We start from the raw sequence: 230,686 nt of genomic DNA, 5'->3' as shown, positions 1-230,686 counted from the left end.
ATTAATTCGTGAAAAAGCGAAAAGCACAATTACTCCAATCGTTATTACAAACACAGATGCAGCTGAGTCTATTAAGACAACTGTAGGTGTAACAGCTACAAAAGGTTCAACAGAAGTAATGAAAGTTACAATGAAATAATTATTGTATGAAAGGAATCTGTTTCGTATGAAATGGATTCCTTATTTTGTTTTGTAGTGTGTTCATTATGTATGATAAAATACTTTGGGCACTTGGAAATAGGGTTTCACATATATGTGGATAAGGCGCATTTTTCTTAGAAAAAATATAAGAGAAATGCGCCTTTCGTATATTCACATTTCTTTTGTTCTATTCTAATGTACGCTATGATAAAGTGAAACTTTAATCAGTGGAGGGTGTTCATCCCTCGCTGATTATTAGCCTTCACCAATCGGGATAAATGTAGGAAACAGAAAAAAAAGGGGTGGGTTTAGATGAAACGGGTGTTATTTGTTTGCACTGGAAATACATGCCGTAGTCCGATGGCTGAGGCTTTGCTTCATCATTATGGAGAAGGTAAATTTGAAGTGCAATCTGCTGGTGTTTTCGCCTATCCTGGAAGCGATGTGTCGATACATGCAAAGGAAGCTTTAGCTGAAAAAGGAATTGTAATCGATCATGCCGCGCAGCAGGTAAACGATACTTTGGTTGATTGGGCGGATATTGTAGTAACAATGACGGAAAACCATAAGCAAATTGTACTTGGGTATTATCCGAGCGTGGAAAAGAAATTGGATACATTATATGGATTAACTAAGGGTATAAGTAAGGATATTTCAGATCCATTTGGCGGATCGCTTTCTATTTATAAAGAAACGTTAGAAGAGATGGAAAAACTTGTACAAACTTTACTGAAAAAACATTCAGAAGGTTGATGTTTCGTGTATAATACGATATTGGAGATCACTTTGTTCCATTAAGGTAGCGAGTGTGAAATGAAGATAATTGATTGAAACTTCGGAGGGGTAAAAATGAAAGTAGTAGTAGCATCTGATCACGGCGGTATGAATATCCGTAAAGAACTTGTAAGTTTATTAGAAGAATTAAATATTGAATATATTGATTTAGGTTGTGAATGTGAAGCTGGTTCTGTTGATTACCCTGATTTTGCGTTTCCAGCAGCAGAAATGGTCGCGAATGGTGAAGTGGATCGTGGTATTTTAGTTTGCGGGACAGGCATTGGTATGTCAATCGCAGCAAACAAAGTAAATGGTATTCGTTGTGCATTAGTTCATGATACTTTCAGTGCGAAAGCGACGAGAGAGCATAATGACACTAACATGTTAGCGATGGGCGAGCGTGTAATTGGAGCTGGTCTAGCGCGTGATATCGCGAAAATTTGGCTAACAACTGACTATGAAGGTGGCCGTCACGAAAACCGAGTAGGAAAAATTAAAACGTACGAAACAAAGTAATAGATTCTAACTATAAGTAGTATGAAATATAATTTGGTGAACCAACCTGTGAAAGGAAGAGGCGTAATGACAGAAATCGTAAAGGTAAGAGAACAGCTACAAATGTCGCTTTCTGATTTCCAAGAACAAGCCACGCTGCAAAGTGGTCAAATTTTTGTAGTGGGGTGTAGCACGAGCGAAGTGCTAGGTGAAAGAATTGGAACATCAGGAACGATGGAAGTGGCAGAGGCGATTTTTTCTGAGTTAAAACAATTTCAAGAGAGAACAGGTATTGAATTGGCGTTTCAATGTTGTGAGCATTTAAATCGTGCTTTAGTAGTTGAGAGAGATGTAGCGATGAAATATCAATTTGAAATTGTAACAGTTACGCCTGTTAGATCAGCAGGTGGTGCATTAGCGACGTATGCGTATCACAATTTTAAAGATCCGGTAGTAATTGAGTTTATTAAAGCAGATGCAGGAATGGATATCGGCGATACATTTATCGGTATGCATTTAAAGCATGTAGCTGTACCGGTTCGTACAAGTGTGAAGGAAATAGGAAGTGCGCATGTAACGATGGCGAAAACACGTGGGAAACTAATAGGTGGAGCACGTGCCGTTTATGCGGCAAATGAAGAAGCTATTCCTTGCCGTTAAACATGAAAAATTATAAAGTCTTATAACAGCTGTATATCGAAAGGTAAAAGGTATGTGGTCTGACTTTATAATAGAAGAAAGAAAAGACCAATTTTGGTCTTTTTTTTTCTTTTATGATATAGAAAGTCATGTTAGAATGTAGTTGAAAACATGAAGGTTCGAAAGAATTACAACCTGAATTTTCGTTTTTTCTGAATAAATGAGAAAAAACTATTGGGAATTGATGTAATTCGTTCAGAAAAGGGGGATTTTGGTGAATCATTTAAAACGTCAAGATGAAAAGGTATTTGCTGCAATTGAGGCAGAACTAGGAAGGCAGCGTTCAAAGATCGAGTTAATTGCTTCGGAAAACTTCGTAAGTGAAGCAGTAATGGAGGCGCAAGGTTCTGTTCTAACGAATAAGTATGCTGAAGGATATCCTGGAAAACGTTACTATGGTGGTTGTGAACACGTAGACGTAGTAGAAGATATCGCACGTGATCGCGCGAAAGAAATTTTTGGCGCAGAGCATGTAAATGTTCAACCACATTCTGGTGCACAAGCGAACATGGCAGTATACTTCACGATTTTAGAGCAAGGCGATACAGTACTTGGCATGAATTTATCTCATGGTGGTCACTTAACACACGGAAGCCCTGTTAACTTCAGTGGAGTACAATATAATTTCGTAGAATATGGCGTGGATGCTGAATCTCACCGTATTAATTACGATGATGTATTAGCAAAAGCGAAAGAACATAAACCAAAATTAATCGTTGCAGGTGCAAGTGCATATCCTCGTGTTATCGATTTCAAACGATTCCGTGAGATTGCAGATGAAGTGGGTGCATACTTTATGGTTGATATGGCACATATCGCTGGTTTAGTAGCTGCTGGTTTACATCCAAACCCAGTACCACATGCACATTTCGTTACAACGACAACACATAAAACATTACGTGGTCCACGTGGCGGTATGATTTTATGTGAAGAGCAATTTGCAAAACAAATTGATAAATCAATCTTCCCTGGTATTCAAGGTGGCCCACTTATGCACGTAATTGCTGCAAAAGCTGTTGCATTTGGTGAGACACTACAAGATGAGTTTAAAACATATGCACAACATATCATTAATAATGCGAACCGCTTAGCTGAAGGTCTTCAAAAAGAAGGACTTACACTTGTTTCTGGTGGAACAGACAATCATTTAATCTTGATTGATGTTCGTAACTTAGAAATTACAGGTAAAGTAGCAGAGCACGTATTAGATGAAGTTGGTATTACAGTGAACAAAAATACAATTCCATTTGAAACAGCAAGCCCATTTGTAACAAGCGGCGTACGTATCGGTACAGCAGCTGTAACATCTCGTGGTTTCGGTTTAGAAGAAATGGATGAAATTGCGGCACTTATTGCTTATACATTAAAAAATCATGAGAATGAAGTTGCATTAGAAGAAGCAAGTAAGCGTGTAGAAGCGTTAACGAGCAAATTCCCAATGTATACAGATCTATAATAGATTGAAAAAGACTGCTGAAACGTAATTGTTTTGGCAGTCTTTTTTGTGGACATATATTATTTTTAAAGTATGTATACAAATGATGAATAAATTTTGGCGATATAATGAAGGATACAGCTCCCATAATTGGTAAAGATACTAGATAGATTCATCGCAAAATCATGATTTTTCCAAATTTGCCCTTGAATATTAGTAGCGTTTTCTTTACAATCGTAAATAGTGTAAAGAAGCGTGTAAACGCATGAATATCATCTAAAGGAGAGATTCACATGGGAAAACTGTATGTATTTGATCACCCGTTAATTCAACATAAGATTACATATATTCGCGATAAGAATACAGGTACGAAAGATTTTCGTGAATTAGTGGACGAAGTAGCAAGCTTAATGGCTTTCGAGATTACTCGTGACCTTCCACTTGAAGACATTGAAATTGAAACGCCTGTAAGCAAAGCGACAACAAAAGTGATCGCTGGTAAAAAACTTGGTTTAATTCCGATTTTACGTGCAGGTTTAGGAATGGTTGATGGAATTCTGAAATTAATTCCAGCAGCAAAAGTAGGACACGTTGGTTTATACCGTGACCCTGAAACATTGCAACCGGTAGAATACTATGTGAAACTTCCAACGGATGTAGAAGAGCGTGACTTTATCGTACTAGATCCGATGCTAGCAACAGGTGGTTCTGCGGCTGAAGCAATTAATTCTCTGAAAAAGCGCGGTGCAAAGCAAATTAAATTAATGTGTATCGTAGCTGCTCCAGAAGGAGTAAAAGTAGTGCAGGAAGAGCATCCTGATGTTGATATTTATGTAGCGGCATTAGATGAGAAGTTAAATGACCATGGTTATGTAGTTCCAGGTCTTGGTGATGCTGGTGACCGTTTATTCGGAACGAAGTAAGACAACAGACGAGAGGGGGATTCCCCGCTCGTTTTTTTTTCGCCCTCAGCGCACGGGGGAGGGGGAGATAAATATACAGGGTATATACAACATAAGTTATATACACATCACATATAATATAGAAGTCTTACGTCTCGGGGACACTATATTATGGAAGAAAAGCGCTATATCTTAAAAATATAATAGTGACAAACTTGTGAACATTTTCTTCTATTATAAAGAGAAAACTGTTAGAAATTGCATATCTCTAACCAGTATTTAGAAGGGGAACGTTTTCATTTTTGGGAGGAAATGCCTAATACTCAAATTTTTTGATTTTTTACGATTTCTCGTTGACACTGTTAATACCCTATTGTATGCTAACAACGGGGATAGATGGTAGGGCTTTCAGTGACAAAAATGCATCTATTCCGTGACGAAAATGTAAACTTTTTATTTTGTATAGAATTTATGCAGAAAAATGAGTTATTATTAACACATCGTGAATGAGGGTTACATATTGGAGGGATGAATCCTTGCAAAAAAACGATCGCAGCCATATAAAAGCGTATGCTTTAATGTCAGGAATACTTGCTCAGTTAGTTGGTTCTATTCTTATCGGAATCTTTGGTGGGCAATGGATTGATAATAAGGTTGGAACGTTTCCGTTGTTTCTTATTATAGGGTTATTACTCGGGTTAGGAACAGGGGTATACGCAATGATTCGACTCATTCAACATTACTATTCGGGAGAGCAATGATGATAGACGTACATGGACTTGTCCAACGACAAAAGAAATATATGTACTACTTGCTTGCGCTTCTAGTGCTAGGATGGGGAATTACCTCTTACAAGGATGTATTTCTTGGGCTGATTATCGGAACGATTTTCAGTTTTCTTAGTTTGCGCATCATTGCACGTAGAACAGACAAGCTATTAGATCGCGTAACAAATGGAGAAAACGTGAAGTTTAAGGCGACAGCGGTAAGTACATATTCAAGATTCGCCACGATTGGGTTATTAATTTTATTTGCAGCCAAATATCAAGAGTTAATTGCGATGTGGGGCTTAGGTGTAGGATTGCTGACAGGATACCTTGTCATGATCATAGATTTTCTTTATTTAGAGTATACGAGCAGGGAAGAGAGGTGAATTACTAGTGGAACACGGTAAATTAGTTGAATTTCTAGGTTTAACGTTCGATTTGTCATCAGTTATGATGGTTACTGTAGCAGCAGTTATTGTTTTCTTAATCGCTGTTATCGGAACTCGCAGCTTAGCGCTTCGCCCAACCGGGATGCAAAATTTCATGGAATGGGTGTTTGACTTCGTGAAAGGGATTATCAATAGTACGATGGATTGGAAAACAGGTGGACGTTTCTTAACGCTTGGCGTTACGCTTATCATGTTTATCATCGTATCGAACTTCCTTGGTTTACCATTCATGTATTCAACAGTTGAGGCTGGCGAACATATTGCATGGTGGAGATCACCAACGTCTGATCCAGCAGTTGCATTAACATTAGCCGTGATGGTAGTTACCCTCACCCATTATTATGGAATTAAGATGAAGGGTACGAAAGAATATGTTAAAGGTTATTTCCAACCTATGAAATTCTTATTCCCATTAAAGGTTATTGAGGAGTTTGCTAACACATTAACGTTAGGTCTTCGTTTATTTGGTAACATTTACGCAGGTGAAATCTTATTAGGATTACTTGCTAAGTTAGGCGGGGCATCATTCTTAGGAGCATTAGGTGCACTTGTACCGATGTTAGCATGGATGGGATTCAGCGTATTCGTTGGTTCAATCCAGTCATTTATTTTCGTAATGTTAACGATGGTTTATATGGCTCATAAAGTAAGCCATGACCATTAATATAATTTAAGTAAGAAAAAATTTATTTTTTTATAATACAAAGGAGGACAAATTAAATGAGTTTAGGTGTAATCGCAGCTGCAATTGCAATTGGTTTATCAGCATTAGGTGCAGGTATTGGTAACGGTCTTATCGTATCACGTACAATCGAAGGTGTTGCTCGTCAACCAGAATTAAAAGGCGCACTTCAAACAATTATGTTCATCGGGGTTGCATTAGTTGAGGCACTTCCAATTATCGGTGTAGTTATTGCTTTCATCGTAATGAACAAATAAGGGAGACTCCCCTTACATAGATGGCGAAGAGTGTTTTTCCGAACTTTCTTCGCCATTGCTTTATGAACGAAACGTATGTCTTTTTTTTTCATATGATCAATTTAGATATTTTGAAGGGAGTGAATCCTTGTGCCAACTTTATTATTAGGGGCTTCCATTCCATTTGGAACGATTGCTTATACATTGTTCATTTTCTTACTTCTATTAGTAATGCTACGCAAATTCGCGTGGGGTCCTTTAATGGGAATTATGAAAGAACGTGAAGAGCATGTTACTAATGAAATCGACGCTGCAGAAAGAAGTAATGCTGAAGCGAAGAAATTAGTAGAAGAACAACGTGAAATGTTAAAACAATCGCGTGTTGAAGCACAAGAGTTAATTGAAAGAGCGAAGAAACAAGCTGTAGATCAAAAGGATGTTATTGTTGCTGCTGCGAAAGAAGAAGCAGAATCAATTAAAACATCTGCTGTACAAGAAATTCAACGCGAAAAAGAGCAAGCGATTGCTGCTTTACAAGAACAAGTTGCTTCTTTATCTGTTCATATTGCTTCTAAAGTAATTGAAAAAGAATTAAAAGAAGAAGATCAAGTGAAGTTAATTCGCGATTATATTAAAGAAGTAGGAGAAGCGCGATGAGCAATGGGATTGTAGCAAAACGTTATGCTGTCGCTCTTTTCAAAATTGCAAAAGAAAAACACGTATTAGAAATGTTTGAAGAGGAATTACGCCTTGTACAAAACGTTTTTACAAAGAACGGAGAACTACATAGCTTTTTAACGCAACCGAACATTTCAAAAGAGCAGAAGAAAACGTTTCTTGCAAACGTATTCGCATCTGTTTCTGAATCTATTTTAAATACGTTATATATTTTAATTGATAACAAGCGTATTGATATCCTACCTGAAATTGCAAATGAATATGTTGTTCTTGCTAATGAAGAACGTAACGTAGCGGATGCAACTGTATATTCTATTCGTCTTCTATCGGAAGAAGAAAAACTTAACATTGCAGAAGCATTTGCAAAAAAAACAGGAAAAGATGCAATTCGCGTGAAAAATGTTGTGGATGAAGATTTACTAGGCGGCATTAAAGTACGTATTGGAAATCGCATTTACGACGGAAGCTTACAAGGAAAATTAGCACGTATTCAGCGTGAATTAATGAAGAATAGATAGGGGTGAAGCACATGAGCATCAGAGCTGAAGAAATTAGCGCACTGATAAAGCAACAAATCGAGAACTATCAGTCTGAAATCGAAGTTAGTGATGTTGGTACAGTTATCCAAGTTGGTGACGGTATTGCGCGTGCTCATGGTCTTGATAACGTTATGGCTGGTGAACTTGTAGAGTTCTCTAATGGCGTTATGGGACTAGCACAAAACTTAGAGGAAAACAACGTAGGTATCATTATTTTAGGACCTTACACAGAAATCCGTGAAGGTGACGAAGTTCGTCGTACTGGTCGCATCATGCAAGTACCAGTAGGAAAAGAACTAATCGGTCGTGTTGTAAACCCATTAGGTCAACCAGTTGATGGTTTAGGCCCAATCAATACAACAAACACTCGTCCAATCGAAAGTCCAGCACCAGGTGTAATGGATCGTAAATCTGTTCATGAGCCACTTCAAACAGGTATTAAAGCGATCGATGCTCTTGTACCAATTGGCCGTGGTCAACGTGAGTTAATCATCGGTGACCGCCAAACAGGTAAAACAGCAGTTGCACTTGATACGATCATTAACCAAAAAGATGAAGATATGATTTGTATCTATGTAGCTATCGGACAAAAAGAATCAACAGTACGTAACGTAGTAGAAACACTACGTAAGCACGGTGCATTAGATTACACAATCGTTGTAACTGCATCAGCTTCTCAACCAGCTCCATTATTATACCTAGCTCCTTACGCTGGTGTAACAATGGGTGAAGAGTTCATGTACAATGGTAAACACGTATTAGTAGTATATGATGACTTATCAAAACAAGCAGCGGCTTACCGTGAGCTTTCATTACTATTACGTCGTCCTCCAGGTCGTGAAGCATATCCAGGGGATGTATTCTACTTACATTCTCGCTTATTAGAGCGTGCAGCAAAATTAAGTGATGCAAGAGGCGGCGGTTCTTTAACTGCACTACCTTTCATCGAAACACAAGCAGGGGACGTATCAGCTTACATCCCAACAAACGTAATTTCTATTACGGATGGACAAATCTTCTTACAATCTGACCTATTCTTCTCTGGCGTACGTCCAGCAATCGATGCGGGTACTTCTGTATCTCGTGTAGGTGGATCAGCTCAGATTAAAGCGATGAGTAAAGTATCAGGTACACTTCGTCTTGACCTTGCATCTTATCGTGAGTTAGAAGCGTTCGCTCAGTTCGGTTCTGACCTTGATAAAGCAACACAAGCGAAATTAAACCGTGGTGCTCGTACAGTTGAGGTATTAAAACAAGGATTACACAAACCGTTACGTGTAGAGAAACAAGTTATCATTCTTTACGCTTTAACACGTGGATTCCTAGATGATATCCCAGTAGTAGATATCACTCGTTTCGAAGAAGAATTCCATGCTTGGTTAGATTCAAATGCAACTGACTTATTAAGCGAAATTCGCACAACTAAGAAACTTGCGGATGACGACAAATTTGCAGCAGCAATTAACGGATTTAAAAAAGTATTCGTAGCTTCTGAATAATAAATAAAAGCGGAAGCGGCTCGTTCTGAATGTGAGGGGGATGGAGCTTCTGACGAAGAGGCGGTCTTTGCCTCGTAGGAAGAAGTGAAGTCACCGAGCATTCAAGCCGCTGGAGCTAGATAATATAAAGGCATCTCAAACTTTGAGATTGCTGACGGTTATGTAAAGGAAAAGAGTAGGTGCACCTATTCTTTTCCTTCAATCATGAGCAAGAATATCTTGCAACGTAGATTAGGAAGAGGATTCTTACTAATCGTGCCAACTTCCGGAAAAAAGGTGGTGAAAACCTGTGGCATCTTTACGCGATATAAAAGCGAAGATTAACTCGACAAAGAAAACGAGTCAAATTACGAAAGCGATGGAGATGGTATCTGCATCTAAGTTAAACCGTGCAGAACAAAATGCTAAATCTTTCGTTCCGTATATGGAAAAGATTCAAGAAGTAGTAGCGAGCATTGCGCAAGGAAGTAAAGGGATTAATCATCCAATGCTAAATGCGCGTCCTGTAAAGCGTACAGGGTACATCGTTATTACATCTGATCGCGGACTAGCAGGTGGTTATAACAGTAACGTATTACGTACAGTAAGTAACGTAATTCGTGAACGTCATAATATGGATTCAAACCAATATTCAATTATTGTGCTTGGACGACTAGGACGTGATTATTTAAAACGTCGCGGCTTTAACATTATTGATGAAGTAGTTGGATTATCTGACCACCCATCATTTACTGATATTAAAGATATTGCTTCTCGAGCAATTGCGATGTTCGCAGATGGTGCTTATGATGAGCTGTATATTTACTACAATCATTATGTAAGTAAAATTTCACAAGAAGTAACGGAAAATAAAATTTTACCGCTTACGGATGTGGCGTCTGATAAACCGACGACAGCTTATGAATTCGAACCTTCTGAAGAAGAAATTTTAAAAGTATTATTGCCACAATACGCAGAAAGCTTAGTGTACGGTGCATTACTAGACGGTAAAGCAAGTGAGCACGCGGCGCGTATGACAGCAATGAAGAGTGCTACAGACAACGCAATGGAAGTTATCGATTCACTTACACTTTCATTCAACCGTGCGCGTCAAGCAGCGATTACGCAAGAAATTACGGAAATCGTTGGTGGAGTAGCAGCGTTAGAATAGTATTAAAAAGCGTAGGTGGCTTGCTCAGAAGGAGAGGGCATTGGAACTCCTGACAAAGAGGCGTTCTTTGCCTCGTAGGAAGGGGTGAAATGACCGACCCTTCTAGCCACCGGAGCTAGATTCAATAAAAAGCGGAAGCGGCTCGTCCAGAACAGGAGGGCATTGGAGCTCCTGACGAAGAGGCGCTTTTGGCCTCGTAGGAAGGCGCGAAATGACCGACTGTTCTAGCCGCTGGAACTAGATTCAATAAAAAGCGGAAGCGGTTCGTCCAGAACAGGAGAGTCGCGTAAGCTATAAACTAATAAAAATTAAAAGCCGACTTCTCTTAGAAAGCTGGCTAATTAAAAGAAAGCTAGGAGGGAACCCGATGAATAAAGGGCGCGTTACGCAAATCATGGGTCCGGTTGTAGACGTTAAGTTTGATGGCGGAAAGCTACCAGAAATCTACAACGCCCTTACGGTAAAACAAAGCAACGAAAACGGAGCAAGCATTAACTTAACATTTGAAGTTGCACTTCATTTAGGTGATGACACAGTTCGTACAGTTGCAATGTCTTCCACAGATGGACTTGTTCGTGGCACAGAAGTAGAAGATACTGGTAAAGCAATCTCTGTACCAGTTGGTGATGTAACACTTGGTCGTGTATTTAACGTATTAGGTGATGCAATTGACTTAGATGGTGATGTTCCTGCGGATGTACGTCGTGATCCAATTCACCGTCAAGCGCCTGCGTTCGAAGAGTTATCTACTAAAGTAGAAATTCTTGAAACTGGTATTAAAGTAGTAGACTTACTTGCTCCTTACATTAAGGGTGGTAAGATCGGTCTATTCGGTGGTGCCGGTGTAGGTAAAACAGTATTAATTCAGGAATTAATTAACAACATCGCACAAGAGCACGGTGGTATCTCTGTATTCGCTGGTGTAGGTGAGCGTACTCGTGAAGGTAACGACTTATACCACGAAATGAGCGATTCTGGCGTAATTAAGAAAACTGCGATGGTATTCGGACAAATGAACGAGCCACCTGGAGCACGTCAACGTGTTGCATTAACAGGTTTAACAATGGCTGAACATTTCCGTGATGAGCAAGGACAAGACGTACTATTGTTCATCGATAACATCTTCCGTTTCACGCAAGCGGGTTCTGAAGTATCTGCCCTTCTTGGTCGTATGCCATCTGCGGTAGGTTACCAGCCAACACTTGCAACAGAAATGGGTCAATTACAAGAGCGTATTACATCTACAAATAAAGGATCTATCACGTCTATCCAAGCGGTATACGTACCAGCCGATGACTATACGGATCCAGCACCAGCTACAACGTTCGCTCACTTAGATGCAACAACAAACTTAGAGCGTCGTTTAACACAAATGGGTATTTACCCAGCCGTAGATCCATTAGCATCTACATCTCGTGCGCTTTCTCCAGAAATCGTAGGAGAAGAGCATTATGGAGTAGCTCGTCAAGTACAGCAAACTTTACAGCGTTATAAAGAGCTTCAAGATATCATCGCTATCTTAGGTATGGATGAGTTATCTGAAGAAGATAAGTTAGTTGTACATCGTGCTCGTCGTATTCAATTCTTCTTATCACAAAATTTCCACGTAGCTGAACAGTTTACAGGTCAAAAAGGTTCTTACGTACCTGTAAAAAATACAGTTAGTGGTTTCAAAGAAATTCTAGAAGGAAAATATGATGACCTTCCAGAAGATGCGTTCCGTCTTGTTGGTAGCATTGAAGAAGTTATTGAAAACGCGAAGAAAATGATGGCGTAAGGCCTTAGGAGGGACGAATTATGAAGACATTTCCAGTCAGTATTGTAACTCCTGATGGACCGGTTTACGAAAAAGAAGTAGAAATGGTAAGCGTAAAAGCAGAGAGTGGGGAAATGGGGATCTTACCAGGTCACATTCCAACTGTTGCACCTTTAAAAATTAGTGCGGTTCGTCTGAAAAATGGTGGGCACACTGATTATGTAGCAGTAAGCGGTGGCTTTATCGAAGTTCGTCCAGATAAAGTAACTGTGTTATCATCATCTGCTGAAGAAGCAAACCATATCGATATCCATCGTGCAAATGAATCGAAACGTCGCGCTGAGCAACGTATGCAAGATAAACAAGCTCATGTTGACTTTAGACGTGCAGAAATGGCCTTGCAGCGTGCTGTGAACCGTTTAAACGTTTCTGATATGAAGTAAAAAAATCCGTAAGGGCTCTTGCCTTTGCGGATTTTTTGTTATGGATATAAATAAAAAGGGGAAAAAATGCCTCTCTTTAGGTAGGAGAGAGCATTTAGCCGTCAGAGCCTTTTTTTGCCCCATGCCAAGTGAAAATCAAGAAATAAAAAGAACTGCAGGTTCGTTTTTTGTTATGTATAGATGTGTTTTATTTAAATGTCGAAACTGAAACTCAATTCAATAGATAGAATAAACTGACAAAATTGGTATAATTATATTGTTGTTTGTATAAGTAGAGAATATATAACAATTTATATTTCATAAAGGAGATGAACAAATGATCGGTGAAATGAAACGAGAAGCATTGTACTCTTTAAAGGGAAAATGGGGACTAGGTGTTGGATCAACGATTTTACATATTATTTTAAGTTATGTTGTTTCAATGGCTGCAATGCTTATACTTTTAATTCCAGGAATTATTATATTTTTCTTAGTTGTTGGTTTAGCGGGTTCAATTGAAGAGGAAGCGATATCAGTCGGGGCAGGTATTACATTTGGAATTTTTTATTGCATAATGATCATTTTGAGTAATGCATCTTATGGTATTACATCATACGGTTATACGAATGTGTTGCTACAAATTAGTAAACGAGAAGATGCTAGAGTAGATTATTTATTTGAAGGATTTCGTGGCTTTAAAAGAATGATGAAAACAATGTGGGCTATGCTTGCGATTTTGTTATATACAGGTACGTGGATTCCGATGTTGTTACTAGGTGTATTCGCGTTTTTTGGTGAGGAAGGGAATGTATCGTTAACAATTGCTTTCTTTGTACTATTAGCTATTTCGATTGTTGTAATGATTGTGATGTATTTTTCTTATGCGATGACGTATTATGTTATGGTTGAAAATCCAAATTATAGCGTTTCACAAGCAATGAGAGAAAGTAAGAACGTTATGAAGGGACATAAACTAGATTTATTTCTTTTATGGCTTAGCTTCATAGGATGGGCTATTTTAGCGATTCTTACTCTTGGAATAGGATTTCTTTGGCTTAGTCCATATGTAGGTACAACGACAGCACATTTTTATCGCTATATTGCAAAAGGTGAATTGCAGTAGGAACATGCTATACTAATAGAATTATTACGTATTGGAGGCTAATTATGATTAGTGATTTAAAAGGAGAAGCACTAGATTCACTAGAAGGAAAATGGAGCTTAGCTGTTGGGGCAACATTACTTATTTCGATTCTTATTTCAGCTTTTAGTTTTAGTGTTGATTTCATTTTCTCTCAGGTTTGGGATTGGAAAGAAGTAGATAACTCACTTTCAGTAGATGTTATTACAATATTGATGGTAGGTCCATTAACGCTAGGTGGTTATTGTTTAGCACTATATATAATTCGTGAAAAAGAAGCGCGTATTGGGCATATATTCAGATGGTTTACGGAAGGAAGTAAGTTTATAAAGTCATTTTTATTATATATAGTAGTAAACATTTATATTTTCTTATGGTGCTTACTATTTATTATTCCGGGCATTATTAAATCATTTTCTTATGCGATGACGTATTTTATTATAAATGATCATCCTGAGTATTCAATAAATCAAGCTATTACAGAAAGTCGTCGTATGATGGCTGGACATAAGATGGAGTATTTCATTTTATGTTTAAGTTTTATTGGTTGGTTTATATTAAGTTGTATTACATTAGGGATTGGATTTTTATGGTTGATTCCATATTTTTATACAACGACAGCAGCTTTTTACGAAGAGATTGCAGAAGAATATTACGAAAAAAAAATTCCGACACTTTAAAAAACACCCAGTGTGAACTATTGGTTCATACTGGGTGTTTTTTGTAGGAACTTTATAAACTGTTTACTTGTTAGAGGTTTACTGAAATAGTAACCTTGCATGTATTTACAGTTGTTTTTTTGCAGAAACTTAAGCTGTTTTTCTGTTTCAATTCCTTCAGCAACGACAGAGAGATTTAAAGTATTTGCAAGGGAAAGGATAGTGGAAACGATGGCTCTTTCTTCAGGCCGATGATCGGCTAGTTGTGTAAATTCTTTTGGTACTTTTAATGTATCGATAGGGAAAATTGATAAATAAGCAAGAGAAGAGTAGCCGGTACCGAAGTCATCAATGGACGTTTGAATACCATATTCTTTTAATTGCTTTAGTCTCGATAATGTTTCTTTTTCATCAATCATCGCAATTCGTTCTGTTAGTTCAAGTGTTACATCTTTCGGGTCAATTTTAACGTCCTTTAGTATTTGTGAAATATTTTCGATTAATTGATTTTGTTGAAATTCTTTCGCTGATAAATTGACACTCATTTTTAAGTTTGTGTATCCAAAACTTTGCCATATTTTTAGTTGACGACAAGACTCTCGTAGCACCCAATGCCCAAGTGGGATGACCTGCGGAGTCTCTTCCACAATTGGAATGAACTCACATGGTGAAATGTCACCTAATAGTGGATGTTTCCAACGGATTAAAGCTTCGGCACCGATGATTTTATTCGTTGTAATGTCAACTTGTGGTTGATAGACGAGAAAGAATTCTTTATTTACTAAAGCAAGTGGTAAATCTTTTTCAATTCGAGCTTTTCGCTCCATTTTTTTATATAACTCTTTCGTATAAAGTGAGCTACCATTCTTTCCTTTATTTTTGGTTTCGTACATGGCCATATCAGCATGTTGTAAAATAGATAACGGATCTTCGCCTGCTTCTGGGTATATTGCAATCCCGATACTTGGCGAGATTTGTAAATGTTGATTTTCAATTTCGAATGGCTCATTCATAGATATTACAATCATATCGGCTATTTTTTGTACATCTCTATCTTCTTTATAATCTTCTATAAGAATTGTGAACTCATCCCCAGCTAACCGAGCAAGTTTCATATTTGACGTCGATATTCGTTCTAGTCTTTTTGCTACAGCAATTAAAAGAAGATCTCCTACCCGGTGACCGAGAGTATCGTTAATAACTTTAAAACGGTCTAAATCGAGAAACATAACAGCAAAAGGTCTTTTTGATATTTTTGCTCGTGCAATTGCCTTTTCTAACTGTTGATGAAATGAACGGCGATTCGCAAGTTCCGTTAAAGTATCGTGATATGCTAGGAAATTAATTTGCTCTTGTTGCTGCTTGCTTTCTGTAATATCTTTAATCATTAAATAGGCCCCAGAAATATGTTCCTTTAAAAAGATGGGAACAGCTGTAACATGTAAGTAGTAAATATCTCTATTTTTATGATATGCCCGTATTTCTAAAGAAATAGATTTCCCTTTTTTCACGTGATGAAAGGCATTAATGATTTCTTCCAAATCTTGTTCATACATAAGTGAATAGTATGGTTGGTTTAATAATTCATTCGTTTGATAACCGAGTAAAGTAGTTCCAGCGTTGTTCACATTGAGAAAATTACCGTACAAATCTAATGTGAAAATTGGATCTGGATGATGCTCATATAAAGATTTAAACATTTGTTGGTTATGATATAACTCATTTTTTTGTTCTACTAAATCTTCTGTACGTAGTTCGATTTGTTTCTCGAGTTCTAAACTGAATTGCATTTGTGCTAGCAATAATATTTTATTTTGTCTTCGAACTAACGTATGGCGTATGAGAACGAAGGCGAAAGTTACCATAAGTCCAATTACTACGATAGGTGCAAAAACATTTTCGACCAATATAAAAACAATAAGCATCACGACAGAAATATACGGTAATGATAATCGGATTGATTCACCAAATTGAGGCGTTAGTAATATTTGTTCTTGTTTTTCGGGCTCTTTTGTGTGAAGTATACAAGCGATTGCTACCAATAATAAGGTTACTTGATAGAATGGAGCAACTGTGAACATAGAGTGCTCAGGCTGGAAGTATTTTATATAAGCATAAATAGAATCTGTAGTAGCATACAAAATTAAAGCACTGCCAAGAAGAGCACCAACTTGCTTTGGTAGTAAGGATAATGGTCTGAATAAAAGGTTGATTCCTATTAAAAGAAAGAGTAGATCAGCCATTGGATACGTGAGTTGAACAAACATGTCGATATATGATGTTGTAAAAATATGAATGGTTCTTTCAATAAGTAAATAGTAGCTTAAAGTAAATTGAGCAGTAACAATAATACAAATATCACATATCGTAAAAAGCTGTTCCAATAAATCTCGGCCATAAATAATTTCATATAGAAAGGCAAATGCAAAGCTAACTAAAAATAATAAGTAAAAAAAGTCTGATGGATCAACGAATGTATAGTAGTCATGCAGAATTAAGCGTTGATAAGCAACTATTATATCGCCGATGAAATAAGAGAAGGATCCGATAGTTAATGTTATCCAAAACAAACGAGATAACCCTTGTTTTATATTTGAAAAATAAAATATATAACTGCAAATTGTAATATCAATTAATATGGTACTTATTCCAGTTAATATTTGAAATGGGAGTGCGTACTCATATAAAAAGGCCATTGATACGTAATGAATAGCTATATACAACAATGAAATGCTTATAAGAATACTTACATGTGTTTGTTTTTTCATTTATATCACCCACTGTATATACATAAGAACCACCTTTTTGTAGTTTATGTTTTTTATGATTGCTTGAAAACATATAGAATTTCTATATTTATTTTACACATTTATAATGAGTTGTAAAAATAGATTTGCTCAGCAAGTATTAATTGTTGTTTCTGTTCCCAATATATCGACATAGGAATTTGAAGTTTGCTATAATGAATTAAATAGTTGCATTATTTAGAAAAATTTAAAAATAATAAATGATGCAAGTAAGACATATTGTTTACTATGTGAACTTGTTCTTAATTCAGGGGGGAGGGTTTCACAATGGCAAGTGTATATGAAAATAGTTATATGATCGTTTTGATTTTCTTGCTATTAGGTATATTGCTGCCGGTAGTGGCTCTTACATTAGGGAAAATGCTGCGTCCAAACAAACCGAGTGCAGCGAAAGCGACGACGTATGAGAGTGGAATTGAGCCTTTTCATGATGCAAATATTCGGTTTCATGCTCGTTATTACATTTTCGCTTTATTGTTCGTCATCTTTGATGTAGAAACTTTATTTTTATACCCATGGGCTGTTGCATATGACAAGCTTGGTTTATTTGCACTGATTGAAATGCTCATTTTTGTTGTGATGTTGCTAGTTGGATTAGCGTATGCTTGGAAAAAGAAGGTGTTACAATGGTTATAAATTTTGAGGAATTACACCCACAGGAGCGAGCGGAATTAGAAAGGAATATCTTTTTTTCTACATTGGAGCAGTTGAAGGGATGGGCGCGGAGCAACTCTTTATGGCCGATGACATTTGGACTGGCATGCTGTGCGATTGAAATGATGGGAGTAGGCTCATCACATTACGATTTAGATCGATTTGGGTCATTTTTTCGGACTTCACCAAGACAATCGGACGTCATGATTGTGTCAGGAACGGTAACGAAGAAAATGGCACCTATTGTTCGGCGCCTATATGATCAAATGCCTGAACCGAAGTGGGTAATTGCGATGGGATCTTGTGCAACGGCCGGTGGTCCGTATGTGAATTCATATGCTGTTGTGAAAGGTGTAGATCAAATTGTACCAGTTGATGTGTATATTCCTGGATGCCCTCCAAATCCTGCTGCTTTAATTTATGGAATTAATAAATTAAAAGAAAAAATTCGTTACGAGGCGAGGACCGGGAAGCAGGTGACGAATAAATGAGTGATCCAAATAAAGACTTAGAAAGTATGAAAAGAGAAGCAGCCCGTCATGCGAAAGAGGAGGCGCGAAAACGTCTTGCTGCGAAACATGGGGCGGAAATGTCTAAACTTGAAGGAGAACATCGAGAAAAAGAGAAAGCGCTACCAAAAGATAAAGGGGTTAATGTAGAAGAAGCGAAGGCGAAAGCTGCAGCAGCTGCCAAAGCAAAAGCAGCGGTATTAGCGAAGCAAAAGCGAGAAGGATCAGAAGAAGTAACGGACGAGGAAAAAGTTAAAGCAAAGGCGAAAGCCGCAGCAGCCGCAAAAGCAAAAGCAGCAGTATTAGCGAAACAAAAGCGAGAAGGATCAGAAGAAGTAACGGACGAAGAAAAAGCCAAAGCGAAGGCGAAAGCTGCAGCAGCTGCCAAAGCAAAAGCAGCGGTATTAGCGAAGCAAAAGCGAGAAGGATCAGAAGAAGTAACGGACGAGGAAAAAGTTAAAGAAAAGGCGAAAGCCGCAGCAGCTGCAAAAGCAAAAGCAGCGGCATTAGCGAAGCAAAAGCGAGAAGGATCAGAAGAAGTAACGGACGAAGAAAAAGCCAAAGCGAAGGCGAAAGCCGCAGCAGCTGCAAAAGCAAAAGTAGCGGCACTAGCGAAGCAAAAGCGAGAAGGATCAGAAGAAGTAACGGACGAGGAAAAAGTTAAAGCAAAGGCGAAAGCCGCAGCAGCTGCAAAAGCAAAAGCAGCGGTATTAGCGAAGCAAAAGCGAGAAGGATCAGAAGAAGTAACGGACGAGGAAAAAGTTAAAGCGAAGGCAAAGGCTGTAGCAGCTGCAAAAGCAAAAGCAGCAGCGTTAGCGAAGCAGAAAGCCTCACAAGGTGAGGGGGATTCTGGAGATGAGAAAGCAAAGGCAATTGCAGCCGCGAAAGCGAAAGCCGCTGCTGCAGCAAGGGCAAAGGGAGCTGTAAATAAGATAGAGGAAGAACCGCAGCAGGTAGAACCATCAGTTAACCAACCATATGTAAATCGCTATGTGGAGGTTGTTAAGGAGAGGGTAGGAGAATATGCATTAGTAGATTCCTATATTAATAAGCTTTCAAAAGATGTTCCAACGCTTGTGGCGGAGCCTTCGAAATATTATGAAGTGATGGAATTGCTACGATTCCATGAGGGACTTGCTTTTGATTATATGTCAGAGCTACATGCGACGGATTTTGTGACACATATGGAAGTATACGTTCATTTATTTTCATATGGAAAGAAACAGTCAGTAGCAGTGAAGGTAAAGCTCGATAGGGAAGCGCCGCAAGTAAAATCGGTGACGCCGCTTTGGAAAGGGGCAGATTGGCCGGAGCGTGAAACGTATGATTTGCTCGGTATTGTATTTGAAGGTCATCCTAATTTATCTCGCATTTTAATGCCGGATGATTGGGTGGGGTATCCGCTTAGGAAGGATTATGAACCGTATGATGTGGAGGTGTAGCTTGTGATCCGTACGGAAGAGATGCTCTTAAATGTAGGGCCGCAGCATCCGAGTACACATGGTGTGTTTCGGCTTGTGATTAAGATTGACGGGGAAATTATTAAAGAGGCTACACCGGTTATCGGATATTTGCATCGCGGAACAGAAAAGATCGCTGAGAGCTTGCAATATACACAAATTATCCCGTATACAGATCGAATGGACTATTTATCAGCAATGACGAATAATTACGTCCTTTGCCACGCTGTAGAGACGATGATGGATCTTGAGATTCCAGAGCGTGCTGAATATTTACGGGTGCTTGCGATGGAGCTTGGGAGAGTTGCGAGCCATCTCGTCTGGTGGGGAACGAACCTGCTTGATATAGGAGCGGTTAGTCCATTTTTATATGCCTTTCGTGAACGAGAGATGATTATAAATTTATTAAGTGAATTGTGCGGTGCAAGGCTTACTTTCAACTATATGAGAGTCGGCGGCGTGAAGTGGGATGCGCCAGACGGCTGGATTGAAAAGGTGAAAGAGTTTGTTCCGTATATGAGAGAGCAATTGGCAGGTTACCACGACCTCGTTAGCGGAAATGAAATTTTCTTAAATCGTGTGAGGGGCGTTGGCGTATATAGCGCGGAAGAGGCGATCTCGTATTCTTTAAGTGGCGCAAATTTGCGGTGCACGGGAGTCCGCTTTGATCTTCGCAAAGATGAGCCGTATTCTATTTATGATCGTTTTGACTTTGATGTTCCTGTTGGGATCTCGGGAGATGCTTGGGATCGCTACGTTTGCCGGATGGAGGAAATTGAGGAGTCATTGAAAATTATTGAGCAAGCAGCCGAGCAGTTCCCGAAAGACGGCGCTGTGCTGGCGAAAGTGCCGAAAATTATTAAAGCACCTAAGGGAGAAGCGTTCGTCCGTATAGAGTCACCGCGGGGAGAGATTGGTTGTTATATTGCTAGTGATGGAAAGAAAGAGCCGTACCGCTTGAAATTTCGCAGACCGTCTTTTTATAATTTGCAAATCTTACCGAAGTTATTGAAAGGTGAAAACATCGCCAATTTAATTACGATTTTAGGTGGGGTTGATATTGTACTTGGGGAGGTTGACGGCTAATGATTGAGACGCTCTTACAATCACCTTCAAGCTGGACGAATTTCTTCATTTTTTTCGGATTAGCGGTGCTTCTATTATTTGCAGTCCTTGGCTTCGTTACATACGGTATTTTGGCAGAACGGAAAGTGATGGGATTTATGCAAGGGCGGATTGGACCAAACCAAGTTGGGGGCCGGTTCGGTTTACTCCAAACGGTAGCTGATGTTTTGAAACTATTATTAAAAGAAGATAGCATTCCGAAAGCTGCTGATAAACCGTTGTTTATATTAGCACCTGTTATTGCATTCGCACCAGCATTTATGGTGCTTGCGGTTATCCCGTTTACTGATAAATTTCAGTTCGCGGATATTGGTATAGGATTGCTGTATTACATTGCTGTTTCTGGGATTACGACGATCGGCGTCGTAACTGGGGGATGGGCATCAAATAATAAATATTCCCTTTTAGGAGGGATGCGTGCGGCAGCGCAAATGATTTCTTATGAGATTCCACTTGTGATGAGTGTAATTGGCGTCGTTTTGTTAGCTGGTAGTCTTAACTTGAATGAAATTGTAGCGGCGCAGGAAAAGGTATGGTACATTTTCGCACAGCCAATCGGTTTCGTCATTTTCTTAATCGCGGCAGTTGCAGAGTTAAATAGGACACCGTTTGATTTACCCGAAGCGGAGTCAGAACTTGTTTCAGGATACCATACGGAATACTCAGGTTTTCGATGGGCGTTTTTCATGCTTTCAGAGTATGTGTATTTCTTCGGGATGTCATCTTTAATTACAGTACTCTTTTTAGGAGGCTGGAATCCAGTTATGTTCCTTGGGTTTATTCCAGGATCCGTATGGTTTGCTTTGAAATTCAGCAGTGTGGTCTTTCTATTGATTTGGTTCCGCGTTACGTTCCCGCGCATAAGAGGTGACCAGTTAATGGAGTTTGGCTGGAAAGTATTATTACCAATCGCACTTGCAAATATTTTCTTAACGGCATTGATTAAGGAGCTATTCTTCTAATCTATAAAGGGGGTGCCAGTAAGAGATGAAAGGACTATTTAAAGGGTTAAAATATACGCTTAGTAATTTGAGTAAGAAAAAGGTGACGTATGATTATCCAAATCAACCGTTGCCATTACCAGACCGATTTCGAGGTATTCAAAAGTTTTATCCGGAGAAATGTATTGTTTGTAATCAGTGTTCCAACATTTGTCCGACAGATTGCATTCAATTAACAGGAAAAAAACATCCTGATCCTACGAAAAAAGGGAAAATTATCGACACGTATGATATTAATTTTGAAATTTGTATTCTTTGCGATTTATGTACAGAAGTTTGCCCGACAGAGGCGATTGTAATGACAAATAACTTTGAACTTGCAGAGTATTCACGTGATGATTTATTTAAAAATTTGCAGTGGCTTGACGAGAACGACGAGAACATCAGGAAGGAGAATAAAGCATGAACGGCGAGTTTGTAGCTTTCTTTATATTATCCTTGTCTGCGATTATCGGTGGCGTTCTTATGCTGAATTTAACGAAAGTAATGCATATGATGCTGGCCCTTGTGCTTACGTTCCTTAGCATTGCGGGTTTGTACTTTCTCTTATCAGCCGAATTTATCGGAGTGGCACAAATTTTACTTTACTCTGGTGCAATCACTATTATTATGATTTTTGGCATTATGTTAACGAAACATAACGCGGAAAATGAATCGCGCCTTACTCTTCGAAAATGGATTATCTTCTTTGCGGTTGTAGCATTTGGAGCAGTTATGTATTTCGCTGTTAATAGTATCGATTTTTCAAATCAAAGCACACAAGGAAGTTTACCTCTCCATGAAAATAACACACTTCAAATCGGTACACTTCTCTATTCAAAATATATTATTCCATTCGAATTAACCTCAGTTATTTTACTTGTAGCACTTGTAGGAGCGATTATCCTTGCGAAGAAGGATGAGGGAGAGGAGGATTCCCATGAGTAGCGTTCCGGCTTCTGCATATTTAACACTTGCGATTATTTTGTTTTGCATCGGCTTATTTGGAGCTTTAACAAAGCGAAATACAGTAATTGTACTAGTTTGTATCGAATTGATGTTAAACGCCGCCAATTTAAATCTAGTAGCGTTTAGTAAATTAGGCTTGTTTCCGAATTTAACAGGACAAATTTTTTCGCTGTTTACGATGTCTGTAGCGGCAGCGGAGGCAGCGGTAGGTCTTGCAATTTTGATTGCTTTGTACCGTAATCGCCCGACAGTTCATGTAGATGAGATGGATACGCTCAAAGGATAGCATTGTGACCGAAAAGGGGGAAGGAAACAATGATCGATTATGCATGGCTCATACCGCTTTTCCCGCTTGTTTCGTTTTTGTTACTTATTGTGTTCGGGAAGAAAATTAGAGAGGGAAGTAGTGTACTAGGTATTTTCTTTACCTTTCTCTCCTTTATATCCGCGGTAGTGGTACTAATAGAACGATTTTCATCCGAGGCAGTGAAGCATAAGTGGGTATGGCTTAGGGTAGGAGATATAGATATATCATTTGGTTTTGAAGTTACCGCATTAGGGGCTTTAATGTTGTTTATCGTTACACTTGTGAGTTTTCTTGTACATGTGTACTCAAAAGGTTATATGAAAGGTGACACCAGATTACCAACCTTTTATGCATATTTAGGGCTCTTTACCTTTGCGATGCTTGGGCTAGTTATATCGACGAATTTATTACAGCTTTATATATTTTGGGAGTTAGTCGGCCTTGGTTCGTTTTTACTTATCGGTTTTTATTTCTTTAAAGAAGAAGCGAAGGCTGCTGCGAAAAAGGCTTTTATTATGACACGCATTGGGGATGTTGGGCTATTTATTGGGATGATATTAATTTTTTGGCACGCAGGTAGTTTTGAATATGACGCGATTTTTAAAGCGATTCATACGGGCGACCTCTCTCCTTCTATGATTACAATAACGGCGATATTAATTTTTATCGGTGCGATGGGGAAATCGGGTCAGTTCCCGCTTCATACATGGTTGCCAGATGCAATGGAAGGACCGACGCCTGTTTCGGCGCTTATTCACGCGGCAACGATGGTTGCAGCCGGCGTATATTTAGTAGCGACGATGTTCCCGCTATTTTCAGCAAGTGCGGTAGCGATGCAAACTGTGGCAATCGTTGGGGCTTTCACCGCAATCTTTGCGGCCTCTATCGGTCTAGTGCAAACAGATATTAAGAGGGTTCTTGCTTATTCTACAGTTAGTCAGCTCGGGTATATGATGCTTGCGCTAGGCTCGGCTGGTTATGTAGCTGGTATCTTTCACTTAACGACACACGCCTTTTTTAAAGCATTATTGTTCCTGGCAGCAGGAAGTGTAATTCATGCAGTCCATACGCAAAACATTAATAAAATGGGCGGTTTACAGAAAAAGATGAAAGTAACCGGTGCACTATTTTTAATAGGCACACTTGCAATTAGTGGTGTTCCTCTTCTTTCCGGATTTTTTAGTAAAGATGAAATTTTAGCGGCGGCTTGGATGAATGGCAATTACTTTCTATTCGTTTTAGCAGTAATTGCGGCATTTCTAACAGCATTTTATATGTTCCGTCTATATTTTCTTGTCTTTACGGGGGAAACGAAGACGAAGGAAGAGGTGCATGAATCACCTCGCACCATGACGTATCCGATGATTGCCCTTGGTGTTCTTGCGGTAGTGGCAGGTTATATAAATACACCGTGGTTCGGGACGTTTCTTGGGGATTGGCTTACGAAAGATATAGGATTCCAGGTGAAGGAAGTGCATGGACCTGTTTGGATTATGGTTGTTGCGACGCTCGTTTCATTTGCGGGAATTGCCCTCGCATATTTCATATATGGCAAGAAATCTATCTCTAGAGATTGGGCCGGCGGAGAAGGGACGTCTCTTTATAACCTTTTGAAAGAAAAATATTATGTGGATGAACTATACAATGCGACAGTACTTCCTATTACGAAAGGAATCGCTCATGTGCTTCGCTTATTTGAAGTATACGTTGTAGAAGGAATCGCGGTTTTAATTGCTGGACTCGTTAAAGGTATGAGTGGACTAGGATCACGGCTTCAAAACGGGAATGTACAAGTGTATGGAACTGTAACAGCAGTTTCGCTCGCAGTGCTCCTAATTATTTTGTTATATACGGGAGGGGATTTACGGTGAATGGATTGCTATTAACGTTCTTCATTTTTTCCCCGCTTTTAGGAATTCTCTTGCTTTTATTAACGCCGAAACGAGAATCGCGTACAGTGCAGGCGCTTGGTTTATTCGGAACGGCGCTTCCATTTGGAATTGCTACCGTCCTTGCTTGTACATACGCTTCAGGAAAGAGCTTATCGATATTTGATGAAAAAGTGAAATGGATTAAATTTGGGGATTTCACAGCAGTGGACAAAAGGTGGTTTTCAATTTATTACGAGCTCGGCATTGATGGTTTATCGCTTGTAATGATGGTGCTCACAGCTCTTCTAGCGATGCTTGCAGCTATTGCGGCACTTTCTATTAAAAGAAATTTGAAAGCATTCTACATGCTGTTACTCATGTTAGAAATAGGTATGCTCGGTGTCTTCGCTGCTCAAAATTTAATGTTGTTCTTCATGTTCTTTGAGATTACGTTGCCACCAATGTTTTTATTAATTGGCAAGTGGGGGAAATTGTCGAGTGAAAAGGCTGCATATAGTTATTTAATATATAACGGTATTGGATCAGCTATTTTACTTATCGTTTTCTCGGTTTTATTTGCGAAAACAGGTACAACAAATATTGCGGAGCTTAAAGAAATATTAACGAGTGTAGGTGCTGGGGGAGGAATGGCCGTCTCAAGTAGCGTACAGTTCGGCTTGTTTCTTGCCATAATGATTGCTTTTGCGATTAAACTCCCTGTTTTCCCTTTGCATCGCTGGATGGTCAATGTACACATAGAAGCGCATCCCGCTGTAGTTATGCTTCACGCGGGGGTTTTGCTGAAGATTGGTGCGTACGGTATTGTTCGCTTCGGGAAAGGATTATTCCCAGAATATTTTCGTGATTTTGCAACGCTAATTGCGGTTTTAGGGGTAATTAATTTATTGTATGGGGCCTTTCTAGCACTCATCCAAACGGACTTTAGAAAGGTACTTGCTTACTCTAGTATTTCGCATATGGGCATTGTATTAATGGGGCTGGCGGCGTTAAATGCACCAGGTATACAAGGGGCATTGTTCCAAGTTGTGTCTCACGGTTTAATTGCGGCCTTACTCTTCTTCTTGCTTGGCATTATTGAAGAGCGTTTCGGGACTTCGGATATTACAGCACTTGGTGGACTTGCAAAAAGTGTTCCGGTGCTTAGCGGTTTCTTCCTAGCGGGCGGTATGGCATCGCTTGGAATGCCAGGGATGTCCGGATTTATTAGCGAATTCCTTGCCTTTCTCGGTTTATTCCAAGGGAAACCTGTTATCGCCGCCGTCGGTGTAATTGGAATTATTTTAACCGCTGTATACGTATTAAGAGCGACACTTCAAGTGATATTTGGTAAGAAAGAATGGGAAGCGAAATTTGATATACACGGATGGGAGTACGTTCCTGTTATAGTGCTTATCGTTTGTATTATTGCAATTGGGGTAATGCCAGAACTACTAGGGGATCCACTTCAAACTACATTGAAAACATTGGGGGTGAAGTAGGATGGATATGAACACGTTACTTAGCTTATCATGGCATCTCATGGTACCAGAATTCATTATTCTCGGGGCAGCGATCCTTCTTTCCATATGTGATTTGTTTTTTAAGCTAAACCATAGGTACGTTGCGATGGGTGCAATTGCCGCTTCCTTGTTAGCGATAGTGTCATTAATGACGCTATATAGCGAACCGGCAGGAGATATTTTAAATGGATCGTTTGTACTAGATGGATTTTCAAAAGGATTTAAAACGTTGTTATTAGGCGGAGCAGCTCTCGTTTTATGTATAGCAATAAGCGATGAAAAGAAGGAGCCTATTCAAGATAAAGGGGAATATTATTATTTGTTTTTAATGGCGCTTCTTGGAGCGATGTTCATGGCGTCTAGCGTTGATTTCATCACATTGTTCGTTGGTTTAGAGTTGCTTTCGCTTTCTTCCTATATTTTAGTAGGAATCCGAAAAAGAAACCGCGCATCGAATGAGGCTGCAATGAAATATGTCATTAACGGAGGAATTGGAACAGCAATTACACTCTTTGGAATGAGCTATTTATACGGTATTACAGGGTCGACCAACATAGTGGAAATGCAAAAGGTATTTACGCAAGGATTGGCTGGGGGCATTCAGTTATTGTTAGCCCTCGCATTTCTACTTTTGCTCGTTGGACTCTCATTCAAAATTGCAACAGTGCCATTTCATATGTGGGCACCAGATGTGTATGAGGGAGCGGCTACACCTGTCACTGCTTTTCTCGGAACGATTTCTAAAATTGCTGGTTTTCTACTCATTACGCGTTTGTTTCTTATGGTGTTTGCAGGTGTGGCAATCCAAGGAGACGCACAATCTTTGTACGGGCGTATGAGTATATACATTGCGGTACTAGCTAGTATTACGATGATTGTTGGGAACGTAGTAGCATTAAAGCAATACAACGTAAAACGTCTATTTGCCTATTCAGGTATCGCGCATGCTGGGTATTTGCTAGTCCCTCTTGTAGCGCTATCGCAGTTTACGATGGATAGTATGTGGTTTTATATGCTTGCATATATGCTTATGAATATAGGGGCATTTGCAATCATCCACGGATTAATCTTACAAAATGATAAGGAAAATATGACTATTTTTACAGGGTTATACAAGCGATCCCCATTTACAGCTATAGTGATGACGATCTTTATTTTATCATTAGCTGGAATACCGGGGACAGCAGGTTTCATCGGAAAAATTAACATCTTTTTAGGGGCACTTCATGTTGAGCCTACTCATTACGTATTAGCTTCTATTATGATGGGGACAACAGTTATTTCATTCGTATATTACTTCCGGATATTACAGCAAATGTTTTTCCGCACAGAAGGGGCAGAAGAAAAGCTTCGGTTACCGTTAAATATAAAGATTGTCATGAGTCTTTGCGCAATTTCAATTGTAATACTGGGAATTATGCCGATGATTGGTTACAATTTCTTCTATGAATATTTTCCATTAATGAAAGATTTCTTCTTCTTAGGGAACGTGGTACAATGGTAAAAATAAAAGGTGTAGAGTCCGTACTCTACGCTTTTTATTTTGGAGTAACAGTAAATGAAAACACCTATAGGTATATGTTTTTTAACAGAAAATTACGATGTAAAATGTAAGATGTTTATTTGCGTGTGAAAAAGTGTGGCTCCTACTTATTTGTGGTATCGTTTTTTACATCTTGCGTAAGTAGTAGCCAAGCAAAAAAAGGGGTCGATTTTTTGGCACATCTTTTAGGGCAACAAGCACTGATTGCCATTGTTTCGCATTTATTGTTTATTACCATTACGTGGTGGGCCTTACAAGGTATTCACATTGAGCGCTTAATGAAGTCTGGAAAAGTGATGCAGACGAGAGTATTACTTATCCTAATTACAATTGCAATTGGGACATCTGTAAGTAACTTTTTCCTTGATTATTTAGGCTATTCAAAGAGTTTAACGTATTTAGTAAAGTAAGTGTATAGAACCTCATATCTCCGTTAACAATGGGGATAGGAGGGGATGAAATTGAAGTTTAAAGCCATTCTTATCGTTATCGTAAGTGTTGTTTTATTTTTGGTTGGATATAAAGAGATGAAACCTATAAGCGACGAACAGAAAATGGAGAGCATGATTGCAGCTTTAGAGAAGAACGATGCAAAAGTAGAGCGGTGGTCATGGTTAGCGCGAGAAACGAAAACAATTTCTAATATACATACGTTTCAAAAATTGTTAAACGATGTGAAGGAAGAGGCAAACATCGAAAGTTGGGAATTAGAACAATCTCCAGATGGATATAAGGCTACATCCTATAAAAAATCTTCTTCACATGAAGAACGAATAGTAGTAACTTGGAGTAAGGAAAATACTAAAGAAAACACTTTTATTATTTTTGAAGTGAGCGGGGCGAAATGGGACCCGAAGTACGTTCAGAACATGGATAAAATTTTTAGTGAAAAACCTATAATTTACACTTGTGTTCAAGGTGTACTGAATGATAAGATTGAAGGTGTTTTGCAAAATAAAACCAATCAGGTTTTGAAAGATCTTTCAGCAAGAGCGATCGAGCAGATAGAAGAAAGAGCATTTGTATCAGTCTCCGCATATAATAAAAAGTGGAATGACGCTCTTTCAACAAATAGAGAGAAAATAAATGTGCAAATAGCAATACGTTCTACAAACAACAAAGATACAATTGTGGTTGGCACACCGATCATAACTTCTGAGTATTGAGTGAATAGATACTGAAAAAAGGACACGGAGGGGAATAATTTGGAAAAGATCATCGTCCGTGGCGGAAAGCGGTTAAGCGGCACAGTGCGTGTTGAGGGCGCAAAAAATGCTGTATTACCTATAATCGCTGCAGCCCTATTAGCGAGTGACGGAAAGAATGTACTATCTGAAGTACCAGTATTATCTGATGTATACACAATTAACGAGGTATTACGTCATTTAAATGCTGAAGTCGTATTTGAAAATAACCAAGTAACAATCGATTCTTCTAAAGAATTAAACATTGAGGCACCATTTGAGTATGTACGTAAGATGCGTGCATCTGTTCAAGTAATGGGACCATTATTAGCACGTAACGGTCGTGCTCGTATTGCACTTCCTGGTGGATGTGCAATTGGTTCACGTCCAATTGACCAACATTTAAAAGGCTTCGAAGCAATGGGAGCGAAAGTAAAAGTTGGTAACGGATTTGTTGAGGCACACGTAGAGGGCGAACTAAAAGGAGCTAAAATTTATTTAGACTTCCCAAGCGTAGGCGCGACAGAAAACATTATGTCTGCAGCTACATTAGCAAAAGGGACAACAGTCCTTGAAAACGCAGCGAAAGAGCCAGAAATCGTTGACTTAGCTAACTTCTTAAATGCAATGGGAGCGAAAGTACGCGGAGCTGGAACTGGAACGATTCGTATTGAAGGCGTTGAAAAATTATATGGTGCAAACCACCCTATTATTCCTGACCGTATTGAAGCAGGAACATTCATGGTTGCAGCGGCAATTACAGGTGGAGACATCTTAATTGAAAATGCTGTGCCTGAACATTTACGCTCAATTACAGCGAAAATGGAAGAAATGGGTGTTAAAATTATTGAGGAAAATGAAGGTGTACGTGTTATCGGCCCAGATAAGTTAAAAGCGGTTGATATTAAAACTATGCCTCATCCAGGTTTCCCAACAGACATGCAATCACAAATGATGGCATTATTACTACATGCTGATGGAACAAGTATGATTACAGAAACGGTATTCGAAAACCGCTTTATGCACGTTGAAGAATTCCGTCGTATGAATGCTGATATTAAAATCGAAGGTCGTTCTGTAATTATGAACGGTCCAAGTAGCTTGCAAGGAGCTGAAGTTGGCGCAACTGATTTACGTGCTGCAGCAGCATTAATCTTAGCTGGTTTAGTATCAGAAGGTTATACTCGTGTAACAGAGTTAAAACATCTTGATCGCGGTTATGTAGATTTCCATAAGAAATTAGCTGCATTAGGTGCAACTATTGAACGTGTAAACGAAAAAGTAGAAGAAGTGAAAGAACAAGAAGTTTCTGATCTTCACGCTTAATTGAAGTAGTCTCTATGTCTTTTGACATAGGGGCTATTTTTTTTGGGTTATTACTGTTATAGTCAATAAATTCCATACTTATGCACGTCTCAGTGAAAATATTTAGAAAATTTTTGTTTTATTCCACTATTTGCGGTCAGTAAAACCCCACTGATTATAGTTTCACTTTATATCGATACCCCCAAGTATGTTCTAAAAGATCCCGTATTTCCATAAGAATGAAAGGAATCCAACTTTATCCCGCATTAACGGTCAGTAAAACTCCCACCTCAAAATTCGGCTGAAGCAAAGAAGTTAAGTGGGAGTCGGGCTGCCCGTAAATGCCCGATTGGTTCAACTAATAATCAGTGGGGGATGAACAAAACCCCCCACTGATTAAAGTTTCACTTTATATTGGGGGAATAGGATGAAATTTTCAAAGCCACTTTTCATTACAGTAGCGCTCTTAATAGCGCTCGTTATCATTGTACCTGCTGCTCTTGTTATTCCGTTTGCGAAAGCAAAAGTAGGGGAAGAAGCAGCTTCTAAAACTCCTCCAGCGATAGAAAGTATACCAGCTCCAGGGAAAGTGGATACAGCGGTTCAAGTTGCTGTATATCGTGATCAGCAGAAGAAGGTAGAAACATTACCTATGGAGGAGTATGTGGCCGGTGTAGTAGCTTCTGAGATGAATGCCAGCTTTGAAATAGAGGCGCTAAAGGCGCAGGCATTAGCAGCAAGAACATTTGTAGTGCAGCGTATGCTAAGCGGTGGTAAGAAAAACAATGCGGACGTGACAGATACAGTGAAAGATCAAGTGTACAAAAGCAAAGAGGAATTGAAGAAACAATGGGGTAATAACTATGAAAATAATTTAAAGAAAATTGAGGAAGCCGTTTCGAAAACCGCAGGACAAGTTTTAACGTATGATGGAAAACCAATTTCAGCATCCTTCTTCTCAACGAGTAACGGACGAACAGAAAATGCAGCTGATTATTGGGGAAATGATTATCCGTACTTGAAAAGCGTAGATAGTCCGTGGGATCAAGCCTCTCCAAAATTTACGAGTGAGCAAAAATTCACAGTAGCTGATTTTCAAAAACGTCTCGGTGTGAAAGTACTAGCAAACGGAAAGGTTGGTAATATTAAAGACCTTACGGAAGGAAAGCGAGTAAAGGATGTAGAGTTCCAAGGGGAAACATTAACAGGAAAACAAGTTCGTGAAAAGTTAGATTTACGCTCCTCAGACTTTACGTGGAAACAAGAAGGGGATAACATCACCGTTACAACGAAAGGATTCGGTCACGGCGTCGGTATGAGCCAGTACGGTGCGAATGGTATGGCAGCGGAAGGTAAGAAATATACAGAGATAGTCGCTCATTACTATAAAGGCATTGAAATAAAGACGATGAATGATTATGAAGGAAAATTGATGGTGAAGAAGTAGGTGTCAGGGGTTTCCTGATACCTACTTCTTTTTTTGTTTAAAATATCATAATTTTCCATTAATTGTTTGGTATAATAGGATAAAAACATTTGGGGGAGACGAAATGGCGCTACTGGAGTTGAAACAGTTAGGGAAGACGAACCAGTTACCGGCAATTGAGCTAGAGGTTGAGAAGGGACAATGTGTTGTTTTGCAGTGTAATAACCATACAGCTAAAGTGTTGCACCGCATCATTATCGGTGAAGAAGCAGCTTCAACTGGGAATGTACTATTTGAAGGCACAGCGATTGGAAAGAAGAATTATTCCCGCATTGGTTTTTGTTTTTTGAAAGATGAAGCATACGATCGTTTGAAGGTGAGGGAGTACTTCAAGTTTATATTAGGGCTTTATGAATCTAACATGAGTATGGAAGAAGTAGTACAATATGTCGGTCTCCTAGATAAGTTGAACGTTAAAATAGAAAAACTATCATTTTCAGAGAAACGCCGTCTTCATCTTGGGCGAGTTATGATTCATAATCCGGATTTAGCTATTTTAGAAGAGCCAGAGCAAAATGTGGATACAGAGAGTACGATCATTATTCGAAAAGCGATTATGAAAATGAAAGAGCAAGGAAAGGCAATCTTTATTACGTCTTCCTTTTTATCAGATGCCCTTTCGCTGACAGAAGATGTGTACATATTAAACAACGATGGTGTGAAAAAGATAGAAATAGAGCAAGAGGAAGTTGAAGAAGTCGATGAAGAAAAAGTAGTTCAAATGATTCCGCAAATGAAACTGGAAAGAATACCAGCGAAAGTGAACGATAAAATCATTTTACTGGATCCGATGGAGATCCATTTCATTGAAACACAAAATGGAGTGACACATATTCATGTGCGCGAAGGTGACTTTGTATGTGCATTAACATTAAGTGAACTAGAAATGAGATTAGCAGGATTCGGGTTCTTCAGATGTCATCGCTCGTACCTCGTTAATTTACAAAGAGTAAGAGAAGTTATTACGTGGACACGTAATAGTTTTAGTTTAATTTTGGATGACGAAAGAAAAAGTTCAATCCCGCTTTCAAAAGGACGAATGGATGAGTTAAAAGGTGTAATTGGGCTATAAAAATGCTCCAATAAGCTTAAAATAGGATCCATTCACCGGTAAAAATACTCCTTTTATCGGTATTTTACTGCGCCTACCCTTTGTTTTTCATATGATTGAGTCAAGAAAAGCGAAACAAACGAAAAGCGCTAAAGCGACTTTCATCTATAAAAAGAAAAACAAAGGGGATGACGAAATGACATTGGCAATTGAAATGAAAGATGTAATGAAAAGTTTCGATGGAAAAACGGCCCTTCGAAATGTAAATATTGAGGTGAAGCAAGGAGAAATCTTTGGATTCCTCGGACCGAGTGGATCTGGGAAAACAACAACAGTAAAGATTTTAACTTCTCAATTGCTTCATAGCGTTGGAACAGTACGAGTGTTAGGGAAAGACATTACAGGGCCAAGTAGTATCGATTACAAACGAATCGGTATTTTAACAGACAACAGCGGCTTATACGAAAGACTTAGCATTTATGATAACTTACTATTATTTTGTGACTTATACGATTGTAAAAAAGAACGAATCGATGAAGTACTAGCACAAGTGAACTTATTAGATGATAAAAAAACACAAGTAAAAAAATTGTCAAAAGGAATGAAGCAGCGTGTCACACTAGCGAGAGCGATCCTTCATAAACCAGATATCCTCTTCTTAGATGAACCAACATCTGCACTTGATCCAGTAAACGTACAAAACATTCATAAAATCTTAAAAGACTTAAATAAAGAGGGAACGACGATTTTCTTAACGACTCACAATATGGACGAAGCAGAAACACTTTGTAACCGCATTGCCTTTCTATGCGGGGGAGAAATTGTAGCGCTTGATACACCAGAAAACCTTCGATTGCAATACGCGAAAGATCAAATACAAGTCGTATTAAAAGATAAGCAAAAAGAAGTAGTGCAAAAAGACGAATTAGGTGCAAAACGTATTTCAGAATGGATGAAAAAAGGTGAATTACTATCCATTCATTCACACGAACCAACGCTAGGCGATATCTTTATTGAAGTTACTGGGAGGGGATTATAATGACATTTTCAATGAGACGATTTTCAGCTATTTTTCGGAAAGAGTTACAGGATTTTAAAACGAATTCACAAACTTTAATTATGATGGCAATGCCAGTTTTTTTTGCAATACTATTTAGTCGTGCAGACAACTTTAGAGAAGCTGGGGCAGGTACATTAACTGCGATGGCGTTAGTTATGGTCGGAGGTTTTGTACAGGCAATGCTCATCGCTGAAGAAAAAGAAAAAAATACGCTTCGTGTTCTTATGCTATCACCAGCATCATCAATTGAAGTATTAATTGGTAAAAGTTCATTAACAGGTCTGATTACAGTTGCAATTTGTTTTATTAATCTACTTATTTTAGGTAAATTAGAAGGTAATTTTGCAATATTATTACTCATCTTTGTTCTTGGAATGCTAATATTTAATCTCATTGGCACTTGTATCGGATTATTAGCTCAAAATGTGCCACAAACCTCAACAATTGGATTGCCAATATTAATGACATTTCTTTTGGGCGATTTAATTGGGATGTTTGTGAAGAATGAAGTTGTTACAAAGATGATTGGTTATTTACCAACTCGTCATATCGGTCTTGCAGTTAGCAGTGTTATAAAAGGTGAAGGTTTTAGTGCAATTGCTAGTAATTTATTGAATATAACTATTTGGTTAGTTGCAGTACTTGTTATTACGCTCTTCATTTATAGAAAGAAACAAATGGACTAAAAACTGAGCTGAAACGCTCAGTTTTTTCCTTTTTCTATCATTTCCTCGGAAATTTTGCAATTCCTATACATATTTTTACAGATTTTGTCGAAAAGTAATTAGTTATAGGTTGTATAGGATGAGTGAATATTGTTCAAAATGATTGCTGAGGTGATGATGGAATGCGAGGAAGAAATAGTAAAAAGTCGCAAAAAGTAGTACATTTATTTCAAAAAAGATGGGTGTTTCCGGCACTATACATTGCTTGTGCAGCGGTAATCTTAATGGTTGCGCTATGGTTCCAGGGAGCTAATCCAAAGAAAGCTCCGAACCAAGATCAAGCAACACCGTATACACAAACGGAAGATCCGGCAGTGCCAGTAACAAAATCTTCAGAAGTAGTGAAAATGCCAGCTGCAGTAAATGCAGAAGTAGTAGTACAGAAGAAATTCTATGAAGATGCAGCATCAGAGGCGGAACAAGAAAAAGCACTTGTTTTTTATAACAACACATATTCCCCGAATAAAGGAATTGACATTGCTGCGAAAAACGGAAAAGAATTTGATGTTACAGCTGCTTTAAGTGGTACAGTAACGAAAGCTGAAAAAGATTCACTTCTTGGTTATGTTGTAACGGTAGATAGTGGAAATGGTGTAGCGGCATCTTATCAAAGCTTAGGCAGTGTGAAAGTAGAAAAAGGTGCAAGAGTCGCGCAAGGTGAAGTGTTAGGAAAATCAGGTCTAAATGTAATGAATAAAGATGCAGGTTCTTACGTTCACTTTGAAGTACGTAAAGACAATGTGGCTGTGAACCCTGAGCGTTATTTAAATAAATCAGTAGCAGAAATTAAAGCTGATGCAGGTGCTGCAAAGGCGACGAATGCTTCTGGTAAAAAAGCTGATGACAAATCTCAAAAAGAAGAAAAGTCGACAAGCACGAAACCAGAAAGTAAAACAGAAGATAAGTCTCAAAAAGAAGAGAAATCGACAAGCGGCTCGACTAGTGATAAAGAGACGAACGGCAAACAAGATGAGAAATCGACAAGCGGTTCGACTAGTGATAAAGAGACGAACGGCAAACAAGATGACAAATCTCAAAAAGAAGAAAAATCAACGAATGGTTCTACAGAATCATCTAACGGTTCTTCTTCACAAGAATAATAAAGTGAAAAAATCAGTTCTCATTAGGAGAGCTGATTTTTTTATCCCGCATTAACGGGCAGTAAGACTCCCACCTCAAAATTCAGCTGAAGCAAAGAAGTTAGGTGGGAGATCAACTGCCCGTAAACGCCCGATTGGTTCAACTAATAATCAGTGGGGGATGAACAAAACCCCCACTGATTAAAGTTTCACTTTATTTTCATATAAAAATAATCAATTTCGAGAAAAAAGTTGCAATAACAAGGAAAAATGACGAGATTCTCGAATATATATTACAAAAGGGAGGGGATACTGTGTCATTTTTATCTGTTCTGTCGATTGCTATCATTTTATTGTTTGTTTTATTCGCTTTATATTATTATATTGCCGGTAAGAAAGAAGTCCCCCACCATCAGTTGTTAGAAGAAGAATATGAAAGAGAAGAGTGACACCTTTTATAAAGAGGTGTCACTTTTTTTCGCCATAATTGTCATCGTTAATGTATTTCTCACAAAAAAACGTAATTTTTCTTAACTTAGTCCGCAAAAATAGTGAACATGTAGCATATATCAGTAGTGCGGGCAATACAATGGTATAAACCAATGCAAAGAGAGTGTTTGAGGTGAGAAATCGTGAATCATTTCATTATAAATCCAAGAATGTTTAACGCTTACAAACAGCACTCACATTTACTTCATAGTCGTATGCAGCGAGTCTCATTTCACACTTCTCACATCCAATTTAGGGAGGCGAGTGGTGTGCACGATTACATCAAAGAGAGAACTATCAAGATTGGCAAGTATATCGTGGAGACAAGAAAGACAGTGCGTGTAATCGCAAAGGAATTTGGGGTATCAAAGAGTACAGTCCATAAAGATTTAACAGAACGTTTGCCAGAAATTAATCCAGAGCTCGCAAATGAAGTGAAAGAAATTCTTGATTATCATAAGTCTATTCGTCATCTAAGAGGTGGAGAAGCAACAAAGCAAAAGTACCGAAAAGAAGATACAGAAAACCCTGTGCGCCAATAAATCTAAAATAGCAAACATTCCTTGTGAATTCGGTAATATTTTTCAGAAGAATTCTTTTTGCGAATATTACGTTTCTGTTAAATTTATGATAAAATCAGAAATTAGGTGTAAAAGAATTCGGGTGTAACCTGATTTTGAATATCGAGGAGGAAATGACGGGAATGTTTGCGCGAGATATCGGAATTGACCTAGGTACGGCTAACGTATTAATTCATGTTAAAGGTAAGGGTATTGTATTAAATGAGCCATCTGTTGTGGCAATTGATCGTAATAGTGGAAAAGTATTAGCAGTAGGTGAAGAAGCAAGAAGTATGGTGGGACGTACACCTGGTAATATTGTAGCAATTCGTCCGCTTAAAGATGGTGTAATCGCAGATTTCGAAATTACAGAAGCAATGTTAAAGTATTTCATTAACAAATTGGACGTGAAGAGCTTCTTTTCAAAACCTCGCATTTTAATTTGCTGTCCAACAAATATCACATCTGTAGAACAAAAAGCAATTCGTGAGGCTGCTGAACGTTCAGGTGGTAAAACAGTATTTTTAGAAGAAGAACCAAAAGTAGCCGCAGTTGGTGCTGGTATGGAAATCTTCCAGCCAAGCGGAAACATGGTTGTTGATATTGGTGGAGGTACAACAGATATTGCCGTACTTTCTATGGGTGATATTGTTACCTCTTCCTCTATCAAAATGGCTGGCGATAAGTTTGATATGGAAATCTTAAACTACGTTAAACGTAAGTATAAGCTATTAATTGGAGAACGTACTTCAGAAAATATTAAAATTAAAGTTGGTACAGTATTCCCAGGTGCACGTAGTGAAGAGCTTGAAATTCGCGGACGTGACATGGTAACAGGTTTACCACGTACAATTACAGTATGCTCTGAAGAGATTACAGAAGCACTAAAAGAAGACGCAGCTATCATTGTACAAGCTGCAAAAGGCGTACTAGAGCGCACACCACCAGAACTATCTGCGGACATTATCGACCGTGGTGTTATTCTAACAGGCGGTGGAGCTTTATTACACGGTATCGACATGCTTCTAGCAGAAGAATTAAAGGTACCAGTATTAATCGCTGAAAACCCAATGCAATGTGTTGCTATTGGTACAGGTATTATGTTAGAGAATATCGATAAATTACCACGTCGTGCATTGAAATAAAGTGAGAAAGAGCTAAGGGAAAACCTTAGTTCTTTTTTTTTGATTTTTTTAATTCTAATTTTTTACGAAAACGGAAGAAAAATAGAGGAAAATAAAGAAATAGGGTGATATATCCGTATATATAGTTAAATTTAATGTTTTCTTATTTGAAAACGTATGTAATATAATGATTCGGAATACGACATTAAGGCAAAAAATGTTCAAATACATATTGCCTTTCCCTAATTTGGGCATACACTCTTTTCTACCTCCGTGTCAGTTGCTGGGAAGTGCAACTATTTTAATGGAATAGAGTGTATGCATTTTTTTATACATAGGAAGTAAAGTTTCACTTTATAATGACAAATAATAAACAAAATGGGATAATAACAATATGTCCAAGTGGTAAGACCAATATTACAAAAGGGGCGATTGTTACATGCTAAATATAGAACAAATTAAAGAAATCATTCCTCACCGTTATCCATTTTTACTTGTTGATAAAATATTAGAAGTGGATGAGGGGAAAAGAGCGGTTGGAATTAAAAATGTATCTGCAAACGAGGAGTTCTTTAATGGACACTTCCCAGATTATGCAGTTATGCCTGGTGTACTTATTGTAGAAGCATTAGCACAAGTTGGGGCAGTTGCTGTATTAAAGAAAGAAGAAAACCGCGGGAGACTTGCTTTCTTCGCAGGTATCGACAACTGCCGCTTCAAAAAACAAGTACGCCCAGGTGATCAACTTCGTTTAGAAGTAGAAATGACACGCGTACGTGGACCAATCGGAAAAGGCAAAGCAATCGCAACAGTAGATGGTGAAGTTGCGTGTGAAGCTGAAATTACATTTGCAATTGGTGATAAAAAAGAATAGATAGAATAAAAAAATCTTCTTGTAAAAATACAAGAAGATTTTTTTATTTACTATATATATCAATATAAATATAAAAATACAAACTAGTCAGAATATTAGTTGTAAACTAATTGGAATTACCATATAATTACTTTATCATTTATCTCGTTTTTGAGATAAATGATAAAGATATAAAAGAAATGAAGCTATTGTCATATTGTTACGGTCTTTGTATAGGACAAAATAGAACGGTATGGATTATGGTTAGATATGGGTGGCAATGGATGGATTTAACAGTGGAAATAAGTGGGGAATAAGCGTAATATATCGATCATGAATGAAATGGGCGTGTATATCGAGCATATAGAAATAGAAGGAAAAGGTCGCACTTAAAAAAAGGAGACTAGAACATGTTCGGGAGAAAGAAAAGAAAGCCATTAAAACAATTAATTACACATAAAGAGCCTAAATCGCGTATTACAGAACAATACCGCAACATTCGTACAAATATTGAATTTACATCTGTAGATACTCATATTCGTTCTCTTATTGTCACTTCAGCAGATCCAGGTGACGGAAAGACGACGACAATTGCAAATTTAGCAGTTGTTTTCGGTCAACAAGGAAAAAAAGTTTTAGTAATCGGAGCCGACTTACGTAAGCCAACGATACAAAACTTATTTGCAATACATCATTCAAATGGATTAACGAACGTATTATTAGGACAAGCAAAATTAATGCAATGTATTCAAAAGACAGATATAGAGAATGTATATTTAATGGGATCAGGTCCAATACCACCAAACCCGGCGGAACTGTTAGGGAATCGAGTAATGGACGAGGTATTACTAGAAGCGTATAACATGTTTGATATTATTTTAATAGACACACCGCCAGTTCTTGCGGTTACCGATGCACAAATACTTGCGAACAAATGTGATGGAATCATACTTGTCGTGCGCAGTGAAAAAACAGAAAAAGATAAAATAGTAAAAGCGAAACAAATTTTAGATAAAGCATCTGGCAAAATACTCGGTGTCGTTTTAAACGATAAAAAGGAAGAAAAAGAGCAGTATGGTTATTACTAAAATATAAAAAGCCAACAAAATTTTTGTTGGCTTTTTATTGTTTTCTGAAAATTCTTTATCAAGTTACACAGCATGAAAAACATGATAAAATAAAAATTTTGGAAAATGATTGGAATGTGTTGTCATATTTAAGATTATTTTGTAAGATTAAACTTGTTTCTTGTGAACGAATATAGAACTGAATTATTAAAAATGAAAAATGTAAGATTTATATGTTATAATTTTTCCTATGTGTAAATTTTAGAAAGTTGGAGGAACTTATGGAAGAAACAATTAGTCTAAAAGAGTTATTTCATATCTTAAAAAAACGTTTAGCAATGATCCTCGTAATCGCCTTTGGTGCAGCTATTGTAAGTGCTATCATTAGCTTCTTCTTCATGACACCAATCTATCAATCTTCAACGCAAATTCTTGTGAATCAGAAGAAGCAAGAGGGTACAATGATTCAAGCCGGTGAAATACAAACAAATATTCAATTAACGAATACATATAAGGTTATTATTAAAAGTCCAGTAATCTTAGATCAAGTGAATGAAAAATTAAATTTAAATATGACAGCGCAAGCTTTAACAGGAAAGATTAATGTTGCGAATGAAAAAGATTCACAGGTCATTTCTGTTACAGCTGAGGATAAAGATCCAAAAGTAGCTCGTGATATTGCAAATGCAACTGCGGATGTATTTAAAGGTGAAGTTGCTAAAATTATGAATGTCGATAACGTAACTGTATTATCAAAAGCAGAAGTTGCGGAAAATCAATCTCCAATTAAACCACGCCCGATGTTAAACGTAGCAATTGCTTTCGTTGTTGGATTAATGGCTTCAGTTGGTCTTGCATTCTTACTAGAATACTTAGATAACACAGTGAAAAAAGAAGAGGATGTAGAAAACTTACTTGGCTTACCAGTGTTAGGTATTGTTGCTCGTATGGATGAAGAAACAATGAACGTGAAATCGCATGCGCCATCATCAAGAAAAGTGAGGGGACAGACAATTGGTTCTTAATAGTTTATTTAAAAAGAAAAAAAATCATCGTCAACGTCGTCAACTGATTGCTCATCAACAACCGAAATCACCAATTTCAGAACAATATCGTAATATTCGAACGAATATTGAGTTTGCATCTGTTGATACAAACTTGCATTCACTTATGGTAACATCTGCGAACCCAAGTGAAGGGAAAACGACAACGACAGCGAATATGGCAGTTGTTTTTGCTCAACAAGGAAAGAAAGTATTATTAATTGATGCAGATATGCGTAAACCAGCGATGCATCAAATGTTCCAAGTAGACAATATTGTCGGATTAACGAATGTATTAACGCATAGTCAACGTTTAGAGAAGTGTATACAAACGACAAATGTAGATAATTTACACTTTTTAGCGTGCGGCCCAATCCCACCAAATCCAGCGGAATTATTAGGTTCGAAATCGATGCAAGAGCTTCTTGCTCAAGCATATAGTATGTACGATTTAGTTATTTTTGATTTACCACCAATTTTAGCTGTAACAGACGCACAAATTATGGCGAATGTATGTGATGCATCTATTCTAGTCGTTCGTAGTGAATCGACAGAAAAAGAAACAGCGGTAAAAGCAAAAGGATTATTAGAATCTGCAAAAGGTAAATTGTTAGGTGTTGTTCTGAACGATCGTGAACGTGAACATGGCTTATATTATTACTACGGTGCGAACTAATTAAAAAGTGAGATATGGCAAGAACATATCTCCTTTTTTCCTTTGAATATGAGATATATCTCATATTCAAAGGAAAAAAGATTTCTATACGAGAGGAAGGGTGAGAAGAATGATTGATTTACATTGTCACATTTTATCTGGCATCGATGACGGAGCACAAAGCGTAACGGATAGTTTAGCGATGGCACAAAAAGCTGTGCAAGAAGGAATTCATACAATTGTCGCTACACCACACCATCAAAATGGAAAATATGTAAATGAACGTACTTCTATTATTCATCAAGTGCAACAATTAAATGATGAACTACAACAAAATGAAATTCCACTCAAAATTTTACCGGGGCAAGAGGTCAGATTATATGGTGACTTACTTGAAGACTATGAGGCTGGTAAAATCGTTACTTTAAACGAAACGAATAAATACATATTAATTGAGTTTCCATCTAATCATGTACCTCGTTATGCAGAACAACTATTATATGAACTACGTGTTAAAGGAATGATTCCAATTATCGTTCATCCAGAACGCAATGCCGAGTTAATCGAGCGGCCAGATAAGTTATATAACCTTGTAAGTAAAGGTGCATTAACACAAGTAACGGCAGGTAGCTTGCTAGGAAATTTCGGCAAAAAGATAAAAAAATTCTCACTCCAACTTGTTGAACATAATTTAACGCATATGATCGCATCTGATGCACATAACACTACATCAAGAGGATTTCATCTAGCGGAAAGTTACGAATTAATCGGAAAAGAATTCGGAATGAACGTTATGAGCGATTTAAAAGAAAATCCGTATTTATTAATTAGCGGGAAAGCAATTTACAAAGAAGATCCAGAACAAATTCGTCGTAAAAAATTGTTTGGTATTTTCTAAATAAGGAATTGGTGATGTCTCCTAACCGTTATCAACGGGGGCACTCGGTCGTGCTGTGGGTAGAAATTTTTATTTCGGACCTACCTTAGACGCTTGTCGTCGGGAGTATGACGTGAGGATGGGTTAGATGCCCATAATTTATTTTTGACAGAAACTCTACCTATGGAGTTATAAAAATGGGTCTATAGGTAGGGTTTTTGTTATTGCTACATATAAATAATCGAATACATGGGGGACTAGAATTGAAAAAAGTAAGGAAAGCGATAATTCCAGCTGCGGGTCTCGGAACGAGATTTTTGCCAGCAACGAAGGCGATGCCGAAAGAAATGTTACCTATCGTCGATAAACCGACAATTCAATACATAGTAGAAGAAGCGATAGAATCAGGAATTGAAGATATTATTATTGTTACTGGAAAAGGAAAACGTGCGATTGAAGATCATTTCGATCACTCTTTTGAGTTAGAACAAAGCCTACTCGAAAAGGGAAAGCATGAAGTACTTGAAAAAGTACAAGCTTCTTCAAAGATTAATATTCATTATATAAGACAAAAAGAACCAAAAGGTTTAGGACATGCGGTATGGTGTGCACGTAAATTTATTGGGAACGAGCCATTTGCAGTATTACTTGGTGATGATATTGTTCAAGCAGAAACACCATGTTTACGTCAATTGATGGACCAGTATGAAGGTACACAGTCTTCAGTTATTGGCGTACAAACGGTGCCAGAAAATGAGACACATCGTTACGGTATTATTGATCCAGTTGAACAAAACGATCGTCGTTATCAAGTGCGTCAATTTGTTGAAAAACCAGCAGAAGGTACAGCACCATCTAATTTAGCGATTATGGGTCGTTACGTATTAACACCAGAAATTTTTAGATTCCTTGAAAATCAGCAAACGGGTGCTGGTGGAGAGATTCAATTAACTGATGCGATTCAACGTTTAAATGAAATTCAACGAGTATTTGCGTATGACTTCGAAGGCACACGTTACGATGTTGGGGAGAAGTTTGGGTTTATTAAGACAACGATTGAGATGGCGCTTCAGCATGAAGAACTGAAAGAAGAATTGATGGATTATATGAATGAACTTGTGAAAAAAGAAAATGTACATATATAAAGTGAGGTGAAAAGGCATTGGCCTTAACTAAAGTATCAAGTGGAACTGTAAAAGAACGAGGATTACTTGCTGCTGAAGAGGTAAATCAAAATGGATTGTATTTATTTATGAAGCGTTTGATGGATATATTTGGTGCATTATGTGGTGTTATTTTGCTGTCTCCTGTTTTTATTATTGTTACTATATTAATTAAGTTAGAAGATCCGAAAGGCCCTGTTTTTTTTAAACAAATGCGTGTTGGAAAAGACGGAAAGGAATTCGGAATGTATAAATTTCGCTCAATGGTAACAGATGCGGAAGAGCGTTTAAAAGATTTATTGCAACATAATGAAGTATCGGGCGCTATGTTTAAAATGAAAGATGACCCCCGCGTTACAAAAATCGGTAAATTTATTCGTAAAACAAGCATTGATGAATTACCACAGCTGTTAAATGTTATAAAAGGTGAGATGAGTTTAGTTGGGCCACGTCCGCCACTTCCAAGAGAAGTAAAGGAATATACCTCCTATGATAAGCAGAGGTTACTTGTTACTCCAGGGTGTACAGGATTGTGGCAAGTTACAGAAAGAAATAGTGTTGGATTTGCTGAAATGGTAGAATTAGACTTAGAATATATACGAAATAGAAATATTTTCTATGATATAAAGATTATATTAAAAACAATAAAAGTATTATTAGGGTCAAATAATGCATTTTAAAAAGGAGTTTAGAACATCATGAAAAAAGATTCTAAAATTTATGTAGCAGGTCACCGTGGATTAGTTGGTTCAGCTATTTTACGTAAGTTAGAGGAACAAGGCTATACAAATTTAGTGTATAAAACAAGTAAAGAGTTAGATTTACGTGATCCAAGGCAAGTGGAAGAGTTTTTCAAAACAGAGAAAATTGATTATGTATTTTTAGCGGCAGCTAAAGTAGGTGGGATTGTTGCGAATAATCAGTATCCAGCAGATTTTATTCGTGATAATTTAATGATTCAAACGAACGTAATCGATTCAGCATACCGTTCAGGTGTAGAGAAGTTACTATTTTTAGGTAGTACTTGTATTTATCCAAAATTAGCTCCACAACCGTTAAAAGAAGAATACTTATTAACAGGGGAGTTAGAGCCAACGAACGAACCATATGCACTTGCAAAAATTGCGGGTATTAAAATGTGCGAATCATATAATCGCCAATACGGTACAAAGTATATTTCAGCAATGCCAACAAACTTATATGGTGAAAATGATAACTTTGACTTACATACATCACATGTATTACCAGCTTTAATTCGTAAGTTCCATGAGGCAAAAGAAAATAATGCTGAGTTTGTAGAAGTTTGGGGAACAGGTACTCCACTACGTGAGTTCTTATATTCTGATGATTTGGCAGATGCTTGTGTATATTTAATGAATAACTATGAAGGTAATGAAATTGTAAACATCGGTGTAGGTGAAGACTTATCGATTAAGGAACTTGCTGAGAAGGTGAAAGCTACAATAGGTTTTACTGGAGAGCTTCGTTTTGATACTTCTAAACCAGATGGTACTCCTCGTAAGTTAGTAGATGTGACTAAGATTAATGCTTTAGGATGGAAGGCAACAACTTCTTTAGATGAAGGTTTAAAGAAAGCATATGATTGGTTCTTAAAGACAGAAAAAGAATTAGTAAGAAAATAATAATAAAAGATTAATAGAGATAATTGGAGGATATTATGAAAAAAGCACTTATTACAGGCGTAACAGGACAAGATGGATCTTATTTAGCGGAGTTTTTATTAGAAAAAGGATATGAAGTACACGGTATTATTCGTCGTAGTTCTTCTTATAATTTAGATCGTATTGAGAGCTTAGTAAATGAAGAAATTGAAGGCTTAAATAACAAAGAAAATTTCCACTTGCATTATGGTGATATTACAGATACATCTAATGTGATTCGCTTAATTAGTGAAATTCGTCCGGATGAAATTTATAATTTAGGTGCACAATCGCATGTGAAAGTATCATTTGATGTACCTGAATATACAGCAGATGTAGATGGCGTAGGAACATTACGTATTTTAGAAGCAGTACGTATTTTAGGTCTAACTGAAAAGACTCGTATTTATCAGGCATCAACATCTGAGTTATACGGTAAAGTGCAAGAAGTACCACAAAAAGAAACAACGCCTTTCTACCCACGCTCTCCGTATGGTGTAGCAAAAATTTACGGTTTCTGGATTACAAAGAACTACCGTGAATCTTATAACATGTTCGCAGTAAATGGGATATTATTTAACCACGAATCAGAACGTCGTGGTGAAACGTTTGTAACACGTAAAATTACACTGGCTGCAGCACGTATCGCACAAGAAAAACAGGAAACGTTATATTTAGGGAATTTAGATTCACTTCGTGACTGGGGTTATGCGAAAGATTATGTAGAATGTATGTGGTTAATTCTTCAACATGATAAGCCAGAAGACTTTGTTATCGCAACTGGTGAAATGCATAAGGTACGTGAATTTACTACATTAGCATTCAAGCATGTAGGCATTGAGCTTGAATGGGTAGGACAAGGTGTAGAAGAAAAAGGTATCGATAAAGCAACAGGTAAAGTGCTTGTGGCAGTAGATCCTAAATTCTTCCGTCCAGCTGAAGTTGAGCAATTATTAGGAGATCCTACAAAAGCAAAAACATTATTAGGATGGAATCCAACTAAGACTTCATTTGAAGAGCTTGTTAGTATTATGGTGGAAGAAGATATGAAGAAAGTCAAGAAGGAAGATAAATTGAAGAGGATGTTTGATTAAAAATAAAGGAAGAAGCATTTTGGATAAAACTAACTTACAGGTAGAATCACAGCGTAAAATCTTTTCAAAGGGATTAAATGGATTAAAATGGAACTACATTGGGACCTTCATCAAGATGTTTACACAATATGTTGTAGTTATCTTATTAATGAGAGTTGTAGGACCTGAAGCATATGGTGTAATGGCTTTAGCCTTATCGGTAATTGCCTTAGGGAATTTATTAAATGATTCTGGTTTAGGTGCATTTATTATACAATCTCCCCAAATAACTAAAGATGATATAAGAAGTTGTTTTACTATACAACTTCTTATGAGTTCTTTAGTAGGGTTGTCAGTTTTTTTAGTGAGTGATTTAATTGCAGGTTTTCTTAATAGCCAGGAGTTGGCTCCTGTCTTAAAGTTATTATCATTGGGGTTTCTTTTACAAGCTTTTGGTGTTATATCATTTAATTTATTAAAAAAAGAGTTTTTCTTTAAAAAAGTTCAACTGGCTAATATAAGTTCGTATATACTTGGATATGCCTGTTTAGGTGTATATTTAGCCTTTAATGGATGGGGCGTATGGAGCTTAGTGTATGCACACCTTGCACAAACTTTTTTAAATTCAGCTATAATGTATGCTTTTACAAGGCATTCAATTAGATTAAAAATGGTATTTGCAAAAGAATATATAAAGTATTTCAAATTTGGCTCAAAAGCATTAGCAACGAATATTATTAATTGGGTTATAGATAGTCTAGGTACTTTTTCCATGGGGAAAGTGTACGGTTCCTTTAGTTTAGGTGTATATAACCGAACTTTTACATTATTGATGTATCCAATTACATTTATTGTTAATATGATTCAAGTAATAATGTTTCCACTGTATTCAAAATTTCAGAATGACGAAAAGTTAACTCAGAAAATATTTTTGACGACTACTTATGTGGTTGCACTATTTATGTTGCCAATTTCTTTAATTTGTTTTCTTTTCCGATATGAGATTTTTGAAGTCATGTTCGGGGAATATGGAGCAGAATGTGCTGAGATTGCAATACCTATTATTCTTAGCTTACCTTTTATATCATTAACTAGCATTTGTAGCCCGTTATTTTGGGGACGAGGTCATGTGGAACGAGAGTTAAAGGCTCAAATTAAAACGGTCCTAGTATATATTGTATTGGTTTTAATTTTTGTGAACTATAATTTTAAAACATTTATATGGGTGATTTTATGTGTTTATATCACAAGGTTTTTAATAATTATAATCTCAGCGTTTGATTATGTCTCGCTCTCTCCTATAGAGTATTTTAAAAGTTTTATACCATCTTTAAAAGTATCATTAATAATTATGATTATTTCAATAATAGTTAAACAGTTTAATTTTGGAAATTTACTTTCGATGATTTGCTTGCTAGGAGTTTTAAGTATAGTCTTGGGTATATGCTTTTTGAAAAAAAAGGATATGTATTTTCCTCCTAATATTGAAAAAGAGTTTTTGAACAAGATAATAAAAAGAGGTGAATGACTATTAAAATAGGTATTGTTTCACCAATCGATGTAAATTCAATTAAAAAAATTAGCCCGTTAACTATAGTTAAAGGAAAAGTTGCTCCTAAAGGATTAGGAGCAACTTTTCTTACATCTATAGTTGAAGAGTTAATATCGCGTGGTCATGAAATTATTATATTTACATTAGATAGAGGTATTGAAGAAGAAGTTATATTAAAAGGAGAAAATCTAAAAATATATGTACATAACTACCGAGAAACAAAACGTGCGAGGAACTTTTTTAAAAACGAAATTGAGTGCTTAAAAGAAATGATTGAAAAGGAAAAGGTTGATGTACTGCATGCGCATTGGACATATGAATTTGCGATTGCAGCATTAGCAACCAAAAATGAGGTGCTGGTTACAGCACATGATTCGCCATTTAAAGTTTTGAGATACATGCCAAATCCATACCGTTTTATTCGTTTATTGATGGCATATTATGCGTTAATAAAGACGAAGAAATTAACTGTGGTTTCAAAAGATACGGCAAACCATTTGAAAAAATACAAATTTTATTCGAAAAAAGAGCTATATGTGATACCTAATCCAGTTGTTATTGAAGAAAAGCTTTTAAGAAATAGTAGTGGTGCTTTTGATAAAAATGAAATTGTATTCGCATCTGTATTGAATGGGTCTGGAAAATTAAAAAATCCAATTCGTTTATTAAAAGCGTACAGAGAATTAAGAACAAAATATGAAAATGTTAAGCTAGTTATGATTGGAATTGATTATGAGGAATTTGGGCCTGTACATCAATGGGCAAAAAAAAATAATGCTGATGTTGGGGTTGAATTTAAGGGAGCCGTAGTCAGAGAAGAGTTATTACAGTATCTAAAGAGAAATGTAGATGTATTAGTACATCCATCATTAGAAGAGTCTTTTTCATTAATAGTAGCAGAAGCAATGAAATTAAGCATTCCTATTATAGGTGGTAAAAAGAGTGGAGCGGTACCATACACAATGGGTGAGGGGATTGCAGGATTACTTATAGATATGAGGAACGTTAATGAAATTTCAGGAGCAATGGAGCAATTAATGGATAGTTATAAGAGAAAACTATTTGGAATACAAGGGTGTAGGTTTGCAACTGAAAATTATGATCTTATAAAGGTTGTAGATAAATATGAACAGTTGTATATAGATAGTATGGAAAGGAATTGACTCTAATGAAAGTTCTGCATGTGCTAGGGGAATTAAACCCATCAGGTGCTGAAGTAATGCTAAGGGAAGCGGCAAGGTTTTGGAAAGAGGAGGGGTTAAAAAGTACAATTTTATCTACGGGCGATAAAGAAGGTGTGTTTAAAAATGCACTAGTAGGCGCTGGATATGAGGTTAAGCATGCTCCATTTTCAAAAAGTTTTAGACACTTTTTTGATGTTTACAAGTTAATTCAGGCAAATGATTATAATGTTATACATATTCATACTGAGCGGGCCAATATTATATATAGTTTGGTTGCAAAACTGGCTAAAAGAAAAAGAATTATAAGAACTATTCATAGTATGTTTGAATTTAATGGGATATTAAAAGTTAGGAAAATAATTGAGAGAGCGGGAGTTAGATTATTAAATGTAAAGCAGGTTAGTATAGGGAATTTAGTACAACAAAATGAACGAAATAGATTTAAAAATGAAACAAGCGTAATCTTCAATTGGATTGATACCAATAAATTTAAATTTGTTAAATTAGAAGAAAAAAAATATTATAAAGAAAAACTAGGTATTTCTGATGATGTATTTGTGTTTACGAGTATAGGGAATTGTTCAGAAGTAAAAAACCATACTGAAATAATAAAGGCAATGGATGCATTGATAAATGAGAAAAAATATACTAATTTTCTATATTTGCACGTAGGCAAGGAAGATGCTTGCCAATCTGAACGAGAATTGATAGAGAAGCTAGGTCTAGAGGCCCATATTCGATTTTTAGGATATGTAGAGGATGTGCGTCCAATATTATATGCCAGCAACTTATTTATTATGCCATCATTATATGAGGGATTTGGAATCGCGGGGCTAGAGGCTTTAGGTTCAGGCTTACCTTGTGTATTTACTGATAAAAGTGGTTTACTGGAGTTTGAGCCTTACATGAATGAAGTAACCTACATTACTCCGTGTAATAAGGAGATTAAAAAAGTTATAGAATCTTATATATCTGGTGAAAGACAAATTGATCAACATCAATTAGAATTGAATAGTCAAGTGGCACGTGAAAAATTTGATGTTACTAAAGGGGCAAAAGATTATATGGAAATATATAATCTCTAATCAAAATAATAGTGAGATTCTGTTTAAAACTAGTTTGTAATAATAAAAGATACTGATAAACAGAGTGATGTAGATTAGAGAAAATATATGCAACAAGTCAAAATTATTAAGTTTAATTATGGAGTAAAAATATGACATATATGTATATGATATTGATATTACCTTTTGTATTAATAGTTGCAGCTTATTCCATGCAACTTATATTAAAGTGTTTAAATAAAAAACCCAATAAGGTTGTTCTAGCGATATTATGGATAATTGGAGTAGGGCCAATTATTCAAGAAATGAAAACGGACAGGATAATTGAAAATACGCATCAAGTTATAGTTGCACCGTTATCATTTCTTAACGGAATTGAATTTAATCAAATCATATTTTTGGTTAGTTTGTTTATAAATTTTGTGATTTTTATATTTATACTCAAAAGAGGACCGAATAAAAGTACAATCTCATCAGAAGGAAAAGTGATTTTAGTAAGTTATATTATCTATCATATTGGTATTTTAGCCGCATGTATATTGGGAACTAAACCATATTTTTCAATAAATATATTTATGTCCTTAATTCTTTTGATAGGCTGTATTTTGATTATTGATTATGGAGCTATTAAAGAAATTATTAAACACATTCAATATATTTTATTAACTTATATTTATATGAGTTTATTGCTGGGAATGCTTTATCCAGAATGGGCCACTACTAGCTATGTTAATCTTCTCCCAATTTTTAATTCTCGTTTATCAGGGGTTTTGGCGCATGCCAATGGTTTAGGGCCAGTTGCGGTATTGTATATAATATTTAGTAGATTAGTTCTAAGTGAGAAGAATACGTACAGGGGTATGCATCTTTTTGCGGCATTAATAGTTCTGTTATGGACGGAATCTAAGACAGCTATATTTATATTAATCTTAGTATGGGTTATATCTCTGGTTAATAGTTTTTGGGAAAGTAGGGGCTTTAGAATACTGTTTTCTTGCACGTTAGTAATCTCGATGATAAGTTTCTATTTGTTCTTTATCATATCTCAATTTAATGCAAATGGTCTGTTTTATAAAGTTGTGAATGAAATTAATAAGTTATTAGAAGAATTTTCAACTTTAACAGGGCGCTTTGAAATATGGAATATAACAATAAAAACCTGGCTGGATAATATAATGTTTGGATATGGGCCGGAAATATGGAATTTAGAATTTAGGACAAGTTATGGAAAAGAGTATGCTGGACAGGCACATAATCAGTTTATTCAATCCCTAGGTGAAACTGGATTGTTCGGGTTTATTTGTATGACTGTTTTTGTTGGCTGCTTAGTCTATTATGGGATTAAATTAAGTAAGGAAACTAAAAGTGTTTCTTTAATGCTAGTCGCTTTTTTATTAATTAGATGTATAACTGAAACTCCATTTAGAAATTATACAATACAAGTCCAAATGTTTTCTTTGATTTGTATTTTAATTTACTTAAGCTATAGTAGATTAAATAACTCAGATCGTTATTAGTTTTGGTTTTATTGGTGAAAAAAGTAGTTTATACTATTTTCCAATTTGTAATCTGTAAACGTTGATTAAATATTTGACGAGGTCCGAAAAAAATAGGATTAAAACGTTAGAACAGCAGAAGTAGATAGTTTAAGAGGTACAATGTTTATTCTATATTTTTATCATAGGCAAATGGTACTGCCTAATTATTTCTTGTATTTACATTTTTTGTGGGGAAGTAGTAGTTATTTTGATACTCTCTTATGTAAAAAGAAAGAAAAGATAAATTACGTAAAATTCAACTTAAAGAGGATATTTTTATCTATTCAACTTAAATGTATAAAGTAGTTATTAATACAAGTGTATTCAGGTTTAACATGGAAAAATTAAGTGGATTTTTCCATGACACAATTAAAAAGGTTACGTGAAGATTTTGAATGGCTAGAGGAGTATATATAATGATAAAAATAGCTGTGCTTATGTGTTGTTACAATAGAAAAGAAAAAACAGTTGACGCCATAAATAAGATTTATAATCAAAGCAATGGTGGAAAATATAAATTTGATATTTACCTATTAGATGATGGGAGCTCAGATGGAACGAGTGAATCTGTGCAACTTAAATTTCCTGATGTAAATGTTATTAAAGGTGATGGAAGCTATTTTTGGAATGGAGGAATGAGAAAAGCTTACAACACTGCAAAACAGAAAGAATATGATTTTTACATATGGATGAATGATGATACATTTATTCATGATAATGCTTTTAAGATATTATTGGATACTAATTTTATGTTAAATGAAAGTAAAAGTCCTAAGATTATTGTAGGTACTACCGTAAACAAAAATGGTATTGTTACATATGGTGGCGTCAAAAAAGTTAGTCCTACCAGACCAGTAAAATATAGAGTTGTAACTCCAGATGAAAAAAATCCAAAAGAATGCGATACAATTAATGGGAATATTGTATTAATAGATAAATCAGTATATCAATTAATTGGGAATTTAGATCCAGTATTCGTTCATGGAATGGGCGATTTCGATTTTGGTTTACGTGCTAAAGGAAAAGGAACAAAGATATTTATAGCCCCGGGTATTTTAGGTATTTGTGAGAGAAATTCGGTTAAAGGGACTTATAATGATACGGAATTTTCTTTAAGCATAGCTATAAAAAAATTACTTTCTATTAAAGGGCTACCTGTGAAACAATGGTTTACGTTTACTAAAAGACATTCGGGACCTTTTTGGCTTGTGTATTTTACAAAACCATATGTAGAATTCATACCTAAATTTATATTTAAAAAATATTTAAATAGATAGAGTAAGGGGAGATAATTATGTGTCAATTCTCTATTATTATCCCTACTTATAATGTGGATGAATATATAGAAGAATGCATAACTTCTATTTTAAAACAAACTTTTGATGATTTTGAAATAGTGATAGTGGATGATTGTTCGTCAGATAATACGGTAGAAGTAATTAATAAGTTAAGTGATAGTAGAGTGAAGTTATTCAAAAATGAAGTGAATAAGGGACCATCTTACTCGAGGAATAAGGCGATTAAATATTCTAACGGTAAATACATCATGATAGTAGATAGTGATGATTTAATATTAGAGGATAGGTTAGAAATAATGAATACCTATATTAGAGAAGAAGACCCGGATATCCTTTTTGATAACTTCTATTATTTTATTGATGGTGACGGATACTGCTATGCTAATGGATATGAACAAAAGGGAGTTTCAAAAAATAGTTTACAGAGTATAGATGTAAAACAATTTATTGAGTATGATTTGGGGATATTTAAAGGAGTAATGAAAAGAGAATTTATCACAAAAAACGGGATTTTATACAATGAAAATTGTAGACTAGCGGAAGATTTTCTTTTTTACTTAGAGTACTTTGCAAATGAAGGAAAGGTATTATTTATCCCAGAAACATTGTATTTATATAGACAAAGAAAAAACTCTTTGATAACAACATTAAATAAAGAATACTATGTTGAATTAATAAAGGTGACAGAATATGCCATCAGAGAAGTTGAAAAACAAACTATAGATAGTAATATCAGGGGTTTATTAGAAGCTAGAATGAAAAAGCAACATTCAGCATACAACTATTATCTATTTAAGGATAATTTAAAAAATAAGAAGTTTAAAGATGCATTAGTATTAATATTTAAAGATTATAATATTTTAGCTAAGATAAGTAAAGATGGAGTAAAAAAAGTGAAATCAAAGTTAATTAGCTAATTTGGTAACTTGCTAAGTTAGAAATTAATCTTAGATATATTTACCATAAATAAGTTAATAAGAAGTCGATATAACTTTATTAATTAACAGAGCAATTTGAATAATATCTTTTGATTATGAGGGATTAAATTGAAAAAATGTAAAATACTAGATGTAGAAGTAGCTGTTTCAGATATAAAGAACATTACGTATTTTTTACGTGAGAATATAAAAAATATTAAAGGTCAATATATATGTATTTCTAATGTTCATACTACAGTTATGGCATATGAAGATTGTGAATATATGAAAATACAAAATGGTTCATTATATACTTTGGCAGATGGAAAACCTTTGCAAATAGTTAGTAAAATGAATGGTTATAAGGATGCTGAAAGAATAACAGGTCCAGATTTAATGGAGGAAATATTTAAAACATCGGAAGAAAGAGGATTAACACATTATTTTTATGGTAGCACAAAAGCAACTTTAGATAAGTTAGTAGCTGAATTACAGAGAAAATATCCTTATTTGAAGATTGTCGGTTTGTATTCTCCACCGTTTAGACAACTAACTAAAGAGGAAGATGAACGAATCATTGAGGAGATTAATATGAAAAATCCGGATTTTGTATGGGTAGGGCTAGGCGCACCTAAGCAAGAAATTTGGATGTATGAGCATAGAAACAGTATAAATTCACTAATGATTGGAGTAGGAGCAGGTTTCGATTATCATGCAGGAAATATTGAAAGAGCCCCTATAATAATGCAAAAGTTATGTTTAGAGTGGTTATATAGATTAATGCAGGATCCCAAGAGGTTATGGAGAAGATATGCCATCTATAATTCGAAATTTATTTATTATATATTAAGTACAGGTTTTAAAAAAAATAAGAAGGTGCAGTAATGAAAGATGAACGACCTTTTGCTGACGAGATAACTATAGTAGTTACAGCATTTAACCGACCGAATTCTTTAGAGAGAGTGTTAAATTCTTTGGTTAAAGCTAATTATTTGAAAGAAAGAGTTCGATTAGTTATAAGTATTGATTATTCTGGATGTAATGAAGTTGTAGATATTGCCGAGAATTTTAAATGGATTTATGGAGAAAAGGTAATTATAAGCCATAAGGAAAATTTAGGTTTAAGGAAGCATATCCTATATTGTGGGGATTTAACTCAAAAATATGGTAATATAATATTGCTAGAAGACGATATATATGTAGCACCAGATTTTTTAAATTATGCGATGCAAGCGATGTTATATTATAAAAATGATGAAAATATTGCAGGGATATCACTTTATTCACAAAATTTTAATGAGACGGCAGGATTGCCATTTGAACCTATTCAGGATTCAAATGGAGCAGATGCATATTTTATGCAATTACCATCTTCTTGGGGACAATTGTGGACTCCATACCAATGGGAGCAGTTTATAAATTGGTATAATAATAATTCTTATAATAATGAAGCGGAAATCCCTAAAAATGTAGTCAAATGGCCTGAGACTTCCTGGAAAAAATATTTTATAAGATATATGGTGGAGAAAAATAAATATTTTGTATATCCATATAGATCTTTAAGCACTAACTTTGGAGATATTGGACAACATTTTTGGAAAAAAAACACAACATTCCAAGTGACCTTGAGTCGAGATACAGAGAAGATTTATACGTTTTGTAAATTCGAGGAATCAGAAGCTGTCTATGATGTGTTTTGTGAAAATATGTATTTAAAAAAATATATTGATGGTATTGGCAATTCAGAATTGACTATAGATTTATATGGGACTAAAGAGAAGTATAGTAGGTATATATTAACCACTAAGAAATTGAATTATGTAGAACTTGAGTCATATGATCTTTCGTTTAGGCCTATTGAATTAAATGTTATAGAAAATTTAAAAGGGTATAATATTTTCTTATATGATACTACACAAAAAAATAAAAAAGTAAGTAATGGTAATCATGTAATTAATTTAATTGACTATTTTTATTTAGGGATAAATATACAAAAAACATTATTATTTTCTTTTAACAAACAAATAATTCTTCAGAATATAAGAGGTATTATGAAGAAAATAAATAAAAAAATTTTAAAAAAATAGATTAAATTTAGAAGGTGAAAGCTATGGAAATTATAGTAATGGGAACTGGATATGTTGGCTTAGTTACGGGGGTAGCATTATCTCATATTGGGCACAAAGTTACATGTATTGATATTGATGAAAAAAAAGTGGAAAGTATGAAAAAAGGAATTTCTCCTATATATGAGCCAGGATTAGAAGAGCTTATGCTTCAAAATATTGAAGAGAATAGGCTCTTTTTTACGACAAGCCATCAAGACGGATTTAGAAATGCACAAGTAATCTATATTGCGGTAGGTACGCCGGAGAAGGAAGATGGATCGGCAGATTTGTCTTACATTGAGCAAGTTGCAAAGGATATTGCACAAAACGTACAGCATGACATTATTGTTGTAACCAAAAGTACAGTTCCGGTTGGAACGAATCATTATATAAAACAAATAATTTCAGAGAACCTTAATAAAAATATTAAAGTTGAAGTTGTGTCTAATCCAGAGTTTTTAAGAGAGGGTTCTTCTGTATACGATACATTTAATGGAGATCGTATTGTAGTGGGTTCTGATAGTGTAGAAGCAGCAAATGTTATTGAAGAAATTAATAAACCGTTTGGTATTCCTGTTTATAAGACAGATATTCGTAGTGCAGAAATGATCAAATATGCATCTAATGCATTTTTAGCAACTAAAATCAGTTTTATAAATGAGATTGCAAATATTTGTGAGAAAGCGGGAGCAAATATTGAGGATGTGGCTCATGGTATGGGGTTAGATCAACGCATTGGTTCTATGTTTTTAAAAGCTGGAATCGGTTACGGTGGATCATGTTTTCCAAAAGATACAAAAGCGTTAACGAAAATCGCATCTAACGTAGATCTTGATTTTACGCTTTTAAAAGCTGTTGTTGAAGTGAACAATAAGCAACAACATAAGTTGGTTAAGGCTGCGCAGTTGAAATTTGGATCATTACGGGATAAAAAAGTTGCTGTACTTGGATTAGCATTTAAACCAAACACAGATGATATGCGTGAAGCAGCTTCAGTTGTTATTATTAAAGAGTTACTTGGTGAAGGAGCGGAAGTAACGGCATATGATCCAGTAGCAATTGAAAATGCTAAAAAGCTACTTCCTGGAACAGTTGAATTTACAACAGAATTACAAGAGGCTTTATTAGATAAGGATTTAGTTTTCATTGTAACAGAGTGGCAGGAAGTGAAAGAGTTAGATTTGGGCTTGTTTGCTAAGCTTATGAAAAATCCAATTGTATTTGATGGGCGCAATTGCTTTGATTTAAAAGAAGTAAGTAAGCATGAGATAGATTATTATTCAATAGGGCGTAGTAATGTCCAAAATATTGGGCAGTTAGTTTAATTAATCTTGTCAAGATAATCAGTTTTTAACAAAAAGGAGATAGAATATTGAAGTTAATTTTGTTATCAGGTGGATCTGGAAAACGTTTATGGCCATTATCAAATGATACTCGTTCTAAGCAGTTTCTAAAAGTGTTAGAAAGTGAAGAAGGTACTCGGCAATCAATGGTGCAACGTGTATGGGGACAAATAGAGTCAGTTGGTTTAAAGGAATCTGCAGTTATTGCTACGTCAAAAACACAAACAGAGATGATTCATAACCAGTTAGGAATGAACATTCCATTAATTGTTGAACCGGAGCGTAGAGATACATTCCCGGCAATTGCTCTTGCTAGTGCATTTCTATTCTCTGAACAACATACAAATTTAGATGAAACAGTTATTGTATTGCCAGTAGATCCTTACGTCGAAGATAGCTTTTTTGAAAGAGTTAAAGATTTAGAGGCGGCATTACAAAATTCTAATGCTGATTTAGCTCTTATGGGGGTTGAACCAACATATCCATCGTCTAAGTATGGTTATATTGTACCGACAGGAGAAGCGGGTTTACAAGAACATTTTAACGTATCACGTTTCACTGAAAAACCAAGTGAAGAAAAGGCAGAAACACTAATTAAACAAAAGGCTTTATGGAATTGCGGCATATTTGCCTTCAAGTTACGTTATTTAATTAATATTTTAGAAGAGAAGAATCTTCCAATTTTATATCATGATTTATCTAAACATTATAGTGATTTACCGAAAATTAGTTTTGATTATGAAGTTGTAGAAAAGGCAAATCACATTGTTGCCTTACCTTACAGTGGATATTGGAAAGACTTAGGGACGTGGAATACATTAACGGAAGAAATGGCTACAACCCAAATTGGTAAAGGCGTAATTAGTGAGGATTCTCACAATACACATGTAGTAAATGAATTAGAAGTTCCGGTAACAGTTGTGGGTCTTTCCGATGTTGTTGTTGCAGCGAGTCCAGATGGTATTTTAGTTTCAGATAAAGCTTCTAGTCCAAAAATTAAGGATCTAATTGGCTCATTCGATCAACCACCGATGTACGAAGAACGCATTTGGGGATGGTCTAAAGTGTTAGATTACGCCAAATATGAAAATGAAGAGATGGTAACGAAGAGAATTTGTATAGAAGAAAATCAAAATTCTACTTATCATTACCATAATTTACGGAACGAAGTATGGACAATTATTCGCGGTGAAGGAGAACTTATTTTAGAAGATCATATTCGTCGTGTAAAAGCAGGTGATATTGTACATATTCCAGCTGGTAAAAAGCATGCTATTCGCGCATTAAGTGAACTAGAATTTATTGAAGTACAAACGGGGAAAGAAGTAGTAAATACAGATTTTGTTCGCCTGTATACAAAATGGGACGATATTTTGAAGCATTATTATCAATCACAAGCACAAGTAATTATGTAACAGCTAGTGTATTCTAGCTGTTATTTTTTAAGGATAAATTTATGAAAACAGTTGTTTTTTATATTTCAGAATATGGATTTGGACATGCGACAAGATGTATCGCACTGATTAGAGAAATATTGAGTGTAAGAAAAGATGTACAGATTATTATTTGTAACTCATTTGCATTGCAATTTATTCGCACATCATTAACTGAGTATGGGGATAAGGTTATTTTCCATGATGTGGAGACTGATGTTGGATTTATTCTAAAAGAGCATTCATTGGATTTAGATAAAGAAAAATTGGAACAGTCATATAAAGAGTTTTGTGAGAAGTTACCTCAAAAAATTAATAGGGAACTTGCTTTTTTAAGTGCTTTTTCTATTGATTGCATTGTTTCTGACATTTCACCAATTGCTTTTGAAGTAGCAGATAAGTTAGAAGTGCCATCTATAGGGATTTCAAATTTTACGTGGTATACGGCTTATAAGAATGTGGTTCCAGATAATTTGCTTCAAGTGTTTAAAAATATGTATAAAAAAATGGATTATTTTTATGCATTAGCTGGAAGTAATGAAAGTAATTGGGCTAGATTAAATACAGCTGCTTTTAATTTCTATAGTAGAACAGTTAACCCGTTAGAAGTAAAGAGGCTTGAGCAGAAGTTAAATCCGACAGGGGAGAAACAAATTATTTTTATGCCAATTGGAATGAAAATTGATATAGGAGATATTACAGAATTACCGATTTGGGATGATGAAAGATATGTTTTTATTGTTTCTCATAATATGAAGATTGAGCATAAAAATGTGCATAAAATTTCAGAAAACTATACAGAATCACAAAATTATGTAGCAGCTGCAGATTATATTATTTCAAAAGCAGGGTGGGGTACTGTTAGTGAAGCGATTCTTCAAAATAAACCGCTATTAATCATTGATAGAAAAGGTATGAGTGAGGATCAAAACACGATCCAATTTTTAAAAGATAATAATTTATGTAACTTAATTACTTGGGAAGAGTTGCAGAGTATAGATATTGGAAGGTACATGGATACCGGGAATTCTATATATCAAAATGAGGTTCATGATATTATATCTCATATTTTTGGATTTGTTATATCGTAATTTTTAGTAGGAAAGTAGGTTTTATACAAGAATGAAATCACCATTATTTTTACAACCGGTTCTCCAAGAAAGGATTTGGGGAGGGAAATCATTAGAAAAATTTAATTATGATTTATCTTCTGAATTAATTGGAGAATGCTGGGGGATTTCAGCACATTCAAATGGAATGAGTATTGTAAAAGAGGGACCTTATATAGGGAAAACTCTGGAACAATTATGGAAGAATGAGAAGCATTTATTTGGAGAAGATTTACCCAATAAATTTCCTTTATTAACAAAAGTACTGGATGCCAACAAAGACTTGTCTGTACAAGTACATCCAGATGATGAATTTGCAAAAGTTTATGAGAATGGAGAGCTTGGGAAAACAGAATGTTGGTATATTATTGATTGTGAAGAAGATGCTCAACTGGTATATGGTCATACTGCTTATACGAAATTAGACTTTGAAGAGATGATTAAAGAGGGGAACTGGGAGGGTTTACTTCGTAAAGTTTCTATTAAACCAGGCGATTTCTTTTATGTACCAAGTGGAACTATCCATGCTCTTTGTGAGGGGACAGTAGTATTAGAAACGCAACAAAGTTCGGATACTACATATAGAGTATACGATTATGATCGAATAGATGCGAATGGTAACAAACGTGAACTTCATTTAGAGAAGGCAATCCAAGTTTCAAATATTCCGCATGAAGATTATCAAGTACATCCAGAAACTAAGAAAGAAAATGGTGCTCTAATTACAACGTATGTTAAAGAAAAATATTTCTCAGTATATAAATGGGAAATTAAAGATGAGGCGTCATTTCAACAAAAGAACCGTTTTCAATTAGTAAGTGTAATTGAAGGCGATGGGGAATTAACTACGATTGACGGTACTTTTTCTATTAAAAAAGGTGATCACTTTATTTTACCAATAATAATAGAAAATTTTATTATAAAAGGAAACATTACCGCTATTGTATCTCATTCGTAGAGTAATTAATTTTCTTTTATTTTTAGTCAGTCTTAAGGTAGTATAATGGGGTAGTGTAAAATCATTGCGTTATTTATAAATATTGATAAAGAAGGTAAAAAATATGAAAAAGAAAATTTTGTTTTGGATTTTAGGCATAGTAGGTTTTCTGGTAATCGCAGGAGGAGCATATGCATACTATGTGTATTCTAATGTATCAAACACATTAGAATCAGTGCATAAGCCTTTGGATCGGGATAAGTCTGACAAACGAGATAAGAAGGTAGACATTGCGGATAATAAACCTATATCTATTTTATTGATGGGTGTAGATCAAGAGGATAACGGAGCAGGTAGATCCGATTCACTTATGTTATTTACCTTAAACCCAAAAACAAAATCTATGAAAATTACAAGTATCCCACGAGACTCTTATACGGAGATTGTAGGGAAAGGTAAAAAAGATAAGATCAACCATGCCTATGCTTTTGGTGGCATTGATATGTCTGTAAAAACAGTAGAGAATTTTCTTAATGTACCAGTCGATCATTACATTGAAGTAAATATGGCTGGATTTAGAGATATTGTAGATGCTGTTGGTGGTGTTGATGTAAATAACGATTTGGAGTTTACATCAAGGGATCAACATTTTACTAAAGGTAACATCCATTTAAATGGTGAAACAGCATTAAAGTATACTCGTATGCGTTACGAAGATCCACGTGGTGACTTCGGCCGTCAAATGCGCCAACGTCAAGTTATCCAGGCAGTAATTAAAAAAGGTGCAAGCGTATCGTCACTAGCAAGCTATGGTGACGTATTAAAAGCAATTGAGAAAAACGTAAAAACAAGTTTAACTCAAGATCAAATGTTTGATATTCAAAAGAACTATAAAGATTGCATGCAAAACAGTGAAGAAATCCAAATCCCAGGTGACGGTCACAAAGCCGCTGATGGCATTTGGTACTACTATGTTCCAGAAGCAGCAAAACAAGATATAACGAATAAGTTAAGAGCGCATCTTGAAGTGACTAAGTAATATGTGATAACCCAATTCCTTTGGTAGGAGTTGGGTTTATTTTTGCGTAAATTTATATTAGTATTATATGTTGTGAGATTAATAGATGAGGTGAATCGATGAATAAGAAGGCAGTACTTGTCCTATTTATTTTTGTATTGTTTGTCGCTTCGGTTGTGAGCGGCAAATTGTACTGGAATAAGAAAATTGCGAATGCGACAGGGCAGACGAGTGAAGTAACGAAAACGAAGTCTGAAGTGAAAGATAGTGGAGCGAAGAAAACAGAGAAAAAACAAGATGCGAAGTTATCTTTTAATGAAGCATATGCGAAGAATTTACCAGATGAAGTGAAAGAGAAGTTGAAGAAAGCTGCTGAGGATAAAAAGGCAGTAAATCTTGTTATTGTTGGTGATGAAGCTTCTTCATCTGAAAAAGATACTTGGGCAGCTAAGTTAACGGCTAATTTAGAGACTGCTTACGGTAAAGGTTTATGGAATGTGACGGTAAAGGAATATAAGGGTGAAAGTACAGAGGAATTAATCGCGAATAAACGCGATAAAGAGATTGCTAAAGAAAATCCAGATGTAATTTTATTTGAGCCACCATTTATTACTGATAACGGAAAAACTGGTAATGGAAATTCTGTAGCGAGTACACAGAAGTTTGTGCAAGCACTTTCTACTAGTGCAAAAGGCGCTACAATTATGATTCAACCATCAAACCCAGTGTATGGTGCGAAGAATTATCCGAAAGCGATTGAAGCTTTAAAACAATTTGCGACGCAAAATGGTTATACATATGTTGATCATTGGGGAGCATGGCCTGATGCAGCAACGAAGGCTATCCTGCCATATTTAACAGAAGAATTCGGTTTCCCAAGTGCTAAAGGACATGAAGTTTGGGCACAATATGTAACGGATTATTTTGTAGCTAAGTAATGAATGAGGTATAAAAGGTATACGAGCAATCATATACCTTTTATAATAAGAAAGTAATTAAGAAATCCTAGTATATATGTAGGAGGCAAACAATGAACTCAATTTTAATCTGCGGTGGAGCGGGCTATATCGGTTCTCACGCTGTTAAAAAACTAGTTGATGAAGGTTTATCTGTAGTAGTAGTAGATAATTTACAAACTGGTCATGAAGATGCGATTACGGAAGGTGCGAAGTTTTATAATGGTGACCTTCGTGATAAAGCATTTTTAAGAGATGTTTTTAAACAAGAAAGTATCGAGGCGGTTATGCATTTTGCGGCTGATTCTTTAGTTGGAGTTAGTATGGAGAAGCCTCTTCAATATTATAATAACAATGTGTACGGTGCACTTTGCTTGCTTGAAGTAATGGACGAGTTTAAAGTAGATAAGTTTATTTTCTCTTCTACTGCGGCAACTTATGGCGAGGTAGATGTAGACCTTATTACTGAGGAAACGATGACAAATCCGACGAATACGTACGGAGAGACGAAGTTAGCGATTGAGAAGATGCTTCATTGGTATAGCCAAGCTTCAAATTTAAGATATAAGATTTTCAGATACTTTAATGTGGCTGGTGCAACTCCAAGTGGTATTATTGGGGAAGATCACCGTCCAGAGACACATTTAATTCCGCTTGTTTTACAAGTGGCGTTAGGTCAACGTGAGAAGATTATGATGTTTGGTGATGATTATAATACGCCAGATGGTACTTGTATCCGTGATTATATTCATGTTGAAGATTTAGTCGCGGCTCATTTCTTAGGGCTTAAGGATCTGCAAAATGGCGGAGAAAGTGATTTCTACAACTTAGGAAATGGTAATGGTTTCAGTGTAAAAGAAATCGTTGATGCAGTTCGTGAAGTTACGAATCATGAGATTCCAGCTGAGATGGCACCACGCCGTGCGGGAGATCCAGCACGCTTAGTAGCTTCTTCTCAAAAGGCGAAAGAGAAGTTAGGATGGAATCCTGAGTATGTAAATGTGAAGACAATTATCGAGCATGCGTGGGATTGGCATCAGAAGAAACCTAATGGGTATGAGAAATAATAATTTTTAAAAACCTCAAAAGTAGTTTTTTGACTACTTTTGAGGTTTTTTTATGTATATAAAAATGAACAAATTCCAAACAATTCAATCAAACGATTCACGAATCTACCAATATGTTATGATAAATGCACTAAGTTAGTAACATGCTGTTTGTAAAGGATAGAAGAGACAGGTGAAGCAGATGAATAAAAGGCAACAGGAAATTTTACATGTTTTATTATCTGAGCCTAATGAGTATTTGTTAGTGCAGGAGCTTGCTGATCGGATAGGCTGTTCTGAGAAGACGATCCGCAATGATTTTAAAGTGATTGAGGAGTATTTAGAAAGGCATTCAGATGCAGTTCTTATTCGGAAACCGGGCTTAGGAGTGCATTTAGAGATTAACGATTATGATAAGGTGGATTTATTTAATAGGCTGTATGCTGTAAGGCAGGATATAAGCTATGAATCAGATGAAGAGAGAGTATTGCAAATTGCATATAGCTTGTTGATGAGTGTCAAAACGGTTACGGTACAGGAGCTTGCCATGCGATATTTTGTCAATCGAGCCACGATTAAGAAGGATTTAGATAAAATTGAAAAGTGGCTTGAGGAACTGGAATTAGAGTTAATTTCAAAGCAAAGAGTAGGATTAACAATAGAAGGAGATGAGAGAAGTAAGAGGAAAGCGTTAGCTAAACTATCGGATTTAATTCATAGTCAGGAATTAATGAACCAATTTATTAAAAAGCAGTTTTTGTATCATGAAATTGAATTTGTAATGACTGAATTGAAAGCGTTACAAAAGAGATATTCTACATTTTTTACAGATGATACGTTAGAAAATCTTTTATTACATACATTGATTATGGTGCGAAGAATGAAGTTAAAACAACCAATTTCAATGCCTAAAGAGGATTTGGAAATTGTACGAGAGACGAAAGAATACGGATGGACTTTAGATTTTTTAACAAGGCTAGAGTTTGTATTTACGGTCCATTTTACTGAGGCGGAGGTAGCTTATTTAGCGATTCATATTTTAGGCGGGAAATTTCGCTATCAAGATGAATGGGAAAGAAATAAGCTTAATGTGAGCAGTCCTGTGCTTTCGCAAGTTGTATCGCATTTAATAGAGCGCATGTCTAGTTTAAATGAAATCGATTTCGAGAGGGATACATTTTTATTAGAAGGATTACAGATGCACTTGTATACGACATTAAATCGTTTGCAATATAATCTTTCTGTTTCTAATCCAATGCTTCATGAAATTAAGCGAATGTATCCGTATATGTTTGATATGTTAATCCATGAGTTGGATGATATAAATAAATTATTGGATTTACAAATTCCTGAGGAAGAAGCTGCGTATATTACTTTGCATTTTCAGGCAGCGATGGAGCGTTTAAGTGATAAAAAGGTATCGAAAAATATAATTATTGTTTGTCACATGGGAATAGGGATGTCGCAATTGTTACGGACAAAAATTGAAAGGAAGTTCCGGTATGTTCGTGTGATGGATTGTATAGCAAAGTCTGACTTAGAAGAGTATTTGATGAAAAATCAGAAGGTAGAGCTCATAATTTCTACGATTGATCTTCCACGGTTAAAGATTCCTCATTGTGTTGTGTCTCCTTTATTAGAGCAGGGTGAAGAAAATAAATTAGAGGATTTTATGAAAAGGTTAGATGAACGGCCTTCTAATGAAAATAAGGACTTTGTGTTATTGAATTACACGACTCCTTTTCTGGTCTTCCTACAACAAGAAGTAGAACATCGTTATGAATTAATTGAAAGCTTAGCGAAAGCTCTTTATGAAAAAGGGTATGTAGAAAAAGAGTATATTGAAAATGCAATTGCTAGAGATAGAATGTCAGCAACGACAATTGGAGCAGGAGTCGCCATCCCACATGGGAATCCTAAGTTTATTAAACAGTCAGTAATTGCAGTCGCTACACTTAAGGAACCATTGGATTGGGGAGTAGAGAAGGTATCACTCGTATTTATGCTGGCGGTTAAGAGTGATGGAAAGGAAGTTACGAAACAACTATTTCAGGAGTTATCTTTTATAAGTGAGCAACCTGTTTTTGTACAGAAGCTTATAAAGGAAACGAATATAATGAAATTTTTATCTCATTTGAGATATGAATAGGTAAGGCGAGAAGCCTTACTTTTTTGTTTGTTTCGGTAAAAAAGTGTTTTTTCCGGAGGTTACGGTAAAAAACAAAACTTTTATGAATCGAATATTGATATATATTATTTGTAGGCGCTTACATAAGGGTTGAGGAGGATTAAAATGAAAGTACTAGCGATTACATCGTGTCCAAATGGGATTGCCCATACTTATATGGCTGCAGAAAACTTACAAAAAGCAGCGGATAAATTAGGAATTCAAATGAAAGTTGAAACACAAGGTGGTATAGGTGTTGAAAATGAACTTACTGAGCAAGAGATTCGTGAAGCGGATGGCATTATTATAGCTGCAGATCGCGTAGTAAGTAAAGATAGATTCGTAGGTAAGAAGCTATTAGTTGTAGGAGTTAAAGACGGTATTCGTAAACCACAGGAGTTAATACAAAAAGTAGTAGATGGTAATGTTCCTGTTTATCATTCGGATGTGAAAGAAAAAGGAAATGACTCACAAGGTAAAGGACAAAATCCAATATACCGCCATTTAATGAATGGTGTATCGTTCATGGTTCCTTTCATTGTGGTAGGTGGATTATTAATTGCAATTGCATTAACACTTGGTGGGGAGAAAACTCCTGGTGGTTTAGTAATACCAGAAGGGTCTTTTTGGAAAATAATTGAGCAAATAGGAGGAGCTTCATTTTCATTTATGGTTCCAATTCTAGCTGGATATATTGCTTATAGTATAGCTGATAAGCCTGGGCTTGTTCCTGGTATGATTGGCGGATATATCGCAGCAACAGGAAGTTTCTATGGTAGTGAGAGTGGGGCCGGCTTCTTAGGTGGAATTATCGCAGGTTTCTTAGCTGGTTATGTAGCTTTAGGAATTAAAAAGTTAAAAGTACCAAAAGCGCTTCAACCAATTATGCCAATTATCATTATTCCGGTATTTACATCGCTTATTGTTGGTTTAGCATTTGTATTTATTATCGGTGCTCCTGTAGCTCAAGTATTTGAATCATTAACGGCTTGGTTAGCGGGTATGCAAGGTTCAAGTTCAATTCTTTTAGCATTAATCTTAGGTGCAATGATTTCATTCGATATGGGTGGTCCAGTAAATAAAGTAGCATTCTTATTTGGTTCTGCAATGATTGGAGAAGGAAATTATGAAATTATGGGGCCGATTGCAGCGGCAATTTGTATTCCACCAATCGGGATGGGACTTGCTACATTTATAGGAAAGAGAAAGTTCCAAGAGTCAGAAAAGGAAATGGGGAAAGCCTCATTTACGATGGGCTTATTCGGTATTACAGAAGGAGCTATTCCTTTTGCAGCGCAGGATCCATTGCGTGTTATTCCAAGTATTATGGCTGGTTCAATGACAGGTGCTGTTATTGCGATGATTGGTAACGTTGGGGATAGAGTGGCACATGGTGGTCCGATTGTTGCTGTACTGGGAGCAGTAGATAACGTATTTATGTTCTTTGTTGCTATTGTTGTAGGTTCTACTGTAACAGCAGTCGTTGTGAACGTATTAAAGAAAGATATTTCAAAAGTTGAAGAAATACAAGAATCAAAAGAAATGAAAGAAGTTTCAGCAACGAAGGAAGTAGCGGAAGTTCAAGAGCAAGTAATAGAAAAGAAAGCTGAAAAGGTAGAAATTCAGAAGTTAACAGATATAACAAGTTTAGAGCTTATTGATATTAACCTATCGGGAGAGACACGTGACGATATTATTGATGAAATGATTGGGAAATTAAATACTGTAGGTGCTTTACATTCTGATTCGGAATTTAAGCAAGCTATTATGAATCGTGAAGCAGAGAGCACTACCGGAATTGGAATGAATATTGCGATTCCTCATGGGAAGTCAGATGCAGTAAAAAAACCGAGTGTTGTATTTGGAATTAAACAATCGGGAGTAGATTGGAAAAGTTTAGACGGAACGGATGCAAAATTAATATTTATGATTGCAGTTCCGAAAGAGAGTGAAGGAAATGAACATTTGAAGATTCTTCAAATGCTTTCAAGAAAACTTATGGATGATAGTTATAGAGAGAGATTAATATCTGTCCAAACGAAAGAAGAAGCACATAAGTTATTAGATGACATCGTATAAAATGGAGGATTTTAATCATGACAGAACCGTTATTTTTTGCACCCGTTTTTAAAGAGAGAATATGGGGTGGTACGAAATTAACTTCTTTCGGATATGAAATACCATCAGAACAAACGGGTGAATGTTGGGCATTTGCCGCACATCAGAACGGACAAAGTGTAGTGAAGAGAGGAAAATATAAAGGTTTATCTTTAGGACAATTATGGAATGAACATCGAGAGTTATTTGGAAATATGGAGGGGGATCGATTCCCTCTTCTTACAAAAATCTTAGATGCAAATCGAGATTTATCTGTCCAAGTACATCCAGATGATGAGTATGCACGTATAAACGAAAATGGTGAGTTAGGAAAAACTGAATGTTGGTATGTTATTGATTGCAAAGAGGATGCTGAGATTATTTATGGGCATCATGCAAAGTCAAAGGATGAACTAGTAGATATGGTTGAACAAGGAGAATGGGACAAGCTATTACGACATGTAAAAGTGAAGCCGGGTGATTTCTTCTTTGTTCCAAGCGGAACTGTTCATGCAATTGGTGAAGGCATTTTAATATTAGAAACGCAACAAAACTCTGACACTACTTATCGATTATACGATTATAATAGAAGAGATTCAGAGGGAGAATTACGTGAACTGCATCTTGAGAAAAGTATTGAAGTGATAGAAACACCATTTGTTTCAGACCAACGAACTATTCAATATGAAAAAATAGAGGATTTACATGTAACAACGTTTATTGAGTGCTCTTATTTTTCAGTGAGAAAATGGGAGTTAGACGGAGTGGCTAACTTGACGCAAAAAAGTCCATTTCTTCTCGTAAGTGTAATAGATGGAAAAGGAGAGTTGGTACATGGTAATGAGAAATATTCGTTTGAACAAGGGGATCATTTCATATTACCAAGTAATTTTGGGGAATATAGGATTGTAGGATGTGCTGAATTTATTATTGCGAGCGTGTAAGAGAGAAATATATAACAGGAAAGGGTATCGTCGACAAAATATGTTCGACAATACCCTCTCTTTTTTTGTCTTATTTTTGCTATACTAAACTGTACTATAATACAGGGTGGAAGGAGGAGAATGATGAAAATACTTGTAGTAGATGATGAATCGAGTATTCGTAATTTGATTCGGATGCAGTTAGAGATGGAAGGGTATGAAGTATTGACGGCCGCTGATGGGAGAGAAGCTTTAGAAAGATGGAATGAGCAGCCGGATGTACTTATTTTAGATGTGATGCTTCCTGATACGGATGGGTATGAGTTGTTACGTTTATTCCGGGAGAAGGAGCGTGATATTCCGGTGCTTATGTTGACAGCGAAGAGTCAGATGAATGATAAGTTACTTGGTCTTCAGCTTGGAGCTGATGATTATGTGACGAAGCCTTTTAATTATGCGGAGCTTATTCTTCGGGTGAAGAATATGGCGCGGCGTGTGAAGAAGAAGGAGGTTCCTTTAAATCATGAGGTGATTGGGGCTGGTGATTTACTTATTTGTCCAAAGGAACGAAAGCTTCATGTGAGTGGGCAGGAGATTCAGTTAACGTACCGAGAGTTTAATTTATGTCAGTTGTTTGTTTCGAATCCGCAGCGTGTATTCATGAGAGATGAGCTACTCGAGAAGGTATGGGGGTTTGAGTATATCGGAAATACGAGAGCGGTTGATATTATGGTGCAAAGGCTTCGAAAGAAACTAGGTACGAGCGGGGAGTATATTAAGACAATTTATGGTGTGGGGTATAAGCTTGATTGCTAAAAGGTGATGATATGTCTTTAAAACGAAATATGGTGTTTGGAATAGTTGGATTGTTGATTCCAATTCTTGTTCTTTTGTATGCGGTTGTTTATATTGCACTGGAGAAGAATGTGTATCATAATGCGGCAGATTCCTTAGAAAAGTTAAGTGTGGAAGCGCAAATTTATACGATGAATTATTTAGAGAAGGAAGCAGAAGTGGAGACGTTAGGTCCTAATTCGCTTTTAATTGCTTCGTATTTAGCGAAGCGAATGGATGTCCGGGTGCAGATGATTGGGAAGAATGGAGATGTTGTTGCAGATACACAAAAAGGAGCGTTACTTCATCGGAATATTGATATTGAGAGTTCTTTGAAGGGAAAGAAATCGTATGTTTTCGAGGAGGGAGACCCAGCTCCAATTCTTTTGTTTTCAAGTCCGGTTTATTATGGAAACGATGTCATTGGGAGTATTCGTTTTATAAATGAGTTAACGGATGAGAAGGAAGTTTTAACAAATGTGAGTTGGACGTTTTTAATAACGTCGCTTTGTTTAGTAGCTGCTGGTATTTTCTTTGCGATTCGTTTGGCGAAGTCTCTCCATAAACCAATTGATCAGTTAAGGCAAATGGCATATCGGCTTGCGAATGGAGATTATGAAAGTAAGATTGAGCTAAATGAGTATGTGGAAATTGCGCAGCTTTCAGCGTCCTTTAATGCGATGGCTGATGGGATTGAGCTGCATATTAAGCAGCTGAAGGAAGAGAAAGAGAAACAGAAAGATTTCTTGGACCGCATTACGCATGAGCTGAAAACACCACTTACGGCAATTATCGGTTATGTGGATTTAATTCCGAAGTTACAATCGAAGGAGGATGTGCAGGAGAGCCTCCGTTATGTGTCTGTAGAAAGTGAGCGTCTATTATCACTTGTAGAGGAATTACTTAAGTCTTCAAAGTACGGGAAGAGTACGTTTGAAGTGTCACCTACAGTCGTGAATATTAAAGAATTGGCAGAAGAAGCGGTTTCGATTGTGAAACTGAGGTTGCAGCAGTTTGAAATTGAAGTTATGAATGAGTTAACGGAAGTACACGTCGTTGCGGATTTTGATAAGACGAAGCAAATTTTCTTGAATGTGCTTGATAATGCGATTAAATATAGTGATGCTACGCAAGTTCGTATGAATGTAATTATAAATGAGCAGGAAGCGAAAGTTTTTGTTCATGATGATGGTATTGGTATGGATGAAGGTGTGCTTGCAGAATGGAATGAGTCTCCGGAAGGTAAGGTGCTTCCTTCAAGTTACGGGAATGGCTATGGCTTATACATTTGTCAGGAGATTATGAAGAAGCAAGGCGGAAGTATGCGAATTGAGAGTAGTGAAGAAATGGGGACTACAATATGCATTACATTTTTACTTCCGAGACGGATGGAAGACATAAAAAACTTGAAAGCGGTTAAATGATACATTTATGAAACAATTATGCGGTATTTTCGAAACAACGTTTTTTTATCTTGGAGGTAGGCAGAAATGAAAAGGCTATCATTTCAAATTCTTATGTTTGTCTTTTGTATGATCGTTTCTCTTATTTTGTTTTATGTTATTGAGAAGCAAATATATAATCGAATCACAATTGTGGATGACAAACAAGCCGTTTTACAAAGAGTGAATGAATCCCTTCCTACTGAAGTGAAAGTAAGGCATGAGAAGTGGGGAGAAATTGTTGTAACGGATGAAGTTCGTTTGCATACGATTGTTTCATTCTTTGACCGAATTCGAATAGAACCGAGAGAAGCGAGGAATCAAGAACAAGTATTTACTGGAGAAGTAACGTACTTGAATGGACATAAACGTACTTTTGCAGTAGGTGACTTGTTCCAGTACGAGGCTAATGTATACGGAAAGAATGGCACGGATCCGATGATCTCAGCATTTCAAACGTATTTGTTAAGTCTGTATTATACACCAGAGCGCATTAGTAATTTCTTTGCGGAGGCAAAGGAAGTTGTAGTGAGGCAAGGGGATGTAATACGTACTATAGATCTTACGCAAATATTTGATTCTATTCGATACGCAAAGCAAATTACAGATTACGGAGAAATTCAGAAATTATTACAATCACAGAATGAGCCGATTGCTTATATTACTGCCTATAAAACAGGCAAACGTGTAAAGAATGAGCGGGAGGATATTCTAACTATTTCTGTGTATCCATCGTACTTTGTTGTGCAATATCTCGGTGATAATAACGGGAATGTCATGTATATGAAGGGCTCCCTAGCAGAATTCCTTGTAAAGGAGAGTGTGTCATGAGAAAGATAGCCTTTTTCTTCTTTTTGCTAGTAATCGGAGGAGCGATGTCTAGTTGCTCTCGAGATACAACCTCTATTAAATATAATAAAAGTGGTCTCCCTATTTTGGATGATCGTCATCTCGTTGCGTATGTAGCGGCCCGCGAGGAAGTTGGTGAAGCTTTGCTTTCGTCATTTTGTAAACAACGCGGGTGTACATATGAATTTATTCGTCTATCGACAGAAGAACTTCTTCGGAGAGTAGAAGAGGAAGCTGGAAATCCGAAGGCGGATATTATTATTGGCGGTACAGTAGATGCGCATCAAATGATGAAGCAAAAGAACCTTTCTATTCCTGTTACGACCCAGCATGCGAATCGTATTTCAAAGACTGTTAAAGATAAAGATGGTTATTGGTACGGTTATGAAGTGGAGAAACTGGCAATCGCGATTAATAAAGAGCGGTGGAATGAAGAAATAGCGCCGCTCGGTCTTCCATATCCATCAAGGTGGCAAGATTTATTAGATCCGGTATATACGGGTAAGATTGCAATGCCTGATCCAAACGTTTCCGGCACAGCATATACTTTGTTTCAATCACTTATTGATACTTTAGGTGAAGAAGAAGCGAAAGAGTATGTTAAGAATCTTGCAAGGCAAGTTGGTGAAGTGACGGTGAATGGTTATATGCCCGCAGAACTGGTTGCGAGCGGTGAATATATGATAGGCATCAATTTTGCGGGCGATCAGAGAATGCTTCAGAAACAAGGCTTTCCTATTGTAAGTAATGAACCTGAGCAAACAGGATTATCTGTTAATGCGATTTCGAAACTGAAGCGTGCACCGAGTGGTATTATTGCGGACTTATTTATTGATTATTGTTTATCAGAAGAAGCGGGGCACATTTTAGAAAAAGTTTCGTTTGGCGTACCAACGATGTTTGCGAAGAATCAGAAAGAGATAGAAGGTCAGCCGGTTAGAAGGACGAACAAAAATATATCAAATAGTGGAATAATCGAGATATGGAATAGACAGCGTCTCTCTCAGCAGTGAGAAAAGGAGACGAAAGAATATGTTTAAATGGCTTAAGCCAGCACCTGCAATTGAGAGGTTACCAGCGGATATGATCGCTAAAGTATATACATTACTGCGTATTCGTGTGCTAATGGGAATTTCAGTTGGGTATGCTGCTTATTATTTAGTGCGCAGTAACTTTACGTTATCAAGTACGTATTTAGTACAAGAATATGGTTTTAGTACAGCTGAAATTGGATTGCTAGGTTCAGTAATGGCAATTGTTTATGGATTTAGTAAGTTCTTTATGGGGAATTTATCCGATAAAGCTTTCGCCCAGCGTTTTATCGCAGTCGGATTATTCTTATCAGGGCTTGTAAATATTTGCTTCGGCTTTGCATCTTCATTTGGAATGATTGTTACATTACTTGTCCTAAATGGTATTGTACAAGGTATGGGAGCACCACCTTGTAGTATCGTTATGACGAAATGGTTCTCGAAGAAAGAACGTGGTACGAAAACAGGTATTTGGAATATTTCACATAACGTTGGTGGAATGCTTGTGCCGCCACTTGTTGGAATTGGTGTAGGTATTTTTGGTGAAAATCATTGGCAAGGCGGCGTGTTTATTTTCCCAGCGATTATCGCAATGGTAATTTCAGTTCTTGTTTGGATTAATGCGAAGGATACACCAGAATCTGAAGGTCTTCCTCCAATTGATGAGTATCGTAATGATTATGAAAATCTTGAAAAAGCAGATAATGCTAATAAGATGTCACCAAAAGAAATTTTGATGAAATATGTAGTGACAAATAAGTTCGTTTGGTATTTATGTATTGCAAATGCATTTGTTTATTTAATTCGTTTCGGTGTTATTAACTGGGTTCCGCTGTATTTAACAACAGTTAAAGGTTTTTCAAAAAATGAAGCACATGCTGCATACGCGATTTTTGAAGGTATGGCAATTCCAAGTTCATTAATCGTTGGTCTTTTAAGTGATAAATTATTTAAAGGAAAACGTATGCCATTATGTATTATGAGTATGGCTGGTGTTGTTGTTGGTACGGTTGTATATTGGCAAGCATCTAGCGTACTTGTTGTAAGTATTGCAGTTTCTATTATCGGTTGTTTAATTTACGTACCACAGTTTTTAATCGGTTTAAGTGCGATGGAATTAGTACCGAAATTTGCAGTAGGTACAACAGTTGGTATGTGTGGTCTGTTCGGTTATGTAGGTGGAAGTCTGGTAGCAAACGCAGCAATTGGTGTTATTGTTGATCGTTCTGGCTGGGATGGCTGCTTCATCTTACTATTAGCAGGCGGTATTTTATCAACAGTATTCTTATTTATCGTTCAACGTGGGCATGAAAGAAAAGGTCCTAAAGTAGCATAATAGTTTATTCGGGAAAGCGATCCAATCATTATTTTGGATCGCTTTTTTTATATAAGGAAACCTTTCCTTAAAACTATCTTAAAAGATAGAATGTCATATTTCTAATCATTGGTATTTTTGTTACAATATAAATGATTGTGTAAAACTTTGTAAAATGAGTGTAACAATGTAAGTGGGGATACAATTTTCCGAAAGTTTTATACAATTAAATATCTATTAAACTATTAAGATATAAAAGGAGAGAGAATATGTTACCAAATACGGTTCGTACTCCAAACAAGAAGAAGAAATGGATTATCATCGGAGTTATTGCACTAATTGTTATTGTAGCAGCAGTTAATATTTTTGTTATGCAAGGTAAGAAGAAAGGTACGGCGAAGACAGATGCTGTAAGTTTTGAGAAAGTGACAGAGCGTAAGCTTAATAATACGAAGTTAATTTCGGGTCAGGTGAAGCCAGGGAATATTGAAAGTTTCTATGCGGATCCGACTAAAGGAAAAGTGAAAGATATCGCAGTGAAAGAAGGACAAGAGGTAGAAAAAGGAACGAAACTATTCTCTTATGATAATGAAGAAATTAATCTTCAAATGAAGCAAGCTGATCTTGATCAGAAGATGGCTGATATGCGTTACAATCAAGGGAAAAAGAAGATTGATTCATTGAAGAAAGAAATTAAGAAGGTAAAAGATAGTGGGGCTGGGAAAGAAGTAACAGACCCGATGGAAGAGCAAGTAAGCGAGTTAGAAATGGCTCAGAAAACAACTGACCTTGAGAAAGAAAAAGGGAAGTTACAAAAAGAAGAGTTAAGTAAAAAACAGAAAGAACTTACGATTTATAGTAATTTCACTGGTGTTGTACAAAAGTTAGACAAAGATGCGGCACAAAGTTCATCTCAGGCATTAGGTGGTCAAGGGAAAGCATTTTTACAAGTTGCTTCTAAAGATCCGTTCCAAGTTCAAGGGACTTTAACAGAGCTTCAAAAGTCACAAATTCAAAAAGATCAAACGTTCACTGTAACTGCGAAAGCAAATAATAAGAAAAAGTGGACAGGTAAGATTACGGAAGTAAGTGAATTCCCAACGAGTGCAGAGATGGCTCAAGCTGCTGGTGAGGGAACTCAAAATATGTCTCAATATACATATAAAGCAAGTCTTGATAGCCAAGATGGTTTATCTCCAGGTTATCACGTTTCTCTGCAAGTAAATTTAGAGAATAAGACGATGATTGCTGTTCCAAGTAAGAGCATTGTAGAAAAAGGCGAAGATGCATTTGTTTATATTGAAGAGAAAGGAAAGCTTCGTAAACAAAATGTGAAAAAAGGTTCTACTGATGGAGACTGGACAGAGATTGTTGAAGGCGCAACAGTGGGGCAAAAGGTGGTTAAAAATCCTTCCGACGACGTGTATGACGGAATGGAAGTGAAAGAGAAATGATTACGTTAAATAATATTGCTAAAACATATTATCAAGGAAAATTGGCAGTTCCGATTTTACATGGTATTAGTTTAACAATTCAAAGCGGTGAGTTCGTTTCTATTATGGGACCGTCTGGTTCTGGTAAATCAACGCTTATGAATATTATCGGTTGTTTAGATCGTCCAACAGAAGGTGAATATATGTTGAATGATGTGAATATCTTAACAGCAGACGAGTCAAAACTAGCTTTAATTCGTAATGAATATATCGGTTTTGTATTCCAGCACTTTAATTTGCTGCCGCGTCTTTCCGCAGTGGAAAACGTTGAACTTCCGCTCATCTATGGTGGGGTGAAGAAAGCAGAGCGTCGTCAGAGAGCCCTTGAAGCGCTTGGGAAAGTTGGATTATCAGATAGAGTCCATCATTTGCCTAGTGAGTTATCAGGTGGACAGAAGCAACGTGTAGCGATTGCAAGATCGATTGCAAATAATCCAACGTTTATTATGGCCGATGAGCCGACAGGTGCACTTGATACGAAGTCTGGTGCACAAGTTATGGACATTTTCACGAAGCTCAATGCAGAAGGTACGACGATTGTTATGGTTACGCATGAAGAAGAGGTAGCAGCATATTCTTCCCGTCGCATTGTACTGCGAGATGGGAAAGTTACAGAAGATAGAAGGTGTGCAGTATGAGTTTACTAGATAGTATGAAAATTGCCTTATCGTCTATTTTAGCTCATAAACTACGCTCAGCTTTGACGATGCTAGGGATTATTATCGGTGTAGGCTCTATTATTACCGTCGTTGCGATTGGGCAAGGCGGGGAAGCTGCACTGAAATCCCAATTTGTTGGATCAGGTAATCAAACGGTACCGATTCATTATAGTGCCGATATGAATGATCCTTTTGGTATGGCGATGGTAGAAGCACCGAAGATAACTGAAGAAGATATTTTTGAAATTAAAAAAATTCCAGATATCGCACATGTTGTAACAACAAATTCAAGTATGGAACCAATTGATATTGAAGATAAAATAGAAATGGTGAGTATTACTGGATTAGACAGTGAGTATTTTTCAGTAAATAAAGTAAAGTTGTTAAAGGGACGTTCTTTACAAGAATCAGATGTGGATCAAGGTAATAATGTTGTCATGATTAGTAAACAAATGGAAGATAAGGTGTTTAAGGATGCCAATCCAGTCGGTAAAATTATTGAAATGAAGGGGCAACCGATGCAAATTATCGGTGTCTACAAATCAGATAACGAGTTTATGGGAATGGGACCATCAGAAGCACTAGTTCCAATTTCATTATGGCCGACACTGTATGGAAAAGATGAAATTCAAAATATTTCTGTTCAAGCAAAAAATGTAGATAATTTAGAAAAAGCAGGTAAAAAAGCTGCAGATGTGTTAAACAGTCGTAAACCGACTGATGCAACTGGTAAATACGAAGTTATGAATTTAAAAGAACTTCAAGAAGGTATTTCAAAGATGACCGGTATTATGACAATGATTATTGGTGGTATCGCTGGTATTTCATTAGTCGTTGGTGGTATTGGTGTTATGAACATTATGCTCGTATCTGTAACGGAGCGTACGCGTGAAATTGGAGTACGTAAAGCACTTGGAGCGACGCGTAGTAAAATTTTATTACAGTTTTTAATTGAAGCAGTTATGTTAACGCTTCTAGGTGGTTTAATCGGAATTGGTCTTGGGTATGGCGGGGCATATATCGTTTCCACATTTGCGAAGTGGCCACCGCTCGTTTCATGGGAAGTCGTCGTTGGGGGCGTATTGTTCTCTATGACACTAGGTATTATTTTCGGATTAATTCCAGCAAACAAAGCTGCGAAATTAGATCCGATCGAAGCACTTCGTTATGAGTAGATTGTTAGTGTAGTAGAGAAGGGGTTCTCTACTACACATTACCGTTCTAGTGGGCGGTTCGTAGCCTCAAAATGAGGATGTGAACCGCCCGTTAGAACGGGTTATATAAATAGAAGGAGGCGTTATAATGGAAGCGAATTTGAATACGCAAAAAGTTAGCGGAGAGAAGCCATCATTATTTGGAATGATTACATCTCCAGGTTTGCAGTTTGAGAGAATGAAAACGAGTGAGAAAGTTTGGGGTATGTTCTTCCTAGTTGCATTGTTACAAGGACTTGTAGGTGGTTTGACGACATATGTCGTGAACACATCACCTGAGATGATTAAAATGCAGAAAGAATTGGGTGAACTTGCTGGCCAGAGTTCAATTACATCAGAAGTTATTTATGGGATTGGATCTGGTTTTGTTGGAGCAATGATTGGTGCATTATTTGTCGCAGCTATTTATAAAATATTTATGATGTTCTTTGGAAATGATACATCTTATAAAAAATTATTAATGATTGTTGTATATGCTAATATTGCTCTTATTATTGGTGGACTTATTAATGGCGTTATAGCTTTAATTCTAGATGGTGGAGCAACACAGTATACAAGTTTAGGGCCGTTATTTGAGCAAGGTTCACTTGCATATGGAATCGGTAATACAATTGAAGTGTTCTATTTATGGAACTTAGTTTTAATTTGGTTAGGATTACAAGCTACAGCAGGATTAAGTAAAGTGAAAGCAGCTATTCCAATTATCGTCTTATTCATTATTAAAGCGGTATTCTTAGCGGCGATTGTTGTATTAATTGCAACGTTCTTACCAGGTATGCCTGTATAATATGATTGGATTAAAAAGGTGACTCTTTCGAGAGTCACCTTTTTTATTTTTACCCCTATTTCAAATACCCCTATTAGAATTTCAAATACTGCCTAGTGTAATTTCAAATTCCAGCAGCAGTATTTGAAATTACCCACAATGAAATTTCCTTTCTCATTTTATATTGTAGAGGTACCGCGGAATACTGAAGAGGTATACCTTTTAGAAACGGGCACTGTGTGAAGCCAGCGACTTTTGCAGATACGGTTGTTTTGTATGAAGGTATGATTGTAAATCAAATAAAGAGGTTAAATATTTACCAGGATTATGAAGAGTATTATCAATGTGGTTTAATTGGTCTTTGGCATGCTTATGAAAGGTATGAGGAGGAGAAAGGGAGTTTTCCTGCTTATGCGGTTGTAACGGTACGTGGTTATATATTGGAAAGGTTGAAGAAAGAATGCGTAGTGCAAGAGCGCTATGTATGCACGGACGAGTATGAGGAACGATTTGAGTGTGAAGATGCTGGAACGAGGGCGAAGGATTTTATGAGTGTGTTAGATGAGAGGGAGAAGCATATCATTTCAGAGCGATTTTTTACAGGGAAAAATATGGGGGAGATAGCTTCTGAAATGGGGATGACGTACTATCAAGTGAGATGGGTATATCGACAAGCGCTTGAGAAAATGAGGGATAGTGTAAGGGGATAAGAATAATAAGTAGAATGGAAGGCAAGAGAAATATTGCCTTCCATTCTGTTTATTTTAAGGCAGTAAATGTGGCAAGAGGGTTTTTGAGTGTAGTGAATCTTTTATGTTCATTCGGGATAATACATGTCCAGCTTTCAAAAATTGTTGCTGTAACTTATGAGAACCTATTTGTATTGTTATGGTAGTTCCGTTAAAAAAACGAATGTTAGCTTTGTTAGTTTTTTTGGGAAACTCTATCTCATCTATATGGTTATAGAACAACCAAATGCAGCTTGGAGAAGAAGGAGATTCTGTTGGGAAAACGAAAATATATTCTTTGTGATTAATCGGAATTGGAACATTTTGTTTGAGCTTAAAGTTTATTTGGACTGCATGACGTCTACCTTGATAAGTAGAATGAACATGTGTTAGACAAGATTTCTTTATGAGTTGGATAGCTGTTTGGCAAGAGTACAGAGGGTTTCCGCTACTGTCGATAATTTTTGTCCGGTAATAAGGGTGTTTGCAAGGTTCGAGCATCATTGTAGAACTAGAAATAAAAATATCATTCTCATTATCCATGATTCTAAAATCCTCCCTTATGAAAATTATTATTCCGAATATAATTATATACGAATTATGTAAAATTATTATTAATCTTTTGTTTCGTATTGTAAATTTTTACGGTTCGTTTACAATCAATAGATGATAGTCTTTCTAATTTGCATCGCTTGTACATATATATGAAAATAGAAAAGAGTAGGCGGTGATATAGCATGAAGAAAAAGTATATTATTATGGCTCTAGCTGTTGTTCTCTTAGTTTATTTAGCAAACAGTAATCCGGGTAAGGGAGAATATACGGATTGGGCAGCAAAACAATTTATGAAGCGTAATGATGTGAGTAAGAAGCTAGAAGAGGTTGAGAAAGAAAACAAAGAGGGTATACTTGGCGATCTAGCATCAGCGGGCAAGAAATTGGCAAATAAGTATGTTGAACCACAAGTTGGATTATTAATTGAGCATTATACAAAGCGAAATGATTATATTTTCTTCTCAACATATACGACAGAGTTTGATTTAGGCGGAGAGAATTATAAGTATGTTTGTGTTGGTTTTTCAAACATTTTTATTCCAATTGAAATGCCGAAGAAAAAAGACGAATCTGCAAAATAATGCAGATTCGTCTTTTTGATTTACGGAGTGATCTGAACTTCAGATACGTTTTTTTCTATGAGGCGAGCCCCTTTTTTACGAGTATTTTCACTAATTGATGAAAATACAGATGAAGAAAGAATGGTATCCATTACTTGATTTACGACTAGTTCATTTACTGGTGTGATGGGATTTTCGATAGAAAAGGAAACTGTTTTTCCATCTTCTTTCACGAAAATTAACTCTAGTACTTGCATGCTTTATTCCCTCCTTTTTAATTATAGATTAGAAAGATCTGACGTGCTTACAAGTTGTACAGCGTGAAGTGATGATTGTTGTAGTGAAGCAAGAGCACGTGCTACTTCATATACTTTTCCTAAATCTGCATTTGTTTTCACACGTTTGAATTGTTTGTTCTTAAAAACTGTTTTACCGTTTTTGTCTAATCCTCCGTTTAATACAAGGCGTAAAGTTAAATCCATTATGATTGTTTCAACTGCCATGTTTATCACCCCCTTTCACTTTATAAATAGGGTGTAAATGTCATGTTTTGGCGTGAAATTTTTTCTTTTTTTTGGTACTCTTAAAAGACTAAGAGAGGGGTTTTCGGAAGAATGAATCGTAAATGGTTATTTTGGATTCCTGTATTACTATGGATGGGGATTATTTTCTATTCTTCAGCACAGCCATATAAAAAACAGGATATGCGCTCGGATATTGAGCAATATATAAATGTTGATTTTGTGAAAGAGCATTTTTCATGGGTATCTATCGATTATGGGGGAGGTACACCTGTTAGTATCGCAAATAAAGGTGTAGGTGGATTTGTTGAGTTTTTCCTTCGTAAAGGTGCTCATTTTATGGTGTTCTTTATGCTCGGTTCATTGACGTATTATGCTTTTCATCGATCGGGTTATTCGAGAAAAAGGTGCTTTGCATACGCCCTCCTTTTCGTTGCGGGGTATGCAACATTTGATGAAATTCATCAATGGTTTACAGGAGACCGTACACCGATGTGGCAAGATTCATTGCTTGATACGTGCGGCGGGTTAACAGGAATTATAATAAGCAATTGGTTTTGGCATAGAAAAAGGAGCTAATCTCAGTTAGAGATTTGCTCCTTTTTCATTTATCCCGCTATTTGTGGGAATAGAAACATCCATCTTATCCCGCATTAACTGCCCGTAAAAGCCTTCACTTTATACGCCAAGTAATTCTTTTAGTTCGTCGGTTGATAGTTCGGTCATCCAACTATCGCTTGTAATGACGGCGTTGTTTAATGATTGTTTTCGTTCTAACATTTCATCAATCTTCTCTTCAAGTGTTCCCGTTGTAATAAGCTTATGAACGTGAACGAAGCGTTTTTGACCGATGCGATAAGCACGGTCTGTTGCTTGGTTTTCTACAGCTGGATTCCACCAACGGTCATAGTGAATGACATGGTTGGCGGCGGTTAAGTTTAATCCTGTTCCGCCGGCCTTTAACGATAAGATGAAGATGTCATACGTTCCGTTTTGGAACTGCTCAATCATCTTGTCACGCTCTTTCTTCGGTACGCTCCCGTTTAAGAAGAGGACGCGCTGACCGAATGTTTCTTCTAACATACTTTTTAGCATGTTCCCCATGCCAATGTACTGAGTGAAGATTAAGCAACTTTCATTTTGGTCTTTTATATTTTCGATGAGCTCCATTACCGTTTTTGTTTTCATAGAGCGCTCGACGATATTTTGTGGTTCTTCTTCTTTCAAATAAAGGGCTGGGTGATTACAAATTTGTTTTAGCTTGTTCAGCATAAGTAATATAAATCCGCGTCTTTCAATTCCGCTTAATCCTTCTACATTTTGTAATGTATCTTGAACAAGTTGTTCATATAAGGAAGCTTGTTCGCCAGTTAGTGGACAATAAGCTTTCTGTTCTTGTTTATCTGGTAAGTTTAATGCGACCGTTTGATCTTTCTTCGTACGACGCAGTAAAAACGGCGAGATAAACCGCTGAACTTGCTGGATTTTTCCTTCATCGCGGTCCTTTTCAATCGGTGTGACGAAGCGGCGCTGGAATTGTCCTAAGCTTCCGAGATACCCGTGATTGATAAAGTCGAAAATAGACCAAAGCTCAGCAAGTCGGTTTTCCATCGGTGTACCGGTTAAAGCAATTTTGTGATTTGCTTGTAGGTTTCTTACTGCTTTCGACTGTTTCGTATGTGGGTTTTTTATATTTTGTGCTTCGTCTAAAATAACAGCGTCCCAGCATAACGTACTAAGTTCTTCTTCATCAAGCTGAGCTAATGCATAAGAAGTTAATATAACATCTGCTGATTGAAGAAAATCTTTAAATGACTCATCCTTAGATCGGTTACTTCCATAGTGTAACTGAACACGTAAGCTTGGTGCGAAACGCTCAAATTCTTTTTGCCAATTTCCAAGGACTGATGTTGGTGCCACAATTAATGCAGGACCTGTTTGGAGATTGTTTTCTTTAGCGTATAGTAAGTAAGTTATCGTTTGAATACTTTTTCCGAGTCCCATATCATCGGCTAATAACGCTCCAAATCCAAGCTTTCGTAAGTATAGTAACCACTCAACACCGTGTTGTTGATACGGGCGGAGTGTTGCTTGTAGCGAAGATGGTACATCTACTTTTGGAATATCTCCAATGTGTAGAAGTTTTTGGAAAAGCTCTTCGTAATATCCATCTAGCTCGATTTCAATATCGGTAAACGGACTATCGTCTTCTACAATTTCTGTTTCTGCTGTATTAGATAAATGTTGCTGCAACACATCTTTCATTTCAAGTCCATATTTATCGGCACGGTGCATTAGTTTTTTTACTTCTTCAATAAAGGCAGGATCAAGTCTCATCCATTGACCATTTAAATTGAAAAGACGTTTGTTTTGTTCAACGAGTTCGAAAAATTCGCTTTCTGATAAATCAATTCCGTCCGTTGAAATGCGCCAGTCGAAATTAACGAGCGTATTCATGCCGAAGAAAGACTGTGTTTGTGCTGTACTTTGCTTCAGCTGTACACGCAACCTCGGTTTTGTTGCTTTTAAATTTTGCCACCATGATGGTAGTAAAATTGTAATACCTGCTGCCAGTAATTCATTACTTGCTTCGGTTAAGAAGTTCCAAGCTTCCGTTTCAAAGAGTTCTTCTCGGAACTTGTCGTCCTCTTTTAGCCACGGTACGAGCTTACTGAATCCTTCTTGTGTTTCAAGGATACGTTCTTCGTAATCGTGCCATCGTTTTGGTAAGGAATCGATACTTTCATATACATATATGCGATGTGCACCACGTTTTGGTGTAACGATTGTTTCAAGCTTCCACATTTCAAGTTCTTCTTGCGGTTCTTGTAGTCTTAAGCCGACTGTAAATGGAAGATCATCTTCAATGTAACCAATTTTTCGAAGCCAATCCTCTTCATGTAGTGCTGCTTCCAATTGCCTTTTCGTAAAGTCGTAATGTTCGTATAGTCTCTTTGCATCTTCCCATCCGTCATTTGAGCGAGCATCTTGCAAAATACTTTCATTCACAGCGGCAGAGAAAAGAGATGCTAACATGTCATCTTCAATTGAAGTATTCTGAACTTTCCAAGATGGCTGCTGAGACCAATGCTTCATGTCAGGTGCGAAGCTGCCGCTGACGAAAGCGTCCCATAATTCACTTGCGTCCTTTGTAAGTGCCGTAATAGGACCGTTCATTTGCATATTTGCAAATGAATTCATCGGTTTATTTGCGATGTATTCAAATGCCTGTGCATTCGTTAACATAACGCCTTGTTTTCCCTCATACGTTGCTTCTTTTAAAAACGTTCCGTAGAAAGAAGTAGAGTGCCATGCGAATGCATTTTTTTTCCAAGTTGCTACGGATAAGAGCGTACCGCTATCATCTTCTCCCCAAAGGAACCAACCTTGACTAACGTGCTGGAGCCTAATTGTTACTTCAGTTTGTATGATCATCGATTAATTTTCCTCTCCGTAATTCCTCTTGTAGTGCACGCAGACGTGAATGTAAGTTAGCGATATGAATAATGAAAGCATCCCATTCATCAGTTCGCTTCAGTCGTTTATAAAGCATACGTAATTTCTTTAAGTAACGAACGGCACGTTTATATGATTTGCGATTTCGCTCTTCAATTGCTTCCATTGCGGCATGGTGATAAAGAGGAAGTGCTGCTTCGGGCGCTTCTTTTTCAATATCTTTCAATGGTTCTTTCAAAAGTTCGATTACTTCGAATCCATATAAGAGCTGAAGTTCCGTCCATGCATGGTATTGTTTCTTCGCAAGTACATATTGTTCATAATTTGTGAAACTATACGGTAATAGTTCTTGTAAAATCATTTCTAATCCCGCTTGTTCATTCGTATGTGTTGCATATGTCTCATACATCATCACAAATAATCGAACGATATCTTGTATGAAGACGGTATTTTCTTGTTCCGTTATCGTTTCTTTTACTTGTTTATAAGTAAAGGAAAGCCAATCTTTCCCGCGGTCCCACTCCATCGCACTTAATAGCTCTTCTAACCAATAGAAGTAAAGGCTCACAACAGAAGAAGGTTGTTTTTCCAGTAATTCCATTGCCGATACATCTTCACCGTTTAAAAAGAGCAGGTGAGAAGATGCTAATGCTTTGGAAAGTGGATTGATTTTAGTATCGATTCGTTTTTTTTCTTCTTGTAGCTGCTCCTCTGTTCTTAACAGTTCACCCCATACGTGACGATAAATGAAGAATCGCTCTTGTGTATAGGCATCGGTAGAGAAGAATGCTTCATGTATGAGCCGCGCTGTTTCTTCTAAAATCGGTTTGGATTCTTCTGGAATCGCCTCTGTTTTTAGGTCCCTAACGGTAGATTCAACTTTATCAACGAATAGGCGAACGACGTTAACTGGTTGGTGATAAGAATATAGTTTGTTTGCTTCAAATTCTTGAATTTCTTCTAATAATTTTTGAAAGCAATAAAGTGCCGCGTGCAACTTAAATAATTCATGAATAGCAACGATGCGCGGAGCTTTCCGTTCTAATTTTGTATAGAAGTCTGTAAAAAGACTCATAAGAAAATACATTTGTTTATAAGTGAGCCGCGCTTGTTCTTTTTTAAATGATTCATATTCATTTTCAAAGTATGTTTGCCAACTTTTATAATCCATTTCTTCAAAAGCTGATGATTGCAATACTTGTCGTGCAGTTCGAATAGGAGGAAGAGAAGGTTTTGTATTATTTTTGAATAAAGTTAATACATCTCCTACTTGCCCAAAACTAGAAGCTGCAGATAGTAACACAGCAAGCATATGCTGACATTGCGTCGGCGCGAAGCAATCGCAATAGCTTTCAGTGACATTACGAATCGGGATGTGAACGCTATATACACTGCCTTCAGCATTTACAGTTCCGGATAGCGTATAGCCATCAAAGTCAACGTTATAGACAACACCACTACGATATAGTTGCCGAGCTGTAGCGACATGCTCTTGATCAGCAACTTGCTGTGGATCAAGCCCTTGAACGAACTCATTCGCAATCATCATAATTTCATCTTTCGTAATTGAGTCTTGCAGCATAATATTCCTCCGTACACAGATTTCTTTCCTTTACCATTATAAACAAAAAATGCTCAAAACAGAAAAAATGAAATTCTAATTACACAATTAGAAAATCATGGTAATATATATAATGTTAATTTTGTATATTACTATGTAATTAAAAGGAGAGAATTTGTTTGTCAGATTTACAATCGAAGTTTGGTAATGGCATGAATAAGTTGCAAGAGGGAATTGAGCAAGGAAAGATGAAGTTGCAAGTAGCACAGGAAATGGCGCAATTAAAGAAGATTACACAAGAGAAGTTACAAGAAAAAACTGAAATTTTACTTGAACTTGGTCAAACGGTATATATGCAACTTCGTGATGATGAAGTTCGAATAGATTTGTTGAAAGCTATTGTAGCACCAGTGCAAGAGCTTGATGTTGCTATTTATAACACGCGCAGACAAATTTCTAATTTACAGAAACAAGAACAAAAAGGACAGTGTAGTTGCGGTGGTCCATTATCATTAAATGATAAATTTTGCGGGCAGTGCGGTAAAGAAAATGAGTTACTCCTTCAATCAAAAAATATTGAAAAAGAAGCATGTTCTTCATGTGGTGAACAAATTGCAAAGGAAGCTACATTCTGTCCAGCATGTGGTATGAAGCAAAGTAAGGAGTGAGGAACATGTATTGTAAAATTTGCGGTTTAGAACAGCCGGAGGCAGTAAACTATTGTACACATGACGGCTCAAGTACAGATAGTATAGATAGCCATGTTATGTTAGTCCCGCAATCTTCGAAGTATTGCCGAACATGTGGACAGGAAAGTAAAGAATATGCTACATATTGTGAGAAATGCGGTGATTCTTTATTAGGAGTTGCCCAAAAAGAATCGAACATGAAATTACCAAATGCAGGAGCGCAATTACATGTAAATGCATCAGGAAGTATGCTGAAAAAAGGATTATTCGGTGGTGCTTTTGCAATTGTATGTATGTTCATTGCAGGCTTCATTGGCAGTTTAATAATAGATTCTGCTATAAATGATGTAGTGGAGACAGCGGTTAGAAATACGGATGGTATGTTGAATATGAATACCATTAATCAATCATTTATTGGTATAGCACCATTAATTTTAATGTGTCATTTAATAGGTATTGAAATTAGCGGGAGCGGGGCATACACGATGTCATTCCTTCTTCATATCCCATTATTCATCTTGGTAACTATTCCGGCACTTATATTAGGTGGAAGTGGATTTTTTGTTGAAAGAAAAAAACCTTCAATTAGTTGGCGAGAGAAGTTCATGACATCATGTGTAATTGGCATGATATACGGTATTTTCTTATGTATTGTAAGCTTTATGGCAAGTTCTTCTACATCTATTTCTTATTTCTATCAAACGATGACTATTGATGTTGTATATTCTCATGTTGTTAGTTTATTGTTTGGTATTATATTTGGTCTATTATTCAGCTTTATTGGTATGAGTATTGAAGCAGGACCACATCGTATGCTTTCTTCTACTAGTCAGTTTGTCCCGTATGTAACGTCTATTTATTATAGTATAGTGACTGTTTTGAAAGGACTACTTATTACATTTGGTATTATACTTATTACGATTTTATTTAGTAGTTCAAAATCAATGGGTCCAATTGATTTTCCAGAGAAGGCGTATAAAGTATTACTTTCTTTAGAAGCAACACCTTTCATGTGGAATATGGCCCACCTTTCTCCAACTGAAATTGAGTGGGGGAATATGGAGAGAGAAATGCATAGATATTCAGTCGAAAAAGGGCCGCTGCATGTATCGTATATGTCAGGCATATCAATACAGGGTACGTCTTTAAAAGACCTGGAAATCGCTAATGGTGCTAGTGCTGATCGTATAAAAGATATTGATGATTTTAATTCATATTTACATTGGTGGGGATTATTAATTCTTCTACCATGTATTCTACTAGTTAGGGCTGGAATGAAATTGGCTCAATATCGTATGCGAAATATGTACGTAACTATAGCAGTGTTTAGCGCTGTTTATACAGTGATGATGCTTTGTGTAAATGGATTAGCAAAAATTCATATTACAGCTTCAGGAAGTAAGGAAATTATGAAGGAGTTCGCTGGAATTTCTGGACCGATATTATCTATTCAAAGTAACACGCTATATTTAATAGTAGGTAGTTTTCTTATTTCTTACGTATTAACATTCGCGGGTATGAAATTAGTAAAAAAATAAGGGGGAGAAATACTTGAAGTTTTGTGGAACATGCAATAAACAAGTTGCGGATCATTTGAACTTTTGTCCTGATTGCGGAAGTAAAGTAGAAGAAATTGCTGATCAAACAGCTTCTTCTCACTCAGAAATGCGGAGAGAAACAAAGTCAGTGAAAAGTAAGAAGAACATGTTTTTACTTATAGGTTTTGTCATTGTTTTTGCTATTTTGTTTGGCGCATATAAATTCGGTGCTAGCAAGTTTTCGAAGGAAAAGCAAGTAAATGCAATGATTGAAGCATTCCAAAATAAAGATGTGAATGCAATCGATGAGATTTTGAAAGTAGACGATCCAACCTTAAAGGTTAAGACAGAAGATATTAAGGCGTATATCCGTTATTTAAAAGAGAATCCTTCTTATAATAAAGAACTGTTATCATATTTGCAAAGAGAGACAGTAGATCAAAAGTTAGCAAGTGATAAAGCATCTTTTAAAGATGGGAAAATTATAGAAGACGGGAAAGAATGGTTCTTGTATCCGAAGTATAAGTTCAGCATGAAGTCGTATTACATGAATGTTAGCACAACTGCAAAGAATGCTGAAATATATGTGAATGATAAAAAAGAAACAGAGCTTTCTAGTGACAAAACTTCGAAAGAATTAGGTCCATACTTCCCGGGTGCTTATGTTGTAAAGGCAAAGGCGAAGACGGAACTTGCTGAATTAGAGACAGAAAAAGAAGTGGATTTAGCAGATGAAAAGAATGGGACAGTAGAAGTGAATTTATCACTTGAAGGAAATTATGTAACCATTTCGTCTGATGAAAACGATGCAACGGTATTTGTTAATGGCAAGAAACGCGGAAAGTTAAATTACGGAAGTTATAAACTTGGTCCTGTACCGACGGATGAAACGGTAGAAGTACATTTGGAGAAAAACGCTGAATTTGGTGTGATGAAATCTGAAAGTATTAAAGTTGGAGATCAAAGTACATATTACTTAAAGTTCCCAAAAGAAGCTTCTAGTTCAGCGGTTGGAGATTTTGTACAAAATCATATTTATAATAACGTGCGTGCAATTGCATTAAACGATTTTAGTTTAATTGAAAATGATTATGATAAGAGTGGGAAATCGTATAAGGAAGACCGTGATTACTTACAATATCTACACAAAAAAGGAATTACAGAAGATTTATTGACAATGAATATTCGCAATGTAGAACGTCAAAGTGCGACGAAATATAAAGTAACGACATATGAAGAATATCATATTCGTTACGGTGACGGCTCTGTAAAATTCAAGAGCTTTAATAATGACCATATCGTTACTGTTAACGGAAATGGAAAGATATTGTACCATTCTCTTGGAGCGAATAATACGCTGAAATCAGAGGAAGTATCTGGTCCGAATCGTTAATATAAGAAAGAGGCTGTTCAATTTTGAACAGCCTCTTTCTTTAGGTAGCTTGCCGTTATTGTCAATCTTTGACGGTAAATCGATATTCCATGTTGAACCGTTGATATAATTTTCTCTACTCGTGTTCATGAAGGGAAAGTAAAAAGGATATCACCTAGTTGGGAAATTCTACTAGGTGATATCCTTTTTTGCAATTAGAAGCGGGCTTCCTTTAATATCGCTTGTACATATGGATCATTTAATATTTGCTTTATGAGCGGTAGCATTTCTTGCTCGAATGGAATATCAATAGGGAATGGTTTTTGAGAGCCTGGTTTTATTCCGTATTGTACGAGTTTGTAATGTGTATTTTCTTCAGACTTGAGCACAATTAATTTATAGCGATTGTCATCGTTTGTTAGTGAGAAGTCAATTGCGATTGCATCATATGTTATATCATCTTTATATATGTACGGTTTTGGTGTACCGACCCAATCTACCTTAGCTTGTAAATTCATGGACGTCACCTCCTTATATGTATTATATAAAAAATAAAAGCCAGCTCTCAATAAAGAGAACCGGCTGTAATTTAGCAGTCATTGGTTATTTTAAAATTTTCACTTTAACAGTTTTGCGTCCCCATTTTTGAGCAGCGCTATCTGATCCAAGTAGGATGTCGATACGGTTACCTTTAATTGCACCGCCAGTATCTCCAGCTATAGCTTCTCCGTAACCTTCTACCCATACTTTAGATCCTAATGGGATTACTTTCGGGTCAACAGCGATCATTTTCATGTTTGGGTTCGCTGTTAAGTCATGACCCATTGCAGTTAATACACGGCCGCCGTATGTGCCACCGTTTTCACTTGGGTGAGCTGTATATGCCGTAGCTACAACTGTTAACTCACGACCACCAGAAGGTGTGTTAGTCTCAGCAGCTTTCACAGCAGGCTTAGCAGCTGGTTTTGCTTGTGCTGCAGGTGCTTGAGCTTTAGCTGGTGCTACAGTTTTAGCAGGAGCAGGTTGTTCTTGTTTCTCGATAACAGGTGCTGTACCTGTTAAGAAAGGAACGTGAACATAAGCTGTTTTCCCGTTATATTCAAATTGTAACCACTCATTTTGTACTTGGTTCGTTGTTTCGATCATATCGTCTTTCTTAAGCGTTCCAAGAATTTCTGAGTTTGTGTTCGCTTCAGCACGTACATTTAATACGTTAGCTGTTACATAGTAAGAGTTCTTTGTAAACTCTGCACTTACGAATGCGTCTTTACCATCTAATTTGATTTGTGACCATCCGTTTTCTGTATTTAGAACATCTAATTTATGACCATTCTGTAATTTACCGACAACTTTTGATTCAGTAGTAGGGTTTTCTCGTACGTTTAGTACGTCTGTTGTTACAACAGTTTCTGCATTAGCAGATGCGGTGAAAATCCCAAGACCAAAAACTGCTGCTGTTGCTATTCCAATTAATTTTTTCATGATAGCCTCCATTGCGTTTGTTTTCGTGTCCTCATTATAGCAACAGATTTTTTCGGATTTTGGGAAAACACACAATTACAAACCATTCGTAATAAGTCGTTAACACTTTGTAATATAGCTAGAATGAGAGGAAAGCGTTTTTCATTCCATATAATTAGTAGGTTTCTAGTTATATTCAAAATATTTAATACAACATATTTTTTTCGGTGTAAATAAAAACATTACAGAGGTGTTACATAATAATTACTATACAGTTACATTCCTTGAGTATTTTACCGTTTTATGGGTAATATAGTTATATAAACATAAACATCTCGTTTGTGAAGTTATAAACACGCGCTATATACTAGCAAAAAACCGCATAATTGTTACAAGAAGAAAGGGTTGTAAAGAATAAATCTGCCCTTTTTTAAAACTGTAACACATCCTTTTTTGGGAAAATCTCTTCCCATCCGCATTTTTCTCACACAATTTGACAGTAGTATTCCAATCTTGTAGCTCTTGCAGAGTGGAAAGGTTGTACGGAAGGTAAGGCTGTCCATAAGAACTCTAATTGGTGAAGGCAAACTTGAGAGAGCCGAAAGAAAATCACCACAAAAAACTATGGTTTTCTATCCGATTTAACATATCGGAATTTATGATTTTCACAAGAAATGAAACATACGAAGGGGGATTTGATGAGGAAACTGACGAAAACATTTATTGTCTCATTAACATTATGTATTGCATTTACACTTTGGGGGATTATTCCCGAATCTATTATTGGAAAAGGTAGCCTAGGAAATGTAACGACTGTAATTCAAGCTGCGTTAGTTAGTAAGTTTGGATGGTTCTATATTATTTCCGTTTCTATTTTCTTAGGAATTGCTATTTTCTTAATTGTTTCTAAGTACGGTTCGATTCGTTTAGGTAAAGATGATGATGAACCTGATTATAGTTATATGACATGGTTTGCTATGTTATTTAGTGCCGGTATGGGAATCGGTTTGGTTTTCTGGGGCGTCGCAGAACCGATGAACCATTTATACACACCTCCGTTTGGAGAGAGTGCGACTGAAGAGAGTGCACGCCTTGCACTTCGTTTCTCATTTTTCCATTGGGGATTACATCCGTGGGGATTATATGCACTTGTAGCATTATGTATTGCGTATTTTACATTTAGAAAAGGAAGAGCAAGTACAATTAGTGCGGCGGTCGGTCCGCTATTTAAAGGCGGTGAACATGGCCGTATTGCCCATATGTTTGATGTTCTAGCTGTATTTGCGACAGTATTTGGTGTGGCGACATCATTAGGACTTGGGGCAAAGCAAATTGCGGGTGGTGTTAGTTATTTAACATCCATTCCAAACTCATTACCAACGCAGCTAGTAATCATCGGAATTGTAACTGTTCTTTATATGCTATCTGCGCAAACGGGACTCGATAAAGGAATTAAATATTTAAGTAATGCGAATATTATTTTAGCGTTTGCACTTATGATAATTGTATTATTTGCAGGTCCAACAAACTTTATTATGAATTATTTCACTTCAACAATCGGTTCATACATTCAAGAATTGCCAAGTATGAGTTTCCGTTTAAGTCCATTAAATGAAGGCGGAAATCAATGGATTCAGTCATGGACAATTTTCTACTGGGCATGGTGGATTGCATGGTCACCATTCGTAGGTACGTTTATTGCTCGAGTGTCACGCGGGCGTACAATTCGTGAATTTGTTGTTGGTGTGTTACTCGTACCAACAGTAATTGGTGCGCTTTGGTTCTCTGTTTTCGGAGGAACAGGTATTCACATGGAGCTATTTGATGGTGCAAATATATATGGACAAATTAAAGAAATGGGCACAGAAGTAGGATTGTTTGCTATGTTAGACCAAATGGGTAGTATGGGACCGGCTTTATGTGTGTTAGCCATTTTACTTATTTCAACATTCTTTATTACATCGGCAGACTCTGCTACGTTTGTTCTAGCGATGTTAACGACACATGGTAGCTTAAACCCACCAAATCGTATTAAAATGGTTTGGGGTATTGTTCTAGCGGCGTTAGCTTCGATCTTATTGTATGTCGGAGGATTAGAGGCGCTGCAAACTGCGTCGATTATTGCGGCCTTCCCGTTCGTATTTGTTATTTTCTTTATGATTGCAGCACTATTTAAAGAGTTGCAAAAAGAAGGACGTATGAAACAACATTAATAATAGAAGAAAAAAATTCTGTATATATAAATAGTATTAGGACTGCCGACATTCGGCAGTCCTTTTTCACTGTTCTATACTATTGTAGGAAAAGCATTACTTTGTTACGGAATACTATAGATATCGGAAATTTAAAAAGAAAAATCGATATAGTTCGACAATATCTGATATTTTACACGTTATATTCATATTTTTGACAAAAATATGTCGGAAATGTGTTGTCACTTTTATGTATATGTGCTATATTATTTCCTGTAAGCGATTTCAAATAGTTTTAAAGCGCATTCAAGGGGGACAACTAGAATAATGAAACGTTACGAAAGAAAGTGGAAGCATATTTGTTTGAAACGTGTGGCACATCGAAATGTCCAAGAAAGCACGGAACCAAAGACTGAAACTCGTAAAGAGCATAAAGAGAAGCAATTGGTTCTACAAAAATAGCAATCACTTTTTCGTATATAAATGAAGGTCGATCGTTCGTTGGGGGATGGACGTGAAATAACTTTCAGCTAAGGGGTATTGTCTGATATATAGTATTACGGTAAAAAATAAGCATAGAGCATACGGCGCTCTGTGCTTATTTTTTAATGAAATCTATTTTTCTTTTTTAAATCGTACTGTTTTATCCCAACCAATTACTTGTTTCTTGCTCTTTGCACGTAAGTAAAGAATGAGACTGCGAATAAACAAATACGTAAAGAGCTGTGCGTACGTAAAGTACATAATGACGCTTATGAAAATATTGGTCGGTGTAAAGGTTCGTTCGACGCTCTGAGCACTAAATAATTGAGAAACATATGTAATATATGCGACATACCACATAAATAGTAATGGAATGCTATATTGAATTTGGAATATGCCGAGCAGTCCAATTATAAACCAAACGTTTGAAATGATTAGGAATAGCCAAAATACGACATACACTAAAACTTGTTGTAAGGAATGGACGAGAAGTTTCCCTTTAAAAAAGCTTAATGAAGAAAACATTTTTTCTAAAATGTATAAGTTTCCTTGAAGCCAACGTGTCCGCTGTTTTATAAGAATTTTTAAATGTTCAGGTTCTTGTTCCCATGTAATCGATTCCGGGACGATTGGTAAGAGATAGCCCTTTTGGGTAATTCTTAATGTTAATTCAGCATCCTCTGCAATTGCATAAGGATCATAGCCGCCAAGTTCTTCTAATGCGGAACGACGAAGAAGCATGTTTGTTCCGGTTAGTGAACCTGTTTGGAATAATAGCCAGCGTCCAGATTGCATAAGGAGCTGGAAAATCTGAAATTCTAATGAAATCATTCGTGTAAGCCAGTTTCTTTTCTCATTTACTGTACGAACGTGTCCAACTGCTCCAACGGCATCCTTTGTTGTTTCAGCATGTTCTACGAGCATTCGCAGTGCATGTGGTTCAGGTTGATTATCTGCATCGTAAACACAGAAATATTCACCATCCGAAATGCTAAGGCCGTAGTTTAATACACGCGATTTTCCTTTCGGTTCGCCAGGTGGTACACGAATGTGATGAATATGAGCATAAGCTTTGTCGAAATCATCGCCAATTTCAGGTGTTTCATCTTGAGAGTTATCGTTTAATAAATAAACGTTTAGTTTGCCTGGGTATTCAATCTTTGCCATTGCTTCTAATGTATCTTTAATAACGACCCCTTCATTATGGGCAGGTATTAAAATATCTACACTTGGATAATGTTCTAGCGTACGATCTTTTCGTTTACTATTTCGATGAATTAAGCCTGCGAGTGTTAAGAGAGAGTAGTAAACGAGTAGGCCTGAGAATAGAAAGGCCGTAAAAATAAGTACATATTTGATTGAAAATGTGATGCTAATCCAAAATACGAGTACGCAGAACAGAAGGAATAAAAGGAGTATAACGAGTGTCATCATAATAATGTCTGTCCTTTTGTCGTGATTTGTTCTCGTTTTATTTTAATGTCTTGAATTGCTTCAGCAGCAAGCCATTGCTCCATTCTTGGATGTAGACGGTTCATTACAATGTCAGCACCGGCTTCATTTGTATTTTGTAATAAAATGACTAATGTGTTGCTGTCATATTCAGCAGCAAGGTCAAAGTCAGCTCTGACTGTATCAACTAACAATGAAGCTACACGATCCATGACACTTTCCTTCGTATATTTACTAAAGGAAGTGAAATCAAAGAAAATGATAATGCCTGTTTCATTACGACGATTCATCGCAGTTGTTAATAAAGCTTGTCGTCTTTCGAATTCTTGTCTTGTTAATAATTTTGATTCTCCAATGTATTGCTCAAGCACTCTCACTCGTTCAGTTAACTCTTTATTTTTAAGGATAACCTTTTTTAATAGATGGGTTGAAATATAAACAATGAAGAAGTTAGCTGCCATCAGGAAGTGGGTAATAATATATTCCCATTGATCTGATGTACTCCATAAGTGAAGCCACGCTTGATAAAATAAATAGAATACTGAAATGATTGTTCCCAGTATGAAGAAAATAAATGCTGTTTTATCAGGTGAAAATAGGAATAGTACATTTATGATGACATATATAATTGTAAAAATGAGCGCGTGCTCATATTTCGTCACATGTACAGTAGTAAAATAAAATAAAATTTGTAAAATCCACATAGAGAGGACTTTATAGGACTTATCTTTCACGAAACGTTCCTCCTTAAAGCTAATTCGTGCTGGATATTTGTAGTATGCACAATTATTAAGAAATGGACCATGTAGCTGGAAGTCTTTTTTTAGCGAGCGACATCAGGTAGTATCCCTCTTGTACAAGAAAAAATAAACAGACATACTAATTATTGTAACATAGCGTCTATACATCTATACATAAAGTATTTAGTATATACGAAAATTATATTTATGTTATATAAAAAAGCCTCCTCTTTAAAAGAGGAGGCTTTACATGAGTTTATAGGAACATCATACCTGCGACTGCTGCGTTTAAGAAGTTCGCTAGTGTACCAGCGATAACTGCTTTAATCCCTAATTGTGCAATTTGTTTACGGCGAGTAGGAGCTAACGTTCCTGTTACACCTAATTGAATTGCGATAGAAGAGAAGTTTGCAAAACCACAGATTGCAAATGTTAAAATCATATTTGTTTTTGCAGAGAACTCTGCCATGTGTGGTCCTAAGTTTGCATATGCAACGAATTCGTTGATTGCAAGTTTTTGACCGATGAAGCTTGCTGCTTGGATAGCTTCACCTGGAGAAACCCCGATTAAGATTGCAAATGGTGATAATAAGTAACCGAAGATTAAATCAAGGCTAAGTTTAATATCGAACCAAGAACCAACCCATCCTAATAAGCCATTTAATAAAGCGATTAATGCAATGAAGGCCATTAGCATTGCAGCTACGTTAATAACAAGTTGTATACCTTCAGATGCACCGCGTGCAGCTGCATCGATAACGTTTGCGTCTTCACGCTCTGTTGAAAGTTGAACATTATTATCTACTTTTTCTGTTTCTGGCATAATTAGTTTTGCAATTAATAAACTTGATGGAGCTGCCATAATTGCAGCTGCTAATAAATGTTCTAACGGAATACCCATTGCTGCATAGCCGACAAGAACTGATCCGGCAACAGCGGTCATACCACTTACCATAATAGTGAAGAATTCACTGTTAGTTAAACGTGCTAAGTATGGTTTAATTAAAATTGGTGCTTCTGTTTGTCCTAAAAATACAGTTGTTACTGCATTTAAGCTTTCTGCCTTAGAAGTTCCAAGAAGTTTACTTAATGCACCACCAACGATACTAACAAATTTCTGCATAATACCTAAGTAATATAAGATTGCAACTAATGAACTAATAAATACAATTGGAAGTAGTGCTTGAATAACGAAAACAAATCCCCAAGGGCCTTTTGCGTTGACTAAATCCCCAGCAACGAACCTAATTCCCTCGTAAGAAAAATTAATTAATCCTTGAACGCCGTCAGCAGCAACTTTTAAGCCTGCTTTTCCAGCATCCCATCGCAATACGATAAATGAAAATGTCATTTGTAATGCTAGCGCGATTAAAATTGTGCGCCAATTAATAGCTTTGCGGTTAGAAGATAGTAAGAAAGCAATTGCTAATACTCCAATCACGCCGCCAATTCCCCATAAAACATTCATGCAGTGTATGCTCCTTCCTCATAGTAAAAAAGTGTATAAACCAGTTGTCTATACTTTTGCGAATATAACATCTTAAGTAACTTATCATAATGGACATCGGAGGTCAAACGTCTAACAAAAAGTTTAAATAAAAAGAAAATTCTTTGAAAAAACACATATAAAATGAATAGACATGAAATAGGTTATGTTTTTTGTTGAAATATATTCATTATGATAACGTTTTGGGCAATTTCAGTAGAATATAGTGTATGAAATAGGAGAATGAACGCATAATTTTTTCGTAGAGAGAATGAAAGGGGATTACTATGTTGAGTCTTTTAAAAAGAGCCTTCTAGTAAACTAGAAGGCTCTGAAACTATAACTTAAGGTGCTTTCGTATAACCTAAGAAATGGCTTTTCCAATAAGAGTTGTTTAATGAAGCGATTGCTACACCTTTATCTCCAGATTGGATGAATGATCCCCCGCCAAGGTAGATACCCATGTGAGAAGGACCTGCTTTATAAGTATTTTGGAAATAAATTAAGTCACCTGGTTGTGGAGTTGAAGTTTTTGATAAGCTGCTCCAATATCCAGCAACACTTTGGCGGCTAATGTTATGACCAAATTTCTTAAATACGTGGTAGATGTAACCACTGCAGTCAACACCATTAGCAGAAGTACCGCCCCAAACGTATGGTACGCCTTGCATAGATTTCGCGTATGCAAGTAGAGAAGAACTGTCACCGCTATTATTATTGTTATTGTTGTTATTATTTTGATTGTTATTTTGGTTGTCGTTAGGCTTATTATCTACTGCGCCACCAACTGGTGTTTTAGATAGGAAACGTGTTCCGATGTAACCAGTTTGACCGTTGTAGTTAATTTTGCTCCATCCAGAGTTTTCAGAGATTACTTGAACCTTCTGTCCTTGTGGAAGTGCGCCTATGATTCTATAATTTGTACCTTCGCCGCTACGTACATTTAGTGCAGAAGCATTAATGTAGTAGTCACCAATTACACCTTGTTCAGGTTGTTTTGGCTGCTCAGGAGTAGCAGTGCCACCTTTGACGAATTTTACAAATTCGCTACTAACATAGCCTGTTTTTCCTTGGTAGTTTACTTTAAACCAGCCGTTTTCAGATCCGACTACGTTTAATGTTGTGCCATTTAACACGCCGCCAATTACACTATGGTAAGCAGCAGGGCCTGTACGAACACGTAGAGATGTTGCGTTAACAACGTAAGTACCACCAGTTTGAATAGTTCCATTATTATTTTGCTCTTGGTTGTTACCTTGATTGCCGTTTTCGTTAGAACCGCCTTTTTTTACGTAGTCCTTGCTTAAGTAAGCTGTTTGTCCTGCGTAATTGATTTTGAACCAATCTTGAACTTCGCCTACAACTTGTACTACTTGTCCTTGTTTAACAGAACCTACAGTTGGATGAGAAGTGCTAGGACCTGTACGAACGCGAAGGGAAGATACATTTACTGTATAGTTTCCACTTGCTGGTTGAACAGTTGCTTCATTGTTACTATTGTTGTTATTGCTTGTAGAGCCAGTATTTGAAGAAGCGCCTGATACAAATTGGCTACTAACATAACCAGTTTGTCCGTTATGGTTGATTTTCACCCAACCATTTTCTTCTCCAATTACGTTTAAAGTTTGTCCTTCATATACACGTCCTGAAACAGAACTAGAAGTGTTAGGAGCTGTACGTACACGTAATACATCAGCAGTAACTTTATTGTTTCCACCTGTGCTTACATTGTTATTCGTTGCTCCGTTTTTTGATACAAACTCGCCACTAACAAAACCAGTTTGTCCATTAACGTTAATTTTGAACCAACCATTTTCTTCTCCAATTACGTTTAATGGTTGACCATTATAAACGCGAGAGATGACGTCGTGAGAAGTACTTGATCCTGCACGAACATGTAGTACGCTAGCATTCACCGTATATGATGAATTGTTTGATGCGGAAGCTTGGACAGTTTGTGTAGCAGCTTTTTGTGTATTTTGTTCAGGGGCAGCTTGAACACTATCAAGTGTAGGAGCTGCTCCTCCTGCTACAGACACTGCCGCAAGACCGGCAAGGTATTTTTTCATAATTTGTCGATTCCTTTCTGTCTGTAATGTAGTGAAGAAATATTTACCAACTGTTAAAAATTCTAAAGAGCATGTCGATTACTGTCAAGACTTATGTGGTAATCTGAATATGACAAAAAGGTTACAAAAAAAATCAAGGTATAAATCTGCACCTTGATTTCCATTTAAATACATATGTTTGATGTGGAAAATGAGAAGATTATTCGTATTTAGGAAGATGTGCTGTTGGATTTTAAAAGGCTTTGAGAAAATGACCTTTGTAGTAATTTGGTGATAGGGCCAACTTGACCATCTTGAATCGCAGTTCCATCGAGATGGGTCATCGGTAAAATTTCAATAGTCGTTCCCGTAAAGAAGCATTCATCTGCTTGATAAACATCGCGAACGCTGAAAAGCTCTTCCTTTACAGGAAGTTGAAGAGTGTTAGCTAAAGAAAGGACGTACTGACGAATAATGCCGTTTAAAATAAGGTGATTGGCTGGATGCGTATACAGTGTTCCGTTTTTTATAAGAAAGAAGTTAGAGTGGCTACCTTCAGTTACAATACCATTTCGTACGAGAAGTGCTTCTTTACAACCTTTGCGTTCAGCTTTCGTATAAGCTAATACATTTGGTAATAAATTTAACGATTTAATATCACAGCGGAGCCAGCGTGTATCAGGTTCTGATATAGCACGTACACCGTATTCAATCCATAAAGATGGTCTTTCTTTTTTTGAAATATAAGCATAGATTGTCGGAGATATGTCATATGAAAATGCATGTGCTCGAGCTTGTACACCACGAGATACTTGTAAGTAAATTGTTCCGTCTTCGTGGAAATTATTGTTTTCAATTAATTTGTAGAGTAAGATGATGAGTTCGGCTTTTGAGAAAGGAAGTGATAATTCTATTTCTTCAAGGGATCGATATAATCTTGTTAAATGTGGGTCTAATAAGTGAAAGTTTCCGTTATAAAGGCGAATAACTTCATAGACGCCATCACCAAATTGTAAACCTCTTTCTTCAAGTTCTATGTACGCGCGATGTTTTGTTGTATCAATAACTGCATCATTCCATAGTACAAATCTTTCGTATGCCAATTTTCGTCCCATCCTTTCGTTAGTACATGAATAAAAATCACTATAGTAATTTTTATGTAAGCAATTCTCTACATATGACGTATATGTATTTGTAAATCACAGAGAAGTAGTGGTGATTTATCCTACATTAACTGCCCGTAAACGCCCGATTGGTGAGGGCTAATAATCAGTGGGGGATGAACAAAACACCCACTGATTAAAGTTTCACTTTATAGCATTTTGTATATACAAATTCGGAAATGAGAAATAAGAATCCTGCTTTTTGAAAAAAAAAAGCAACATTCGTATGGAATGCTGCACAAGGAGGGTAGCTATCATTCATAGGGACATCGTCTTTAAAGGTTTCATTTATGCAAACAAAACACTTGGAAAGACAATTATAAGAAAGTTGAAAACAAATGATGCACACATTTCTCTAAGGGATCTTATTGAAGATGAGAGATAAGAAATATGTGGAATCTTGTTTACATATTTTATTATAAAGATGTTTCGTTAATGTGGTGTAAATATTAGGTGAAGGTTATGTAATTTTAAAGTTAATGTATAGAAGAATTTGTAGAGAGGAAAATAAAAAAGAGGCTGAGATTACTCAGCGCTCTTCTTTTCTTCTTTAATAGCCGTTTTTACTTCGCCAGTTTTGATCTTATTGCTTTCAGAGAAGCGAAGTAAGTCGCCTTCAATAATTTTGTCTGACATATTTAGCTCGTTTTGTGCACGATCAATAAGTGGTTGAGCTTCTTCTTTCGGTAACTGCAGAACTTCACCAGTGTGGCGATCGTAGAATGTACTGTTCGTGTACATGTACTTATCTGTAACGAAGCTACCGTCACGAAGAACAACGAATCCTTTATTTTCTGGTGAGAATACATCATGACCGAATTGAATTTGATTCGTAGAATCTACACCAAGTAAGTTTAGAATTGTTGGCTTAATGTCAATTTCACCAGTTGGTTTTGAAATTGTTTTACCTTCTTTTTGACCTGGAACGTGAATAAACATCGGTGTTTTTTGTAAGTTCATATGGTCAAATGTAGTGATTTCTTCTTTTCCTAAGAACTGTGCCATTGCACGGTTATGGTTTTCAGAAATACCATAGTGATCACCGTAGAATACGATAACTGAGTTGTCGTAAATACCCTCTGCTTTTAGACGCTCAATAAAGTGTTTCATTGCTTCGTCTAAATAGCGAGCAGTTACCATGTAACGGTCAAATACGCCATCACCAGAATTGTATTCATCGATTAATTTCGTACTGTCATCATAAGTGAATGGGTAATGGTTTGTTAAAGTAAGGAAGCGAGTATAGAACGGTTGCTTCACTTGTTTTAACATATCGATAGATTGATCGAAGTATTCGATATCTTTTAATCCCCAATTTAATTTTGTTTCTGGCGTAATTTTGTAGTCAAGCTCGTTGTAGTAACGATCATAACCAAGTGCCGGATACATAATGTTACGGTTCCAGAACGTTGCGTTATTCGCGTGGAATACTGATGTGTGATATCCTTGCTGACGCAAAATTTCTGGAGTTGCTGTATATTCGTTATTACCGTGTGTGAAGAATACAGCACCACGGTCTAGTGGATACATTGAAGTATCTACTAAGAATTCAGCATCAGACGTTTTACCTTGCCCAGTTTGATGGAAGAAGTTATCGAAGTAATAACTTTCTTTCGCAAATTGGTTTAGGAATGGTGTAACTTCTTGTCCGTTAACTTGCGCACCAATTAAGAATGTTTGTAATGATTCAAGAGAGACAACAATTACGTTTTTCCCTTTTGCAGTACCAAACATATTTGGATCTGGTTTACTTTGTGTTGTTTTCACGTAGTTTTCTGTTTCTTGTAATTTACTACCATCAGCAAACGCTTTTTGTGAACTTGATTTTGCTTGTAAGCCAAGATCGTATGCTTGGTGTACATATAATCCTAAGTTTTTAACAAGCATAACGCGGTCGAATGAACGTGTTAATAGTTCTGGACGCTCAGCTTCTGCAAATCCTAGGTTTACGCAGAAAATAGCAACCGTTGACACGAAGTATAGGGAACGCATCGGACGCGCTACACGTTCTGTCGGTGCAAAATCTTTCTTCTTCTTCAATAGAACGAAGAATACGATAATATCCGCAAATGCAAGGATGATTTTGTAGTTAAATAATTCTTTCACACTAGAACCTAAACTTCCGAAATTAGACGTTTGTCCTAGTACTGGTAAAGTAACGAAGTCATTGTAGAATCCGTAGAACATTACGTTACCAACAAGAATGAACGTTAAGATAAAGTTAATTCCTAGTGCTATATAGTTACGTTTTTTCCCTTTTGCAAATAATGCAAGACCCACAAACAGTAATGATGCTGCTAATGGACTAATGAATAAAATGAATTCTTGCATGAAAGATTCAAGTTTTAAATCGAAGCTAGTGCGTGTAATGATGTAGGATTTTAGCCATACGGCCAAAGCTACGAATAAAGTAAAACGCACATTTTGAAATTGTGATTTCATGGTTTCTTTCATTCATTTCCACCCTTTCTCTATCAGGCTTGGTCGATTTTGGAGCGAAAAATGTTAAAATAAAAAATACATAGTTTTCTTGGCCATAATTAGAGTTTCTATATTCACCCATATACGACTTTAACTATGCATACCCTTTTTGGTTTCTTGTGCTGCTCATAAGCATAACGTCATTTCTGTATTATACAACAAAATTCATTTCTGAGAAACACTATAACATTTTACATTTTTTGTATGTGATTTGTCACTACCAGAGAAAACTTTAACATTCGTTTATATGCCCGTCAACTAGAAAATATAACAAAAATAGAAAAGAATGTTAAGCGGAATTGAAAGTTTTTTGGTTGAGAAATATGTAATAGAAATCTTTAAGTGGTTGTCTAGAAAACTATTATATGAAGGAAAATATGAAAAAATCAACGAACACTTGTTCTTTTTGGTTTTGTTTGTTACAATGAAATTTCATTGATAGATTATGTGTAATTTTGATGAACTTTTACTGATAACATAACATATTGTAGCTTATTTCTTTTGAAAATAGGGAGGCTTTTGAATGAAACAAAAATTTTCAGTTGAAGCGTTTTGGAAGAAAATAAAACATGTTGCGAAGCAGGCAGGGCAGTCGGTAATCTATGCGAGTTTATTGTTGTTTTACGTGTTGCAAAGACCGGATGTTCCAAAACGAGTGAAAATTATTGTAATCGGAGCACTTGCTTATTTCATTGCACCGATTGATGCCATTCCAGATTTCATTGCTGGAGTCGGTTATACGGATGATTTAGGTGCGTTAATGGCCGCACTATTACAAGCATCGATATACGTAAATGAAGATGTGAAAGATAAGGCACGAGTGAAGTTGGCAGAATGGTTTGGTTCGGATATAGACACATCATTTATCGATCAAAAATTAGATCAATAGGTGAGAACTGTCATAGGATGACAGGGCGAACGTAAGCGAGGAAGTGCATTATGCCATCAGGAAGAACGCATACGAAAATAAACTTAATATCCCTTCCGGTTGTTTTGTTTATGCTCTTTTCGTATGGACTAACAAGTTTTGATTTTTTATTAACTTTTGCAATTGGCTTTTTAGTAGGTACTTCATTTCTAACACCGGATTTAGATACGTACAGTAATGCGTATAATAAATGGGGATTCCTCCGCATTTTTTGGTATCCATATAGGAGCGTAATGCCCCATCGTTCCTTCTTCACACATACGATTATAATTGGTGATATTATTCGTATTGCATACATGTTAATCGTGTTTTCTCCGTTTTTATTCCTATTAAATATAATCGCATTCGGTGGAAATTTAATAGAGATTGCGAAGGAACACGAGGTTGAAATTGTAACGTTTGTAATGGGGATTGTTGTGGCGAGTACGCTCCACATTATAGCGGATAAAGCGAATACGCGCCGCAAGAAAATGATGAGAAAAAAGAAGAAACGCAGAAGATAAAAAAACCGTCCCAAAAGGTATTTTGGGACGGTTTTTTTGTTATTAATAGGTAGGTTATTTTTGTCGTATTTTGTAGTTAAGTCGATATTCCTTGTCGAATCGCCGATAAAATTTCATTTACGATCATGCGACATCAATTTTTGGACAGTTCCTTTTTAATCAAACGTTTGTTTAAAACTAAGCTTTCAGTACCTTAATACCTTTCACGATATTCCAAATAAAGTAGTATAAGCTAATGATCCCGCAAATACATAAGACGATGATTGCTCCAATTCCAAGTGTTACGTCTGGTTGATCAGATCCGATGCCCATAATTCCTAAAATAACTAATCCAATAAATGTTGCGATACTTGGAATAATGTGTGTCCATAGAGCACGTTTTGCATGTGGTTTCGTTTCAGAATCGCCCACAATCCACACGATAATAGGGAATAAGATAGGCGCAAATAATACACTAAAGTATGATAAAGCTGCTAATATTTTGTTTCCGTTCATATATATCACCTCATAAGTAATGTTCGTTGTTATACCTTTAGTATGCAGTAGATTTGGCGAGCTTCCTATCGATTAACATTACAAGAACATGACGTTTTTGTAAGATTTTCTGTTTCAAATGATGAAATTTTCAAAAAAATCTTTTTAAATGAAAATTGTTGTGATAAAATTATTGAAAACGTTTTCTTGAACGTTTTATATTTTTTAGACTTAAAGGTATGATGACCTGGTAGTCTATTGATAAGGTTATATCTTATTTAAAAGGGGATTCTTTAGGGGGAGAGAACAATGAACACATGGACACAAGTTTACGATCCGTTCGGTAACATTTGGATTTCGGCAGCAGTCGCACTTATTCCAATCATATTTTTTTTCTTAGCTTTAGCGGTTTTCCGCATGAAGGGGTATGTGGCAGGATTTATTACAGTTGTATTAACGATTTTGGTGGCGTTATTTGCGTATAAAATGCCATTCACAATGGCAATGGCAGCGACCGGATACGGTTTCTTATACGGATTATGGCCAATTGCGTGGATTATCATTATGTCAGTATTTTTATATAAAATTTCTGTGAAAACAGGTCAATTTGATGTCATTCGTGCATCTGTATTATCCATTACGAATGACCATCGTTTACTCGTTATTTTAATCGGATTTTCATTTGGAGCATTTTTGGAAGGGGCAGCAGGATTTGGTGCACCAGTAGCGATTACGGCAGCGCTTCTGGCAGGCCTTGGGTTAAATCCTTTATATGCAGCAGGTCTTTGTTTAATCGCAAATACTGCACCAGTAGCGTTCGGAGCGATGGGGATTCCGATTACAGTTGCTGGACAAGTAACAGGCATTGATCCGCATAAAATTGGACAAATGGCTGGGCATCAATTACCGTTCTTATCTTTATTTGTTCCGTTCTTTATCGTATTTTTAATGGATGGCTTTAAAGGAGTAAAACAAACGTGGCCTGCTTTATTTGTAGCGGGTAGTTCATTTGCAATTACACAGTTCATTACAGCGACGTTTTTAGGGCCAGAACTTCCGGATATTACGTCAGCGCTTGTAAGTTTAGTAAGTTTATCGCTATTTTTAAAAGTTTGGCAGCCGAAAGAAATTTATCAAACTAAGCAAGCGAATAGTGAAGTAGCCGCGGCGACGACAACGACATCTATGCCGAAACTAACAGTAGGAAAAGTAGTAAAAGCGTGGTCTCCGTTCATTATTTTGACTGTGATGGTAGTCATCTGGAGCCAGAGTTTCTTTAAAGCGTTATTCGCTCCGGGCGGCGCTTTAGAAAGTCTCGTATTTAAATTTGAAGTTCCAAGCTTGCACAATTTAGTAATGAAGGCGGAGCCGATTGTAAATAAACCAACACCTTATGAAGCAATCTTGAAATTAGATATTTTATCAGCGACTGGAACAGCAATTTTAATTGCTTGTATCATTTCTATCTTTATTTTAAAAATGAGTGCAAAAGATGCAGTAGCAACATTTAAAGAAACGTTAAACGAACTAAAAATGCCAATTCTATCTATTGGATTCGTATTAGGATTTGCATTTATCGCAAACTATTCTGGTTTATCTTCTACATTAGCGTTAGCACTTGCAGGAACTGGCGGACTATTCCCGTTCTTCTCGCCATTCTTAGGATGGATTGGCGTATTCTTAACAGGATCAGATACGTCAGCGAACGCACTGTTCTCGAATTTACAAGCAATTACAGCGCAGCAAGTCGGTGTATCTGAAGTGCTTCTTGTTGCAGCAAATACAACGGGCGGTGTAACAGGTAAAATGATTTCTCCGCAATCAATTGCGATTGCTTGTGCGGCAGTTGGACTTGCTGGGAAAGAGTCAGATTTGTTCCGTTTTACATTGAAGCATAGTTTATTCTTCGTTACTATTGTTGGGATTATGACGTATGTGCAGGCTTATTATTTAACTTGGATGATTCCGTAAACAACAAAAGAAATAAACTTTGCATTTTTCAGATTATAGTGTATGATGGGAAAGTATTGAAAATTAAATCAGTGATAAACTAGGGGTGCCTAACGTATGCGTAGGCTGAGAGAGAAGCGTGTGAACTTCTTAACCCTTTGGACCTGATCTGGCTCGTACCAGCGTAGGGAAGTTAACGGCTTTACATAATTATGTCTTTATGAGCCAGGTCCTTATTCTTTTATGGACCTGGCTCTTTTTATTTTGGCATGCGCTGGCCATATCTCGTCCTTGTCACGAACAGGGGGGGCAACAAAGGTTATGAAACAGTCTGTTTCAGCTGAGCAAATTGAATTGAAATCGAGTTTACCAGGAAGTAAGAAAGTGTATGTGGATGGAACACGTGAAGGTATGAAAGTACCAATGCGCGAGATTGAACAAAGCGATACGAACGGTGTTCAAAATCCGCCAATCCGTGTGTATGATACGAGTGGACCTTATACAGATCCAGAGTATAAAGTGGAGCTGGAAAAAGGGTTGCAGGCGCCGCGCCACTCTTGGACCTTGGGGCGTGGTGATGTGGAAGCTTATGAAGGACGCGAAATTAAACCTGAGGATGACGGTGTGAAAGTAGCTTCAAAACATACACCTGTTTTCCCGCAAATGGATCGTAAGCCGCTTAGAGCGAAGCAAGGTGCAAATGTTTCGCAAATGCATTATGCGCGTAATGGCATTATTACGTCTGAGATGGAATATGTTGCGATTCGTGAAGGGGTAGAGCCTGAATTTGTTCGTAAGGAGATTGCAGAAGGTCGTGCGATTTTGCCGGCGAACATTAACCATCCTGAAGCGGAACCGATGATAATTGGACGTAATTTTCACGTGAAGGTAAATGCAAATATCGGAAACTCTGCTGTATCGTCTTCTATTGCAGAAGAAGTAGAGAAGATGACGTGGGCGACTCGCTGGGGTGCAGATACGATTATGGATTTATCTACAGGTAAAAACATTCATACAACACGTGAGTGGATTATTCGTAATGCTCCGGTACCAGTTGGAACTGTGCCAATTTATCAAGCGCTTGAAAAAGTAAACGGAATTGCAGAAGATTTAACGTGGGAAGTATATCGTGATACGTTAATTGAGCAGGCGGAGCAAGGCGTTGATTACTTCACGATTCACGCTGGTGTATTACTTCGTTACATTCCAATTACTGCAAAGCGTATGACAGGTATTGTTTCGCGCGGTGGTTCGATTATGGCGCAGTGGTGTTTATTCCATCATAAAGAAAACTTCCTATATACTCACTTTGAAGAGATTTGTGAAATTATGAAGCAGTACGATGTTTCGTTTTCTCTTGGAGATGGATTACGTCCAGGTTCTATTGCAGATGCAAATGACGAAGCGCAGTTTTCTGAGCTTGAGACACTTGGTGAATTAACAAAAATCGCTTGGAAACATGATGTGCAAGTTATGATTGAAGGACCTGGGCATGTACCGATGCATTTAATTAAAGAAAATATGGAGAAAGAACTTGATATTTGTCAGGGTGCGCCGTTCTATACACTTGGGCCGTTAACGACAGATATTGCACCAGGTTATGATCATATTACTTCAGCGATTGGTGCTGCGATGATCGGCTGGTTTGGAACGGCGATGCTTTGTTATGTAACCCCGAAAGAACATTTAGGTTTACCGAACAAAGATGATGTTCGCGAAGGGGTTATTACGTACAAAATCGCTGCGCATGCAGCCGATCTTGCGAAAGGGCATAAAACGGCTCATCAGCGTGATGATGCACTTTCAAAAGCACGATTTGAATTCCGTTGGCGCGACCAATTTAATTTATCTTTAGATCCTGAACGCGCGATGGAGTACCATGATGAAACGTTGCCAGCAGAAGGGGCGAAAACAGCGCATTTCTGTTCAATGTGTGGCCCAAAGTTTTGTAGTATGAGAATTTCACATGATATTCGTGAATATGCGAAAGAAAATGACTTAGAAACGACAGAAGCAATTGAAAAAGGAATGAAAGAGAAAGCGGTAGAATTCAAAGAAACTGGTAGTCACTTATATCAATAACACGTTACACCTCTTTACTTGATTGATCACACTGTACCTAACTTAAATATAGAAGAAGCCCCCTTTGCTAAGACGGTAGCAAAGGGGGCTTCTGTCGTCTATCCCGCTATTTGTGGGCAGTAAAACTCCCACCTCAAAATTCGGCTGGAGCAAAGAAGTTAGGTGGGAGATAAACTGCCCGTAAACGCCCGATTGGTGCGGGCTAATAATCAGTGGGGGATGAACACCTACCCACCTTATAAAGTTTCACTTTATAAGGTGAAGAATAATTGTACCCAGTAGTATAAGAGGAATAATGTGACGACTGTTGTGAGTGGGATTACGATGAGAGATACGCTTAAATAATCTTTCCATTTCACTTTAATTTTGTTTTGTCTTAAGATATACATCCAAATGAGGGAAGCTAGTGTACCGATTGGTAATAATAGTGAACCGATGTCACTACCGATGATATTTGCGAGATAGATAGTTTTTAATGTGACTGGATCTAGTCCCATTTCTGTTAATGTGATTGTACCAATCATAAGTGCAGGGTGGTTATTGAAGATGTTAGAGAGGAGGGAAACGAGTCCGCCCATTGCAAAGCTGGCATAGAGTAGATGTTGACTTACAACTGGTTCGAGCCAACTTACAAGTGCCGCTGTTAACCCTGCGTTATGAAGCCCGTAAATAATTACATACATAGAGAAAGCGAAAATTAAAATGTGCCACGGTGTCTTTTTCAAAATATCGACTGGGTTTGTTCGTAAGTAGTACCATCTCCAGATGAGAAGAACGAGTGAACCGAGTACGGCAACGATTTCGATTGGAATCGATAAGAAGGATGCAACGAATAGAAGACAGCGCATAAGGAAGACGAAGCCTAATACTTTTAACATGAATTTCGTACGTTTTTGTTTCGTATTAACAGAATTTTGTCCTTTTAACGGATGGAAGTTTTTCGTGAAGAAAATTTCTTCAATATCATATGAAGAAACAGGCAATCTTTCTGGAATTTTTTTCTTTAAAACTGTATACATGAGCCATGACATAAACAGTAGCCCTAATGTTGCAGGTACAAACATCATAGCTGTATGCATATAAAGAGTCATATTAACAATATTTAATGCGATTAAGTTTACGATATTACTTACACCGATTGGTGCACTAGATGCAGTGGCAATTAAAGCACCGCTTAATAAATAAGGGATTTGTTGATGAGGTTTTAATTGAAGGTTTTTCAGAAGTAAAATCAAAATCGGTGTTGTAATTAAAATACTACCGTCATTATTAAATAAAAGAGTCATAAGAAAACATAGTAATTGAATGTACCAGTATAGGCGTCGTCCGGAACCTTTCGCTAAATTTGCGAGCTTCGCTGCGGACCAGTGGAAGAAGCCGAAGCTTTCTAATATAACTGCCATAACGATGGTCGCTAATATCGTTATAGAGGCACCGCCGATTTTACTTATAATGTCCATGACGTCTGGTTTTGATACAAGTCCAGTAATGAGGATAATGCTAGCGCCGACTGCTGCCGGCCACGCCTCATTTAAACCGCGAGGTCGCCAAAAGATAACAATCATCGTTAAGAAGAATACAATAATAGTAATCCATATTTCAATGCTCATATTTAACCTACCTTTCTATTTTCCCTTGAACAAATGTAGCTTGTCTCAAGTTTATATAGCATTATATTCAAAAGAAAATAAGAAGAACTAGGCATCTACCTTAATCTAGTGAATATGTGTATTTTGAGCAACAAGGCAAGTATAAGGGGTAGTGTAATAACTATTAGGAGAGGAGTCTAATAAATTAGGGGCATTCTATGTGTGAATGCCCCTAATTTACTATTTTTCCTTTAAAAATGTTCGATCTTTTAAGAATAAATTCCAGAAGAAAATAAATCCTGGTAGTAAAATTGCAATCCCGATTGCGTAAAGAATAAGAAGTGCATAGAATGTTTCGACCGTCGTAAAGCTTGTAAATACAGTTACGTCCGGGTAAATGATATAAGGTAAATGGGCGACGCCGTAAGCGTAGCTTGCAAATGCATATTGAGCGACGACAGCTAAAACTGCAATGCGAGGAAAGCCTAGTGTGCCATATTTCTTATTTGTCCACCAAAGAGAAGAGTATCCGATAACAAATAAAATGATAGAGACTGTAAACCATGGGAATTGCTTTATTAGTCCTTGCATAAGCCAGTGTGTTTCAGGGTCCATTACAACGAGAGCGATAATAGCAGTCACGAGCGTTGCAGGACCAAGTATGATGGCATTTCTTCTATAAATTCGGTACGTATCTTCAGAACCTTGTTCCCTAGCAAAATCAGCAAGAAAGAGAGATGATAGAAATAGTTCCGAAGTTAGTCCGAAGAGCATATAACAATAAATAACGGGACTAGAAAGAAGTTTTCCGTAAAGGAGCACTTCTTTTCCTTCAGACATCGTAATATAGGCACCTTCTGTAACTGGTAGAACGGTAATTAATAGAGCTGGGATTAAGAGCCCGGTAATACCTGAAATAATCCGAAGAAGGTGTTGGTATTTTGGCAGGGAGTAAGCAAATACCATAAATGTACTACGAATCGCAACGAGTACTAAAATTAACATAACTGGTACAAACATAACGGTTGCAAGGGTAAAGGCCGCTTTTGGGAAGAAACCGAGAAAAGCAACGACGACAAAGACAAGAAACGTATTCGTTACTTCCCAAGTTGGTGATAAGTACCGATTAGCAAGCTTGGCAGCAAGCGTCGGGTGTTTAGCGTATACCATGCCCCAAAAACCAGCTCCAAAATCAATAGACCCTAGTATGCTATATACGAAAATAAGAGCCCATAAGATGATGATTGCAATGCTTTCCTCATGCACGAGAATCGCCTCCTTCGTGATGTAAATCATTCTTTAACGGATGTTTCTTAAAGAATGTCCGTAGTACAAAGACTGTTAAAATACCGAGTCCGATATATAAAATGATGAATAAAACAAATAAAGGACCGACGAAATCAGCGCGCGTAGAAGCATCTACCGTGCGTTGCATGCCATAAATTGTCCATGGCTGACGACCACTACAACTAAAAATCCATCCGAATTCAATACCGAGCAACATAACGGGTCCACAGGCGGCAGCTCCCCAAAGAAGCCACTTCGGTAACTCTACTCCTTTTTTTCGGTAAACAAAGTACCAATATAAGAGGGCAATAGCTGCAACTGCAAAGGTAAAGGCAGCGGTGCCGACCATTAAATTGAACAGTGTATGTGTGTAAAATGGTGGCCATGTTTCTTGCGGGAATTCCTTTAGACCTTTTACAACGGTGTTAGGGTCTAGTCCCACTAATAAGCTAAGCATGTTCGGAATTTCAAGGGCATAGTTTAGTTCAAGTGTGTTAGGGTCCACAACCCCGCCAATCGATAAAGGCGCGTGTGATGTCGTTTCAAACAAAGCTTCAGCAGATGCTAGTTTCTCAGGTGAATGTTTATGTAAGGCAATAGCAGATTCATGTCCTGAAAGCCACATCGTAGCACCTGTGATAAATGTAACGACAAGCCCTAACAGTAATCCTTTTTTATGGTAAGCAATTTCACGAGCACTTAAATTTTTCTTTAATAATTTAAATCCAGCGATAGAAGCAATAACAGCTGCTCCAGTTGTATAGGCCGTAATAACGACGTGGAATGCACTTGTGCCAAAGCTCGGATTAAAGAAAGCTTTCCACGGATCAACGTTAAAAACTGAGCCATCTGGATTCATTGAAAAGCCCGCAGGTGTATTCATCCATGTGTTTGCCGATGTAATAAGCACGGCAGATGCAGTGGCGCCAATCATAACGAAAAATAGCGAGATTAATCTCATAACTGGAGGCAGTTTATCAGCCGCATATACGTAAATAGACATGAATAAAGCCTCTAAAAAGAAGGCGAAAATCTCAATTTGAAACGGAACGGAAATAACTTGCCCAACAATTTTGGCGAAACCAGGCCAAAGTAGTGAAATTTGTACACCAACAATTGTTCCAGTTGGAATTGCTACACCGAGAAGGATAGCAAAAGCCTTTGTCCATCTTTTTGCCATAATGGCATAGTCGGAATCTTTCTTCCAGTGATAGAGTATTTCACTTATAAAAATCATTAAAGAAAGCCCGACTCCAAGCGTTGCAAAGATAATGTGGAATGCTAATGAAGAACCAAAAAATGCCCTTGCTAATGTTACGGTATCCATATGTATACTCCCCTTCTTTTTGCCATTATTTTCTGATTGAATTGGAAAATTTATTCAAAAAACTACCAAAAATATATATGTATTTAAAAAATGAGTACGGTAATATAATATTTAAATATTCTAAAGAGAAAGACATTGATATTTGGTAATATTTTATTTGTTTTTTAGGGCTGAATCTTTTATAATCTTTTATGCGAACGTAAGTTCTATTTCCGGGATGAAGAAGTTTATGTGAAATGGAGAGGGTGTTTTATGTATCCTGAAGTCATTAAAAAGATGGCATTTTCAAGAGAGCATAGAGATTTATTATTAAAGTTGTATAATAAAGAAATTACGCGTCGTGAATATGATCGACTTGTGGAATCGCTATATAGGCCTGCTAAAGAGGCTTGCGAAGGATAAGGTGGGAGAGACAATCTAAAGGATTGTCTTTTTTATATTTGCGTATGTTCTGGTAAAATTAGGGTTAGCCTTAAAAGGAGGTGAAAAGCTTGCGAAAACGTTTATATATAGGGATTGGGGTTATTCTCTTAATCGCTTTAGGTGGAGTTGTATTTTGGTCAGCTTTACAAGGAAATCGTACCGAGCATTTTGTTTTACGACATATGGTGAATGAAAATGGAACACTTGCAACGTATCGCTTAGAGGATACAAAGGCAGGTAAGGGTGAAGCGAAGGGCCGTGAAGCTTTATCAGAATCTGCAGGGTTATGGCTACAATATACACTTGATAAAGATGATCAAGCTTTATTTGATGAACAAGTGAAGGTTATTCAAAATAACTTTGTACACAAGGATCGCATCGTTATATGGAAAATCTCTGAAAAGGGAGAAATGCAGTCAGCTACTAATGCACTTATCGATGATCTTCGTATTATAGAACAATTATATCGTGCTTATGAAATGTACAAGGAAGATCGCTATAAAAACCTTGCAGATCAATTGAGTGATTCTGTACTTCGTTATAATAAAAAAGGTAATTATTACGTTGATTATTACGATGCAGATACAGGGAAACAAAATAACTTTGCAACAACATCTTACATAAATCCGCATGCATTCTCTTATATGAAAAAGTATGGAAAAATTTCTGCACAGCAGTATCAGGAAGTTGTTCAGTTTTTAGCGGATTATCCAAGGCAGGGCTGGGCATTCCCGAAAGAGTATAAAGATGATGGGACATTTACGTACGATAAAGAAGTGAATCTTATTGATCAATCATACGTCGCTTATCATCGTAGTTTAGGCGGTCTTTCATCAGATGCTTATTTGGAATTTATAAAGAAGAAATTTCGCGAAGACGAAAAGTTATATGGTCGTTATAACTTAGAAACGGGAAAACAAGCTGTGAACTATGAATCACCAGCATCTTACGGATTAACAATTTTGTACGTACTACAAACAGGTGATACAAAGTTTGCGAAGGAATTGTATGAGCGGATGACTACATTCCGAAATGATAATGTATTTAGTAGATATTATGGTGGATATGTAACAGGTGAGAATAATAATACACATATTTTCGATAACGTATTGCCGCTTTTAGCGGAAATGGAATTGGATAAGAGTAAAAAATAGAAGGTGCCACCCTATGGGGATGGTACCTTTTATTTGTGTCTTTATTTGTTTGTAAAGCGATATAATTTTACGCCCTAATATTGGAGAAGTAATCAATCACGAATTCACGAAATTGCTGGGCGGTGTTTGATAAATAGCGCTTCTTCGACCAACTTAAGCCGATAGTTCGTTCGCAATTAGGTTCAATAATACGTAACTTATTTGATGCTAAAGTAGAGTTTTTTAATAAAGTTAAACTTGGGACAAAGGCGATGCCAAGACCTTGCTTAATGAGATCGCTAATCACGGTTGGTTCATCTACTTCAAAAGCGATATGTGGAGTGAAACCAGCTTTTTTACAAAATTCATCTGTTAAGTGCCGAAATCCGTAACCAGTGTTCATACTAATAAACGATTCGTCTTTTACTTCATGCAAATAGATACTTTCGCGGTTTGATAACCGATGTCCTGAAGGAACAGCTAAGAAAATTTCTTCTGTGATAAGTGGTTCCCAAACCATTTCCTCGCCTTCAATTGGTACAGAGGAGATACAAAAATCAATTTCCATATTATCTAGTTGCCGCTTCATAGAAGGAGTAGATGCGAGAAATTGTTGGAATCGAACGTTAGGATGTTCTAGTAAAAAAGAACCGAGTAGCTCGGGTAATATTCTTGGAATAGAAACTGCAAGTGTAATAGAGCCTTGTTGTAATTCAGCTAAATCTTTAATTTCGCGTTCCCCTTCACTTAATTCATGAAAAATGCGTTCTACTCGTTTTAAAAATACTTTGCCGAAAGAGTTTAATGTAATCTGTCGACCTTGGCGATCAAATAAGGGGACGCCTAAGTCCTTTTCTAGTCTAGCGATTGTTTTACTGAGTGAAGGCTGCGCGATATGCAATTCTTCAGCTGCTTTTGTCATATGTTCTAGTCGTGCGACTGTCTGAAAGTATTTTAATTGAAGAAGTTCCACTTCGAATCTCCTTTCTATAGACCAAAAGGAATGAATTGATAATTAAAGATGTATTATACAGTATGGAAAGTGACGTGTATAGTAAATCTGTTAAACCATTCGAAGGGTGTTAAATTAGGAGAAGGAGTATGTTTCATGAAGGGAATTCAACTTATATTTAAAGATTGGAAGGCGATGTGGAACCATAAACATGGACGTATCGCTTTAATTTTTTTATTAATCGTTCCTTTAATTTATTCAGGATTCTTCTTAGCTGGATATTGGGATCCGTACGGAAAATTAGATAAATTACCTGTTGCAGTTGTTAATTTAGATAAGGGTGCTGTGATGGATGAAAAAACAATCCAGGCTGGAGACGATTTTGTTAAAAATTTAAAAGAGAATAAGGAATTGGCGTTTCATTTCGTATCAGAAAAAGATGCTGATGAAGGGCTAAAAGAAGATAAGTATTATATGGTGGTTACGATTCCGGAGGAGTTCTCTAAAAAGGTAAGTACACTAATGGATGAGAAACCAGAGCCGGCACAATTGCAGTATAAAGTAAATCCAGGTAAAAACTTTGTAGCAGCTCAAATTGGAACGACAGCTGTTGAAAATATGAAAACAAAAATCTCAAATAGTATTACGAAATCTTATACAGAAGGTGTCTTTTCAAAGTTTCAAGATTTGGCACAAGGGTTGAGTGATGCAAGTAATGGCGCTGAGAAGTTACATGAAGGAACGACGGATGCAAAAAATGGGGCGAATCAGCTTGCAGATGGTATTCATCGTTTAAGTGATGGAACAGTGAAATTAAAAGAAGGAAGTGATAAGCTTGCTTCTAGCCAATCTGCCTTAAGTGGCGGTGCAAATGAGCTGAGTCAAGGAGCGATCTCACTTCATAGTGGTATGGAGTTATTAGCTCAAGGTGAAAAAACTTTACAATCAGGGGTTAGTGAATTAAGTGCTGGTACAAATGAATGGGTGAACGGAAGTGAGAAACTTGCTGAAGGGCAAGTGAAAGCGGACGATGCAGCAAATAGTGTAAAACAACAATTAGAAGAGTACGTGAAAAGTCATTCAGAAGTGCAGCAAGATCCTGCTTTTCAAAAGATCATTGCTACTTCTAACGGATTAGCTAAAGCAACAAACACTTTAAATAATAGCCAACAACAATTGACACAAGGTGCGCGGAAGCTTACTGATGGTCAGCATAAGATTGAGGAAGGCATGAATACATTCGGAGTTAAGTTAAACGAAGCTACCGCTGGAACGAAAAAGATAGCAGATGGTACTTCGAATTTAGCTGATGGATTTACGAAGTGGGGAAATGGATTTACATCATTACAAGAAGGTGTAAATCACCTTGCGAGTGGCGGAACAGAGCTGAATCATGGTGCTGATAAGTTAACGAACGGACTTGTTAAACTTGACGATGGTGCGAAAAAACTTTCTACGAAATTGGGAGAGGGCGCAGAGAAGATAGCGGATGTTCGCAATGATGATGCACGCAATACGATGTTCTCAGAGCCGGTTCAATTAGTGAAGTCGACAGTTTCTGATGTGCCTAACTACGGTTCAGGTATTGCACCATACTTTTTATCACTGGCATTTTATGTTGGCGGAATTATGGCATCGAATATTTTACCTCTTGGCCGTAGACAAAATATGAAGGTAAGCGGAACAGTACATTTTATTAATAAACTAGGATTAGTATATTTAATTGGACTCATTCAAGCACTACTTGTAGATGTGGTAGTGTTAGGAGTTATGAAATTAGAAGTTGCAAGTGTATCACTCTTTGTTTTATCAAGTATTGTTATTTCCTTTACGTTCATGACATTTATTCTTATGTTAGTAACGGTATTCGGCATTGTTGGGAAGTTCGCAGCGGTAACGCTTCTCGTTCTTCAATTAGCGACGAGCGGAGGTACTTTCCCAGGAGAATTAAATATAGCTGTTCTTAGCAAAATTGGACAATTTCTCCCAATGTCTCATTCTCTTAGAGGGTTACAAGATGTGATTTCTTTGGGCGATTGGTCGCAATTACAAATGCAAATTTTAATATTGTTATGCTATCTCGTTGTTGCTGGCGGAATCACATGGGTTACGAGTCATATACAGCATAAGGAAACGAATGCAGAGCAAGTTTCTTAATAAAAGAAGCTATCCGAATAAAAGGTTTTATTATGACCTTTTCGGATAGCTTTTTCTTATTTCTTTTCCATAACTGCAAAGTAGTTATTTTCATTATCAGCAAAGTTGAATGCTCTACCAGTAGGTAAATCTACAACTTGTCCAACTGTAACACTTTTCTCAGAAAGATCTTTATACAGTTGATCTAAGTTATTAGAGAAGAACATAAGTGAAGGGGTATTTAAGTTTAATTCAGGTTGCATCTTCGCAATTAACGCCTTATCGTGAAGGACGATGCTTGTTCCAGCTTCTTTTGCCGGCGCAATTTCAATCCAGCGAAATCCTTGACCGTTATTTTCTTCTGCAACAATTTGGAATCCTACTGTTTCTGTCCAAAATTGTACTGATTCATCTTGGTTATTTACATATAACATAATTTGTCCAATTTGATTAATCATAGGTGTGTCCTACTTTCTTTTCTTATATGAAATACTATTATATCAAATATATGGTTTAAATACTTTTTCATGATTTTTCCGAATGGCAATCTTCGCCCATCTCATATTTGTCGTAGGGGAAGGCCCTGTAACCCACGTGTGAAATGGTAGTATGCTACCAATGACCATTGCTGAAATAGAGATTGTGGTCGTTAATATAAATAGTAATAAGCTATATAATATTGTGTTTTCTTGCAGTGCGAATAAGGAAAGAAATTTTGTACATAGTTGCAATAAGAAAAAATGAGCTAAATAAGCGCCATACGTGTAATTCCCGATAAAACGTAAAGCTTTATATAAGAAACCACGTCGCTGTACAATTGTAATAGATAACACGTACAGTATCATAATTTCACAAACAATATATAAAAACATGGACGGTTTTAAATAAGTAGAAACCGTTAAATGAATAGAATTGGCGCCGTAAAAACTAAATAACTCATAATTGATGAATAAAAATAAGATGAAAAATAGTATTGTGATAAGCGGAATATGTTTCATGACAAATATACGCCAAGTTTTTAATGATACAGCAGCTATTCCTCCCATGACGAAATAGAATGAGTAGAAGAAGAAGGAACGATCTGTATAATGTAAAATGGTTGAACTAGTCAGTTTCTCTCCATTAAAAATGTAGTGAGAAGAGTACCACATTAAGAAGAAATATAGACAAGCGAAAATGGTCATATATTTATATATGTCTTTTTTATTTTCTGTTCGTTTTTGAAACCAATAAAATAGTGTGCATAGTAACGGGAACAATAAGTGAATTTGGAACATCATAATAACGTACCAAAGATGAGGTGCAGCTGTTCCGAGTAATAAACTTTTTATTCCGCCTTGTAGTGTAATGACATCGTTTGTTGTTAATAGGTAAAGAATAGACCAGAAGAAATAAGGAATGAGTAAATGTGCGGCTTTTTCATAAATATATTCTCTGTAAACGAGTTGCTTCGTATATAGCCGAATTAAATGGAAGCCGACGATAAATATGAATGCAGGTGCTGAAAATTTTGCAAGATTAAATAGCATGCCCATAATGAGGGATTGCTCGAGTAAGACATTTCCTTGATTCATTGTATATAATAAGGAACTTTGCAAAACGACAGCAAGAAATGCAATGCTTTGCAAAACTTTGAATTCTGGTGCGCTTTGAGTCATTGTATCCATCTCCTTTTCCATACATGATTATAGTACGGATAATAGATAATGGATGTGGAATGTTTGTGAAGATTATAACAAAATTGTGGCGGGATGGGATTATATTGACGTTTCGACAAATAACAACAAGAAAGAGGATGCTCAAAGCGAGCATCCTCTTTCTATATATTAAGCAAATTTATTTTTGATCCAGTTTTTACCTTCTACAAGGCGAGCTGTCATTACGGCACAAGCGTTATCTCCTGTTACGTTTAACACTGTTGCAGGAGGATCGATGATTGTACTAATTGCTGCGATAATTGGCAATGCTTCTGGTGGGAATCCGTATAGAGAAACGATTAACATTTCACCAATCATACCTCCGCCCGGAATAGCACCCATTACTGTTCCTACTAATAGAGAAACAACAAGTGCAATTGCTAATGTTTTCGGTCCTTCGAATTCCATGTTGAAAATACCGAATAAGAAAGCAATTTTTAATACCCCGCCTAAAACAGATCCGTCTTTATGAAGTGTAGATCCAAGAAGGACAACTGTTTCACGAACGTCAGAAGAAATACCCATTTTCTTCGTTGCTTCTAAGTTCGCTGGAATACTTGCGGCACTACTACAAGTTGCAAGTGATGTAACTGTAGGAGAGACCATGTTCTTCCAAAATACTTGTACACCTTGTTTGCGACCTGCAAGGTACGCATAGAATGTAAAGAATACAAAGAAGTAAATAAGAGAAGCTGGATAGTATACCATTGCTGCTCGGAAGTAAGTTCCAAGAAGTTGTGGTCCGAATTCACCAACTAATGCTGCGAAGTAGGCAGCTAGTCCGATTGGAGCGTAGTACATAATGAAAGATACGACTTTCATTGAAATTTCTGCACCAGCTTGTAGGAATGTAGCGAATGGTTTCCCTTTTTCACCAACTGCTGAAGTTGCAACCCCCATTAAGATAGAGAAGAAAATAAGAGCTAGCATGTTCTCGCGAGATAGTAACTTTGAAAAGTCTGATACTGTTATGATACCAACAATTTGATCAGCAACACTAACTGCTTTTTCAGCTTTATCAGGCTGCGTTAGTTCTAATACAACACCTTGTGCTGGCGGGAATACTTTCACGATAATAATCATAAAAATAGCAGCTAAAATACTTGTAAATAAGAAAGTTCCAGCCATACTAGACATAATTTTACCGAAACGTTTTAATCCATCCATATTAGCAATAGATGACGCGATGCTAAAGAACACTAACGGTACAACAATCGTAAACATTAAGTTTAAGAAAATGTCACCAAGCGGCTTTAAAGCAACTGCATCGGCACCCATGAAATAACCAATGAAACCACCAATTAGGATAGAAGATAATAAAATAAGCGGAAAGCGATATGCCTTCATAAATATATCCTCCTATCGATTATAAAAAATCATACTGAATCATTATAGCGAGTTAGAGACTTCTTTACTAGGAAAATACGGATAGATGGAATAGCGTGAAAACCGAGAAATTTTTGTTTTTAAGCTCGGCATACAGTTAGAAATCTAGACATATATATTTGTAACCTAGTAGTGGCAAGGGCTACACCATAACTTAGGTTTGGAAAAAGGGGGAGGGGAGCGAGATGAATATTTTACTTTGCTGTGCAGCGGGAATGTCTTCCAGTTTGATTGTTACAAAAATGGAGAAAGCAGCAGAGGCAAGAGGGATACAGGTAAAGATTTGGGCAGTATCAGGTTCAGAAGTGCGAAATCATATTGATACTGCAGATGTACTTTTACTTGGACCGCAAGTACGTTATTTATTACCGAAAATGAAAGAATTATGTAAGGACAAGGGAATACCTGTTGATGTCATTCAATCTGTCCATTACGGGCTTTGTAATGGAGAAGCTATCTTGCAAGCAGCTTTGTTAATGAAACCATGAGGAGTGTGGGATAGATGATAGGGTTTTTAGAGAAATATGTGATGCCAGTGGCAGGGAAGGTTGCAGAACAGAGACATTTGCAAGCGATTCGTGATGGAATTGTTTTAACGATGCCTTTCTTGATTATTGGATCATTTTTCCTTATTATTAGTGCATTACCAATACCAGGATATAATGATTTTATGGCAGGTTTATTTGGTGAGAATTGGCAGAGGGCTTTAGGGTATCCAGTTAGTGCAACTTTTAATATAATGGCTTTAATAGCTGTTTTTGGAATCGCTTACAGACTTGGAGAATATTATAAAGTGGACGCTTTAGCATCCGGAGCATTGTCGCTTGTGACGTTTTTACTTGCAACTCCATTTCAAGTTGCATATATTATACCAAGCACGAAGGAAAGTGTGATTGTAGATGGAGCAATCCCAGCGGCGCTAATGGGAAGCCAAGGTTTATTTGTAGCGATGATTATTGCAATTATATCTACTGAACTTTATCGGTTTATTGTACAAAAAAAGATGATTATAAAGATGCCGGAGACAGTTCCACCAGCTGTGACACGTTCATTTGCGGCACTTGTTCCAGGTTTTATTGTTGTAACGGTTATTTGGATTTTGCGCTTAATTATAGAAAATACTTCTTTTGGCAGTATCCATAATATTGTGGGGCAAATTTTACAGGAACCACTTAGTGTACTTGGTGCTAGTCTTTGGGGCGCAATAATAGCAGTTATTCTCGTTCATGTTCTTTGGTCGTGTGGAATTCATGGTGCTACTATTGTTGGTGGTGTAATGAGCCCCGTTTGGTTGTCGTTAATGGATCAAAACCGAGTTGCTTTCCAAGCAGGGCAAGATGTACCGAATACGATTACTGCACAGTTCTTTGATTTATGGATTTATATGGGCGGTTCTGGTGCAACACTCGCTTTAGTTGTAGGAATGTTACTATTTGCGCGAAGTCAGCAATTGAAAAGTTTAGGGCGATTATCGATTGCACCAGGTATTTTTAATATTAATGAAATGGTGACTTTCGGTATGCCGATAGTAATGAACCCGCTTTTACTTATTCCATTTATACTTGTACCAGTTGTTTTAACGATTGTTTCTTATTTTGCAATGGAATGGGGATGGGTTGCACGTCCGAGCGGAGCTGCTGTACCTTGGACTACACCTATTCTTTTTAGTGGATATTTAGGATCAGGCGGGAAAATTTCAGGGGTTATTTTACAGCTCATTAACTTTGCACTTGCATTTCTTATTTATTTTCCATTCTTAAAAATATGGGATAAACAAAAAGTAGCGGAAGAAAAGGGGGAGTAAAGAACTAAAATGGATACGATAGAGACGAAAGCTTTTCACTTAATTTTGCATGGTGGTAATGCGAGAAGCTGCTCAATGGAAGCAATTGATTGCGCAAAGCGCGGTGAATTTCAGGAAGCAGAAGCGAAACTACAAGAAGCTTTAAATGAATTGCAAGAGGCGCATCGCTTACAAACAGAGCTCATACAGAAAGAGGCTGCCGGGGAAAAAAACGAAGTTACCCTTTTGATGGTGCATGCACAAGATCATTTAATGAACGCAATTACAGTGAAGGAATTGGCGAGTGAGTTTGTAGAATTATATAGGAAGATGTCGGTGGATGAATGAACCTTGCTTATGCGAGGTTTTTTTATGTATGTGTCCGTACCATCAGTGGAGTGTTTGTTCCACTGATGGTATTTACAATCCTCCTTTTTACGGATGGGTAAGAGTGATAATTAATCGGCAGTAATAATCTCTCCTGTACCACGAATTAGTTTTTTTATATGCATCTCATTTGGTCTTAATATACTTACGATATAATTAATCGCTATTTGCGGTTCAACGGTCGTACCGCACGTATAACAGTCGATGGCTGCAAAGTTTTTTTCTGGATAAGTGTGAATTGAAAGGTGGCTTTCGGATAGTAAAACTAAAACAGTAACGCCATGCGGATCGAATTCTTTTGTACTTACGTTTAAAATATGGGCACCAGAGCAATCTGCAGCGTTAACTAAATGATATTCTAAAAAGTGAACATCATCTAATAGGGAAAAGTCCACTCCCCATAAATCTACTATTATATGCTTACCAAAAGTAGAATATTCCATAGGGTAGCACTCCTTACTATAATATTGTCAAAACTCCATTTCCTTTTTGTAACATTGATGTAGGATAAGATTCGATTCTGAGTTTAAAAGAGCGAGATTACGTTGTTCTAAATATTCTTCTTTAAATTGAAACAAAGGAGAAAGAAGAGAAGGTAATGTTCGAGGAGTTGGTACTACATATAATTGCTCAATTTGATCGAGTACATAGGCAGAATTAGCAGCAATATGAAATCCCCAGTCAGTTCCGAAAGAAGGAACGATTGTATGATAACTTTTCACAGTTAATCCAGCATGTTCAATAGTGTTACCGATGCTCCAATATACTAGAGGTGCATCAGCAGGTGAATTAGATTGGCAGACGAACGCACCATCTTCTGTTAAAAACGTAGCTATACGAGCAAAAAGTTCGCTTGTATATAAAGTACTTAATAACTCTGTCGCTGGATCAGGGAAATCAATGATGATTACATCGTATAAAGATGAAGGTGAATTTAGAAATTCTTTTGCATCGCATACGTGCACGTTCACGCGATTATCAAAAAAAGCGTTTTTGTTTAAAGATACTATTTCTGGAACATTACGTGCCATATTAATCATTGCCTCGTCTAAATCAACAAGGTCTACGTGTAGCACAGTTTCATATTTCAAAACTTCTCGTAAGGCAAGACCATCGCCACCACCTAATATGAGAACACGTTTTGGATCAATTACTTTTGCCATAATCGGATGTACAAGTGCTTCATGATAAATTTGCTCATCAACGGAGCTGAATTGTAGTTGCTTGTCCAAGTATAAGCGAACATCGTTTACTTGGACTAAATTAATATTTTGATAATTACTCTTTTCTTCAAATAAATTCGTATGTTCACCAGCTTGTATTTCCTTTAGAGAAATTTCATCCCACACATCTAAGCTGTGTGAATCTGTGGGTACTATAATTACATTTTCCGATTGTACTTGCTTATCGTCTTCATCCTCGTCGTGTTTATCTGGTTCGTCGTGTTTGTCAGGTCTGTCTTGTTTATCCTCAGTGTCCTGTCGATCTAGTGTATCCGTGTTGGAATTTAATTCAGAATCCTCTTCTTGTTTATACCATTTATTTTGAACCTGTATTCTATAAATCTTCATTCTATTCTTTTTTCTATGCTTTGGCATTGGAATCCCCTTTCAAAATACTTTATTTTATTCTATTCTATGTAATTTAATAGAGTTTGACTGGACAATAACTAGACGAGTGTCTTGAATAGGTATTTGTTTTGATTTGAGTTGAAATATTATATTTTTTGGTACTATATTTTCACACTTTTAAAAAAATTAGTGTTTTTTTGTTTTAAACACAACTAGACAACTAAACACTAATCTATTTTCATACAGTTATGTGTTAAAAGTGAGGTGTTTTATAACACACTGTGTGTTTTTTTGGGGACACACTGATTGAAAGCGGTAACACACAAAGAAATCACTCGAAAAAACGCTGATTTTAGGTATTTTGAAAAGTTGGCACGGTAATTGCATTAATAAATAGCGTAAAGAAAAATAAAAAACATAAATTTTTTATACCACACAAGGGGGATTTATAAATGAATATTTTATTATGTTGCTCAGCAGGGATGTCTACAAGTTTACTAGTTACAAAAATGGAAGCGGCTGCAAAAGCTCGCGGTCTAGAAGGAAAGATTTGGGCTGTATCTGGGGATGCAGTAAAAACAAATATCGATCAAGCAGATGTATTATTACTAGGACCACAAGTTCGTTACATGCTTTCTTCAATGAAAACGCTTGCTGATGAGAGAAACGTTGGAATCGACGTTATCAATCCAATGCACTACGGCATGATGAATGGAGAAGCAGTTTTAGATCACGCGTTAACACTTAAAAAATAATTAGGGGGGAAGCGAAATGCAAAAGTTTATTGCATTCATGGAGAAATATATTGTTCCTGTCGCTGGTAAAATCGGATCGCAACGTCACTTAGCTGCGATCCGTGATGGATTTATTGCAGTTATGCCACTTATTTTAGTTGGTGCACTGGCATCACTAATTAATGGTTTTCCGTCTGAAGCTTTCCAAGAGTTCATGAAAGGTTTGTTTGGTGAAACGTGGAAACAAGTTGGCGGTGGAATGTGGACTGGTTCTTTCGCAATTCTAGCACTAATCATAGCATTTACAACAAGTTATAACTTAGCAAAATCTTACGGCGTTGATGGTTTGTCAGCAGGTATTATTTCATTTGGTGCGTTAATTATTCTTACGCCAACAACACCGAAAGAAGGCGGATTGAACTTAGCTTGGACAGGGGCACAAGGGCTATTCGTAGCAATTATCGTGGCACTCCTTGTTACTGAGGTATTCCGTTTCTTTGTACAAAGAAACATTACTTTTAAAATGCCTGATGGAGTACCGCCAGCAGTTTTAAGATCTTTCGCAGCTATAGTTCCAGCATTTGTTATCTTAACAGTAGTTGCAGGTATTCAATTAGCAGTGAAATTAGCTGGTACAAGTGTTCATGAATTTATCTTTAATACGATTCAATCACCACTGCAAAGTTTAGCAGGGACATTACCAAGTGCAATTGTCATTGTACTCCTTGTTCATCTTCTTTGGTTCTTCGGTTTACATGGGCCAAATATCGTTGGTGGTATTATTGAGCCATTATACTTACCGGCATTAGAGAAAAATATGAAGTTATTCCAAGGTGGTACATCTGCATTTGATGTTCCAAACATTATTACAAAACCATTCTTTGATACTTTCGTATATCTTGGTGGTTCTGGTGCAACATTAGCGTTCTTAGTGGTCGTATTACTTGTAGCAAAAAGTGCACAATTACGCGGTGTATCTCGCTTATCAATTGGACCAGGTGCATTCAATATTAACGAACCAGTAATCTTTGGTACACCAATTATTTTAAATCCAATTTTATTCTTACCGTTTATCCTAACACCAATTGTATTAGTAATTACTTCTTATACAGCTATATCTATTGGGTGGGTACCAAAAACAGTTGTGATGATTCCATGGGCAACACCACCAATTATTAGTGGTTATCTTGTAACAGGTGGACATCTTTCAGGTGCAATTCTACAGTTATTCAACTTTGTAATTGCGATGGTAATCTACTATCCATTCGTTGTATTATCTGACCGTTCTGTTGTTCGTACTGAAAAAGCAGCAGCACAAGGAAATAACAACTCTGTACCTATGTAACATAGTAATTGTTCTCACAGGTAACATTATCTGTGAGAACAATTACCTTTATATCATGTTCAAAAAGATGAAACCCATCTACAAGAACACCAAACTATCATTAATAAAATAATAATTTAATAGAAATGTTCAAACTGAAAGGGTATTTAAATCGGTTGAACCATAATAGAGAGGGCGGTAATTATGATGACTACAGCAGAACAAATTCCATTCCAATTGATTTTAAATAGTGGTAATGCACGAAGCTTTGCAATGGAGGCACTTCAATTTGCCAAACAGGGGAAAATGGCAGAAGCTGATGAAGCGATGGTAAAGGCGAAAGAAGCGATTAATGAAGCGCATCATTTCCAAACAGAGCTCATACAATCAGAAGCAAGAGGGGAAAAAACAGAGATTAGTGTTCTTTTAATTCATGCGCAAGATCATTTAATGAATTCTATTACGGTAAAAGAATTAGCGGCAGAATTTATTGACCTTTATAAAAAGCTAGAAGCGAAAGGGGAATAAAGCATGACTGGAATTAAAATTGCTACAATCGGCGGTGGCTCTAGTTATACACCAGAGTTAATTGAAGGATTTATTAAACGTTATGACGAGCTTCCTGTTCGTGAAATTTGGTTAGTAGATATTGAGGCAGGAAAAGAGAAGTTAGAAATCGTTGGTGACTTAGCGAAACGTATGGTGAAAAAATCAGGTTTACCAATTGATATTCATTTAACACTTGATCGCCGTGAGGCATTAAAAGGTGCTGACTTCGTAACAACGCAGCTTCGCGTTGGTTTGTTAGAAGCACGTGCAAAAGATGAAGCAATTCCATTAAAATATGATGTAATTGGTCAGGAAACGAATGGTCCTGGTGGTTTGTTCAAAGCGCTGAGAACGATTCCTGTTATTTTAGATATTTGTAAGGACATGGAGGAACTTTGTCCGAATGCATGGTTAATTAACTTTGCGAATCCGGCTGGTATGGTAACAGAAGCTGTCCTTCGTTATACAAACATTCAAAGAGTAGTTGGTCTGTGTAACGTTCCAATTGGAATTCGTATGGGTCTTGCAAGATTACTTGAAGTAGATGCAAGCCGGGTACACGTTGATTTCGCTGGTTTAAATCATATGGTATACGGATTAGATGTATACTTGGATGGCGTAAGCGTAATGGATCGTGTATTAGAACTTGTAACAGATCCAGAAAAGCAAATTACGATGGAAAACATTGCTGCGCTTAACTGGGAGCCAGACTTTATTCGCGGTCTTCGTGCAATTCCGTGTCCATATCATCGTTACTACTATAAAACACGTGAAATGTTGGAAGAAGAGAAAGCAGCTTCGATTGAAAAAGGTACACGTGCAGAAGTAGTAAAACAATTAGAAGATGATTTATTCGAGCTGTATAAAGACCCGAATTTAGATATTAAGCCACCACAATTAGAAAAGCGCGGCGGAGCTTATTATAGTGACGCAGCATGTAGCTTAATTACGTCTATTCACAATAATAAAGGTGATATCCAGCCTGTTAATACACGAAACAACGGAACAATTGCAAGCTTGCCACATGATTCGGCTGTTGAAGTGAACTGTATTATTACGAAAGAAGGTCCAAAACCAATTGCGGTCGGAGATCTTCCAGTACCAGTTCGTGGTTTAGTACAGCAAATTAAATCATTTGAGCGCACAACAATTGAAGCTGCTGTTACAGGGGATTATCATAAAGCGCTGCTTGCTATGACAATTAACCCACTTGTACCATCAGATAAAATTGCAAAACAAATTTTAGATGAAATGTTGGAAGCACATAAAGAACATCTTCCACAATTCTTTAAGAAGATAGAGAAATAAGAAGCGGCGCTGTTTAGCCCGCTTTTTTTAATTCTAGTAGGAGGTATTGCGATGATTAAACTAATTGTAAATGCAGATGATTTCGGTCTTACGGAAGGTACAAATTACGGAATTATTGATGGACATAAAAACGGGATTGTAAATTCAACGACGATGATGATGAATATGCCAGGGACAGAGCATGCCGTACGCTTAGCGAAAGAGTATAAAACGTTAGGGATAGGAGTTCATCTCGTATTAACGGCAGGAGAACCGCTTCTTAAAGACGTTCCATCACTTGTAAGTAGCGATGGATTATTTCATAAACAAAGTGTTGTATGGGAAGGAAATATAAATCCAGAAGAGGTAGAAAAAGAATGGACTGCTCAAATTGAGAAGTTTTTATCTTACGGATTAACACCGACTCATTTAGATAGTCATCATCACGTGCATGGATTACCGCTTTTACACGACGTTCTTGAGAGATTAGCAAGTAAATATAATGTTCCAATTCGTCGTTGTGAAGAAGAGCGAGCGGTGCGCCCATTTTCAGATGTGTTTTACAGTGACTTTTACGCTGACGGTGTGACGGAAGGTTACTTTGTGAAGTTAAAGGAAAGAGTGCAGGACGAGCAAACGGTAGAAATTATGGTGCATCCAGCTTATATTGACCCAGAGCTTGTGAAACGTTCTTCTTACGTAATGGATCGCGTGAAAGAGTTGCGTATTTTAACGGAGAGTGAGCTGCCTGAGGGAATGGAGCTTGTGAAGTTTTAATAGGAAAACGACGGCTAAATGGGGCCGTCGTTTTTTGTGCTTACAAAATGGATAGAACATATCCACCGAAGGCCCCGATTATAACGATAACCCAAGGTGGTGTTTTCCAAAAAGCGAGTAAGCAAAATAGAAGAGAAGCAAAAACGAAATCTACAGAATTCATAATTGTACTCGTCCAAATTGGATCATAAAAAGCTGCAAGTAAAATGCCGACAACGGCTGCGTTTACTCCAAGTAGTGCACCTTGTATGTAAGATACTCTCCTTACACTGTCCCAAAATGGTAAAACGCCAACAACGAGCAGGAAGGCAGGAAGAAAGATAGCGATCGTTGCAACAACTGCTCCGGCGGTTCCATTTAGCACTGCTCCTATATAAGAAGCGAATGTAAATAGTGGCCCTGGCACTGCTTGTGTTAATCCGTATCCAGCAAGAAATTGTTCTTTTGTCATCATCCCGTTTTGTACAAACTCACTTTCAAGAAGAGGAAGTACGACATGCCCTCCGCCAAATACAAGTGCACCAGAGCGATAGAAGCTGTCAAATAAAGAGATGAAATAAGAGTATGGTCGTAACATCGGTAACAGTATTAATAGTCCGAAGAATAAGACGAGACAAGATATGGTTACCATTTTTGAAATAGGTACGTTTATTTTATGAGCTTGGCTAACTGGCTGGCCACGATATAAAAACCAACCGATGAAACCAGATACTATAATGAGAATTACTTGTGTCCAGCTACTTGGCAATAATAGGGCGATTGCGGCAGTTGCAATTGCGATTGTTGCACGGTTTCGGTCTGGTGTTAACTTTTGAGCCATTCCCCATATTGCATGAGCGATAATTGCGACCGCTACAAGTTTCAGTCCGTGAATCCAGCCAGTACTTCCAAGCTCGAATTGGTTAAGAAATGAAGCGAAGAAAACTAAAACGAGCACAGATGGGAGAGTGAATCCGATCCATGAAATAATGGCTCCTAATAATCCGCCGCGTAATAAGCCAACTCCCATACCGACTTGGCTGCTGGCAGGGCCAGGAAGGAATTGACATAGCGCTACTAAGTCCCCGTAACTTCGTTCATCCATCCATTTTCTTTTTTGCACGTATTCATGATGAAAATAACCAAGATGGGCGACGGGACCACCAAATGAAGTAAGTCCTAATTTAAATGATACGAGAAAAATCTCTATTAATGATTGGAAAGAGTAGTTATTATTTTTCAAAATTTCCTCCTAGACTGTTTTTCTAAGTGCATTATACAAGAGGGAGTAAAGCAAAAGAAACGATTTTAATGTAAAGATTGTGTGAATCTTTTCTTCGTAATTAAAATTTGAAAAAGTCATAAATGATTATGTCTAAACCATAAAGTAGTAGAAGTAGTGCTGGGAAATTTATATGAGGAGAATGCCCGTATGACAACACATTTCTTTGCTAGGTTAACAGGGAAGAGGGAAGTACCTCCTGTAAATACAGAAGCTTACGGTGTAACAGAGCTCATTTTTAGTGAAGATTTAAAGAAGTTGCAATATCGGGTCATATTAAAAAATATAAAAAAAATCACGTCATGCCAAATTCATTTAGGAAAAGCGAATCAAATTGGTCCAGTTATTTTAAGTTTGTTTGGTCCGTTAGAGCAAGGGATTAGTGTGAATGAAGGAGTCGTTACTGGTGTAGCTAGAGTAGAGGATTTTGAAGGGCCTTTACAGGGGAGAGCATTTGACAGCTTGTTTCAAGAGATAATGCAAGCAAATGTATATGTAAATGTTAATACGAAATCTAATAAAAAGGGAGAAATAAGGGGGAGAATAAGGGAAGTAAAGAAGTAAGCGAAAAGGCTGTCCAAAAAACATTTTGGAACAGCCTTTTCTAATTATATAGAGTGCTACAATATCCCCTAGTTTAATTTTTTACAGGCTGATTTTTAATGAAGAAGTCCATTATATAAAATACTTCGTCATCTGGGATTTGTATTTCAAATGTATTTTCAATAGGTTGCAATGCTTTTTTTACTTTCATATACATCCAGTACTCATCTTGTCTTCGTTTCTCTTTATCAGGATGAGGGAGGAGACTTTCACCTTTTTGAAGACGGTCAACCATGCAGCTCATATGCAAAATCACACCCATTAAACTGTCGGGAGTTAGCTGTAAAGAAATCAATTCTTGAATTGTATTTAATGCATAACGAATTGTTTTAATAAGTAATGCTCCATCGTTACGCTGCATTTGTTGTTCAAGAATATCAGCCATTTTTGCATATGTTTCTTCATACGTAATCAATTCTTGAATTGGTTGAATAGCTGTGTAGTTCACAATGTCTTGGAAATGATATGTTAAGCAAGGTATTTGCATATCGAAATTCGTGACGATACAAATGATATTACGCTCTTTTTTTATGTTCTCGATCATTTTCGTTAAATCTTTTTCATGAACGATGCTAATCGGAATAATTTCAATTAAGTCTTTATCAAAGCGTAAATAGTTCTCTAACATTTTTTGAATTGCTAAAGCACTTCCTTCGCCGGTTAAACAAGCTGTTAAAATCACGGATTTCATTGGCGATAGTGGCTTTTTCTTTTCTTCCTGTACGTTTAAATAGAACGGCGTTAAGTTCTTCACTGTTTCGTATAGTGCATCTAATGAATAGCCAAGTTGAGCTTTTCGAGCTGCTTCTAGTGCGTGTGGTGTACTCGTCATGGAAAGAACACGTACAGGGATTTTGAATTCAGTTTCTAATATATCACCAATATAAGCGAGAGATCCCATATCAACAAGTAAGAGAAGCCCGTTTACATTTTGAAGTGTTTTCATATACACTTTAACACGCTCTAAGAAGTCTTTTGGTGATTCATGTAAGGGCATATCGATACCAGTTACTTCATCAATACCGAGAAGTTCGTTTGCAACGTTTGCCATTTCTGTTGCGATGCCATTACCGTGTGCTAATATTAATACTTTTACTTCTGTTTGTGAGGCAGGAATTGGATCAACAACGAAGAACATTGTTAAAAAGCCAGCTTCATCAATAGGTATTGTTATTTGTAATTCTTCTTCTAATAGCTGAATACATTGCATAGCTACGGAAAAAGCTTCTTTATATTTCGTACGAATTTGATTTAATTGTGGGTGGTGAATTTGTTTCCCGCCCTGTAAACGTTGTAGAGTTGTCTGTACATGTAAACTTAAAGCGAGAAATACTTTTTCATCGAAAGTTTTAGATAAATATTTTTCAGCTAGTTCCGCAATTTTTTCACATACGGAAACGATATTACGATCCACAATTTTAAAAACATTTTCATGACTTGTTTTTTTAGATATTTGGTTAAAGTATTGGACGAAAAAGCTTTGAATATCATTTTCTATTAGTAATTCTAATTCTTCCTCTTCAATGCCGCGTGCTTGAAGTTCTTCATATTTATAATCAATATAATCATAAATAGAAGAGCGACTTCCTTCGGGTTTTATTGTATGTTTACTCCAACCTTCATCACCTGTAAATACAAATGTTTCATTTGGTATTTGATATAGATGACGGCTCTTTCTTTCAATAAATAATCCTTCTTTCATATACCAAGGTAAATCTGTACTTGAAACACAGACAGAATCACGTTTTTTTGTTACAAAATCAGAATAAGCCTTCGCACAGGCAATTTGTACGTCCGTTTTCAATTGACCGATGTTATTTGGACAATTGTAAAAGACGAAAGCACGCATTGTATTTGGACTAACATGAATCTCTTTCCTTAGACGAATTGCTTCATTTGTGAAAAATAGTTGCAGTAAAGCAAACCGTTCTTTATGTGTTCGCTCACGAAGTGGTGGAAGCGTAACGGTCATTGGAATACGTCTTGTAAATGTTTTTAATAAAAATGAATTTGGTTCTTCGGTTGTTGCAGTAATAATCAACACTCGTGCCTTACGTTCATTTTCCGTTTCTCCAAGGCGGCGGTATACTCCGCGATCAATAAATGTGAAGAGCATCTCTTGTCCTTCTGGAGGAAGGCGATGTACTTCATCTAAGAAGAGGATTCCTTCATGTGCTTTTTCAATTAGCCCTTTTTGATCACTGGCACCTGTGTAAGCTCCTTTTTTTATCCCAAATAACTGTCCAAGTAGTAGTTGTGGATTGTTTGCATAATCAGCACAGTTAAAGACGATAAAAGGTGCATCTTTTGGAAGTTGTTCCACTTCAATTGCGTATTCGTGCATTAAAGAAGCGAACATCGATTTTCCGACACCTGTTTCTCCAAGTAGTAAAGTATGCATACCGTTTGGAGGATAGAGAATAGAAGCTTTTGCTTTTTCAATTGCAATTTTTAGGCTTGTATTTTCAATAGCAAATGTATCTAATGAAGTGCCCTTTGTTGAATGCGTTTCCAATGAAGTGTTCGTTTCTATATAAAAACGGACAGGGCGTGTAATCGTTTTTAATAAACGATTATCTTTCACAAGCTTGTTTAAATCGCTACTAACATTTGCACGGTCTAGCTGTAGAAGTGTAGCGAGTTCTGATGCTGTTATACCTTCTGTATAATTCCCTTTTTGTATTGCGTTAAAAATGAGATCTATTCGTTTCATTTCTATTCACCTCGAAACTTCATCACTATTTAAAATTCTACACAAAAATGAGAAGTGTGGGAAGAGAAAAATAAAGTGAAACTTTAATCAGTGGGGTTTTTGTTCATTCCCACTGATTATTAGCCTTCACCAATCGGGCGTTAACGCGGGGTAAAACAGCTTTAGTACATAGGTACTAAAGCTGTTACAATCTTGTGTCTTTCCAAAAATTCACTTCAAGATGGGAAGATGGATTGTAGGGAAGTAGTTTATATCCTTGTGAGTGTAAATAATCAATTACTTTTGGGAGTATTTGCACTGTGACACTAGAATCATGCATTAAAATGACCTCTACTTGTTCATCGCTTTGATTTCGTACTCTTTCTAGTATTGCGGAAGGATTATCATAGCTTTTCCAGTCATATGTATCAATTGTCCAATCCCACATTTTATACTGGGCAGATACGAGTGCATCACGGTAATTCTTTTTTAAGTAAGGCATGCTACCGTATGGGACCCGAACGAGATGTGTATTTAAATGTGTAACTTGCTGGACAATGTTTTGGGTTTGCTCCATTTCTGCAATTAAAACAGATGGATCGCCAGTATAAAGACGTTTTACATCATGCGACATACTATGGAGACCGATATAATGTCCATCTTTAATCAATCGCTCCATCGTTTTTTTATAATGTGGCACCTTTCCGCCAATAACGAAGAAAGTTGCTTTTCCGTTCTTCTCTTTTAAAATATTTAAAATTTGTGGTGTGTATTTATTTGGTCCGTCATCAAATGTTAAGTACGCAATTTTTGTTGTAGGAGAGGTAGTTTGAGTACTTTGGTAATCTTTTACTTGAATGTCTGTAGTTGCTTTTGTATTCGATGATGCGTACATAGTAATAGTTAAAAATAAAATTATACATTGAAGTAATCGCTTGATCATAACATTCACCCTCAGTTTGACAATCAAGATGTAAAAATGAAAATTTGATACTTTTTTCGTTATACGTATATCTTTCTCCAATAGAGGCACTCTCAAACAATCTATATTTTGGAAATGGGGAATAAGGATTAAAAAATAAAAAATAGCATCCTCTTATGAAAAGAGGATGCTATTTGAATATTTCATAATAGTAAAGGCTATACTACAATTAGTCTTCGCGTTTTTTCACTTTTTTATAGAAGGAAATAATTGGTTTGTAACGTTCGTGTACAAGACCGATTACTTCAGCAATGATTTCTGTAAAGAAGATCAAAATGAAAAGAAGAATAATGGATAACCATAATGTTGCACTACTGAAAATAATTGCATTTACACTAAAGAAAATACCCAATGCGTAAATAATTAGTACCGTTTTACGATGAGAGAATCCCATTGCAAGCAAACGGTGATGTAAATGCGATTTATCAGGTGCTGAAATAGGCTTTTTATTTACGATACGGCGGATAATTGCAAATGTCGTATCAAATATAGGTACACCTAAAATAATGATTGGAACGATAAAACTGAATAACGTTACGCTTTTGTATAATCCAAGTAACGATATAACAGAAATACAGTATCCTAAAAATAGTGCTCCTGTATCTCCCATGAAAATTTTTGCTGGATGGAAGTTGTAGAATAAAAATCCAATTGTACTTGCTAATGTAATCAATGCTAGAGGTAATATAATAGCTGCTCCAGTACCCCATGGGCTAGTGAAGGCCATATATGCTAGCGTTGCAAGTACGATAGATGAAATCCCTGCGGATAATCCATCTAATCCATCAATTAAGTTGATGGCATTTGTAATACCTACAATCCAAAATACAGTAATTGGATAAGCAAGCCATCCGAGTTCAGTATCTCCGAAAATTGGAATATATAATACTTGCACTAATAATCCACTTTTGACAATCATGATGGCAACTAATAGTTGTCCACCGAATTTTACCCTCGCAGATAGTTCGTACATATCATCTAAAATCCCGATAATAACAATGATGATAGCACCTAAAGTTATCGATAACATTCTTTGTTCGTACAATCCACCGACAACAAATCCTACGGCTACACCGATGAAAATTGCTAACCCGCCAAGACGAGGCATAATTTTTTGGTGTACTTTACGCGCATTTGGCTTGTCTGTTGCTCCTATTTTGAAAGCTAATTTAATAACTAAAGGAGTAACGACGAGTACAGTGATGAAAGATGCCAAAATGGCATAAATCACTTGTGAGTCCATTAATACCCCACCCTTTATAGTTTAACGTAATTTTTTCAATCTTATTTATCTGAAAATTATGATGTTTATTTACAGGCTCATAACATATGGTATCACAAAAAGATTAGAATTCAATCTTTTTTTCTTTTGGCTGTAAAGGGCAGTGAATAGAATATATGACAATTGGATATGGAATGTTGTGTCCTTAGAGAAGGTTGATCTCATATTGTGTCTTGTAATATGACATTGTACTCCCCTCTCATATAGCGATGACTTTTGTTTCAGTATTATAAGTGTTGCACGTAAAATGAGTAAGTTCCGTGTTAAATTGTGGGAATTTACATTTTGTATATATTGCATCATTTAACTTTACAAAATCTTAAAAAATAATAAAAAAACGATTCATATAATAAAGAAGTGAAAGAGTTTTCTCATTCTTAGTGTGAGAGGGGGAAGCGCAGGGGGAGTTCTATGTATTCGTATATTTTCTTATGTATATTCCTGTGCGAAAAGAAAATGAAAATTACGATAATAGGTACCGGATATGTTGGATTGATTACAGGAGTAGGATTGGCGAGATTGGGACATTCAGTCACATGTTTCGATATAAATAGTGGGAAAATTGAACGGATTAAACAAGGCGAGTTACCTATTTATGAATGTGGATTAAATGAATTAATAAATGAAGCATACGAGAATAATCATTTAACTTTTACAGCAAGTAAATCAGCGGCATTTAATGATGTAGAGTTTATATTTATTGCAGTTGGAACGCCATCTTTATTAGATGGAACAGCGGATTTAACGTATATTCGTAGTGCTTGTGATGATATTGGAACATATGTGAATAACGATATTATTGTTGTTACGAAAAGTACGGTTCCTGTAGGGACAAATGATGTAATGAGAGAATGGATTGAGGATAAACTACAAGGTAGACATGAATTATATATTGTATCGAATCCAGAGTTTTTAAGAGAAGGTTCTGGTATTTATGATTTTTTTCAGGGTGATCGTATCGTAATTGGAGCATGTAGTGAAGAAGCTGCAAGGAAAGTAGAGAATTTGTACAGTAAATTAAGCTTACAAACGTATATTACAGATATTCGAAGTGCTGAGATGATTAAATATGCATCTAATGCTTTTTTAGCTACGAAGATTAGTTTTATTAATGAAATTTCTAATATATGTGAGCAAGTGGGTGCAGATATAGTAGATGTAGCTACAGGGATGGGGATGGATAAGAGAATTGGTGCATCTTTTTTAAATGCAGGCATCGGATATGGAGGATCTTGTTTTCCAAAAGATACGAAAGCGCTTGTGCAAATTGCAGGGAATGTTTCTCATGATTTTCGCTTGTTGAAAGCAGTCATTGAAGTGAATAATAAACAACAGTTGTTGTTAGTTGAAAAAGCGAAGAAAATTATAGATATGAAGAAAAAGCAAATTGCGGTTCTTGGTGCAGCATTCAAACCGAATACTGACGATATTAGGGAAGCACCATCTCTTATTGTAATAGAAGAATTAATTAATATGGGTGCGGATGTGGTTTTATATGACCCACAAGCTATTCAAAATGTAAGAAGTTTATTTGGAAATACGATACGATACGCTGAGTGTATAGATGAATCGATTAGAGAGGCGCATGCAGTTTTTATCGTAACAGAATGGGAATCAATTCGAAATTATCCGCTAGAAAAGTATGCACAGCTTATGAGGGAACCTATTCTATTTGATGGGAGAAATTGTTATACTAATGAGGATGCCGAGAAGCATGGATTAGATTATTACTCAGTTGGGCGAAAAGACGTCTGTAATAGTAATGTTTCTCAGGCTCGTTAAAAAATGTATTTTCACATGCATATTTTTATATGCGATAATAGAAGTTTTAACTAGTGAAAGAAAAGAGGCAATGAAATGACTGAACGTTTAAAAGTAATGACAATTTTCGGGACACGACCAGAAGCAATTAAAATGGCACCTCTTGTATTAGAGTTGCAAAAGCACCCAGAAAAGATTGAATCAATTGTGACTGTAACAGCACAACACCGTCAAATGTTAGATCAAGTATTAAATATCTTTGGAATTACGCCGGATTTCGATTTGAATATCATGAAAGATCGTCAAACGTTAATCGATATTACAACACGTGGTTTAGAAGGTTTAGATAAAGTAATGAAAGAAGCGAAGCCTGATATCGTACTTGTGCATGGTGATACAACGACGACATTTATTGCAAGCTTAGCTGCTTTTTATAATCAAATTCCAGTAGGACATGTTGAAGCAGGACTTCGTACATGGGATAAGTATTCTCCATATCCAGAAGAGATGAATCGCCAACTAACAGGTGTAATGGCGGATCTTCATTTCTCACCTACAACAAAATCAGCAACGAACTTACAAAAAGAAAATAAAGATGAGTCACGCATTTTCGTAACAGGAAATACAGCGATCGATGCACTGAAGACAACTGTAAAAGAAACTTATAGCCATTCGGTGTTAGAGAAACTTGGAAATGATCGTCTTGTACTTATGACAGCACACCGTCGTGAAAATTTAGGAGAACCAATGCGCAATATGTTCCGTGCAATTAAGCGTCTTGTTGATAAGCACGAAGATGTACAAGTTGTATACCCTGTTCATATGAATCCTGTTGTTCGCGAAATAGCGAATGATATTTTAGGCGAGCATAGCCGTATTCATTTAATTGAGCCGTTAGATGTAATTGATTTCCATAACGTTGCAGCTCGTTCATACTTAATGTTAACTGATTCTGGTGGTGTACAAGAGGAAGCACCATCACTAGGTGTGCCAGTCCTTGTCCTTCGTGATACGACGGAACGCCCAGAAGGTATCGAAGCAGGTACGCTGAAATTAGCAGGAACAGATGAAGAGACAATCTTTGGTCTTGCTGATGAGTTGTTATCTGATAAAGAAGCTCATGATAAGATGACGAAAGCATCTAACCCTTACGGCGATGGTCGTGCATCAGAGCGTATTGTAGAAGCGATTTTACAACACTTTAAGAAGTAACAACAATTGCGTGAAATAAAAAGAGCCAAATCGTATACGATTTGGCTCTTTTTTTATTCATGATTCCTCATAATCCACTCTGCATGAGCATTTGTAGAAGGGGGAGGAGGTGGTATTTTGTTCTCACTCGGCTCCTTCTTTGCTTTTGCGCTGGAGTTAGAATTTGAATCGGAATTTGTATTCTCATTTTTCGTAGTCTCTGTTGGAACTTTTGCTTTTTCTCCTATTTCCTTTTCAATTTCGTTACGTGCAGTCTCTACACTGATTGGATCTGGAAGGAAGTAATAAATACCGCCAATTTTTCTGTCTTCTCCTTCAAGTTTTAACGTTTGTATTGTAGAAGGATCGAATCCAGCGATTTTATTGTAAAGAGCAAGTCCGTCTGAAATAGGAATATCGGTTTTTATATATTTTCCAACTACCTTTGTTAAATCTTTAATTTTAAATACGGTAGAAGCAGAGTTTAGCTTTTGGGCAACAGCAGCCAGTACTTGTCTTTGTCTAGCAGCTCGACCATAATCACCGTTAGGATCTTGCTTTCGCATACGGACGTATGCGAGTGCTTCTTCACCATTTAAGTTCTGTTGACCTTGTTTAAATTGGATTTTTTTATAGTAATCCACGTCAGAGCGTTCCCAAAAATCGAAGGGGACATCAACGGTAATACCGTCAACAGCATCAACGATACCTTTAAATCCTTGGAAATCAATTTTAATATAATGATCAACAGGAACTTTTAAAAACTCTTCGACGGTGTCGATTGCCATTTTTTCTCCACCGTAAGCATGGGCAGCGTTAATTTTATCTTCTTTATTTTTGCCAACAATCTTAACACGAGAATCGCGTGGGATACTCATAAGTGAAACCTTTTTTGAGTTTGGATTAACTGTCGCGAACATGAGTGAATCTGTTCGGCCGTTTTGACCATCTGTTGCGTAATCCTCAATACCCATAATTAGTATTGTGAAAGGTTTTTTTGTGATTTCCACATCTTCTGCTCGTAATTTAGATTTTTCACGGCTAAATCCACTGTACATCCCCATGAGAGAAGTGTAGGAATTTAACATATAAAGTCCTACGCTACCAAATAAAAATGCGAAAATAAGAAAGAAGAAAAGTTTTCTTCTACGTTTCTTTTTTATTCTGCTATTTTGGAGATGATTATAACGTTCTTCCATATATAATCTCCTTAGTTCATTTGTAGGGAATTAATTCACTACATTAATCTTTAAAGGCGAGACGTTAGCTATTCTTAGACAACGCCTTGTTCTAAGTACAACATATCTCCTTCTTTAATTGTACACTTCCCGTTTGTTAATTCAATCATCCAATCTGTGAATGGTTGTCTTTTGTCCTCTTCTACATACGCATCAAATGTGACATTTTCTAGATAATGTATATCTTTAATAGCATATTCTGAATTGCGTAATTCATTTTCAACTTTGCCAAGTAAAGTGTAATCAATTTCTGTTTGCATAACGCGCATTAGTTTTCGTTCAACAACGCCTACATGGTTAAGACCTTCACTTGTACATTTTCCATATGCGCGAATTAATCCGCCAGCACCAAGTTTAATGCCGCCAAAATAGCGCGTAACGACGACGACAGTATCTTTTAGACCTCGTTTTTTTAATACCTCTAACATAGGCACACCAGCTGTGCCGCTCGGTTCACCGTCATCGTTCGCTTTTTGAATTTGATCTTGTTCGCCGATTAAATATGCGGAACAATTATGTGTTGCATTCCAATGCTGTTTTTTTATTTTTTGTATAAATGTTTGAGCTTCCTCTTCCGTTGTGGCGCGATTCACATAGCAAATGAATCTTGATTTTTGAATCACAATTTCGTGCTCTCCATAGCCTTTTATTGTTAAATATTGTAATAACAATGGTGTACGCCCCTATCTTTCAAAATAACTAGTACTTTACATTTTAAAAGCGAGTGTTTTTATATTCAAACATTTTTTACAAATATGTTGAAATTTTTGGTGAGTATTTTATCCCGCATTAACGGGCAGTAAGACTCCTACCTCAAAATTCAGCTGGTGCAAAGAAGTTAGGATGGGAGTCGGGCTGCCCGTAAAAGCCCGATTGGTGAAGGCTAATAATCAGTGGGGGATGAACAAAACCCCCACTGATTAAAGTTTCACTTTATCTTTTTGTTGTAATTTGTTGAGCGAGTGATTGTAGTTTCTAGCCGGCATTTTTATGTATGGATGCACCTTTTCTAGTTTTCGTGTAAAATTAGGGGATAAAAATTTTTTATAAGGCAGGTACGAAAATGAAAACAGCTATTGTTACCGATAGTACAGCATATATACCGAAGCATATTCGTGACGAACTCAATATATATATGATTCCATTAAACGTTGTGTTTGGAACGGAATCTTATCAAGAAGAGGCTGAAGTTTCAGCAAATGATTTTTATATAAAAGTACGTGAACAAGAGGAACTTCCGAAAACTTCGCAACCAGCAATTGGAAAGTTTTTAGAGTTATATGAAGAGTTATCTAAAGAATATGATGCAGTTATTAGCATTCACCTTTCCAGTGGAATTAGTGGTACATATCAAACAGCAACGGCAGCTGGACAGATGGTAGATGGTATTGATGTATATACGTACGACTCTGAAATTAGTTGTGAAGTACAAGGGTTTTACGTGCGTGAAGGGGCAAAATTAGTAAGTGAAGGGAAAGCCCCAGAAGAGATTATCGCTCGCTTTGATGAAATGAAGCAAACGATGGATGCTTATTTTGTAGTGGATGATTTACATCATTTACAACGTGGTGGAAGATTAAATAGTGCACAAGCTTTTATTGGTAGTTTGTTACAAGTAAAACCAGTATTATACTTTAGAGATAAAGTAATTATTCCATTCGAAAAAATTCGTACGCGTAAAAAAGCGTTAAAGCGTATCGTTGAAATCTTTGATGAGCAGGCAAATAAAGGTGTGCCTATGGAAGCTGTTATTATTCATGCGAATCGTGAAGAGGAAGCTAATGAATGGAAACAAGAATTAGAAGAGATATACCCTCATGTTACAATTCGTACGAGTTATTTCGGAGCTGTAATTGGGACGCATTTAGGTGAAGGTGCGCTTGGTTTAGGTTGGTATACGAAGTGATAAAGATATAAAAGCTCTCTTACTTGAAGAGGGTTTTTTTACGGGTATTTTACGGGTATTTGACAAGTTAATATTTGGAAATGGTAAAATGTATGTAAAATTAAATAATGAGGAAAGTTTTATTACTTACTTTTTACAAGAAACTATATTATAATAGAAGAGAGGTGAAACATATGGAGCATAATTCTTGTTTATGTCCAAAGTTTGAGTCAGCTTTTACAATGCTTAGTAAGAAATGGACTGGCTTAATTATTAAATCTTTGCTCGAAGAGCCGAAACGTTTCAGAGAAATCGCAGATATTATACCGAATATGAGCGATCGTATGTTGTCAGAACGTTTAAAGGAATTAGAAGGCGAAGGTATTGTAGTTCGTAATGTTTATCCAGAAGTACCAGTTAGAATCGAGTACGGTGTAACTGATAAAGGGAAAGCGTTGGAAAGTGTTATGGATGAGGTCCAAAATTGGGCTGAAAAATGGATGAAGTAACGTTTCTATTTCATTCATATTGGAGTATTTTCAAAACGTAAGGGGTTCCCTTACGTTTTTTTTCAATCCTATAAAAAACGGTGTAAGGCTCTTGAAATTCTACATATATATACAAATTTAGATATACTTTGCTATAGAGATAAATGTAATATTACATTTATTTTACAAAACCGTAACATTAGCAAAAAAACTCCCGAATTATGGTATAAATTTTAATAGGTTATATACGGAAAATGAAAAAAAGAAAGCGGTGTAAAAAATAAAATGAAAAAGCTAAAAATGGCATCTTGTGCATTAGTTGCAGGGTTAATGTTTTCTGGGCTAACACCAAATGTATTTGCAGAAGATAAAATTTCTGACGTGAAATCACAAATTAACACACAAAATGATACTTTACATAAACAACAACAAGAACGTGATGAATTACAAAAACAAATGAATGACTTAAACAAAACAATCCAAGGTTTGGATAAGTCTGTTCAAGAGAACGCTTCAAAACTTGATGAAACAACAAAAAAAGTTTCTGATACTGAGCAATTAATCGAAAATAAAAATAAAGATATTGCAGAACTACAAACAAAGATTGCAAAACGTGAAGAGTTATTAAGAAAACGTTTAGTTGCACTACAAGAACAGCCAAATACGAACATTGTAACAGAAGTTCTTGTAAACTCTAAAAACGTTGCAGATTTAGTTGATCGTTTAGCTTCTGTGTCTAAAATTATGGAATCTGACGAAGATATCATGAAAACACAACAAGAAGATCAAACGAACGTGAAAAAAGATGTTGAGACAGTAAAAGAAAAACAAAAAGAATTAAAAGAAGCACAAGCTCAAATTGAAACTGCTAAGAAAGAACTTGACGTTGAAAAAGAGAAAAAAGCAACAGCAGTAAACGATTTAAGCGGTAAAATGGATACAGTTGTAACTACAATGACAAGTACGGAAGGTCAATTGAAAGAGCTTGAACAACAGGCATTAAAATTACAACAAATCGCTGAAAAAGAAGCGCAAGAAAAAGCTGCACAAGAAGCTGCTGCTCAAAAACAAGCAGAACAAGCTGCTAAAGAAGCACAAGCTCAACAAGCTGCACCAGCACAAGCGCCTGCAGAACAAGCTGCACCAGCAAACAATGCTGGACAAGCTCAAAAAGAAGAACCTAAAAAAGAAGAGCCTAAAAAAGAAGAGCCTAAAAAAGAAGAGAAAAAGCCAGCACCACCAACTCCACCAACTCCACCAACTCATGGTGTGATTGGTAAAGCACAACAATACTTAGGTTTACCATATGTTTGGGGGAGTGCATCTCCATCAAACGGTGGTTTTGACTGTAGTGGATTCATTTCTTACGTATTTGGTGTAGGTCGTCAAGACGTTGCAGGTTACTGGAACTCAGTTTCTAAAGTAAGTAGCCCACAACCTGGAGATTTAGTATTCTTCCAAGGTACTTATAAAGCAGGTCCATCTCACATCGGTATTTACGTTGGTAACGACCAAATGATTCATGCTGGTGATAAAGGGATTGCTTACTCTAGCTTAAGCAGTAGCTACAACCAAAAACATTTCTTAGGATACGGTAGATTCTAGGATTTATAATTGAATAAAAAACGTGTATAAAGTCGATAGCTTACTATTTTATAAGTAGGTTATCGGCTTTTTTGAGTTTTTACGAGATAAAGAGAAGGATTTATAGTAGTGCTGGAGGTGGCTATTGATGATGTTAGCTGGTAGACAGTTACTGTTAGAAGAACTCTCTTCAGATTTGCAGAATAAATTGGATCATCTGAAAAGGAATCGAGACGTCGTTTGTGTACAAGGGGTAATTAAGAAGTCTTCAAAATATATGTGTCAGCGCTGCGGAAATATAGAGCAGCGACTATTTGTATCATTGCTATGTAAAAGGTGCAATGAAGTATGTACGTATTGCCGGAAATGTATAACGATGGGCAGGGTAAGTGAATGTACTGTACTTGTTCGCGGGATTGCTGAAATAAGCGGAGAAAGTTATTTGAATCCGTTACAGTGGGAAGGCGTTTTGTCTGACGGTCAGGAGTTAGCTGCGCAAAGTGTCGTTGACGCTGTTAAGCAGAAAGAATCATTTTTTATTTGGGCGGTGTGCGGGGCTGGAAAAACAGAAATGTTGTTTCGCGGAATTGCAGAGGCACTACAAAAGGGAGAAAGAGTTTGTATTGCAACGCCGAGAACGGACGTTGTACTTGAATTAGCACCAAGATTACAAGAAGTGTTTCCAAATATAAATGTAGCTGCTTTATACGGAGGGAGTTTAGACCGAGAAAAAGATGCGGCGTTAATCGTTGCAACTACACATCAATTGTTACGTTATTATAGGGCGTTCCATGTCATGATTGTAGATGAGATAGATGCTTTTCCGTATCATGCAGATAAGATGTTGCAGTATGCAGTAAACGAAGCGATGAAAGAGAAGGCAGCACGTATTTATTTAACTGCAACTCCAGATGAAAAGTGGAAGCGTAAGTTGCGAAGTGGTAAGCAAAAAGGGGTTATTATTTCAGGGCGATACCATCGTCATCCATTGCCAGTTCCGATATTTCAGTGGTGCGGAAATTGGAAAAAGGGTCTTATACGTAAAAAAATTCCTCGTGCTTTATTACAATGGTTAAATCTGTACTTATCGAAACGATACCCCATTTTTTTATTTGTTCCTCATGTGCGATATGTAGAAGAAATTAGCCAGTTATTAAAATCATTAAACAATCAAATTGACGGTGTGCATGCAGAAGATCCGGCGAGAAAAGAGAAGGTAGCAGCTTTCAGAAAAGGAGAAATCCCTTTATTAGTTACAACGACGATTTTGGAACGAGGAGTAACTGTTAAAAATTTGCAAGTTGCAGTTTTAGGAGCTGAGGAAGAAATATTTTCAGAAAGTGCTCTCGTTCAAATTGCAGGGCGTGCTGGCAGAAGCTCTGATGAACCGCATGGAGATGTTATCTATTTTCATTATGGAAAGACAGAGGCGATGGTTCGTGCGAAAAAACATATCCAAAGTATGAATAAGAATGCTAAAGAACAAGGACTGATAGATTGATGCATTGTCTACTTTGTGATGAGTATATTTCATATGCGATTAGTTGGTACACTTTTTTTGTTAAGTTTCATAAAAAGTATATATGTGATAGATGTGAGCAAAAACTTTCCTATATTATAGGAGATATTTGCAAGGAGTGTGGTCGGCCTTTAGAACTTGTACCAGCTGAATATAAAAACGGGGATATTTGTATGGACTGCATAAGGTGGACGAACGAGCGGGGGTTTCCGTCTCTCATAAATCGTTCGTTGCATGTGTATGATGAAGGGATGAAAGAAATATTAGCACAGTTTAAATTTCGAGGAGATGCTGAATTAGTGCATATTTTTCATCAGCCTTTTCGAAATCTTTTTCAAAAATATTTTGCGAATGTTTCAGTTGCTATTCCGGTTCCTCTTAGTGAAGAGCGAGAATACGAGCGTGGTTTTAATCAAGCGGAGTTACTAGCTTCTTGTTTGCCTATCAAAATGTTTTGTACATCATTAAGAAGAATAGAAACAGAAAAACAAAGTAAGAAGAAGCGTAAAGAAAGGATATCGGGAGTTAATCCTTTTTATTTTCAGGGAGAAGAGATGTTTCATGAGCAACACGTTTTAATCGTGGATGATGTGTATACGACAGGAATTACTGTTAGGCAAATTGGAAGCCTTTTGTATGATCGAGGAGCGAGAGAGGTTTCTTGTTTGACGCTTTGTAGAGGTTAATATGTGAATGTCGAAAGGAGTAATAAAAAGACGACAGGTCTTCTTTGACTTACAGTCTTGTCATTCGCTATAGTCAGAATATGGGGCGAATGCCCTGATTTTAAGAGTGAAGGGAATGGAATGAACATGCAAGGACGAGTAAAGTGGTTCAATGCAGAAAAGGGATTTGGGTTTATTGAGCGTGAAGATGGTGACGATGTGTTTGTTCATTTTTCTGCTATTCAACAAGATGGGTATAAGTCGTTAGAAGAAGGTCAACAAGTGGAGTTTGATATTGTTGATGGAGCACGTGGGCCACAAGCGGCTAATGTTGTGAAACTGTAAAAATTAAGTTTTTGGAAAAGATAGAGCTGTATTTTTAGCAGCATTATATAGATGGCGAAAGCTCTTGCTCGTAACAAGGGCTTTTTTGTTTTAGAGGAGTTGTCAAAAAGTTGTTTCTTTTCTGTAACTAATTGTCCACAGTTACATTCGTTATTCACGATGTTAATAGGATAAAATAAAGATAGAAACGATGCATCTTTTCATTTCAACAAAAAACGATAAAAAAATCGCAATTCCACTAATTTTTTAAAAAAATTAGAAGGAGTTTTTAAGCCAATGTCGAAATTATAGTACATAGGCTTGAAAGGAGGAATTCATCTATGAAATTCAACATTCGTGGTGAAAATATTGAAGTAACTCCAGCATTAAAGGAATATGTAGAGAAAAAACTAAGTAAATTAGAGCGTTATTTTGATACATTCCCAGAGATTAAGGTTAATTTAAAAGTATACTCTGACAAGCAACGTATCGAGGTAACAATTCCATTTACAGATTTATTACTTCGTGCAGAAGAAACAAATAGCGATATGTACGCTGCGATTGATTTAGTAGTTGATAAAATTGAGCGACAAATTCGTAAACATAAAACAAAGGTAAACCGTAAATTACGTGAGAAAGGTTCTGTGAAAACTAACTTTATCCTTCCGGAAGCAGTAGCTGTTCTGGATGCGGTAGAAGAGGATGAATTAGAACTTGTACGTACAAAACGATTCGATTTAAAACCGATGGACGTTGAAGAAGCGATCTTGCAAATGGATATGCTAGGACATAGTTTCTTCGTCTTCACAAATGCTGATACAAATGAAACTAATGTTGTATATGGCCGTAAAGACGGGAAATATGGTTTAATCGAAACTAAATAATAATTCGAAGGCGCAGCCGAAATGGCTGCGCTTTTTTTATATGTTTTTGCCTTCCTATCTTGTAATATTGATATGAATTTAAATGGCTTATTCGTAATAAAATTTAGAAGTCATGTTTTGTAACAGTCAATTGTATTACTATTCCAAAAGGATCTCGCACAATGGCGTAACCAGGGCTGAAGGAGTTTTTTTCAAAAGGTGTTAAAATATAAACCTCATCATGTTGAATTAGATTGTGATAGAGTGCTTCAATGGTTTGGAAATCTTTAGATTGAATGCATAATGATGAGCTATTACTTAATTGCCAAGGGCGTGTGGAATCCACTGCCTGTTCTGCAATCATAATTTTATTAGTGCCAATTTGTAAAACGGAATGGGTAATATAATGTTCTTGGCTTTCTTTATACGTGAAATTCGGATCTATTTCTTTCATTTCATATCTAGCTAGTTTTGGTAAAACTATAAAAATAATTGAGCCATCTTCTTTAAAAGAGAACTTGAAAGAATACTACTTAGATTTAATACAAAATTTGTAACGAAGAGATAGTAGTTTGTTGGAAGAAATAAAATAAAATAAAAACTTTTTCTGAATCTACGGCTCGATATTTGGACGATTGTTGTCATAGTTATAAGACAAGTGTTACAATTATCATTAGGTTTATACATTTTAGCTTTTTAAATTAGGAGAAAAATTGGCATAACATAAATTTGATTTTTATAACGACTGATTGTAAAGAGAAAAAGAAAGCAATCGGAAGTTTTATTTTAATAAAAGAGGAGCGTATTTCCTATGATCGGTATTTTAAAAAAGGTATTTGATGTCAACCAACGCCAAATTAAACGTATGCAGAAGACAGTGGAGCAAATTGATGCATTAGAATCATCTATTAAGCCGCTAACTGATGAACAATTAAAAGGAAAGACGATTGAATTTAAAGAACGTCTAACAAAAGGTGAGACAGTAGATGATCTACTTCCTGAAGCTTTTGCGGTTGTTCGTGAAGCAGCGAATCGTGTTCTTGGAATGCGTCCATATGGCGTACAGCTAATGGGTGGTATCGCCTTACATGAAGGAAATATCTCTGAGATGAAAACAGGTGAAGGTAAAACGTTAACATCTACTTTACCTGTATATTTAAACGCATTAACAGGAAAAGGTGTTCACGTTGTTACAGTCAATGAATATTTAGCGCAACGTGATGCGAGCGAAATGGGACAACTTCATGAGTTCCTTGGCCTAACTGTAGGGATTAACTTAAATAGTATGTCACGTGAAGAGAAACAAGCTGCTTATGCTGCTGATATTACGTATAGCACAAATAACGAGCTTGGGTTCGATTACTTACGTGACAACATGGTGTTATATAGAGAGCAGTGCGTTCAGCGTCCACTTAATTTTGCTATCATCGATGAAGTCGATTCTATTTTAGTCGATGAAGCACGTACACCGCTTATTATTTCGGGACAAGCTCAAAAATCAGCAGAGCTATACATGTTTGCAAATGCATTCGTTCGTACATTAGAAAATGAAAAAGAATATTCATTTGATGTGAAAACGAAAAATGTAATGTTAACAGAAGATGGTATTACGAAAGCTGAGAAAGCTTTCCATATCGATAACTTATTCGATTTAAAACATGTAGCACTTCTTCACCATATTAATCAGGCGCTTCGTGCACATGTTGTTATGCACCTTGATACAGATTATGTTGTACAAGAAGGCGAAATCGTAATCGTAGACCAATTCACTGGTCGTCTTATGAAAGGTCGTCGTTATAGCGAAGGTTTACATCAAGCTATTGAAGCAAAAGAAGGCGTAGAAATTCAAAATGAAAGTATGACGCTTGCAACAATTACGTTCCAAAACTACTTCCGTATGTACGAAAAATTATCTGGTATGACTGGTACAGCGAAAACGGAAGAAGAAGAATTCCGTAGTATTTACAATATGAATGTTATCGTAATTCCAACGAATAAAGATATTATTCGTGATGATCGTGCTGATTTAATCTTCAAATCAATGGAAGGTAAATTCAATGCAGTTGTTGAGGATATTGTAAATCGTCATAAGCAAGGGCAACCTATTCTTGTTGGTACAGTTGCAATTGAAACGTCAGAGCTTATTTCAAAAATGTTAACACGTAAAGGTGTACGTCATAATATCTTAAATGCAAAAAACCATGCGCGTGAAGCAGATATCATTGCAGAAGCTGGTACGAAAGGCGCTGTAACAATTGCGACGAATATGGCTGGTCGTGGTACGGATATTAAGTTAGGCGAGGATATTAGAAACGTCGGTCTAGCAGTTATCGGTACAGAGCGTCACGAAAGCCGTCGTATTGATAATCAGTTACGTGGTCGTTCTGGTCGTCAAGGGGACCCTGGTGTAACACAGTTCTACTTATCAATGGAAGATGAACTAATGCGCCGCTTCGGTTCTGACAATATGAAAGCGATGATGGATCGTCTTGGTATGGATGATTCACAGCCAATCGAAAGTAAAATGGTTTCTCGTGCTGTAGAATCTGCGCAAAAACGTGTGGAAGGAAATAACTATGATGCACGTAAGCAGCTATTGCAATACGACGATGTACTTCGTCAACAACGTGAAGTAATTTATAAACAGCGTCAAGAAGTAATGGATTCAGAGAACTTACGCAGTATTATTGAAGGTATGATGAAATCTACGATAGAACGTGCTGTTGCACTTCATACGCAAGAAGAAATCGAAGAAGATTGGAGCATTAAAGGTCTTGTCGATTACTTAAATACAAACCTTCTTGAAGAAGGAGATGTAAAAGAAGAAGAGTTACGTCGCCTTGCTCCAGAAGAAATGAGCGAATCAATTATCGCGAAATTGTTAGAGCGTTATAACGAAAGAGAGAAGCTTCTACCTGAAGAGCAGACGCGTGAATTCGAAAAGGTTGTTGTATTCCGTGTTGTAGATACGAAATGGACAGATCATATCGATGCAATGGATCATCTTCGTGAAGGTATTCATTTACGTGCTTACGGACAAATCGATCCACTCCGTGAATACCAAATGGAAGGATTCGCAATGTTCGAGTCGATGATCGCTTCTATTGAAGAGGAAATCTCTCGTTACATTATGAAAGCTGAAATTGAGCAAAACTTAGAGCGTCAAGAAGTTGTTCAAGGTGAAGCTGTTCATCCATCAAGCGATGGCGAAGACGCGAAGAAAAAACCGGTTGTAAAAGGTGACCAAATGGGACGCAACGATTTATGTAAATGTGGTAGTGGCAAGAAATATAAAAACTGTTGTGGCATTGGGCAGTAATAAGAAACTGTAATTTAGACTGCTTTGCAAATTTTTACATCAAAAATGTATAATGAAAAGGATTAAACTCTCTCCGTAATAAGCGGAGAGAGTTTCCCTTGTTTTCATATGAAAGTAACAGCAATTACATAGAGGTGAAGGAAATGGAATTAGTAGAAATTAGGCAAGAATTAGAAAAAATGGCTAAGAGATTAGCGGCTTTTAGGGGGTCTCTTTGACCTTCCTACTAAGGAAAAACAAATTGCAGAATTAGAAGAAACGATGATGGGCGCAGGATTTTGGGATGACCAACAAGGCGCACAAGCTGTAATTAATGAAGCGAATGCGCTGAAAGATATGGTTGGAAGGTTCCGTCAGTTAGATGAGACGTTCGAAAACTTAGAAATGACGCATGATTTACTTAAAGAAGAGTATGATGAAGATTTACATGAGGAACTAGAATCTGAAGTGAAAACTTTAATTCAAGAAATGAATGAGTACGAGCTGCAGTTACTATTAAGCGATCCTTATGATAAAAATAACGCTATTTTAGAATTACACCCAGGTGCAGGTGGAACAGAGTCACAAGACTGGGGTTCTATGTTATTACGTATGTACACGCGCTGGGCTGAAAAACGTAAGTTTAAAGTAGAAACGGTTGATTACTTACCGGGCGATGAAGCTGGTATTAAGAGTGTTACATTATTAATTAAAGGTCATAACGCTTACGGTTACTTGAAAGCGGAGAAAGGTGTACATCGTCTTGTACGTATTTCACCGTTCGATTCTTCAGGTCGTCGTCATACATCGTTCGTATCTTGTGAAGTTGTACCTGAATTCAATGATGAAGTTGAAATTGAAGTGCGTACAGAAGATTTGAAAATAGATACGTATCGTGCAAGTGGTGCAGGTGGACAGCACGTTAATACGACAGATTCAGCAGTTCGTATAACTCATCTACCAACAAACACGGTTGTAACATGTCAGTCAGAGCGTTCTCAAATTAAAAACCGTGAGCATGCGATGAAAATGCTAAAAGCGAAATTATATCAAAAGAAATTAGAAGAACAACAAGCACAATTAGATGAGATTCGCGGAGAGCAAAAAGAAATTGGATGGGGAAGCCAAATCCGTTCTTACGTATTCCACCCGTATTCTCTTGTGAAAGACCATCGTACAAATACAGAAGTTGGTAACGTACAAGCAGTTATGGATGGGGAAATTAATCCGTTTATTGATGCGTATTTACGTTCTCGTATTTAATAAGAGAAAAAGCCAACAGAATTGTTGGCACATGCTGAGGTCCAAGAGGATATAAAGAGGCTTATCTTATTTATATTGATGAAATAAAGAGGAAGAGAAGTTGGAAACGACAACTTCTCTTTTTGATGAGATTATATGTAGAATACAATGCCGTATATTGTTTTGTAAAAGGTAGAGAATAGTAAAATAAAGTGGTAATAGAGTAGTACTTTATATAGAATTTCTCAGTTTTGATTGGAGAAAAAGGCTCTTTATAGAACTTTCTAAGGTGTTCACAGAATTGAAACAATTTATGAAAGCTTATTTTATTAGGCTTCTCACTATATTTGTGAAAAATATGAAATGCACCTTAGTTTTTCTATATAAAGATAATGCTTATAATGAATATTGAATGTGTTATGAAAACTATTGCCTAGTTATGAATGAAAAGAATATCAACAATGGGGAGCGATAGAAGTGAAAAAGAAATTGTTGGCTATTACGCTGGGGACGTCAGTTGTTTTTGCTTTAGGAGCATGTGGAAATAAAGAAGAGAGTAAACCATCAAAACAATCTGCAAGCACAGATAGCGCAGAGCAAATTTACCAAAAAAGTTGTATAGGTTGTCACGCTAAAGATTTATCAGGAGCAACTGGACCAGATTTACGAAAAGTAGGACAGAAATATGACGCAGCAGAGATTGAAAAGATTATTGAAAAAGGCCGCGGTTCAATGTCACCAGGAATTATTCAAGGTGAAGATGCGAAAAAAGTAGCTGAATGGTTAGCGGAGCATAAATAAGAAACGTAATTAATAAACGAGCTGATTGTATAACTTGACCGAAAAGTGCTTCGAGTTAAGTAATTACATGAGCTCGTTTACCTTTTATTAGGATGTAACATAACTGTAACAAAATTGTATCCGAATTGGAAACCGATTGATGTTACAATGGGGTTTGTAGAATTTTGATGAAATATATTACATAGAGTAGCGTTGCTAATAAAAAGCATGTATGGAAGCTACCTTCAACAAGAATGGTCGAGCGAAAATAAAGGTTTTTCTTTTATTTTCAAATGTACAGAAAAGTATTTCGAAAAAAATCATTAAGTATTGGGTGATAAATAATGATAAAAATGACGAATGTTTATAAGGAGTACCCAAATGGTATGAAAGCCATTGCTGGTCTCACAGTTAACATTAAACAAGGTGAATTCGTATACGTAGTTGGACCGAGTGGAGCCGGAAAATCTACATTTATTAAAATGATGTATCGTGAAGAGAAGCCATCTACAGGATCAATTAATGTAAATGGACTTGTAATTGAAACATTAGCAGAAAGAGATGTTCCGTATTTCCGTCGTCAATTAGGCGTAATTTTCCAAGATTTTAAATTGCTACCTAAATTAACGGTATATGAGAATGTTGCGTTTGCTTTAGAAGTAATTGAAGAAGAGAAGGAAGCGATTCGTGAGCGCGTTACAGAAGTGTTAGGTCTTGTTGGTCTTGAAGAGCGTGCCGATGCACTTCCAAATGAGCTTTCGGGCGGAGAGCAACAACGTGTGGCGATTGCAAGAGCGATTGTAAATAAGCCAAAGGTTGTAATTGCCGATGAGCCAACAGGTAACTTAGATATTGAAACAGCTCTTGATATTATGAAGATTTTTAAACGTATTAATGAGCGTGGTACAACGATTGTTATGGCGACACATAACGCAGATATCGTAAATACAATTCGTCATCGTGTAATTGCAATTGAAGGCGGAAAAATTGTTCGAGACGAGATTGAGGGAGGATACGGATATGAAGGCTAAAACCCTTAGTCGACATTTGCGAGAAGGTGTGAAAAATCTATCCCGTAACGGATGGATGACATTTGCTTCTGTAAGTGCAGTAACAGTTACATTATTACTTGTAGGTGTCTTTTTGACAGCGATTATGAATATGAACCATTTTGCGACGAAAGTAGAGCAAGATGTAGAAATTCGTGTGCATGTTGATCCAGCAGCAAAAGAAGCTGATCAAAAGAAATTAGAAGAAGATATGAGTAAAATTGCGAAAGTAGATTCTATTAAATATTCTTCTAAAGAAGAAGAGTTGAAACGTTTAATTAAAAGCTTAGGCGATAGTGGAAAAACGTTCGAGTTATTTGAGCAAGATAACCCACTGAAAAACGTATTTGTTGTAAAGGCGAAAGAACCAACAGATACGGCAACTATTGCGAAAAAGATTGAGAAAATGCAGTTTGTAAGTAATGTTCAATACGGTAAAGGTCAAGTTGAAAAATTATTTGATACTGTAAAAACTGGTCGTAACATCGGGATTGCGTTAATTGCGGGTCTTCTATTCACAGCGATGTTCTTAATCTCTAACACAATTAAAATTACAATTTATGCTCGTAGTACTGAGATTGAAATTATGAAACTTGTTGGTGCAACAAACTGGTTTATTCGTTGGCCGTTCTTGTTAGAGGGATTATTCCTAGGAGTATTAGGATCAATTATTCCAATTGGCCTAATTTTAGTTATGTATAATTCGTTGCAAGGTGTGTTTAATGAAAAACTTGGCGGAACAATTTTCGAGCTTCTACCATACAACCCATTCGTATTCCAATTAGCTGGTTTATTAATGTTAATCGGTGCATTAATCGGTATGTGGGGAAGTGTAATGTCAATTCGTCGCTTCTTAAAAGTATAAAAAGTTGCAAACATAATTCGTACAAGCTTATCATATAGTAGAAATAGGTAAAGGCATCACACATCGTGTGATGCCTTTTGCTACACCACCTGTGTGTTCTGGAAAGGGGAATTCCGCATTGAAACGTAGAGTTGCAATTATTGGAATGGTTGTTGCATTTTTAATTGGTGCTGGCGGGATGTTTGGTGGTATGTACTGGTTTGGGATAAACCCAGCGTATGTAACACAAACAGTATCGAATGGTAATGCTGGCACAGCGCAAGGAAATTTGGTAAAGATTAATGAGGCGTATGCACTAATTGATTCACGTTATGTGGAAGACGTGAAAGACGACAAATTAGTCGAAGGTGCGATACAGGGAATGTTGTCTACGCTGAAGGACCCTTATTCCACGTATATGGATAAAGAAACGGCAAAACAGTTTAGTCAGTCACTGGATCCTGAACTTGAAGGGATTGGAGCTGAAGTGAACAAGACGGACGGTAAGCTTATTATCGTATCGCCAATTAAAGGTTCACCAGCAGAAAAGATAGGAATTAAACCGAATGACCAAATTTTATCTGTAGATGGAAATAGTGTGAAAGATTTATCACGTGAAGAAGCAGTATTAAAAATTCGTGGTAAAAAAGGAACGACTGTTGCAATTGAAATTAAGCGCGCAGGAGTGGCTGATCCGATAGAATTTAAAATTAAGCGTGAAAAGATTCCGATTTTCACTGTATTTAGTTCCGTAAAGCAAGATAGCGGAAAAGATATCGGTTATATGCAAATTACTTCTTTCGCTGAAAATACTGCGAAAGAATTTAAGGATCAGTTAAAAGAGCTAGAGAAGAAAAACATAAAAGGCTTAGTTATTGACGTGCGTGGTAATCCTGGCGGTTATTTAAATAGTGTAGAAGATATACTAGGAGACATCATGACAGATAAAAAGCCAATGCTACAAGTAGAACAGCGAAATGGTGAGAAGAAGAAATTCTCTACGGAACTGAAAGAGAGAAAGCCATATCCAATTTCAGTATTAATTGATAACGGAAGTGCTTCTGCTTCAGAGATTTTAGCTGGTGCGCTAAAAGAAGGAGAAGGATACGATTTAATTGGTGAAAAAACGTTTGGTAAAGGTACTGTTCAACAGGCTGTTCCATTTAAAGATGGCAGCAATATTAAATTAACAATGTTTAAATGGTTAACACCAGATGGCAATTGGATTCATAAAAAAGGAATCGCGCCAACTGTAGAAGTGAAGCAACCAGATTATTATCATGCGACACCAATTCAAATTGAAAAGACACTTTCATACAATTCAAATGATGTACAAGTAAAACACGCGCAAGAAATGCTTAAGAGCTTAGGATATGTACCAGGACGTGAAGATGGATACTTTAGCAAAGAGACAGAATCAGCACTAAAAGCATTCCAAAATGCGAATGAGATGGAAGCAACAGGACAACTTGATAAAAAGACAGCTGAAGCGATTCAAACTAAAATCATTGAAAAAATCCGTTCTGGAGAAAATGATTTACAATTACAGACGGCATTGAAATTAATAGCGAAATAAGAAAGAATACAGGCACTTTGATGCCTGTATTTTTTTATGTGTTAAATATGATAAGATAAAAAGAAAGAATGATATAAATGGTGGTGAATGAATTCGTGGAGGCATGGCTTTTTGAAATACTACGAGCAGTTGGACGTTTTTTCTTACACCCTGCTGTCTATGTATTTTTAATTAGTAGTATCTTCGTTGGATACTTACGTATATTACGAGAACGAAAAGATTTTTCTTTTAAAGTATATGATATTTGGTTTGAACTACGAACAACTCTATTTGCAGGTATTGGGTACGGATTAATCGTATCTATTATTACGATTGGGCTTGGGCTTGTTGTTTCAAAAGCGAGTTTGTGGGCAATTTTACTTTGGACGTTATTATTCGGATTAACTGCTATGTATCGATATTTATCTGTAGCTTATACTTTCGGAATCGCGATTGCACTCGTGTTGTTATCGTCTAAGATGCCAGTTTCCTTCTTACAGCTTGGAGAAGGTGAAGAGGGTACGATTGTATCCCTTGCTATTTTACTAGGCGTTATGCTCGTTGTAGAGGGGTTATTAATCTCTAAAAATGCAGTTCGTTATTCTACGCCGAAAATTAACAAAGGTAAGCGTGGGCTACGAATTGGACTACATGAATCCAATCGTTTATGGCTTGTACCAGTATTTATTCTTATACCAGGAGACGCGGTGACAGGATTTATTTCTTGGTGGCCTGTCGTTTCAATAGGTTCGACTACATACTCTTTATTCCTCGTTCCATTTTTAATTGGATTTATGAGAAAGGTTAGAAGTTATGAGCCGACGGAAGCTTTATTATTTACAGGAAGACGCGTCTATGGTTTAGCGGGGCTCGTACTCGTTTTAGGTATCGCAAGTTACTGGTGGCACGTACTCGCAATTATCGCGATGGGAGTCGCAATGCTTGGACGCTTTACAATCTCGATGCAAGAGAAAATTGCAGACGAGAAAAGACCAGCATACTTTGCCGCACGTAATGATGGACTTGTTGTGTTAGATACAATTCCGAATACAATTGGGGCAGAGATGAATTTAAAGCCTGGAGAAGTTATTACGAAAGTAAATGGAATCATTCCAAGAAGTACCGAAGAGTTTTATGACGCGCTTCAGACGAAGACGACAGGAGCGTTTTGTAAATTAGAAGTAGTAGATACAAATGGTGAGCTTCGTCTTGCTCAAACGGCATTATACGCCGGGGGACATCATGAATTAGGTGTTGTATTTGTTCAGCAAGAGCACGAGTGGGATTCGGAAGCTATATAAAGTAAAATGGAAACCTTCATCAAATATAGATGAAGGTTTTTTTAGTTTCATAGACGGATAACTTGAATAATTATTTGATAATGGTTATCATTTAGGGAGTCTTTTAATTTGGAAAAGGGAGGAAAGATATGCTACGTAAATTTTTTTCTTACTATAAACCGTACAAAGGTTTATTCGTACTCGATTTTTCCTGTGCAGTTATCGCAGGTTTACTCGAACTTGGTTTCCCGCTTATCGTAAATCAATTTATTGATAAGTTATTACCAGGACAAAACTGGACGCTTATTTTATGGGCTTGTTTCGGTTTGTTCGTAGTTTATGTGTTAAATGCAGGTTTGCAATATGTCGTTACATATTGGGGACATATGCTTGGGGTTAACATTGAAACAGATATGAGGCAGAAATTATTTGATCACATTCAAAAGCTATCATTCAGATTTTTTGATAATAATAAAACAGGTCATTTAATTTCACGTCTTACAAACGATTTAATGGAAATTGGGGAAATTGCTCACCATGGACCAGAAGATTTATTCATTGCCATTATGACTTTAGTTGGAGCATTTTCATTTATGATGATGATTAACTGGAAGTTAGCACTTCTAACATTCTTCGTAATCCCGTTCTTATTATGGTTGGCACTTTACTTCAATAAAAAAATGACAGGTACGTTTAGACGTTTATTCTCAGACGTTGCTGATTTCAATGCATGTATCGAGAACAATGTAGGTGGTATCCGCGTTGTACAAGCATTCGGAAATGAAAAGTTTGAGAAAGAGCAATTTGCTGTAAATAATGCTCGTTTCCGTACAACAAAATTAATGGCGTATAAAATTATGGCGTTAAATTCATCGATTAGTTATATGCTGATGCGTCTTGTAACACTCTTTGTATTAATATGTGGTACATGGTTTGTTCTGCAAGGTGAATTAACGTACGGTGGATTTATTGGATTCGTTTTATTAACGAATATTTTCTTCCGCCCAATTGAAAAAATTAATGCGGTTATTGAAAGTTATCCGAAAGGAATCGCTGGTTTTAAAAGATATGTAGAACTTCTGGAAACAGAGCCGGATATTGTAGATTCTAAAGATGCAATAGAAGTTAAACATGTACACGGCGATATTCAATACAATAACATCACGTTCGGATATGAAAATAAAGAGCCGATTTTAAACGATATTAGTTTGAAAATACATGCAGGTGAAACAGTTGCTTTCGTTGGACCATCAGGGGCAGGGAAAACAACACTATGTAGTTTATTACCTCGTTTTTATGAACACTCATCTGGATCAATTCAAATTGATGGCATTGACACCAAAGAGATGACGTTATCGTCACTTCGTAAGCAAATCGGAATTGTACAGCAAGATGTTTTCTTATTCTCAGGAACAATTCGTGAAAATATCGCTTACGGAAACTTAAAAGCTTCAGAATCTGAAATTTGGCAGGCGGTAAAACGTGCTCAGCTAGAGGACTTAATTTACTCGCAACCAGACGGTTTAGATACAGTTATTGGTGAGCGTGGTGTGAAACTTTCAGGAGGACAAAAGCAGCGCTTAGCAATTGCCCGTATGTTCTTGAAGAACCCGCCAATTTTAATTTTAGATGAAGCAACTTCTGCGCTAGATACAGAGACAGAACTTGCTATCCAAAAATCACTTGCAGAACTATCTGTTGGCCGTACAACATTAGTTATCGCTCACAGGCTTGCAACTATTAAAAATGCAGATCGTATCGTTGTTGTAAATAAAGATGGTATTGCAGAACAAGGTTCGCATGAGGAACTAATCGAACGAGGCGAGGGTTACAGCCGATTGTATGAGGCGCAGTTTAGTTCGTAAATATAATTTCTGCTGAATTAGTGCACCATAAGTAAGTGGAAATCTTATATGGGAGGCTATAAAGCATGATTGTAACAACAACTTCTACAATTCAAGGGAAAGAAATTATTGAGTATATCGATATCGTTAATGGCGAAGCAATCATGGGTGCGAATATCGTTCGTGACCTTTTCGCTTCTGTCCGTGACGTTGTCGGTGGTCGCGCAGGCGCCTATGAAAGTAAATTAAAAGAAGCGCGCGACATTGCAATGGAAGAGATGAAAACTCTCGCAAGACAAAAAAATGCGAACGCCATTGTTGGTATCGACGTGGACTACGAAGTAGTTCGCGAAGGAATGCTAATGGTTGTGGTGAGTGGGACTGCTGTCCGTATATAAAGTGAAACTTTAATCAGTGGGGGGTTCATCCCCCACTGATTACTAGCCCTCACCAATCGGGCGTTTACGGGCAGCCCGACGCCCACCTAATTTCTTTGCTCAAGCCGAATTTTGAGGTGGGAGTCTTACTGCCCACAAATAGCGGGATAAAGTGAAAAGCCGTGCTGGTGCACGGCTTTTTGTTGTTATTGTGTCTAACATGATAGGTAGGGTGGTATTCTATGTCGAAGCCTCGATATTTCTTGGGAAATGTGAAAGGTCCCGTCGATATATGGGGAAGACATTAGAGCGCTTCTTTACACTGCCGAATTCGAACTAATAATTTTTCGTATTCTTGTTCGAGAAATGTGATGTCATCATGCTGATTTGGGATAGAAATCCGGCTGATGATTTCTGTTAATTTTGTTTGTAATCGTAATAATTCTTGTTCAGTAACATTTACAGAAGCTTGGGTGGTTCTTTTTGTGTATTGCTCGTAATTGCCGTGGAATATTCTTGGTTCGCTCTCATCTACTTGTAGAATATGGTTTGCAACAGAACGAATAAAGGCACGGTCATGGCTAATGAAAAGTATTGTACCAGGATACTCCTGTAACATGCTTTCTAATTCTTCTTGCGTTGCCAAGTCTAAATAGTTTGTCGGTTCGTCGAGCAGAAGCATATTATAGTTTCCTAAAAATACTTTTGCGAGTGCAACCTTCATGCGTTCTCCACCACTTAAGATGTGCACAGGTTTATGAACATCTTCACGGCGGAATAGGAGCCTTGCAAGTATTGTTCGAACGAACGATTCTGTATAGTTTGTTTCTTCTAGAACGTTTTCTAAAATTGTTTTATCTGTTTTTAAAATAGATAATGTTTGTTCAAAGTATCCAATTTTACAACTTTTCGAAAGCTGAATGCCACGCTCGTTCGCGAGAAGCATTTTGAACAAAGTTGTTTTTCCGCTTCCGTTTGCCCCTAAAATAGCAAGCTTTGCCCCAGGGACAATTGTTCCATTCATATTTTTAAATAATGTGCGATCCCCTATTTTCTTCGTTGTTTTATTAAACTGAACAACTGCTTTACTATGAATTGGTGTGTGGTATTGTACGTCAAACTGAGCTTGAGAAAAGTCCTTCGGTTTTTCTTTCTGTTCCAACTTTTCAAGGCGTGTTTCTAGTGCTTTCGCTACTTTGCTAACATTTTCTTGCCCATGAGCCCCGCTGCACTTATAAAGTTTAGATTCAGATGAACTGAACCGTGTTGGGATTTTTGTCATGCTAGAAGCACGTTGCTTTCTTTGTGAAATTGACTGTTCTAACCGATTTTTTTCTTGTATATATTGATCATATTCTGCTTGCTTTTGTATTCGCTCACGTTCTTTTTGCTTTCGATAGTTTGAATAATTACCTTTGTACTCTTGGATAGTACCGTCTTCAACTTCGATGATTTTTGTACATATGGCATCTAAAAGATCACGATCATGCGATATTAAAACAAGTGCACCTTTATAAGATAAAAGTGCCTTTTCTAATTGCTCTGTACCGAACATATCTAAGTGACTTGTTGGCTCATCAGCAAATAGAATGCCTGCATCTTGTTCGAGGGCATGGGCGATCTTTAGGCGCATTCGTTCACCGCCGCTCATTGAATTTGCGACGTTTGAAATATTCCATTTGCCCTTAGCGAGGGAAGAAGCGGTTTCCAGTATCCCCTCGCTAAGCTGTGGGATAATGGCGATAGAACTATGATGAGTTACTGTGCCTTTGTCAGCTTCTATTTCTTTACTTAATATTTGTAATAACGTAGATTTTCCAGCTCCGTTGACTCCGACAATTCCTATACGATCGTTTGCTTGAATTTCTAGTGATGGTAACGTAAATATGGTGCGATCACCAAAGCTCTTTTCGATATTACGTGCGATTAAAATAGTCATAAAAAAACCTCCCTAGTTTCACTAGAGAGGATAAATGTCGCCCTTCAATGTAAAAATCGTACATAAATAAACGATTTTTTACATGATCGTATCGAAAGAAAGTATCGACAAATGGACAGACTAATCCTCTGCTAGTTTTCATCATTTTTGTTCACTATTTGTGATGGATGAAATAAATAAGAGAATTAGAACTTCATTGGTCAAAGTACCTTCCTTTCATAATATTATTTTTATTGTATGCGCATACAAATGGATTTGTCAAACTTATTTCTGTGTGCTATTTTTGAATTTATTATTATACAATTGTGCTTTTGCCAGCGCTGCAGCATCGTTCTTGATTTCATCTAGTCCATTCGCATCCCCAATAATATACCCTTCAAATGATGAACCAACAAAATCAAAGATATATTGAAACTGGGCGATAAGCGGCAATGCTTTCAGTTTTGGACTGTCTCCGCCAACGATGACAACGTACATTTTTTTGCCTTTCATTTTTTCTTTGAAATGAAGAGATTTATTACGCAAGCTTTGTGACCAGCGATCAACGAAGTTCTTCATGTGGCCGCTCATTCCGTACCAGTATAGCGGTGTAGCGAAGATAATCGTGTCGTGCTCTAGCATGCGTTTGGTTAACTGCTCGTAGTCATCATTTACAGGTTGAAATCCTTCTACATCATGGCGCTGATCTATGATTGGGTGGACGATATGATCACGCAAGTAAATTTGTTCTGTTTCAATCCCATCAATCACCATATGTGTTAAAGCTTCCGTATTTCCGTTTTGTCTTGAACTGCCATGTATAACAAACATGTAATCATCCCTTTTCTTTTGCTTGTTTTAGGAGTGAAACGTGTTTTTGTAAATTCGTTTGAATGTTGGAAAGTAATGTGATTTGCTTCGTTACCTCATCAAGTTTGTCTTCGTAGAGTGCAAGGATACTACTACACGGATTTTCGTAAAGATGGGGCTCGATTTCAAGGCAACGTAGCATTCGTTCTGTTTCTTCTAAATTTAAGCCGATTTGCAAGTACATTTGAATCAGCTCTACTTTTTCGATTGCACTTTCATCAAAATCACGGTAGCCATTTGCTAGGCGTTTCGAAGGGAGTAATCCCTTTTCTTCATAATGTCTTAGTGCCCTTTCGCTAACCCCAGTTTCTTTTGATAACTCTCCAATTCGCAATGCGTTTCACTCCTTTTACATGTATTGTAAACCTTCACACTAATGTGAAGGTCAACTCTGTTTTTTTGCAAAAGAATCTACGTGTTTTAAAAAGACTTGAATAGCTTTAGACGGGATAAAATATTTGCCGCGCACGATGGAGAATGGACGGATTAGCTCTTCGTTCGGAACAGGGATGTGGAATATTTCTTGTGCCAACAGTTCTTTTCGAACAGTCCAATCTGAAAGGATAGCGATGCCAAGACCGGCTGCAACGGCTTCCTTCACGCTTTGAATACTGCTAAATGTAAAGAAGCGTTTCATTTTTAAATGATGTTGGTGTATAAATCGATCGCTATAGGCACGTGTGCCAGAGCCGCTCTCCCTTAATACCCAGACTTGGTCTTGCAATGCATTTTCGTTAATCCCCTTGATATGGAGCAATGGGTGGTTTGGCGGGACGACGAGTTTCATTTCATCTTGCATAAAAGTTTCAACATCTACGTCAGCGTATACGACTTGGCCTTCCACTAAGCCGATATCAATTTGATTAGAGCGGAGGCTTTGCAAAACTTCTTCCGTATTGGAGATAAATGTATGAACTTCGACGTGTGCATTTTCATTGGCAAAGCGCGCAAGTATTTTTGGAAGTAAGTATTCGCCAATTGTAAAGCTAGCGCCGATGCGAAGTGTCCCTGTTACGACGTTATGCAGCGCATTAATTTCCTGTTTTGCATCTTCATAAAGTGAGAGCATCTGCTTTGCGTGTATGTATAATATGTTTCCAGCTTCCGTAACTTGGACGTGCTTTGGAGAGCGCTGAATAAGTGTAGTCCCAAATTCATTTTCCAGGTTGCGAATGTGCATACTAACGCCAGGTTGTGAAAGGTTTAATAGTTCCGCAGCACGCGAAAAATGTTTTTGTTCAACGACAGTAACAAAGATCTTTAAAATGTCGACGTTCATTTGTTAGGCCCCTTTATTTTTGCTTTTATTTTATCATAAGTATTTCTGATGATAGGTATTCAATATTGATATTAAACTTATTATTAAAAGTCTCTTATAATGTAACTAGAAAGAACATGCATGTTCCAATACGATTATTGGGGTGGTACAAAGTGGAACAAACACTTGTTATACAAAAGAAGAAGGGCTTTGGATTTTCGCAAGGTATTGGGATTACGTTATTAATCGCAATCGCCGCGAAATATTTAGCAGAGCTTCCATTTTTAAATATTATGGGACAATTAGTAATCGCTATTCTAATCGGGATGGTTTGGCGCGCTGCAATCGGGATTCCTCAAGAAGCGATAGTGGGAACGAACTTTGCGAGTAAGAAGTTGCTTCGCTTTGGGATCATTTTACTTGGAATGCGATTAAATCTTGTAGATATTGCGAAGGCGGGGCCGAAAGTATTGGTCATCGCAGCGGTTGTTATTACATTTACAATTTTCGTTGTATATGGACTAACGAAAGTATTTAAAGTAGAACAGAAACTTGGAATTTTAACAGCATGCGGGACGGCAATTTGCGGAGCTGCAGCGGTCGTGGCAATTGCACCGCAAGTGAAAGCGAAAGATGAAGAAACAGCAGTCGGGGCAGCGATTATTGCAATTTTAGGTACAATATTTACACTTATTTATACGCTATTATACCCAGTGCTTGGCTTCTCACCCTACGGTTACGGGGTGTTCTCAGGTGCGACGCTGCACGAAATTGCTCACGTTATCGCGGCTGCAGCGCCAGGAGGTAGCACGGCTGTAGACATCGCGGTTATTGTGAAGTTAACGCGCGTAGCGATGCTTGTGCCAGTAGCGATTTTAATTGGATTATGGTTTGGTAAGAGTGAGGAAAGCAAGGAAAAAAGATCGTGGCGCGACCTTCCGATTCCTTGGTTCATCTTCGGATTTTTAGCAATGAGTGCGGTGCATTCGCTTGGGATTATCCCAGAAGTTGTTGCCGGATATATTGTAGTAATTGCGTACATGCTTATTGCAATGGCGATGGCAGGACTCGGTTTAAATGTAGAGTTTAAAACGTTCCGCAAATTAGGAAGTAGGGCATTCGTGGCAGGATTGATTGGCTCGGTTTGCTTATCTGTTCTTGGGTACGTTCTTGTATATGCATTAGGATTTATGTAGCAAAAAAAGAGGCATCTTATAGATGTCTCTTTTTTTACCTTTTTTTGTAAAGATATCTTTACTTGGATTTGGAAAATATTTATAATTAAAGTAAAGATATCTTTACTTTCGAAGGTGGAGCCTATGGGTGTGAAAAATAAAATTAAAGAATTGCGAAAACAACATCATATAACGCAAATTGAAATGGCAAAGGCGATGCAAGTGACGCGGCAGACAATCGTGGCGATTGAGAACCACCACTATAACCCAAGTCTAGAGTTATCCCTAAAAATCGCCAAATATTTTGGAATGAAGGTAGAGGAAATATTTACGCTGGAGTAAGGGGAGAGAAAATGAACGATACTAAAAAGTTGTATATCGCTACGGTCTTAGGATTATGTGGAGGGGACGTTTTAGTTCGTATTATGGACCCATCCATACCGATGTTATCGCTTATAGTTAGTAACATTTTAGCAATTGTATTTCTGATATTGTATACGAATTACAAAAAGCGGAAGTACAAAAAAGAAGAACTTCCAGATATAGATGAGCGGGTAAATGAAAATATAAAAAAGTATGTAAATGTCTCATTTATATTCGCATTTCTTTTGCTTATTGTTTATATTGTTACAAGCAAAGCGATAGGGCGAATTACTATACCGATTCCAGAAATATTCATTGTATGTAGTTTCTTATTTGCTGGTAGTCTCATCATAGGAGTAATGGCGGGAAAACGAGCATAACGATAGGAGGAATGAAAATGCAAGATGAGTTTGAGAGATTTCAGTCGGATAAAGCGTTTAAATATTTAGGGTTGTTTTTAACAATGAGTTTAGCGGTATGGAGTTTGTATAATTTAATTGTTTATGGAAATGCGGGCATGCCGTTTGTTTTATTTGTATTAGGACAGTTTGTTTATTTCTTTGTGAACTATTGGCCGAAATGGAAATATAGAAATCAAAAAGAGGCTGATCATGTATGAGTAAGCAAGATATTATACGGTTCATAGGAAGTTTGTTTTTAGCAGGTCTTGTTTTAAATGTGAGTTTAATGATTTTAAGTATTTCGTGGGGAACGATCTTCATATCGAATGTAGCACTAGTCATTTTATATGGCATTTCGGAATATAGAGAACAGAAGCGTTTGAAAGAAGAGAGAGTACCGTCAATTGATGAGCGAGTTGTGAACAATATGAAGTCATATTTTACGATTTGTATTACAAGCTGCGTTTTTTTGTTCATTATGTATCTTTGTGTAAATAAGTATTTAGATAGGCAAGTAGTACATGTAAATGAGTTATTATATATTGCTATTTTTGGTTTATTAATAAGTATCGCATCGACGAGTGTGTTAGCAACAAGGAATAGATAGAAAAAGGGGAACTGGGATGGGATTACCGGTATTATGTGTCGCTACGGCTATTTTTGCTTTGTTTTGGGGAATACAAAACTTCTCTCGTAATCCAGTGCCAAGTGTATGTATTATGATTGGTGCTGTAGGTTTATCATACTATTTATTAATTTTAGCGCATTATCATAAAACAGCAACAAGTGTTGTTGTAGGAGCAATTATTTTATTTTGTGGTCGTACTATACAAAAGGGGTTATTTCCATAAAAGCTGTTTATACAAAAGGTATAAACAGCTTTTTGTATTTTTTTTACAAACCACTTGAAAGTTACGTTACGTCATCTTTTATAATGAAGGAGAAGAGGTGATGGAGTTGATTTCAATTCAAGAACTAACGAGGGAAACAGGGGTTACAGTAAGGACGTTACGTTATTATGATCAAATTGATTTATTAAAGCCGAGTGGGAAAACTGATGGAGGACATCGGTTATATAGCGAGAGAGATGTTGTTCGTTTACAGCAAATTTTATTTTTAAAAGAAATGGGTTTTTCATTAAAAGAGGCTGCGAATATGTTAGTAAAAGGTGAGCTTAACTTAAAGGATTCTCTTGAAAAACAACTTCGGTTTGTACAGGAAGAACAAAAGAAATTCAATCGAATGGAGCGTGTTTTACAAGCTGTTGTTTATTCGGTAGATGTGGAAGGAGAACTTGATTGGAAAGTTATGTTTGAACTTATTCAGCTTTCGAAACAGTCGTCTCGTATACGTGAAATATTTCAAAATGAAGTATTTTCAAAGGGAGAACAAAAGTTGCTTCATAATTTGCCGAACATGAGTGAAGAAGATCCGAATGTTTTAGAATGGGTAAATTTATTAAAGCAAATACGTAACTTTATGAAAGACGGTAAGGAAGCATCATGTGATGAAGTGCAAGGCGCAACAAAGAAATTAATGCAGAAGTGTTTAGAGATGGCAAATGGTGATGAAGCATTTTTAGATAAACTGTGGGAAGTAAGAAAGTCAAAAGAAGATTCACAGAAAATGAGTATGTATCCAATTGAGGAAGAGCTTCTAGTATATATGGATGAGGCTTTTCGTATATATGATGAAAGGGAGAGGGATAAATGAGTATACTCGCAGAATATCGATGGTACTTTTTAATTGGTGCAGAGATTGTATTTTGGCTATCAGCTATTGGATTCTTTTTACTAAGGTATGGATTTCGCTTGAAAAAGGCGAGTTTTATTATGGGGATTGTACTCCTCGTAAATGAAGTGTTTATTTTAACTTTAGGGGTAGTGGACTATTATCAAACAGGAAAGTTCTCTAATTTTCAAATCATTACGGTAATCATTTTATTATATGCAGTTTTTTATGGGAAAAAGGATTTGAAGAAATTAGATATATATGTACAAAAATTAGTTGCGAAGTGGCGGAATGAACCGGCGCCTATTATCGAAGAACCACTTGAAGTAACAGGGATGGCGCATGCGAAGCAGGAAATGAAAAATTGGGTTTTACATCTTATTTTGTTTGTTGCGGTTCATATATTCTTTTTCTTCATGTATGGGCTTATTCCAGTAGAACAGTGGGGAAATTGGTTAGAGTCAGGAATCGTTTTAAATAAAGCAGCAAGCCGTGTAAGCCAAGTATGGGCTATTATTCTTTTAGTGGATACTGCGATTTCATTTTCATATGTTATTTTTCCGAAGAAGGAGAAAGGAAACAAGAAGCTACTTTCATAGAGGAAAGTAGCTTTTTTCTAGTATACCAATAGTTTGTATAGGAGAGGATAACAATAGGGAAAAGAACAGTTTTTATATGCTTATTTCTCTTTAGTTTAGTAGCATGTTCACAACCTAACAGTGCAATTGATAAGAAGAATGATGTCGTTGCAAAGGGGGCAGAAATTCCTAATCTAGATAAATTCGAGAAGTTCGTTTGGAATGTGGAACAAGGGGAAGTTGATAAAATAAGAATTGTACAGTATACACATGAAGGTGACCCGATTTTTCAAACGTTAGAGCATAGTGAGAAAGATATACTTTATGTGTTAAATAATAGACAAGGTCAATTTGCTGGTGACCATAAAGGGTTACATAAAGATAGTTGTAAAAGGATTGTTAAAGAGCAACGTGAATCAGAAACGGCATATAGGTTAATAGATTGTACGAATGAAAATGGGCGCAATGGATATGACTTATTATATGTACTTAAAAAATGGAGTTAGTAAAGGAAGGAAGTATTTATTCCTTCCTTTTTCTATATATAAATTGTCGAAAATTTTACCGAATATCTGTTCGTTTTTTTTAGGTTTTTTATGGGCATTCGTGGTAAAATAATAATACAGATTTTTATGAGGAGGTCGGTTTTTAGTTGGAACATCCATTTGAAATTATCTCAGAGTATTCCCCGCAAGGTGATCAGCCGGGAGCGATAGAGAAGCTTGTAGAGGGAATTAATAGTGGAAAGAAAAAGCAAGTATTGCTTGGAGCGACAGGAACGGGTAAGACATTTACGATTTCAAATGTCATTAAAGAAGTGCAGAAGCCAACACTTGTAATGGCTCATAATAAAACGTTAGCAGGACAGTTATATAGTGAGCTGAAAGATTTCTTTCCTAACAATTCTGTGGAGTATTTTGTTAGTTATTACGATTATTATCAGCCGGAAGCGTACGTACCACATACGGATACGTTTATTGAAAAAGATGCGCAAATTAACGATGAAATTGATAAATTACGCCACTCGGCAACGTCTTCTTTATTTGAACGAGATGATGTTATTATCGTTGCGAGTGTTTCGTGCATATACGGTTTAGGTTCTCCGGAAGAATACCGCGAGTTAGTTGTTTCGCTTCGAGTTGGTATGGAAAAGGACCGCAATCAATTGCTTCGTGAACTTGTTGATGTACAGTATGGACGTAATGATATTGATTTTAAGCGTGGTACATTCCGTGTGCGCGGAGATGTAGTTGAAATCTTCCCCGCATCACTTGATGAGCATTGTATTCGAATTGAATTTTTTGGGGATGAAATAGATCGTATTCGAGAAGTAAATGCATTAACGGGTGAAGTATTAGCAGAACGTGATCATGTAGCAATCTTCCCGGCATCTCACTTCGTTACACGTGAAGAAAAGCTGAAGGTCGCTATTGAAAATATCGAAAAAGAATTAGAAGAGCGTTTAAAAGAATTAAATGATAACGGTAAGTTGTTAGAGGCGCAGCGCATAGAACAGCGAACGCGTTATGATTTAGAAATGATGCGCGAGATGGGCTTTTGTTCAGGGATTGAAAACTATTCCCGTCATTTAACACTTCGTCCAGCAGGCTCAACGCCGTATACGCTTTTAGATTATTTTCCAGAGGATTTCTTAATCGTTATGGATGAGTCGCACGTATCGGTTCCGCAAGTAAGAGCGATGTATAACGGGGACCAAGCACGTAAGCAAGTGCTTGTTGATCATGGATTCCGTCTGCCATCAGCTTTAGATAATAGACCGCTCACGTTTGATGAGTTTGAAGAGAAAACGAATCAAGTTATTTACGTTTCGGCAACGCCAGGACCGTACGAGTTAGAGCAGTCACCGAAAGCAATAGAACAAATTATTCGTCCAACAGGGCTTTTAGATCCACCAATTGATATACGACCAATTGAAGGACAAATAGATGATTTATTAGGAGAAATCCATGACCGGATTGCGAAAAATGAACGTGTATTAATTACGACTTTAACGAAGAAAATGTCAGAGGATTTAACGGACTATTTAAAAGATGTAGGAATTAAAGTGAATTATCTTCACTCTGAAATTAAAACATTAGAGCGTATTGAAATTATCCGTGATCTTCGCCTTGGTAAGTTTGATGTACTTGTCGGTATTAACTTATTACGAGAAGGATTAGATATTCCAGAAGTATCACTTGTAGCTATTTTAGATGCTGATAAGGAAGGTTTCTTACGTTCAGAGCGTTCATTAATTCAAACAATTGGTCGTGCGGCGCGTAATGCAAACGGCCGCGTTATTATGTACGCAGATCGCATAACGAGATCGATGGGAATTGCAATTGAAGAAACACAGCGTCGTCGTAGTATACAAGAAGCTTACAATGAAAAGCATGGTATTACGCCGAAAACGATTCAAAAAGGAGTACGTGACGTTATTCGTGCGACAACAGCAGCTGAGGATACGGAAATATATGAAGCAACACCAGCTAAGAAGATGACGAAAAAAGAACGTGAAAATACAATTGCGAAGATGGAAGCAGAGATGAAAGAAGCAGCAAAGGCATTAGATTTCGAGCGTGCAGCTGAATTAAGAGATTTACTATTAGAATTAAAAGCGGAAGGGTGAAAAGAGTGAGTAAAGATTTTATTGTTGTAAAAGGTGCTAGAGCGCATAATTTAAAAAATATTGACGTAACCATTCCGAGAAATCAGCTTGTTGTTGTGACGGGATTGTCTGGTTCGGGGAAATCATCGTTAGCATTCGATACGATTTATGCAGAAGGGCAGCGTAGATACGTGGAATCTTTATCTGCGTATGCGCGCCAGTTTTTAGGGCAAATGGATAAGCCGGATGTTGATATGATTGAAGGTTTATCTCCAGCGATTTCAATTGACCAAAAAACGACGAGTCGTAATCCTCGTTCAACGGTTGGAACGGTAACGGAGATTTATGATTATTTACGTTTATTATTTGCACGAATTGGTACGCCGATTTGTCCGAATCATGGAATTGAAATTACATCACAAACAGTGGAACAGATGGTAGACCGTGTTCTTGAATATCCTGAACGTACGAAGTTGCAAGTGCTAGCGCCTATCGTGTCAGGGCGTAAAGGTGCGCATGCGAAAGTATTAGAAGATATTAAGAAGCAAGGTTATGTTCGTGTGCGCGTTGATGGAGAGATGCTGGATGTATCGGAAGAGATTACTTTAGAAAAAAATAAGAAGCATTCAATTGAAGTTGTTATTGACCGTATTGTTGTGAAAGAAGGAATTGCAAGCCGACTTGCAGATTCACTAGAAAGTGCTTTAAAGCTTGGCGGGGGCCGAGTTTTAATCGATGTAATGGGAGAGGAAGAACTTCTATTTAGTGAACATCATGCTTGTCCACATTGTGGTTTTTCAATCGGAGAATTAGAGCCGCGTATGTTCTCGTTTAATAGTCCGTTCGGCGCGTGTCCTTCTTGTGATGGACTTGGATCGAAGTTAGAGGTAGATTTAGAACTTGTTATTCCGAACTGGGATGTATCATTAAATGAACATGCGATCGCTCCTTGGGAACCGACAAGTTCACAATATTACCCGCAATTATTAAAATCTGTGTGTAATCATTACGGCATCGATATGGATATGCCGGTGAAAGATATACCGAAGGATTTATTTGATAAAGTGCTGTACGGAAGCGGGGAAGAGAAGCTTTATTTCCGCTATGTGAATGAATTTGGTCAAATAAAGGAAAATGAGATTTTATTTGAAGGTGTTATTCCGAATATTGAGCGTCGTTATCGTGAGACGAGTTCTGATTATATTCGTGAGCAAATGGAGAAATATATGGCAGAGCAAGCTTGTCCGAAGTGTAAAGGTGGACGCTTAAAACCTGAGAGTTTAGCTGTTTTCGTTGGTGATAAAACGATTGCCGATGTAACGAAATATTCTGTTCAAGAAGTACAGGAGTTCTTCTCAACTGTTGAGCTAACTGAGAAACAACAAAAAATTGCTCATTTAATTTTAAGAGAAATTCAGGAACGTGTTGGGTTCTTAGTGAACGTCGGTTTAGATTATTTAACGTTAAGTCGTGCTGCAGGAACTTTATCAGGTGGTGAGGCGCAGCGTATTCGTTTAGCGACACAAATTGGTTCTCGCCTTACTGGCGTACTTTACATTCTTGATGAGCCTTCTATTGGTTTGCATCAGCGTGATAATGATCGTCTTATTCGTACATTGCAGGAAATGCGTGATTTAGGAAATACGTTAATTGTTGTTGAGCATGATGAAGATACAATGATGGCTGCTGATTATTTACTTGATATCGGACCTGGTGCAGGTATTCATGGTGGTCAAGTTGTATCAGCAGGTACACCAGCTGAAGTTATGCAAGACGAGAATTCATTAACTGGGAAATATTTAAGCGGTAAAGAGTTTATTCCGGTACCACTTGAAAGACGTAAAGGTGACGGACGTAAAGTGGAGATTGTCGGTGCGAAAGAAAATAACTTAAAGAATGCGAAAATGTCATTCCCTCTAGGAACATTTGTAGCAGTAACAGGCGTATCTGGCTCTGGAAAAAGTACGATAATTAATGAAGTACTATACAAATCATTAGCTCAAAAGCTATATAAGGCGAAAGCGAAGCCAGGGGCTCATAAAGAAATTAAAGGTCTTGAGCAGTTAGATAAAGTGATTGATATTGATCAATCACCAATCGGGCGTACACCACGTTCAAATCCGGCGACATACACTGGCGTATTTGATGATATTCGTGATGTATTTGCGCACACGAATGAAGCGAAAGTACGTGGGTATCAAAAAGGACGTTTCAGCTTTAACGTAAAAGGCGGCCGTTGTGAAGCGTGCCGTGGTGATGGAATTATTAAAATCGAAATGCATTTCTTACCAGACGTGTATGTTCCGTGTGAAGTTTGTCACGGTAAACGTTACAATCGTGAAACGTTAGAAGTGAAATATAAAGATAAGAATATTTCTGAAGTGTTAGGGATGACAATTGAAGATGGGGTAGAGTTCTTTGCTAATATCCCGAAAATTAAGCGTAAACTTCAAACGCTTGTAGATGTAGGGCTTGGTTATATGAAATTAGGACAACCAGCTACGACGTTATCAGGTGGTGAGGCGCAGCGTGTGAAATTAGCTTCTGAATTACATCGTCGTTCTACAGGGCGTACGTTATACATTTTAGATGAGCCAACGACTGGCTTACATGCACATGATATTGCACGCCTTCTAGAAGTGTTGCAACGTCTTGTTGAGAGTGGTGAGACGGTACTTGTAATTGAGCATAATTTAGATGTTATTAAAACAGCTGATTATATTATTGACCTTGGACCAGAAGGCGGAGACAAAGGCGGACAAATCGTTGCTTCCGGAACGCCAGAGCAAGTAGTGAAAGAAGAGCGCTCTTATACAGGTAAGTATTTAAAAGAGATTTTAGATCGTGATAAAGCAAGAATGAAAGAGAAAATAAAAGAAGTAGAGTTATCACAATAAGTTGTTAATAAAAACCGAGTGGGAATTGCACTCGGTTTTTATTTCACTAAGGAAAACTGGTAAGGTTGTTAGTAGGTATACAAGCATGAAGGGTAGAATAAGTTGATATAAGTGTATGTATGTTACTTGCGTTTACTATCTATTAGCGTATGATGAAATATATATGTTAAAAGGATGTGTAAGGAAATGAGATGGATTGTATCACTTCTTGTAAATAGCGTTGTGTTAATCGCTGTATCTGGACTTTTAAAAGGGGTTGCACCAGACGCATTTTACATAGCCAATATACAAACTGCAATTATTGCGAGTATTATATTGGCGATTTTAAACGTATTTGTAAAGCCGCTTTTAATTTTAATTACGCTACCGATTACTCTTGTAACTTTCGGTTTCTTCTTAATTGTTATTAATGCGATTACGTTAAAGATGACGGATTCGTTATTAGGGGACGCCTTTAATATATCTGGATTTGGTGTAGCGATTGTTGCGGCAATTTGTATTTCTATTTTTAATATGATAATTGAAAAAGTAATTGTTGAACCATTACATGAAAAAAAGAGAAAATGACAAAAAGAAAAACATTTCATAATTCATATGAAATGTTTTTTTCTATTTATTAGAAACCGAGTTTCTTGTTTTCAGAAAAAAATGGTACAATATCCGATAGAATGGAATTTTACATCAAATGAGACTGAACCCGCAGCGGAGTGGAGGTTTATACATATGCCGAAAGTAAGGACAAAAGATTTAATTGAACAATTTCAATTGGAGTTAGTAAGTGGTGAAGAAGGGATTCATCGTCCGATTGATACGAGTGATTTATCGCGACCTGGAATTGAAATGGCAGGATTTTTTACATATTATCCAGCTGATCGCGTGCAGCTTCTTGGGAAAACGGAGCTTACATTCTTTGATACGTTAACGACAGAGCAAAAGCAAGAGAGAATGAAAGCGCTTTGTACTGAGGAGACGCCTTGTATTATTGTAACTCGTAATCAAGATGTACCGGATGAGTTATTACAAGCATCACGTGAATCAGGCGTGCCTTTATTACGTTCTGCTCAAACGACAACGAGATTATCAAGTCGTTTAACAAACTATTTAGAAGGTAAGTTAGCACCAACAACAGCTGTTCATGGTGTGTTAGTAGATATTTATGGTGTTGGTGTTTTAATTACAGGGCAAAGTGGTGTCGGGAAAAGTGAGACAGCGCTTGAACTTGTAAAGCGTGGTCACCGCCTTGTTGCGGATGATAGCGTAGAAATTCGTCAAGAAGATGAAGATACATTAGTAGGGAGCTCACCTGATTTAATTGAGCACTTATTAGAAATTCGTGGTCTAGGTATCATTAACGTAATGACGTTATTCGGTGCAGGGGCAGTACGAAATTATAAACGTATTACACTTGTTATTAATCTTGAAATTTGGGATCAAAAGAAAAATTATGATCGCTTAGGTCTTGATGAAGAGAAGATGAAGATTATTGATACAGAACTTACGAAGATTACACTTCCAGTTCGTCCTGGTCGAAACTTGGCTGTTATTATTGAAGTAGCAGCGATGAACTTCAGATTAAAACGTATGGGAGTCAATGCGGCACAACAGTTCTCTGAACGATTAATGAGTGCGATTGAGTTAGGAAATCAAGAGTAGACTCTGGAGAGGGAGGTCATATATATGCTGTTAGGTTCTGTACCACAGCTTGACCGTATAGCAGTCCAACTTGGGCCGTTCCCTGTTTATTGGTATGGGGTTATTATCGGTACAGGTGTGCTATTAGGTCTTTGGCTAGCAACTCGCGAGGGAGAAAGGCTTGGTATTCACAAAGATACATTTATCGACCTTGTATTAATCGCAGTACCAATTGCCATTCTTTTTGCGAGAATGTATTATGTCATTTTTGAATGGGAATATTATTCGCAAAATCCGAGTCAAATTATTAATATTCGTCAAGGTGGTTTGGCGATTCATGGTGGTTTAATCGGGGCTGTTATTACAGGAATCCTTTTTGCGAAACGACGCGGGCTTTCATTCTGGAAGTTAGCGGATATTGCTGCGCCGAGTATTTTACTAGGACAAGCAATTGGCCGATGGGGAAACTTTATGAACCAAGAGGCGCATGGTGATGAAGTAACGAGACAGTTTTTGGAAGGTCTTCATTTACCGGATTTCATTATTAATCAAATGTACATTGATGGTGTGTATTATCACCCAACGTTTTTATATGAATCATTATGGAACTTTGCAGGTGTTATTTTACTACTCGCGTTACGAAAAGTGAATTTACGCCGTGGTGAATTATTCTTCACATATTTAATTTGGTATTCAGTGGGACGTTTCTTCGTAGAAGGTTTGCGTACAGATAGTTTAATGTTAGGACCACTTCGTATTGCGCAAGTAATGTCTATTGGAATTGTTGTTATTTCTATCATTTTCATTATTGTGAGACGAAAAATGGGGCAAGCTGATAAAAGATATTTAGAAAATTAGAGAAAAGTGGCATCTTATATAAGATGCTGCTTCTTTCATATTCAGGTAATGAAAGGATTAAGGACGATGAAAATAAATACAGTGTTATTTGATTTAGATGGAACGTTAATTAATACAAATGAACTTATTATCTCTTCTTTTTTACAAACGTTAAATCACTATTATTCTAATCAGTATAAGCGTGAAGATGTATTGCCATTTATCGGTCCATCTTTGCATGATACTTTTAGTAAGATTGATGCAAGTAAGGTTGAAGAGATGATTACATGTTATCGTCAATTTAATCATGAGCATCATGATGAATTAGTGGAAGAGTATGAAACTGTATATGAAACGGTTCAAGAATTGAAGAAGCAAGGTTATAAGATCGGCATCGTTACAACGAAAGCGAGACAGACGGTTGAAATGGGATTAAAGCTTTCGAAACTTGATCAGTTTTTTGATGTTGTCGTGACGATTGATGATGTGGAACATGTGAAACCACATCCAGAACCACTTCAAAAAGCACTCGAATTATTAGATGCAAAGCCAGAAGAAACATTGATGGTTGGTGATAATCATCATGATATCGTCGGTGGACAAAATGCAGGTACGAAAACAGTAGCGGTTTCATGGACATTGAAAGGTAGAGCGTATTTAGAAGCGTATAAACCAGATTATGTGCTAGATAAAATGAGTGATTTACTACCGATTTTGTCCCGCATTAACGGGTAGTAAGATTCCTACCGGTTAAAGTGTCACTTTATATAAGTAGAGGAGAGAGTTCAGTGCGACGGACAACGCGCTATCCTGTTTCAGGAGAAAATTCATTGTGGAATGTGTATAAAACAGTTTCTTTTTGGAAGGTAATGAAAAATTTTATTATCATCCAAATCGCACGTTACACGCCATTTTTATCCGTAAAGAATTGGTTATATCGCACGTTTTTACGGATGGAAGTAGGAAAGAAAACGTCGTTTGCACTTATGGTAATGCCAGATATTATGTTTCCAGAAAAGATTACTGTGGGAGACAATTCAATTATCGGCTATAATACAACGCTTTTAGCGCATGAATATTTAATTCGTGAGTATCGGCTCGGAGAAATCGTCATAGGGAATGAAGTTATGATTGGAGCGAATACGACAATTTTACCAGGTGTGACAATTGGAGATGGAGCTATCGTTTCTGCAGGCACACTTGTCCATAAAGATGTACCAGGCGGCGCTTTCGTAGGCGGGAATCCGATGCGTATTATTTATACGAAAGAGGAAATGGCCACTAGAGAAGGTTGATGTTAAAAATGTAACATTTCCCTTCTCTTTTTATGAATAAAAAGGAAATAATTGATTATAATATACTGTTTTGTTTTTTACGGAATCGTTTATACTTATAGATAGAAGAATGTGTGAACGAAGAAAACAAAAAACTGGAGGATATATGGGGAAAAATCAAAGAATATATAAGGAGAACGGACAAGTTATCTCTTTTAATCAGTTAGCGGACTTCTTTTATAAAAAAGGGATGAGGGCTTATAAAGGGCAAAAATTGCAAGATGCAATTAAATATTTTCGAAGAGCAGCACAAAGCGAGAAGGAGCCGTTTATTTTATGCCAACTAGCAATAGCATTATCTGAATCTGGTGAATATCAAGAGTCGAATCAGATATTTCTAAAGCTTGTTAGATCCAATCCTGAACTTGAGCAATGCTATTATTTTATTTCAAATAATTATGCATATATGGGCTTGTTTCAACAGGCGAAGAAGTATGCAGAGCGATATTTAGAAGTTGCGGAAGAGAAGGAATTTGTAGAAGATACATTAGAATTGCTTGAGATTATGGAAGAAGATGCAATGGGTGCGGAAGAGATTGAGGATGAAGATGAGCTAATTGTTATGCAAGAAGAAGCGAACCGCTACATTCGTAACGGACAATTAGAAGAGGCGATTGCTACACTAGAAGTTGTTACGAAAGAATATCCAGAATTTTGGTCAGGACATAATAATTTAGCGATTGCACATTTTCAATCAGGTAATGTAGATCAAGCGCTTAAGTTAACAGAAATGATTTTAGAGAAAAATCCTGGTAATATGCATGCGCTTTGTAATACGCTTATTTTTCTATATTCAATTGGAGAGCATAAGCAAGTAGAGTCATTAGCGGGGCAGTTAGTTTCGATATATCCAATTTCATTTGAGCATCGTTTGAAACTTGGAACAACGCTTGCAACAATTGGTCATTTTGAACCTGCATATAAATGGTTCAAAGTATTAAAGCGTCAAGGGTACGAAGGAGACGTCAGTTTTTATTACTGGTTTGCATACTCTGCGTATATGGTGAAGGAACAGCAAGTAGCTGAAAAAATGTGGCAACATGTTGTAGAATTGCATCCTGATAAAAAAGGAAAAGAACCGTGGAATGCACTGAATTTAGCAGATGAAGGACAAAATCTTTTATTTGAAGAGTTACGAAAATCATTTCAGCAAAGTACGACGCTAGAAGAGAAAATGCTAGCTTTATATTTAATGAATGAATTGTCAACACCAGAGAAGGTTGGATTCTTCTTTGATGTAACGCAAGCGAAAAATGGTGTTCCAATCGTATCGCAACTTGCAAAATATTTCTTTTTACTTAATAGTCATAAAAGCATCCCAGCTGATTTACAGCAATTTGAAAAGTGCGTACGAATCGCGGATGCATTATACAATTATACGAAAAAAGACGATGAATTAATCGAAGAGTGTTTGAATTTTTGGTTTTGCACGTTCATACGTTTATATACATCTGGAGCGACTTTTACAAATGTGTACGGTTGGTCAGCGGCAATTGAATACATTGTGCGCGGCGAACAAAGAAATAAGATGACACAGGCAGAGCTTGGTGATGTATATAATGTATCTGTAGCGACTGTACGAAAGTATGTGCAGGCTGTTAAGCGCACGCACACGTAGGGTAGGCAAATCATTGGGAAAAAAATGATGCTAACAGTATAATGAGGGTAACTTAATGTGTATGAATGAATGGGAGTGAATAGTGTGTCAGAAGAAAAAATTTATGATGTCATTATTATTGGTGCAGGACCAGCTGGTATGACAGCTGCGGTATATACATCTCGTGCGAATTTAAGCACACTGATGCTTGAGCGTGGTATTCCAGGTGGACAAATGGCAAATACAGAAGATGTAGAGAACTATCCAGGTTATGAGTCTATTTTAGGACCAGACTTATCAAATAAAATGTTTGAGCATGCGAAGAAATTTGGTGCTGAATATGCATACGGTGATGTGAAAGCAATCATCGATGGTAAAGAGTACAAAACAATTATTGCTGGTAAAAAAGAATATAAAGCACGTGCAATTATCGTTGCAAGCGGTGCAGAGTATAAAAAAATTGGTGTGCCAGGTGAAACAGAACTTGGCGGCCGCGGTGTATCATATTGTGCAGTATGTGATGGTGCATTCTTTAAAGGGAAAGAACTTGTTGTTATTGGCGGCGGAGATTCTGCTGTTGAAGAGGGTGTGTTCTTAACACGCTTCGCATCAAAAGTAACGATCGTTCACCGTCGTGACACTCTTCGTGCACAGAAAATTTTACAAGATCGTGCTTTCCAAAATGAGAAAGTAGATTTCATTTGGAATCACACTATAAAAGAAATTAACGATGCAAATGGGAAAGTGGGAAGCGTAACACTTGTAGATGTAAACAGCGGAGAAGAACAAGAAGTTAAAACTGACGGCGTTTTCATATACATCGGTATGTTACCATTATCAAAACCGTTTGTTGAGCTAGGTATTACAAATGAAAATGGTTATGTTGAAACGAACGAGCGTATGGAAACGAAAGTTCCTGGTATTTTCGCAGCTGGTGATGTTCGTGAAAAAATGCTTCGTCAAATTGTAACGGCAACAGGCGATGGTAGTATTGCAGCGCAGAGTGCACAGCATTATATAGAAGAGTTAGTAGAGGAACTAAAGACTGTAACAGAAAAATAAGGTTATTTTTCCTTTTGAGAAGAAAGCTACCGATAGGTGGCTTTCTTTTTTTTGTGAAAATGTCAAAGTTTTGTCAAAAACAATTAGGATTATAAGATTTCTTATTGATATACTGGACTTTGCGGAAAAAATCACTATAAGAAATGAGGAATTTATTCAGTATGGAATGGCGTAATATATATCGTGGATTTTGTATGGGCGTTAGTGATTTAATTCCTGGTGTGAGCGGCGGAACAATCGCTGTTGTGTTGGGGATTTATGAACAATTGCTCGCAGCAATTAGCGGATTCTTTAGTCGTGAATGGAAAAAACATTTAGCGTTTTTAATCCCACTTGCAGCTGGTGTAGCGGCAGCTTTTCTAACGTTAAGTCACGTTATTAAATATTTATTAGCAAGTCATTATGAACCGACTCAATTTTTCTTTCTCGGTTTAATTATTAGTATATTACCGATGTTAATGAGAGAAGCTGATGCAAAGGCAACGTTTAAAGGTAGTCATATTGTCTTATTAATAATTGCAGCAATTCTTGTTGCAATAACAGCATTCTTTAAACCAGATCAGGCAGCTGATCCGATTACGACGTTAACAATTTTAAATGCAATTGGTTTATTTTTCGCAGGATGGATGGCTAGTATGGCTATGCTTCTTCCTGGAATTAGTGGATCGTTTATTTTATTAATTATTGGTGTGTATCCAACAGCAATTAACGCTTTAACTACACTCAATTTACCGTTAATCGTGGTTATCGGTGCCGGCGTGATGGCTGGGTTTGTTGTAAGTAGTAAAGGAATTAGTTATTTGTTAGATCGTTATAAAAGTATGACATTTGCGGCAATTATTGGGCTCGTTATCGGGTCGATTGTCATTGTGTTCCCTGGAATTCCGACTGGTGGAATTTCAATTGTAAGTTCAATTATTACTTTTATTTTAGGATTTGCGGTTGTTACTTATTTCGGTAAGAAATAAGTATTTTAATCCCCTTAACGATACAAATCGTTAAGGGGATTTTTATGTGCTATTCATGGAAAGTAAGGTATTTTGATTGCTTGTTACAGAAAGAATTTTTACAATTGCTTAGCGAAAGGGGACTGGCACCTTCGTTGTAGCAAACTGTTTTTGATAGTATAATGAAATGAGTATGCAGTGAGAAATTTTGCTGCAAGTAGCTGAGGTGAAGAAACATGCAAAGAGTGACAAACTGTGTGTTAATTAGAGATAATGAAGTACTCTTACTCCAAAAACCTCGCCGGAATTGGTGGGTTGCACCGGGCGGGAAAATGGAGCGTGGTGAGACAGTAAGAGATACCGTTGTTCGCGAGTATCGTGAAGAAACAGGTATTTATTTAAAGAATCCAGCATTAAAAGGGGTCTTCACTTTTGTCATCCAAGAAGGTGATAAAGTTGTTTCTGAATGGATGATGTTCTCCTTTTTAGCAACAGATTTTGCAGGAGAAAACAAATTAGAGAGCGAAGAAGGCATCATTGGTTGGCATACATTTGATAAAATTGATGATTTAGCAATGGCACCAGGAGATTATCACATTATTGATTATTTAATTAAAGGGAATGGTATAATCTACGGTACATTTGTATATACCCCAGATTTTGAGTTGCTTTCATATCGATTAGATCCGAGTTAAACCTGCAAGGAGAGGATACGATGACAGAGAATAATGATATAAAAATGGTAATTATTACAGGGATGTCTGGAGCTGGAAAGACGGTAGCGTTACAAAGTTTCGAAGATTTAGGATATTTTTGTGTAGATAATTTACCACCGATGTTATTGCCGAAGTTTATTGAACTTATGGCAGATTCAAAAGGTAAAATGAATAAAGTGGCACTCGGTATTGATTTACGTGGCCGAGAGTTTTTTGAATATTTATGGGGAGCGCTTGATGATTTATCAGAACGTACATGGATTATTCCTCATATTTTATTTTTAGATGCGAAAGATAGCACACTTGTAACTCGTTATAAAGAAACGAGACGTTCGCATCCACTTGCGCCAACTGGCTTGCCGTTAAAGGGAATTGAAGCTGAGCGTGGTTTATTAACTGATATGAAGGCAAGAGCGAATATTGTGCTTGATACATCTGATTTGAAACCGAAAGAATTACGAGAAAAAATTGTTCACTTATTCTCAACAGAAACTGAGCAAGCATTTCGTGTAAATGTTATGTCATTTGGATTTAAGTACGGAATTCCAATTGATGCTGATTTAGTATTTGATGTTCGTTTTTTACCAAATCCATATTATATTCCACATATGAAGCCATTAACAGGACTGGATGAAGAAGTTTCGTCGTATGTGTTGAAATTTAATGAAACACATAAGTTTTTAGAGAAATTGACGGATCTTATCACTTTCATGCTGCCTCATTATAAAAGAGAAGGTAAGAGTCAACTTGTAATTGCGATTGGATGTACAGGTGGGCAACATCGTTCTGTTACGCTTACAGAGTACCTTGGGAAACATTTGAAACCAGAGTATAGCGTTCATGTATCTCATCGTGATGTGGAGAAGAGAAAGGGCCATTAAGGGATGAAAAAAGAGAGAAAACCTAAAATTGTTATCATGGGAGGTGGAACTGGACTTTCTGTTTTATTAAGGGGATTAAAACAATATCCTGTTGATATTACAGCAGTTGTAACAGTAGCCGACGATGGAGGCAGTTCAGGTAGACTACGTGATGAGCTAGAAATTCCACCTCCAGGTGATATTCGTAACGTACTTGTTGCGTTATCGGATGTAGAACCATTAGTGGAGGCTTTATTTCAGCACCGTTTTACAACTGGAGACGGACTGAAAGGGCATGCGTTAGGAAATTTATTATTGGCAGGTATGACTTCGATTACAGGAGACTTTTACCACGCGATTACGGAAACGAGTAAAGTATTAAATGTCAGAGGACGTGTATTACCAGCAGCGAATCAAAGTGCGGTACTTCATGCAGAATTAGAAGATGGAGAAATTGTAACAGGTGAATCAAAGATTCCTCATTTCGGGAAGAAGATTAATCGTGTCTTTTTAACTCCAGAAGATGTAGAACCGTTATGTGAAACGTTGACGGAAATTAAACGAGCTGATTTGCTTGTTTTCGGTCCAGGAAGTCTGTACACAAGTATATTACCGAATTTAGTCGTTAACAAAATTGGAGACGCTGTTCTTGCTGCAAAAGCGAAGAAGGTATATGTATGTAATGTTATGACGCAAGCGGGCGAAACGAAGGGTTATACTGCGTTTGATCATGTGCAGGCGTTACATGATCATTTAGGTAAACCATTTATCGACACTGCGATTGTAAATAATCGTGATATTCCTCGTGAATTACGTAAGTTATATGAGGAAGAGATGTCGGAACCAGTTGCACTGGATACAAATCGTTTTGCTGAACATAATATCGAAATCATTCAAGATCGATTAGCGAAATATGATGATCGTGTTGTAAGACATGATACATTAAAGTTAGCTTCTATTTTATATTCATTGTTATAAATGTGCGTTGCCTCATTTGAGGTAACGCTCCTCATTCATATAGGACAAGATTTTTGTTCCAAAGTAATAGTATAAGGAGGTGTTGACTGTGTCATTTGCATCAGAAACAAAGAAAGAGTTGACCAACCTTGAAATGAAGGAATGCTGCGAGAAATCAGAATTATCGGCGTTGCTTCGAATGAACGGATCGCTTTCTTTTTCAAACCGTCGCCTATCTATCGATATTCAAACGGAAAATGCAGCAATTGCAAGAAGGATTTATACGCTTTTGAAAAAAGGATATGATGTGACGGTAGAATTACTTGTTCGTAAAAAAATGCGATTGAAGAAAAATAATGTATATATCGTGCGGCTTGTTGAGAAGTCTCGTGAAATATTAGCAGATCTTCACATTGTTCGAGATGACTTTTCGTTTATTCGAAATATATCGCAGGAATTAATCGAGAAGAAATGTTGTAAACGATCGTATTTACGCGGTGCATTTTTAGCAGGTGGTTCAGTAAATAACCCAGAAACATCATCTTATCATTTAGAGATCTTTTCGTTATATAAGGAACATAATGATTCTATATGTGAACTGATGAACGGATTTGATTTAAATAGTAAGACGTTGGAAAGAAGAAAAGGGTACATTACGTATTTGAAAGAAGCTGAAAAAATTACAGAGTTTTTAAATATTATAGGTGCTCATAATGCACTTTTAAGATTTGAAGATATTCGAATTGTTCGCGATATGCGTAATTCAGTAAATCGTTTAGTTAACTGCGAAACAGCTAATTTAAATAAAACAATTGGTGCAGCGCTAAGGCAAATTGAGAACATCCGCTATATTGATGAGACGGTTGGGCTTGATATTTTGCCAGATAAATTAAGAGAAATTGCACAGTTACGAAGAGATTATCAAGATGTAACATTGAAAGAGTTAGGTGAGATGGTATCCGGGGGGAAAATTAGTAAATCGGGTATTAATCATCGTTTGCGTAAAATCGATGAAATTGCAGAGAAATTACGCGCGGGGGAAACAGTAGCAAAAAAATAAAAGGTTAAAGGGGAAATGGAGCTGTGGTTCAAAAACTGGTTAAAGTGGCATTAAAAAACGGCTTACAAGCACGTCCGGCTGCGTTGTTTGTACAAGAGGCAAATCGCTTTCATGCGGATATCTTCATCGAGAAAGATGGAAAGACAGTGAATGCAAAGAGCATAATGGGGATTATGAGCTTAGCAATCGGAACTGGTAGCATGATTACAATCACAACAGAAGGTTCAGATGCAGAAGAGGCTTTGGAAGCATTAACTGCATATGTACAATAAAGGGTTATCGCGAATGTGCGATAGCTTTTTTTATTTTTCTGTTTGTGGGGTGCGTGATACCCTTGTACATAATAAAAAGCGCCCTGTAATAGGGCGCTTCCGCTTTTAGATGTATCCAGCTCCGGCGCCTTTCACCCCTTCATTCGAGGCAAAAGGCGCCTCGGAATCAGGGGTTCCAACTTCCTCCTGTTCTAAACGAGCCGCCTCCGCTTTTAGGTGTCTTAACGATTTGTAAAGATCTTATCGATTAAGCCGTATTCTAGAGCTCTTTCTGCTGTCATGAAGTTGTCGCGGTCTGTGTCGCGTTGTAGAACTTCAAGTGGTTGACCTGTGCGGTCAGCAAGAATTTGGTTTAATTTTTCACGTAAGAATAGGATACGTTTTGCAGCGATTTCGATTTCAGTCGCTTGACCTTGTGCACCGCCAAGTGGTTGGTGAATCATTACTTCACTGTTAGGAAGAGCGAAACGTTTTCCTTTTTCACCTGCTGCAAGTAAGAATGCACCCATAGATGCAGCCATACCGATACAGATTGTTGATACTTGTGGTTTAATAAACTGCATTGTATCGTAAATTGCCATACCAGCTGTGATAGAACCACCAGGGCTGTTGATGTAAATGTGAATATCTTTTTCTGGATCTTGAGATTCCAAGAATAAAAGCTGGGAAACGATTGAGTTTGCTACGTTGTCATCAATTGCGCTACCAAGCATAATGATGCGATCCTTTAATAGTCGAGAGTAAATATCGTAAGCGCGTTCTCCACGATTTGTTTGTTCAATTACTGTAGGAATTAAATTCATCTGTTATTTCCTCCTTTAAAAGCTTTCTTAGTCTTATAATACAATTATGGTCAATGAAGGTCAAACGAAACCACTTTAAATCAAAAAATATGTAGTTGTATCATGATTTATTCGCTATGTTTTTAAAATTCCCTGCTTATGTATCTTCAACATCATAACCGAATTACATAAATTTAAACGTGATTAATGGTGTGGAAAAGGCAAAAGAACGCCTTTTGTATAGAAGCGTTCTTTCATTTTTTATTCTTTTAACAGATAGGTTACTTTATTTAAGATTTTCTCGATTTGTTTTGCGTTTTTACTATACATATCACTCGCTGATTTTGATTTTGTTTCTAAAGAGAATAATTCAAGATCAGCATTGCATTTCTTTAAGGATGCCAATAGTAAAGGCTTGTTTTGAGGAGAAGGCATTTGGAGTTTATCATTATAGATGTCGATAGTAAGTTGTCCGTATGAATCAACTTGACCAAGAAAGACATTTTCAATGACAACACCGAGTTTTTCTAGCTCAGAATGTAACCAAGCGCGATTATGTCCGCTAGCAGAAAGAGGTTCATCTAGTACATTTCCATCCATAATAACAGTTTGCGGTTCTTTTTCGTTTGGCACTTTTAAGCTGATATCTTTTGCTGTAAGTGGTTGGCGATCTTTCTTTAATAATACATTTAATTCACCGCTCGGTTCTAGTACAGCAAATTCAACATCAGCTACGCTGAACGCATTTTTTCCTCTGAGAAGCTCAAGTAATTCATCACTTGTATACTTTTCTTTCTTTAAATTATCTTCAAGTATTTTGCCATCTTTTATTAATACGGTAGATTTTCCTTCAAAAAAATCTCGAGCTGTTTTGTTCTTTAAAGAGAGGATTCCAGTGAAAAAAGGTACCACAGCGAAAATGAGTATCGCAAAGACGCCGTGGAAAAATTTTGAATCAAGCCCTGTAGATACTTGGGCAGCGATGTCACCGATTGTCATTCCGGCTATGTATTCAAAAAAGGAGAGCTGAGAGATTTGTCTTTTTCCTAACCATTTCGTAATAGCGAATAAAATAATTAATATGAATACAGAGCGAAGAATGACAAGTGTCCATTCCGGCAGGTGAGACATAGTCATTTCCTCCAGTCTACTTAAAACCCTTTATATTGAGGTTCTTCACGTTCTAATACTGAAACTCTATTCTGTAAATCGGTGATGATGCTGTCCATTTCTAACATACATTTATGAAATACACGTTTTGATTCCGCGTCCTGTGAATTTAGTGAAAGGGAGCTTAAACTTGCTTGAGCGCCCCTTACACTGGCAAGGCAGGTTTTAACGCTAGCGATAACTGTCATACGAACACCTTATCCTTTCGGTTTGAATAGCAATGCTCCAATGAAGCCGAAAATAATGGCGGCTGATACACCAGCACTCGTTACTTTAAACATGCCGGTAATAACGCCGACGATGCCATGTTTGGCTGCTTCCTCCATCGCGCCATGAACGAGGGCATTACCGAAACTTGTAATAGGCACAGTTGCCCCAGCGCCTGCAAAGTCTATTAATGGTTCATACAGATTGAATCCATCTAATATAGCTCCAGCAACAACGAGTGTTGCCATCGTATGAGCGGGAGTTAGTTTGCCGACATCAAACATAAGCTGTCCGATTACGCATATGAGTCCACCAATGACGAAAGCCCAGAAAAAAATCATTGCGTTGCACCTCCAAATTCAATCGAAACAGCGTGAGCGATACACGGAATCGTTTCTTCCTGTTGGAATGTAAGTGGAGATAGTAAAGCGCCTGTCGCAACGACAAGTATTTTTTTGAATTCTCCTCTTTTCATTCGGTTTAATAAATGTCCGTATACGACTGTTGCTGAACAGCCTGGACCACTTCCACCAGCTATGACAGGTTGACCTTCTCTATAAATGATGATTCCGCAATCTTGAAATTGCTCGCTCTTTACTTTTGTTCCATGTTTATGTAGTAGGTCGTAAGCAATTTCGCGACCGACATGTCCAAGGTCACCTGTTACGATTAAGTCGTAATAAGAGGCGTCAATTTGTCGTTCGCGTAAATGAGCTTCAATCGTATCGACAGCAGCTGGGGCCATCGCACCACCCATATTAAAAGGATCTGTTAGTCCCATATCAATAACTCGTCCAATGGTGGCCGATGTTACTTGTGGACCATATCCAGTGTCGCTTAAAATAGCCGCGCCTGCACCGGTCACTGTCCACTGAGCCGTAGGAGGTTTTTGACCACCATATTCAGTTGGATAGCGGAATTGTTTTTCTACCGCAGCGTTATGACTTGATGCCCCAGTTAATAAATACTTTGCGCCTTTTGCATTTACGATACTTGCGCCGAGTGCTAAGCCTTCCATAGAGGTAGAACAGGCGCCGAATAAACCGAGATAAGGTGTTCCGAGTGTGCGACATGCAAAGCTCGTTGGAGTTATTTGGTTTATTAAATCCCCTGCGAGTACGAATTGAATATCGTCTTTACGGAGCTTTGCCTTTTCGGTAGCGCGGCTACAAGCTTCTTCAAATAAAATTTTATGCGCCTTTTCGTAAGAATCTTGTCCGAGCCATAAATCTTCATGCAGGGTATCGAAGTCTTCAGGGATTTTTCCATTTGCCTCAAATGGGCCACCGACTACACCTGTTGAGATGATAACTGGTTTGTTTTCGAATATCCATGTTCGGTGTCCTTGTAACATTTACAGCCCTCCCCATTGAAAGAGAATCGTTTTAATAAGAGCGATGACAAAAGCTGAAAATACGCCAAATAAGATGACCGATCCTGCTAGTTTAAACATGTTACCACCAACGCCGAGAACGAACCCTTCTGTACGGTGTTCAATACATGCGGCAATAACAGAGTTACCAAATCCAGTAACGGGAACTGCGGTACCAGCACCAGCAAATTGTCCGAGGCGATCGTAGACGCCAAATCCCGTCAGTAGCATGGAGATAAAAATAAGAGTTGCAACGGTAGGGTTCCCGGCAGATCTTTCAGTGAAATCAAAGTACGTAATATAAAAGGTGGAAATCAGTTGGCCTATTAGACAAATTAATCCCCCGACGAAAAAAGCTTTCATACAATTTTTTAAAACGGGGCGCTTCGGTTCGCGCTGTTGTTCGAATTTTTTATATTCTTGTTGCACAGGTGTTAAATTTTTATCTTTACTAGACATTTGAATCCTTCCTTCTCTTTTAGAAAGCTTAAATATTAGATCCCATTTCTGATTGAATGAGTTTTAACTGTTCTTTAATGTCATCCTTACTCACTTTCTTTTTCTTAATTTTGTTTTCAAGTTCTTCTATGAGCATAAAAATCTTTTTGTCTGTACTTACACGAATATCGAAAGTAGGGTTTTCATCACTTAGCTTCTTTTTTAATTTACTTCGTAAAGGTTTTAAACCAAATCTTTCGTGATGTTCAGGTTTAACGGCTATGTAAAGATCTAAATTTGTATTAACTGCGGTAGCTTCTATAATTCCCTCCATAGCAAGAGCTTTTTTCTTAGCGTCTTGCGATATAGATTGATTAAAGGATTCTGTACTCATTTTTGTTAATTTAGGGCCCTTTTTCTCATCTGCCCGCTTAGCTTCTTCTTTCTTTACTTTTTTATCTAACGGGCTATTATCACATCCGGTAAGTGAACCGAATAGGAGCATAAATAACGCGGTTATGATTCCAAGTTTTCGCATTATAATCATTCCATTTCTATTGCATTATGTAATTTGAGAAAAAAGGATGATTGCATATCACCCTTTTTCTCAAATTGTGTACCATTAGATACAATGGCACCTTTGGTTATTGCTGTGTGTATTGTGGTTCTTCTTGCTGGACTTCTTCAACACGCGGGTTTAAAGAATCGATAATTGTTTGTGTTTGCTGCGCAGCTGTTTGGAAAAGTTGCTTTGCTTGTTGGTTATCCGTATCAAGAGCGAATCCCTCTAAGCTAGCTTGTGCACTTTTTAATCCAGAAACAGTTTGCTTTAGTTTTGTAATTACAGTCATTGAATGAAGCCCCCTTTGGAATATCAATTCAAAGATTATAATTTGTGAGTTGGGGTGAATTTATGATTGGAAAATTTAGGTTTTTGAAGTTAAAGCTTTGATTCAAGCGTCAATGAATTCTGTGTTATAGTGGCGCTTTATAAGATGGAAGAGGATAATATGTAATTCATGATGTAGGTATGTTACCTGTTGAAGATTAAAAAGTAACTGAAAATTACATGAGGTTAAATTTCTGGTTATTCACAAAAAACATATCGATAAAATATATATATTTCTATTCTTGTAGTTATTTTCAATTTAAAATAAAATTTTCTTGTATAGTAAAAAAAGGATGTGTTCAGTTTTAAAAAAATAATATCTTCATTATCTTATTCGTTCAATCGAAGTCATTCACGAAAGAAGAACGTTATTAAATCAACGTTTCTTTTAATGCATAAAACATTTACGAATTGTTTTGTTCATCGAAAGTCTTGCGAATTCTTTTAAATCAACGTTTAAAAGAGAAAGTCGAAAGTAACAAAAGTCATTTATGTTGTATTCGTCATTCATCAAAATGAATACGCTATTCACCACAAGCCAACCCAAACGAAAATTTTCCGAACCCTCCAAGCCACCCCGCTGAGCCGTCGCAGGAGTCCCTTAGAGATAGTATTTGTGATTTTTGAATCAGGGGGTTGATCTCTCGCGAAGTCCTGACGCAGCCCAGCGAATTGTCTTTTACCCAATTCTCGCCGAGTTTCTACTATCAAAGAAAATAACGTTTCTAATGCGATTGGGCAGCCGTTATCGGAACTTACCCCCGACAGTGTGTTAAAATTAATCGAAGCGGAAAACGAGGATCTCCAATTGACTGGACGTGTAATCGGTTGGACAGTTTAAGAGGGTTGTATAAAAAGGGAGATGGCGCAAAGATGGTGAGATCAAAAGAGAATGATTTAACGGAGAAATTGGCAGAAGGTCACCGAGAATATGGTGACGGCAACTTTACAGTACAGAACATCGGTGATGAAACTAACCCGAATTGGACTGTCGTAAAAAATGTGAGGAAGGGATCGGCAGGCATTCGTGAAGGGGAAGATATATTTAGCCTGCGATCAAAATATATAAAATAGTGCGGAGATGGGCGGGCATCACTTCGCCTGTCTTTTTTTTATAGACTATATGCGTTCTATTTCGATTTAAGTAGATTAAGGGGGAACGAAAGAAGGAAAACTGCGCGCTAAAGCTAGTGTAGAAGAGGTTTTTATGCTTGCGTATTAGGTTAGCGTCAGGATATAATATCCATATGTAAAGAAGCGAACGTCTACGTGTTGGTGTTCGTATCCTACGTTTAACTTTCGGTAAGAACAAGTCGGAAGAAGACGGAGGCAAACCGTTGATATTATCGTAATAATCATGCGCCCATAGCTCAGTCGGATAGAGCGGTGGTTTCCGGTACCACGTCTGCCGGGGGTTCGAATCCCTCTGGGCGCGTTATGTATTGTTGTTGTGATGTGTTCTATTTAAAAGTATTGAGTAAATAGAACATAATAGCGTGAAGAACGTGTTGAAAATTAATAGTAAATCTAAAGAAACCCCTTGTATGTGATTAGAAATAATCGTGTATAGGGGGTTTTTCGTTATGAAAAGAATTAAAGAGTGAAATGCAATTCAAATCAGAACAGATTTTAGCACTAAAAGAAATTGTAACGAGATATATTGCACAAGCGTATTGTTAAGTTGCTGAACGAAGATATGACACGTAAGATAGTAGTGATTCACAAAGCAATAGGGACAGGCTAGCCGTCTTTGCCAGTAAGCTGAAGTTTAATAAAAGTGATCATCTTTCGTTGGCATTATCGGACTTTCTTGACCGTTATGAAGGAGAAGAAGAATGAAAAAAGGTTCTCGCAAGCTATTTGAAATAAAATCGTTTCTTACATGTATTGAAGAAGAGGAGTGCGGAGAAAAGGTCTATTATGTAACGATGGAACATCAAAACAGTAGTGTGACTCGTCACAAGATAACGAAAGATGATGCATTCGAAATGTTAGTTGCGTATGCAAAATGAATACCTGAAATAATGGAGGTCTTCATGGAAGATGAAAATTTCAATGAAGTTTATAAGATAACGGCATCGCTAGGTATTTATTGCAGTTAAGTAAAAAGTACATGTCATAAATGTTGTTCACTTGTAAGAATAGACCCTGGAAAAATAACTCAGAGGTAATCCAAGTCACAATTCGAAAATTACACAAAGCAGATAAACAAGAAAGTATCTTTATAGCAAATCGCAACGCTGTGAATTTGGTGCGTGTGGTACTCGTAGAGGATACGAACGGAATTAATCTATCAAATGAAAATGCGACAATGGTGAAGAAACGTGTAATATTCGATATGTACTCGCCATTGTAAAAAAGGTCTGAACTTACAAGTATAAGTTCAGACCTTTTTTTATTATCACTTGTTATATCTGATAATAAGATTTACTATTAGTATGTGGTAATAATTTTTATTGCGCTATTATTTTCTTTCAATATTATTCAAATTTCGGTTGTAAGATCTAAATCTCATTAATACATATAAATTAATAATATTTTGGAATGGGTGTCTGCGTGAGGATTCTCCTTTTACCAAACTTATTGTACAATAGAAACAAGGGGGAGATTAGTTTGAAGGCAAGTCTTTTACAAGAACAAAGCTTACGTTTGGCAATGACACAAGAGTTAAGGCAAGCGATTACAATGCTCCAGTATAATGTACAAGAATTATCGGAGTTTTTGTATGAGCAATCGTTAGAGAATCCCCTTATTGAGTTAGGTGGTTTTGAGAGGGAGAAGAAAAAGAGCTCTAACACAAGTAAAAGTACCCGCAAACAAGTCGAGAATCAAATGGAAATCTACAGTGTGGATTCTACAACGATTCAGCAACATTTATTAAATCAACTACAGTATTATAAAATAGATGAAGAAGAGCGAAAAGCAGCTTCTTTCATTATTATGAACATGGATGGAAATGGCTATTTACAAGAAACAAATGAAGAGTTATCAGAGCTTCTTTCTGCGCCAATTGATGTAGTGGACTGTTCCGTGGAGCTTGTTCAATCGTTAGAGCCAGCAGGGGTAGGTGCGCGTAATATTCAGGAATGTCTATCAATCCAATTGAAGCGCTTACAAAGAAGGAATGGGTTAGCAGAAGAAATTATAGATGATCATTTTAATTATTTCGTTAAGAAAGATTGGCGAAAGCTCGTTCAAGTGTTGAAGTGTACCAACGAGGAATTACAGGATGCGGTGAACTGTATTACATCATTGCAGCCGAAACCAGGTCTTGCATTTTCTTCTGATAAACCACTTTATATCGTGCCTGATATGGCGGTAAAAAAAGATGGCGATCATCTCGTTTTACAGATGAATGAGAGAAATATGCCAAGAATTGAAATTCACTCTGAGTATAGTGCGTTACTAAATAATAGTGAAAGTGAAGTGGCTTCTTACGTATCGGAGAAGTATCAGCATGTGCAATGGATTATGCGCAGTTTGAAACAGAGAAAACAAACACTCTTACAAGTGATGAATATTATTATGGAAAAACAGCATGATTTCTTCTGGGGAGGTCCAGAGTATTTAAAACCACTTGCTTTAAAAGAGGTGGCGGAAGAGTTAGGTGTGCATGAGTCTACAATTAGTCGTGCAACGCGTAATAAATATGTGCAAACGCCGCACGGTTTATTTGAGATGAAATCGTTCTTTAGTAATTCTATTTCTACGACGGAAGATGAGGCGGTTTCTACAAAGCGTGTGAAACAATTCATTCAAACGCTTGTTGGAGCAGAAAATAAGAAAAAGCCACTTTCGGATCAAAAGATTTCAAAATTATTAGAAGAAGAGCATGAAATAGTTATTTCTCGAAGAACGGTTGCGAAGTATAGAGAACAAATGCATATTCCTGCTTCATCTCTAAGAAAAACAATTGGATAGGTGAAGAAGATGAAGGTTGTACTATATACAAAAAAAGATTGTGGTCTTTGCGTGAAGGCGAAACAAGTTTTAAAAGAAGTACAATATGAATATTCTTTTCAAATTGAGGAAATAGATATATATGAAGATAATGACCTTTTAGAGAAATACCATCTAATGATTCCTGTTGTAGAAATAGGCGGAAGACAAGTGGAATATGGTAACATTCACAAAGGTGTCATAATAAACTATATAAAGAATGCAGTTAAGAGTTGAATAAGTTTCTGTCTCCTGTTACAATAATACACGTAGCAGGGATTATTTTTTTAACCTAAGTGGGACACAAAATGTCACTACGGGACATAAAGTGACCACGAAGGGAAATGAACCGATGCAGTGAGGAGAAAAGATATGCGCTCATGGATTCAGAACACAAAAAAATTATTACCTGATCTGCTACCTGTTATGCAAACGAGAATGCAAGTGCTTCAGTACATTAGGCTTATGCAGCCGATTGGAAGAAGAAACTTATCTGCAAGTCTCGGTATGACAGAACGAGTATTGCGAAGTGAAGTTCAAGTTTTGAAAGAACAAAACTTAGTTCACGTCGCTTCTTCTGGAATGACTTTGACAGAAGAAGGAACAGCTTTAGTTCTTGCTTTGGAAGACTTTATGAAAGAAATTTCCGGGTTAAAGGTTTTAGAAAAACAACTTAAGGAAACATTAGACTTGGATGAAGTTTTCGTTGTCCCTGGTGATAGTGATGAATCACCTTGGGTCAAACTGGAGATGGGCCGTGCTTGTGTGACTTGTATAAAAGACCGTCTGACAGTGAATAATATCGTTGCTGTGGCTGGAGGAAGTACGCTAGCTGCTGCTGCGGACATGATGCAACTTGATTGCAAAGATTTACATATGCTATTTGTCCCAGCACGTGGTGGAATTGGAGAAGGTGTCGAGTTAGAAGCCAATACCATTTGCGCCAAAATGGCACAAAATACGATGAGTAATTATCGCTTATTGTATGTTCCAGATCACGTTAGTAGCGAAGCATATGCGTCTATTGTAACAGAGCCCTCCGTGAAAGAAGTTCTTGAGTTGATTCGATCTTCCAATATCGTCATTCATGGAATTGGTGATGCGTTAACAATGGCACGTCGCAGAAATACTTCAGAAGCAGATTGGTTAAAGATTCAGGCAAGCGAAGCAGTTGGCGAAGCTTTCGGTTACTACTTTAATGAACAAGGAAATGTTGTTCATAAAGTAAGAACAGTTGGTATGCAACTTGAAGATTTACAACATGTATCTCACGTTGTCGCAGTCGCTGGAGGTTCTTCAAAAGCAAAAGCAATACAGGCTGTAATAAAGCAAGGGCACACTTCAATTCTAATTACAGATGAAGGTGCAGCAAAACAATTAACAAAGGGTATTACCCTTTAATATAATCCCCCAAGGAGGAAATTTAAATGACTAAAATTGGTATTAATGGATTTGGACGTATCGGACGTAACGTATTCCGCGCAGCTCTTAACAACTCTGAGGTAGAAGTAGTAGCAATCAACGACTTAACAGATGCTAAAACATTAGCTCACCTTTTAAAATATGATACAGTTCACGGAACTTTAAATGCAGAAGTATCTGCTAACGAAAACAGCATCGTTGTTAACGGTAAAGAAATTAAAGTTATCGCTGAGCGTGACCCAGCTCAATTACCATGGAGCGACTACGGAGTAGAAGTAGTAGTAGAATCTACTGGCCGTTTCACTAAAAAATCAGACGCTGAGAAACACTTAGGTGGATCAGTTAAGAAAGTTATCATCTCAGCTCCAGCTTCTGACGAAGATATCACTGTAGTTATGGGTGTTAACCACGAACAATACGATGCAGCTAACCACAACGTAGTATCTAATGCTTCTTGTACTACAAACTGTCTAGCTCCATTCGCTAAAGTATTAAACGAAAAATTCGGCGTAAAACGCGGAATGATGACAACAATTCACTCTTACACTAACGACCAACAAATCTTAGACTTACCACACAAAGATTTACGTCGTGCTCGTGCAGCAGCTGAAAACATGATCCCAACATCTACTGGTGCTGCTAAAGCTGTAGCATTAGTATTACCAGAACTTAAAGGTAAATTAAACGGCGGCGCTGTACGTGTTCCAACTGCTAACGTTTCTCTTGTTGACTTAGTTGTTGAACTTGACAAAGAAGTAACAGTTGAAGATGTAAACGCAGCATTCAAAGCAGCTTCTGAAGGCGAATTAAAAGGTATCCTTGGATACAGCGAAGAGCCATTAGTATCTATCGACTATAACGGATGTACAGCTTCTTCTACAATCGATGCATTATCTACAATGGTAATGGAAGGTAACATGGTTAAAGTACTTTCTTGGTACGATAACGAAACTGGTTACTCTAACCGCGTAGTAGACCTAGCTGCATACATGACTTCTAAAGGTCTTTAATTCTTAAGTATATAAGCAATCAATGACAAAACGAGGGAGAGGGTTTGTTCCCTCTCTCTCTTCTTTCGTTTTAGAAGCAAATGTGTTAAGCTTTTGAATGGGTTTTGTCAATCCTAACTAGTAGTCGGAGGGAAATCCAATGAACAAAAAATCAATTCGTGACGTAGATTTAAAAGGTAAGCGTGTATTTTGCCGCGTTGATTTCAACGTACCTATGAAAGAAGGCAAAATTACAGATGAAACTCGTATCCGTGCAGCTCTTCCTACAATTCAATATTTAATAGAGCAAGGTGCGAAAGTAATTTTAGCAAGTCATTTAGGCCGTCCAAAAGGTCAAGCAGTAGAAGAATTACGTCTTACTCCAGTAGCAGCACGTTTAGGCGAGCTTCTTGGTAAAGATGTTAAAAAAGCGGACGAAGCATTCGGACCAGTTGCACAAGAAATGGTTGCAGCAATGAAAGAAGGCGACGTATTAGTTCTTGAAAACGTACGTTTCTATGCGGGCGAAGAAAAGAACGATGCAGAACTTGCGAAAGAATTTGCAGCTCTTGCTGATATCTTCGTAAACGATGCATTCGGTGCAGCTCACCGTGCTCACGCTTCTACAGCAGGAATCGCAGACTACCTACCAGCAGTATCTGGTTTATTAATGGAAAAAGAGTTAGATGTATTAGGTAAAGCACTTTCTAACCCAGAACGTCCATTCACAGCTATCATCGGTGGTGCGAAAGTAAAAGATAAAATCGGTGTAATTCGTCATCTATTAGACAAAGTAGATAACTTAATCATCGGTGGCGGACTTGCTTACACATTCGTTAAAGCATTAGGTCATGAAATTGGTCTATCTCTATGTGAAAACGACAAAATTGAACTAGCTAAAGAATTTATGCAACTTGCAAAAGAAAAAGGCGTAAACTTCTATATGCCAGTTGATGTTGTAATCACAGAGGAATTCTCTGAAACTGCAACAACTCAAATCGTTGGTATCGACTCTATCCCTTCTACATGGGAAGGCGTGGACATCGGTCCTAAAACACGTGAAATTTATGCAGATGTAATTAAAAACTCTAAGCTTGTTGTATGGAATGGACCAATGGGTGTATTCGAAATGACTCCATTCGCAGAAGGTACAAAAGCAGTAGGGCAAGCATTAGCAGATGCAGAAGATACATACTCTGTTATCGGCGGTGGTGACTCTGCAGCAGCTGTTGAAAAATTCGGTATGGCTGATAAAATGAGCCACATTTCTACTGGCGGCGGTGCGTCATTAGAATTCATGGAAGGTAAAGAACTTCCAGGTGTAGTTTGTCTTAACGACAAATAAGTAGCAGCCAAAGAAAAAGGACGGTGCAAAGCATGCGTAAACCAATTATCGCAGGTAACTGGAAAATGAATAAAACTCTAGCTGAAGCAGTTAGCTTCGTAGAGGAAGTTAAAGGTCAAATCCCAGCAGCTTCAGCTGTTGATGCAGTAGTTTGTTCGCCAGCTCTATTCTTAGAGCGCTTAGTAGCAAAGGCTGAAGGAACTGACTTACAAGTAGGTGCACAAAACATGCACTTCGAAAAAAATGGTGCATTCACTGGCGAAATTAGCCCAGTAGCACTTAGCGACTTAAAAGTAGGCTACGTAGTACTTGGCCACTCTGAGCGTCGTGAAATGTTTGCTGAAACAGACGAGTCAGTAAATAAAAAGACTCTTGCAGCATTTGAACATGGTTTAACACCAATCGTTTGTTGTGGTGAGACTTTAGAAGAGCGCGAAAGCGGAAAAACATTTGATCTAGTAGCAGGTCAAGTAACAAAAGCACTTGCAGGTTTAACAGAAGAGCAAGTTAAAGTAACTGTTATCGCTTATGAGCCAATCTGGGCTATCGGTACAGGTAAATCTTCTTCTTCTGCAGATGCAAATGAAGTATGTGCGCACATCCGTAAAGTTGTTGCAGAAGCTGTTTCTCCAGAAGCTGCAGAAGCTGTTCGTATTCAATACGGCGGTAGCGTAAAACCAGAAAACATTAAAGAGTATATGGCACAATCTGACATCGACGGCGCTTTAGTTGGCGGTGCTAGCTTAGAGCCTGCTTCGTTCTTAGGTCTTCTGGGGGCGGTAAAATGAGAAAGCCAACAGCTTTAATCATTCTTGATGGTTTCGGACTACGTGAAGAAACTTACGGGAATGCTGTAGCACAAGCTAAGAAGCCTAATTTTGATGGTTACTGGAACAAATTCCCTCACACAACGCTTACAGCTTCTGGTGAGGAAGTAGGTCTTCCAGCAGGTCAAATGGGTAACTCAGAGGTTGGTCACTTAAATATCGGTGCTGGCCGCATCGTATATCAAAGCTTAACACGCGTAAACGTTGCAATTCGTGAAGGTGAGTTCGATCAGAACGAAACTTTCCAAAATGCAATTAAAAGCGTGAAAGAAAAAGGTACTGCTCTTCATTTATTCGGTTTACTTTCTGATGGTGGTGTGCACAGTCACATGAACCATATGTTTGCTCTTCTTCGCTTAGCAGCAAAAGAAGGCGTGGAGAAAGTATATATCCATGCATTCTTAGATGGCCGCGATGTTGGACCACAAACAGCAAAAGGTTATATCGATGCAACAAATGAAGTAATTAAAGAAACAGGAGTAGGACAATTCGCGACTATCTCTGGTCGTTATTACTCCATGGACCGTGACAAGCGCTGGGATCGCGTAGAAAAATGTTACCGTGCTATGGTGAATGGTGAAGGCCCTACTTATAAATCAGCAGAAGAGTGTGTAGAAGACTCTTATGCAAATGGTATTCATGATGAATTCGTATTGCCGTCTGTAATTGTTAACGAAGATGACACGCCAGTTGCAACAATCAATAATGATGATGCAGTTATCTTCTATAACTTCCGTCCAGACCGTGCAATTCAAATTGCTCGTGTATTTACAAACGAAGACTTCCGTGAGTTCGATCGTGGTGAAAAAGTACCTCACATTCCTGAGTTCGTTTGTATGACACATTTCAGTGAAACTGTAGATGGTTACGTGGCATTCAAGCCAATGAACCTTGATAACACATTAGGTGAAGTTGTTGCGCAAGCGGGATTAAAGCAACTTCGCATCGCGGAAACTGAAAAGTATCCGCACGTTACATTCTTCTTTAGCGGTGGTCGTGAGGCTGAATTCCCAGGAGAAGAGCGTATTTTAATTAACTCACCGAAGGTTGCAACGTATGACTTGAAACCTGAAATGAGCATTTATGAAGTAACGGACGCTTTAGTAAATGACATCGAAAATGATAAACATGATGTTATCATCCTTAACTTTGCAAACTGTGATATGGTTGGCCATTCTGGGATGATGGAACCAACAATTAAAGCAGTAGAAGCAACTGACGAATGTTTAGGAAAAGTTGTAGAAGCGATTCTTGCAAAAGATGGTGTAGCACTTATTACTGCTGACCATGGTAATGCCGATCAGGAGTTAACTGCTGAAGGTGGACCAATGACAGCTCATACAACTAACCCGGTTCCTTTCATCGTTACAAAAAATGATGTAGAGCTTCGTGAAGGTGGTATTTTAGGAGATATCGCCCCAACAATGCTTACACTTTTAAATGTGGAACAACCGAAAGAAATGACAGGTAAAACAATTATTAAATAATTTGCTTATATAAAAAGGAGAGAATTTATTATGTCAACAATTATTGATGTTTATGCTCGCGAAGTCCTTGACTCTCGTGGTAACCCAACTGTAGAAGTAGAAGTTTACACAGAAAGCGGCGCATTCGGACGCGCTATCGTACCAAGTGGTGCATCTACTGGTGAGCACGAAGCAGTAGAATTACGTGACGGTGACAAATCTCGTTACCTTGGTAAAGGTGTTCTTAACGCAGTAAACAACGTTAACGAAGCAATCGCTCCAGAAATCGTTGGTTTCGACGTAACTGACCAAGCTGGTATCGACCGTGCTATGATCGAATTAGATGGCACTCCAAACAAAGGTAAACTAGGTGCTAACGCTATCCTTGGTGTATCTATGGCAGTAGCTCACGCAGCAGCTGACTTCGTAGGTCTTCCATTATACCGTTACCTTGGTGGATTCAATGCAAAACAATTACCAACTCCAATGATGAACATCATCAACGGTGGTTCTCACGCTGATAACAACGTTGACTTCCAAGAGTTCATGATCTTACCAGTTGGTGCTCCAACATTCAAAGAATCAATCCGTATGGGTGCTGAAGTATTCCATGCACTTAAAGCTGTATTACATGACAAAGGTCTTAACACTGCAGTAGGTGACGAAGGTGGATTCGCTCCAAACCTTGGTTCTAACCGTGAAGCATTAGAAGTAATCATCGAAGCTATCGAAAAAGCTGGTTACAAAGCTGGCGAGAACGTATTCTTAGGAATGGACGTTGCTTCTTCTGAGTTCTACAACAAAGAAACTGGTAAATATGACCTTGCAGGCGAAGGCCGTACTGGCTTAACTTCTGCAGAAATGGTTGATTTCTACGAAGAGCTTTGCAAAGACTTCCCAATCATCTCTATTGAAGATGGTTTAGACGAAAACGACTGGGATGGTCACAAATTATTAACTGAGCGTATCGGTGATAAAGTACAATTAGTTGGTGACGATTTATTCGTAACTAACACTCAAAAACTTGCTGAAGGTATCGAAAAAGGTATCTCTAACTCAATCTTAATTAAAGTTAACCAAATCGGTACTTTAACTGAGACTTTCGAAGCTATCGAAATGGCTAAACGTGCTGGTTACACAGCAGTTGTATCTCACCGTTCTGGTGAAACTGAAGATGCTACAATCGCTGACATCGCAGTTGCAACTAACGCTGGCCAAATCAAAACTGGTTCTATGAGCCGTACTGACCGTATTGCTAAGTACAACCAATTACTACGCATCGAAGACGAACTAGGCGAAATCGCTGTTTATGATGGTATCAAATCTTTCTACAACATCAAACGATAATTGTAGAAAATAACGACAGACCGTGAGAAATCACGGTCTGTTTTTTTTTGCTAAAATTGTTCGTCTGTCATAAGTGACATGAAGTATTTAAAGAAGAGATTATAATCAAAATCGATAGCAATTTGCTGCGAGGGCCGATTGGTGAATGGGCTTGATCCTACTAAAGAGCGGAAATCACCGATGCTTGCTCCTTGAGCGTAAGGTTCGGTCATGACGGTAATTGGTGATTTGTAGTAGGTAAACATAGAATTATCAAGTAAAGCTAATATCGGTATCGTGTCATGAAAAGGGCAGCCTTTTAATTGTGGTAAAATTTTTTCGTAATATCCATAGTAGTAATGATCGAATAGAGGTTTGACGAGAGAAGCCTTTCCTTTCGCCTCAATATATTCAGCCATATCAGGTGTAACGATGGAATACTGCGTTACATTTAACGGGTATATGTACATGTTGGATGCAGATTGTAATACAATGTTAGCCGCGATTGGATCGCCATAAAAATTCGCTTCTGATACGGGAGTTACATTACCTGGGTGCAGAAAGGAACCACCCATTACATAATAAGATTTAATTTGCTGCATTAAGTTTTTACATAAAATAAATAAAGCAGCTAGGGAAGTGAGTCGCCCTAAACTTACAATGATTAGTTCGTCTTTATACTGCTCGATAAGAGGGATAACTTCAAAAAAATTCTCCATTTCCCCGTTTTGTAACTTTTCATTTGGGATGATTGGGCCTAACCCTTCTTTACCGTGAATATTAGTAAAAAAAGCGGGTGGACCTCCATTGAGAGGACGGTCTGAACCACCAAATATTTTCATATCTCTATTTCTTGATTTTTGTTTAAGAAAATGAGCATTTTGTACGGCCATTTCTTTTGGAACATTGCCGTAATCAGCGACAATCCCAACAATTTCAATTTCATCGATAAAGAATGCGAGGAGGAGGGCTATCGCATCGTCGATTCCAGGATCACAAAAAATGAGAATTTTTTTAGACATGCGTTCACCACCTATCTTTATATATATATATGTGTGCTAGAGAGAAGGCAGAATAAAAATGGAGTGAAGGATTTTGTTTTATTAAAATAATAACCATCAAAATTCAGAAAATATAAACTTTATATATTAGGTCAAGGTTTTTGACGTAAATTACATTAGGAAACGCAGTCATATCAAGGGTGTAAGCGTATAATATAGTGGGTTTTCGTTGTCGATTTGATAAATTGCAGGTTTTTACAATTTATACTATGATAAGGATATTAACAGAAGATCGTATAAACATGAGGGATGATGAACATGAAACTTACAAAGATTCTTGTCCAAATTGCTGCTCTTTATGTATTTTATATGGTTGGAAATTGGGTGCAAGAAATGTTGAATCTTCCGATTCCAGGAAGTTTGATTGGGATGTTCCTCCTACTTGTTTTGCTTAGCCTAAAAGTACTTCCAGTGAAATGGTTTGATTTAGGAGCAGAAACACTCGTTGCTATTATGCCGTTTTTATTAATTCCGCCAACGCTTGGCTTAATGAATTACGGTGCTTTTTTTATGAGTAAAGGAATTTCCCTTTTCATTACAGTTGTAGCGAGTACGTTTTTAATTATTATTGTCGCAGGACATACAGGACAATATCTTGCGAATAGAAAGGAAAAAGAGACACAATGAGCCAAATATTAATCGGAATCGGTTGGGTTCTTTTTACGGTGCTATTATATCAATTATCTAAAAAAATCTACAAATTATTTCCAACACCATTTACCATTCCAATGCTTGTTGCAACAGGATTAATGGCTTTTTTATTTATAATGCTTGATATACCATATCAAAATTATATGGAAAGTGGTGGTGGCTGGATTGCGAAGCTACTAGGACCAGGTGTTGTAGCATTTGCAATCCCGCTTTATAAACAACGTCATGTTCTGCAAAAATATGTTGTACCAATTGCTGGTGGTGTATTAGTAGGTACAACAGTTGCTATTGCAAGTGATTTTGTTATCGCCACACTTATGGGAACAGATAAAAGCTTAATTTTATCTTCTTTACCAAAATCAGTGACAATGCCAGTTGCGATGAGTGTATCTGAACAAGTTGGTGGTGTCCCGTCCTTAACAGCAGCATTCGTCGTTATCGCAGGGATTACTGGAACGATTTCAGGACCCATTTTATTAAAATGGAGCCGTGTTACAAACTCAGTTGGTAAAGGGATTGGCTTTGGATGTGCGTCTCATATTATGGGTGTTATGAGAGCGATGAAAAATAATGAGCATGAAGGTGTTATTGGATCGGTAACAATGACATTAACAGCAATTTTGACATGTTTGCTTGGACCGTTATTCGCAATGATGTTCATGTAATAGAAGAAAAGCGAGAGCGATTCTATAGCTCTCGCTTTTCTATAGGATTTATGCTACATTTAAAATAACTGAATCTTTGTAGGAGGTACGCCAAGTGCATACGTTATTATCAGTTTTACTTATTATTGTATCGATTTTAATGATTGTTATGGTACTTATGCAGTCTAGTAATAGCTCAGGCCTTTCAGGCGCTATTTCAGGTGGTGCAGAGCAATTGTTTGGTAAGCAAAAAGCACGTGGAATTGAAGCGGTATTAAACCGTGTTACAGTTGTCTTAGCTGTACTATTCTTCGTACTAACAATTGGTGTTACGTACTTAAATTTATAAAATTAAAAGAAGAAGCGTTAGCGGATTATGCTAATGGTTCTTCTTTTTTTGATTTGTTATTCAAAAAAAGTTTCTAATTAGATTATAGAATTATAAATATGGTACACTAAGAATAGAAAGAATACGACTAGATTACAGAAGAGAAAGAGGAGAAGTACATGATGAAATTAGCATCTCCGAAACCATTTACATTTGAAGGTGGAGACCGCGCTGTTTTATTATTACATGGATTCACAGGGAACTCAGCTGACGTACGCATGCTAGGGCGTTTCTTAGAGAAGAAAGGCTATACTTGTCATGCACCAATTTATAAAGGACACGGCGTACCACCAGAAGAGCTTGTTCATACAGGCCCTGAAGACTGGTGGAAAGATGTAATGAATGCCTACCAGCATTTAAAAGATCAAGGTTACGAGAAAATAGCTGCGGTTGGATTATCATTAGGCGGAGTATTCTCATTAAAACTTGCTTATACATTACCGATTTTAGGTGTTGTACCAATGTGTGCACCGATGTACATTAAAAGTGAAGAAATTATGTACCAAGGTATATTGGCATATGCCCGCGAATATAAAAAGCGTGAGCAAAAATCACCAGAACGAATTGAGCAGGAAATGTTTGAATTTAAACAGACACCAATGAATACATTAAAAGCATTACAGGAGTTGATTCGTGACGTACGCAATAATGTTGATATGATTTATGCTCCAACATTCGTTGTACAAGCACGTCATGATGAGATGATTAATACAGATAGTGCTAACATTATTTATAACGGTGTGGAATCTACGTTAAAAGACATTAAATGGTATGAAGACTCTACGCATGTCATTACACTTGATAAAGAACGTGATGTGCTACATGAGGATGTATATAACTTCTTGGAGCAACTAGATTGGTAAGGTCTAGTTGCCTCTTTTTTTCATAAGGGAATTTTTATCCCGCTATTTGTGGGCTAATAATCAGTGGGAACGGACAAAAAACCACTGGTTAAAGTTACACTTTATGAAAGCTGTAAAAAATCATTGGGAGATGATTAAAGTTTCACTTTATCCCGCATTAACGGGCGGTAAGCCCCCCACCTTAAAATTCAGCGAAAGCAAAGAAGTTAGGTGGGGGAACCAACTGCCCGTAAAAGCCCGATTGGTTCAACTAATAATCAGTGGGGGATGAACAAAACCCCCACTGCTGAAAGTTTCACTTTATACATCCCCCATCTTTCGGATACACTAAATAATATAAGGGTTTAAAGGAGGTATTTCTGCTTGGAAGAAATCATGCAAGAACATATTGATAAGTTGTTATTATTTATGAGGGAAGAAGCGTATAAACCGTTAACGATACAAGAATTAGAATCGGCATTTGGAATCGAAGGCTCTGAGGGCTTTAAAGATTTCGTAAAGGCACTTGTAATGATGGAAGAGAAGGGGCTTGTTATCCGCACACGTAGTAACCGCTACGGTCTTCCAGAAAAAATGAATTTAGTACGCGGTAAATTAATTGGGCACGCACGTGGTTTTGCGTTCGTCGTTCCAGAAGAGAAGAAAACAGGAGATGATGATCTGTTCATCCCGCCGACAGAATTAAATGGTGCACTTCATGGTGATACAGTATTAGCACGTGTTAGCGCACAATCAAGTGGATCACGCCAAGAAGGCGCGATTGTTCGTATTTTAGAGCGTGGAACGAAGGAACTAGTTGGTACATATACAGAGTCAAAGAACTTTGGATTTGTTATACCTGATAATAAACGCTGGACAAGTGACATTTTTATCTTGAAAAGTGCATCTATGGGCGCTGTAGAAGGCCATAAAGTAGTTGTGAAAATTACGAGCTACCCAGAGAACCGTTTAAGCGCAGAAGGTGAAGTTATTCAAATTCTAGGTCATAAAAATGACCCAGGAGTAGATATTTTATCTGTCATTCATAAACATCATTTACCTTTAGCATTCCCTGAAGAAGTGATGGAGCATGCAAACAGTGTACCAGAAACGATTTCAGAAGAAGATATAAAAGATCGTCGTGATTTACGTGATCAAATGATTGTTACAATTGATGGTGCGGATGCGAAAGACTTAGATGACGCTGTTACAGTAACGAAGCTTGAGAACGGTAACTATAAGCTTGGTGTTCATATTGCGGATGTAAGTCATTACGTTCAAGAAGGTTCTCCAATTGATGTTGAAGCAGCAGAGAGAGCAACGAGTGTATATCTTGTAGACCGTGTAATTCCGATGATTCCGCATCGTTTATCAAACGGTATTTGTTCATTAAATCCGAAAGTAGACCGTCTGACACTATCTTGTGAAATGGAAATCAACAATCTAGGTGATGTTGTAAAACACGAGATTTTCCAAAGTGTAATTAAAACGACAGAGCGTATGACGTATGCTGACGTAAGAAGCATTTTAGAAGATGAAGACGAAGCACTAATTGAACGTTACGAGCCGCTAGTGCCAATGTTTAAAGAAATGGGGCAGTTAGCACAAATTTTACGTGAAAAACGTATGCGCCGTGGTGCGATTGACTTTGACTTTAAAGAAGCGAAAGTACTAGTAGATGAAGAAGGAAAACCGACTGATGTTGTAATGCGTGATCGTTCTGTATCAGAGAAGTTAATTGAAGAGTTTATGCTTGTTGCGAACGAAACAGTAGCGGAGCATTTCCACTGGATGAACGTACCGTTTATGTACCGTGTCCATGAAGATCCGAAAGAAGATAAGCTTGAGCGTTTCTTCGAGTTTGTAACAAACTTCGGATATGCAGTAAAGGGACGTGCGAATGAAATACACCCTCGTGCATTGCAGCAAATTCTTGAAATGGTTCAAGGTCAGCCGGAAGAAATAGTCATTTCAACAGTTATGCTTCGTTCTATGAAGCAAGCACGTTACGATTCGAACAGCTTAGGACATTTTGGTTTATCAACTGAGTTCTACACGCATTTCACATCGCCAATTCGTCGTTACCCAGATACGATTGTTCATAGATTGATTCGTGAATACATCATTAATGGTAAAGTAGACAACGAAACGCAAGCGAAATGGCGTGAAAACTTACCTGAGATTGCAGAGCACTCTTCTAATATGGAACGCCGTGCTGTTGAAGCAGAGCGTGAAACAGACGAAATGAAAAAAGCAGAGTATATGGTCGATAAGATCGGTGAAGAGTATGACGGTATGATTAGCTCTGTAACAAACTTCGGTTTATTCGTAGAGCTTCCAAATACAATTGAAGGTCTTGTACACGTTAGCTATTTAACAGATGATTACTACCGTTATGATGAAAAACATTTTGCTATGATTGGAGAACGTACAGGTAACGTATTCCGCATCGGTGACGAAATTACAATTCGTGTTATTAACGTAAATAAAGACGAGCGCGCAATCGACTTTGAAATCGTTGGCATGAAAGGCACACCTCGTCGTAAGTTCAAAGATCGTCCAGTTGTGATTGAACAGCCAAGAACAGGCAGAAAGAAACGCGGTGGACGTAGCGAACGTAGTAATGAGCGCGGTGGTGAACGCGGTACAGGAAGAAAGTTTGATCGTGGTGGACAAGGAAAAGGAAAAGCATCTGCATCCACATCCGCTAGTCAGCCAGGGAAAAAAGATGGTAATAGTAATAGTAATGGTAAGAAGAAAAAAGGATTCTTTGAAAATGTACCAGGATTCAAGAAGAAAAAGAAAAAGCGCAAGTAAGAAAAGAGTGGCTTCGCCTTACATTCTCAGCGAGCCACTTTCGCTTTTTATTGAATCCAGCTACAGTGGCTAGAATGTTTGGCGGCTTCGCTTCTTCCCAGGAGGCAAAGAGCGCCTCAAGGTCAGAAGCTCCATCCACCTCACATTCTGAGCGAGCCACTTTCGCTTTTTGTTGAATCTAGCTACAGTGGCTAGAATGTTTGGCGGCTTCGCTTCTTCCCAGGAGGCAAAGAGCGCCTCAAGGTCAGAAGCTCCATCCACCTCACATTCTGAGCGAGCCACTTTCGCTTTTTGTTTACATTTGTTACAATGGTAAAAATAGAGGAGGGACGTTATATGCCAAAGGGTACAGGTAAGGTTATTGCGCAAAATAAAAAAGCATTTCATGATTATTTCATCGAAGAAACATACGAAGTAGGGCTTGTCCTTCAAGGAACGGAAATTAAGTCGATTCGCGCTGGACGCGTGAACTTGAAAGACGCGTTTGCACGTATACATAACGGTGAAGTATGGGTTCATAATATGCATATTAATACATATGAACAAGGGAATCGTTTTAATCACGATCCGCTTCGTACAAGAAAGTTACTTCTTCATAAGAAAGAAATTGATAAGCTAGCAGGTTATGCAAAAGAAACAGGTTATGCATTAATTCCAGTTAGAATCTATTTGAAAAATGGATTTGCGAAAATGGCACTTGGTTTAGCAAAAGGTAAGAAGCAATATGATAAGCGTCACGATTTAAAAGAGAAAGAAGCTAAACGTGAAATTGCACGCGTGTTCCGTGATCGTCAAAAGATGTAATACAGATATTTACATTTGTAAAACGGCGCGCGTATGATATAATAACTTATGTAAGATTGTTGCACATTGAAAAACAGCTCTTAGTAGCTATCACGATATTTCTTCGTATGCTCCATTTTTATCATGGGGACGTTACGGATTCGACAGGGATAGTTCGAGCTTAGGTTGCGAGTCGAGGGGATCGGCCTCGTTAAAACGTCAAAGCCTATAATTGGCAAACAAAACAATCTTTCTTTAGCTGCTTAATTGCACTAAAGGTTCCTCCCTCCATCGTCCATGTGGTAGGGTAAGGGACTCAAACTAAGTGGACTACGCCGGAGTTCGCCGTCTGAGGGCGAAGGAAGAGAACAATCAGACTAGCAACTTGGAAGCCTGTCGATAGGCTGAAGAGTTCGCGAAATGCTAATATATCGACTACACTCGTAGAAGCTTAAGTGCCGATATTTTTGGACGTGGGTTCGACTCCCACCGTCTCCACCAATACATAACTGTTTGGTGGTTTTTTATTTTGTATGATATGAACCATAACTTTGCCAGAGTGGCGGGGGTATGGTTCTTTTTGTTTTGTGGTTTGATAAAATGCTTAAGTTGAGGACGGTACCCTTGAAACAGAAACTGAGGGAATCGTTATTGATAATAAGCAGCTAGATAATATAGTTGCTCTTAATGATTAAATAATATGTATTTAAATCTTCATATATTTTGTGTTTTTATCCATATCTATTGTAAGATTATATAGAGTTCTCCTAATAAGCTGTTATAATGGCTTTTTTTAGGGATTTAATATTTATAAATCCTAAATTATTTTTTGGGGATAACTTTTTATCCAACTAAGTTATATTGAAGTAGAGGTGAACCATCGGTGAAGCAGGTGTTAGTAATTAAGAATGAACGGTCTTTTGCAAAGAAAATCGTAAGCGGTCTAACGCAAGAGGGCTATTTCATTTTAAAACTTCACAATGAAAACCAAGGTTTAAATATAGTATATGAACAAGATTGGGATATTATCATATTGGATTGGGATTCATTAAGTATATCGGGGCCAGAAATTTGTAGACAAATACGACTTGTTAAAACAACACCGATAATTATTGTGACCGACAATATTTCTAGCAAGGATTGCATAGCGGGGCTACAAGCAGGGGCAGATGATTATATTAGAAAACCATTTGTGAAAGAAGAATTAGTAGCAAGGGTTCAAGCTATTTTAAGGAGAACTGACTGTATCCAGCAAAATGAGATAAATTTTTTTCAGTTTAAAGATCTCTTTGTTGATGCATCTAGCGATATTGTGAAAAAAGGTGGTAAAAATCTCTCGCTTACGAAGCGCGAGTACGATTTACTTGTATTTTTAATCAAGAATAAAAATACAATATTGAGCCGTGAAATGCTTTTGAATCAGGTTTGGGGATATAACGTAGTAGTAAATCCAAATGTAGTAGACTTATATATTGGGTATGTAAGAAAAAAGTTAAAGTGCGAGAAGAAAGACAGATATATTCAAACGATACATGGCAGAGGCTATTCAATGGTTGAATGATAAAAATAAGATAATAGGTAAAGTACAGTTTGTCATAATAGAAAAAACGAGTAAAACTATTTCATACAGTTTTACTCGTTTTTTCTATTAAACCTGATAATCAAATAGTTTCTGTGAAATATTAAAAGACGGAACCTATAAAAAGAAGATTGCTATCAGGCAATGGATTATGAAAAAATTAGCTATTAATGGGCATTTTTTTTGCAATAGAAATCATGGTTTATAAGGTACCCAATCTATTGATTAGTACGTGTGGGGGATGACTCTGGTGCGCATTAGATGAGACTGTATCTAATTTATGTTTAATTTTATTAACTCACACCATTCACAAGATTTTCACATAATTAATGACTATACTTATTAACAGGATATTCAAATGAAAATGATTATCAATAGCAATTTAGATGCAGAAAAGTTACTATCTAATTTAATCTATGGACGTTATCATTTTCGAACTAAATTACATTATAAGGAGTATACGTATGAAAAAAACTATGCTTTTAAAATTAGTAAGTATTCTAGCAATTTTCACTTTAATGTTAGTAGCTTGCTCAGATTCAAGTAAGGAAACTTCGAAAGCTAATAAAGGTGATAGTAGTGATAAGCCAAAAACGGTTGAAATCACTGATGCTCATGGAACTGTTAAAGTCCCTGTAAACCCAAAGAATGTAGTTGCTTTGGATAACAGAACTTTTGAAACTTTATCTGATTGGGGAATTAAATTAGCGGCTGCTCCAAAGGATGTAATGCCTGCAGATTCAGCATATGTAAAGGATGAAAAAGTTCAAAATATCGGAAATCACCGTGAACCAAATCTTGAAATTATTGCAGCTGCAAATCCTGAACTTGTAATCGTTGGTCAAAGATTTGCTGGTCATTACGAAGAAATCAAAAAATTAGTACCAAAGGCAGCTGTTATTGATCTTAATGTTGATGTTTCTGAGAAAGCTACTAAGCCTGGCGAAAACTTAGTAAAAGGACTTAAAGATTCTACAATTACTTTAGGAAAAATCTTCGATAAAGATAAAGAAGCTAAACAAGTAGTAGCTGATTTTGATAAATCTATTGAAAAAGCAAAATCTGCTTATAATGGAAAAGATAAAGTTATGAGTGTTATCGTTACTGGTGGAAATATTGGTTTTGCTGCTCCACATTCTGGTCGCGTTTGGGGACCGATGTATGAAATTTTCGGTTGGACTCCAGCACTAGAAGTTGCTAATTCTACTGCAGGTCATAAAGGTGATGATGTTTCTGTTGAAGCTATTGCACAAACAAATCCTGATTGGATTTTCGTATTAGATCGTGATGCTGCAACATCTGATGCAGCTACTTCAGCTCCAGCTAAGGATGTTATTTCTAAATCACCTGCTCTTCAAAACACAACTGCTGTTTCTAAAAACCAGGTTATTTATGCACCAGAAGATACTTACACAAATGAATCAATTCAAACTTATACAGAGTTATTTGGAAATATTGCAAAAACTTTAGCTAAGTAGTGTAAAGGAGTACGAAGCAGTGTCAAAAAATATAATTTCTAGGGTTGAGAATATTTCTCAACCCCAGTTTTATAATCACAATAAATTATGGACAAAACCTTTTATAATAGCGATTATAGTTGTTATAATTTTAGGGATTATATCACTGTTTACTGGAGTTTATGATATACGTGGACAAGAGGACGGAATGGAGATGTTTTTCATCACTCGTGTTCCGAGAACAGTTGCATTAATGCTTACTGGAGCTGCAATGGCGATGGCAGGGCTCGTAATGCAACTCATTACACAGAATCGCTTTGTTGAACCTACTACAACGGGGACTATTGAATGGTCAGGCTTAGGCCTGCTTTTTGTATATTTACTGTTTCCTGCCCCGACTTTACTTCAAAGAATGACTGGTGCAATCATTTTTTCTTTTATAGGAACTATGATTTTCTTTTTATTTTTAAGAAGAGTTAAACTTCGTTCGTCTTTAATTGTCCCGATTATTGGATTGATGCTTGGAGCAGTTATTTCTGCAGTGTCTACTTTTTTGGGACTCCTTTTTCAAAAGACGCAAAGTATTGAAACTTGGTTTGTAGGTTCATTTGCTAACGTTCAGGTGGGAAGATATGAATATTTATGGCTGATTGTTATCATTACTTTTCTTATTTTTATGTATGCTAATAGATTGACTTTAGCTGGACTAGGAGAAGATGTCGCAACAAGCCTTGGAGTTAATTACAATAGAATTGTTCTTTTTGGGACTGCTCTTATCTCTGTTGCAGTTGGAATTGTTGCAGCTGTTATTGGACACTTACCTTTCTTGGGATTAATTGTGCCAAATATCGTTTCAATGTTTAGAGGTGATGATCTTAGGAGTAATTTACCTTGGGTATGTGTGATTGGAATGGGGACAATAACTACCTGTGACATCATTTCTCGAACAATTATACAGCCTTTTGAAGTACCTGTTTCTTTAATACTTGCAACAGTGGGAGCAGTCGTGTTTATTACTATTTTATTGAGACAAAGAAAACCAAGGAGGCTACGATGATCACATTAGAATATAGAAAAAAAGAAAATGTCGAAATCGATTCTAGCCTTCATAATGAAAGTAGATCAGCTAGTGCTTTTCGGTCTAAGAAGGAAGCAAGACGTTATTGGATTTTACTCATAACATTGATTGCTTTAGGTCTCCTTTCTTCATATGGACTTTTAGTTTATAACAATCCAGTTCCGATAGATTCACCTTCTTTTATCCCAGTTGTTAAGAGAAGGATAGTAGCTATTGTTGCAATGATTATTGCTGCAGTTTGCCATAGCTTGTCGACAGTTGCTTTCCAATCTATTACGAATAATAAGATTATTACTCCTTCGCTTTTAGGTTTCGAATCACTTTATTCAGCAATTCAAACGAGTACAATATTCTTCTTTGGTGCTAGTGCATTAATAAATTTTAATGGAATTGGATCATTTTTATTCCAAGTTGTTGTTATGGTTTTCATGAGTTTGATACTTTATGGATGGTTACTTTCCGGTAAATACGGGAATTTACAACTTATGCTTTTAGTTGGAATTATTATTGGTACCGGGCTAAATTCTGTATCAACTTTTATGAGAAAACTACTTGCGCCTTCAGAATTTGATATTTTACAAGCAAGATTATTTGGTTCTGTTAATCATGCAGATCCTGCATATTTTCCTATTGTAATTCCTATGATCATAATTGTAGCAGTATTAATTTTTGCTCATTCTAAGAATTTGAATGTTTTGTCACTAGGAAAGGATGTTGCTACTTCTTTTGGAGTTAAATATCAACCTAGTGTAATTTATACGCTTGTATTAGTTGCTATTTTGATGTCCATCTCAACAGCTCTAATTGGACCACTTACGTTCTACGGCTTTTTAGTAGCAACTTTGAGTTATCAGGCGGCGTCAACTTATGATCATAGATACATTTTTCCGATGGCTTTTGCTATAGGATTTTTGATAATGACGAGCGCATACTTTTTAATGTATCATGTATTCCATGCTCAAGGTGTAGTTTCAGTTATTATTGAATTATTTGGTGGAATCATATTCTTAACTATAGTTTTAAGGAAGAGGGCTTTATGATAAAAATTGATAATGTTAAAAAGTTCTATACGGATAAGGTAAAAATAGGACCTTTGGATATTGAAATACCAAAAGCGGGCTTTACTTCTTTAATTGGACCAAATGGCGCTGGAAAATCCACGACACTTTTGATGATTGGAAGACTCTTAGATATGGATGAAGGTCAAATTCAGGTAGCAAATATGGATGTTTCTGAATCCAAATCAAAAGACTTAGCAAAAGTTTTGACTATATTGCGACAAGAAAATCATTTTGTAACTAGGCTTACTGTTAGACAATTAGTTGGATTTGGGCGCTTTCCTTATTCAAAGGGAAGATTAACTAAAGAGGATGAAGCTATCATTTCTAAATATATCGATTTTCTAGATTTAACTAATTTAGAGAATAGATATTTAGATGAGCTTTCTGGCGGTCAAAGACAAAGGGCATATGTAGCGATGGTATTGTGCCAAGAGACTGAATATGTACTTTTGGACGAGCCTCTGAACAACCTTGATGTTGCTCGTTCTGTTCAAATGATGGAGCATTTGAGACGTGCAGCTAATGAATTTGGAAGAACAATTTTGACTGTTATGCATGACATAAATTTTGCAGCCAAATATTCGGATAAAATTTGTGCTATGAAGGATGGACAAATTGCTGCTTTTGGAACAGTAGAAGAGGTTATGGACCCGGAAATTTTGACAGATATTTTTGAAACAAAAATAGAAATTATCAATGGTCCTTATGGGCCAATTGCTGTTTATTAGTTACAAAATGTGAAAAATGAGTATGTCAAAAAATACTGTAGCTTGCGTAAATCATGCCAGCTACTCTAGTTGAAGTTGCTGTCTGTATTTTATAGGCAGCAGCTTTTTTTAATGCGGTTGCCCATGATAACTCTTAATATTTCTGGCTGCTCGTAACAGTCCTGCATGTATTTCATTACTTCCGGTCTTGCGATGCTTCCAACAATAAACTTGTAAATTACTCATGAAATGCAAAGGAATGCTTCGTGTTTTCAAGTATTTACCAAATGAAAAATTTATCTCTGTATAACTTTTTATAAGAATTCAGCTTGTTTTTTTTGTATGTAATATTGCATATAAGAGTGTATTGATAAAAGTGTAAGGGGTCACTATAATGAGGGCATAAAGATAAATCACATTTTCGTAGCAATAAAAAAGGAGGAAATAATATGGAAATCGCAATGGCAGTTTTGAAATTTGTAGGTGGCGTAATCCCGTTAATTCAAGAACTTTTGAAAGCATTTATGTAGGTTTATTAGTTAGCTATCATTTATCAATCATTATCATATCTTACTAAAAAAAGAACGGGGTAATTTTTCTGAATATTAAGAAAAACACTAAAAGAAGAAAGTTCCTTGCGTGTTTATTAGTTAGTCTATGCACTATTAATTATTCATCTATTTCCTTCGCAGAAACACAAGCAGGTAATACAACTGATGTAACCAAAAATGCTAGTGGCATTGATACTGGTATAGCAAATCTTAAATATAATAATCAAGGGGTTTTAGCTGTAAATGGTGATAAAGTAGAGAGTTTTGTTCCGAAAGAAAGTATCAATTCAAATGGTAAATTTGTAGTAGTGGAACGCGAGAAAAAATCACTTACAACTTCACCAGTCGATATTTCGATTATTGATTCTGTGGCGAATCGTACGTATCCAGGAGCGGTACAACTTGCAAATAAAGCTTTTGCAGACAATCAACCGAGTTTATTAGTGGCTAAGAGAAAGCCTTTAAATATTAGTATAGACTTACCTGGCATGAGAAAAGAAAATACAATTACTGTCCAGAATCCGACATATGGTAATGTGGCTGGAGCAGTGGATGATTTAGTATCTACTTGGAATGAAAAGTATTCTAAAACACATACGTTACCTGCAAGAATGCAGTATACAGAATCTATGGTTTATAGTAAATCACAAATCGCAAGTGCCCTTAACGTTAACGCTAAATATCTTGATAACAGTCTAAACATTGATTTTAATGCGGTTGCAAATGGAGAGAAAAAAGTGATGGTAGCGGCATATAAGCAAATATTTTATACCGTAAGTGCTGAACTACCTAACAATCCATCCGATCTTTTTGATAATAGTGTTACTTTTGGTGAGTTAACTCGTAAAGGTGTAAGTAATTCGGCTCCACCTGTTATGGTCTCAAATGTAGCTTATGGTAGAACTGTTTATGTAAAATTAGAAACAACATCTAAGAGCAAAGATGTACAAGCTGCTTTTAAAGCCTTACTTAAGAATAACAGCGTCGAAACGAATGGACAGTACAAAGATATTTTTGAAGAAAGTACCTTTACTGCTGTAGTATTAGGCGGAGATGCGAAAGAGCATAACAAGGTTGTTACTAAAGATTTCAATGAAATCCGAAATATCATTAAAGATAATGCTGAATTAAGTCTTAAAAATCCAGCATACCCAATTTCATATACAAGTACTTTTTTAAAAGATAATGCAACTGCGGCTGTTCATAACAATACAGATTATATCGAGACGACAACTACAGAATATTCAAGTGCTAAAATGACACTGGATCATTACGGTGCTTACGTTGCGCAATTTGATGTATCTTGGGATGAATTCACATTTGATCAAAATGGTAAAGAAGTACTAACACATAAAACATGGGATGGTAGCGGCAAAGACAAAACGGCTCATTACTCTACAGTTATCCCTCTTCCACCAAATTCAAAAAATATAAAAATCGTAGCAAGAGAATGTACTGGTCTTGCATGGGAATGGTGGAGAACAATTATTAATGAACAAAATGTTCCATTAACAAATGAAATAAAAGTTTCAATTGGAGGAACAACATTATACCCAACTGCTAGTATTAGTCATTAGGTATAAAAAAGCGCCCTGTAAGCAGGGCGCTTTTTTACTTAGTCACAAATTTTACTCTTTCCAAAACTGTTCCAATAGAATGACAAGCATGGTACCCACAAGTAATCCATTACTTAAAACATATTGTAAGGAAGAAGGAATTCCGCTAAATGCACTTTCTGGAAGAAACATTATTCCCAAACTGATTAATAATGAAATTCCTAATATTGTTAATCGGCGTTGATTTAATTCTTCACGTAAAATGGATTGAAATGAAATGCCTATTACTTGGACAAATGTTGCTAAAAGTGCGGCATTAGCAATAGGACCTGGTAGCAAGGATATAAAGTTTACAATTGAAGGAATAAAAGAAATTCCTGCTAATATAAGACTTGCTATAAGGAACGACTTCATTTTTCTTTGTCCTGTTAGTTGAATAAATCCTGCTGATGCAGGCAATGGTACAATTCCAATTGTAGAGAACAACGACGAGATAATATGTGATATACCTCCGGCCCACACGCCGCGGTTCAGTATTTGCTTTTCATTTTCTTTAGATAACGGAGCCACTTGTTTTACAGCTGAAACAGCAGCAATCGTATTTGCAACTAAAAGAAATGTAAATAAAGTTGCAGTTAGAGCCATTCCAATATCTAATCTAGGTGTGCCCCAAGAAAATAGCTCTGGTAACTTAACTAACGGTGTGTGTGAAGGTATATGAGATGATTTTCCTAATACAGCATACAAAAGCCAACCACATGAAATTCCAAGTAACACAGCGTAACTTTTCATCCATCCTTTCCCTTTAATTGATAAGAAAGTAATAAGGGCAAAAACAAAGAGCGCAATAGTAGCCGTTGTATAATCAGGATGAGTTACAGCTCCTTGTAATCCCATCATTCCTTTTAGTAACACACCACTAAGCTGAAGAGATAATATTAAAAGAAAAGTGCCTGTAACCAAGGGTGTAAATAAACGTAGAATTCGATGAACAAGCCCTGTTATACCAAGCGTGAAGAGTAATATACCTGCAATAATTAATCCACCTTCTAAAAGTTGTAATACATCCTTTGCACTTTGTCCCTGATGCATAGCGACTTGTCCCAATATGACAAATATACTTACCCATGAACCGGCTGGCCCATCCGCTATGGGATAGCGATGCCCAAACCATGCTTGTATAAATGAACTTACTCCTGCAACTAAAAAAGTTCGTTGCATTAATGTTGAGATATCTTCTATTGATAAATGGAATATGCCACCAATAATGATAGGCAATGCAATTGCATTTGCTAATAAAAACACAAACCACTGTAGAATACTAAAGCTCGTATCGACGTATTTTTTATTCATATTATTCTCCCTTGTATAAAAAGAATCTCATAGTAAAAATCCATCCTTTCTATACAGCTAGATTAAAAAGGATGGATTTTATAAATCTATAAAATCACTTTAATTATATAGATAGGTTTTTAATTAATTACCATGTACGGAACGGTAAGAATTTCCCGTTAAGTGTAATCACGATACGAGGGTCGCCACCTTTTGGATCTTCTTGTGTGTCCACACCTAGATTGAAGTTAATTGCACTCATTACACCTTCGCCAGCTTTTTCTAGGATTAATTCTCTAAGAGTCGGTGCGTATTGTAACATCATTTCATATAATCGATATAAGATTGGGTCAGTAGGAGGCATTTGCATTACTTGACCTCTAAGTGGAACTACTGTTAATGCTTGAACTACTTCTTCATCTAATTCTAATAGTTTACCGATTTTTTCTGCTTCTGGACGTGTCATTGTAGCTTGTCCTAATAACGCTGTTACAACCCAAGTCTCAGAGTTTTCACTTACTTTTGAAATTTCTTCCCATGTTAAACCTTTTGCAATTTTTGCTTCCATAATTTTTTGCGTAGCTTCTTGTCTATTCATATCTAATAACTTCCCTTCATTTAAGTAATAATTAATTTTTCATACCATTTAATGCTTTATATCCATCAACTATTAAATCTAATTTACCTGTGTGAGGATCAATAACTAAACCATGTACAGGAACATCTTTTGGAATAAGTGGATGATTTCTTACTAAATCAACATTAGCTTGAGTTGAACCGTTGACATCATCGAATCCAAATAACCATTTTTCAAGGTCAACACCAGCATATTCAATCGCTGATAAAATTTCTGGTGAAGCTACTCCACGATCTAATATTTTTTGAAGTGTTCCTTTTGGATTAGTTTGGCTCGCACCACATCTTTGGTGTCCGATAAGGAAGATTTCATCTGCATTTAGATCATATACTGATGCGACAACACTTTGCATAACACTATCGAAAGCAGAAGCAATTTTACCACCTGCATTTCTGATAACTTTTGCATCACCATCGTGTATATCTAAAGCTTTTGGAAGTAGCTCAATTAAACGAGCGTCCATGCAAGAAACAACAACCATACGTTTTTTAGGCAGTTTTGTCGCTTCACGAGGAGCGTATTCTTTATTTTCTACAAATTGTTCATTGAACGATAAAATCTCTTGTAATAACATATTTGTAACCTCCTTTAAATCTAGATGTATTTTTTTGTTGCGTCCTCTGTGTTATAAGTAAATATAACTGATAAACAATGTGATGTAAGAGGATAAACTAAGTATAGTGAATTGTATCGACAAGCAGAATAAGTTGGCGAAACACTTTCTGGCTTTCTACTTTCACGATGAAAGGATTGGTTTATATCATTGATCAAACAGATTTTGAGATACTGAAATTATTAGGAGAAAACTCAAGAATACAATGGAAAGAACTTGGTCAAAAAATACATATGACGGGGCAGGCTGTAGGAAATCGAATTCGAAGATTAGAGGATTTAGGGATTATTGAACAATATACAATCGCAATAAACCGAATCAAATTAGGACAAGTAGTGACTGCATTTGTTACTTTATTCGTAACAACAGCTAATCATCAAGAGTTTATGAATTTCTTTCAAAAAGAAGAAGGGATTTCTGAAGTAGACCGTATAAGTGGTGAGGGATGTTATTTATTAAAAACACATTTTGCTTCTAATGAAGAATTGGATAACTTTCTGGGGCGACTATTAAAGTATGGGAATTATCGTGTTAACTTATCAATAGGAAAGTTAAAATAAGATTTCTTTTTTTGAGGTTATAGTAACATTATTTGCTAAACCTTATTTGTATAGAGATAATAAAATTTTCATCTTAAATAGTCGGAGCCTTACTACAATTTATGTGTAGTAAGGCTTTTTAAAGCTGTTAAAAAAATGAGAGATATTATATTCAACAATCGTGCTGAATTGTTGAGGGGGATATAAGACAATTTTTTTCAAGGGAATCATAAATGATTTTTCTTTTAAAAAATCCTGCAGCTCAGTACAGGATTTGTAATCAAACGTTTTTAAAAGCTAAATTGTGGTTTTATATCACCTTTATAAGGCTCATGTTCAACGAATATAGTTATGTCTTTACCCGCTTGGTCTTTACCAGTTCTTTTATACGTAAATTTCTTATTATTCAGTTCAGTAAGTTCAAGAGCCGCACCATATTTATTATTTCCAATTGAAACATGAGCTCTTATTTTATTTTCATGTACAACATCGAAGTAGCCATAATCACCGCGGCTTTGACCTGTTTCGCTATTGAAGAACTCGTATTTATTAGACTTGTCATCAAATTTTGCTAGACTTATAAAATTCGAATTAAACTGCGTTACATCATTACCGGCTTCATCTAATACCTTTGTTCCATGCCAAAGGGTTCCGCCTAAAATTTTATCTCCATCCACGTTTTTAACGATATCACCTGTAGTAGAGTTTAGCTGCTTATCCGGATCCGTGAAAGAAAGCTCTTTTTCTTTATATGGAACATGTTCAACGAAAACTTCTACATCTTTACCGTTAGCATCTTTCCCCATTCTTTTATAGGTAAATACATTTTTATTTAGCTTTGTCATGTCAACAACAGCTTGATACTTCATTGATTCTGAAATTAATATTCTTTTCTTCCCATCATTTGTGACAAAGAAAGTTCCTTTATCGCCACGGCTTGCACCAGTCTTAGCATCAAAAAATTCATATCTTCCTGACTTCGCATCATATTTTGCAAGACCAATGAAGTTTGCATTTTCTTTCGTTAAGTCATTTTTATCTTTGTCATACACTCTTGTACCTTGCCAATTTGTCTCGCTAAGAATATTAGCCATTTTTTGCCCTTTAGTTAACTTATTTTCCTTTTTAGTATCTTTCGCAGCTTGTTCTTGTTTTTGTTTACTATGATTTTCTTCAGCTTTCGTGCCAGCGCAACCTGTTAATGCTAATGTGAATCCTAGCAGTATGGATGATAGTACTTTTGTTTTTTTATTCATTTTTATCGTCTCCTTATTGTATGATTTTAGTTAGTACGGTTTGCGATTATAGTAGCAGTTCGTCCTTTTAAATTTTTGTTATATGAAAAGATTCAGGTGGGAGCAACGAACTTAGTTACTACGTTTATCATGTTAATCCCCGAGTATAAACTCCCTCTAAATAAATCATTAAAAAAAGATAAACTAATTCCTAAAAAATTTTCATATTTATAAAAAACAATCGCTGGCTTACTGGATGGCCCTTTCGAACGCTTATCAATTTTTTTCTGATACCTACGAGTAATCGAAAAATACATAGTAAAGGAAGAAGGAAAGCTGTTAACAGTAATGTAATTCTTAATAGAGTTAATCGAGTGTATTGTAAAAGTTTTTAAGATGAATTGTAGGGGAAATGATGATCTTAGAGAAGGTGATTCCTATAGGAAGGGGATGTCCATGTTTGATTCAATAGATTTTAAAATTATAAAGTTACTACAAGAAAACGCTAGAATGAACTGGAAGGAAATTGGAGAGATAGTACATTTGACTGGCCAGGCTGTTGGGAAACGAATTAATAAATTAGAAGAGGCGGGTGTCATTCAAAAATATACGATAGATATCGACAGGGCTAAGTTAGAAGGGGCTATTATGACGTTTGTTACACTATTTCTGCATGCACCACATTATCATAATCAAATTCAAACTTTTTTTGAAAAAACGGACTTAATTACTGAAATGTATCGTATAAGTGGCGATGGGTGTTATATCATGATTCTTCACACATCTTCGCACCAGCAATTAGAAGAGACTCTTGCAGATGTTTTACATTATGGTGATTATCGTATAAATACTGTCATTAAGACAATCGAAAAAAAGAAAGAATAAGAGATTTATTCTTTCTTTTTTTATATGGAACTGTAATTCTTTATTTGCTCTTGTTTATAAAACAGTTTGCCGACATGATTTTCGCATAAATATCACCAAACTCTAACGAACTCATGAACGATTGATGAGCGTGTACTGCGGGGATCAGATTTCCTTGAAATTCTAAATCTCTTGTTGTACAAGCATCTTCAATTACAACACATTGAAATCCTAAATCACTGGCAGCACGTACTGTTGCATCAATACATACATGAGTCATCATACCGCAAATGACTAGTTGATCTATTTTTTCTTTCTTTAATGTTTCAAATAAATTGGTTCTTAAAAAACTGTTAGGGTGATGTTTTTGTATGACTCTTTCGTTAGCAATTGGCTGTACATCATCATGAATTTGAGCACCTACTGTTTCAGGTAAGAAGAAAGTAGCTCCTTCATTGTTCGCAATATGTTGTACGTGAATAACTGTTTTATGTTTTTCACGAAATACTTTCAAGACTTCTTTCGCTTTTTGTGCGGCTTTTTCAGGTTGATGTAATTCCATATTGCCGCCTTCAAAGTAATCATTTTGTATGTCGACTAATAGTAACGCTTCGTTCATCATTAATCCCCCCACAATTATTTATCCCGCATTAACGGGCAGTAAGACCACCACTTCAAAATTCAGCGAAAGCAAAGAAGTTAGATGGGGGATCAACTGCCCGTAAAAGCCCGATTGGTTCAACTAATAATCAGTGGGTGATGAAGAAAACCCCTACTGATTAAAGTTTCACTTTATACAGCAAGTTATTTGTACTGTACCGTTATTATATAAATTGCAACTATGTGGAAGTAATAACGTCATGAAAAGATTTTGACGTATATGGTTTCATTGTGAAAAAGCTAAAGGATGCAAAGAAAAGATGGGGACAATTTGTTTGTGGTTTTTTGATTTAGAAACAGAAAGTGGATGGGGAAGTAGATATTAACTTAATGATGCATCTAAGCAAACGTACTATTAGATGCATCATTAAGTAACAAAGGAGCTGGGTATTTTCATGCGTTGTTATCTGTGTTTAGTGATAGCTTTTGTTGCTCTTTTAATTTTTCAGGAGTCACGTCATTTCCTAAAGGATCTAATATTTTTAATCCTGTAACAGTGGTGTTGATTTGACCGCGAATAATTTGAAGATACTTCTCGCGTAATTCTGTGCGCTCATTTAATTCTGTTTTTGTTAAACCTTCTTCTTTTTGTTTTTTAGCTAATTCATTAATTCGATTTAAAACTTCAAGCATTGTTTTCTCCGCCTTTCTTTTTTGTATTATTCGATTAGATTGTAGTTTTGCATTATGATTATGGTTGCTACCATCATAGTTTCGTTAATAGTGTTTATCGTACTTTCATTCCAAAAGTACGATAAACACGGTGATTAAAACTCGCCATTCCAAGACGTTACTTCATCTACAGTTAATCGAACTGATGGGAATCCTGGCTCTTTTGCTTTGCCTAATGCAATCATTAAGACGTCAGTTATTAAATGCTTTGCGGAATTCTTCAACGTTATAGCCAAGCATTGGGACTGTATCGTATCCTCTCGCTTTTGCAGCAAGCATAAATATCCGAATGGTGAAGTAATCGTGAAAGAGGACGATCATATATGATTTAACATTTCTGTAAGTATAATTTTGCTATAATGAATAAGTACTTACACGAAGGGGAGCTAAAAGAGAAAATGAAGTCATTTAATATCGATCATTATATAGCTAGCGTTTTACAGTGGATATTAAATATAGCATTAATCATATTATCCATTGTTTTATCGATTTTTTTAATTAACGAAACAATTACTTTTATTCAATACATATTTTCAGCGAAGAAGTATACATCTTATAAATTAGTTGAGAGTATCATCGTCTATTTCCTATACTTCGAGTTCATCGCATTAATTATTAAGTATTTTAAGTCGAATTATCATTTTCCGTTACGTTATTTTATTTATATCGGAATTACGGCGTTAATTCGTTTAATTATTGTGTCTCATGAGGAACCAATGGAGACGTTATTATATGCGGGATCCATTCTTGTTTTAGTTATTGCTTTATACATATCGAATATGAGAGATTTGAGAAAAGAGTAGTGCAGACATAAGTTTGCACTACTTTTTGTACCTTGACCTTCAAGTTACTTGAAGGTTTACAATGTAATTAGGGCGTTTGAAATCGAAAAAAATTGAGAAATTAAGTGAAGAGGTTATTTTACTTGGAGGTTATAGAAATGAGTCAGGAATTGAAATTACGTCCTTTAGAACGGGAAGACTTAAAGTTTGTACACGAACTTAATAATAACGCGCATATTATGTCGTATTGGTTTGAAGAGCCTTATGAAGCATTTGTGGAGCTGCAGGATTTATACGATAAACATATACATGATCAAAGTGAGCGCCGATTTATCGTTGAGAAAGATAATGAGATGGTGGGATTAGTCGAATTAGTAGAAATCGATTATATTCACCGTAGAACTGAATTCCAAATTATTATTGATCCGAGTTACCAAGGTTACGGTTATGCAGCTGATGCAACGCGTTTAGCGATGGATTACGCTTTTTCCGTATTAAATATGCATAAAATATATTTAGTTGTCGATAAAGAGAATGAAAAAGCTGTACACGTTTATAAAAAGGTCGGATTTATAGTAGAAGGTGAGTTGCAAGATGAGTTTTTCGTTGATGGCAACTACCATAATGCGATAAGAATGTGTATGTTCCAAAAAGAATATTTTAGAGTGAAGAGGCTATAGACAATGATTGTCTATAGTCTTTTTATTATTCAAGTCAACAATTATTTATCGTAAAACGATAAATAATTGTTGACTTGGAATTCGTCGGGACTTATTATGAGGTTAGCAAAAGTAATTGTGAAATTAAAGGAGAATATATTATGAAAAATAAATTTTTATTAGCTATCGTACTAATATCGTTAGGAGTTACCTGTTTATTAATGCACGGTACAACTAGTAAAGTGGCGGATAATGGGCTTCTTGTAGAACCTTTCTTTTTCCTAGTACCAGTAAGCTACCTATTGTTCTTTAGTGGTATTGGTGTGTTGCTAGTTGGATTTATCACTTCAAAGTTGAAAAAACAGCAATAGATAAATGCTGTTAGTTTAGGAGTGGATTTTTGTGAAACAAAACGAATTGTCATTATGGTTAAAGTTAATTATCATTCTTTGCGGATGTTTTGGTTTATTGTTCTGCATATATATTGGGCCAGAAACGGGAAGAGCGGTATTGTTAATTTCAGAAAATTTGAAGGGACTATATAAGCCATTCGTACTGTTCATTTGGATCACAGGAATTCCATTTTTTAGCGCTTTATTTTTGCACTGGAAGACAAGTAGGAGCAGCGATTACAGTGGCCGGGGGACAGATGACAATTCAGGCAGTGCATCAGGCCATTCAAATGCAACAACAAGCACAAGTAGCACAAATGATGCAGAGTCAGTATATGTCGTATGCACAGCTTCCTGTGCAAAGTATACATTATGATGTGTATCCAGCTGGTTTATCCCGCATTAACGGGCAGTAAAACTCCCACCTCAAAATTCGGCAGGAGCAAAGAAGTTAGGTGGGAGATCAACTGCCCGTAAACGCCCGATTGGTGAAGGCTAATAATCAGTGGGTAAGAACAAAACCCCCACTGATTAAAGTTTCACTTTATTTTCCATTCCATATGGCGGGACATACTTCTTATGAAAGAAAGCGACTCAATAGAGTCGCTTTTTTATATTCCACCGAGCTTCATTCCAAGGAATGCGAATAGGATACCAATTATGTAAGTAGTACTTAAATATAAAAGGAATGTGTAAATTTTTTTGCGATTGAGAAGCTGAATGGACTCTAATTTAAGTGTCGAAAATGTGGTGAATGCGCCCATAAATCCAGTTCCTAATAATAATTGCCATCCTGTAGAGACTCCGTTGCCAATTATATACCCGAGTAAAAATGCTCCTGTTATATTAATAAGGAATGTAGCAATTGGAAAGGGTGTTTTATTTCTTTTTTTAAACCAATTGCTAATTGCAAATCGTGTAATCGCACCGAAAAACCCTCCAGTTGCCACTAATAAAGCTTCCATCATAAGTGATCACCTTCCGTAAGTGATTTCTTAATTAAGAAATCACCTAGTGTATAGCCAAGTCCAGACATAATGAGACCGCCAAGTATGCTACATGATACATATAAGAAAGCCGTGCTCCATTCAGAATGATTGATTAATTGCACAGTTTCTACACTAAATGTTGAAAACGTCGTAAAGGAACCGATGAATCCAGTCCCGATGCCTGTGATAACCTCTGAAGGTAAGATGTTTAGCCGGGCGATATACGTAGTTAGCCATGCTAATAAGAAGCAGCCGGCTAAGTTAATGAGTAATGTAGCTAATGGAAAAGAATGATGCCAAAATGTATGAATAGTAAGACCTAAATAATAACGAGAAAGGGCTCCTAATATACCGGCTATACCGACGATAATATAAATCAAATTCCTCACCTCTTTAAATAGCTTGCTCAAAAAAATAGACTCCTACCAGTAGTTATACTGGTAGGAGTCATTAGCTAAGCAGCGGTTATGGCGAACTCCATCGCCTATGATTATTACATATAGTGTACTAAACATTGCGTTTAATTTCCAGTGGAGAAGTTGGTGCATTTTGTATTTCTATAATAGTTTAAGATAGGGAATCATTACTTATAAACTAAATATAGTGATATAAGGTTTTCAATGTGATAAAATATTTCGTATGTCTGTCATTTTTTTATTTAACTGAAAATAAAGAAAAGTAAAATCGTATGTTTTAGAAAAGGGGTCGTTTGTTTGAAAAAGTTATTAAAAATAGTACTTATATGTATTTTAGTAGGTGTGGGAGTTGTAGGTGGGTTTTTAGCTTATATGACACTTACAAAAGAACAGCCGGCTGATGTTATAAGCTTGAAGGTGGAAAACAATAAGGAGCGCGTAATTGCGCATGGAAATGAATTTAAAGTTACAACATTTAATATTGGATATGCTGGACTAGATAAGGATCAAGACTTCTTTATGGATGGGGGAAAAGGGTCTGGTTCAAGTAGTAAAGAACAAACGGAAACTAACTTAAAGAATATGCTTTCGTTTTTACAGAATGAGAATAGTGATTTTGCGCTATTACAAGAAATAGATATAAAATCAATGCGATCATTTGATGTAAATGGACATGAATTTTTGAAAAAAGGACTACCTGATTATGCTTCTTCGTTCGGAAAGAACTATGATACAAAATGGGTTCCTGTACCAATCACAAGTCCAATGGGATATGCTGAAGCTGGATTAAGTACATTTTCTAAATATACGGTTCAAACAGCGAAGAGATTTCAGCTTCCTGGAATGGAGCCGTGGCCAAAGCGTTTATTTGATTTAGACCGAGCGATTGTTGAACATAAAATACCTGTTAATAATGGGAAATTTGTTAGACTCGTAAATCTACATTTATCTGCTTATGATGAAGGCGGGAAAATTAGAAAACAGCAAGTAGAATATTTAAAAAAATATATGAACAAGCATTATAAAAATGGTGATTATGTAATAATGGGCGGAGACTGGAATCAATTAATTTCTAACGCTCAGTTAAGTGATCCGAAGTTCGTGAAAGAGCGTCCTGAGTGGTTAGTAGAGTTACCAAAGGACTTTACTGATGGTGGCTTTAAGTGGGCTGTAGATCCGTCTGTTATGACTGTGAGAGATGATGTGAAGAAATATGTGGAAGGTGAAAATTTCGTCACGATTATTGATGGCTTTATCGTTTCACCGAATGTTGAAATTGTAAATGTACAAGGGAAAGATTTGAAGTTTGAAAATAGCGATCATAACCCAGTGAGTGCGGTATTCAAGCTGAAGTAATCGATACGTATGAGTAGAAGGTGGGGCTTCATATATGGAGTGGTTAAAGAGAACTTGTTTTTCTAACCTTGAGAAAGAATCACAGAAAAATCATTTATTGCTATTTATCACGATTTGTAGTTTCTTTCTTGGGATAATCGCGATTGGGTATTACGGATATATTTTTACAGAGAGAGCAATAGCATTTTGGATGTGTGGTATTTCTATCGTAGTATTTGGAACGCTGCTTACTTTTATAGAAAGTATGGAAGCAATGTATAAATACATCATGACATGTATGCTACTTATTATGTCTTTCATTATGGTACAAGCATTTAATGAAAGCCCAGCTGTATTTCAAATGGTCTATTTTACATTAGCGGTTTCACTTATTTATTTGAGTGAACGTCTTATTTTAATTCTTGGCGGGGTAGCAGTTGTTGTTACATTTATACTTTGTAGTTATTGGCCAAATCAATTTTTTGCGTATACAGCGTCATCTGAAGCTGCAAATTTCGCAAGCTTGTTAGCGATTGTAACGATCGCTATGTGGGGTGTCACAAAGATTGGTTCTAATCTTTTGGCTCGTTTAAGTGATGAGAAGCAAGCGGTGATGAAGAAAGCTCAGGAGTTAGAAGAAACGCAAAGGCTTATTGAGGAAACTGTTGTGAAGTTAGATAGTAATTTCAATCATTTAAGACAAAATATGAATACATCGATGGAGTCAATGAGTGAAATTAACTTTGCTTTTGAAGAAGTAGCAGTGGGAACTCAATCGCAATCAGAGATGATGTCACGTTCAGTAGAAGTATTGAATGATATGGAGGGAAATATTGACCAAATCATCTCTCAAGTAAGAAATGCGTCGATGCGTGTTGATAAAAGTTTGGAAATCTCAAAGGGTAGTGTAAATACTTTAAGAAATTTTGAAGCTAACATGAGAAGTTTAAATGATGTTGTTTCACAATCAGGAACGATATTTAGAGAATTAATGACACAATCGAAACAAATTAATGAAATTGTAGATGTAATAACGAATATTTCAAGTCAGACGAGTTTGCTAGCTTTAAATGCAAATATTGAAGCTGCAAGGGCAGGCGAGCATGGAAAAGGTTTTGCTATTGTAGCGAATGAAGTATTAAAGCTTGCTGAAGAATCGAATCGTTCTGCGGGGAGAATTCAAGGGATTTTGAAGGAGTTTAGTAATCAAGCAAGTAAAGTAGAAGTGCAGGTAGAGAAGTCAGAAAGAGTACAAGAAGAATGTAACGAAATGTTAGCAAGTGTTTTGACGAATGTAACGGATTTAGGGAAGTTTATTGATGCGATTAATGATGTAATGAGGGAGATTGTTGGTCATCAAGAAAGTTTCCAAGCTAAAACGACGAATATCGTAAAGGACGTTACACATGCTTCTAACGTAATTCAACAAACTTCTGCAGCTACGGAAGAAGTGTTAGCGAGTGTTGAAGAAGAAAAGCATCGAAATGATACATCGGTGAAGACGTTACATACTGTTAGCGAGCAAGTGAAGTTGCTAGAAGATATTTTAGAAAAGTAATATCTCTTAAAAAGGGTACACCATGTGTGCTCTTTTTTCATTTAAATGAATACTTGATAGTAATTTAATTGCTTTTCTGCGCGTTTTCTGCCAAGCTTAAGGAGATAAACTGAGACTTTAATTAGTGGGGCTATACGCTACTGATTATTAGTTGAACCCCGCAAATAGCGGAATAAAATACTTCAAAGAAAGAATTATATAGGTGACGCATATGATCGAAGTTAAGACTTCTGAACTTAGTGATGGAGAATTTAATAGAGGGGTATTTGCAACTCGTGATATTAAAAAGGGTGAGTTGATTCACTCAGCACCAGTTATCTCTTATCCGAATGAACAGCATGAACACATTGAGAAAACGTTACTTGCTGACTACGCATTTGAGTATGGGGTAAATCATACGGCATTCCTGTTAGGATACGGCATGTTATTTAATCATGCATATAATCCGAATGCAACGTATGATATTGTCTTCGAGAATCATACGTTTAACTTCTTTGCTTACAAAGATATAAAAGCGGGAGAAGAGATTCTAATCAATTATAATGGTGAAGTTGATGACGATGAGCTATTATGGTTTGATAAGGAAAAAGAAGAGAACGAAAAATAAGTTAAAAAGTATAGAAAGGGCACATTCTGTGGGATGTGCTCTTTTTTATTGATGAAAATAAAGTAAAGATTACAAAAAAATACCACTTTTCTTTCGTATGGTATAGTAAGATATTGAAGGGTATTACTTTGAAAAACCTATATATTTTACAAATTGTTGTCTATATGGTTACATGTCAAGTTTAGTAGCCCATTTGGGTTGCTTTATTATGCGATATATATTTTAATATGAGTGGAACCTCTTATAATTTAAGAGGTTTATAGGTGTGCTTTATGTACACTGTATTCACCACGTTAGCTGTTGTTTTGTAATGCATTTTTATGTGGGGATATTATGGACCCGTATATAGCGGGATAAAAAGATTATAGAAATAGAGGAATCGTAAAATGAATATGCACGAGGTTTATAAATATTTAAGTACAGTATTGCCTGAAGGTCATGTGAAGCAAGATGAAATGTTAAAGAATCATACGCATATTAAAGTGGGCGGGAAAGCGGATGTGTTCGTTTCTCCTACGAATTATGATGAAATTCAAGAAGTTATAAAGTATGCGAATCAACACAATATTCCAGTTACGTTTTTAGGAAACGGCTCTAATGTTATTATTAAAGACGGTGGTCTGCGCGGGATTACAGTAAGTTTAATTCATATTACAAATGTTACTGTAACAGGGACAGCGATTG

Annotated in this window: 227 protein-coding genes, 1 tRNA gene, 1 other RNA gene, 3 pseudogenes and 2 riboswitches (2 of these 234 cut by a window edge); of the genes and pseudogenes, 179 read left to right on the top strand and 53 right to left on the bottom strand. The window is 36.8% G+C overall.

All coding sequences use genetic code 11. The annotated features are described in order from the left end of the window. The 19 genes from MKY90_RS27075 to MKY90_RS26985 all read left to right on the top strand — a co-directional run. Positions 1 to 139, top strand: partial view of a PTS sugar transporter subunit IIA gene (locus MKY90_RS27075; RefSeq protein WP_002016294.1) — the final stretch only. The gene continues 359 nt to the left of window position 1, outside the view; 139 of the gene's 498 nt are visible here — the last part of the coding sequence; its start codon lies off the left edge, out of view; its stop codon occupies positions 137 to 139. A 314-nt stretch (positions 140 to 453) separates the two neighbouring features. Then, positions 454 to 894 carry a low molecular weight protein arginine phosphatase gene (locus tag MKY90_RS27070; protein WP_063219225.1) on the top strand — a complete coding sequence of 147 codons (441 nt, stop codon included), beginning with the start codon at positions 454 to 456 and terminating at the stop codon, positions 892 to 894. A gap of 96 nt (positions 895 to 990) precedes the next feature. Continuing rightward, positions 991 to 1,434, top strand: a complete 444-nt coding sequence (gene rpiB / locus MKY90_RS27065; protein WP_000869917.1) for a ribose 5-phosphate isomerase B — start codon at positions 991 to 993, stop codon at positions 1,432 to 1,434. 66 nt (positions 1,435 to 1,500) lie between these two features. Next, positions 1,501 to 2,073, top strand: coding sequence for a TIGR01440 family protein (locus tag MKY90_RS27060; protein ID WP_002130064.1), 573 nt, complete (start codon positions 1,501 to 1,503; stop codon positions 2,071 to 2,073). 253 nt (positions 2,074 to 2,326) lie between these two features. Beyond that, entirely contained in the window at positions 2,327 to 3,568 is a 1,242-nt protein-coding gene (glyA, locus tag MKY90_RS27055) for a serine hydroxymethyltransferase (RefSeq protein ID WP_002016291.1), read from the top strand. 272 nt (positions 3,569 to 3,840) lie between these two features. Next, positions 3,841 to 4,470 carry a uracil phosphoribosyltransferase gene (gene upp, locus MKY90_RS27050; RefSeq protein ID WP_002034907.1) on the top strand — a complete coding sequence of 210 codons (630 nt, stop codon included), beginning with the start codon at positions 3,841 to 3,843 and terminating at the stop codon, positions 4,468 to 4,470. A 375-nt stretch (positions 4,471 to 4,845) separates the two neighbouring features. Continuing rightward, positions 4,846 to 4,959 carry a DUF4024 domain-containing protein gene (locus MKY90_RS27045; RefSeq protein ID WP_000232963.1) on the top strand — a complete coding sequence of 38 codons (114 nt, stop codon included), beginning with the start codon at positions 4,846 to 4,848 and terminating at the stop codon, positions 4,957 to 4,959. Positions 4,960 to 4,985: 26 nt separating this feature from the next. Beyond that, positions 4,986 to 5,210, top strand: coding sequence for an AtpZ/AtpI family protein (locus tag MKY90_RS27040; protein WP_002089742.1), 225 nt, complete (start codon positions 4,986 to 4,988; stop codon positions 5,208 to 5,210). Continuing rightward, complete coding sequence (locus MKY90_RS27035) at positions 5,210 to 5,602, top strand: ATP synthase subunit I (protein ID WP_002016288.1); 393 nt, start codon at positions 5,210 to 5,212, stop codon at positions 5,600 to 5,602. The genes MKY90_RS27040 and MKY90_RS27035 overlap by 1 nt, the downstream gene beginning before the upstream one ends. Positions 5,603 to 5,609: 7 nt before the next feature. Next, a complete protein-coding gene (gene atpB / locus MKY90_RS27030; RefSeq protein ID WP_000399874.1) occupies positions 5,610 to 6,329 on the top strand; it encodes a F0F1 ATP synthase subunit A in 720 nt (239 codons plus the stop codon). 56 nt (positions 6,330 to 6,385) lie between these two features. Further along, positions 6,386 to 6,604: a F0F1 ATP synthase subunit C gene (gene atpE, locus MKY90_RS27025; protein WP_000052064.1), complete on the top strand. Its 219-nt coding sequence runs from the start codon at positions 6,386 to 6,388 to the stop codon at positions 6,602 to 6,604. Positions 6,605 to 6,733: 129 nt separating this feature from the next. Then, the gene (atpF, locus tag MKY90_RS27020; protein WP_002016287.1) at positions 6,734 to 7,240 is read left to right on the top strand and encodes a F0F1 ATP synthase subunit B; all 507 of its coding nucleotides are present in this window, start codon (positions 6,734 to 6,736) and stop codon (positions 7,238 to 7,240) included. Further along, the gene (atpH, locus tag MKY90_RS27015) at positions 7,237 to 7,779 is read left to right on the top strand and encodes a F0F1 ATP synthase subunit delta (protein ID WP_002130060.1); all 543 of its coding nucleotides are present in this window, start codon (positions 7,237 to 7,239) and stop codon (positions 7,777 to 7,779) included. The genes atpF and atpH overlap by 4 nt, the downstream gene beginning before the upstream one ends. Before the next feature lie 11 nt (positions 7,780 to 7,790). After that, a complete protein-coding gene (gene atpA / locus MKY90_RS27010) occupies positions 7,791 to 9,299 on the top strand; it encodes a F0F1 ATP synthase subunit alpha (RefSeq protein ID WP_002016284.1) in 1,509 nt (502 codons plus the stop codon). Between the two features lie 289 nt (positions 9,300 to 9,588). After that, complete coding sequence (atpG, locus tag MKY90_RS27005) at positions 9,589 to 10,449, top strand: F0F1 ATP synthase subunit gamma (RefSeq protein ID WP_002016283.1); 861 nt, start codon at positions 9,589 to 9,591, stop codon at positions 10,447 to 10,449. 367 nt (positions 10,450 to 10,816) lie between these two features. Further along, a complete protein-coding gene (gene atpD / locus MKY90_RS27000; RefSeq protein ID WP_002016281.1) occupies positions 10,817 to 12,226 on the top strand; it encodes a F0F1 ATP synthase subunit beta in 1,410 nt (469 codons plus the stop codon). A 20-nt stretch (positions 12,227 to 12,246) separates the two neighbouring features. Then, the gene (gene atpC, locus MKY90_RS26995; protein WP_002016279.1) at positions 12,247 to 12,648 is read left to right on the top strand and encodes a F0F1 ATP synthase subunit epsilon; all 402 of its coding nucleotides are present in this window, start codon (positions 12,247 to 12,249) and stop codon (positions 12,646 to 12,648) included. A gap of 316 nt (positions 12,649 to 12,964) precedes the next feature. Beyond that, on the top strand, positions 12,965 to 13,750 hold the full coding sequence (locus MKY90_RS26990) for a DUF975 family protein (protein WP_063219224.1): 786 nt from the start codon (positions 12,965 to 12,967) through the stop codon (positions 13,748 to 13,750). Positions 13,751 to 13,794: 44 nt separating this feature from the next. Then, the gene (locus MKY90_RS26985) at positions 13,795 to 14,448 is read left to right on the top strand and encodes a DUF975 family protein (protein ID WP_078204710.1); all 654 of its coding nucleotides are present in this window, start codon (positions 13,795 to 13,797) and stop codon (positions 14,446 to 14,448) included. A gap of 17 nt (positions 14,449 to 14,465) precedes the next feature. Here the strand turns inward: MKY90_RS26985 and MKY90_RS26980 are convergent, their stop codons facing one another. After that, on the bottom strand, positions 14,466 to 17,195 hold the full coding sequence (locus tag MKY90_RS26980; RefSeq protein WP_078184885.1) for an EAL domain-containing protein: 2,730 nt from the start codon (positions 17,193 to 17,195) through the stop codon (positions 14,466 to 14,468). A 306-nt stretch (positions 17,196 to 17,501) separates the two neighbouring features. Between MKY90_RS26980 and nuoA the strand changes: the two genes are divergently transcribed. The 60 genes from nuoA (at position 17,502) to MKY90_RS26680 (ending at position 79,630) form a co-directional block, all read left to right on the top strand. After that, on the top strand, positions 17,502 to 17,870 hold the full coding sequence (gene nuoA / locus MKY90_RS26975) for an NADH-quinone oxidoreductase subunit NuoA (RefSeq protein WP_000179270.1): 369 nt from the start codon (positions 17,502 to 17,504) through the stop codon (positions 17,868 to 17,870). Then, complete coding sequence (gene nuoB, locus MKY90_RS26970; RefSeq protein WP_002089729.1) at positions 17,861 to 18,379, top strand: NADH-quinone oxidoreductase subunit NuoB; 519 nt, start codon at positions 17,861 to 17,863, stop codon at positions 18,377 to 18,379. Before nuoA ends, nuoB begins: the two co-directional genes overlap by 10 nt. Then, positions 18,376 to 19,839: an NADH-quinone oxidoreductase subunit C gene (locus tag MKY90_RS26965; RefSeq protein ID WP_341093094.1), complete on the top strand. Its 1,464-nt coding sequence runs from the start codon at positions 18,376 to 18,378 to the stop codon at positions 19,837 to 19,839. The genes nuoB and MKY90_RS26965 overlap by 4 nt, the downstream gene beginning before the upstream one ends. A gap of 3 nt (positions 19,840 to 19,842) precedes the next feature. Further along, a complete protein-coding gene (gene nuoD / locus MKY90_RS26960) occupies positions 19,843 to 20,943 on the top strand; it encodes an NADH-quinone oxidoreductase subunit NuoD (protein WP_063219445.1) in 1,101 nt (366 codons plus the stop codon). Beyond that, a complete protein-coding gene (nuoH, locus tag MKY90_RS26955; RefSeq protein WP_341093092.1) occupies positions 20,943 to 21,944 on the top strand; it encodes an NADH-quinone oxidoreductase subunit NuoH in 1,002 nt (333 codons plus the stop codon). The genes nuoD and nuoH overlap by 1 nt, the downstream gene beginning before the upstream one ends. Before the next feature lie 25 nt (positions 21,945 to 21,969). Then, positions 21,970 to 22,389 (top strand): NADH-quinone oxidoreductase subunit NuoI, encoded by a 420-nt coding sequence (nuoI, locus tag MKY90_RS26950; RefSeq protein WP_002016193.1) that lies wholly within the window; start codon positions 21,970 to 21,972, stop codon positions 22,387 to 22,389. After that, positions 22,386 to 22,910, top strand: coding sequence for an NADH-quinone oxidoreductase subunit J (locus tag MKY90_RS26945; RefSeq protein WP_001012819.1), 525 nt, complete (start codon positions 22,386 to 22,388; stop codon positions 22,908 to 22,910). The genes nuoI and MKY90_RS26945 overlap by 4 nt, the downstream gene beginning before the upstream one ends. Then, positions 22,903 to 23,217, top strand: a complete 315-nt coding sequence (nuoK, locus tag MKY90_RS26940; RefSeq protein WP_000100081.1) for an NADH-quinone oxidoreductase subunit NuoK — start codon at positions 22,903 to 22,905, stop codon at positions 23,215 to 23,217. The genes MKY90_RS26945 and nuoK overlap by 8 nt, the downstream gene beginning before the upstream one ends. Before the next feature lie 29 nt (positions 23,218 to 23,246). Further along, entirely contained in the window at positions 23,247 to 25,109 is a 1,863-nt protein-coding gene (nuoL, locus tag MKY90_RS26935) for an NADH-quinone oxidoreductase subunit L (RefSeq protein ID WP_098167575.1), read from the top strand. Continuing rightward, entirely contained in the window at positions 25,106 to 26,608 is a 1,503-nt protein-coding gene (locus tag MKY90_RS26930; RefSeq protein ID WP_098167574.1) for an NADH-quinone oxidoreductase subunit M, read from the top strand. Before nuoL ends, MKY90_RS26930 begins: the two co-directional genes overlap by 4 nt. A gap of 7 nt (positions 26,609 to 26,615) precedes the next feature. Next, positions 26,616 to 28,133: an NADH-quinone oxidoreductase subunit NuoN gene (gene nuoN / locus MKY90_RS26925; protein WP_341093308.1), complete on the top strand. Its 1,518-nt coding sequence runs from the start codon at positions 26,616 to 26,618 to the stop codon at positions 28,131 to 28,133. Positions 28,134 to 28,345: 212 nt separating this feature from the next. Beyond that, positions 28,346 to 28,582 carry a DUF1146 family protein gene (locus MKY90_RS26920; RefSeq protein ID WP_002016201.1) on the top strand — a complete coding sequence of 79 codons (237 nt, stop codon included), beginning with the start codon at positions 28,346 to 28,348 and terminating at the stop codon, positions 28,580 to 28,582. A gap of 51 nt (positions 28,583 to 28,633) precedes the next feature. Then, positions 28,634 to 29,338, top strand: a complete 705-nt coding sequence (locus MKY90_RS26915) for a YwmB family TATA-box binding protein (protein ID WP_002139032.1) — start codon at positions 28,634 to 28,636, stop codon at positions 29,336 to 29,338. Positions 29,339 to 29,377: 39 nt separating this feature from the next. Then, entirely contained in the window at positions 29,378 to 30,682 is a 1,305-nt protein-coding gene (gene murA, locus MKY90_RS26910) for a UDP-N-acetylglucosamine 1-carboxyvinyltransferase (RefSeq protein ID WP_002068497.1), read from the top strand. Between the two features lie 406 nt (positions 30,683 to 31,088). Next, complete coding sequence (gene spoIID / locus MKY90_RS26905) at positions 31,089 to 32,108, top strand: stage II sporulation protein D (protein WP_341093046.1); 1,020 nt, start codon at positions 31,089 to 31,091, stop codon at positions 32,106 to 32,108. 103 nt (positions 32,109 to 32,211) lie between these two features. Next, positions 32,212 to 33,219: a LytTR family transcriptional regulator DNA-binding domain-containing protein gene (locus MKY90_RS26900; RefSeq protein ID WP_341093045.1), complete on the top strand. Its 1,008-nt coding sequence runs from the start codon at positions 32,212 to 32,214 to the stop codon at positions 33,217 to 33,219. A gap of 175 nt (positions 33,220 to 33,394) precedes the next feature. Further along, the gene (locus MKY90_RS26895) at positions 33,395 to 34,237 is read left to right on the top strand and encodes an ABC transporter ATP-binding protein (RefSeq protein ID WP_000170829.1); all 843 of its coding nucleotides are present in this window, start codon (positions 33,395 to 33,397) and stop codon (positions 34,235 to 34,237) included. Beyond that, on the top strand, positions 34,237 to 34,944 hold the full coding sequence (locus tag MKY90_RS26890) for an ABC transporter permease (protein WP_078184879.1): 708 nt from the start codon (positions 34,237 to 34,239) through the stop codon (positions 34,942 to 34,944). The genes MKY90_RS26895 and MKY90_RS26890 overlap by 1 nt, the downstream gene beginning before the upstream one ends. 161 nt (positions 34,945 to 35,105) lie before the next feature. After that, positions 35,106 to 36,083 carry a M23 family metallopeptidase gene (locus MKY90_RS26885; protein WP_341093044.1) on the top strand — a complete coding sequence of 326 codons (978 nt, stop codon included), beginning with the start codon at positions 35,106 to 35,108 and terminating at the stop codon, positions 36,081 to 36,083. Positions 36,084 to 36,376: 293 nt separating this feature from the next. After that, on the top strand, positions 36,377 to 36,511 hold the full coding sequence (locus tag MKY90_RS26880; RefSeq protein ID WP_002016211.1) for a hypothetical protein: 135 nt from the start codon (positions 36,377 to 36,379) through the stop codon (positions 36,509 to 36,511). 309 nt (positions 36,512 to 36,820) lie between these two features. Further along, positions 36,821 to 37,093, top strand: a complete 273-nt coding sequence (gene spoIIID, locus MKY90_RS26875; RefSeq protein WP_002089714.1) for a sporulation transcriptional regulator SpoIIID — start codon at positions 36,821 to 36,823, stop codon at positions 37,091 to 37,093. A gap of 161 nt (positions 37,094 to 37,254) precedes the next feature. After that, the gene (locus MKY90_RS26870) at positions 37,255 to 38,256 is read left to right on the top strand and encodes a rod shape-determining protein (protein WP_002130035.1); all 1,002 of its coding nucleotides are present in this window, start codon (positions 37,255 to 37,257) and stop codon (positions 38,254 to 38,256) included. A 418-nt stretch (positions 38,257 to 38,674) separates the two neighbouring features. Beyond that, positions 38,675 to 39,109 (top strand): 3-hydroxyacyl-ACP dehydratase FabZ, encoded by a 435-nt coding sequence (gene fabZ / locus MKY90_RS26865; RefSeq protein WP_000931959.1) that lies wholly within the window; start codon positions 38,675 to 38,677, stop codon positions 39,107 to 39,109. Between the two features lie 110 nt (positions 39,110 to 39,219). Continuing rightward, positions 39,220 to 39,405 carry a hypothetical protein gene (locus MKY90_RS26860; RefSeq protein ID WP_139359383.1) on the top strand — a complete coding sequence of 62 codons (186 nt, stop codon included), beginning with the start codon at positions 39,220 to 39,222 and terminating at the stop codon, positions 39,403 to 39,405. A 93-nt stretch (positions 39,406 to 39,498) separates the two neighbouring features. Then, entirely contained in the window at positions 39,499 to 40,176 is a 678-nt protein-coding gene (locus MKY90_RS26855; protein ID WP_098167570.1) for a CpsD/CapB family tyrosine-protein kinase, read from the top strand. A gap of 260 nt (positions 40,177 to 40,436) precedes the next feature. Continuing rightward, on the top strand, positions 40,437 to 41,180 hold the full coding sequence (locus MKY90_RS26850; RefSeq protein ID WP_078184877.1) for a YveK family protein: 744 nt from the start codon (positions 40,437 to 40,439) through the stop codon (positions 41,178 to 41,180). Next, a complete protein-coding gene (locus tag MKY90_RS26845; RefSeq protein WP_078205024.1) occupies positions 41,170 to 41,874 on the top strand; it encodes a CpsD/CapB family tyrosine-protein kinase in 705 nt (234 codons plus the stop codon). The genes MKY90_RS26850 and MKY90_RS26845 overlap by 11 nt, the downstream gene beginning before the upstream one ends. Positions 41,875 to 41,983: 109 nt before the next feature. Further along, positions 41,984 to 42,751 (top strand): tyrosine-protein phosphatase, encoded by a 768-nt coding sequence (locus tag MKY90_RS26840; protein WP_341093039.1) that lies wholly within the window; start codon positions 41,984 to 41,986, stop codon positions 42,749 to 42,751. A gap of 242 nt (positions 42,752 to 42,993) precedes the next feature. Beyond that, the gene (bpsC, locus tag MKY90_RS26835) at positions 42,994 to 43,875 is read left to right on the top strand and encodes a UTP--glucose-1-phosphate uridylyltransferase BpsC (protein WP_341093037.1); all 882 of its coding nucleotides are present in this window, start codon (positions 42,994 to 42,996) and stop codon (positions 43,873 to 43,875) included. A gap of 17 nt (positions 43,876 to 43,892) precedes the next feature. Further along, positions 43,893 to 44,573 carry a sugar transferase gene (locus tag MKY90_RS26830; RefSeq protein ID WP_341093035.1) on the top strand — a complete coding sequence of 227 codons (681 nt, stop codon included), beginning with the start codon at positions 43,893 to 43,895 and terminating at the stop codon, positions 44,571 to 44,573. An 18-nt stretch (positions 44,574 to 44,591) separates the two neighbouring features. Then, entirely contained in the window at positions 44,592 to 45,536 is a 945-nt protein-coding gene (gene fcl, locus MKY90_RS26825; RefSeq protein WP_341093033.1) for a GDP-L-fucose synthase, read from the top strand. 35 nt (positions 45,537 to 45,571) lie between these two features. Next, positions 45,572 to 46,648 (top strand): GDP-mannose 4,6-dehydratase, encoded by a 1,077-nt coding sequence (gene gmd / locus MKY90_RS26820; protein WP_341093031.1) that lies wholly within the window; start codon positions 45,572 to 45,574, stop codon positions 46,646 to 46,648. A 19-nt stretch (positions 46,649 to 46,667) separates the two neighbouring features. Continuing rightward, positions 46,668 to 48,155, top strand: a complete 1,488-nt coding sequence (locus tag MKY90_RS26815) for a lipopolysaccharide biosynthesis protein (protein ID WP_341093029.1) — start codon at positions 46,668 to 46,670, stop codon at positions 48,153 to 48,155. Beyond that, entirely contained in the window at positions 48,152 to 49,342 is a 1,191-nt protein-coding gene (locus MKY90_RS26810; protein ID WP_341093027.1) for a glycosyltransferase family 4 protein, read from the top strand. Before MKY90_RS26815 ends, MKY90_RS26810 begins: the two co-directional genes overlap by 4 nt. Positions 49,343 to 49,347: 5 nt before the next feature. Then, positions 49,348 to 50,448: a glycosyltransferase gene (locus MKY90_RS26805; protein WP_341093025.1), complete on the top strand. Its 1,101-nt coding sequence runs from the start codon at positions 49,348 to 49,350 to the stop codon at positions 50,446 to 50,448. A 131-nt stretch (positions 50,449 to 50,579) separates the two neighbouring features. Further along, complete coding sequence (locus MKY90_RS26800) at positions 50,580 to 51,944, top strand: O-antigen ligase family protein (protein ID WP_286119071.1); 1,365 nt, start codon at positions 50,580 to 50,582, stop codon at positions 51,942 to 51,944. A gap of 437 nt (positions 51,945 to 52,381) precedes the next feature. Then, positions 52,382 to 53,242, top strand: coding sequence for a glycosyltransferase family 2 protein (locus tag MKY90_RS26795; protein WP_286119070.1), 861 nt, complete (start codon positions 52,382 to 52,384; stop codon positions 53,240 to 53,242). 17 nt (positions 53,243 to 53,259) lie between these two features. Continuing rightward, positions 53,260 to 54,180: a glycosyltransferase family 2 protein gene (locus tag MKY90_RS26790; RefSeq protein ID WP_341093021.1), complete on the top strand. Its 921-nt coding sequence runs from the start codon at positions 53,260 to 53,262 to the stop codon at positions 54,178 to 54,180. A gap of 129 nt (positions 54,181 to 54,309) precedes the next feature. Then, complete coding sequence (locus MKY90_RS26785; RefSeq protein ID WP_341093019.1) at positions 54,310 to 55,065, top strand: WecB/TagA/CpsF family glycosyltransferase; 756 nt, start codon at positions 54,310 to 54,312, stop codon at positions 55,063 to 55,065. Beyond that, positions 55,065 to 56,267 (top strand): glycosyltransferase, encoded by a 1,203-nt coding sequence (locus tag MKY90_RS26780; RefSeq protein WP_341093017.1) that lies wholly within the window; start codon positions 55,065 to 55,067, stop codon positions 56,265 to 56,267. Before MKY90_RS26785 ends, MKY90_RS26780 begins: the two co-directional genes overlap by 1 nt. Before the next feature lie 23 nt (positions 56,268 to 56,290). Further along, positions 56,291 to 57,613 (top strand): UDP-glucose dehydrogenase family protein, encoded by a 1,323-nt coding sequence (locus MKY90_RS26775; RefSeq protein WP_341093015.1) that lies wholly within the window; start codon positions 56,291 to 56,293, stop codon positions 57,611 to 57,613. Positions 57,614 to 57,660: 47 nt separating this feature from the next. Further along, complete coding sequence (locus tag MKY90_RS26770) at positions 57,661 to 59,046, top strand: sugar phosphate nucleotidyltransferase (RefSeq protein WP_341093013.1); 1,386 nt, start codon at positions 57,661 to 57,663, stop codon at positions 59,044 to 59,046. A 41-nt stretch (positions 59,047 to 59,087) separates the two neighbouring features. Then, on the top strand, positions 59,088 to 60,155 hold the full coding sequence (locus tag MKY90_RS26765; RefSeq protein WP_341093011.1) for a glycosyltransferase: 1,068 nt from the start codon (positions 59,088 to 59,090) through the stop codon (positions 60,153 to 60,155). Positions 60,156 to 60,186: 31 nt separating this feature from the next. After that, entirely contained in the window at positions 60,187 to 61,131 is a 945-nt protein-coding gene (gene manA, locus MKY90_RS26760; RefSeq protein ID WP_341093008.1) for a mannose-6-phosphate isomerase, class I, read from the top strand. Positions 61,132 to 61,234: 103 nt separating this feature from the next. Beyond that, positions 61,235 to 62,149 (top strand): polyisoprenyl-teichoic acid--peptidoglycan teichoic acid transferase TagU, encoded by a 915-nt coding sequence (gene tagU, locus MKY90_RS26755; protein ID WP_341093005.1) that lies wholly within the window; start codon positions 61,235 to 61,237, stop codon positions 62,147 to 62,149. Positions 62,150 to 62,247: 98 nt separating this feature from the next. Further along, positions 62,248 to 63,066: an SGNH/GDSL hydrolase family protein gene (locus MKY90_RS26750; protein ID WP_341093004.1), complete on the top strand. Its 819-nt coding sequence runs from the start codon at positions 62,248 to 62,250 to the stop codon at positions 63,064 to 63,066. A 92-nt stretch (positions 63,067 to 63,158) separates the two neighbouring features. Beyond that, positions 63,159 to 64,151, top strand: coding sequence for a UDP-glucose 4-epimerase GalE (gene galE, locus MKY90_RS26745; RefSeq protein ID WP_341093002.1), 993 nt, complete (start codon positions 63,159 to 63,161; stop codon positions 64,149 to 64,151). Between the two features lie 181 nt (positions 64,152 to 64,332). After that, the gene (locus MKY90_RS26740; protein ID WP_341093000.1) at positions 64,333 to 66,279 is read left to right on the top strand and encodes a BglG family transcription antiterminator; all 1,947 of its coding nucleotides are present in this window, start codon (positions 64,333 to 64,335) and stop codon (positions 66,277 to 66,279) included. Positions 66,280 to 66,423: 144 nt separating this feature from the next. After that, positions 66,424 to 68,376, top strand: coding sequence for a PTS fructose transporter subunit IIABC (locus MKY90_RS26735; RefSeq protein WP_341092998.1), 1,953 nt, complete (start codon positions 66,424 to 66,426; stop codon positions 68,374 to 68,376). A 17-nt stretch (positions 68,377 to 68,393) separates the two neighbouring features. Beyond that, a complete protein-coding gene (manA, locus tag MKY90_RS26730) occupies positions 68,394 to 69,338 on the top strand; it encodes a mannose-6-phosphate isomerase, class I (RefSeq protein WP_341092997.1) in 945 nt (314 codons plus the stop codon). A gap of 123 nt (positions 69,339 to 69,461) precedes the next feature. Further along, positions 69,462 to 70,133, top strand: coding sequence for a response regulator transcription factor (locus MKY90_RS26725; protein ID WP_060749215.1), 672 nt, complete (start codon positions 69,462 to 69,464; stop codon positions 70,131 to 70,133). Between the two features lie 11 nt (positions 70,134 to 70,144). Continuing rightward, positions 70,145 to 71,575 (top strand): HAMP domain-containing sensor histidine kinase, encoded by a 1,431-nt coding sequence (locus MKY90_RS26720; RefSeq protein WP_201053694.1) that lies wholly within the window; start codon positions 70,145 to 70,147, stop codon positions 71,573 to 71,575. A gap of 66 nt (positions 71,576 to 71,641) precedes the next feature. Further along, the gene (locus tag MKY90_RS26715; RefSeq protein WP_002089688.1) at positions 71,642 to 72,424 is read left to right on the top strand and encodes a DUF3919 family protein; all 783 of its coding nucleotides are present in this window, start codon (positions 71,642 to 71,644) and stop codon (positions 72,422 to 72,424) included. Next, complete coding sequence (locus tag MKY90_RS26710; RefSeq protein ID WP_012262014.1) at positions 72,421 to 73,455, top strand: ABC transporter substrate-binding protein; 1,035 nt, start codon at positions 72,421 to 72,423, stop codon at positions 73,453 to 73,455. Before MKY90_RS26715 ends, MKY90_RS26710 begins: the two co-directional genes overlap by 4 nt. A 19-nt stretch (positions 73,456 to 73,474) precedes the next feature. Continuing rightward, positions 73,475 to 74,809 carry an MFS transporter gene (locus tag MKY90_RS26705; RefSeq protein ID WP_002139072.1) on the top strand — a complete coding sequence of 445 codons (1,335 nt, stop codon included), beginning with the start codon at positions 73,475 to 73,477 and terminating at the stop codon, positions 74,807 to 74,809. Positions 74,810 to 75,057: 248 nt separating this feature from the next. Next, the gene (locus MKY90_RS26700) at positions 75,058 to 76,242 is read left to right on the top strand and encodes an efflux RND transporter periplasmic adaptor subunit (protein WP_341092994.1); all 1,185 of its coding nucleotides are present in this window, start codon (positions 75,058 to 75,060) and stop codon (positions 76,240 to 76,242) included. Beyond that, complete coding sequence (locus tag MKY90_RS26695; RefSeq protein ID WP_002130002.1) at positions 76,239 to 76,919, top strand: ABC transporter ATP-binding protein; 681 nt, start codon at positions 76,239 to 76,241, stop codon at positions 76,917 to 76,919. Before MKY90_RS26700 ends, MKY90_RS26695 begins: the two co-directional genes overlap by 4 nt. Next, positions 76,916 to 78,115, top strand: a complete 1,200-nt coding sequence (locus tag MKY90_RS26690; protein ID WP_063219421.1) for an ABC transporter permease — start codon at positions 76,916 to 76,918, stop codon at positions 78,113 to 78,115. Before MKY90_RS26695 ends, MKY90_RS26690 begins: the two co-directional genes overlap by 4 nt. Positions 78,116 to 78,242: 127 nt before the next feature. Continuing rightward, on the top strand, positions 78,243 to 78,941 hold the full coding sequence (locus MKY90_RS26685) for a Yip1 family protein (RefSeq protein ID WP_098167549.1): 699 nt from the start codon (positions 78,243 to 78,245) through the stop codon (positions 78,939 to 78,941). 218 nt (positions 78,942 to 79,159) lie between these two features. Then, positions 79,160 to 79,630, top strand: coding sequence for a sigma-70 family RNA polymerase sigma factor (locus MKY90_RS26680; RefSeq protein ID WP_002089676.1), 471 nt, complete (start codon positions 79,160 to 79,162; stop codon positions 79,628 to 79,630). A 54-nt stretch (positions 79,631 to 79,684) separates the two neighbouring features. Here MKY90_RS26680 and MKY90_RS26675 read toward each other — a convergent pair whose 3' ends face one another. Further along, positions 79,685 to 80,191, bottom strand: a complete 507-nt coding sequence (locus tag MKY90_RS26675) for a competence protein ComK (protein WP_341092990.1) — start codon at positions 80,189 to 80,191, stop codon at positions 79,685 to 79,687. Positions 80,192 to 80,385: 194 nt separating this feature from the next. On the opposite strand from MKY90_RS26675, the gene MKY90_RS26670 reads away from it, so the two are divergent. Continuing rightward, positions 80,386 to 80,784, top strand: a complete 399-nt coding sequence (locus MKY90_RS26670) for a DUF4359 domain-containing protein (protein ID WP_002034805.1) — start codon at positions 80,386 to 80,388, stop codon at positions 80,782 to 80,784. A gap of 20 nt (positions 80,785 to 80,804) precedes the next feature. On the opposite strand, the gene MKY90_RS26665 is transcribed toward MKY90_RS26670, so the two are convergent. Further along, a complete protein-coding gene (locus MKY90_RS26665) occupies positions 80,805 to 81,020 on the bottom strand; it encodes a DUF2922 domain-containing protein (protein WP_215599165.1) in 216 nt (71 codons plus the stop codon). Between the two features lie 21 nt (positions 81,021 to 81,041). Continuing rightward, positions 81,042 to 81,266: a DUF1659 domain-containing protein gene (locus MKY90_RS26660; RefSeq protein ID WP_151305012.1), complete on the bottom strand. Its 225-nt coding sequence runs from the start codon at positions 81,264 to 81,266 to the stop codon at positions 81,042 to 81,044. A gap of 111 nt (positions 81,267 to 81,377) precedes the next feature. On the opposite strand from MKY90_RS26660, the gene MKY90_RS26655 reads away from it, so the two are divergent. Then, positions 81,378 to 81,863 (top strand): VanZ family protein, encoded by a 486-nt coding sequence (locus MKY90_RS26655; protein WP_341092985.1) that lies wholly within the window; start codon positions 81,378 to 81,380, stop codon positions 81,861 to 81,863. Positions 81,864 to 81,962: 99 nt separating this feature from the next. Here MKY90_RS26655 and MKY90_RS26650 read toward each other — a convergent pair whose 3' ends face one another. Both MKY90_RS26650 and MKY90_RS26645 read right to left on the bottom strand, forming a co-directional pair. Further along, on the bottom strand, positions 81,963 to 84,719 hold the full coding sequence (locus MKY90_RS26650; RefSeq protein WP_002129993.1) for a DEAD/DEAH box helicase: 2,757 nt from the start codon (positions 84,717 to 84,719) through the stop codon (positions 81,963 to 81,965). Next, on the bottom strand, positions 84,703 to 86,322 hold the full coding sequence (locus tag MKY90_RS26645; RefSeq protein ID WP_002016258.1) for an SWIM zinc finger family protein: 1,620 nt from the start codon (positions 86,320 to 86,322) through the stop codon (positions 84,703 to 84,705). Before MKY90_RS26645 ends, MKY90_RS26650 begins: the two co-directional genes overlap by 17 nt. A gap of 158 nt (positions 86,323 to 86,480) precedes the next feature. Between MKY90_RS26645 and MKY90_RS26640 the strand changes: the two genes are divergently transcribed. The 3 genes from MKY90_RS26640 to MKY90_RS26630 are packed head-to-tail and all read left to right on the top strand — an operon-like array spanning position 86,481 to position 89,921. Next, the gene (locus tag MKY90_RS26640; RefSeq protein WP_341092982.1) at positions 86,481 to 86,969 is read left to right on the top strand and encodes a zinc ribbon domain-containing protein; all 489 of its coding nucleotides are present in this window, start codon (positions 86,481 to 86,483) and stop codon (positions 86,967 to 86,969) included. Positions 86,970 to 86,974: 5 nt separating this feature from the next. After that, positions 86,975 to 88,528: a zinc ribbon domain-containing protein gene (locus MKY90_RS26635; protein ID WP_131246498.1), complete on the top strand. Its 1,554-nt coding sequence runs from the start codon at positions 86,975 to 86,977 to the stop codon at positions 88,526 to 88,528. Between the two features lie 13 nt (positions 88,529 to 88,541). Further along, the gene (locus MKY90_RS26630; RefSeq protein ID WP_002166436.1) at positions 88,542 to 89,921 is read left to right on the top strand and encodes a zinc ribbon domain-containing protein; all 1,380 of its coding nucleotides are present in this window, start codon (positions 88,542 to 88,544) and stop codon (positions 89,919 to 89,921) included. Positions 89,922 to 90,115: 194 nt separating this feature from the next. Here MKY90_RS26630 and MKY90_RS26625 read toward each other — a convergent pair whose 3' ends face one another. Further along, a complete protein-coding gene (locus tag MKY90_RS26625) occupies positions 90,116 to 90,418 on the bottom strand; it encodes a DUF3910 family protein (protein ID WP_002089663.1) in 303 nt (100 codons plus the stop codon). Between the two features lie 85 nt (positions 90,419 to 90,503). Then, positions 90,504 to 91,382 (bottom strand): cell wall-binding protein EntA, encoded by an 879-nt coding sequence (locus tag MKY90_RS26620; protein ID WP_063219411.1) that lies wholly within the window; start codon positions 91,380 to 91,382, stop codon positions 90,504 to 90,506. A gap of 677 nt (positions 91,383 to 92,059) precedes the next feature. Here MKY90_RS26620 and opuD point away from each other — a divergent pair. Both opuD and MKY90_RS26610 read left to right on the top strand, forming a co-directional pair. Then, positions 92,060 to 93,574, top strand: coding sequence for a glycine betaine transporter OpuD (gene opuD, locus MKY90_RS26615; protein WP_088040446.1), 1,515 nt, complete (start codon positions 92,060 to 92,062; stop codon positions 93,572 to 93,574). A gap of 306 nt (positions 93,575 to 93,880) precedes the next feature. Next, positions 93,881 to 94,015, top strand: coding sequence for a hypothetical protein (locus MKY90_RS26610; protein ID WP_002034792.1), 135 nt, complete (start codon positions 93,881 to 93,883; stop codon positions 94,013 to 94,015). A 153-nt stretch (positions 94,016 to 94,168) separates the two neighbouring features. Here MKY90_RS26610 and MKY90_RS26605 read toward each other — a convergent pair whose 3' ends face one another. The 6 genes from MKY90_RS26605 to MKY90_RS26580 all read right to left on the bottom strand — a co-directional run bounded on the left by MKY90_RS26605 (position 94,169) and on the right by MKY90_RS26580 (position 103,379). Further along, entirely contained in the window at positions 94,169 to 95,470 is a 1,302-nt protein-coding gene (locus MKY90_RS26605; RefSeq protein ID WP_002129979.1) for a glycosyltransferase family 2 protein, read from the bottom strand. After that, positions 95,467 to 96,222 carry a dGTP triphosphohydrolase gene (locus tag MKY90_RS26600; protein WP_341092979.1) on the bottom strand — a complete coding sequence of 252 codons (756 nt, stop codon included), beginning with the start codon at positions 96,220 to 96,222 and terminating at the stop codon, positions 95,467 to 95,469. Before MKY90_RS26600 ends, MKY90_RS26605 begins: the two co-directional genes overlap by 4 nt. A 262-nt stretch (positions 96,223 to 96,484) precedes the next feature. Beyond that, positions 96,485 to 97,696, bottom strand: coding sequence for a NupC/NupG family nucleoside CNT transporter (locus MKY90_RS26595; RefSeq protein ID WP_002016182.1), 1,212 nt, complete (start codon positions 97,694 to 97,696; stop codon positions 96,485 to 96,487). Between the two features lie 362 nt (positions 97,697 to 98,058). Then, positions 98,059 to 99,783 (bottom strand): C40 family peptidase, encoded by a 1,725-nt coding sequence (locus MKY90_RS26590; protein ID WP_341092977.1) that lies wholly within the window; start codon positions 99,781 to 99,783, stop codon positions 98,059 to 98,061. Positions 99,784 to 99,992: 209 nt separating this feature from the next. Next, positions 99,993 to 100,877 (bottom strand): D-amino-acid transaminase, encoded by an 885-nt coding sequence (locus MKY90_RS26585; protein WP_002016184.1) that lies wholly within the window; start codon positions 100,875 to 100,877, stop codon positions 99,993 to 99,995. 573 nt (positions 100,878 to 101,450) lie between these two features. After that, positions 101,451 to 103,379 (bottom strand): LTA synthase family protein, encoded by a 1,929-nt coding sequence (locus tag MKY90_RS26580; RefSeq protein ID WP_002129972.1) that lies wholly within the window; start codon positions 103,377 to 103,379, stop codon positions 101,451 to 101,453. Between the two features lie 550 nt (positions 103,380 to 103,929). Between MKY90_RS26580 and MKY90_RS26575 the strand changes: the two genes are divergently transcribed. Together MKY90_RS26575 and MKY90_RS26570 are read left to right on the top strand one after the other, a co-directional pair. After that, the gene (locus tag MKY90_RS26575) at positions 103,930 to 104,295 is read left to right on the top strand and encodes a YkvA family protein (protein WP_002016186.1); all 366 of its coding nucleotides are present in this window, start codon (positions 103,930 to 103,932) and stop codon (positions 104,293 to 104,295) included. Between the two features lie 50 nt (positions 104,296 to 104,345). Beyond that, on the top strand, positions 104,346 to 104,837 hold the full coding sequence (locus tag MKY90_RS26570) for a metal-binding protein (protein ID WP_002089644.1): 492 nt from the start codon (positions 104,346 to 104,348) through the stop codon (positions 104,835 to 104,837). Positions 104,838 to 105,014: 177 nt separating this feature from the next. On the opposite strand, the gene MKY90_RS26565 is transcribed toward MKY90_RS26570, so the two are convergent. Next, entirely contained in the window at positions 105,015 to 105,332 is a 318-nt protein-coding gene (locus tag MKY90_RS26565; protein WP_002016181.1) for a DUF4870 domain-containing protein, read from the bottom strand. A 288-nt stretch (positions 105,333 to 105,620) separates the two neighbouring features. Between MKY90_RS26565 and lldP the strand changes: the two genes are divergently transcribed. Together lldP and thiC are read left to right on the top strand one after the other, a co-directional pair. Then, positions 105,621 to 107,282, top strand: coding sequence for an L-lactate permease (gene lldP / locus MKY90_RS26560; protein WP_061688709.1), 1,662 nt, complete (start codon positions 105,621 to 105,623; stop codon positions 107,280 to 107,282). Positions 107,283 to 107,353: 71 nt separating this feature from the next. After that, positions 107,354 to 107,469, top strand: a riboswitch (TPP riboswitch). Positions 107,470 to 107,582: 113 nt separating this feature from the next. Beyond that, positions 107,583 to 109,343 (top strand): phosphomethylpyrimidine synthase ThiC, encoded by a 1,761-nt coding sequence (thiC, locus tag MKY90_RS26555; protein ID WP_002068339.1) that lies wholly within the window; start codon positions 107,583 to 107,585, stop codon positions 109,341 to 109,343. A gap of 251 nt (positions 109,344 to 109,594) precedes the next feature. On the opposite strand, the gene MKY90_RS26550 is transcribed toward thiC, so the two are convergent. The 3 genes from MKY90_RS26550 to cydA all read right to left on the bottom strand — a co-directional run bounded on the left by MKY90_RS26550 (position 109,595) and on the right by cydA (position 113,546). Next, the gene (locus tag MKY90_RS26550; RefSeq protein ID WP_341092974.1) at positions 109,595 to 110,953 is read right to left on the bottom strand and encodes an arsenic transporter; all 1,359 of its coding nucleotides are present in this window, start codon (positions 110,951 to 110,953) and stop codon (positions 109,595 to 109,597) included. A 219-nt stretch (positions 110,954 to 111,172) separates the two neighbouring features. Next, positions 111,173 to 112,198, bottom strand: coding sequence for a cytochrome d ubiquinol oxidase subunit II (locus tag MKY90_RS26545; RefSeq protein WP_002089640.1), 1,026 nt, complete (start codon positions 112,196 to 112,198; stop codon positions 111,173 to 111,175). Then, positions 112,191 to 113,546 (bottom strand): cytochrome ubiquinol oxidase subunit I, encoded by a 1,356-nt coding sequence (gene cydA, locus MKY90_RS26540; RefSeq protein ID WP_002034780.1) that lies wholly within the window; start codon positions 113,544 to 113,546, stop codon positions 112,191 to 112,193. The genes MKY90_RS26545 and cydA overlap by 8 nt, the downstream gene beginning before the upstream one ends. Before the next feature lie 252 nt (positions 113,547 to 113,798). Here cydA and MKY90_RS26535 point away from each other — a divergent pair, with 252 nt between their 5' ends. Continuing rightward, positions 113,799 to 113,948: a hypothetical protein gene (locus MKY90_RS26535; protein ID WP_002129963.1), complete on the top strand. Its 150-nt coding sequence runs from the start codon at positions 113,799 to 113,801 to the stop codon at positions 113,946 to 113,948. An 89-nt stretch (positions 113,949 to 114,037) separates the two neighbouring features. Next, a complete protein-coding gene (locus MKY90_RS26530) occupies positions 114,038 to 115,123 on the top strand; it encodes a hypothetical protein (RefSeq protein ID WP_002129962.1) in 1,086 nt (361 codons plus the stop codon). Positions 115,124 to 115,190: 67 nt separating this feature from the next. Here the strand turns inward: MKY90_RS26530 and MKY90_RS26525 are convergent, their stop codons facing one another. Next, positions 115,191 to 116,075: a LysR family transcriptional regulator gene (locus tag MKY90_RS26525; RefSeq protein ID WP_002129960.1), complete on the bottom strand. Its 885-nt coding sequence runs from the start codon at positions 116,073 to 116,075 to the stop codon at positions 115,191 to 115,193. Positions 116,076 to 116,210: 135 nt separating this feature from the next. On the opposite strand from MKY90_RS26525, the gene MKY90_RS26520 reads away from it, so the two are divergent. Continuing rightward, entirely contained in the window at positions 116,211 to 118,211 is a 2,001-nt protein-coding gene (locus tag MKY90_RS26520; RefSeq protein ID WP_341092973.1) for a YhgE/Pip domain-containing protein, read from the top strand. A gap of 56 nt (positions 118,212 to 118,267) precedes the next feature. Here MKY90_RS26520 and MKY90_RS26515 read toward each other — a convergent pair whose 3' ends face one another. The 3 genes from MKY90_RS26515 to MKY90_RS26505 form a co-directional block, all read right to left on the bottom strand. Beyond that, a complete protein-coding gene (locus MKY90_RS26515) occupies positions 118,268 to 118,648 on the bottom strand; it encodes a VOC family protein (RefSeq protein ID WP_002034775.1) in 381 nt (126 codons plus the stop codon). Positions 118,649 to 118,690: 42 nt separating this feature from the next. Beyond that, positions 118,691 to 119,848 carry an acyltransferase gene (locus tag MKY90_RS26510; RefSeq protein ID WP_341092970.1) on the bottom strand — a complete coding sequence of 386 codons (1,158 nt, stop codon included), beginning with the start codon at positions 119,846 to 119,848 and terminating at the stop codon, positions 118,691 to 118,693. A 168-nt stretch (positions 119,849 to 120,016) separates the two neighbouring features. Next, positions 120,017 to 121,234, bottom strand: a complete 1,218-nt coding sequence (locus MKY90_RS26505) for a dicarboxylate/amino acid:cation symporter (RefSeq protein ID WP_002016167.1) — start codon at positions 121,232 to 121,234, stop codon at positions 120,017 to 120,019. A 224-nt stretch (positions 121,235 to 121,458) separates the two neighbouring features. Here MKY90_RS26505 and MKY90_RS26500 point away from each other — a divergent pair, with 224 nt between their 5' ends. From MKY90_RS26500 to MKY90_RS26490, 3 genes are read left to right on the top strand one after another with little or no spacing between them, the layout of a single operon-like run. Next, the gene (locus tag MKY90_RS26500; protein WP_002016166.1) at positions 121,459 to 121,761 is read left to right on the top strand and encodes a PTS sugar transporter subunit IIB; all 303 of its coding nucleotides are present in this window, start codon (positions 121,459 to 121,461) and stop codon (positions 121,759 to 121,761) included. Positions 121,762 to 121,775: 14 nt separating this feature from the next. After that, positions 121,776 to 123,077: a PTS cellobiose transporter subunit IIC gene (gene celB / locus MKY90_RS26495; RefSeq protein ID WP_063219404.1), complete on the top strand. Its 1,302-nt coding sequence runs from the start codon at positions 121,776 to 121,778 to the stop codon at positions 123,075 to 123,077. A gap of 9 nt (positions 123,078 to 123,086) precedes the next feature. Further along, positions 123,087 to 123,404, top strand: a complete 318-nt coding sequence (locus MKY90_RS26490) for a PTS lactose/cellobiose transporter subunit IIA (protein ID WP_044439402.1) — start codon at positions 123,087 to 123,089, stop codon at positions 123,402 to 123,404. Positions 123,405 to 123,514: 110 nt separating this feature from the next. Here MKY90_RS26490 and speD read toward each other — a convergent pair whose 3' ends face one another. Continuing rightward, positions 123,515 to 123,886 carry an adenosylmethionine decarboxylase gene (speD, locus tag MKY90_RS26485; RefSeq protein WP_060749239.1) on the bottom strand — a complete coding sequence of 124 codons (372 nt, stop codon included), beginning with the start codon at positions 123,884 to 123,886 and terminating at the stop codon, positions 123,515 to 123,517. 27 nt (positions 123,887 to 123,913) lie between these two features. Further along, on the bottom strand, positions 123,914 to 125,041 hold the full coding sequence (locus tag MKY90_RS26480; RefSeq protein ID WP_341092966.1) for a polyamine aminopropyltransferase: 1,128 nt from the start codon (positions 125,039 to 125,041) through the stop codon (positions 123,914 to 123,916). A 425-nt stretch (positions 125,042 to 125,466) separates the two neighbouring features. Here MKY90_RS26480 and MKY90_RS26475 point away from each other — a divergent pair, with 425 nt between their 5' ends. From MKY90_RS26475 to chbG, 5 genes are all read left to right on the top strand, one after another. Continuing rightward, entirely contained in the window at positions 125,467 to 125,769 is a 303-nt protein-coding gene (locus MKY90_RS26475; RefSeq protein WP_001023569.1) for a PTS sugar transporter subunit IIB, read from the top strand. 16 nt (positions 125,770 to 125,785) lie between these two features. After that, positions 125,786 to 127,093 (top strand): PTS cellobiose transporter subunit IIC, encoded by a 1,308-nt coding sequence (gene celB, locus MKY90_RS26470; RefSeq protein WP_001168832.1) that lies wholly within the window; start codon positions 125,786 to 125,788, stop codon positions 127,091 to 127,093. Between the two features lie 183 nt (positions 127,094 to 127,276). Next, on the top strand, positions 127,277 to 127,600 hold the full coding sequence (locus MKY90_RS26465; RefSeq protein WP_000989054.1) for a PTS lactose/cellobiose transporter subunit IIA: 324 nt from the start codon (positions 127,277 to 127,279) through the stop codon (positions 127,598 to 127,600). Positions 127,601 to 127,603: 3 nt separating this feature from the next. Further along, positions 127,604 to 128,929, top strand: a complete 1,326-nt coding sequence (gene celF / locus MKY90_RS26460; protein ID WP_341092964.1) for a 6-phospho-beta-glucosidase — start codon at positions 127,604 to 127,606, stop codon at positions 128,927 to 128,929. A 51-nt stretch (positions 128,930 to 128,980) separates the two neighbouring features. Further along, positions 128,981 to 129,685: a chitin disaccharide deacetylase gene (gene chbG / locus MKY90_RS26455; protein ID WP_215587074.1), complete on the top strand. Its 705-nt coding sequence runs from the start codon at positions 128,981 to 128,983 to the stop codon at positions 129,683 to 129,685. Between the two features lie 40 nt (positions 129,686 to 129,725). On the opposite strand, the gene MKY90_RS26450 is transcribed toward chbG, so the two are convergent. Continuing rightward, positions 129,726 to 130,907 (bottom strand): chromate transporter, encoded by a 1,182-nt coding sequence (locus MKY90_RS26450; RefSeq protein ID WP_341092961.1) that lies wholly within the window; start codon positions 130,905 to 130,907, stop codon positions 129,726 to 129,728. 189 nt (positions 130,908 to 131,096) lie between these two features. Between MKY90_RS26450 and exsM the strand changes: the two genes are divergently transcribed. Continuing rightward, positions 131,097 to 131,510: an exosporium regulatory protein ExsM gene (gene exsM / locus MKY90_RS26445; protein ID WP_002166452.1), complete on the top strand. Its 414-nt coding sequence runs from the start codon at positions 131,097 to 131,099 to the stop codon at positions 131,508 to 131,510. Between the two features lie 73 nt (positions 131,511 to 131,583). Here exsM and MKY90_RS26440 read toward each other — a convergent pair whose 3' ends face one another. The 3 genes from MKY90_RS26440 to MKY90_RS26430 form a co-directional block, all read right to left on the bottom strand. Next, a complete protein-coding gene (locus MKY90_RS26440; protein ID WP_088038294.1) occupies positions 131,584 to 134,262 on the bottom strand; it encodes a PRD domain-containing protein in 2,679 nt (892 codons plus the stop codon). Between the two features lie 184 nt (positions 134,263 to 134,446). Beyond that, complete coding sequence (locus MKY90_RS26435; protein ID WP_012261992.1) at positions 134,447 to 135,184, bottom strand: polysaccharide deacetylase family protein; 738 nt, start codon at positions 135,182 to 135,184, stop codon at positions 134,447 to 134,449. A 208-nt stretch (positions 135,185 to 135,392) separates the two neighbouring features. Beyond that, complete coding sequence (locus MKY90_RS26430) at positions 135,393 to 136,466, bottom strand: glycosyltransferase family 4 protein (protein WP_012261991.1); 1,074 nt, start codon at positions 136,464 to 136,466, stop codon at positions 135,393 to 135,395. Between the two features lie 450 nt (positions 136,467 to 136,916). On the opposite strand from MKY90_RS26430, the gene MKY90_RS26425 reads away from it, so the two are divergent. Then, positions 136,917 to 138,287: a UDP-glucose dehydrogenase family protein gene (locus MKY90_RS26425; protein WP_341092959.1), complete on the top strand. Its 1,371-nt coding sequence runs from the start codon at positions 136,917 to 136,919 to the stop codon at positions 138,285 to 138,287. Positions 138,288 to 138,362: 75 nt separating this feature from the next. Then, the gene (gene wecB / locus MKY90_RS26420; RefSeq protein ID WP_002034751.1) at positions 138,363 to 139,478 is read left to right on the top strand and encodes a non-hydrolyzing UDP-N-acetylglucosamine 2-epimerase; all 1,116 of its coding nucleotides are present in this window, start codon (positions 138,363 to 138,365) and stop codon (positions 139,476 to 139,478) included. A 53-nt stretch (positions 139,479 to 139,531) separates the two neighbouring features. Here wecB and MKY90_RS26415 read toward each other — a convergent pair whose 3' ends face one another. Then, the gene (locus MKY90_RS26415) at positions 139,532 to 140,656 is read right to left on the bottom strand and encodes an LCP family protein (RefSeq protein WP_341092957.1); all 1,125 of its coding nucleotides are present in this window, start codon (positions 140,654 to 140,656) and stop codon (positions 139,532 to 139,534) included. A 74-nt stretch (positions 140,657 to 140,730) separates the two neighbouring features. After that, positions 140,731 to 141,366 carry a YigZ family protein gene (locus tag MKY90_RS26410; RefSeq protein ID WP_002143754.1) on the bottom strand — a complete coding sequence of 212 codons (636 nt, stop codon included), beginning with the start codon at positions 141,364 to 141,366 and terminating at the stop codon, positions 140,731 to 140,733. Between the two features lie 392 nt (positions 141,367 to 141,758). Here MKY90_RS26410 and MKY90_RS26405 point away from each other — a divergent pair, with 392 nt between their 5' ends. From MKY90_RS26405 to hpf, 7 genes are all read left to right on the top strand, one after another. Next, positions 141,759 to 142,601 (top strand): DegV family protein, encoded by an 843-nt coding sequence (locus tag MKY90_RS26405; protein WP_002016143.1) that lies wholly within the window; start codon positions 141,759 to 141,761, stop codon positions 142,599 to 142,601. A 173-nt stretch (positions 142,602 to 142,774) separates the two neighbouring features. Further along, the gene (locus tag MKY90_RS26400) at positions 142,775 to 143,089 is read left to right on the top strand and encodes a winged helix-turn-helix transcriptional regulator (protein ID WP_002089608.1); all 315 of its coding nucleotides are present in this window, start codon (positions 142,775 to 142,777) and stop codon (positions 143,087 to 143,089) included. 264 nt (positions 143,090 to 143,353) lie between these two features. Then, positions 143,354 to 144,673: a C40 family peptidase gene (locus tag MKY90_RS26395; RefSeq protein WP_341092955.1), complete on the top strand. Its 1,320-nt coding sequence runs from the start codon at positions 143,354 to 143,356 to the stop codon at positions 144,671 to 144,673. Positions 144,674 to 144,803: 130 nt separating this feature from the next. Next, positions 144,804 to 146,153, top strand: a complete 1,350-nt coding sequence (gene comFA / locus MKY90_RS26390; RefSeq protein ID WP_193652142.1) for an ATP-dependent helicase ComFA — start codon at positions 144,804 to 144,806, stop codon at positions 146,151 to 146,153. Then, positions 146,153 to 146,857: a ComF family protein gene (locus MKY90_RS26385; RefSeq protein WP_341092953.1), complete on the top strand. Its 705-nt coding sequence runs from the start codon at positions 146,153 to 146,155 to the stop codon at positions 146,855 to 146,857. The genes comFA and MKY90_RS26385 overlap by 1 nt, the downstream gene beginning before the upstream one ends. Before the next feature lie 126 nt (positions 146,858 to 146,983). Then, positions 146,984 to 147,181 carry a cold shock protein CspC gene (cspC, locus tag MKY90_RS26380; RefSeq protein ID WP_001990088.1) on the top strand — a complete coding sequence of 66 codons (198 nt, stop codon included), beginning with the start codon at positions 146,984 to 146,986 and terminating at the stop codon, positions 147,179 to 147,181. Positions 147,182 to 147,501: 320 nt separating this feature from the next. Next, the gene (gene hpf / locus MKY90_RS26375; protein WP_002034758.1) at positions 147,502 to 148,044 is read left to right on the top strand and encodes a ribosome hibernation-promoting factor, HPF/YfiA family; all 543 of its coding nucleotides are present in this window, start codon (positions 147,502 to 147,504) and stop codon (positions 148,042 to 148,044) included. A 103-nt stretch (positions 148,045 to 148,147) separates the two neighbouring features. Here hpf and MKY90_RS26370 read toward each other — a convergent pair whose 3' ends face one another. Then, positions 148,148 to 148,516 carry a VOC family protein gene (locus tag MKY90_RS26370; protein WP_227590941.1) on the bottom strand — a complete coding sequence of 123 codons (369 nt, stop codon included), beginning with the start codon at positions 148,514 to 148,516 and terminating at the stop codon, positions 148,148 to 148,150. Here MKY90_RS26370 and MKY90_RS26365 point away from each other — a divergent pair. From MKY90_RS26365 to MKY90_RS26320, 10 genes and pseudogenes are all read left to right on the top strand, one after another. Next, positions 148,476 to 148,580, top strand: a pseudogene (locus tag MKY90_RS26365) (helix-turn-helix transcriptional regulator); the annotation flags it as partial. The gene MKY90_RS26370 and the pseudogene MKY90_RS26365 overlap by 41 nt on opposite strands. A 254-nt stretch (positions 148,581 to 148,834) precedes the next feature. Next, on the top strand, positions 148,835 to 151,342 hold the full coding sequence (gene secA / locus MKY90_RS26360) for a preprotein translocase subunit SecA (RefSeq protein ID WP_098167534.1): 2,508 nt from the start codon (positions 148,835 to 148,837) through the stop codon (positions 151,340 to 151,342). A 143-nt stretch (positions 151,343 to 151,485) separates the two neighbouring features. Next, a protein-coding gene (gene prfB / locus MKY90_RS26355; RefSeq protein WP_098167533.1) for a peptide chain release factor 2 occupies positions 151,486 to 152,584 on the top strand; the annotation gives its coding sequence in 2 pieces (ribosomal slippage) (positions 151,486 to 151,557 and positions 151,559 to 152,584; 1,098 coding nt in all). A gap of 456 nt (positions 152,585 to 153,040) precedes the next feature. Then, complete coding sequence (gene cccB / locus MKY90_RS26350; protein WP_002016129.1) at positions 153,041 to 153,364, top strand: cytochrome c551; 324 nt, start codon at positions 153,041 to 153,043, stop codon at positions 153,362 to 153,364. Positions 153,365 to 153,687: 323 nt separating this feature from the next. Next, a complete protein-coding gene (gene ftsE, locus MKY90_RS26345) occupies positions 153,688 to 154,374 on the top strand; it encodes a cell division ATP-binding protein FtsE (RefSeq protein WP_003192357.1) in 687 nt (228 codons plus the stop codon). Continuing rightward, positions 154,364 to 155,257: a permease-like cell division protein FtsX gene (gene ftsX, locus MKY90_RS26340; RefSeq protein ID WP_002089596.1), complete on the top strand. Its 894-nt coding sequence runs from the start codon at positions 154,364 to 154,366 to the stop codon at positions 155,255 to 155,257. The genes ftsE and ftsX overlap by 11 nt, the downstream gene beginning before the upstream one ends. A gap of 118 nt (positions 155,258 to 155,375) precedes the next feature. Further along, the gene (locus MKY90_RS26335) at positions 155,376 to 156,812 is read left to right on the top strand and encodes a S41 family peptidase (RefSeq protein ID WP_098167532.1); all 1,437 of its coding nucleotides are present in this window, start codon (positions 155,376 to 155,378) and stop codon (positions 156,810 to 156,812) included. Between the two features lie 95 nt (positions 156,813 to 156,907). After that, positions 156,908 to 158,092, top strand: a complete 1,185-nt coding sequence (locus MKY90_RS26330; protein WP_172798714.1) for a PDZ domain-containing protein — start codon at positions 156,908 to 156,910, stop codon at positions 158,090 to 158,092. Positions 158,093 to 158,220: 128 nt separating this feature from the next. Further along, complete coding sequence (locus MKY90_RS26325; protein ID WP_002089591.1) at positions 158,221 to 159,936, top strand: ABC transporter ATP-binding protein; 1,716 nt, start codon at positions 158,221 to 158,223, stop codon at positions 159,934 to 159,936. 65 nt (positions 159,937 to 160,001) lie between these two features. Then, positions 160,002 to 160,313, top strand: coding sequence for a heavy metal-binding domain-containing protein (locus MKY90_RS26320; protein ID WP_341092950.1), 312 nt, complete (start codon positions 160,002 to 160,004; stop codon positions 160,311 to 160,313). A 283-nt stretch (positions 160,314 to 160,596) separates the two neighbouring features. Here MKY90_RS26320 and abc-f read toward each other — a convergent pair whose 3' ends face one another. The 4 genes from abc-f to MKY90_RS26300 all read right to left on the bottom strand — a co-directional run bounded on the left by abc-f (position 160,597) and on the right by MKY90_RS26300 (position 164,359). Further along, the gene (abc-f, locus tag MKY90_RS26315; protein ID WP_098167530.1) at positions 160,597 to 162,231 is read right to left on the bottom strand and encodes a ribosomal protection-like ABC-F family protein; all 1,635 of its coding nucleotides are present in this window, start codon (positions 162,229 to 162,231) and stop codon (positions 160,597 to 160,599) included. Between the two features lie 264 nt (positions 162,232 to 162,495). After that, positions 162,496 to 163,041 carry a flavodoxin family protein gene (locus MKY90_RS26310; protein WP_098167529.1) on the bottom strand — a complete coding sequence of 182 codons (546 nt, stop codon included), beginning with the start codon at positions 163,039 to 163,041 and terminating at the stop codon, positions 162,496 to 162,498. A gap of 4 nt (positions 163,042 to 163,045) precedes the next feature. After that, entirely contained in the window at positions 163,046 to 163,414 is a 369-nt protein-coding gene (locus tag MKY90_RS26305; protein WP_002016114.1) for a MerR family transcriptional regulator, read from the bottom strand. A 51-nt stretch (positions 163,415 to 163,465) separates the two neighbouring features. Then, positions 163,466 to 164,359: a LysR family transcriptional regulator gene (locus MKY90_RS26300; protein ID WP_107887216.1), complete on the bottom strand. Its 894-nt coding sequence runs from the start codon at positions 164,357 to 164,359 to the stop codon at positions 163,466 to 163,468. Between the two features lie 152 nt (positions 164,360 to 164,511). On the opposite strand from MKY90_RS26300, the gene MKY90_RS26295 reads away from it, so the two are divergent. The 24 genes from MKY90_RS26295 (at position 164,512) to MKY90_RS26180 (ending at position 185,365) form a co-directional block, all read left to right on the top strand. Next, entirely contained in the window at positions 164,512 to 165,534 is a 1,023-nt protein-coding gene (locus MKY90_RS26295; protein WP_078177900.1) for a YeiH family protein, read from the top strand. Positions 165,535 to 165,657: 123 nt separating this feature from the next. Next, complete coding sequence (locus MKY90_RS26290; protein WP_002016109.1) at positions 165,658 to 165,855, top strand: helix-turn-helix transcriptional regulator; 198 nt, start codon at positions 165,658 to 165,660, stop codon at positions 165,853 to 165,855. An 11-nt stretch (positions 165,856 to 165,866) separates the two neighbouring features. Then, positions 165,867 to 166,256 (top strand): hypothetical protein, encoded by a 390-nt coding sequence (locus tag MKY90_RS26285; RefSeq protein WP_341092945.1) that lies wholly within the window; start codon positions 165,867 to 165,869, stop codon positions 166,254 to 166,256. A 17-nt stretch (positions 166,257 to 166,273) separates the two neighbouring features. After that, a complete protein-coding gene (locus MKY90_RS26280) occupies positions 166,274 to 166,495 on the top strand; it encodes a hypothetical protein (RefSeq protein WP_002089582.1) in 222 nt (73 codons plus the stop codon). Beyond that, on the top strand, positions 166,492 to 166,884 hold the full coding sequence (locus tag MKY90_RS26275; protein ID WP_341092943.1) for an ATPase: 393 nt from the start codon (positions 166,492 to 166,494) through the stop codon (positions 166,882 to 166,884). The genes MKY90_RS26280 and MKY90_RS26275 overlap by 4 nt, the downstream gene beginning before the upstream one ends. Before the next feature lie 16 nt (positions 166,885 to 166,900). Next, positions 166,901 to 167,128, top strand: coding sequence for a hypothetical protein (locus tag MKY90_RS26270; protein ID WP_063219387.1), 228 nt, complete (start codon positions 166,901 to 166,903; stop codon positions 167,126 to 167,128). A gap of 100 nt (positions 167,129 to 167,228) precedes the next feature. Continuing rightward, on the top strand, positions 167,229 to 167,990 hold the full coding sequence (locus MKY90_RS26265) for a MerR family transcriptional regulator (RefSeq protein WP_341092941.1): 762 nt from the start codon (positions 167,229 to 167,231) through the stop codon (positions 167,988 to 167,990). After that, on the top strand, positions 167,987 to 168,607 hold the full coding sequence (locus MKY90_RS26260) for a hypothetical protein (protein ID WP_341092939.1): 621 nt from the start codon (positions 167,987 to 167,989) through the stop codon (positions 168,605 to 168,607). The genes MKY90_RS26265 and MKY90_RS26260 overlap by 4 nt, the downstream gene beginning before the upstream one ends. Positions 168,608 to 168,654: 47 nt before the next feature. Next, positions 168,655 to 169,092, top strand: coding sequence for a DUF4362 domain-containing protein (locus tag MKY90_RS26255; protein ID WP_341093304.1), 438 nt, complete (start codon positions 168,655 to 168,657; stop codon positions 169,090 to 169,092). 146 nt (positions 169,093 to 169,238) lie between these two features. After that, entirely contained in the window at positions 169,239 to 171,215 is a 1,977-nt protein-coding gene (gene uvrB, locus MKY90_RS26250) for an excinuclease ABC subunit B (protein ID WP_002016097.1), read from the top strand. Positions 171,216 to 171,220: 5 nt separating this feature from the next. Beyond that, positions 171,221 to 174,091: an excinuclease ABC subunit UvrA gene (uvrA, locus tag MKY90_RS26245; RefSeq protein ID WP_341092936.1), complete on the top strand. Its 2,871-nt coding sequence runs from the start codon at positions 171,221 to 171,223 to the stop codon at positions 174,089 to 174,091. A 186-nt stretch (positions 174,092 to 174,277) separates the two neighbouring features. After that, complete coding sequence (locus MKY90_RS26240; RefSeq protein WP_002089574.1) at positions 174,278 to 174,658, top strand: phage holin family protein; 381 nt, start codon at positions 174,278 to 174,280, stop codon at positions 174,656 to 174,658. A 156-nt stretch (positions 174,659 to 174,814) separates the two neighbouring features. Continuing rightward, entirely contained in the window at positions 174,815 to 175,744 is a 930-nt protein-coding gene (gene hprK / locus MKY90_RS26235) for an HPr(Ser) kinase/phosphatase (protein WP_002016091.1), read from the top strand. A gap of 24 nt (positions 175,745 to 175,768) precedes the next feature. Beyond that, a complete protein-coding gene (gene lgt / locus MKY90_RS26230; RefSeq protein WP_002034719.1) occupies positions 175,769 to 176,581 on the top strand; it encodes a prolipoprotein diacylglyceryl transferase in 813 nt (270 codons plus the stop codon). A 66-nt stretch (positions 176,582 to 176,647) separates the two neighbouring features. Next, positions 176,648 to 177,295 (top strand): pyrophosphatase PpaX, encoded by a 648-nt coding sequence (gene ppaX, locus MKY90_RS26225; protein ID WP_341092934.1) that lies wholly within the window; start codon positions 176,648 to 176,650, stop codon positions 177,293 to 177,295. A gap of 53 nt (positions 177,296 to 177,348) precedes the next feature. After that, the gene (locus MKY90_RS26220) at positions 177,349 to 177,855 is read left to right on the top strand and encodes an acyltransferase (RefSeq protein WP_002139159.1); all 507 of its coding nucleotides are present in this window, start codon (positions 177,349 to 177,351) and stop codon (positions 177,853 to 177,855) included. A 145-nt stretch (positions 177,856 to 178,000) separates the two neighbouring features. Beyond that, complete coding sequence (locus MKY90_RS26215; RefSeq protein ID WP_341092932.1) at positions 178,001 to 179,512, top strand: tetratricopeptide repeat protein; 1,512 nt, start codon at positions 178,001 to 178,003, stop codon at positions 179,510 to 179,512. 84 nt (positions 179,513 to 179,596) lie between these two features. Beyond that, entirely contained in the window at positions 179,597 to 180,553 is a 957-nt protein-coding gene (trxB, locus tag MKY90_RS26210) for a thioredoxin-disulfide reductase (RefSeq protein ID WP_002089563.1), read from the top strand. A gap of 161 nt (positions 180,554 to 180,714) precedes the next feature. Next, on the top strand, positions 180,715 to 181,521 hold the full coding sequence (locus tag MKY90_RS26205) for a DUF368 domain-containing protein (protein ID WP_341092930.1): 807 nt from the start codon (positions 180,715 to 180,717) through the stop codon (positions 181,519 to 181,521). Between the two features lie 215 nt (positions 181,522 to 181,736). Beyond that, on the top strand, positions 181,737 to 182,195 hold the full coding sequence (locus tag MKY90_RS26200) for an NUDIX hydrolase (RefSeq protein WP_002124062.1): 459 nt from the start codon (positions 181,737 to 181,739) through the stop codon (positions 182,193 to 182,195). 20 nt (positions 182,196 to 182,215) lie between these two features. Then, on the top strand, positions 182,216 to 183,097 hold the full coding sequence (gene rapZ, locus MKY90_RS26195) for an RNase adapter RapZ (RefSeq protein WP_002016084.1): 882 nt from the start codon (positions 182,216 to 182,218) through the stop codon (positions 183,095 to 183,097). Positions 183,098 to 183,100: 3 nt separating this feature from the next. Then, positions 183,101 to 184,054, top strand: a complete 954-nt coding sequence (locus MKY90_RS26190) for a gluconeogenesis factor YvcK family protein (protein WP_002016083.1) — start codon at positions 183,101 to 183,103, stop codon at positions 184,052 to 184,054. Between the two features lie 88 nt (positions 184,055 to 184,142). Next, a complete protein-coding gene (gene whiA / locus MKY90_RS26185) occupies positions 184,143 to 185,093 on the top strand; it encodes a DNA-binding protein WhiA (RefSeq protein WP_002016082.1) in 951 nt (316 codons plus the stop codon). Between the two features lie 23 nt (positions 185,094 to 185,116). Further along, on the top strand, positions 185,117 to 185,365 hold the full coding sequence (locus MKY90_RS26180; RefSeq protein WP_002016081.1) for an HPr family phosphocarrier protein: 249 nt from the start codon (positions 185,117 to 185,119) through the stop codon (positions 185,363 to 185,365). A gap of 221 nt (positions 185,366 to 185,586) precedes the next feature. On the opposite strand, the gene clpP is transcribed toward MKY90_RS26180, so the two are convergent. The 8 genes from clpP to MKY90_RS26140 form a co-directional block, all read right to left on the bottom strand. After that, positions 185,587 to 186,168 carry an ATP-dependent Clp endopeptidase proteolytic subunit ClpP gene (gene clpP / locus MKY90_RS26175; protein ID WP_001049156.1) on the bottom strand — a complete coding sequence of 194 codons (582 nt, stop codon included), beginning with the start codon at positions 186,166 to 186,168 and terminating at the stop codon, positions 185,587 to 185,589. Positions 186,169 to 186,408: 240 nt separating this feature from the next. Further along, the gene (locus MKY90_RS26170; RefSeq protein WP_002016080.1) at positions 186,409 to 187,278 is read right to left on the bottom strand and encodes a DUF421 domain-containing protein; all 870 of its coding nucleotides are present in this window, start codon (positions 187,276 to 187,278) and stop codon (positions 186,409 to 186,411) included. Positions 187,279 to 187,298: 20 nt separating this feature from the next. Continuing rightward, entirely contained in the window at positions 187,299 to 187,505 is a 207-nt protein-coding gene (locus MKY90_RS26165; protein WP_341092928.1) for a DUF1657 domain-containing protein, read from the bottom strand. Between the two features lie 9 nt (positions 187,506 to 187,514). Further along, positions 187,515 to 187,865, bottom strand: a complete 351-nt coding sequence (gene spoVAE, locus MKY90_RS26160; protein WP_000575919.1) for a stage V sporulation protein AE — start codon at positions 187,863 to 187,865, stop codon at positions 187,515 to 187,517. Continuing rightward, the gene (gene spoVAD, locus MKY90_RS26155; protein WP_063218048.1) at positions 187,862 to 188,878 is read right to left on the bottom strand and encodes a stage V sporulation protein AD; all 1,017 of its coding nucleotides are present in this window, start codon (positions 188,876 to 188,878) and stop codon (positions 187,862 to 187,864) included. Before spoVAD ends, spoVAE begins: the two co-directional genes overlap by 4 nt. Further along, positions 188,879 to 189,355, bottom strand: a complete 477-nt coding sequence (gene spoVAC, locus MKY90_RS26150; protein ID WP_002129887.1) for a stage V sporulation protein AC — start codon at positions 189,353 to 189,355, stop codon at positions 188,879 to 188,881. Between the two features lie 28 nt (positions 189,356 to 189,383). Further along, positions 189,384 to 189,872, bottom strand: coding sequence for a YhcN/YlaJ family sporulation lipoprotein (locus tag MKY90_RS26145; RefSeq protein ID WP_002167400.1), 489 nt, complete (start codon positions 189,870 to 189,872; stop codon positions 189,384 to 189,386). A 106-nt stretch (positions 189,873 to 189,978) separates the two neighbouring features. Then, the gene (locus tag MKY90_RS26140; protein ID WP_000216167.1) at positions 189,979 to 190,185 is read right to left on the bottom strand and encodes a DUF1657 domain-containing protein; all 207 of its coding nucleotides are present in this window, start codon (positions 190,183 to 190,185) and stop codon (positions 189,979 to 189,981) included. A gap of 911 nt (positions 190,186 to 191,096) precedes the next feature. Between MKY90_RS26140 and MKY90_RS26135 the strand changes: the two genes are divergently transcribed. The 11 genes and pseudogenes from MKY90_RS26135 (at position 191,097) to eno (ending at position 201,558) form a co-directional block, all read left to right on the top strand. Next, the gene (locus MKY90_RS26135; RefSeq protein ID WP_002129884.1) at positions 191,097 to 191,297 is read left to right on the top strand and encodes a hypothetical protein; all 201 of its coding nucleotides are present in this window, start codon (positions 191,097 to 191,099) and stop codon (positions 191,295 to 191,297) included. A 285-nt stretch (positions 191,298 to 191,582) separates the two neighbouring features. Further along, positions 191,583 to 191,658, top strand: a tRNA-Arg gene (locus tag MKY90_RS26130). Positions 191,659 to 192,058: 400 nt separating this feature from the next. Then, positions 192,059 to 192,325, top strand: a pseudogene (locus MKY90_RS26125) (hypothetical protein). Between the two features lie 511 nt (positions 192,326 to 192,836). Next, positions 192,837 to 194,144, top strand: coding sequence for an RNA polymerase factor sigma-54 (rpoN, locus tag MKY90_RS26120; protein WP_002016074.1), 1,308 nt, complete (start codon positions 192,837 to 192,839; stop codon positions 194,142 to 194,144). A 9-nt stretch (positions 194,145 to 194,153) separates the two neighbouring features. Beyond that, a complete protein-coding gene (locus tag MKY90_RS26115; RefSeq protein WP_002143722.1) occupies positions 194,154 to 194,399 on the top strand; it encodes a glutaredoxin family protein in 246 nt (81 codons plus the stop codon). Between the two features lie 135 nt (positions 194,400 to 194,534). After that, positions 194,535 to 195,563, top strand: a complete 1,029-nt coding sequence (gene cggR, locus MKY90_RS26110; RefSeq protein WP_061673724.1) for a gapA transcriptional regulator CggR — start codon at positions 194,535 to 194,537, stop codon at positions 195,561 to 195,563. A 26-nt stretch (positions 195,564 to 195,589) separates the two neighbouring features. After that, positions 195,590 to 196,594, top strand: coding sequence for a type I glyceraldehyde-3-phosphate dehydrogenase (gap, locus tag MKY90_RS26105; RefSeq protein WP_002016071.1), 1,005 nt, complete (start codon positions 195,590 to 195,592; stop codon positions 196,592 to 196,594). Between the two features lie 139 nt (positions 196,595 to 196,733). Further along, on the top strand, positions 196,734 to 197,918 hold the full coding sequence (locus MKY90_RS26100) for a phosphoglycerate kinase (RefSeq protein ID WP_341092926.1): 1,185 nt from the start codon (positions 196,734 to 196,736) through the stop codon (positions 197,916 to 197,918). Between the two features lie 32 nt (positions 197,919 to 197,950). Then, complete coding sequence (gene tpiA, locus MKY90_RS26095; protein ID WP_002159914.1) at positions 197,951 to 198,706, top strand: triose-phosphate isomerase; 756 nt, start codon at positions 197,951 to 197,953, stop codon at positions 198,704 to 198,706. Further along, positions 198,703 to 200,232: a 2,3-bisphosphoglycerate-independent phosphoglycerate mutase gene (gpmI, locus tag MKY90_RS26090; RefSeq protein WP_002129880.1), complete on the top strand. Its 1,530-nt coding sequence runs from the start codon at positions 198,703 to 198,705 to the stop codon at positions 200,230 to 200,232. Before tpiA ends, gpmI begins: the two co-directional genes overlap by 4 nt. A gap of 30 nt (positions 200,233 to 200,262) precedes the next feature. Continuing rightward, positions 200,263 to 201,558 (top strand): phosphopyruvate hydratase, encoded by a 1,296-nt coding sequence (gene eno, locus MKY90_RS26085; RefSeq protein ID WP_000103948.1) that lies wholly within the window; start codon positions 200,263 to 200,265, stop codon positions 201,556 to 201,558. Positions 201,559 to 201,608: 50 nt separating this feature from the next. On the opposite strand, the gene MKY90_RS26080 is transcribed toward eno, so the two are convergent. Beyond that, positions 201,609 to 202,559 (bottom strand): nucleoside hydrolase, encoded by a 951-nt coding sequence (locus MKY90_RS26080; RefSeq protein ID WP_341092923.1) that lies wholly within the window; start codon positions 202,557 to 202,559, stop codon positions 201,609 to 201,611. Positions 202,560 to 202,847: 288 nt separating this feature from the next. On the opposite strand from MKY90_RS26080, the gene MKY90_RS26075 reads away from it, so the two are divergent. From MKY90_RS26075 to alo, 13 genes are all read left to right on the top strand, one after another. Then, a complete protein-coding gene (locus tag MKY90_RS26075; RefSeq protein ID WP_002016064.1) occupies positions 202,848 to 203,225 on the top strand; it encodes a CidA/LrgA family holin-like protein in 378 nt (125 codons plus the stop codon). After that, entirely contained in the window at positions 203,222 to 203,914 is a 693-nt protein-coding gene (locus MKY90_RS26070) for an LrgB family protein (RefSeq protein WP_063218052.1), read from the top strand. The genes MKY90_RS26075 and MKY90_RS26070 overlap by 4 nt, the downstream gene beginning before the upstream one ends. Before the next feature lie 94 nt (positions 203,915 to 204,008). Next, on the top strand, positions 204,009 to 204,242 hold the full coding sequence (gene secG, locus MKY90_RS26065) for a preprotein translocase subunit SecG (RefSeq protein ID WP_002016062.1): 234 nt from the start codon (positions 204,009 to 204,011) through the stop codon (positions 204,240 to 204,242). A gap of 161 nt (positions 204,243 to 204,403) precedes the next feature. Further along, on the top strand, positions 204,404 to 205,144 hold the full coding sequence (locus MKY90_RS26060; protein WP_162836430.1) for an alpha/beta hydrolase: 741 nt from the start codon (positions 204,404 to 204,406) through the stop codon (positions 205,142 to 205,144). A gap of 375 nt (positions 205,145 to 205,519) precedes the next feature. Then, positions 205,520 to 207,940, top strand: a complete 2,421-nt coding sequence (gene rnr / locus MKY90_RS26055; RefSeq protein ID WP_445661560.1) for a ribonuclease R — start codon at positions 205,520 to 205,522, stop codon at positions 207,938 to 207,940. A gap of 336 nt (positions 207,941 to 208,276) precedes the next feature. Next, a complete protein-coding gene (gene smpB / locus MKY90_RS26050; RefSeq protein WP_098167518.1) occupies positions 208,277 to 208,744 on the top strand; it encodes an SsrA-binding protein in 468 nt (155 codons plus the stop codon). Between the two features lie 125 nt (positions 208,745 to 208,869). Then, positions 208,870 to 209,224: a transfer-messenger RNA gene (ssrA, locus tag MKY90_RS26045) on the top strand. A 382-nt stretch (positions 209,225 to 209,606) separates the two neighbouring features. After that, the gene (locus MKY90_RS26040) at positions 209,607 to 210,284 is read left to right on the top strand and encodes a response regulator transcription factor (protein WP_078184808.1); all 678 of its coding nucleotides are present in this window, start codon (positions 209,607 to 209,609) and stop codon (positions 210,282 to 210,284) included. Positions 210,285 to 210,766: 482 nt separating this feature from the next. Then, on the top strand, positions 210,767 to 211,780 hold the full coding sequence (locus tag MKY90_RS26035) for a siderophore ABC transporter substrate-binding protein (RefSeq protein ID WP_063218055.1): 1,014 nt from the start codon (positions 210,767 to 210,769) through the stop codon (positions 211,778 to 211,780). A 19-nt stretch (positions 211,781 to 211,799) separates the two neighbouring features. Next, a complete protein-coding gene (locus tag MKY90_RS26030) occupies positions 211,800 to 212,816 on the top strand; it encodes an ABC transporter permease (protein WP_063218056.1) in 1,017 nt (338 codons plus the stop codon). Further along, positions 212,813 to 213,877 (top strand): iron chelate uptake ABC transporter family permease subunit, encoded by a 1,065-nt coding sequence (locus MKY90_RS26025; RefSeq protein WP_000631242.1) that lies wholly within the window; start codon positions 212,813 to 212,815, stop codon positions 213,875 to 213,877. The genes MKY90_RS26030 and MKY90_RS26025 overlap by 4 nt, the downstream gene beginning before the upstream one ends. Further along, positions 213,874 to 214,626 carry an iron ABC transporter ATP-binding protein gene (locus MKY90_RS26020; protein WP_002139178.1) on the top strand — a complete coding sequence of 251 codons (753 nt, stop codon included), beginning with the start codon at positions 213,874 to 213,876 and terminating at the stop codon, positions 214,624 to 214,626. The genes MKY90_RS26025 and MKY90_RS26020 overlap by 4 nt, the downstream gene beginning before the upstream one ends. A 577-nt stretch (positions 214,627 to 215,203) precedes the next feature. Beyond that, a complete protein-coding gene (alo, locus tag MKY90_RS26015) occupies positions 215,204 to 216,733 on the top strand; it encodes a thiol-activated cytolysin family protein (RefSeq protein ID WP_206771721.1) in 1,530 nt (509 codons plus the stop codon). A 51-nt stretch (positions 216,734 to 216,784) separates the two neighbouring features. Here the strand turns inward: alo and MKY90_RS26010 are convergent, their stop codons facing one another. The 3 genes from MKY90_RS26010 to MKY90_RS26000 form a co-directional block, all read right to left on the bottom strand. Further along, on the bottom strand, positions 216,785 to 218,065 hold the full coding sequence (locus MKY90_RS26010; RefSeq protein WP_341092917.1) for a purine/pyrimidine permease: 1,281 nt from the start codon (positions 218,063 to 218,065) through the stop codon (positions 216,785 to 216,787). Positions 218,066 to 218,192: 127 nt separating this feature from the next. Further along, entirely contained in the window at positions 218,193 to 218,642 is a 450-nt protein-coding gene (gene cynS, locus MKY90_RS26005) for a cyanase (protein WP_001081567.1), read from the bottom strand. Between the two features lie 31 nt (positions 218,643 to 218,673). Next, positions 218,674 to 219,255, bottom strand: a complete 582-nt coding sequence (locus tag MKY90_RS26000) for a beta-class carbonic anhydrase (RefSeq protein ID WP_002129867.1) — start codon at positions 219,253 to 219,255, stop codon at positions 218,674 to 218,676. A gap of 167 nt (positions 219,256 to 219,422) precedes the next feature. Here MKY90_RS26000 and MKY90_RS25995 point away from each other — a divergent pair, with 167 nt between their 5' ends. Continuing rightward, complete coding sequence (locus MKY90_RS25995) at positions 219,423 to 219,854, top strand: Lrp/AsnC family transcriptional regulator (protein ID WP_002016035.1); 432 nt, start codon at positions 219,423 to 219,425, stop codon at positions 219,852 to 219,854. Between the two features lie 269 nt (positions 219,855 to 220,123). Here MKY90_RS25995 and MKY90_RS25990 read toward each other — a convergent pair whose 3' ends face one another. Then, positions 220,124 to 221,089, bottom strand: a complete 966-nt coding sequence (locus tag MKY90_RS25990; RefSeq protein ID WP_001036744.1) for a DUF4822 domain-containing protein — start codon at positions 221,087 to 221,089, stop codon at positions 220,124 to 220,126. Between the two features lie 429 nt (positions 221,090 to 221,518). Between MKY90_RS25990 and MKY90_RS25985 the strand changes: the two genes are divergently transcribed. Continuing rightward, a complete protein-coding gene (locus MKY90_RS25985) occupies positions 221,519 to 221,953 on the top strand; it encodes an Lrp/AsnC family transcriptional regulator (protein ID WP_341092914.1) in 435 nt (144 codons plus the stop codon). Positions 221,954 to 221,993: 40 nt separating this feature from the next. Here the strand turns inward: MKY90_RS25985 and MKY90_RS25980 are convergent, their stop codons facing one another. The 3 genes and pseudogenes from MKY90_RS25980 to MKY90_RS25970 form a co-directional block, all read right to left on the bottom strand. Next, positions 221,994 to 222,551: a cysteine hydrolase family protein gene (locus MKY90_RS25980; RefSeq protein ID WP_033713130.1), complete on the bottom strand. Its 558-nt coding sequence runs from the start codon at positions 222,549 to 222,551 to the stop codon at positions 221,994 to 221,996. Between the two features lie 434 nt (positions 222,552 to 222,985). Then, positions 222,986 to 223,225 (bottom strand): DUF896 domain-containing protein, encoded by a 240-nt coding sequence (locus MKY90_RS25975; RefSeq protein ID WP_002129863.1) that lies wholly within the window; start codon positions 223,223 to 223,225, stop codon positions 222,986 to 222,988. Between the two features lie 134 nt (positions 223,226 to 223,359). Beyond that, positions 223,360 to 223,546: pseudogene (locus tag MKY90_RS25970) on the bottom strand (nitroreductase family protein); the annotation flags it as partial. Between the two features lie 116 nt (positions 223,547 to 223,662). Here MKY90_RS25970 and psiE point away from each other — a divergent pair. From psiE to MKY90_RS25950, 4 genes are all read left to right on the top strand, one after another. Next, on the top strand, positions 223,663 to 224,067 hold the full coding sequence (gene psiE, locus MKY90_RS25965; protein ID WP_002129862.1) for a phosphate-starvation-inducible protein PsiE: 405 nt from the start codon (positions 223,663 to 223,665) through the stop codon (positions 224,065 to 224,067). 137 nt (positions 224,068 to 224,204) lie between these two features. Then, positions 224,205 to 224,726, top strand: coding sequence for a spermidine N1-acetyltransferase (gene speG / locus MKY90_RS25960; protein ID WP_002112781.1), 522 nt, complete (start codon positions 224,205 to 224,207; stop codon positions 224,724 to 224,726). Positions 224,727 to 224,866: 140 nt separating this feature from the next. Next, positions 224,867 to 225,076 (top strand): DUF3955 domain-containing protein, encoded by a 210-nt coding sequence (locus MKY90_RS25955; RefSeq protein ID WP_002129860.1) that lies wholly within the window; start codon positions 224,867 to 224,869, stop codon positions 225,074 to 225,076. A 170-nt stretch (positions 225,077 to 225,246) separates the two neighbouring features. Continuing rightward, entirely contained in the window at positions 225,247 to 225,513 is a 267-nt protein-coding gene (locus MKY90_RS25950) for a DUF3947 family protein (RefSeq protein ID WP_048516780.1), read from the top strand. A gap of 195 nt (positions 225,514 to 225,708) precedes the next feature. On the opposite strand, the gene crcB (MKY90_RS25945) is transcribed toward MKY90_RS25950, so the two are convergent. After that, on the bottom strand, positions 225,709 to 226,065 hold the full coding sequence (gene crcB / locus MKY90_RS25945) for a fluoride efflux transporter CrcB (protein ID WP_002167412.1): 357 nt from the start codon (positions 226,063 to 226,065) through the stop codon (positions 225,709 to 225,711). Next, entirely contained in the window at positions 226,062 to 226,466 is a 405-nt protein-coding gene (gene crcB, locus MKY90_RS25940) for a fluoride efflux transporter CrcB (RefSeq protein WP_002143706.1), read from the bottom strand. The genes crcB (MKY90_RS25945) and crcB (MKY90_RS25940) overlap by 4 nt, the downstream gene beginning before the upstream one ends. A 54-nt stretch (positions 226,467 to 226,520) precedes the next feature. After that, positions 226,521 to 226,580: riboswitch (Fluoride riboswitch) on the bottom strand. A 219-nt stretch (positions 226,581 to 226,799) separates the two neighbouring features. Here crcB (MKY90_RS25940) and MKY90_RS25935 point away from each other — a divergent pair. From MKY90_RS25935 to murB, 4 genes are all read left to right on the top strand, one after another. After that, positions 226,800 to 227,858, top strand: coding sequence for an endonuclease/exonuclease/phosphatase family protein (locus MKY90_RS25935; RefSeq protein ID WP_341092912.1), 1,059 nt, complete (start codon positions 226,800 to 226,802; stop codon positions 227,856 to 227,858). Positions 227,859 to 227,892: 34 nt separating this feature from the next. Beyond that, positions 227,893 to 229,395 carry a DUF4077 domain-containing protein gene (locus MKY90_RS25930; RefSeq protein WP_341092909.1) on the top strand — a complete coding sequence of 501 codons (1,503 nt, stop codon included), beginning with the start codon at positions 227,893 to 227,895 and terminating at the stop codon, positions 229,393 to 229,395. A gap of 211 nt (positions 229,396 to 229,606) precedes the next feature. Then, positions 229,607 to 230,002 carry an SET domain-containing protein gene (locus tag MKY90_RS25925; RefSeq protein WP_000573650.1) on the top strand — a complete coding sequence of 132 codons (396 nt, stop codon included), beginning with the start codon at positions 229,607 to 229,609 and terminating at the stop codon, positions 230,000 to 230,002. 386 nt (positions 230,003 to 230,388) lie between these two features. Further along, on the top strand, positions 230,389 to 230,686 hold the 5' end (the start) of the coding sequence (murB, locus tag MKY90_RS25920; protein ID WP_098167515.1) for a UDP-N-acetylmuramate dehydrogenase. Its footprint extends 620 nt past the window's final position; the window shows 298 of its 918 coding nt (coding positions 1-298); it begins with the start codon at positions 230,389 to 230,391; its stop codon lies beyond the right edge, outside the window.

The organism is Bacillus sp. FSL P2-0099, from assembly GCF_038007445.1.
GTDB lineage: Bacteria > Bacillota > Bacilli > Bacillales > Bacillaceae_G > Bacillus_A > Bacillus_A mycoides.
This window is presented reverse-complemented; position numbering and strand designations above follow the sequence as displayed.

Excerpts from the sequence above, each read along its gene's own strand:
- MKY90_RS26885 (WP_341093044.1), top strand. The coding sequence starts at position 35,106 with ATGCGAGGAAGAAATAGTAAAAAGTCGCAAAAAGTAGTACATTTATTT.
- MKY90_RS26655 (WP_341092985.1), top strand. The coding sequence starts at position 81,378 with ATGAATCGTAAATGGTTATTTTGGATTCCTGTATTACTATGGATGGGG.
- MKY90_RS26985 (WP_078204710.1), top strand. The coding sequence starts at position 13,795 with ATGATTAGTGATTTAAAAGGAGAAGCACTAGATTCACTAGAAGGAAAA.
- MKY90_RS26780 (WP_341093017.1), top strand. The coding sequence starts at position 55,065 with ATGAAAGATGAACGACCTTTTGCTGACGAGATAACTATAGTAGTTACA.
- rpiB (WP_000869917.1), top strand. The coding sequence starts at position 991 with ATGAAAGTAGTAGTAGCATCTGATCACGGCGGTATGAATATCCGTAAA.
- atpH (WP_002130060.1), top strand. The coding sequence starts at position 7,237 with ATGAGCAATGGGATTGTAGCAAAACGTTATGCTGTCGCTCTTTTCAAA.
- MKY90_RS26675 (WP_341092990.1), bottom strand. The coding sequence starts at position 80,191 with ATGGATAATGAGAATGATATTTTTATTTCTAGTTCTACAATGATGCTC.
- spoVAE (WP_000575919.1), bottom strand. The coding sequence starts at position 187,865 with ATGATTTTTTTCTGGGCTTTCGTCATTGGTGGACTCATATGCGTAATC.
- celB (WP_063219404.1), top strand. The coding sequence starts at position 121,776 with ATGATAGGGTTTTTAGAGAAATATGTGATGCCAGTGGCAGGGAAGGTT.
- nuoI (WP_002016193.1), top strand. The coding sequence starts at position 21,970 with ATGAAAGGACTATTTAAAGGGTTAAAATATACGCTTAGTAATTTGAGT.
- MKY90_RS26690 (WP_063219421.1), top strand. The coding sequence starts at position 76,916 with ATGAGTTTACTAGATAGTATGAAAATTGCCTTATCGTCTATTTTAGCT.
- spoIID (WP_341093046.1), top strand. The coding sequence starts at position 31,089 with ATGAAATTTTCAAAGCCACTTTTCATTACAGTAGCGCTCTTAATAGCG.
- celF (WP_341092964.1), top strand. The coding sequence starts at position 127,604 with ATGACTGGAATTAAAATTGCTACAATCGGCGGTGGCTCTAGTTATACA.
- MKY90_RS26100 (WP_341092926.1), top strand. The coding sequence starts at position 196,734 with ATGAACAAAAAATCAATTCGTGACGTAGATTTAAAAGGTAAGCGTGTA.
- manA (WP_341092997.1), top strand. The coding sequence starts at position 68,394 with ATGACAGAACCGTTATTTTTTGCACCCGTTTTTAAAGAGAGAATATGG.
- MKY90_RS26840 (WP_341093039.1), top strand. The coding sequence starts at position 41,984 with ATGATTGATTTACATTGTCACATTTTATCTGGCATCGATGACGGAGCA.
- upp (WP_002034907.1), top strand. The coding sequence starts at position 3,841 with ATGGGAAAACTGTATGTATTTGATCACCCGTTAATTCAACATAAGATT.
- MKY90_RS26405 (WP_002016143.1), top strand. The coding sequence starts at position 141,759 with ATGAAAACAGCTATTGTTACCGATAGTACAGCATATATACCGAAGCAT.
- MKY90_RS27045 (WP_000232963.1), top strand. The coding sequence starts at position 4,846 with ATGGTAGGGCTTTCAGTGACAAAAATGCATCTATTCCGTGACGAAAAT.
- MKY90_RS26510 (WP_341092970.1), bottom strand. The coding sequence starts at position 119,848 with ATGACTCAAAGCGCACCAGAATTCAAAGTTTTGCAAAGCATTGCATTT.
- MKY90_RS26710 (WP_012262014.1), top strand. The coding sequence starts at position 72,421 with ATGAGAAAGATAGCCTTTTTCTTCTTTTTGCTAGTAATCGGAGGAGCG.
- MKY90_RS26855 (WP_098167570.1), top strand. The coding sequence starts at position 39,499 with ATGTTCGGGAGAAAGAAAAGAAAGCCATTAAAACAATTAATTACACAT.
- MKY90_RS26415 (WP_341092957.1), bottom strand. The coding sequence starts at position 140,656 with ATGGAAGAACGTTATAATCATCTCCAAAATAGCAGAATAAAAAAGAAA.
- MKY90_RS26480 (WP_341092966.1), bottom strand. The coding sequence starts at position 125,041 with ATGCCAAAGCATAGAAAAAAGAATAGAATGAAGATTTATAGAATACAG.
- MKY90_RS26285 (WP_341092945.1), top strand. The coding sequence starts at position 165,867 with ATGAACGATACTAAAAAGTTGTATATCGCTACGGTCTTAGGATTATGT.
- MKY90_RS27060 (WP_002130064.1), top strand. The coding sequence starts at position 1,501 with ATGACAGAAATCGTAAAGGTAAGAGAACAGCTACAAATGTCGCTTTCT.
- MKY90_RS26700 (WP_341092994.1), top strand. The coding sequence starts at position 75,058 with ATGTTACCAAATACGGTTCGTACTCCAAACAAGAAGAAGAAATGGATT.
- MKY90_RS26740 (WP_341093000.1), top strand. The coding sequence starts at position 64,333 with ATGAATAAAAGGCAACAGGAAATTTTACATGTTTTATTATCTGAGCCT.
- MKY90_RS26500 (WP_002016166.1), top strand. The coding sequence starts at position 121,459 with ATGAATATTTTACTTTGCTGTGCAGCGGGAATGTCTTCCAGTTTGATT.
- MKY90_RS26435 (WP_012261992.1), bottom strand. The coding sequence starts at position 135,184 with ATGATCAAGCGATTACTTCAATGTATAATTTTATTTTTAACTATTACT.
- MKY90_RS26395 (WP_341092955.1), top strand. The coding sequence starts at position 143,354 with ATGAAAAAGCTAAAAATGGCATCTTGTGCATTAGTTGCAGGGTTAATG.
- cggR (WP_061673724.1), top strand. The coding sequence starts at position 194,535 with ATGCGCTCATGGATTCAGAACACAAAAAAATTATTACCTGATCTGCTA.
- opuD (WP_088040446.1), top strand. The coding sequence starts at position 92,060 with ATGAGGAAACTGACGAAAACATTTATTGTCTCATTAACATTATGTATT.
- MKY90_RS26200 (WP_002124062.1), top strand. The coding sequence starts at position 181,737 with ATGCAAAGAGTGACAAACTGTGTGTTAATTAGAGATAATGAAGTACTC.
- MKY90_RS26280 (WP_002089582.1), top strand. The coding sequence starts at position 166,274 with ATGCAAGATGAGTTTGAGAGATTTCAGTCGGATAAAGCGTTTAAATAT.
- comFA (WP_193652142.1), top strand. The coding sequence starts at position 144,804 with ATGTTAGCTGGTAGACAGTTACTGTTAGAAGAACTCTCTTCAGATTTG.
- MKY90_RS26425 (WP_341092959.1), top strand. The coding sequence starts at position 136,917 with ATGTATTCGTATATTTTCTTATGTATATTCCTGTGCGAAAAGAAAATG.
- MKY90_RS26475 (WP_001023569.1), top strand. The coding sequence starts at position 125,467 with ATGAATATTTTATTATGTTGCTCAGCAGGGATGTCTACAAGTTTACTA.
- MKY90_RS26325 (WP_002089591.1), top strand. The coding sequence starts at position 158,221 with ATGCTACGTAAATTTTTTTCTTACTATAAACCGTACAAAGGTTTATTC.
- MKY90_RS26695 (WP_002130002.1), top strand. The coding sequence starts at position 76,239 with ATGATTACGTTAAATAATATTGCTAAAACATATTATCAAGGAAAATTG.
- MKY90_RS25980 (WP_033713130.1), bottom strand. The coding sequence starts at position 222,551 with ATGAACGAAGCGTTACTATTAGTCGACATACAAAATGATTACTTTGAA.
- MKY90_RS26660 (WP_151305012.1), bottom strand. The coding sequence starts at position 81,266 with ATGGCAGTTGAAACAATCATAATGGATTTAACTTTACGCCTTGTATTA.
- MKY90_RS26965 (WP_341093094.1), top strand. The coding sequence starts at position 18,376 with ATGAGTGATCCAAATAAAGACTTAGAAAGTATGAAAAGAGAAGCAGCC.
- MKY90_RS26310 (WP_098167529.1), bottom strand. The coding sequence starts at position 163,041 with ATGTTTGTTATACATGGCAGTTCAAGACAAAACGGAAATACGGAAGCT.
- MKY90_RS26890 (WP_078184879.1), top strand. The coding sequence starts at position 34,237 with ATGACATTTTCAATGAGACGATTTTCAGCTATTTTTCGGAAAGAGTTA.
- thiC (WP_002068339.1), top strand. The coding sequence starts at position 107,583 with ATGAAACAGTCTGTTTCAGCTGAGCAAATTGAATTGAAATCGAGTTTA.
- ftsX (WP_002089596.1), top strand. The coding sequence starts at position 154,364 with ATGAAGGCTAAAACCCTTAGTCGACATTTGCGAGAAGGTGTGAAAAAT.
- MKY90_RS26735 (WP_341092998.1), top strand. The coding sequence starts at position 66,424 with ATGAAAGTACTAGCGATTACATCGTGTCCAAATGGGATTGCCCATACT.
- MKY90_RS26275 (WP_341092943.1), top strand. The coding sequence starts at position 166,492 with ATGAGTAAGCAAGATATTATACGGTTCATAGGAAGTTTGTTTTTAGCA.
- MKY90_RS26765 (WP_341093011.1), top strand. The coding sequence starts at position 59,088 with ATGAAAACAGTTGTTTTTTATATTTCAGAATATGGATTTGGACATGCG.
- cspC (WP_001990088.1), top strand. The coding sequence starts at position 146,984 with ATGCAAGGACGAGTAAAGTGGTTCAATGCAGAAAAGGGATTTGGGTTT.
- MKY90_RS26535 (WP_002129963.1), top strand. The coding sequence starts at position 113,799 with ATGTATCCTGAAGTCATTAAAAAGATGGCATTTTCAAGAGAGCATAGA.
- MKY90_RS26895 (WP_000170829.1), top strand. The coding sequence starts at position 33,395 with ATGACATTGGCAATTGAAATGAAAGATGTAATGAAAAGTTTCGATGGA.
- cynS (WP_001081567.1), bottom strand. The coding sequence starts at position 218,642 with ATGAATAGACAAGAAGCTACGCAAAAAATTATGGAAGCAAAAATTGCA.
- MKY90_RS26490 (WP_044439402.1), top strand. The coding sequence starts at position 123,087 with ATGGATACGATAGAGACGAAAGCTTTTCACTTAATTTTGCATGGTGGT.
- MKY90_RS26595 (WP_002016182.1), bottom strand. The coding sequence starts at position 97,696 with ATGAATGTTTTATGGGGAATTGGCGGCGTGATTGGAGTATTAGCAATT.
- MKY90_RS26170 (WP_002016080.1), bottom strand. The coding sequence starts at position 187,278 with ATGTCTCACCTGCCGGAATGGACACTTGTCATTCTTCGCTCTGTATTC.
- MKY90_RS26240 (WP_002089574.1), top strand. The coding sequence starts at position 174,278 with ATGAGATGGATTGTATCACTTCTTGTAAATAGCGTTGTGTTAATCGCT.
- MKY90_RS26145 (WP_002167400.1), bottom strand. The coding sequence starts at position 189,872 with ATGCGAAAACTTGGAATCATAACCGCGTTATTTATGCTCCTATTCGGT.
- MKY90_RS26000 (WP_002129867.1), bottom strand. The coding sequence starts at position 219,255 with ATGTTATTACAAGAGATTTTATCGTTCAATGAACAATTTGTAGAAAAT.
- MKY90_RS26945 (WP_001012819.1), top strand. The coding sequence starts at position 22,386 with ATGAACGGCGAGTTTGTAGCTTTCTTTATATTATCCTTGTCTGCGATT.
- atpD (WP_002016281.1), top strand. The coding sequence starts at position 10,817 with ATGAATAAAGGGCGCGTTACGCAAATCATGGGTCCGGTTGTAGACGTT.
- MKY90_RS26010 (WP_341092917.1), bottom strand. The coding sequence starts at position 218,065 with ATGAATAAAAAATACGTCGATACGAGCTTTAGTATTCTACAGTGGTTT.
- speG (WP_002112781.1), top strand. The coding sequence starts at position 224,205 with ATGAGTCAGGAATTGAAATTACGTCCTTTAGAACGGGAAGACTTAAAG.
- MKY90_RS26850 (WP_078184877.1), top strand. The coding sequence starts at position 40,437 with ATGGAAGAAACAATTAGTCTAAAAGAGTTATTTCATATCTTAAAAAAA.
- ppaX (WP_341092934.1), top strand. The coding sequence starts at position 176,648 with ATGAAAATAAATACAGTGTTATTTGATTTAGATGGAACGTTAATTAAT.
- MKY90_RS26035 (WP_063218055.1), top strand. The coding sequence starts at position 210,767 with ATGAAAAAAACTATGCTTTTAAAATTAGTAAGTATTCTAGCAATTTTC.
- MKY90_RS26645 (WP_002016258.1), bottom strand. The coding sequence starts at position 86,322 with ATGCTGCAAGACTCAATTACGAAAGATGAAATTATGATGATTGCGAAT.
- MKY90_RS26135 (WP_002129884.1), top strand. The coding sequence starts at position 191,097 with ATGGTGAGATCAAAAGAGAATGATTTAACGGAGAAATTGGCAGAAGGT.
- MKY90_RS26215 (WP_341092932.1), top strand. The coding sequence starts at position 178,001 with ATGGGGAAAAATCAAAGAATATATAAGGAGAACGGACAAGTTATCTCT.
- MKY90_RS25955 (WP_002129860.1), top strand. The coding sequence starts at position 224,867 with ATGAAAAATAAATTTTTATTAGCTATCGTACTAATATCGTTAGGAGTT.
- MKY90_RS27035 (WP_002016288.1), top strand. The coding sequence starts at position 5,210 with ATGATAGACGTACATGGACTTGTCCAACGACAAAAGAAATATATGTAC.
- fabZ (WP_000931959.1), top strand. The coding sequence starts at position 38,675 with ATGCTAAATATAGAACAAATTAAAGAAATCATTCCTCACCGTTATCCA.
- MKY90_RS26270 (WP_063219387.1), top strand. The coding sequence starts at position 166,901 with ATGGGATTACCGGTATTATGTGTCGCTACGGCTATTTTTGCTTTGTTT.
- MKY90_RS26810 (WP_341093027.1), top strand. The coding sequence starts at position 48,152 with ATGACTATTAAAATAGGTATTGTTTCACCAATCGATGTAAATTCAATT.
- manA (WP_341093008.1), top strand. The coding sequence starts at position 60,187 with ATGAAATCACCATTATTTTTACAACCGGTTCTCCAAGAAAGGATTTGG.
- MKY90_RS26300 (WP_107887216.1), bottom strand. The coding sequence starts at position 164,359 with ATGAACGTCGACATTTTAAAGATCTTTGTTACTGTCGTTGAACAAAAA.
- MKY90_RS26020 (WP_002139178.1), top strand. The coding sequence starts at position 213,874 with ATGATAAAAATTGATAATGTTAAAAAGTTCTATACGGATAAGGTAAAA.
- smpB (WP_098167518.1), top strand. The coding sequence starts at position 208,277 with ATGCCAAAGGGTACAGGTAAGGTTATTGCGCAAAATAAAAAAGCATTT.
- MKY90_RS26520 (WP_341092973.1), top strand. The coding sequence starts at position 116,211 with ATGAAGGGAATTCAACTTATATTTAAAGATTGGAAGGCGATGTGGAAC.
- MKY90_RS26075 (WP_002016064.1), top strand. The coding sequence starts at position 202,848 with ATGATGAACATGAAACTTACAAAGATTCTTGTCCAAATTGCTGCTCTT.
- MKY90_RS26775 (WP_341093015.1), top strand. The coding sequence starts at position 56,291 with ATGGAAATTATAGTAATGGGAACTGGATATGTTGGCTTAGTTACGGGG.
- MKY90_RS26625 (WP_002089663.1), bottom strand. The coding sequence starts at position 90,418 with ATGAATTTACAAGCTAAGGTAGATTGGGTCGGTACACCAAAACCGTAC.
- MKY90_RS25975 (WP_002129863.1), bottom strand. The coding sequence starts at position 223,225 with ATGCTTGAAGTTTTAAATCGAATTAATGAATTAGCTAAAAAACAAAAA.
- MKY90_RS26025 (WP_000631242.1), top strand. The coding sequence starts at position 212,813 with ATGATCACATTAGAATATAGAAAAAAAGAAAATGTCGAAATCGATTCT.
- atpC (WP_002016279.1), top strand. The coding sequence starts at position 12,247 with ATGAAGACATTTCCAGTCAGTATTGTAACTCCTGATGGACCGGTTTAC.
- MKY90_RS26550 (WP_341092974.1), bottom strand. The coding sequence starts at position 110,953 with ATGAGCATTGAAATATGGATTACTATTATTGTATTCTTCTTAACGATG.
- hprK (WP_002016091.1), top strand. The coding sequence starts at position 174,815 with ATGCCGAAAGTAAGGACAAAAGATTTAATTGAACAATTTCAATTGGAG.
- nuoL (WP_098167575.1), top strand. The coding sequence starts at position 23,247 with ATGATCGATTATGCATGGCTCATACCGCTTTTCCCGCTTGTTTCGTTT.
- MKY90_RS26140 (WP_000216167.1), bottom strand. The coding sequence starts at position 190,185 with ATGACTGTAATTACAAAACTAAAGCAAACTGTTTCTGGATTAAAAAGT.
- MKY90_RS25985 (WP_341092914.1), top strand. The coding sequence starts at position 221,519 with ATGTCCATGTTTGATTCAATAGATTTTAAAATTATAAAGTTACTACAA.
- MKY90_RS26725 (WP_060749215.1), top strand. The coding sequence starts at position 69,462 with ATGAAAATACTTGTAGTAGATGATGAATCGAGTATTCGTAATTTGATT.
- exsM (WP_002166452.1), top strand. The coding sequence starts at position 131,097 with ATGACAACACATTTCTTTGCTAGGTTAACAGGGAAGAGGGAAGTACCT.
- secA (WP_098167534.1), top strand. The coding sequence starts at position 148,835 with ATGATCGGTATTTTAAAAAAGGTATTTGATGTCAACCAACGCCAAATT.
- MKY90_RS26900 (WP_341093045.1), top strand. The coding sequence starts at position 32,212 with ATGGCGCTACTGGAGTTGAAACAGTTAGGGAAGACGAACCAGTTACCG.
- MKY90_RS26590 (WP_341092977.1), bottom strand. The coding sequence starts at position 99,783 with ATGAAAAAATACCTTGCCGGTCTTGCGGCAGTGTCTGTAGCAGGAGGA.
- MKY90_RS26400 (WP_002089608.1), top strand. The coding sequence starts at position 142,775 with ATGGAGCATAATTCTTGTTTATGTCCAAAGTTTGAGTCAGCTTTTACA.
- MKY90_RS26265 (WP_341092941.1), top strand. The coding sequence starts at position 167,229 with ATGGAGTTGATTTCAATTCAAGAACTAACGAGGGAAACAGGGGTTACA.
- gap (WP_002016071.1), top strand. The coding sequence starts at position 195,590 with ATGACTAAAATTGGTATTAATGGATTTGGACGTATCGGACGTAACGTA.
- MKY90_RS26620 (WP_063219411.1), bottom strand. The coding sequence starts at position 91,382 with ATGAAAAAATTAATTGGAATAGCAACAGCAGCAGTTTTTGGTCTTGGG.
- MKY90_RS26990 (WP_063219224.1), top strand. The coding sequence starts at position 12,965 with ATGATCGGTGAAATGAAACGAGAAGCATTGTACTCTTTAAAGGGAAAA.
- MKY90_RS26070 (WP_063218052.1), top strand. The coding sequence starts at position 203,222 with ATGAGCCAAATATTAATCGGAATCGGTTGGGTTCTTTTTACGGTGCTA.
- hpf (WP_002034758.1), top strand. The coding sequence starts at position 147,502 with ATGAAATTCAACATTCGTGGTGAAAATATTGAAGTAACTCCAGCATTA.
- MKY90_RS26575 (WP_002016186.1), top strand. The coding sequence starts at position 103,930 with ATGAAACAAAAATTTTCAGTTGAAGCGTTTTGGAAGAAAATAAAACAT.
- MKY90_RS26665 (WP_215599165.1), bottom strand. The coding sequence starts at position 81,020 with ATGCAAGTACTAGAGTTAATTTTCGTGAAAGAAGATGGAAAAACAGTT.
- MKY90_RS26720 (WP_201053694.1), top strand. The coding sequence starts at position 70,145 with ATGTCTTTAAAACGAAATATGGTGTTTGGAATAGTTGGATTGTTGATT.
- MKY90_RS26060 (WP_162836430.1), top strand. The coding sequence starts at position 204,404 with ATGAAATTAGCATCTCCGAAACCATTTACATTTGAAGGTGGAGACCGC.
- MKY90_RS26650 (WP_002129993.1), bottom strand. The coding sequence starts at position 84,719 with ATGATCATACAAACTGAAGTAACAATTAGGCTCCAGCACGTTAGTCAA.
- MKY90_RS26440 (WP_088038294.1), bottom strand. The coding sequence starts at position 134,262 with ATGAAACGAATAGATCTCATTTTTAACGCAATACAAAAAGGGAATTAT.
- MKY90_RS26705 (WP_002139072.1), top strand. The coding sequence starts at position 73,475 with ATGTTTAAATGGCTTAAGCCAGCACCTGCAATTGAGAGGTTACCAGCG.
- MKY90_RS26465 (WP_000989054.1), top strand. The coding sequence starts at position 127,277 with ATGATGACTACAGCAGAACAAATTCCATTCCAATTGATTTTAAATAGT.
- MKY90_RS26805 (WP_341093025.1), top strand. The coding sequence starts at position 49,348 with ATGAAAGTTCTGCATGTGCTAGGGGAATTAAACCCATCAGGTGCTGAA.
- celB (WP_001168832.1), top strand. The coding sequence starts at position 125,786 with ATGCAAAAGTTTATTGCATTCATGGAGAAATATATTGTTCCTGTCGCT.
- MKY90_RS25925 (WP_000573650.1), top strand. The coding sequence starts at position 229,607 with ATGATCGAAGTTAAGACTTCTGAACTTAGTGATGGAGAATTTAATAGA.
- MKY90_RS26800 (WP_286119071.1), top strand. The coding sequence starts at position 50,580 with ATGACATATATGTATATGATATTGATATTACCTTTTGTATTAATAGTT.
- nuoK (WP_000100081.1), top strand. The coding sequence starts at position 22,903 with ATGAGTAGCGTTCCGGCTTCTGCATATTTAACACTTGCGATTATTTTG.
- lgt (WP_002034719.1), top strand. The coding sequence starts at position 175,769 with ATGCTGTTAGGTTCTGTACCACAGCTTGACCGTATAGCAGTCCAACTT.
- lldP (WP_061688709.1), top strand. The coding sequence starts at position 105,621 with ATGAACACATGGACACAAGTTTACGATCCGTTCGGTAACATTTGGATT.
- MKY90_RS26685 (WP_098167549.1), top strand. The coding sequence starts at position 78,243 with ATGGAAGCGAATTTGAATACGCAAAAAGTTAGCGGAGAGAAGCCATCA.
- gmd (WP_341093031.1), top strand. The coding sequence starts at position 45,572 with ATGAAAAAAGCACTTATTACAGGCGTAACAGGACAAGATGGATCTTAT.
- MKY90_RS26605 (WP_002129979.1), bottom strand. The coding sequence starts at position 95,470 with ATGATGACACTCGTTATACTCCTTTTATTCCTTCTGTTCTGCGTACTC.
- abc-f (WP_098167530.1), bottom strand. The coding sequence starts at position 162,231 with ATGACTATTTTAATCGCACGTAATATCGAAAAGAGCTTTGGTGATCGC.
- MKY90_RS26080 (WP_341092923.1), bottom strand. The coding sequence starts at position 202,559 with ATGTCTAAAAAAATTCTCATTTTTTGTGATCCTGGAATCGACGATGCG.
- MKY90_RS26870 (WP_002130035.1), top strand. The coding sequence starts at position 37,255 with ATGTTTGCGCGAGATATCGGAATTGACCTAGGTACGGCTAACGTATTA.
- nuoB (WP_002089729.1), top strand. The coding sequence starts at position 17,861 with ATGGTTATAAATTTTGAGGAATTACACCCACAGGAGCGAGCGGAATTA.
- MKY90_RS26165 (WP_341092928.1), bottom strand. The coding sequence starts at position 187,505 with ATGACAGTTATCGCTAGCGTTAAAACCTGCCTTGCCAGTGTAAGGGGC.
- psiE (WP_002129862.1), top strand. The coding sequence starts at position 223,663 with ATGAAGTCATTTAATATCGATCATTATATAGCTAGCGTTTTACAGTGG.
- MKY90_RS25995 (WP_002016035.1), top strand. The coding sequence starts at position 219,423 with ATGAAAGGATTGGTTTATATCATTGATCAAACAGATTTTGAGATACTG.
- MKY90_RS26795 (WP_286119070.1), top strand. The coding sequence starts at position 52,382 with ATGATAAAAATAGCTGTGCTTATGTGTTGTTACAATAGAAAAGAAAAA.
- tpiA (WP_002159914.1), top strand. The coding sequence starts at position 197,951 with ATGCGTAAACCAATTATCGCAGGTAACTGGAAAATGAATAAAACTCTA.
- atpA (WP_002016284.1), top strand. The coding sequence starts at position 7,791 with ATGAGCATCAGAGCTGAAGAAATTAGCGCACTGATAAAGCAACAAATC.
- MKY90_RS26190 (WP_002016083.1), top strand. The coding sequence starts at position 183,101 with ATGAAAAAAGAGAGAAAACCTAAAATTGTTATCATGGGAGGTGGAACT.
- spoVAD (WP_063218048.1), bottom strand. The coding sequence starts at position 188,878 with ATGTTACAAGGACACCGAACATGGATATTCGAAAACAAACCAGTTATC.
- MKY90_RS26515 (WP_002034775.1), bottom strand. The coding sequence starts at position 118,648 with ATGATTAATCAAATTGGACAAATTATGTTATATGTAAATAACCAAGAT.
- gpmI (WP_002129880.1), top strand. The coding sequence starts at position 198,703 with ATGAGAAAGCCAACAGCTTTAATCATTCTTGATGGTTTCGGACTACGT.
- MKY90_RS26790 (WP_341093021.1), top strand. The coding sequence starts at position 53,260 with ATGTGTCAATTCTCTATTATTATCCCTACTTATAATGTGGATGAATAT.
- rnr (WP_445661560.1), top strand. The coding sequence starts at position 205,520 with ATGCAAGAACATATTGATAAGTTGTTATTATTTATGAGGGAAGAAGCG.
- MKY90_RS26715 (WP_002089688.1), top strand. The coding sequence starts at position 71,642 with ATGAAAAGGCTATCATTTCAAATTCTTATGTTTGTCTTTTGTATGATC.
- ftsE (WP_003192357.1), top strand. The coding sequence starts at position 153,688 with ATGATAAAAATGACGAATGTTTATAAGGAGTACCCAAATGGTATGAAA.
- MKY90_RS26385 (WP_341092953.1), top strand. The coding sequence starts at position 146,153 with ATGCATTGTCTACTTTGTGATGAGTATATTTCATATGCGATTAGTTGG.
- crcB (WP_002167412.1), bottom strand. The coding sequence starts at position 226,065 with ATGATGGAAGCTTTATTAGTGGCAACTGGAGGGTTTTTCGGTGCGATT.
- MKY90_RS26505 (WP_002016167.1), bottom strand. The coding sequence starts at position 121,234 with ATGAAGGCATATCGCTTTCCGCTTATTTTATTATCTTCTATCCTAATT.
- MKY90_RS26570 (WP_002089644.1), top strand. The coding sequence starts at position 104,346 with ATGCCATCAGGAAGAACGCATACGAAAATAAACTTAATATCCCTTCCG.
- MKY90_RS27070 (WP_063219225.1), top strand. The coding sequence starts at position 454 with ATGAAACGGGTGTTATTTGTTTGCACTGGAAATACATGCCGTAGTCCG.
- clpP (WP_001049156.1), bottom strand. The coding sequence starts at position 186,168 with ATGAATTTAATTCCTACAGTAATTGAACAAACAAATCGTGGAGAACGC.
- MKY90_RS26260 (WP_341092939.1), top strand. The coding sequence starts at position 167,987 with ATGAGTATACTCGCAGAATATCGATGGTACTTTTTAATTGGTGCAGAG.
- speD (WP_060749239.1), bottom strand. The coding sequence starts at position 123,886 with ATGGAATATTCTACTTTTGGTAAGCATATAATAGTAGATTTATGGGGA.
- MKY90_RS25990 (WP_001036744.1), bottom strand. The coding sequence starts at position 221,089 with ATGAATAAAAAAACAAAAGTACTATCATCCATACTGCTAGGATTCACA.
- MKY90_RS26565 (WP_002016181.1), bottom strand. The coding sequence starts at position 105,332 with ATGAACGGAAACAAAATATTAGCAGCTTTATCATACTTTAGTGTATTA.
- MKY90_RS26610 (WP_002034792.1), top strand. The coding sequence starts at position 93,881 with ATGAAACGTTACGAAAGAAAGTGGAAGCATATTTGTTTGAAACGTGTG.
- nuoH (WP_341093092.1), top strand. The coding sequence starts at position 20,943 with ATGATTGAGACGCTCTTACAATCACCTTCAAGCTGGACGAATTTCTTC.
- nuoN (WP_341093308.1), top strand. The coding sequence starts at position 26,616 with ATGAACACGTTACTTAGCTTATCATGGCATCTCATGGTACCAGAATTC.
- MKY90_RS26115 (WP_002143722.1), top strand. The coding sequence starts at position 194,154 with ATGAAGGTTGTACTATATACAAAAAAAGATTGTGGTCTTTGCGTGAAG.
- MKY90_RS26580 (WP_002129972.1), bottom strand. The coding sequence starts at position 103,379 with ATGAAAGAAACCATGAAATCACAATTTCAAAATGTGCGTTTTACTTTA.
- MKY90_RS26205 (WP_341092930.1), top strand. The coding sequence starts at position 180,715 with ATGGAATGGCGTAATATATATCGTGGATTTTGTATGGGCGTTAGTGAT.
- MKY90_RS26635 (WP_131246498.1), top strand. The coding sequence starts at position 86,975 with ATGTATTGTAAAATTTGCGGTTTAGAACAGCCGGAGGCAGTAAACTAT.
- galE (WP_341093002.1), top strand. The coding sequence starts at position 63,159 with ATGAACTCAATTTTAATCTGCGGTGGAGCGGGCTATATCGGTTCTCAC.
- atpE (WP_000052064.1), top strand. The coding sequence starts at position 6,386 with ATGAGTTTAGGTGTAATCGCAGCTGCAATTGCAATTGGTTTATCAGCA.
- eno (WP_000103948.1), top strand. The coding sequence starts at position 200,263 with ATGTCAACAATTATTGATGTTTATGCTCGCGAAGTCCTTGACTCTCGT.
- wecB (WP_002034751.1), top strand. The coding sequence starts at position 138,363 with ATGACTGAACGTTTAAAAGTAATGACAATTTTCGGGACACGACCAGAA.
- MKY90_RS26750 (WP_341093004.1), top strand. The coding sequence starts at position 62,248 with ATGAATAAGAAGGCAGTACTTGTCCTATTTATTTTTGTATTGTTTGTC.
- fcl (WP_341093033.1), top strand. The coding sequence starts at position 44,592 with ATGAAAAAAGATTCTAAAATTTATGTAGCAGGTCACCGTGGATTAGTT.
- nuoA (WP_000179270.1), top strand. The coding sequence starts at position 17,502 with ATGGCAAGTGTATATGAAAATAGTTATATGATCGTTTTGATTTTCTTG.
- MKY90_RS26670 (WP_002034805.1), top strand. The coding sequence starts at position 80,386 with ATGAAGAAAAAGTATATTATTATGGCTCTAGCTGTTGTTCTCTTAGTT.
- MKY90_RS26585 (WP_002016184.1), bottom strand. The coding sequence starts at position 100,877 with ATGGGACGAAAATTGGCATACGAAAGATTTGTACTATGGAATGATGCA.
- chbG (WP_215587074.1), top strand. The coding sequence starts at position 128,981 with ATGATTAAACTAATTGTAAATGCAGATGATTTCGGTCTTACGGAAGGT.
- spoVAC (WP_002129887.1), bottom strand. The coding sequence starts at position 189,355 with ATGTCTAGTAAAGATAAAAATTTAACACCTGTGCAACAAGAATATAAA.
- cydA (WP_002034780.1), bottom strand. The coding sequence starts at position 113,546 with ATGGATACCGTAACATTAGCAAGGGCATTTTTTGGTTCTTCATTAGCA.
- MKY90_RS26320 (WP_341092950.1), top strand. The coding sequence starts at position 160,002 with ATGATTGTAACAACAACTTCTACAATTCAAGGGAAAGAAATTATTGAG.
- MKY90_RS26430 (WP_012261991.1), bottom strand. The coding sequence starts at position 136,466 with ATGGACTCACAAGTGATTTATGCCATTTTGGCATCTTTCATCACTGTA.
- MKY90_RS26290 (WP_002016109.1), top strand. The coding sequence starts at position 165,658 with ATGGGTGTGAAAAATAAAATTAAAGAATTGCGAAAACAACATCATATA.
- MKY90_RS26980 (WP_078184885.1), bottom strand. The coding sequence starts at position 17,195 with ATGAAAAAACAAACACATGTAAGTATTCTTATAAGCATTTCATTGTTG.
- rapZ (WP_002016084.1), top strand. The coding sequence starts at position 182,216 with ATGACAGAGAATAATGATATAAAAATGGTAATTATTACAGGGATGTCT.
- MKY90_RS25930 (WP_341092909.1), top strand. The coding sequence starts at position 227,893 with ATGGAGTGGTTAAAGAGAACTTGTTTTTCTAACCTTGAGAAAGAATCA.
- tagU (WP_341093005.1), top strand. The coding sequence starts at position 61,235 with ATGAAAAAGAAAATTTTGTTTTGGATTTTAGGCATAGTAGGTTTTCTG.